This is a genomic window from Microbacterium sp. NPDC090003, from assembly GCF_044748385.1.
In the GTDB taxonomy this organism is placed as follows: domain Bacteria; phylum Actinomycetota; class Actinomycetes; order Actinomycetales; family Microbacteriaceae; genus Microbacterium.
Map to the genome: position 1 here is coordinate 54883 of NZ_JBIVFW010000002.1, position 224436 is coordinate 279318.

At 69.1% G+C, this 224436-nt stretch carries 225 protein-coding genes, 6 tRNA genes and 1 other RNA gene (1 of these 232 only partly in view); 165 read left to right on the forward strand and 67 right to left on the reverse strand.

Features of this window, described 5'->3' with window-relative positions; translation table 11 throughout:
• Together ACIPVN_RS13110 and ACIPVN_RS13115 are read right to left on the reverse strand one after the other, a co-directional pair.
• Positions 1-364 carry the 5' end (the start) of a Vms1/Ankzf1 family peptidyl-tRNA hydrolase gene (locus ACIPVN_RS13110; protein ID WP_400443515.1) on the reverse strand. 785 nt of this gene lie to the left of the window's left edge, so only the first 364 of its 1149 coding nucleotides appear in the window; it begins with the start codon at positions 362-364; its stop codon lies beyond the left edge, outside the window.
• A 136-nt stretch (positions 365-500) separates the two neighbouring features.
• The gene (locus ACIPVN_RS13115; protein ID WP_400443518.1) at positions 501-2588 is read right to left on the reverse strand and encodes a bifunctional lysylphosphatidylglycerol flippase/synthetase MprF; all 2088 of its coding nucleotides are present in this window, start codon (positions 2586-2588) and stop codon (positions 501-503) included.
• A gap of 70 nt (positions 2589-2658) precedes the next feature.
• On the opposite strand from ACIPVN_RS13115, the gene ACIPVN_RS13120 reads away from it, so the two are divergent.
• The gene (locus ACIPVN_RS13120) at positions 2659-3741 is read left to right on the forward strand and encodes a PQQ-dependent sugar dehydrogenase (RefSeq protein WP_400443521.1); all 1083 of its coding nucleotides are present in this window, start codon (positions 2659-2661) and stop codon (positions 3739-3741) included.
• Positions 3742-3748: 7 nt separating this feature from the next.
• On the opposite strand, the gene ACIPVN_RS13125 is transcribed toward ACIPVN_RS13120, so the two are convergent.
• Together ACIPVN_RS13125 and ACIPVN_RS13130 are read right to left on the reverse strand one after the other, a co-directional pair.
• Entirely contained in the window at positions 3749-4441 is a 693-nt protein-coding gene (locus ACIPVN_RS13125; RefSeq protein WP_400443524.1) for a DsbA family protein, read from the reverse strand.
• 77 nt (positions 4442-4518) lie between these two features.
• Positions 4519-4905 (reverse strand): hypothetical protein, encoded by a 387-nt coding sequence (locus ACIPVN_RS13130; RefSeq protein ID WP_400443527.1) that lies wholly within the window; start codon positions 4903-4905, stop codon positions 4519-4521.
• A 74-nt stretch (positions 4906-4979) separates the two neighbouring features.
• Between ACIPVN_RS13130 and ACIPVN_RS13135 the strand changes: the two genes are divergently transcribed.
• From ACIPVN_RS13135 to ACIPVN_RS13145, 3 genes are all read left to right on the forward strand, one after another.
• Entirely contained in the window at positions 4980-5366 is a 387-nt protein-coding gene (locus ACIPVN_RS13135) for a PLD nuclease N-terminal domain-containing protein (RefSeq protein ID WP_400443529.1), read from the forward strand.
• Positions 5363-7087 (forward strand): 2-succinyl-5-enolpyruvyl-6-hydroxy-3-cyclohexene-1-carboxylic-acid synthase, encoded by a 1725-nt coding sequence (gene menD, locus ACIPVN_RS13140; RefSeq protein ID WP_400443532.1) that lies wholly within the window; start codon positions 5363-5365, stop codon positions 7085-7087. The genes ACIPVN_RS13135 and menD overlap by 4 nt, the downstream gene beginning before the upstream one ends.
• 98 nt (positions 7088-7185) lie before the next feature.
• Positions 7186-8028 (forward strand): PPK2 family polyphosphate kinase, encoded by an 843-nt coding sequence (locus ACIPVN_RS13145; RefSeq protein WP_400443534.1) that lies wholly within the window; start codon positions 7186-7188, stop codon positions 8026-8028.
• Between the two features lie 29 nt (positions 8029-8057).
• Here ACIPVN_RS13145 and ACIPVN_RS13150 read toward each other — a convergent pair whose 3' ends face one another.
• Positions 8058-9317 carry an isochorismate synthase MenF gene (locus ACIPVN_RS13150; protein ID WP_400443537.1) on the reverse strand — a complete coding sequence of 420 codons (1260 nt, stop codon included), beginning with the start codon at positions 9315-9317 and terminating at the stop codon, positions 8058-8060.
• Positions 9318-9353: 36 nt separating this feature from the next.
• On the opposite strand from ACIPVN_RS13150, the gene ACIPVN_RS13155 reads away from it, so the two are divergent.
• The 5 genes from ACIPVN_RS13155 to ACIPVN_RS13175 all read left to right on the forward strand — a co-directional run bounded on the left by ACIPVN_RS13155 (position 9354) and on the right by ACIPVN_RS13175 (position 14256).
• A complete protein-coding gene (locus ACIPVN_RS13155; RefSeq protein WP_400443540.1) occupies positions 9354-9947 on the forward strand; it encodes a hypothetical protein in 594 nt (197 codons plus the stop codon).
• Between the two features lie 9 nt (positions 9948-9956).
• Entirely contained in the window at positions 9957-10688 is a 732-nt protein-coding gene (locus ACIPVN_RS13160) for a class I SAM-dependent methyltransferase (RefSeq protein ID WP_400443543.1), read from the forward strand.
• A gap of 20 nt (positions 10689-10708) precedes the next feature.
• Positions 10709-11770, forward strand: a complete 1062-nt coding sequence (locus ACIPVN_RS13165; protein ID WP_400443545.1) for a polyprenyl synthetase family protein — start codon at positions 10709-10711, stop codon at positions 11768-11770.
• Between the two features lie 65 nt (positions 11771-11835).
• Positions 11836-13209, forward strand: coding sequence for an FAD-dependent oxidoreductase (locus ACIPVN_RS13170; protein ID WP_400443548.1), 1374 nt, complete (start codon positions 11836-11838; stop codon positions 13207-13209).
• 24 nt (positions 13210-13233) lie between these two features.
• Positions 13234-14256 (forward strand): alpha/beta hydrolase, encoded by a 1023-nt coding sequence (locus tag ACIPVN_RS13175; protein WP_400443551.1) that lies wholly within the window; start codon positions 13234-13236, stop codon positions 14254-14256.
• 31 nt (positions 14257-14287) lie between these two features.
• On the opposite strand, the gene ACIPVN_RS13180 is transcribed toward ACIPVN_RS13175, so the two are convergent.
• Positions 14288-14920 carry a GntR family transcriptional regulator gene (locus tag ACIPVN_RS13180; RefSeq protein ID WP_400443554.1) on the reverse strand — a complete coding sequence of 211 codons (633 nt, stop codon included), beginning with the start codon at positions 14918-14920 and terminating at the stop codon, positions 14288-14290.
• A 265-nt stretch (positions 14921-15185) separates the two neighbouring features.
• Between ACIPVN_RS13180 and ACIPVN_RS13185 the strand changes: the two genes are divergently transcribed.
• Positions 15186-15701, forward strand: coding sequence for a GNAT family N-acetyltransferase (locus tag ACIPVN_RS13185; RefSeq protein WP_400443557.1), 516 nt, complete (start codon positions 15186-15188; stop codon positions 15699-15701).
• 316 nt (positions 15702-16017) lie between these two features.
• On the opposite strand, the gene ACIPVN_RS13190 is transcribed toward ACIPVN_RS13185, so the two are convergent.
• The 3 genes from ACIPVN_RS13190 to ACIPVN_RS13200 all read right to left on the reverse strand — a co-directional run bounded on the left by ACIPVN_RS13190 (position 16018) and on the right by ACIPVN_RS13200 (position 17178).
• Entirely contained in the window at positions 16018-16278 is a 261-nt protein-coding gene (locus ACIPVN_RS13190; protein WP_400443560.1) for a hypothetical protein, read from the reverse strand.
• Between the two features lie 293 nt (positions 16279-16571).
• A complete protein-coding gene (locus tag ACIPVN_RS13195; RefSeq protein WP_400443562.1) occupies positions 16572-16757 on the reverse strand; it encodes a hypothetical protein in 186 nt (61 codons plus the stop codon).
• 46 nt (positions 16758-16803) lie between these two features.
• Positions 16804-17178 carry an HNH endonuclease signature motif containing protein gene (locus ACIPVN_RS13200; RefSeq protein WP_400443565.1) on the reverse strand — a complete coding sequence of 125 codons (375 nt, stop codon included), beginning with the start codon at positions 17176-17178 and terminating at the stop codon, positions 16804-16806.
• 135 nt (positions 17179-17313) lie between these two features.
• Here ACIPVN_RS13200 and ACIPVN_RS13205 point away from each other — a divergent pair, with 135 nt between their 5' ends.
• Both ACIPVN_RS13205 and ACIPVN_RS13210 read left to right on the forward strand, forming a co-directional pair.
• Positions 17314-17850, forward strand: coding sequence for a hypothetical protein (locus ACIPVN_RS13205; protein ID WP_400443568.1), 537 nt, complete (start codon positions 17314-17316; stop codon positions 17848-17850).
• A 259-nt stretch (positions 17851-18109) separates the two neighbouring features.
• Entirely contained in the window at positions 18110-19081 is a 972-nt protein-coding gene (locus tag ACIPVN_RS13210; protein WP_400443571.1) for an Abi family protein, read from the forward strand.
• 52 nt (positions 19082-19133) lie between these two features.
• Here ACIPVN_RS13210 and ACIPVN_RS13215 read toward each other — a convergent pair whose 3' ends face one another.
• Together ACIPVN_RS13215 and ACIPVN_RS13220 are read right to left on the reverse strand one after the other, a co-directional pair.
• Positions 19134-19394 carry a hypothetical protein gene (locus ACIPVN_RS13215; RefSeq protein WP_400443574.1) on the reverse strand — a complete coding sequence of 87 codons (261 nt, stop codon included), beginning with the start codon at positions 19392-19394 and terminating at the stop codon, positions 19134-19136.
• Between the two features lie 394 nt (positions 19395-19788).
• Entirely contained in the window at positions 19789-20163 is a 375-nt protein-coding gene (locus ACIPVN_RS13220; RefSeq protein WP_400443576.1) for a hypothetical protein, read from the reverse strand.
• 100 nt (positions 20164-20263) lie between these two features.
• Between ACIPVN_RS13220 and ACIPVN_RS13225 the strand changes: the two genes are divergently transcribed.
• Together ACIPVN_RS13225 and ACIPVN_RS13230 are read left to right on the forward strand one after the other, a co-directional pair.
• A complete protein-coding gene (locus ACIPVN_RS13225; RefSeq protein ID WP_400443579.1) occupies positions 20264-21397 on the forward strand; it encodes a hypothetical protein in 1134 nt (377 codons plus the stop codon).
• Positions 21398-21432: 35 nt separating this feature from the next.
• Entirely contained in the window at positions 21433-21675 is a 243-nt protein-coding gene (locus ACIPVN_RS13230; RefSeq protein ID WP_400443581.1) for a hypothetical protein, read from the forward strand.
• Positions 21676-21723: 48 nt separating this feature from the next.
• On the opposite strand, the gene ACIPVN_RS13235 is transcribed toward ACIPVN_RS13230, so the two are convergent.
• Positions 21724-21975 (reverse strand): hypothetical protein, encoded by a 252-nt coding sequence (locus ACIPVN_RS13235; protein ID WP_400443583.1) that lies wholly within the window; start codon positions 21973-21975, stop codon positions 21724-21726.
• 356 nt (positions 21976-22331) lie between these two features.
• Between ACIPVN_RS13235 and ACIPVN_RS13240 the strand changes: the two genes are divergently transcribed.
• Positions 22332-23417 (forward strand): tyrosine-type recombinase/integrase, encoded by a 1086-nt coding sequence (locus tag ACIPVN_RS13240; protein ID WP_400443586.1) that lies wholly within the window; start codon positions 22332-22334, stop codon positions 23415-23417.
• A 23-nt stretch (positions 23418-23440) separates the two neighbouring features.
• Here the strand turns inward: ACIPVN_RS13240 and ACIPVN_RS13245 are convergent, their stop codons facing one another.
• A complete protein-coding gene (locus ACIPVN_RS13245) occupies positions 23441-23929 on the reverse strand; it encodes a YajQ family cyclic di-GMP-binding protein (RefSeq protein ID WP_400443589.1) in 489 nt (162 codons plus the stop codon).
• 116 nt (positions 23930-24045) lie between these two features.
• Between ACIPVN_RS13245 and ACIPVN_RS13250 the strand changes: the two genes are divergently transcribed.
• The 40 genes from ACIPVN_RS13250 to rplQ all read left to right on the forward strand — a co-directional run bounded on the left by ACIPVN_RS13250 (position 24046) and on the right by rplQ (position 58363).
• The gene (locus ACIPVN_RS13250; RefSeq protein WP_247634091.1) at positions 24046-24198 is read left to right on the forward strand and encodes a hypothetical protein; all 153 of its coding nucleotides are present in this window, start codon (positions 24046-24048) and stop codon (positions 24196-24198) included.
• A 122-nt stretch (positions 24199-24320) separates the two neighbouring features.
• Positions 24321-25394 carry an ABC transporter gene (locus ACIPVN_RS13255; RefSeq protein WP_400443593.1) on the forward strand — a complete coding sequence of 358 codons (1074 nt, stop codon included), beginning with the start codon at positions 24321-24323 and terminating at the stop codon, positions 25392-25394.
• A 65-nt stretch (positions 25395-25459) separates the two neighbouring features.
• Complete coding sequence (locus ACIPVN_RS13260) at positions 25460-25897, forward strand: hypothetical protein (protein ID WP_400443595.1); 438 nt, start codon at positions 25460-25462, stop codon at positions 25895-25897.
• Between the two features lie 70 nt (positions 25898-25967).
• Positions 25968-26615, forward strand: coding sequence for a spermidine/putrescine ABC transporter substrate-binding protein (locus ACIPVN_RS13265; RefSeq protein ID WP_400443598.1), 648 nt, complete (start codon positions 25968-25970; stop codon positions 26613-26615).
• 228 nt (positions 26616-26843) lie between these two features.
• On the forward strand, positions 26844-27212 hold the full coding sequence (rpsL, locus tag ACIPVN_RS13270; RefSeq protein ID WP_017201609.1) for a 30S ribosomal protein S12: 369 nt from the start codon (positions 26844-26846) through the stop codon (positions 27210-27212).
• A 5-nt stretch (positions 27213-27217) separates the two neighbouring features.
• Positions 27218-27688, forward strand: coding sequence for a 30S ribosomal protein S7 (gene rpsG / locus ACIPVN_RS13275; protein ID WP_017201608.1), 471 nt, complete (start codon positions 27218-27220; stop codon positions 27686-27688).
• Positions 27689-27773: 85 nt separating this feature from the next.
• Positions 27774-29888 carry an elongation factor G gene (fusA, locus tag ACIPVN_RS13280; protein WP_400443601.1) on the forward strand — a complete coding sequence of 705 codons (2115 nt, stop codon included), beginning with the start codon at positions 27774-27776 and terminating at the stop codon, positions 29886-29888.
• Between the two features lie 147 nt (positions 29889-30035).
• A complete protein-coding gene (gene tuf, locus ACIPVN_RS13285) occupies positions 30036-31226 on the forward strand; it encodes an elongation factor Tu (RefSeq protein ID WP_042538710.1) in 1191 nt (396 codons plus the stop codon).
• Between the two features lie 296 nt (positions 31227-31522).
• On the forward strand, positions 31523-40702 hold the full coding sequence (locus tag ACIPVN_RS13290; protein ID WP_400443606.1) for an isopeptide-forming domain-containing fimbrial protein: 9180 nt from the start codon (positions 31523-31525) through the stop codon (positions 40700-40702).
• Positions 40703-40748: 46 nt separating this feature from the next.
• Positions 40749-40961: a hypothetical protein gene (locus tag ACIPVN_RS13295; protein ID WP_400443608.1), complete on the forward strand. Its 213-nt coding sequence runs from the start codon at positions 40749-40751 to the stop codon at positions 40959-40961.
• Positions 40962-41738: 777 nt separating this feature from the next.
• A complete protein-coding gene (gene rpsJ / locus ACIPVN_RS13300) occupies positions 41739-42047 on the forward strand; it encodes a 30S ribosomal protein S10 (protein WP_030147986.1) in 309 nt (102 codons plus the stop codon).
• A gap of 8 nt (positions 42048-42055) precedes the next feature.
• Positions 42056-42715 carry a 50S ribosomal protein L3 gene (gene rplC / locus ACIPVN_RS13305; RefSeq protein WP_247625181.1) on the forward strand — a complete coding sequence of 220 codons (660 nt, stop codon included), beginning with the start codon at positions 42056-42058 and terminating at the stop codon, positions 42713-42715.
• Positions 42716-42717: 2 nt separating this feature from the next.
• Positions 42718-43380, forward strand: a complete 663-nt coding sequence (gene rplD / locus ACIPVN_RS13310) for a 50S ribosomal protein L4 (RefSeq protein WP_400443612.1) — start codon at positions 42718-42720, stop codon at positions 43378-43380.
• Entirely contained in the window at positions 43377-43700 is a 324-nt protein-coding gene (rplW, locus tag ACIPVN_RS13315; RefSeq protein WP_247625179.1) for a 50S ribosomal protein L23, read from the forward strand. The genes rplD and rplW overlap by 4 nt, the downstream gene beginning before the upstream one ends.
• A 20-nt stretch (positions 43701-43720) precedes the next feature.
• The gene (gene rplB, locus ACIPVN_RS13320; RefSeq protein WP_247625178.1) at positions 43721-44560 is read left to right on the forward strand and encodes a 50S ribosomal protein L2; all 840 of its coding nucleotides are present in this window, start codon (positions 43721-43723) and stop codon (positions 44558-44560) included.
• A 12-nt stretch (positions 44561-44572) separates the two neighbouring features.
• On the forward strand, positions 44573-44854 hold the full coding sequence (gene rpsS / locus ACIPVN_RS13325; protein WP_017201589.1) for a 30S ribosomal protein S19: 282 nt from the start codon (positions 44573-44575) through the stop codon (positions 44852-44854).
• A complete protein-coding gene (rplV, locus tag ACIPVN_RS13330) occupies positions 44854-45252 on the forward strand; it encodes a 50S ribosomal protein L22 (RefSeq protein ID WP_400443615.1) in 399 nt (132 codons plus the stop codon). The genes rpsS and rplV overlap by 1 nt, the downstream gene beginning before the upstream one ends.
• On the forward strand, positions 45252-46007 hold the full coding sequence (gene rpsC, locus ACIPVN_RS13335) for a 30S ribosomal protein S3 (RefSeq protein ID WP_149422506.1): 756 nt from the start codon (positions 45252-45254) through the stop codon (positions 46005-46007). Before rplV ends, rpsC begins: the two co-directional genes overlap by 1 nt.
• The gene (gene rplP, locus ACIPVN_RS13340; RefSeq protein ID WP_247625176.1) at positions 46007-46426 is read left to right on the forward strand and encodes a 50S ribosomal protein L16; all 420 of its coding nucleotides are present in this window, start codon (positions 46007-46009) and stop codon (positions 46424-46426) included. The genes rpsC and rplP overlap by 1 nt, the downstream gene beginning before the upstream one ends.
• The gene (gene rpmC, locus ACIPVN_RS13345) at positions 46426-46743 is read left to right on the forward strand and encodes a 50S ribosomal protein L29 (RefSeq protein WP_050722500.1); all 318 of its coding nucleotides are present in this window, start codon (positions 46426-46428) and stop codon (positions 46741-46743) included. Before rplP ends, rpmC begins: the two co-directional genes overlap by 1 nt.
• Positions 46743-47060, forward strand: coding sequence for a 30S ribosomal protein S17 (rpsQ, locus tag ACIPVN_RS13350; RefSeq protein WP_247625175.1), 318 nt, complete (start codon positions 46743-46745; stop codon positions 47058-47060). Before rpmC ends, rpsQ begins: the two co-directional genes overlap by 1 nt.
• Positions 47057-47425, forward strand: coding sequence for a 50S ribosomal protein L14 (gene rplN / locus ACIPVN_RS13355; protein WP_045253838.1), 369 nt, complete (start codon positions 47057-47059; stop codon positions 47423-47425). The genes rpsQ and rplN overlap by 4 nt, the downstream gene beginning before the upstream one ends.
• Before the next feature lie 3 nt (positions 47426-47428).
• The gene (gene rplX / locus ACIPVN_RS13360) at positions 47429-47788 is read left to right on the forward strand and encodes a 50S ribosomal protein L24 (RefSeq protein WP_247625174.1); all 360 of its coding nucleotides are present in this window, start codon (positions 47429-47431) and stop codon (positions 47786-47788) included.
• A complete protein-coding gene (rplE, locus tag ACIPVN_RS13365) occupies positions 47788-48378 on the forward strand; it encodes a 50S ribosomal protein L5 (protein ID WP_247625173.1) in 591 nt (196 codons plus the stop codon). The genes rplX and rplE overlap by 1 nt, the downstream gene beginning before the upstream one ends.
• Positions 48379-48510: 132 nt before the next feature.
• Positions 48511-48909: a 30S ribosomal protein S8 gene (gene rpsH, locus ACIPVN_RS13370; RefSeq protein WP_247625172.1), complete on the forward strand. Its 399-nt coding sequence runs from the start codon at positions 48511-48513 to the stop codon at positions 48907-48909.
• Between the two features lie 6 nt (positions 48910-48915).
• A complete protein-coding gene (rplF, locus tag ACIPVN_RS13375; RefSeq protein ID WP_247634096.1) occupies positions 48916-49452 on the forward strand; it encodes a 50S ribosomal protein L6 in 537 nt (178 codons plus the stop codon).
• 2 nt (positions 49453-49454) lie between these two features.
• Complete coding sequence (gene rplR / locus ACIPVN_RS13380) at positions 49455-49814, forward strand: 50S ribosomal protein L18 (RefSeq protein WP_247625170.1); 360 nt, start codon at positions 49455-49457, stop codon at positions 49812-49814.
• Positions 49811-50512: a ribosomal protein S5 gene (gene rpsE / locus ACIPVN_RS13385; protein WP_400443625.1), complete on the forward strand. Its 702-nt coding sequence runs from the start codon at positions 49811-49813 to the stop codon at positions 50510-50512. Before rplR ends, rpsE begins: the two co-directional genes overlap by 4 nt.
• Positions 50512-50697, forward strand: coding sequence for a 50S ribosomal protein L30 (gene rpmD, locus ACIPVN_RS13390; RefSeq protein ID WP_017201575.1), 186 nt, complete (start codon positions 50512-50514; stop codon positions 50695-50697). Before rpsE ends, rpmD begins: the two co-directional genes overlap by 1 nt.
• Positions 50697-51332, forward strand: coding sequence for a 50S ribosomal protein L15 (rplO, locus tag ACIPVN_RS13395; RefSeq protein ID WP_247634097.1), 636 nt, complete (start codon positions 50697-50699; stop codon positions 51330-51332). The genes rpmD and rplO overlap by 1 nt, the downstream gene beginning before the upstream one ends.
• A gap of 128 nt (positions 51333-51460) precedes the next feature.
• Positions 51461-52783 carry a preprotein translocase subunit SecY gene (gene secY / locus ACIPVN_RS13400; RefSeq protein ID WP_400443627.1) on the forward strand — a complete coding sequence of 441 codons (1323 nt, stop codon included), beginning with the start codon at positions 51461-51463 and terminating at the stop codon, positions 52781-52783.
• The gene (locus tag ACIPVN_RS13405) at positions 52780-53376 is read left to right on the forward strand and encodes an adenylate kinase (protein WP_400443630.1); all 597 of its coding nucleotides are present in this window, start codon (positions 52780-52782) and stop codon (positions 53374-53376) included. The genes secY and ACIPVN_RS13405 overlap by 4 nt, the downstream gene beginning before the upstream one ends.
• A gap of 11 nt (positions 53377-53387) precedes the next feature.
• Entirely contained in the window at positions 53388-54236 is an 849-nt protein-coding gene (gene map, locus ACIPVN_RS13410) for a type I methionyl aminopeptidase (protein ID WP_400443633.1), read from the forward strand.
• A gap of 162 nt (positions 54237-54398) precedes the next feature.
• Complete coding sequence (locus tag ACIPVN_RS13415; protein WP_400443636.1) at positions 54399-55058, forward strand: DsbA family protein; 660 nt, start codon at positions 54399-54401, stop codon at positions 55056-55058.
• Between the two features lie 225 nt (positions 55059-55283).
• Entirely contained in the window at positions 55284-55505 is a 222-nt protein-coding gene (gene infA / locus ACIPVN_RS13420) for a translation initiation factor IF-1 (RefSeq protein WP_017201569.1), read from the forward strand.
• Between the two features lie 64 nt (positions 55506-55569).
• Positions 55570-55686, forward strand: coding sequence for a 50S ribosomal protein L36 (rpmJ, locus tag ACIPVN_RS13425; RefSeq protein ID WP_005050492.1), 117 nt, complete (start codon positions 55570-55572; stop codon positions 55684-55686).
• 166 nt (positions 55687-55852) lie between these two features.
• Positions 55853-56227 (forward strand): 30S ribosomal protein S13, encoded by a 375-nt coding sequence (rpsM, locus tag ACIPVN_RS13430; RefSeq protein WP_017201568.1) that lies wholly within the window; start codon positions 55853-55855, stop codon positions 56225-56227.
• A 31-nt stretch (positions 56228-56258) separates the two neighbouring features.
• Positions 56259-56657 carry a 30S ribosomal protein S11 gene (gene rpsK, locus ACIPVN_RS13435; protein ID WP_017829189.1) on the forward strand — a complete coding sequence of 133 codons (399 nt, stop codon included), beginning with the start codon at positions 56259-56261 and terminating at the stop codon, positions 56655-56657.
• 149 nt (positions 56658-56806) lie between these two features.
• Positions 56807-57796 (forward strand): DNA-directed RNA polymerase subunit alpha, encoded by a 990-nt coding sequence (locus ACIPVN_RS13440; protein ID WP_247625164.1) that lies wholly within the window; start codon positions 56807-56809, stop codon positions 57794-57796.
• A 33-nt stretch (positions 57797-57829) separates the two neighbouring features.
• Positions 57830-58363: a 50S ribosomal protein L17 gene (rplQ, locus tag ACIPVN_RS13445; RefSeq protein WP_400443639.1), complete on the forward strand. Its 534-nt coding sequence runs from the start codon at positions 57830-57832 to the stop codon at positions 58361-58363.
• A gap of 84 nt (positions 58364-58447) precedes the next feature.
• Here rplQ and ACIPVN_RS13450 read toward each other — a convergent pair whose 3' ends face one another.
• The gene (locus ACIPVN_RS13450; protein ID WP_400443642.1) at positions 58448-60022 is read right to left on the reverse strand and encodes an AMP-binding protein; all 1575 of its coding nucleotides are present in this window, start codon (positions 60020-60022) and stop codon (positions 58448-58450) included.
• A gap of 185 nt (positions 60023-60207) precedes the next feature.
• On the opposite strand from ACIPVN_RS13450, the gene ACIPVN_RS13455 reads away from it, so the two are divergent.
• Genes ACIPVN_RS13455 through ACIPVN_RS13510 form a run of 12 tightly spaced genes read left to right on the forward strand, consistent with a single transcriptional unit; the run spans position 60208 to position 71302 of the window.
• Positions 60208-61011 carry a sulfite exporter TauE/SafE family protein gene (locus ACIPVN_RS13455; protein ID WP_400443644.1) on the forward strand — a complete coding sequence of 268 codons (804 nt, stop codon included), beginning with the start codon at positions 60208-60210 and terminating at the stop codon, positions 61009-61011.
• A gap of 50 nt (positions 61012-61061) precedes the next feature.
• Positions 61062-61508 carry a MaoC family dehydratase N-terminal domain-containing protein gene (locus ACIPVN_RS13460; protein ID WP_400443647.1) on the forward strand — a complete coding sequence of 149 codons (447 nt, stop codon included), beginning with the start codon at positions 61062-61064 and terminating at the stop codon, positions 61506-61508.
• Complete coding sequence (locus ACIPVN_RS13465) at positions 61508-61906, forward strand: MaoC/PaaZ C-terminal domain-containing protein (RefSeq protein WP_400443648.1); 399 nt, start codon at positions 61508-61510, stop codon at positions 61904-61906. Before ACIPVN_RS13460 ends, ACIPVN_RS13465 begins: the two co-directional genes overlap by 1 nt.
• A gap of 14 nt (positions 61907-61920) precedes the next feature.
• Positions 61921-63051, forward strand: coding sequence for a UDP-N-acetylmuramate dehydrogenase (locus tag ACIPVN_RS13470; protein WP_400444693.1), 1131 nt, complete (start codon positions 61921-61923; stop codon positions 63049-63051).
• 7 nt (positions 63052-63058) lie between these two features.
• The gene (gene pnuC, locus ACIPVN_RS13475) at positions 63059-63664 is read left to right on the forward strand and encodes a nicotinamide riboside transporter PnuC (RefSeq protein ID WP_400443651.1); all 606 of its coding nucleotides are present in this window, start codon (positions 63059-63061) and stop codon (positions 63662-63664) included.
• The gene (locus ACIPVN_RS13480) at positions 63661-64779 is read left to right on the forward strand and encodes an AAA family ATPase (protein WP_400443654.1); all 1119 of its coding nucleotides are present in this window, start codon (positions 63661-63663) and stop codon (positions 64777-64779) included. Before pnuC ends, ACIPVN_RS13480 begins: the two co-directional genes overlap by 4 nt.
• A 23-nt stretch (positions 64780-64802) precedes the next feature.
• Positions 64803-66374, forward strand: coding sequence for an AAA family ATPase (locus ACIPVN_RS13485; protein WP_400443656.1), 1572 nt, complete (start codon positions 64803-64805; stop codon positions 66372-66374).
• Positions 66371-67048, forward strand: a complete 678-nt coding sequence (locus ACIPVN_RS13490; protein WP_400443659.1) for a potassium transporter Kef — start codon at positions 66371-66373, stop codon at positions 67046-67048. The genes ACIPVN_RS13485 and ACIPVN_RS13490 overlap by 4 nt, the downstream gene beginning before the upstream one ends.
• 26 nt (positions 67049-67074) lie before the next feature.
• Positions 67075-68892 carry a VWA domain-containing protein gene (locus tag ACIPVN_RS13495; RefSeq protein WP_400443662.1) on the forward strand — a complete coding sequence of 606 codons (1818 nt, stop codon included), beginning with the start codon at positions 67075-67077 and terminating at the stop codon, positions 68890-68892.
• Positions 68885-69523 (forward strand): phosphohydrolase, encoded by a 639-nt coding sequence (locus tag ACIPVN_RS13500; RefSeq protein ID WP_400443665.1) that lies wholly within the window; start codon positions 68885-68887, stop codon positions 69521-69523. The genes ACIPVN_RS13495 and ACIPVN_RS13500 overlap by 8 nt, the downstream gene beginning before the upstream one ends.
• Positions 69516-70901, forward strand: coding sequence for an AMP-binding protein (locus tag ACIPVN_RS13505; protein ID WP_400443668.1), 1386 nt, complete (start codon positions 69516-69518; stop codon positions 70899-70901). The genes ACIPVN_RS13500 and ACIPVN_RS13505 overlap by 8 nt, the downstream gene beginning before the upstream one ends.
• Positions 70901-71302, forward strand: a complete 402-nt coding sequence (locus tag ACIPVN_RS13510; RefSeq protein WP_400443671.1) for a VOC family protein — start codon at positions 70901-70903, stop codon at positions 71300-71302. Before ACIPVN_RS13505 ends, ACIPVN_RS13510 begins: the two co-directional genes overlap by 1 nt.
• A gap of 127 nt (positions 71303-71429) precedes the next feature.
• Here the strand turns inward: ACIPVN_RS13510 and ACIPVN_RS13515 are convergent, their stop codons facing one another.
• Together ACIPVN_RS13515 and ald are read right to left on the reverse strand one after the other, a co-directional pair.
• Positions 71430-72632, reverse strand: coding sequence for a pyridoxal phosphate-dependent aminotransferase (locus ACIPVN_RS13515; RefSeq protein ID WP_400443674.1), 1203 nt, complete (start codon positions 72630-72632; stop codon positions 71430-71432).
• A 194-nt stretch (positions 72633-72826) separates the two neighbouring features.
• Positions 72827-73912, reverse strand: coding sequence for an alanine dehydrogenase (gene ald / locus ACIPVN_RS13520; RefSeq protein ID WP_400443677.1), 1086 nt, complete (start codon positions 73910-73912; stop codon positions 72827-72829).
• A gap of 107 nt (positions 73913-74019) precedes the next feature.
• On the opposite strand from ald, the gene ACIPVN_RS13525 reads away from it, so the two are divergent.
• Positions 74020-74538, forward strand: a complete 519-nt coding sequence (locus ACIPVN_RS13525) for an Lrp/AsnC family transcriptional regulator (protein WP_247625146.1) — start codon at positions 74020-74022, stop codon at positions 74536-74538.
• A gap of 18 nt (positions 74539-74556) precedes the next feature.
• Here ACIPVN_RS13525 and ACIPVN_RS13530 read toward each other — a convergent pair whose 3' ends face one another.
• The 3 genes from ACIPVN_RS13530 to aceA all read right to left on the reverse strand — a co-directional run bounded on the left by ACIPVN_RS13530 (position 74557) and on the right by aceA (position 78095).
• The gene (locus tag ACIPVN_RS13530) at positions 74557-74988 is read right to left on the reverse strand and encodes a hypothetical protein (RefSeq protein ID WP_400443681.1); all 432 of its coding nucleotides are present in this window, start codon (positions 74986-74988) and stop codon (positions 74557-74559) included.
• Between the two features lie 125 nt (positions 74989-75113).
• Positions 75114-76739 carry a malate synthase A gene (gene aceB / locus ACIPVN_RS13535; protein ID WP_400443684.1) on the reverse strand — a complete coding sequence of 542 codons (1626 nt, stop codon included), beginning with the start codon at positions 76737-76739 and terminating at the stop codon, positions 75114-75116.
• Positions 76740-76766: 27 nt separating this feature from the next.
• On the reverse strand, positions 76767-78095 hold the full coding sequence (gene aceA / locus ACIPVN_RS13540; protein ID WP_400443687.1) for an isocitrate lyase: 1329 nt from the start codon (positions 78093-78095) through the stop codon (positions 76767-76769).
• Between the two features lie 134 nt (positions 78096-78229).
• Between aceA and ACIPVN_RS13545 the strand changes: the two genes are divergently transcribed.
• The 3 genes from ACIPVN_RS13545 to ACIPVN_RS13555 all read left to right on the forward strand — a co-directional run bounded on the left by ACIPVN_RS13545 (position 78230) and on the right by ACIPVN_RS13555 (position 81269).
• Positions 78230-79681, forward strand: coding sequence for a helix-turn-helix domain-containing protein (locus tag ACIPVN_RS13545; protein ID WP_400443690.1), 1452 nt, complete (start codon positions 78230-78232; stop codon positions 79679-79681).
• Positions 79682-79748: 67 nt separating this feature from the next.
• Complete coding sequence (locus ACIPVN_RS13550) at positions 79749-80873, forward strand: DUF6226 family protein (protein ID WP_400443693.1); 1125 nt, start codon at positions 79749-79751, stop codon at positions 80871-80873.
• An 84-nt stretch (positions 80874-80957) separates the two neighbouring features.
• Positions 80958-81269 carry a hypothetical protein gene (locus ACIPVN_RS13555; protein ID WP_400443696.1) on the forward strand — a complete coding sequence of 104 codons (312 nt, stop codon included), beginning with the start codon at positions 80958-80960 and terminating at the stop codon, positions 81267-81269.
• Positions 81270-81373: 104 nt separating this feature from the next.
• Here ACIPVN_RS13555 and ACIPVN_RS13560 read toward each other — a convergent pair whose 3' ends face one another.
• Positions 81374-82876 carry a PucR family transcriptional regulator gene (locus ACIPVN_RS13560; RefSeq protein WP_400443699.1) on the reverse strand — a complete coding sequence of 501 codons (1503 nt, stop codon included), beginning with the start codon at positions 82874-82876 and terminating at the stop codon, positions 81374-81376.
• A 94-nt stretch (positions 82877-82970) separates the two neighbouring features.
• On the opposite strand from ACIPVN_RS13560, the gene gabT reads away from it, so the two are divergent.
• The 7 genes from gabT to poxB all read left to right on the forward strand — a co-directional run bounded on the left by gabT (position 82971) and on the right by poxB (position 93103).
• Positions 82971-84332 (forward strand): 4-aminobutyrate--2-oxoglutarate transaminase, encoded by a 1362-nt coding sequence (gabT, locus tag ACIPVN_RS13565; RefSeq protein ID WP_400443702.1) that lies wholly within the window; start codon positions 82971-82973, stop codon positions 84330-84332.
• A 139-nt stretch (positions 84333-84471) separates the two neighbouring features.
• Positions 84472-85851: a flavin monoamine oxidase family protein gene (locus tag ACIPVN_RS13570; protein WP_400443705.1), complete on the forward strand. Its 1380-nt coding sequence runs from the start codon at positions 84472-84474 to the stop codon at positions 85849-85851.
• Positions 85848-86732, forward strand: coding sequence for a universal stress protein (locus ACIPVN_RS13575; RefSeq protein WP_400443707.1), 885 nt, complete (start codon positions 85848-85850; stop codon positions 86730-86732). Before ACIPVN_RS13570 ends, ACIPVN_RS13575 begins: the two co-directional genes overlap by 4 nt.
• Positions 86732-88273 carry an APC family permease gene (locus ACIPVN_RS13580; protein ID WP_400443710.1) on the forward strand — a complete coding sequence of 514 codons (1542 nt, stop codon included), beginning with the start codon at positions 86732-86734 and terminating at the stop codon, positions 88271-88273. The genes ACIPVN_RS13575 and ACIPVN_RS13580 overlap by 1 nt, the downstream gene beginning before the upstream one ends.
• A 44-nt stretch (positions 88274-88317) precedes the next feature.
• The gene (locus tag ACIPVN_RS13585) at positions 88318-89793 is read left to right on the forward strand and encodes an NAD-dependent succinate-semialdehyde dehydrogenase (RefSeq protein ID WP_400443713.1); all 1476 of its coding nucleotides are present in this window, start codon (positions 88318-88320) and stop codon (positions 89791-89793) included.
• A gap of 65 nt (positions 89794-89858) precedes the next feature.
• A complete protein-coding gene (locus ACIPVN_RS13590) occupies positions 89859-91223 on the forward strand; it encodes an NAD-dependent succinate-semialdehyde dehydrogenase (protein ID WP_400443715.1) in 1365 nt (454 codons plus the stop codon).
• Positions 91224-91378: 155 nt separating this feature from the next.
• On the forward strand, positions 91379-93103 hold the full coding sequence (gene poxB / locus ACIPVN_RS13595; RefSeq protein ID WP_400443717.1) for a ubiquinone-dependent pyruvate dehydrogenase: 1725 nt from the start codon (positions 91379-91381) through the stop codon (positions 93101-93103).
• 70 nt (positions 93104-93173) lie between these two features.
• Here the strand turns inward: poxB and ACIPVN_RS13600 are convergent, their stop codons facing one another.
• Positions 93174-95978, reverse strand: a complete 2805-nt coding sequence (locus ACIPVN_RS13600; RefSeq protein ID WP_400443719.1) for a hypothetical protein — start codon at positions 95976-95978, stop codon at positions 93174-93176.
• Between the two features lie 22 nt (positions 95979-96000).
• Positions 96001-97833 (reverse strand): HSP90 family protein, encoded by a 1833-nt coding sequence (locus ACIPVN_RS13605; protein ID WP_400443721.1) that lies wholly within the window; start codon positions 97831-97833, stop codon positions 96001-96003.
• A gap of 192 nt (positions 97834-98025) precedes the next feature.
• Here ACIPVN_RS13605 and ACIPVN_RS13610 point away from each other — a divergent pair.
• From ACIPVN_RS13610 to ACIPVN_RS13645, 8 genes are all read left to right on the forward strand, one after another.
• Positions 98026-98098: transfer RNA gene (locus ACIPVN_RS13610), tRNA-Trp, on the forward strand.
• A gap of 39 nt (positions 98099-98137) precedes the next feature.
• The gene (gene secE, locus ACIPVN_RS13615) at positions 98138-98410 is read left to right on the forward strand and encodes a preprotein translocase subunit SecE (RefSeq protein WP_247625129.1); all 273 of its coding nucleotides are present in this window, start codon (positions 98138-98140) and stop codon (positions 98408-98410) included.
• A gap of 78 nt (positions 98411-98488) precedes the next feature.
• Positions 98489-99514, forward strand: coding sequence for a transcription termination/antitermination protein NusG (gene nusG / locus ACIPVN_RS13620; protein ID WP_400443725.1), 1026 nt, complete (start codon positions 98489-98491; stop codon positions 99512-99514).
• A 214-nt stretch (positions 99515-99728) separates the two neighbouring features.
• Positions 99729-100160, forward strand: coding sequence for a 50S ribosomal protein L11 (gene rplK / locus ACIPVN_RS13625; protein ID WP_247625126.1), 432 nt, complete (start codon positions 99729-99731; stop codon positions 100158-100160).
• An 11-nt stretch (positions 100161-100171) separates the two neighbouring features.
• Entirely contained in the window at positions 100172-100858 is a 687-nt protein-coding gene (rplA, locus tag ACIPVN_RS13630; RefSeq protein ID WP_247625125.1) for a 50S ribosomal protein L1, read from the forward strand.
• A gap of 189 nt (positions 100859-101047) precedes the next feature.
• Positions 101048-101866 carry an amino acid ABC transporter substrate-binding protein gene (locus ACIPVN_RS13635; RefSeq protein ID WP_400443729.1) on the forward strand — a complete coding sequence of 273 codons (819 nt, stop codon included), beginning with the start codon at positions 101048-101050 and terminating at the stop codon, positions 101864-101866.
• Positions 101867-101869: 3 nt separating this feature from the next.
• Positions 101870-102535, forward strand: a complete 666-nt coding sequence (locus tag ACIPVN_RS13640) for an amino acid ABC transporter permease (RefSeq protein WP_247625123.1) — start codon at positions 101870-101872, stop codon at positions 102533-102535.
• Positions 102522-103349: an amino acid ABC transporter ATP-binding protein gene (locus ACIPVN_RS13645; RefSeq protein ID WP_400443732.1), complete on the forward strand. Its 828-nt coding sequence runs from the start codon at positions 102522-102524 to the stop codon at positions 103347-103349. Before ACIPVN_RS13640 ends, ACIPVN_RS13645 begins: the two co-directional genes overlap by 14 nt.
• Before the next feature lie 14 nt (positions 103350-103363).
• Here ACIPVN_RS13645 and ACIPVN_RS13650 read toward each other — a convergent pair whose 3' ends face one another.
• Positions 103364-104023, reverse strand: a complete 660-nt coding sequence (locus ACIPVN_RS13650; RefSeq protein WP_400443735.1) for a LysE/ArgO family amino acid transporter — start codon at positions 104021-104023, stop codon at positions 103364-103366.
• A 70-nt stretch (positions 104024-104093) separates the two neighbouring features.
• Here ACIPVN_RS13650 and ACIPVN_RS13655 point away from each other — a divergent pair, with 70 nt between their 5' ends.
• Positions 104094-104972, forward strand: coding sequence for a LysR family transcriptional regulator ArgP (locus tag ACIPVN_RS13655; protein WP_400443738.1), 879 nt, complete (start codon positions 104094-104096; stop codon positions 104970-104972).
• Here ACIPVN_RS13655 and ACIPVN_RS13660 read toward each other — a convergent pair.
• Positions 104963-105457, reverse strand: coding sequence for a MarR family winged helix-turn-helix transcriptional regulator (locus ACIPVN_RS13660; RefSeq protein ID WP_400443741.1), 495 nt, complete (start codon positions 105455-105457; stop codon positions 104963-104965). The genes ACIPVN_RS13655 and ACIPVN_RS13660 overlap by 10 nt on opposite strands.
• Positions 105444-107141 (reverse strand): MDR family MFS transporter, encoded by a 1698-nt coding sequence (locus tag ACIPVN_RS13665; RefSeq protein ID WP_400443744.1) that lies wholly within the window; start codon positions 107139-107141, stop codon positions 105444-105446. Before ACIPVN_RS13665 ends, ACIPVN_RS13660 begins: the two co-directional genes overlap by 14 nt.
• A 280-nt stretch (positions 107142-107421) precedes the next feature.
• Here ACIPVN_RS13665 and ACIPVN_RS13670 point away from each other — a divergent pair, with 280 nt between their 5' ends.
• The 5 genes from ACIPVN_RS13670 to ACIPVN_RS13690 are packed head-to-tail and all read left to right on the forward strand — an operon-like array spanning position 107422 to position 110535.
• A complete protein-coding gene (locus ACIPVN_RS13670; protein WP_400443745.1) occupies positions 107422-108057 on the forward strand; it encodes a SipW-dependent-type signal peptide-containing protein in 636 nt (211 codons plus the stop codon).
• Positions 108058-108064: 7 nt separating this feature from the next.
• Positions 108065-108721, forward strand: coding sequence for a SipW-dependent-type signal peptide-containing protein (locus tag ACIPVN_RS13675; RefSeq protein WP_400443748.1), 657 nt, complete (start codon positions 108065-108067; stop codon positions 108719-108721).
• 34 nt (positions 108722-108755) lie between these two features.
• The gene (locus ACIPVN_RS13680) at positions 108756-109370 is read left to right on the forward strand and encodes a signal peptidase I (RefSeq protein WP_400443751.1); all 615 of its coding nucleotides are present in this window, start codon (positions 108756-108758) and stop codon (positions 109368-109370) included.
• Positions 109367-110011 carry an LPXTG cell wall anchor domain-containing protein gene (locus tag ACIPVN_RS13685; RefSeq protein ID WP_400443753.1) on the forward strand — a complete coding sequence of 215 codons (645 nt, stop codon included), beginning with the start codon at positions 109367-109369 and terminating at the stop codon, positions 110009-110011. The genes ACIPVN_RS13680 and ACIPVN_RS13685 overlap by 4 nt, the downstream gene beginning before the upstream one ends.
• Positions 110008-110535 carry a hypothetical protein gene (locus tag ACIPVN_RS13690; protein WP_400443756.1) on the forward strand — a complete coding sequence of 176 codons (528 nt, stop codon included), beginning with the start codon at positions 110008-110010 and terminating at the stop codon, positions 110533-110535. Before ACIPVN_RS13685 ends, ACIPVN_RS13690 begins: the two co-directional genes overlap by 4 nt.
• A 25-nt stretch (positions 110536-110560) precedes the next feature.
• On the opposite strand, the gene ACIPVN_RS13695 is transcribed toward ACIPVN_RS13690, so the two are convergent.
• Entirely contained in the window at positions 110561-111241 is a 681-nt protein-coding gene (locus ACIPVN_RS13695; protein WP_400443759.1) for a YqaJ viral recombinase family protein, read from the reverse strand.
• Positions 111242-111536: 295 nt separating this feature from the next.
• Here ACIPVN_RS13695 and ACIPVN_RS13700 point away from each other — a divergent pair, with 295 nt between their 5' ends.
• The 3 genes from ACIPVN_RS13700 (at position 111537) to rplL (ending at position 113817) form a co-directional block, all read left to right on the forward strand.
• A complete protein-coding gene (locus ACIPVN_RS13700; RefSeq protein ID WP_400443761.1) occupies positions 111537-112523 on the forward strand; it encodes a hypothetical protein in 987 nt (328 codons plus the stop codon).
• 373 nt (positions 112524-112896) lie between these two features.
• Positions 112897-113385, forward strand: coding sequence for a 50S ribosomal protein L10 (rplJ, locus tag ACIPVN_RS13705; RefSeq protein ID WP_247625112.1), 489 nt, complete (start codon positions 112897-112899; stop codon positions 113383-113385).
• A gap of 48 nt (positions 113386-113433) precedes the next feature.
• Entirely contained in the window at positions 113434-113817 is a 384-nt protein-coding gene (gene rplL / locus ACIPVN_RS13710) for a 50S ribosomal protein L7/L12 (RefSeq protein WP_400443764.1), read from the forward strand.
• A gap of 99 nt (positions 113818-113916) precedes the next feature.
• Here the strand turns inward: rplL and ACIPVN_RS13715 are convergent, their stop codons facing one another.
• A complete protein-coding gene (locus ACIPVN_RS13715; protein WP_400443767.1) occupies positions 113917-114921 on the reverse strand; it encodes a LacI family DNA-binding transcriptional regulator in 1005 nt (334 codons plus the stop codon).
• 303 nt (positions 114922-115224) lie between these two features.
• Between ACIPVN_RS13715 and ACIPVN_RS13720 the strand changes: the two genes are divergently transcribed.
• The 8 genes from ACIPVN_RS13720 to ACIPVN_RS13755 all read left to right on the forward strand — a co-directional run bounded on the left by ACIPVN_RS13720 (position 115225) and on the right by ACIPVN_RS13755 (position 124489).
• Positions 115225-116550, forward strand: a complete 1326-nt coding sequence (locus ACIPVN_RS13720) for an ABC transporter substrate-binding protein (RefSeq protein WP_400443770.1) — start codon at positions 115225-115227, stop codon at positions 116548-116550.
• Between the two features lie 109 nt (positions 116551-116659).
• Complete coding sequence (locus ACIPVN_RS13725) at positions 116660-118000, forward strand: carbohydrate ABC transporter permease (protein ID WP_400443773.1); 1341 nt, start codon at positions 116660-116662, stop codon at positions 117998-118000.
• Positions 118000-118971, forward strand: coding sequence for a carbohydrate ABC transporter permease (locus ACIPVN_RS13730; protein WP_400443776.1), 972 nt, complete (start codon positions 118000-118002; stop codon positions 118969-118971). Before ACIPVN_RS13725 ends, ACIPVN_RS13730 begins: the two co-directional genes overlap by 1 nt.
• Positions 118972-119072: 101 nt before the next feature.
• Positions 119073-120449, forward strand: a complete 1377-nt coding sequence (locus ACIPVN_RS13735) for a cystathionine beta-synthase (protein ID WP_400443779.1) — start codon at positions 119073-119075, stop codon at positions 120447-120449.
• A 70-nt stretch (positions 120450-120519) separates the two neighbouring features.
• Positions 120520-121674, forward strand: a complete 1155-nt coding sequence (locus tag ACIPVN_RS13740) for a cystathionine gamma-synthase (RefSeq protein WP_400443781.1) — start codon at positions 120520-120522, stop codon at positions 121672-121674.
• 89 nt (positions 121675-121763) lie between these two features.
• Complete coding sequence (locus ACIPVN_RS13745; RefSeq protein WP_400443784.1) at positions 121764-123134, forward strand: multidrug effflux MFS transporter; 1371 nt, start codon at positions 121764-121766, stop codon at positions 123132-123134.
• Between the two features lie 64 nt (positions 123135-123198).
• Entirely contained in the window at positions 123199-123852 is a 654-nt protein-coding gene (locus ACIPVN_RS13750) for a phosphatase PAP2 family protein (RefSeq protein WP_400443787.1), read from the forward strand.
• Between the two features lie 34 nt (positions 123853-123886).
• Positions 123887-124489: a GNAT family N-acetyltransferase gene (locus ACIPVN_RS13755; protein ID WP_400443790.1), complete on the forward strand. Its 603-nt coding sequence runs from the start codon at positions 123887-123889 to the stop codon at positions 124487-124489.
• A 417-nt stretch (positions 124490-124906) separates the two neighbouring features.
• Here the strand turns inward: ACIPVN_RS13755 and ACIPVN_RS13760 are convergent.
• A tRNA-Ser gene (locus ACIPVN_RS13760) sits at positions 124907-124994 on the reverse strand.
• A 65-nt stretch (positions 124995-125059) separates the two neighbouring features.
• Here ACIPVN_RS13760 and ACIPVN_RS13765 point away from each other — a divergent pair.
• Entirely contained in the window at positions 125060-125950 is an 891-nt protein-coding gene (locus ACIPVN_RS13765; RefSeq protein ID WP_400443792.1) for a rhodanese-related sulfurtransferase, read from the forward strand.
• A 35-nt stretch (positions 125951-125985) separates the two neighbouring features.
• Here the strand turns inward: ACIPVN_RS13765 and ACIPVN_RS13770 are convergent, their stop codons facing one another.
• From ACIPVN_RS13770 to ACIPVN_RS13785, 4 genes are all read right to left on the reverse strand, one after another.
• The gene (locus tag ACIPVN_RS13770; RefSeq protein WP_400443794.1) at positions 125986-128262 is read right to left on the reverse strand and encodes a DUF3488 and DUF4129 domain-containing transglutaminase family protein; all 2277 of its coding nucleotides are present in this window, start codon (positions 128260-128262) and stop codon (positions 125986-125988) included.
• The gene (locus ACIPVN_RS13775) at positions 128249-129439 is read right to left on the reverse strand and encodes a DUF58 domain-containing protein (RefSeq protein ID WP_400443797.1); all 1191 of its coding nucleotides are present in this window, start codon (positions 129437-129439) and stop codon (positions 128249-128251) included. Before ACIPVN_RS13775 ends, ACIPVN_RS13770 begins: the two co-directional genes overlap by 14 nt.
• Before the next feature lie 8 nt (positions 129440-129447).
• Positions 129448-130425 (reverse strand): AAA family ATPase, encoded by a 978-nt coding sequence (locus tag ACIPVN_RS13780; protein ID WP_400443800.1) that lies wholly within the window; start codon positions 130423-130425, stop codon positions 129448-129450.
• 116 nt (positions 130426-130541) lie between these two features.
• Complete coding sequence (locus ACIPVN_RS13785; RefSeq protein ID WP_400443802.1) at positions 130542-133436, reverse strand: DEAD/DEAH box helicase family protein; 2895 nt, start codon at positions 133434-133436, stop codon at positions 130542-130544.
• A 50-nt stretch (positions 133437-133486) separates the two neighbouring features.
• Between ACIPVN_RS13785 and ffs the strand changes: the two genes are divergently transcribed.
• The 16 genes from ffs to ACIPVN_RS13865 all read left to right on the forward strand — a co-directional run bounded on the left by ffs (position 133487) and on the right by ACIPVN_RS13865 (position 152611).
• Positions 133487-133583: signal recognition particle sRNA small type (ffs, locus tag ACIPVN_RS13790), an RNA gene on the forward strand.
• 41 nt (positions 133584-133624) lie between these two features.
• Positions 133625-134221 carry a rhomboid family intramembrane serine protease gene (locus tag ACIPVN_RS13795; protein ID WP_400443805.1) on the forward strand — a complete coding sequence of 199 codons (597 nt, stop codon included), beginning with the start codon at positions 133625-133627 and terminating at the stop codon, positions 134219-134221.
• Positions 134218-134898, forward strand: coding sequence for a hypothetical protein (locus tag ACIPVN_RS13800; protein ID WP_400443807.1), 681 nt, complete (start codon positions 134218-134220; stop codon positions 134896-134898). The genes ACIPVN_RS13795 and ACIPVN_RS13800 overlap by 4 nt, the downstream gene beginning before the upstream one ends.
• A gap of 65 nt (positions 134899-134963) precedes the next feature.
• The gene (pta, locus tag ACIPVN_RS13805; RefSeq protein WP_400443810.1) at positions 134964-137081 is read left to right on the forward strand and encodes a phosphate acetyltransferase; all 2118 of its coding nucleotides are present in this window, start codon (positions 134964-134966) and stop codon (positions 137079-137081) included.
• Positions 137078-138298: an acetate/propionate family kinase gene (locus ACIPVN_RS13810; protein WP_400443812.1), complete on the forward strand. Its 1221-nt coding sequence runs from the start codon at positions 137078-137080 to the stop codon at positions 138296-138298. The genes pta and ACIPVN_RS13810 overlap by 4 nt, the downstream gene beginning before the upstream one ends.
• A 105-nt stretch (positions 138299-138403) precedes the next feature.
• Positions 138404-139165 (forward strand): beta-phosphoglucomutase family hydrolase, encoded by a 762-nt coding sequence (locus ACIPVN_RS13815; RefSeq protein ID WP_400443815.1) that lies wholly within the window; start codon positions 138404-138406, stop codon positions 139163-139165.
• Positions 139162-141669, forward strand: a complete 2508-nt coding sequence (locus ACIPVN_RS13820) for a glycoside hydrolase family 65 protein (protein WP_400443818.1) — start codon at positions 139162-139164, stop codon at positions 141667-141669. The genes ACIPVN_RS13815 and ACIPVN_RS13820 overlap by 4 nt, the downstream gene beginning before the upstream one ends.
• A gap of 70 nt (positions 141670-141739) precedes the next feature.
• Positions 141740-144088: a DNA polymerase III subunit gamma and tau gene (locus ACIPVN_RS13825; RefSeq protein ID WP_400443821.1), complete on the forward strand. Its 2349-nt coding sequence runs from the start codon at positions 141740-141742 to the stop codon at positions 144086-144088.
• On the forward strand, positions 144088-144681 hold the full coding sequence (gene recR, locus ACIPVN_RS13830) for a recombination mediator RecR (protein ID WP_247625088.1): 594 nt from the start codon (positions 144088-144090) through the stop codon (positions 144679-144681). Before ACIPVN_RS13825 ends, recR begins: the two co-directional genes overlap by 1 nt.
• Positions 144682-144703: 22 nt before the next feature.
• Positions 144704-145624, forward strand: coding sequence for a DMT family transporter (locus ACIPVN_RS13835; RefSeq protein WP_400443824.1), 921 nt, complete (start codon positions 144704-144706; stop codon positions 145622-145624).
• A gap of 108 nt (positions 145625-145732) precedes the next feature.
• The gene (locus ACIPVN_RS13840; RefSeq protein ID WP_247625086.1) at positions 145733-147013 is read left to right on the forward strand and encodes an aspartate kinase; all 1281 of its coding nucleotides are present in this window, start codon (positions 145733-145735) and stop codon (positions 147011-147013) included.
• A gap of 138 nt (positions 147014-147151) precedes the next feature.
• Positions 147152-148216 carry an aspartate-semialdehyde dehydrogenase gene (locus tag ACIPVN_RS13845; RefSeq protein WP_247634158.1) on the forward strand — a complete coding sequence of 355 codons (1065 nt, stop codon included), beginning with the start codon at positions 147152-147154 and terminating at the stop codon, positions 148214-148216.
• 165 nt (positions 148217-148381) lie between these two features.
• Positions 148382-149809, forward strand: coding sequence for a malate dehydrogenase (quinone) (mqo, locus tag ACIPVN_RS13850; RefSeq protein WP_400444696.1), 1428 nt, complete (start codon positions 148382-148384; stop codon positions 149807-149809).
• Positions 149810-149818: 9 nt separating this feature from the next.
• Entirely contained in the window at positions 149819-150445 is a 627-nt protein-coding gene (locus ACIPVN_RS13855) for a thymidine kinase (RefSeq protein WP_400443828.1), read from the forward strand.
• A gap of 128 nt (positions 150446-150573) precedes the next feature.
• Positions 150574-151320, forward strand: a complete 747-nt coding sequence (locus ACIPVN_RS13860; protein ID WP_400443831.1) for a FadR/GntR family transcriptional regulator — start codon at positions 150574-150576, stop codon at positions 151318-151320.
• A 10-nt stretch (positions 151321-151330) separates the two neighbouring features.
• Entirely contained in the window at positions 151331-152611 is a 1281-nt protein-coding gene (locus tag ACIPVN_RS13865; RefSeq protein ID WP_400443834.1) for an alpha-hydroxy-acid oxidizing protein, read from the forward strand.
• A gap of 41 nt (positions 152612-152652) precedes the next feature.
• Here ACIPVN_RS13865 and ACIPVN_RS13870 read toward each other — a convergent pair whose 3' ends face one another.
• The 6 genes from ACIPVN_RS13870 to ACIPVN_RS13895 all read right to left on the reverse strand — a co-directional run bounded on the left by ACIPVN_RS13870 (position 152653) and on the right by ACIPVN_RS13895 (position 158432).
• A complete protein-coding gene (locus tag ACIPVN_RS13870; RefSeq protein ID WP_400443837.1) occupies positions 152653-153495 on the reverse strand; it encodes a DUF1295 domain-containing protein in 843 nt (280 codons plus the stop codon).
• Between the two features lie 38 nt (positions 153496-153533).
• A complete protein-coding gene (locus ACIPVN_RS13875) occupies positions 153534-154289 on the reverse strand; it encodes an HAD-IIB family hydrolase (protein ID WP_400443839.1) in 756 nt (251 codons plus the stop codon).
• Complete coding sequence (locus ACIPVN_RS13880; RefSeq protein WP_400443842.1) at positions 154286-154762, reverse strand: VanZ family protein; 477 nt, start codon at positions 154760-154762, stop codon at positions 154286-154288. The genes ACIPVN_RS13875 and ACIPVN_RS13880 overlap by 4 nt, the downstream gene beginning before the upstream one ends.
• Positions 154763-154829: 67 nt before the next feature.
• A tRNA-Pro gene (locus ACIPVN_RS13885) sits at positions 154830-154906 on the reverse strand.
• Positions 154907-154959: 53 nt separating this feature from the next.
• Positions 154960-155895: a metallophosphoesterase gene (locus ACIPVN_RS13890; RefSeq protein WP_400443845.1), complete on the reverse strand. Its 936-nt coding sequence runs from the start codon at positions 155893-155895 to the stop codon at positions 154960-154962.
• Entirely contained in the window at positions 155892-158432 is a 2541-nt protein-coding gene (locus tag ACIPVN_RS13895; RefSeq protein ID WP_400443848.1) for a transglycosylase domain-containing protein, read from the reverse strand. The genes ACIPVN_RS13890 and ACIPVN_RS13895 overlap by 4 nt, the downstream gene beginning before the upstream one ends.
• A gap of 89 nt (positions 158433-158521) precedes the next feature.
• On the opposite strand from ACIPVN_RS13895, the gene ACIPVN_RS13900 reads away from it, so the two are divergent.
• Positions 158522-158746, forward strand: a complete 225-nt coding sequence (locus tag ACIPVN_RS13900) for a hypothetical protein (RefSeq protein ID WP_400443851.1) — start codon at positions 158522-158524, stop codon at positions 158744-158746.
• On the forward strand, positions 158743-159201 hold the full coding sequence (locus ACIPVN_RS13905) for a RidA family protein (protein ID WP_400443854.1): 459 nt from the start codon (positions 158743-158745) through the stop codon (positions 159199-159201). Before ACIPVN_RS13900 ends, ACIPVN_RS13905 begins: the two co-directional genes overlap by 4 nt.
• A 61-nt stretch (positions 159202-159262) precedes the next feature.
• Here the strand turns inward: ACIPVN_RS13905 and acs are convergent, their stop codons facing one another.
• A complete protein-coding gene (acs, locus tag ACIPVN_RS13910) occupies positions 159263-161230 on the reverse strand; it encodes an acetate--CoA ligase (RefSeq protein WP_400443856.1) in 1968 nt (655 codons plus the stop codon).
• 359 nt (positions 161231-161589) lie between these two features.
• Between acs and ACIPVN_RS13915 the strand changes: the two genes are divergently transcribed.
• From ACIPVN_RS13915 to ACIPVN_RS13970, 12 genes are all read left to right on the forward strand, one after another.
• Positions 161590-162603, forward strand: a complete 1014-nt coding sequence (locus ACIPVN_RS13915; RefSeq protein WP_400443859.1) for a TadA family conjugal transfer-associated ATPase — start codon at positions 161590-161592, stop codon at positions 162601-162603.
• Positions 162597-163490, forward strand: a complete 894-nt coding sequence (locus tag ACIPVN_RS13920) for a type II secretion system F family protein (RefSeq protein ID WP_400443862.1) — start codon at positions 162597-162599, stop codon at positions 163488-163490. Before ACIPVN_RS13915 ends, ACIPVN_RS13920 begins: the two co-directional genes overlap by 7 nt.
• A gap of 45 nt (positions 163491-163535) precedes the next feature.
• Complete coding sequence (locus ACIPVN_RS13925) at positions 163536-163733, forward strand: DUF4244 domain-containing protein (RefSeq protein ID WP_400443865.1); 198 nt, start codon at positions 163536-163538, stop codon at positions 163731-163733.
• On the forward strand, positions 163733-164089 hold the full coding sequence (locus tag ACIPVN_RS13930; RefSeq protein WP_400443867.1) for a TadE family type IV pilus minor pilin: 357 nt from the start codon (positions 163733-163735) through the stop codon (positions 164087-164089). The genes ACIPVN_RS13925 and ACIPVN_RS13930 overlap by 1 nt, the downstream gene beginning before the upstream one ends.
• On the forward strand, positions 164089-164418 hold the full coding sequence (locus ACIPVN_RS13935) for a helicase (protein ID WP_400443869.1): 330 nt from the start codon (positions 164089-164091) through the stop codon (positions 164416-164418). The genes ACIPVN_RS13930 and ACIPVN_RS13935 overlap by 1 nt, the downstream gene beginning before the upstream one ends.
• A gap of 79 nt (positions 164419-164497) precedes the next feature.
• A complete protein-coding gene (topA, locus tag ACIPVN_RS13940; RefSeq protein WP_400443872.1) occupies positions 164498-167344 on the forward strand; it encodes a type I DNA topoisomerase in 2847 nt (948 codons plus the stop codon).
• Positions 167341-167970, forward strand: a complete 630-nt coding sequence (gene tmk / locus ACIPVN_RS13945; RefSeq protein ID WP_400443875.1) for a dTMP kinase — start codon at positions 167341-167343, stop codon at positions 167968-167970. The genes topA and tmk overlap by 4 nt, the downstream gene beginning before the upstream one ends.
• 68 nt (positions 167971-168038) lie before the next feature.
• On the forward strand, positions 168039-169196 hold the full coding sequence (locus ACIPVN_RS13950; RefSeq protein ID WP_400443877.1) for a DNA polymerase III subunit delta': 1158 nt from the start codon (positions 168039-168041) through the stop codon (positions 169194-169196).
• Positions 169193-170752, forward strand: coding sequence for an alpha/beta hydrolase (locus ACIPVN_RS13955; protein WP_400443880.1), 1560 nt, complete (start codon positions 169193-169195; stop codon positions 170750-170752). The genes ACIPVN_RS13950 and ACIPVN_RS13955 overlap by 4 nt, the downstream gene beginning before the upstream one ends.
• A gap of 103 nt (positions 170753-170855) precedes the next feature.
• Positions 170856-170928 (forward strand) — tRNA-Thr (locus ACIPVN_RS13960).
• Positions 170929-170996: 68 nt separating this feature from the next.
• Positions 170997-171578 (forward strand): isochorismatase family protein, encoded by a 582-nt coding sequence (locus ACIPVN_RS13965; protein WP_400443883.1) that lies wholly within the window; start codon positions 170997-170999, stop codon positions 171576-171578.
• Entirely contained in the window at positions 171575-172108 is a 534-nt protein-coding gene (locus tag ACIPVN_RS13970; RefSeq protein WP_400443885.1) for a DUF1697 domain-containing protein, read from the forward strand. Before ACIPVN_RS13965 ends, ACIPVN_RS13970 begins: the two co-directional genes overlap by 4 nt.
• Here the strand turns inward: ACIPVN_RS13970 and ACIPVN_RS13975 are convergent.
• Positions 172098-172337, reverse strand: coding sequence for a hypothetical protein (locus ACIPVN_RS13975; RefSeq protein WP_400443888.1), 240 nt, complete (start codon positions 172335-172337; stop codon positions 172098-172100). The genes ACIPVN_RS13970 and ACIPVN_RS13975 overlap by 11 nt on opposite strands.
• A gap of 25 nt (positions 172338-172362) precedes the next feature.
• On the opposite strand from ACIPVN_RS13975, the gene ACIPVN_RS13980 reads away from it, so the two are divergent.
• Positions 172363-172884, forward strand: coding sequence for a CGNR zinc finger domain-containing protein (locus ACIPVN_RS13980; protein ID WP_400443890.1), 522 nt, complete (start codon positions 172363-172365; stop codon positions 172882-172884).
• A gap of 29 nt (positions 172885-172913) precedes the next feature.
• Here the strand turns inward: ACIPVN_RS13980 and ACIPVN_RS13985 are convergent, their stop codons facing one another.
• Positions 172914-173462, reverse strand: coding sequence for a type 1 glutamine amidotransferase domain-containing protein (locus ACIPVN_RS13985; protein WP_391478850.1), 549 nt, complete (start codon positions 173460-173462; stop codon positions 172914-172916).
• 167 nt (positions 173463-173629) lie between these two features.
• Here ACIPVN_RS13985 and ACIPVN_RS13990 point away from each other — a divergent pair, with 167 nt between their 5' ends.
• Both ACIPVN_RS13990 and ACIPVN_RS13995 read left to right on the forward strand, forming a co-directional pair.
• Positions 173630-174046, forward strand: coding sequence for a MerR family transcriptional regulator (locus tag ACIPVN_RS13990; RefSeq protein WP_400443894.1), 417 nt, complete (start codon positions 173630-173632; stop codon positions 174044-174046).
• Positions 174043-175023: an aldo/keto reductase gene (locus ACIPVN_RS13995; RefSeq protein WP_400443897.1), complete on the forward strand. Its 981-nt coding sequence runs from the start codon at positions 174043-174045 to the stop codon at positions 175021-175023. The genes ACIPVN_RS13990 and ACIPVN_RS13995 overlap by 4 nt, the downstream gene beginning before the upstream one ends.
• 67 nt (positions 175024-175090) lie before the next feature.
• Here ACIPVN_RS13995 and ACIPVN_RS14000 read toward each other — a convergent pair.
• A tRNA-Lys gene (locus ACIPVN_RS14000) sits at positions 175091-175163 on the reverse strand.
• 135 nt (positions 175164-175298) lie between these two features.
• Entirely contained in the window at positions 175299-175961 is a 663-nt protein-coding gene (locus ACIPVN_RS14005; protein ID WP_400443900.1) for a fasciclin domain-containing protein, read from the reverse strand.
• Positions 175962-176203: 242 nt separating this feature from the next.
• Between ACIPVN_RS14005 and sigK the strand changes: the two genes are divergently transcribed.
• From sigK to ACIPVN_RS14025, 4 genes are all read left to right on the forward strand, one after another.
• Complete coding sequence (gene sigK, locus ACIPVN_RS14010) at positions 176204-176803, forward strand: ECF RNA polymerase sigma factor SigK (protein WP_400444699.1); 600 nt, start codon at positions 176204-176206, stop codon at positions 176801-176803.
• Positions 176800-177564 (forward strand): anti-sigma factor domain-containing protein, encoded by a 765-nt coding sequence (locus tag ACIPVN_RS14015; RefSeq protein ID WP_400443903.1) that lies wholly within the window; start codon positions 176800-176802, stop codon positions 177562-177564. Before sigK ends, ACIPVN_RS14015 begins: the two co-directional genes overlap by 4 nt.
• Before the next feature lie 29 nt (positions 177565-177593).
• Positions 177594-178223 carry a DNA-directed RNA polymerase subunit beta gene (locus tag ACIPVN_RS14020; protein ID WP_400443906.1) on the forward strand — a complete coding sequence of 210 codons (630 nt, stop codon included), beginning with the start codon at positions 177594-177596 and terminating at the stop codon, positions 178221-178223.
• A gap of 164 nt (positions 178224-178387) precedes the next feature.
• A complete protein-coding gene (locus ACIPVN_RS14025; RefSeq protein WP_400443909.1) occupies positions 178388-179272 on the forward strand; it encodes an aminodeoxychorismate lyase in 885 nt (294 codons plus the stop codon).
• 96 nt (positions 179273-179368) lie between these two features.
• Here ACIPVN_RS14025 and ACIPVN_RS14030 read toward each other — a convergent pair whose 3' ends face one another.
• From ACIPVN_RS14030 to ACIPVN_RS14065, 8 genes are all read right to left on the reverse strand, one after another.
• Positions 179369-180235 (reverse strand): DUF559 domain-containing protein, encoded by an 867-nt coding sequence (locus ACIPVN_RS14030; RefSeq protein WP_400443911.1) that lies wholly within the window; start codon positions 180233-180235, stop codon positions 179369-179371.
• A 189-nt stretch (positions 180236-180424) separates the two neighbouring features.
• The gene (gene pstB / locus ACIPVN_RS14035) at positions 180425-181204 is read right to left on the reverse strand and encodes a phosphate ABC transporter ATP-binding protein PstB (RefSeq protein WP_247625033.1); all 780 of its coding nucleotides are present in this window, start codon (positions 181202-181204) and stop codon (positions 180425-180427) included.
• Positions 181205-181232: 28 nt separating this feature from the next.
• Entirely contained in the window at positions 181233-182333 is a 1101-nt protein-coding gene (gene pstA / locus ACIPVN_RS14040) for a phosphate ABC transporter permease PstA (protein ID WP_400443914.1), read from the reverse strand.
• A gap of 1 nt (position 182334) precedes the next feature.
• Positions 182335-183297, reverse strand: a complete 963-nt coding sequence (gene pstC / locus ACIPVN_RS14045; RefSeq protein ID WP_400443917.1) for a phosphate ABC transporter permease subunit PstC — start codon at positions 183295-183297, stop codon at positions 182335-182337.
• A gap of 100 nt (positions 183298-183397) precedes the next feature.
• Positions 183398-184501, reverse strand: a complete 1104-nt coding sequence (locus tag ACIPVN_RS14050) for a phosphate ABC transporter substrate-binding protein PstS (protein WP_400443920.1) — start codon at positions 184499-184501, stop codon at positions 183398-183400.
• A 154-nt stretch (positions 184502-184655) separates the two neighbouring features.
• Positions 184656-185630 carry an NUDIX domain-containing protein gene (locus tag ACIPVN_RS14055; protein WP_400443923.1) on the reverse strand — a complete coding sequence of 325 codons (975 nt, stop codon included), beginning with the start codon at positions 185628-185630 and terminating at the stop codon, positions 184656-184658.
• The gene (locus ACIPVN_RS14060; RefSeq protein ID WP_400443926.1) at positions 185627-187792 is read right to left on the reverse strand and encodes an RNA degradosome polyphosphate kinase; all 2166 of its coding nucleotides are present in this window, start codon (positions 187790-187792) and stop codon (positions 185627-185629) included. The genes ACIPVN_RS14055 and ACIPVN_RS14060 overlap by 4 nt, the downstream gene beginning before the upstream one ends.
• A 52-nt stretch (positions 187793-187844) precedes the next feature.
• Positions 187845-188528 (reverse strand): winged-helix domain-containing protein, encoded by a 684-nt coding sequence (locus ACIPVN_RS14065; RefSeq protein ID WP_400443929.1) that lies wholly within the window; start codon positions 188526-188528, stop codon positions 187845-187847.
• A gap of 74 nt (positions 188529-188602) precedes the next feature.
• Here ACIPVN_RS14065 and ACIPVN_RS14070 point away from each other — a divergent pair, with 74 nt between their 5' ends.
• From ACIPVN_RS14070 to ACIPVN_RS14080, 3 genes are all read left to right on the forward strand, one after another.
• On the forward strand, positions 188603-188899 hold the full coding sequence (locus ACIPVN_RS14070; RefSeq protein ID WP_400443932.1) for a hypothetical protein: 297 nt from the start codon (positions 188603-188605) through the stop codon (positions 188897-188899).
• Between the two features lie 153 nt (positions 188900-189052).
• Positions 189053-189655, forward strand: a complete 603-nt coding sequence (locus ACIPVN_RS14075) for an FABP family protein (RefSeq protein WP_400443935.1) — start codon at positions 189053-189055, stop codon at positions 189653-189655.
• A 1-nt stretch (position 189656) separates the two neighbouring features.
• Entirely contained in the window at positions 189657-190778 is a 1122-nt protein-coding gene (locus ACIPVN_RS14080) for a YgfZ/GcvT domain-containing protein (RefSeq protein ID WP_400443938.1), read from the forward strand.
• A 22-nt stretch (positions 190779-190800) separates the two neighbouring features.
• Here ACIPVN_RS14080 and ACIPVN_RS14085 read toward each other — a convergent pair whose 3' ends face one another.
• Positions 190801-191625 (reverse strand): class I SAM-dependent methyltransferase, encoded by an 825-nt coding sequence (locus tag ACIPVN_RS14085; protein WP_400443940.1) that lies wholly within the window; start codon positions 191623-191625, stop codon positions 190801-190803.
• A gap of 58 nt (positions 191626-191683) precedes the next feature.
• Here ACIPVN_RS14085 and ACIPVN_RS14090 point away from each other — a divergent pair, with 58 nt between their 5' ends.
• A complete protein-coding gene (locus ACIPVN_RS14090; protein ID WP_400443942.1) occupies positions 191684-192433 on the forward strand; it encodes a phosphoglyceromutase in 750 nt (249 codons plus the stop codon).
• A gap of 68 nt (positions 192434-192501) precedes the next feature.
• Here ACIPVN_RS14090 and phoU read toward each other — a convergent pair whose 3' ends face one another.
• The gene (gene phoU / locus ACIPVN_RS14095) at positions 192502-193200 is read right to left on the reverse strand and encodes a phosphate signaling complex protein PhoU (protein ID WP_400443945.1); all 699 of its coding nucleotides are present in this window, start codon (positions 193198-193200) and stop codon (positions 192502-192504) included.
• A gap of 221 nt (positions 193201-193421) precedes the next feature.
• Here phoU and ACIPVN_RS14100 point away from each other — a divergent pair, with 221 nt between their 5' ends.
• Together ACIPVN_RS14100 and ACIPVN_RS14105 are read left to right on the forward strand one after the other, a co-directional pair.
• Positions 193422-194642 (forward strand): sensor histidine kinase, encoded by a 1221-nt coding sequence (locus ACIPVN_RS14100; RefSeq protein WP_400443948.1) that lies wholly within the window; start codon positions 193422-193424, stop codon positions 194640-194642.
• Positions 194639-195322, forward strand: a complete 684-nt coding sequence (locus ACIPVN_RS14105; RefSeq protein ID WP_400443951.1) for a response regulator — start codon at positions 194639-194641, stop codon at positions 195320-195322. Before ACIPVN_RS14100 ends, ACIPVN_RS14105 begins: the two co-directional genes overlap by 4 nt.
• A 173-nt stretch (positions 195323-195495) precedes the next feature.
• Here the strand turns inward: ACIPVN_RS14105 and ACIPVN_RS14110 are convergent, their stop codons facing one another.
• Positions 195496-195969 (reverse strand): DNA modification methylase, encoded by a 474-nt coding sequence (locus tag ACIPVN_RS14110; RefSeq protein WP_400443954.1) that lies wholly within the window; start codon positions 195967-195969, stop codon positions 195496-195498.
• 134 nt (positions 195970-196103) lie between these two features.
• Between ACIPVN_RS14110 and ACIPVN_RS14115 the strand changes: the two genes are divergently transcribed.
• The 5 genes from ACIPVN_RS14115 (at position 196104) to ACIPVN_RS14135 (ending at position 201024) form a co-directional block, all read left to right on the forward strand.
• Entirely contained in the window at positions 196104-196586 is a 483-nt protein-coding gene (locus tag ACIPVN_RS14115; RefSeq protein WP_247625017.1) for a CarD family transcriptional regulator, read from the forward strand.
• 76 nt (positions 196587-196662) lie between these two features.
• On the forward strand, positions 196663-197880 hold the full coding sequence (ispD, locus tag ACIPVN_RS14120) for a 2-C-methyl-D-erythritol 4-phosphate cytidylyltransferase (protein WP_400443957.1): 1218 nt from the start codon (positions 196663-196665) through the stop codon (positions 197878-197880).
• A 65-nt stretch (positions 197881-197945) separates the two neighbouring features.
• A complete protein-coding gene (gene cysS, locus ACIPVN_RS14125; RefSeq protein ID WP_400443960.1) occupies positions 197946-199355 on the forward strand; it encodes a cysteine--tRNA ligase in 1410 nt (469 codons plus the stop codon).
• Complete coding sequence (gene rlmB / locus ACIPVN_RS14130) at positions 199348-200352, forward strand: 23S rRNA (guanosine(2251)-2'-O)-methyltransferase RlmB (RefSeq protein ID WP_400443963.1); 1005 nt, start codon at positions 199348-199350, stop codon at positions 200350-200352. The genes cysS and rlmB overlap by 8 nt, the downstream gene beginning before the upstream one ends.
• Positions 200353-200382: 30 nt before the next feature.
• The gene (locus ACIPVN_RS14135; RefSeq protein ID WP_400443966.1) at positions 200383-201024 is read left to right on the forward strand and encodes an NAD(P)-dependent oxidoreductase; all 642 of its coding nucleotides are present in this window, start codon (positions 200383-200385) and stop codon (positions 201022-201024) included.
• Between the two features lie 27 nt (positions 201025-201051).
• Here ACIPVN_RS14135 and ACIPVN_RS14140 read toward each other — a convergent pair whose 3' ends face one another.
• Together ACIPVN_RS14140 and ACIPVN_RS14145 are read right to left on the reverse strand one after the other, a co-directional pair.
• Positions 201052-202362 (reverse strand): DUF4032 domain-containing protein, encoded by a 1311-nt coding sequence (locus ACIPVN_RS14140; protein WP_400443969.1) that lies wholly within the window; start codon positions 202360-202362, stop codon positions 201052-201054.
• 80 nt (positions 202363-202442) lie between these two features.
• Positions 202443-203546: an ABC transporter ATP-binding protein gene (locus ACIPVN_RS14145; protein ID WP_400443971.1), complete on the reverse strand. Its 1104-nt coding sequence runs from the start codon at positions 203544-203546 to the stop codon at positions 202443-202445.
• Between the two features lie 237 nt (positions 203547-203783).
• On the opposite strand from ACIPVN_RS14145, the gene ACIPVN_RS14150 reads away from it, so the two are divergent.
• Both ACIPVN_RS14150 and ACIPVN_RS14155 read left to right on the forward strand, forming a co-directional pair.
• Entirely contained in the window at positions 203784-204737 is a 954-nt protein-coding gene (locus tag ACIPVN_RS14150) for a DsbA family protein (protein ID WP_400443974.1), read from the forward strand.
• 41 nt (positions 204738-204778) lie between these two features.
• Positions 204779-204851 (forward strand) — tRNA-Thr (locus ACIPVN_RS14155).
• Positions 204852-204875: 24 nt separating this feature from the next.
• Here ACIPVN_RS14155 and ACIPVN_RS14160 read toward each other — a convergent pair.
• The gene (locus ACIPVN_RS14160) at positions 204876-205358 is read right to left on the reverse strand and encodes a hypothetical protein (protein WP_400443977.1); all 483 of its coding nucleotides are present in this window, start codon (positions 205356-205358) and stop codon (positions 204876-204878) included.
• 96 nt (positions 205359-205454) lie between these two features.
• Here ACIPVN_RS14160 and ACIPVN_RS14165 point away from each other — a divergent pair, with 96 nt between their 5' ends.
• Positions 205455-206408 (forward strand): aldo/keto reductase, encoded by a 954-nt coding sequence (locus ACIPVN_RS14165; RefSeq protein WP_400443980.1) that lies wholly within the window; start codon positions 205455-205457, stop codon positions 206406-206408.
• A gap of 16 nt (positions 206409-206424) precedes the next feature.
• Here ACIPVN_RS14165 and ACIPVN_RS14170 read toward each other — a convergent pair whose 3' ends face one another.
• From ACIPVN_RS14170 to ACIPVN_RS14180, 3 genes are read right to left on the reverse strand one after another with little or no spacing between them, the layout of a single operon-like run.
• Positions 206425-207951, reverse strand: a complete 1527-nt coding sequence (locus ACIPVN_RS14170; protein WP_400443982.1) for a serine hydrolase domain-containing protein — start codon at positions 207949-207951, stop codon at positions 206425-206427.
• Positions 207952-207965: 14 nt separating this feature from the next.
• On the reverse strand, positions 207966-208508 hold the full coding sequence (locus tag ACIPVN_RS14175) for an ArsR/SmtB family transcription factor (RefSeq protein WP_400443985.1): 543 nt from the start codon (positions 208506-208508) through the stop codon (positions 207966-207968).
• A 51-nt stretch (positions 208509-208559) separates the two neighbouring features.
• Positions 208560-209711 (reverse strand): calcium:proton antiporter, encoded by a 1152-nt coding sequence (locus ACIPVN_RS14180; protein ID WP_400443988.1) that lies wholly within the window; start codon positions 209709-209711, stop codon positions 208560-208562.
• A 165-nt stretch (positions 209712-209876) separates the two neighbouring features.
• On the opposite strand from ACIPVN_RS14180, the gene ACIPVN_RS14185 reads away from it, so the two are divergent.
• On the forward strand, positions 209877-210413 hold the full coding sequence (locus ACIPVN_RS14185; RefSeq protein WP_400443990.1) for a hypothetical protein: 537 nt from the start codon (positions 209877-209879) through the stop codon (positions 210411-210413).
• Here the strand turns inward: ACIPVN_RS14185 and cycA are convergent.
• A complete protein-coding gene (gene cycA / locus ACIPVN_RS14190) occupies positions 210402-211850 on the reverse strand; it encodes a D-serine/D-alanine/glycine transporter (protein ID WP_400443993.1) in 1449 nt (482 codons plus the stop codon). The two genes, ACIPVN_RS14185 and cycA, sit on opposite strands and share 12 nt — an antisense overlap.
• A gap of 173 nt (positions 211851-212023) precedes the next feature.
• Between cycA and ACIPVN_RS14195 the strand changes: the two genes are divergently transcribed.
• Genes ACIPVN_RS14195 through ACIPVN_RS14210 form a run of 4 tightly spaced genes read left to right on the forward strand, consistent with a single transcriptional unit; the run spans position 212024 to position 215441 of the window.
• Complete coding sequence (locus ACIPVN_RS14195; protein ID WP_400443996.1) at positions 212024-212971, forward strand: ABC transporter ATP-binding protein; 948 nt, start codon at positions 212024-212026, stop codon at positions 212969-212971.
• The gene (locus ACIPVN_RS14200; RefSeq protein WP_400443999.1) at positions 212968-213729 is read left to right on the forward strand and encodes an ABC transporter permease; all 762 of its coding nucleotides are present in this window, start codon (positions 212968-212970) and stop codon (positions 213727-213729) included. Before ACIPVN_RS14195 ends, ACIPVN_RS14200 begins: the two co-directional genes overlap by 4 nt.
• Positions 213730-213738: 9 nt before the next feature.
• Entirely contained in the window at positions 213739-214830 is a 1092-nt protein-coding gene (locus ACIPVN_RS14205; protein WP_400444002.1) for a sensor histidine kinase, read from the forward strand.
• Entirely contained in the window at positions 214827-215441 is a 615-nt protein-coding gene (locus ACIPVN_RS14210; protein WP_400444005.1) for a response regulator, read from the forward strand. Before ACIPVN_RS14205 ends, ACIPVN_RS14210 begins: the two co-directional genes overlap by 4 nt.
• Before the next feature lie 12 nt (positions 215442-215453).
• Here the strand turns inward: ACIPVN_RS14210 and ACIPVN_RS14215 are convergent, their stop codons facing one another.
• Together ACIPVN_RS14215 and ACIPVN_RS14220 are read right to left on the reverse strand one after the other, a co-directional pair.
• Entirely contained in the window at positions 215454-215837 is a 384-nt protein-coding gene (locus ACIPVN_RS14215; RefSeq protein WP_400444008.1) for an MmcQ/YjbR family DNA-binding protein, read from the reverse strand.
• A gap of 2 nt (positions 215838-215839) precedes the next feature.
• On the reverse strand, positions 215840-216493 hold the full coding sequence (locus ACIPVN_RS14220) for an SOS response-associated peptidase family protein (protein ID WP_400444011.1): 654 nt from the start codon (positions 216491-216493) through the stop codon (positions 215840-215842).
• A gap of 69 nt (positions 216494-216562) precedes the next feature.
• Here ACIPVN_RS14220 and ACIPVN_RS14225 point away from each other — a divergent pair, with 69 nt between their 5' ends.
• A complete protein-coding gene (locus ACIPVN_RS14225; protein ID WP_400444014.1) occupies positions 216563-217501 on the forward strand; it encodes a DMT family transporter in 939 nt (312 codons plus the stop codon).
• On the opposite strand, the gene ACIPVN_RS14230 is transcribed toward ACIPVN_RS14225, so the two are convergent.
• Entirely contained in the window at positions 217502-218083 is a 582-nt protein-coding gene (locus ACIPVN_RS14230; protein WP_400444017.1) for a nitroreductase family protein, read from the reverse strand. It abuts the gene before it with no gap.
• Positions 218080-218490 carry a peptide-methionine (R)-S-oxide reductase MsrB gene (gene msrB / locus ACIPVN_RS14235; RefSeq protein ID WP_400444020.1) on the reverse strand — a complete coding sequence of 137 codons (411 nt, stop codon included), beginning with the start codon at positions 218488-218490 and terminating at the stop codon, positions 218080-218082. Before msrB ends, ACIPVN_RS14230 begins: the two co-directional genes overlap by 4 nt.
• A 71-nt stretch (positions 218491-218561) precedes the next feature.
• On the opposite strand from msrB, the gene ACIPVN_RS14240 reads away from it, so the two are divergent.
• From ACIPVN_RS14240 to groL, 4 genes are all read left to right on the forward strand, one after another.
• A complete protein-coding gene (locus ACIPVN_RS14240) occupies positions 218562-219554 on the forward strand; it encodes a DUF2332 family protein (protein WP_400444023.1) in 993 nt (330 codons plus the stop codon).
• Between the two features lie 9 nt (positions 219555-219563).
• Positions 219564-219821 carry a DUF3263 domain-containing protein gene (locus tag ACIPVN_RS14245; RefSeq protein WP_400444026.1) on the forward strand — a complete coding sequence of 86 codons (258 nt, stop codon included), beginning with the start codon at positions 219564-219566 and terminating at the stop codon, positions 219819-219821.
• A gap of 25 nt (positions 219822-219846) precedes the next feature.
• The gene (locus ACIPVN_RS14250; RefSeq protein WP_400444029.1) at positions 219847-220419 is read left to right on the forward strand and encodes a LytR C-terminal domain-containing protein; all 573 of its coding nucleotides are present in this window, start codon (positions 219847-219849) and stop codon (positions 220417-220419) included.
• Positions 220420-220543: 124 nt separating this feature from the next.
• A complete protein-coding gene (gene groL / locus ACIPVN_RS14255) occupies positions 220544-222163 on the forward strand; it encodes a chaperonin GroEL (protein ID WP_400444032.1) in 1620 nt (539 codons plus the stop codon).
• Between the two features lie 124 nt (positions 222164-222287).
• Here the strand turns inward: groL and ACIPVN_RS14260 are convergent, their stop codons facing one another.
• Positions 222288-222575: a WXG100 family type VII secretion target gene (locus tag ACIPVN_RS14260; protein ID WP_400444035.1), complete on the reverse strand. Its 288-nt coding sequence runs from the start codon at positions 222573-222575 to the stop codon at positions 222288-222290.
• 141 nt (positions 222576-222716) lie between these two features.
• On the reverse strand, positions 222717-224405 hold the full coding sequence (locus ACIPVN_RS14265; protein ID WP_400444038.1) for a sensor histidine kinase: 1689 nt from the start codon (positions 224403-224405) through the stop codon (positions 222717-222719).
• Positions 224406-224436: the final 31 nt, after the last annotated feature.

Genomic DNA, 224436 nt, shown 5'->3' on the forward strand with positions numbered 1-224436 from the left:
CGACGAGGTAGCGGGTCTCCGAGGTCGTATGGCGCAGGAGCGGGAGGATCGACGGCAGCGCGCCGTGCTCGAGCCGCTCGGGGCCGAGGCGCGCTCCGACGAAGCTGCGGTCGAGTACCGTCTCCCCATCTCGCGCGATCACGACGCGCGCCGACGGACTCGGCAGTCCATTGCGTTCGCCGAGTGAGGTCTCGATGGCCTCGGCGTCGTCCTCCGGCGCTCCGACCTCGTCGATCAGCTGGGCGCGCACGGCTTGGTGGCGGGCTCCCTCCTCGACTTGCGGCAACTCGCCCGTCCCGTCGACGTAGGCGGTGGTCCAGGGGCCCGAACCCTGCAGGATCTCGGTCAGCGTGTGTTCGCTCATGACTTCTCCTTCATCGGTCGTCGGTCTTCTCGACGGTAGGAAAAGAGAGAGGAGCGGTCGACAGGGTTGACGAAGAGGGAGCCCGACGTTAGCCGCGCGCGCGGTCGTCGTCGGGTGTGCGCCGACGCGCGACGGGCTAGTCCTTGCCGCCCCGCACGAGTTCCAACCCGGCCCCGGCGAACTGCCGCAGCGTCGCATCGGGCAGGAACGCCCGGGTGAGCGCTCCGCCGATCCGGGTGAGGTCGCTCTCGTCGCGGAACAGCAGGTACATGGTCTCGTAGCGGGGGTGGAACTTCTGCTTGAAGCGATGCAGCGAACCGAAGCCGTACACCGGTTCGAGGGCTTCGGCGAGGCGGTCGCTCAGCGCGGCGATCATCCCGGCGTCCGGCGGGTAGTCATGGGCGAGCGGCGCGCCCGAGAGCGACATGATCTCTGCGCCCTCCTCCGAGAACTGCTTCGCCGAAGCGCCGATCAGGTATTCCATCACCGGGGCGAACCCGCCCTCGCGGCGGCGCATCAGATCGAGCGTCCAGCCGCGCACGTCGCCGCCCGCACCGTACACCGGCAGCCACGACAGGAAGCCGTCGACGTCGCCGTTGGGCGCGAGGGCCAGCGCGATCCGCACCTCCGGGTCCTCGGCCTCCTCGAGCGTGCCGAGCGTGAACCGCATCTCGGGCAGATCCTTGTCGCCGACCCACGCCTCCGAGATCGCGCGCAACTGCTGCTTCACACCCCACGACTCGTCGCCGAGCCGCGTCATCCGGAAGGTCATGTCCTCGCGTCCTGCGCGGTTGAGCGACGTGCGCACCGATGCCCATTGCTTGCCGGTGAACTCCAGGCCCGGCAGGTCGACGATCGTGTCGTCCGCGACGACGATGCTGCGCCACGTCGACGGCACCGCGGCCCGTGTCGCGGCATCCGCACTGAAGAAGCAGGGCACGAGCCCCGCCTGCTCGGCCGTGCGGATGAAGTCCGCGACGGCGTCGGCGCGCGCGTCTGCGGGGCCGATCGGGTCGGCGAGCGCGAGGGCGACGCCGTTGCGCCGTTGGTACGCGATGACGCCGCCGTCGACCCGGGCGTAGCTGTTGCCCTCCCAGGTCGTCATCCACGACAGGGTGCCGCCGCCGTGTGCGCGCAGTTCGGTCTTGACGTCGTCGACGGTCGGCGGGGGCGGCGTGCCGAGAGGCGAGCGCCGCTTCGCGCGGAACGCCCGCCGCACCCACACGAGGTAGACGAGCACGACGACCCAGAGGAGGCCGTTGGCGAGGGCGAGCTCGGTCTCGCCGTCCCAGCGGATGTCGAGCTCGGCCTGACTGGTGAGGATGATCAGCGTCAGCACGAGGGCGGCGATGAGCACGTTGAAGACACCGAGGAGCACGGCGAGCACCCACGACCAGCGGCGACCGCGACGCAGGCCGTTCACGAGCACGAGGATCACGACGAGGTCGATCGCCAGGTCGATGAAGCCGCCCGAGGCCGGATCGGTGGGACCGAACGGTCCGTCGGTGGGCACCAGGGTCGTGATGATCTCGACCGCGCCGAGCACGAGGATCGCCATCACCGCGACGAGCCGCTGTTCGCGCACCGTCGTGCGCCGCACGCGCAGCGACCGGTCGACCACGAGGATCAGCAGCACGGCGAGCAGATGCTCGAGGTCGGCGAGCTTGCCCCAGAACAGCATGGCCACGAACACGAAGCCGAGCAGGATCAGCCACCCCCGCACCTTCCACGGCGGACGGAAGAGGCCGACAGCCGCCGCGATGCACGCCATGGTGCCGCCGGATGCCCCGACGTCGAGCGCCTGCGCCTGGGTCACAGCCCAGGCCCAGGGGAACTGCGAGAGCACGAACAGCAGGAGTGCGGTGGCGAAGATCGCGAACAGCTGCCCGATCGCGTAGTAGGCGAGCGCGACACGAGACCCACGGCGGTACTCGAGGTACGCCATGCCCCAGAATCCCGAGATCGTGAAGATGTACACCCACGGCTCGTTCACGAAGAACGTGCCGGTGATCGGCGTCCACCACTTGCCGTCGGCGAGGTTGGGGAGTCCGTAGGCGACGGTCTCGAACAGCGCCGACTTCTCGAAGGGCGTCCAGAGTCCCTGCCACGCCACGCCCACGACGAGGATCAGCGCGACGAACGTCAGCGTCGCCGGCATCCGTCGAACGACCGAGAGCACCGAGGACCGCACGGGGCCGGCCGGGGGCGTTCGCTCTGCGTGCATGCGCTCAGCGTAGCGATCGGCACCCCTCCGGGTCTTCCTCCTTGTGACGCGAGAGGGTTGGATGGGAGGCATGACCCTCTCGCGCACGACCGCCGCCGGGTCGCTCGCCGCGATCCTCGCGCTCGCCGGATGCACAGTCCCGACCCCGGTCCCGACACCGGCGTCGGCCGAGTCCGACGCCGCGACGATCCTCACGACCGTCGTGGCCTCGGGACTCGACGCCCCCTGGTCGATCGCCTTCCACGGGGAGACGGCCCTGGTGAGCGAGCGCGACAGCGCGCGGATCGTCGAGATCACCGCGACGGGCCGAGCGCGCGAGGTGGGACGCATCGACGGAGTGCGGGCGGGCGGTGAGGGTGGTCTCCTCGGCATCGCCGTGCACGAGGAGCGGCTCTACACCTATCTCACGGCCGACGCCGGTGACGACGGAGCGACCGAGAACCGTATCGAGCGCCGCGACATCCTCGGCGCCCCGGGCTCGCTCGCGCTGGGCGACGCGGTGACGGTCATCGACGGCATCCCGGCCGCCGGCAACCACAACGGCGGCCGCATCGCCTTCGGCCCCGACGGGATGCTGTACGCCACGACCGGTGATGCGGGCGATCGCGAGAGCGCCCAGGATCCCGACGCCCTGTCGGGCAAGATCCTCCGGCTCACCGCCGAGGGGGCGGTTCCCGATGACAACCCGACCCCGGGGTCCCCGGTGTACACCCTCGGCCACCGGAACCCGCAGGGCATCGCCTGGGCCGACGACGGCACGATGTACGCCAGCGAGTTCGGACAGGACACCTGGGACGAGCTCAACGTGATCGTCGCAGGCGAGAACTACGGGTGGCCGACCGTCGAGGGCATCGCCGATCGCGACGGCTTCGTCGACCCCGTGCAGCAGTGGTCGCCGTCGACCGCGAGTCCGAGCGGCATCGCGATGGCGGGCGATGAGATCGTCATCGCCAACCTGAGGGGCGAGCGACTGCGGATCGTTCCGCTCGCCGACACCGGCACGGCGTTCGAGCTGCACGGCGGCGAGTACGGGCGTCTGCGCGATGCGGTCGCCGCCCCCGACGGATCGGTCTGGGTGCTCACGAACAACACCGACGGGCGCGGCGATCCGCGCGACGGCGACGACCGCATCCTCCGGGTGGACTTCGGCTGAACAGCCGTCAGCGCTCGACGGCCCGGGCCACGGCCTCCTCCAGATCGTCCCATTCCTGCAGCTGCACGTACGTGCCGTCGACGAAGAACGACGGAGTGCTGGTGATGCCGAGCGACTCGCCGTCGGTCTTGTCGGCCTGGATCCGGGCGAGCGTCGCGGGGTCGGCGATCGCCGCATCGTAGGCCGCCATGTCGAGTCCGAGCGATTCGGCCATCGCGCGGAACACCGCGGGCGTCTCGCCCGTCGCGTGACTCCACTCCTGCTGGGTCTCGAACAGCCGGTGGTACATGTCCTCGAAGCGATCCTGCTGCGCTGCCGCCTCGGCGGCGAGAGCCGCCTGCGTCGAGTTGATGTGACCCGGCAGCGGGAAGTACCGCACCACATAGGTGATCTCGCCGTCGAACTGCGCGCGCAGGTCTTCGACGATCGGGTAGAAGGCACCGCAGGCCTCGCACTCGAAGTCGAGGAACTCGACGACGGTCACGGCATCCGCTCCTCCGTCGTCGATCACGTGCGAATCTGCGCGGGTGGTCTGCAGGGTGCCGTCTTCGGCGACGTCGGGCGCGGGCGCCTGCTGCGTGATCGCGTAGATGACGCCGGCGATGGCGAGCACGACGGCGACGGCGAGAGCGATCAGGGTCGCCCTGACGGGCGTGGTCAGGCGGGTCTTCTGAGGGGTGCGAGTGGGTGTGGCGAACATGGGTGTCTCCAGACACGAGGGAAGAGGAACGACGGACGAGGATGCCGCGCGGGGCGGCCGGATCGACGCGTCGTCGTTCAGGTGCGGGAGATCGAGAGTTCGGTGAGGGTGATGGCGGTGCGCAGCGGGAGGGGGCCGGCCCGCGGCGCCGCGACGGTGGCATCCGTGCGGGGGCGCAGGATGCCGGGTCCGCGGCGCGCGGTCCGCACGAGCAGCATGACCAGAGCGAGGAACCACAGCACGGCGAAGCCCGCCACGGCCGCGTGCGAGGAGGAGTCGACCGGTGCGGCCTCCTCGTGGTGCGACGCTCCCGCCCCGGCATCCGCGGCGGAGGCCCCCGATGCCAGGCACAGCGACGCGTGCACATCGGCCTCGCCGTGCGAGGTCGACCAGGCTCCCACGACCAGCAGCAGGGCGAGGCCCAGCGCGGTGAGGAGAGTGGTCAGCGACCGGGTCGAGGTCATGGTGCGCGAAGTCTAACAAGCGGTCCTCTGCGCCCGCCGGGCCGCGTGTCCGCCGACCCGCCTACACTGGAGGGGTGGCGAGACTACTGATCATCGGCGGCTTCCTGGCCGCCGTGTTCTGGGTGTTCAGCATCGTCGACTGCGCAGTGCAGCCGGCGACGCGGCACCGTGGTGTGCGCAAGGGCATCTGGATCCTGATCGTCGTGCTCCTCCCCGTCATCGGCGGAATCCTGTGGTTCGTCATCGGTCGGCGCCGCAAGAACGACCCCGGTCCCGCACGCATGGTCGCGCCCGATGACGACCCGATGTTCCTGCGCGGCATCAGCAAGACCGAGCAGGACGCGCGCATCGCCCGTCTCGAAGAAGAACTCGCACGACTCGAAGCCGAGACCGACGCCGAGATCGACGGAGAGAACGACAGCGGCTCCACTCCCGGGGCGACCCCCGAGCCCCGCCCGTGACCTCGTCGCCGGCGACGGATGCCGCGGCATCCCTCCTCGCCGATCTGATCGCCCACGGCGTGCGCGATCTCGTGCTCTCACCCGGGTCGCGCTCGCAGGCGCTCGCGCTCGCCGCGGTGCGTCTGGCCGACGCCGGTGCCCTGCGCGTGCACGTGCGCATCGATGAGCGCGTGGCCGGATTCACGGCGCTCGGCCTCGCCCGCGAGACCGGGGTGCCGGCGGCGGTGCTGTGCACCTCGGGCACGGCCGCTGCCAATCTGCTGCCGGCCGCGATGGAGGCGTTCCACTCCGGCGTCCCGCTGCTGCTGCTGACCGCCGATCGTCCGCCCGAGCTGCGCGGGATCGGCGCCAACCAGGCGACGACCCAACCCGGCATGTTCGCACCGTGGGTGCGCGAGGGCGTCGATGCCCCGGTCCCGGGTGATGCCCTCCCGGGTGATGCCCTCCCCGGTGATGTCGTCCCCGGTGATGCCGCTTCCGGCGCGAGCGCCTGGTCGGGACTGGCGGCCCGCGCGGTCGCGATCGCGCTCGGTGCCGATGCCCCGCACGGCCTTCCCGGAGTCGCGGGCCCGGTGCATCTGAACCTGCCCTCGCGCGAGCCGCTGTCGGGTGAACCGGTCGTCACCGCCGTCACTCCGGGGGTCGCACCCGTGCCCGCGCCCGGCGAGCCGGTCGTGCTCGCGCGCGGACCCCGCACCGTCGTGATCGCCGGCGCGGATGCCGGGGCCGACGCCGAGGAGATCGCCCACGCCGGTTCGTGGCCGCTGATCGCCGAGATCGTGTCGGGTGCCCGTTTCGGCCGTCACCTCGTGCACGGTTATCGCGCACTGCTGCGTCGCACCGATCTCGGCGGCGCCGTCGAGCGCGCGGTCGTACTCGGCCATCCCACCCTCAGCCGCGAGGTCGCGGCGCTCCTCGCGCGGCCCGAGGTCGAGGTCATCGCGGTGCGCCACGGCGGCGAGGAGCTCGATCTGAACCATCGCTCGCGGGCGGCGGCATCCGTCGTCGTCGCCGAGGGCGCCGCCGATCGGGACTGGCTCGGAGCCTGGCTCGAGGCCTCTGCCGCGCAGGCCGTCGACCTCAGCGAGCGGGCCCCGGATCACGACGGCCTGGCCTCCACCGACTCCGCGACCCGACGCGACGCCGTGAAGGCCGAGCTCGAGGCCGTGCGCCGGCCGCTCGACCGCGAGCTGCTGGTCGATGCGGTGTGGCGGGCGACCTGGCCGCACGACCGGCTCGTGTTCGGGTCGTCACGGCTCGTGCGCGTCGCCGATGCGGTGCTCGGCGGCAAGAAAGTGCCCGTGCACGCCAATCGCGGTCTCGCGGGCATCGATGGCACGATCGCGACCGCGACCGGCATCGCGCTCGCGAGTCAGGCCGGGGGAGCGCCCGGCGTGACCCGCGTGCTGCTGGGCGACCTCACCCTGCTGCACGACGTGGGAGCGCTGCTGCTGCCGCCCGACGAGACCGAGCCGCGTCTGCAGGTGATCGTCGGCAACGACGGCGGCGGCACGATCTTCGACGGGCTCGAGGTCGCGCAGGTCGCCCCGGCCGCCGACCTCGACCGTGCGTTCTACACGCCGCACCAGGTGCGCCTCGAGCACCTCGCCCTCGCCTACGGCTGGGAGTACCGGCGCGTGACGACCCGCACCGCGCTCGACCAGGCGCTCACACGCCCCGTCGGCGGGCGCCAGCTCATCGAGGTGCCCCTCCCTCGCTGAGGTGCCGCGCGCTTGCTGAGGTGCCGCCCGCTGCCATGCCCACCGATCGGTGCAGATCGAGACGTGCGCGGAAGCCCGCGACTCGACATCATGGGCAGATGAACGCTCATCAGTGGACCGAGACCCTCCGCGTCGGCGACGGCTTCCGTCTCGACGACGTCGACGCCGGGAGCACGCCCGGGTACCACGGGCACAAGGCCGACGGCGCCCGCGACCTCGCCGAGGGACTCGCCGCGTTGAACGACCTGCAGGAGCGCCTGTTCGCCGAGAGTCGCACCGGCACCGCGACGGATGCCGTGCTGCTCGTGCTGCAGGCCATGGACTCGGCGGGCAAGGGCGGCATCGTGCGGCACGTCGTGGGCGGGGTCGACCCGCAGGGCGTGTCGCTCGCGGCGTTCAAGGCCCCGACCGACGAGGAGCGCGCGCACGACTTCCTCTGGCGCATCGAGAAGCGGCTGCCCGAGCCCGGGTTCATCGGCGTCTTCGACCGCTCGCACTACGAGGACGTGCTGATCGGACGCGTGCGGGCCCTCGCGCCCCCCGAGGAGATCGAGAGGCGTTACGACGCAATCAACGCGTTCGAGGCGGATGCCGTGGCCTCCGGCATCCGCATCGTGAAGGTCATGCTGCACATCTCACCCGAGGAGCAGAAGTCGCGGCTCATGGAGCGTCTGGAACGCCCGGACAAGCACTGGAAGTACAACCCCGGCGATGTCGACGAGCGGCTGGTCTGGCACGAGTACATGCGGGCCTACCAGGCGGTGTTCGAGCGCACCTCGACCGAGGTCGCGCCCTGGCACGTCGTGCCGGCGAACCGCAAGTGGTACGCGCGCCTGGCGGTGCAGGAGCTGCTGCTCGCGGCGCTGGAGGACATCGACCCGCAGTGGCCGGTCGCCGACTTCGATGTCGAGGTCGAGAAGAAACGGCTCGCCGCGAGCTGAGGTCCGCCGACTACGCTGCGCACTGCGGCTCAGGCCAGCGCGTCGACCAGCGGTCGGAACTTCACCCGCGTCTCGAGCAGTTCGGATTCGGGGTCGGAGCCTGCGACGATGCCCGCTCCCGCATATGCGGTCACGGCGATGTCGTCGTCGGCCGCGGTGAACTGGGCGCAGCGCAGGGCGATCGCCCACTCGCCGTTGCCCGCGGCATCCACCCATCCGACCGGGCCCGCGTAGCGCCCGCGATCGAAGGGTTCCAGCTCGCGGATGACACCGATCGCGATCGTCGTCGGGGTTCCGGCCACGGCCGCGGTCGGATGCAGCGCCCCGACCAGGTCGAGCGCCGATTCGCCCTCCGCGAGCTCGCCCTCCACGTCGGTCGCGAGGTGGAACAGATTCGGCAGCTTCAGCAGGAACGGCTGCTCGCTCGCCGCCAGCGCCCGGGTGTGCGGGCGCAGTGAGGCGAGCACGCTCTGCACGGCGTACTGATGCTCGTCGAGATCCTTGGTGCTCGAGGCGAGGGCCGTCGAGACGGCGGTGTCGGCGTCGGCATCCGCGCCACGACCCGCGGTGCCCGCCAGCACGCGCGCGGTGACCGTGCGCTCGTGCACCGTGACGAGGGTCTCGGGGCTCGCACCGATCAGGCCGTCGACCGCGAACGCCCACGTGTCGGGGTATCCGGTCGACAGTGCGCGCACGAGGCGGCGCAGGTCCGACCCTGCGGGGATGCTGCCGGTGAGGTCGCGCGCAAGCACGACCTTGCTCAGCTCGCCCGCGGCGATCCGGCCGAGCGCCTGGCGCACCGAGTCCTGATAGCCCTGGGGGGTCTGCGCGCCGGGGCCGACGGTGCCGGCCCAGTGCGGGCCGTACGGCTCTTCGGCGACGGAAGTCGGGAGGGGGGCATCCGCGTCCCCGTCGGCGTGGCGGACGGTCGTGCGCCAGAACCGGTCGCCGTGGCGTCCGATCACCTGCGAGGGGATGACCAGCACGCTGTCACTCGCCGAGCGCTCGTCGAACGCGAGGGCGCCGAAGGCGACGAGCCCGGTGCCGGGCAGGCCGACCGGGTCGTCAATGCGCGCGGTGGAGGCGAGGCGGCGCCAGGCGGTGGCGAGGGCGGCGCTGCGCAGGCCGTTCGCCCCGGCCGAGGCCCGCAGCTCGCGCAGAGGTTCGCCGACGGCCACGATGCCGTCGCCGCGGCGCAGCCAGGCGAGGGGGCGGGAGGGGGAGGCCGACGCCAGGAGGTCTTCGATCGGATCGATCTCTCGGGTCTCCACGATCAGCGCGCTGCTCACGGCTCCAGCCTAATCTCTGCGTTCTAGGCTGAGCGCATGAGCGATGCCCGTCCCCCGGTGGGAACCCCGATGATCGTGCAGTGGCGCAAGTGGGACGGGTCTCCCCACTGGCGGCACGAGAGCGTGTATCTCGGGGCGGACTCCTGGGGGGACTGGGTGGGACAGCCCGCCGGATGGCGCAGCAGTCGCCCCGGACGGGACTACCTCGCCGGTGGTCCGAACGTGACGCTGATCCCCCACCAGGGCGACTTCGCCCTGACGATGAACCGGGGCCATTCGAAGGGGATGCGCATCTACGTCGATCTCGGCTGGGACGTGCGTTGGAGCGACGATCCGTTGCTCGTGACCGGCATCGACATGGATCTCGACGTCGTGCGCGTCGAGGGCGAGCGCGGCACCTGGGTCGACGATCGGGACGAGTGGGCGGAGCACAGCGTGCGCTACGGGTATCCGTCCGAGATCATGACTCGACTGGAGGCGCTCGCGCTCGACCTCGAGGAGCGGGTGCGGGCGCAGGTCGCTCCGTTCGACGATGCGACGGCGGATCGATGGCTCGACCTGCTCGAGTCGTTCGACCTGCACGAGTTCCCGCCTGTCAACCCGCAGAATGCGCACAGACCCGGCGCCTAGACTGATCCGGTGACCTCGAACGACTCCCGCAGCGAGCCCAACCGCGCCGATCTCGGCAAGGACCCCGCGCGCGTCAGCGGCATGTTCGACCAGGTGGCGGCCGGGTACGACCGCACGAACACCGCCATGACCTTCGGCAACGACGTGCTGTGGCGTGCGGCGACGACGCGCGCCGTCGCGCCGAAGCCGGGGGAGCGCATCCTCGACCTGGGGGCGGGCACGGCATCCTCGTCGGCATCCCTCGCCCGCAGCGGCGCCCAGGTGGTCGCCGCCGACTTCTCGCCGGGCATGCTCGCCGAGGGCGAGCGCCGTCACGGAGCGATGCGCAACCTGTCCTTCGTGCAGGCCGACGCCACGGCTCTGCCGTTCGGCGACGACGAGTTCGACGCCGTCACCATGTCCTACGCGTTGCGCAACGTCAACGACCCGAAGAAGGCGCTGCGCGAGCTGTTCCGCGTGACCAAGCCGGGCGGGCGTCTCGTGATCAACGAGTTCTCCACGCCGCCCGCTCCCCTCTTCCGCGGCGCCTACCGCTTCTACAACGCGCAGGTGCTGCCGCGCGTCGCACGCGTCGCCGGAACCAACGGCGACGCCTACGACTACCTCAACGAGTCGATCGCGGCCTGGCCCGATCAGAAGCGCCTGGCCGAGTGGATCCGCGAAGCCGGCTGGGTCGACGTCGCGTACCGCAACCTCACCTTCGGGATCGTCGCCCTGCACCGGGCGCGGAAGCCCGCCTGAGACGACGGTAGGCTGACAACGTGACTTCGAGCCCCGTAGCCCCGGGATCGCGACTGGCGAGCCGTCTGGGTTTCAGCGACCGTGTCTTCATCGGTCCTGCGGCGCGGCGCGTCGCGCGCGCGATCGAAGACGGGCTCGAGCTCGTCGAGACCGGACTGGCCGAAGACGTGCGTGTCGCCGATCCGCTCGCCGACGCCGCGAGCCGGTACCTGTACGAGGCCGGGGGCAAGCGCATCCGTCCGGTGCTGACCCTCCTCGCCGCCCAGCTCGGCGACGGCAACACCGAGCAGGTGATCGATGTCGCCAAGGCGCTCGAGATCACGCACCTCGGCTCGCTCTACCACGACGACGTCATGGACGGAGCCGACCGCCGCCGCGGGGTTCCCGCCGCACACGCCGTGTGGGGCAACAACATCGCCATCCTGACCGGCGACATCCTCTTCTCGCGGGCCAGCCAGCTCATGTCGCGTCTCGGCGAGCGGGCGATCCGCCTGCAGGCCGACACGTTCGAGCGGCTCGTTCTGGGGCAGATGCACGAGACGCTCGGCGCGCAGCCCGACGACGACCCGATCGAGTTCTACATCCAGGTGCTCGCCGACAAGACCGGCTCGCTGATCGCCGCCGCGACGCAGGGCGGGGTGATCTTCTCGAACGCGCCGAGCGAGTACGAGGAGCCGCTGCGGGTCTACGGTGAGAAGATCGGCGTCGCCTTCCAATTGCTCGACGACGTGATCGATCTGTCGGCCAAGCCGGAGGACACCGGCAAGGTCCCCGGCACCGACCTGCGCGCGGGCGTGCCCACCATGCCGTACCTGCTGCTGAAGGCACAGGACGATGCGGATGCCGCCGACCTCGCCGCCCGCATCGACGCCGGAGTCGTGCGCATCGCCGACGGCGAGGACCCGTCCATCCTCGACGGACCGCTCGCCGAGTTGCGCGATCACGCGGCGACGCAGAAGACCCTCGATCTCGCCCTCACGTGGACGCGCGACGCGATCGCCGCGCTCGCACCGCTGCCCCGGGGCACCGTGCGCGAGGCGCTCACGCGCTTCGCCGAGACCCTCGCCGAACGCTCCAGCTGACCGGGCGCCGCGTCCCGTACGGGCGCGGCTGTGCGGCTCACGCGACGGCATACGAAAGGACCTCCATGACCAAGCTCAGACTGGCCATCGTCGGCGCAGGACCCGCCGGGATCTACGCGGCCGACCTGCTGCTGAAGGCCGAGCGCAAGTTCGACGTGTCGATCGACCTGTTCGAGCAGCTGCCGGCGCCCTATGGACTGGTCCGCTACGGTGTCGCCCCCGATCACCCCCGCATCAAGGGCATCATCAACGCGCTGCGCGATGTGCTCGACCGCGGCGACATCCGTCTGTTCGGCAACGTGCGCTTCGGCGAGGACATCACCCTCGACGATCTCAAGAAGCACTACAACGCCGTGATCTTCGCGACCGGCGCGATCCGCGACACGTCGCTCGACATCCCCGGCATCGACGCAGTCGCCTCGTACGGCGCGGCCGACTACGTCAGCTGGTTCGACGGGCACCCCGACGTGCCCCGCGAGTGGCCGCTCGACGCGGCATCCGTCGCCGTTCTCGGCAACGGCAACGTCGCGCTCGACGTGTCGCGCATGCTCGCCAAGCACGCCGAGGACCTGCTCGTCACCGAGGTGCCCGAGAACGTCTACGAGGGCATGAAGTCCAGCGCGGTCACCGACGTGCACGTCTTCGGACGCCGGGGCCCGGCGCAGGTGAAGTTCACCCCGCTCGAGCTGCGCGAGCTCGGCGAGCTGCGCGACGTCGACATGGTCGTCTACGACGAGGACTTCGACTACGACGACGCCGCCAAGGATGCCGTCGCGAGCAACAAGCAGGTCATGGTCATCGACCGCATCCTGCAGTCGTGGCGCAAGCTCGATTCGGTCAACAACGCCGGCGGCACGGCATCCCGTCGCCTGCACCTGCACTTCTGGGCCCGCCCGGTCGAGGTGCGCACCGACGACAGCGGCCGCGTCGCGGCGCTCGTCTACGAGCGCACGCAGCCGGACGGCCAGGGCGGCGCGATCGGCACCGGTGAGATGCGCGAGCTGCCGATCCAGGCGCTGTACCGCGCGATCGGCTACTTCGGATCGCCGCTGCCCGGCGTGCCCTTCGACAAGAAGCACGGCGTGATACCGAACCGCGAGGGCCAGGTTCTCGCGAAGGACTCGAACGAGCAGATGCCCGGCATCTACGCGACCGGGTGGATCAAGCGCGGACCGGTCGGCCTCATCGGCCACACCAAGTCCGACGCGATGGAGACCGTGCGTCACATCATCAACGACCAGGGGTCGTGGTGGCACCCGGAGGACCCGTCGGAGGAGGCCATCCCCACGCTGCTCCAGGAGCGAGGCGTGAAGTGGACCGATCTCGAGGGCTGGCACCGCCTCGACGAGCACGAGATCGCCCTCGGCGCTCCGCACGAGCGGGCGCGCGTCAAGGTCGTGCCGCGCGACGAGATGGTGCGCGTCTCCCGCGGGGAGTGAGTCCCCCTCGGCTAGCCTGGCCGCATGGCTGACACCGGCTCCGCGCACTGGATCCCCGACATTCTCGGCGACGAGTTCGAGCAGCTGACGCTACCGCTCGCCGACGATGACCAGGGGGCGGTCGTGGCGACGCTGGTGCGCGCGCTCCCCACATCGGTCGGGTGGTGGGAGCGTCTGCGGGGGCGGACGCCTCTCCTGCATGACGTCGACGTGCTCTACGTGCACGGCTGGTCGGACTACTTCTTCCAGAAGCGCCTCGCACGGTTCTGGACCTCGCGGGGCGCGCGGTTCTTCGCGCTCGATCTGCGAAAGTACGGACGCAGTCTGCGTGACGGGCAGACGCCCGGGTACGTGACCGACCTCGCGACCTACGACGAGGACATCGCCGCGGCGCTCGACGCGATGGGACGGGGAACGGATGCCGCGGCATCCACGCGGCGCCTCGTGCTGCTCGGGCATTCGACGGGTGGGCTGACGCTGAGCCTCTGGGCGTCACGGCATCCGGGGATGGCGGATGCCGTCGTCCTCAACAGTCCGTGGTTGGAGTTCCAGTTCGCGGCGGCGCGCGCGGCGATCGCGCCGATGGTCGAGCTGCAGGCGCGGCTACGACCGCTCGATGCGGCACCGCAGATCGATCTCGGCTTCTACAGTCGGGCGCAGGAGGCGGTGGCCGATCCCGACGATCCGATGGAGGTCGACCTCCGCTGGCGCCCGCAGCAGACCATGGCGGTGCACGCCGGGTGGTTGCACGCGATCCTCAGCGGGCACCGCACGGTCGCGGCGGGGCTCTCGATCACGGCACCGGTGTGCGTACTGCTGTCGGCGCGGTTCGCGTCGCCGACGCGGTGGTCGGACGAGCTCACGCGGGCCGACACGGTGCTCGTGGTCGAGGACATCGCCCGCGCCTCGCTCCGCCTCGGGCCGTCGGTCACCGTGGAGCGGATCGACGGCGCCCTGCACGACGTGTTCCTCTCGGCGCACGACGCCCGCGAGGACGCGTATCGTCGGCTCGACCGCTGGGTCAGAGGCTGGCGAGCCGTGGGCTGAGGCGGCGAGGCGGCGTTCCGCCCCGCCGGCGTCAGACGTAGTACATGGCGCGGGCGAGACGCTCGGCGTCGTCGCCGTCTCCCCGCTCCACCGCCTCGCGGAATTCTGCGTAGACCTGCGTCATGTGTGCGTGGTCCTCGACGGGCACGACCCAGTTCCGGAGGTTGCGGAACAGCGCGATGCTCGAGTCGTTGACGAGGGCGCTGTGCTGCGGGTTGCCCGCGCGGTGCGTGAGGTACGAGAAGACCGCCCACCGGCTCTCGGACGTCTTCGCGGCATCGTCGAGCGTGGTGTGCAGCTGCTCGACGAGTCCCGCCAGGTAGGCGCGCTCGACCTCGGTCAGTTTGGGCACGCCCATGCGCGCGGAGACGCCCGCCTGGTAGCCCGCGAACTCGAGCGTGCCGAGCACGATCTCGGGCGTGACGAGCGTGACCTCGGTATAGCGGCTCGGGTACATCGTGACCAGCCCCAGCCGCTCGAGGCGCTGCAGGGCCTCGCGCACGGGTGTGCGAGAGACGTGGAGCTCGTCGGCGACGGTGACATCGCGGATGCGGTGGCCCGGCTCCATCACGCCGTCGATGATCTGCTGGCCGATGTGGTGGAACACCTCGTCCGCGAGGAGCTGTTTGCCTTCGCCGATGTGTGTGATTTCGATGCTGCTCATCGACTTACCCCCAGTAAGTTCGTCGGTTCACCACGGCCTGCGTCGCGCCTCCCGGTCGCGCGGTGCGCCTGCTGTCGTGCTTCCTGCTGTCTTCTGTTCCGCTGTGCTGTGTGAGCGCCCCATACGCTCCCGCAGGAAACTACATCATGCACCTGTGCGGCCGCCGTGCCTATCGTTCTTGCGGAGTTCTTGCGGCTGGCCTGGGCGGATGCCGCGGTGATGCGCCGCTCTGGTGCGTGTCCGTGGTCCGTGGAAAGCTCCGGGGATGGACGAGCTCACTCTGCGCCCCTGGGGTTCCGGCGACCTGCCGCTCCTGCACCGGGCCAATGCGCCCGCGATGACGTCGCACCTGAACGGCTCCGAGACCGATGCGCAGGTCGAGGAGCGCCATGCGCGCTACCTGCGCCTGAACGCCTCGGGCGAGGCGCACATGTCGGTGATCCTCGAGGGTGGGGTGCCGGTCGGGTCGATCGGCTTCTGGCCGGTTCGCTGGCGCGACGCCGACGCGTGGGAGACGGGGTGGTTCGTGCTGCCCGAGGCGCAGGGTCGCGGGATCGCCGCCCGCGCGGTCGCGCTGGTCGTCGCGCAGGCGCGGGCCGAGGCGGGGGAGCGGCGGATGCTCACGGCCTTCCCTGGCGTCGACAACGCCGCATCGAACGCCGTGTGCCGTCGCGCGGGATTCGCCCAGGTCGGATCGCTCGTCGAAGAGTTCCGCGGAGCGTCGCTCGAGATCAACGAGTGGGTGTACGACCTCGGGGAGGCGGCCTCCGGAAAAGCGTGAAGCCCCGCCGGGGCCGGGCTTCACGAACGGGTGACGACGCGGTCAGCGGTAGTTGATGAACGGCCACGAAACTGTTGACTGTCCTGGGTTAGCGTTGTTTCTGCTTGATCCCATGGAGTTCGCTTGTTGTGCGTGTTGGCGGCAGTTGGGGATCACGGCAGGTTTTGCGGACTGTCTGCGGACTAGAAGTCGAACTCGGGGAACTTCATACGCATGAGGTGCCGAAGCTCCTCTTTCGGCACCGTGTTGTCGGGGTCGATGCGCAGCATCCGCTCGAGATCATCGGCTTCCATGCGCACACGGTACTCGGCCTTCGTCAGCGCAGAGGTCCGTAGTTCTCGTCCGGGAGGTCGCGCACGAAGCGCAGCGCCTCTTCGACAGGAATCAGTGCCTTCGTTCCCGAGTAGACGGGCGTGATGTCTCGTCGATCGATGTGGCGGTAGATGCGCGAGTCGGACAACCCAACCGAATAGGCGAGCTCTGCCACTGTGAATGCGAGTCGCGGCACTCCCTTCATCGATTCCGCGATCTCCTCGCGAACGACTGAGCGGATGCGTTCGAGGTCGACGTCAGTCACTCGTGGAACGAATGCGGGCTGCACGGGAGGGGGTGTGGGCTTCTCGGGCAGAGCGTGCGCGAACTGGGGATGAGTGGCGAGGTAGGCATCCCGCGTCTCCCATGTCGCGGGCAACCGGCCTCGACGGGTCCAGAAGGTTTCCCCCGTGTCGATGCTTTGAACGCGGATCGACGCCTCGTAGCGCTCGCCCGCGTCCAGGACCTTGACCTCTATGAGCGGGCCGTGACTGAGCGTGGTTTTGTAGGCCCAGTGCTCGCCGGCTCTGATTCCGAGTTCTTTCGGCACACCAACTCCTACCGCTCGAAGCCAACCTGGATTCCGAACGAGTCGGGTGGGACTTCAAGGGTGATCGAGATGACGTCTCGTGCTATGCCTTCGATCTCCTCGACCGGGTGCGCTTGGGTGAACAAGCCGAGCTCGGGGATCTGAACGAACCAGAAATCGCCGTTTCGCTGCGCTATCGCCTCGTAGACCTCCATGCGGTGAGCATACGACCAATCCTGCCTCCGTCAATCGCGGTGCCTGTCAGCGCAGTGGTCCGCGGTTTCTCGCCCTGGCCTTCACGGCATTGGTGCCAAACCGCGGGTTGTGTTGTCTTCGAGCTTTGGTTGTCGCCTTCCACAGGTTGCTTAGTCTGTTGCCGTTGGCGGCGGCGATCTCGTGGATCAGGTCATGGCATCCCGGACAGACCGGCACGAGGTCCATCAAGCGTTCGTTGCCAAGGTTCTTGTACGTGCGGTGGTGCAGATGCATCCCTTTGGAGCGCGGGGCATCGCACACCCAGCACTCATTGGGGAGCTTGCTACTCCAGTACCGCTCTCGGGTCGCGCGCCAGTCTGGTGATTGGATGTACGCGGCGTATCCAGCGCGTGTGACGGTGGCTTTGCCGGGTGAAGACATGCGAGCACGCTAGCGGCTACCTCCTACATTTGGGCGCTCACCTGGCACCGCGATTTCCTGAAGCCGTCAAGGGCAAGGCCTGACTTGCTCGCAGGGAAGGCGCTCGGCGTCGGCACTTGGTGACATAGTCGGTGCATGGCCAGTCAGAAGAACGCACTCGGATTGCAGACATGGGTGCCGCTCGTCACAGGCTTGGTTGGCGTTCTCATCGGTGGCGCGATATCGATCCTCACTGTTGAGCGCCAGATCCAGGTCAGTCAGGAAGCAGAGCAGCGACAACTTCGCGCGGAGACGTACTTGGCGCTCATCGATGCCGCCGACGACTACGCAAATAGAACTGATGAGGTTCTCGACACACACAAGCTCCGCGGGCCGATCACCGCGGAAGAGATGGATCTTCTGAAGTTCGAGCCCCATGTCAGTCCCTGGCTCGACTCCCGAAACACCTTCCAGGACGCGCTCAACCGAGTTTCGATCTACGGCAGCGCAGACGGGTGGGAGGCAGCGCTGGATCTCGCTGGAACCTTGCCGTACTCCCAGGGAGACAACTACGAATGGGTTGAGGTATCCCCGGAGATGGGCGATCGCTATCGGTCGCTTCTGGGGCTCGTGTGCGCGGAAGCCACGGTGACGCCTCGAGACGATTGCACACAGGACCGCGACGCTGGATGAACAACCCGCTGCCACACAGGAGCGCGACGGACAGTTCTGGCTTCGTCCGCTTCCCCGAAGCCAGACGCCGGGGGTCACGGTCACCCACTTGCTGAAGTCCCGACGAGGGCATGCTGGCTACACCGCCCTGTCGCTCGACATCGCCTAGACGGCGCCCGGCCAAATGTCAGATATGTCCGCTAGCATTAGTGGTACCAGTCCCCCCGCCGCCTCTCAACGATGCGCCCTGCGGGGGTCCTTTTTACCCTCAGGCATGCGGATGAGCGAAGAACGTCGATATCTCACCCCCGAAGAGCGGGCCGAGTACCTCGTCGACCGTGGGTACATCGAAGCCGGCGAACTCAGTGATGAAGCGAAGGCATTCATCGGGCGGACGAACTTCCATTACTTCCTCGGGTATGCTCGCAATTTTCGGAAGCTGCGTCGGGACGGTTTGATTGAGGGAGACGACCGGATCGATCGTGTGATTCAGATGGTGCGGCTCGACCACGCCGTATCGACTCGGTTGTTCGACGCGCTGCGCACCCTCGAGTGGCGTCTGCGCTCGGCACTCGTCGACCAGCATTGTCAGCTGTATCCGGCTCGGGAATGCTATTTAAGGCCCAACCATTACACGGTGATGAACGTGGAAGCCACTCCAGTCGACGTTCTTCTGCGCGACCAGATTGCTCGGTCTCGTGAACCGTTCGTTCTCGGGGCGTTCGAGAACCACGAACGCTCTAGCGGTAGGCCGTGGTTGGATAGCCCGCGCAAGATGACTGAAGAGAACCGAATCGCTGCGATGCAGGCTCTGCCGATCTGGGCTGTCGTTGATGGCTGGACGCTCGGACTGCTCGAGAGAGTGGTCACCGAGACGAAACCTGCGCGAGTAGAGGAAGAGAACCGCTACCTTTGGAAAGAAGTGGCCTCGACATTCAGTGTCAGCAACGCCATCTTCCAAACGCAGCTTGGCAGTCTCATAGTCCTCCGGAACCTCGTTGCCCATCACTCACGTCTTTGGATGCGTCCGACTACTGTCTCACCGAAGAAGCCGAAGCTGTACGACAAAGTGCTGCGCACCTCCGACGCCAAGTCGATGTATGTGCTCTGGCTCACCCTTGCTTCTTTCCTGAATGCCGGGGGCGGCGATCGAGAGTTGATCGACGACCTCGACGATCTCATCGCTAGCGACCCGCTCTATGAGCTCGGCGTAAAGAAACCTCTCGGCTCAGCAGAATTGACCGAACGCTAGAGCCTGGGCTCGAGTGAACGCCGAGTGAGCCTGCGCCTGTCGCGCAAACCGCCTAGTCGTAACTGCGGTGCACGTGCCAGCCGTCCTCACCCTTGTACACGTCGAAAACGAGCGAGAGCCCGTCATCGTTGGTTCCTTGGAATCGCCAGCCGTAGAGGCCCGTGTGGGGCTCGAGGGGCGCGGTCCAGACTGAGCGACGCAACCTTGTGGGCGTGTCGGTGACGCGCCATCCTCGGCCCGCGTAGACCATCCTCTTGGGGATGTCGTTGACCATCCACAGGGTTGTGGGGTGTTCGACAGTTACGGCGTCCATGGGTTAAGACTGAGAACAGATGTTCGAGGCTTGCTAGCCTGGATTCAGGCCGGAGGAAGGTGTGCCGGCATGGGGGCAAGCAAGCGGTTAGCCCTGCACTACGACATGCAGGCACAACACCAGGCGATCCTCTCGGCGGCGAGGTCCGGGCCGCTGCAGTCGCTGTCCGATCGAGAGCTTGCGTCACGCGAGACATCCGTCACTGTCTACCCGCATGCGGCTCAACGTCGGGTGCGTGCATGGGTGAGGTTCGGTCCACAACCAATCTGTGTCGATGCGAAGGTCGTGCGGTCGACACCGCTCGCCGCTGGGATAGAGTTTCGCGCTCGTGACAAGACGTTCCGCTGCTGGGTTTGGGGCGGTGCTGTGGCCCTTGAGTAGGCGTCGCTTCGAGCTAGTCGTCTCGGTCGATCATGTGCCGAATAATCAAGATCGCCATGACGCCGACCAGCGCGCCCAGGACGACCGAGTTACCGCATACAAGGACAAGCGCGAGCCAGCCTGTGTACGGTCCGCTCAGGACAACCCAGCCGTCGACCATGATCACGAGAAGCGAAGCCAGTAGAGAAACAAGGCGATACTGCGCGAAACCGCGTCCTACGGGCTTGGTTGCCGCTCGCCATCTTTTTCCGTCGCTGTCGACCATCTCATCAACGCCAAGCACACCACGCATGTCAGAAGAGAAGGCCACAGCAAGCAGCAGAATGGCGAGGATCTGCGCGATGGCGCCTGCTTCAGGAGCGGCGAACTTGAAAGCGTCGATGTCCACGATCTCAAGATATCCAGCACCAGAGGCTTGCACGAGTACGGCGCGCCTGGTCCTAGCCCCGGCAGACAAGTGAGGCTTTGCACTCGCTATGCTCCGAGACGTGATGGAACAACTGTGGAACGGCTTCTCTGGATGGTGGGCCACGATCAACTGGGGCGACGCTCCAACCTGGGTTGGTGCAGTCGGAACCACAGCAGCAGTCTTGTTCGGTGTATACACCTGGAGGGCCAAGCTACGTCGAGAGGATCTGGCCGAGTTCAACCTCGTGAAGATTCAATACAGCGTTCACGGGAACAACATCCAGATTCCTGTACACGTCCGCGCCGAAGCATTCAACTCCAACTCTCATCCGATACCGCTCATCTGTCTGTATGGGTGGGATGCGGGTTGGCGGCCTCGAGTCATGACGGTGTCGGGAGACGTCACGGTTCCGCCGAAAACCACCGCTGTGGCCACATTCAATCTCCAACGCGCCTTTCGAAACCGTGACTTCTACGTAATGGTTCAAGGATCACGAGGGCAGGAGAGGCTCTTCTCGCTTCAGGGCAAGCCCCTCGGTTTCGCAGCACGCCGCGTCATTGCTCGACAACGTCTCCGCCGCGGTTGGGCGCAGCTGAGCGCGTGGGTCCGCGGACTGTTCCCGCACTATCTTCCAGAGAGCAGGCCGACGAACTCTCGTAGAGCACGACTGGGGATGTTCTGGAAGACCTTCACCGCGTCCGGGCACGCCGCAGCTCTATTGATCTGGCGATTTCGTCCATATCGATACTTGATGCTTACAGCCGCGGGACTGCTTGCGATGGCGCTGATCGCCTTCGTTGTCCTCGGCGCGCCTGCAGCCGCCGGCATGCTTTTTCTTCTACTGCTCGCGAGCACACTCTTTGGCGCTGCGCTCTGCGCGTTGCATACGCTTTGGAGACTGCTCGATCCGAACCGCCTGGTCCTGTTCGCACCTGATCTGGGTTCTAGTCTTGATGTGATCTTCAAGAGCAACCGGCGGGTCTCTTTCGCGAACCACGCAAGAACCTTCCGCGGCGAGAGTGCAGCCGCACTCCGCGAAGCGGTGGCCACGTGGATCGACGGTCTTGAAGGATACTGGCTCGACATTCGTGCGCAGAACACACGCGTGGCTCATCACTACATGGCCCAGTTGCCCCAGCTCAAGATCGTGGGTCGCGACTGGACGGGGCACTATCGTCTCGCCGCCTTGCCGAGCGAGACGTCTGGGACCTGAGCGCCACGATGGTGCAACTACGCTATCTTTTCGGCATGGAAGACGTCGTCAGAGTCGATTTCAAAGAAGAGGACCAGCAGTGGCTGGTGACTCTCCTCAACGCCAATGGGGACACCCGTCCCGGCGAACCATTTCCTGCGTCCGGGCATGAGAACTACACCAAGCTTGAGCAGGTTCTCGCCCGTCTAACATCCCTCGGGTACCGACCTCACCGGATCCCGTACAACCACGTAAACCGCGGCTGGTACATCTTCGACGTGAGCCCACTCGACGAATGAGAAAACGGCCCCGTCTCAGCCGAAGCAAAGACGGGGCTAGTTCAATGCTCATGGGCTGATTGCGTAGTCGTTCATCTTCTGCCAGGTCTCCTCGTAGTCCGGGAATCGATACAGAAGATCCGTGAGTATGCTCCCCGGCACTAGCTGAGTCATATACAGCTCACCACCAATAGCGACCTTGCCTCGCTCGGTCCCGTCCCCGTTCTCGCCCTTGATCTGCAGTGCGAGCGCTACCACTTCTTCCCTGGTATCTGGCGCGGGCCAGGTTTCCCCGAGCGGCGGTGGCTTAGCGAAGAACATCGGCTGAGTCTCAACCTTCCGCTCGGGCTCGAAGTGCACCGAGAAGCTCGAGCGCCCCATTCGCCTAGGGGAAGCGCTCGCACTCGCGCGCGTCTTCAATGTGACGCTTCTACTCATGATCAGTGGCGGGGATGGCGGAGTAGAAGCCCTTGCCGCGCTCCGAGATGTTCGGGCTCAACTGGTGGCCGCGAATCGCAGGTTCAAGATCGGCGCTTAGATAGCTGCTGAGGTTCTCGCTAGCGTTCGTCGGATGCGCGAAGACGGCAGAATCCCCGCAGGATCGGCATACGAAGAGTGGATCGCCGAAGTTGAGGCAGATGTGCACGACCTGCTAGACGGGGGAGAGGGCGAGAGGGATGGTAAGCCTCAAGCAACGCCCTAATGGAGTTTGGCGGGCGCGCTACCGAGACCAGGACAACAAGGAGCACTCGAAGCACTTCAAGACGAAGCGTGAGGGTGAGGCGTGGCTGGTTGAGCAGAAGGCGGCGATAGCGACCGGTCAGTGGGCTAGTCCTGCTGCGGGTCGGATCATGTGGGATGAGTGGGTGTCCCGCTGGCTTGAGATGCAGGTTTGGGCGGATGGGTCGGTCACGTCGGCGATCACTTCGACGTCGTCGGTGCCGTGGCGTCAGAAGTCGATTCGCGATGTGAAGTCGGGTGACGTGCAGCTTTGGGTGACGCATGAGGCTGATCGTGGGTTGGCGCCGTCGACCATTCGCACTCGGTTGAACTATGTGCACATGGCGTTCAGGGTGTCTGTCGACAATCAGGTGATTCCGCGTTCGCCCGCGTCTCGGACGAAGGCGCCACGTCAGCGTAAGAAGTCAGTGACGATGCGTATCCTGACGGCGGATCAGGTGGCCGCGGCGCTCGAGGCTGCGGGGGAGTTCCGGCTGTTCGTCGCCGTGTGTGCGTTCGCTGGGCTGCGGCTGGGTGAGGCTGCGGGGCTGCAGGCGGGCGACATCGACTTCGAGCGCAACACCATCTCGGTTCGACGCCAGGTGCTTGGGACGTCGATTCCGTCAACCAACGTCGGCCCTCCGAAGGCGGGATCTGAGCGGGACATCTTCGTTCCGCGCGAGCTCATCGACATGCTTGCGGGTGACAAGAAGTTGTCACCTGACACTCTTTTGTTCCGAACGCCGCTGGGCCACCTCTACAACCGGAACAACGCAGGCCATGAGTGGCGCAAGATCCGAGTGTTGCTGGGCTTCGACGATGAGGTGAAGCTGCACACCCTCAGGCACACGTTCGCGTCAAACCTGATCGCATCGGGCTCCGACGTGGTGACGGTGCAACGCGCGCTGGGGCACTCTCAGCCATCGATCACGCTCGACGTCTACAGCCACTTGTGGCCGTCAGCGGAGGACAAGACGCGCTCCGCGACGCCCACATTCATGGGTCACGTTCGGGGATTGCGGGCTCCGTGCGGACTCCACTAGAAACCCCAGGTCGGGCGGGGTGCTTACCGGTAGTTGATGAACTGCAGGTCGACGTCGAGGTCGGAGCCCTTGAGGAGGGCGATCACCGATTGAAGGTCGTCGCGGCTCTTCGACTGCACGCGCAGCTCGTCGCCCTGGATCTGGCTCTTGACGCCCTTGGGGCCCTCGTCGCGGATGATCTTGTTGATCTTCTTCGCGTTCTCCGAGGAGATGCCGTCCTTGAGCGACGAGACGATACGGAACTCCTTGCCGCTGGCGAAGGGTTCTCCGGAGTCGAGGCTCTTGAGCGAGATCCCGCGCTTGATGAGCTTGGACTGGAACACGTCGAGCACGGCCTTCGCGCGCTCCTCGGTGCCGGCGATGATGAGGATCTGCTCGCCGCTCCAGGCGATCGATGCGCCCGTGCCCTTGAAGTCGTAGCGCTGCTCGATCTCCTTGCGGGCCTGGTTCAGGGCGTTCTCGGCCTCCTGGTGATCCACTTTCGAGACGATGTCAAAGGAACTGTCAGCCATACAGGGAGTGTACCGAGAGTGCGCATGCCGCGCCCCTCGCGGACTCGGGCCGGCGACACGCGGGCGTCGCGGCGTTGCTCCGCGTTCAACCGATACTTCGGTCCTAGCGTGAAGGCATGGCACGAGTCGGTGGACGCAACCTGGCGATGAGCTGGTTCGCGGGAGTGGTCTGCGCCGGTGTCGTCGCCGGACTGATCTGGCTCTCCCTGCCGATGATGCCCGTGCTCGCCGCGTTCGCCGGCGACACGTTGCGATCCATTTTCCCCTGAGCGGGACCGTCGCCTCCCGAACGCCCCGGAGGGCGAATGCCGACACGTCGGCACGCCTCCCGGAGCGCGTCCGCGGGCGGCGGTACCCTCGCACTGCACACTTCCGATGAGAGGCGCACCCCATGAGTGACCCCGAGGTTCCCCAGCCCGAGCGGCCGAAAGACGTCAATGACGTCCTCGACAGCGCGAACGAGGGTCTCGACGCCGCCGCCGCGGCCGGTGCCGACGTGCCCGCAGGCGACCACGCCGCGACTCGTGACGACGCCGCGATCCGTGACGACGCCGCGATCCGTGACGACGCCGCGATCCGTGACGACGCCGCCGTGTCCGAGTCCGCGACGACGGATGCCGCGACCGCTGTTCCCGCGAACGAGCGCGCCGCCGCTCCCGTCGACCCCGATCTCGCGGCCTTCGAGGCCGCGGAGCGCGATCACCCGGGCACGTTCTCGGCCTCGTCCGAGCGCCGGGAACCCGTCTACGGGGCGGAGGCCACCGAGGTGATCGCCGCTCCCGCCGCGCACGTCGACGAGACGCCGACGGTCGCGGACACCGCCTACTCCTCGCGTGCCGACGCCGAGACGACCATCGTCCCCTCGGAGCCGGGCTTCGTCGCGGCCGCTCCCTCCCAGCCGCAGCCGATCTTCGTGCAGGCTCCCGAGCCGCCGCGCGACCGCGGCAACCGTGGGACGGCCGGCGCGATCGGTCTCCTCGCCACCCTCGCCTTCGCCGTGCTCTATCTGGGCGCCACGCTCGGGCTGGGCGCGCTCGCGGGCGACGTCGACGGCAGCAACATCGGGCAGGCCGCTCTCGCGCCGCTGCAGACCGCGGGCTACTGGGTGCCGGTCGCCGTCTTCTTCCTCGGTTTCTGGCTGCTCGGCGCGATCATCAACCGTGGTCGCTGGGGCCTCTGGGTCGTCTTCGGCATCATCGTCGGCGCGATCGCGTACGGAGGCCACCTTCTCGGACAGCTCTTCCAGGCGCAGTTCTGGACGCTCACCGCCTCCGAGGGCGCCGACCTCATCGGCGGCCAGCTCCTCGCCCCGCTCGCGATCGTCGCCTTCGTGTTCGCCCGCGAACTCACCATCTGGTTCGGCGCGTGGGTCGCCCGCAGCGGCGCCCGCAAGACCGAGCTGAACCTCGAGGCGCAGCGCGAGTACGAGCGCACCCTCGAGGCCGGCCCGACGCTGTCGAGGTAATGGCGCACACACCGATGCCGAACCCCCGTGGACCCGAGTCCGCGGGGGTTTCGCCTGTCCTCGCGGTGGTCTTCGCCACCATCGGTTTCTTCGCGCTCGCGATCTTCGGGCTCGGTGCGGTGAGCGTGCTCACCGACAGCGACATCATCGCGACGCCGGGGTTGGGGCAGTGGCCGGGTATCGGCGGCATGGCCGCGGCAGTGCTCGCCTTCGCCCTCCTGCTCTGGTCGGTCGTCCGTCGACCCGGGCCGTCGTTCTTCTCCGCACTCGTGATCGCGGTGGCGACGGCGCTCGTGCATTTGGCCGCCGTCTGGATCGCCGTGGCGAGCGTCGCCGGCAGCGCACTGCTCGCGACGGCGGTCGCCGGCGACCTGGTGCGCGGGGGAGCGAGTGCCGTGCTGCTCCTGGCCGCGGCGATCGGCGCCTGGGCCGGGATCGCTCTGCGGCGCACCCGCGCTCGGCATCCGCGCTGGCCCTGGGAACGCGACGACGACGTCGAATGATGCGCGGCGATGACGCGCCGCTGGTTCGGCGTGTCGCTGCGGAGTGCCCGCTCCCGCGTACCCTGGTGGGGTGGAGCGCTCGTTGGAGACGCAGGTCGACCAGGCCGTCGAGGCCTGGTTGCGCTGGGTGCCGCGCTGGGAGCCGGCGACTCATCGCGGTCGGATCGCGCCCTGCCGGCGGTGTCTCGGATCCCCGCTGCTCTCCGCCGCGGGGATCGGTGCGAACGTGCCCCACGGTGTGCAGCACGGGCTGTCGACGCGGTTGAAGACGATCGTCGATCACGCGGTCGCCGAATACACCGCCCGCAATCTGCCGATGCTGCAGCGCGAACTCGATCAGCAGGCCGCGCGCAACCGCGCGCGCAGTTATCGCCCGACCGAGGACCTCGACCCCGAATTCGACGGGTTGCCGCTCGACCCGGATCCGGTTCCGGGCGCGCCCTTCCTCTTCACGATCGCCGGGCTCGCCGATGACGCGGCCGAGACGCTGCCGCCCCTGCCGCCGTTGACCGAGGAGGCGAAGGTGGCGCTGCGTCAGGAGGTCGGTCTCGCCGACGAGTACGCCAACATGGTCGGCCGCGAGATCTGCGGTCTGCTGCTGCGCCACCGCCTGCCGATCCAGGCCGCCATCGCGCGCCACATCGAGCCGCAGATCGAGGCGCTCCTCGCCGAGCTGACCCAGTCGTTGGACTCGCCCTTCGACGCCGACCCGAGTTAGCGGCGGCATCCCCCGGGGGAGCTCGCGGTCATTTGACCGGCACGTTACGCGCCATTACACTTGGTCAGGTGTGTGCACGTCTCGACGTGCGCGCTGGGCGCCGGCCCCATGGCCGGTCCGCCCCCACGGCATACCCACCACACCAAAGGCCCGTCCGTTCGGACGTGCCGGTGGGTCATGATGTGAAACCCATCACGCTGTCACCGTGCAGCATTATGAGGAGAGAACGTGCCAACCATTCAGCAGTTGGTTCGCAAGGGTCGCTCGCCCAAGGTCACCAAGACCAAGGCGCCGGCGCTCAAGTCGAACCCGCAGCAGGCCGGGGTCTGCACCCGCGTCTACACCACCACCCCGAAGAAGCCGAACTCGGCGATGCGCAAGGTCGCTCGTGTGAAGCTCCGCAACGGCACCGAGGTCACCGCGTACATCCCCGGTGAGGGCCACAACCTCCAGGAGCACTCGCTGGTGCTCGTCCGTGGCGGTCGTGTCAAGGACCTCCCCGGTGTGCGTTACAAGATCGTCCGTGGCGCCCTGGACACCCAGGCCGTCAAGAACCGTAAGCAGGCTCGTTCCCGCTACGGCGCGAAGAAGGGTTGAGTTAGATGCCTCGTAAGGGTCCCGCCCCCAAGCGCCCCGTCGTCAACGACCCGGTGTACGGCGCTCCGATCGTCACCTCGCTGGTGAACAAGATCCTCGTCGACGGCAAGAAGTCGCTGGCCGAGTCGATCGTCTACGGCGCCCTCCGCGGCGTCGAGGCGAAGAACGGTCAGGATGCCGTCGCCACGCTCAAGAAGGCGCTCGACAACGTCCGCCCCACCCTCGAGGTCCGCAGCCGCCGCGTCGGTGGCTCGACCTACCAGGTGCCGGTCGAGGTCAAGCCGCACCGCGCGAACACCCTCGCGCTGCGCTGGCTCGTCAGCTACGCCAAGGGTCGTCGTGAGAAGACGATGACCGAGCGTCTCCAGAACGAGATCCTCGACGCCTCGAACGGCCTGGGTGCCGCGGTCAAGCGCCGCGAAGACACCCACAAGATGGCCGAGTCGAACCGCGCGTTCGCTCACTACCGCTGGTAAACAGCTCCGCCCGCCCCCGGCCATCCGTCGGGGGCGGGCACCCCCTCTTCGCAGTACGACTGCCAGAAAAGATAAGGACACTCCCGTGGCACAAGACGTGCTCACCGACCTGAGCAAGGTCCGCAACATCGGCATCATGGCGCACATCGATGCTGGCAAGACCACCACGACTGAGCGCATCCTGTTCTACACGGGTGTCAACCACAAGCTGGGCGAGACCCACGACGGTGCTTCGACCACCGACTGGATGGAACAGGAGAAGGAGCGCGGCATCACGATCACGTCTGCCGCCGTGACCTGCTACTGGAACAAGAACCAGATCAACATCATCGACACCCCCGGTCACGTGGACTTCACGGTCGAGGTGGAGCGCTCGCTCCGCGTCCTCGACGGTGCCGTCGCCGTGTTCGACGGCAAGGAGGGCGTCGAGCCCCAGTCCGAGACCGTGTGGCGTCAGGCCGACAAGTACAACGTCCCGCGCATCTGCTTCGTCAACAAGATGGACAAGCTCGGCGCCGACTTCTACTTCACGGTCGACACGATCATCAACCGCCTCGGCGCCAAGCCGCTGGTCATCCAGCTGCCGATCGGTGCCGAGAGCGACTTCATCGGTGTCATCGACCTCATCGAGATGCGCGCGCTGGTCTGGGCGGGTGACGCCAAGGGTGATGTGACCATGGGCGCCTCCTACGAGATCCAGGAGATCCCGGCCGACCTCAAGGAGAAGGCCGACTCCTACCGTCAGCAGCTGCTCGAGACCGTCGCCGAGAGCGACGACGCACTCCTCGAGAAGTTCTTCGGTGGCGAGGAGCTCACGGTCGCCGAGATCAAGGGCGCCATCCGCAAGATGACGGTCGCCTCGGAGATCTACCCGGTCCTCTGCGGCTCGGCGTTCAAGAACCGCGGCGTGCAGCCGATGCTGGACGCGGTCGTCGACTTCCTCCCGAACCCGCTCGACGTGGGCTCGATCGAGGCGCACGACCCCAAGGACCCCGAGAAGATCATCGAGCGTCACCCCGACGCCAACGACCCGTTCGCCGCGCTGGCGTTCAAGGTCGCGGTGCACCCGTTCTTCGGTCGTCTGACCTACGTGCGCGTCTACTCGGGTTCGCTCGAGTCGGGCTCCGCGGTCATCAACTCGACCAAGGGCAAGAAGGAGCGCATCGGAAAGATCTTCCAGATGCACGCCAACAAGGAGATCCCGGTCCCCTCGGTCACCGCGGGCAACATCTACGCCGTCATCGGTCTGAAGGACACCACCACCGGTGACACCCTGACCGACCCGGCCTCCCCGGTCGTCCTCGAGTCGATGACGTTCCCGGAGCCCGTGATCGAGGTCGCCATCGAGCCGAAGACCAAGGCCGACCAGGAGAAGCTGGGTGTCGCCATCCAGAAGCTCGCTGAAGAGGACCCGACCTTCCGCACCGAGCTCAACCCCGAGACCGGTCAGACGACCATCAAGGGCATGGGCGAGCTGCACCTCGACATCCTCGTCGACCGCATGAAGCGCGAGTTCAACGTCGAGGCCAACGTCGGAAAGCCCCAGGTCGCGTACCGCGAGACGATCCGCAAGGCCGTCGAGAAGCACGACTACACGCACAAGAAGCAGACCGGTGGTTCGGGTCAGTTCGCGAAGATCCAGTTCACCATCGAGCCGATGGACCTGGACTCCGAGAACACCTACGAGTTCGTCAACGCCGTCACCGGTGGACGCATCCCGCGCGAGTACATCGGCTCGATCGACGCCGGTTTCCAGGACGCCATGAACGTCGGAGTCCTCGCGGGCTACCCGATGGTCGGTGTCAAGGCGACCATCGTCGATGGTGCCGCGCACGACGTCGACTCCTCGGAGATGGCGTTCAAGATCGCCGGCTCCATGGGCTTCAAGGAGGCGGCTCGCCGCGCCAGCCCGGCTCTCCTCGAGCCGCTGATGGCCGTCGAGGTCCGTACTCCCGAGGAGTACATGGGCGACGTCATCGGTGACCTGAACTCGCGTCGTGGCCAGATCCAGTCGATGGAGGACGCCGCCGGCGTCAAGGTCGTCCGCGCCCAGGTGCCGCTGTCCGAGATGTTCGGTTACATCGGCGACCTGCGCTCGAAGACCTCGGGTCGCGCGGTCTACTCGATGGAGTTCCACAGCTACGCTGAGGTTCCCCGCAACGTGGCCGACGAGATCGTCCAGAAGACCGCGGGCGAGTAACAACTTCTGGGAGCCGGGTTCCGGCCCGGCTCCCAGGTCCCCTACAACTTCACATTCCCTCTCTACTAAACTGAGATTCACACCCGTAGAGAACCGGTCGCAATCCAGTGCCCGGCACCCTCTACACGACGTCCTGAGGAGGACCCAGTGGCTAAGGCCAAGTTCGAGCGGACCAAGCCGCACGTCAACATCGGAACCATCGGTCACGTTGACCACGGCAAGACCACGCTCTCCGCAGCGATCTCGAAGGTGCTTGCTGACAAGTTCCCGTCTGACACCAACGTGCAGCGCGACTTCGCTTCCATCGACTCGGCGCCGGAAGAGCGCCAGCGTGGTATCACCATCAACATCTCGCACATCGAGTACGAGACCCCGAAGCGCCACTACGCGCACGTTGACGCCCCCGGCCACGCCGACTACGTCAAGAACATGATCACCGGTGCGGCTCAGATGGACGGCGCGATCCTCGTGGTCGCCGCCACCGACGGCCCGATGGCTCAGACGCGCGAGCACGTTCTGCTCGCCAAGCAGGTCGGCGTTCCGTACCTGCTCGTCGCGCTGAACAAGTCCGACATGGTCGACGACGAGGAGATCCTTGAGCTCGTCGAGCTCGAGGTCTCCGAGCTGCTCGCCTCGCAGGGCTTCGCCGAGGACGCTCCCGTCGTCCGCGTCTCCGCTCTCAAGGCCCTCGAGGGCGACGAGAAGTGGGTCCAGTCGATCCTCGACCTCATGGAGGCCGTCGACGAGAACGTGCCCGACCCGGTGCGCGACAAGGACAAGCCGTTCCTGATGCCCGTCGAGGACGTCTTCACGATCACCGGTCGTGGAACCGTCGTCACGGGTCGCGCCGAGCGTGGCACCCTGGCCATCAACTCCGAGGTCGAGATCGTCGGACTGCGTCCGACCGTCAAGACCACGGTCACGGGTATCGAGATGTTCCACAAGCAGCTCGACGAGGCATGGGCCGGCGAGAACTGCGGTCTTCTGCTCCGTGGTACGAAGCGTGAGGACGTCGAGCGCGGCCAGGTCATCGTGAAGCCGGGTTCGGTCACGCCGCACACCGACTTCGCGGGCACCGCGTACATCCTGTCGAAGGACGAGGGTGGCCGTCACAACCCGTTCTACACGAACTACCGCCCGCAGTTCTACTTCCGCACCACCGACGTCACCGGCGTCATCACGCTGCCCGAGGGCACCGAGATGGTCATGCCCGGCGACACCACCGACGTGACGGTCGAGCTGATCCAGCCGATCGCCATGGAAGAGGGCCTCGGCTTCGCCATCCGTGAGGGTGGACGCACCGTCGGCGCCGGTACGGTCACGAAGATCATCAAGTAAGCATCTGCTTCCTGCACAAGGGGTCGGACCTTCGGGTCCGGCCCCTTTTGTGTTCCCCCGGGATGCTCGAGGATCCGGTATCCCAAACCCGTACCCCTATCCACTTGAATAAAACACGAAGTGTTGGATAGTGTGAATACCGCTGTGCCGAAGCATGGCGGAGCAGGCATGTGTTCGAGCCCTAGGTCGAACCGGCGCTGCAGCGGCCAGGGAAACCCGAAGCTTCCCTGAGCCGCTGATCTGCGCGCGCCTGCCTGTATCGGGGAGAGCCTGCGCGTCGGGGAGTGGCGCGCGGGATGAAGGGGAGTATCACCATGCGTTCGAACGCGCGTCGGCAGAAGCAGCAGCACGCCCGGAAATTGACGGCGATCACTGCCATCGTCTCCGTGATCGCCGGGGCGTTTGTCGCCGGTATCTCGGCTCAGACGGCGTCGGCCAACAGCTGGACCCCCACCGTCTCCGTCGAGAGCGTGGATCCCTCGGGCGCCGGCAAGGACTTCGTTCTCGCCGAGGAGAACGTCGGGTTCGACGTCGCGGTCTCGAACGCCTCGGGTGGTCGGCAGTTCAACCTCAGCCTGATGGCCATGGTTCCGGCATCCGTCTCGTTCGTCTCGGGCGGCGAGTTCGGCGCCCCGACGGTGTTCACCGAGGGCCAGGTGCTGCCCAACCGTACGCGCACCGCTGCCACCGACCTGCCGAGCTGCACGGACCTCGGCCTCGTGGCCGCCCCCGCAGGCTCCGCTCAGCCGAACCTGTGCGCGGTCCCCGCCGGTCAGCAGGTCTGGGTCTGGTCGAACGTCAACGACCTCCCGCAGGGCGCCACCGTTCCCTCCACGATCACGATCGCCCCGGCATCCGACGCCTACCCGGTCGGCAGCCGCATCGACTTCTCGATCCGTGCGTTCACCAGCGACGACCCCGCGCGTCTGCCCACCTTCGACGGCTCGACCAGCGTCTCACGCACGGCCGACCACACGTCGGGTGCGGGCTTCGCGGATGACGATGTGCCGGTCAAAGCGCTCCGTGTCACCAAATCCGAGCCCAGCGCCGAAGACGAACGTCTACGTGGCGCGCACGGCGAACCCACCGTCTACACCGTGACCGTGCAGAACACGAAGCGTGAGGCGACCCTCGGCGCGACCGTGACCGATTACCTCCCCGCCGGAATCGAGTACCTGGGTGACGGCACCACCGTGGACAATTCGGCACCGGGTGCCGAATACCCCACCGCGCCCCGCCTCGGCGGTGGCGCGATCGACGGAGAGACCGTCGAGACGGTGTCGCTGACCGAGGCGCAGGCGCTGGCATTGCACCTCCCCGGTGCCGGCGTCTACACCAAGGTCACGTGGCTGCTCGGCGACCTCGCGGCAGGCGAGACCCGTACCCTCCAGTACCGCGCCGTCGTCCCGCTCTTCGCCAACGCGCAGTGGGCCGCGGGCTCGGCGCCGTCGGCCGAGAGCGGCGAACAGACGGCGAACCTCGACAACAACACGGGCGCCTCCACCCGCCACGGTGCCACGGATGCGCCGACCACCGCGCAGACGTTCCGCAACCTCGCGTCGGTCGTCGGTACCTACCAGGGGCCGGTCTTCGGCGGCGACGACTCTTTGCGCGCCAGCTCCGATGACGATGACGAGCTCATCGAAGCGGTCGACGTGCGCGTGCTCAAGAGCGTCGACTCGAGCGGACTGTTCTCGACGGGCTCGGTGGCGATCTACTCCATGCAGGTCGACGTCAGCGAGTACGTCGATGCGAGCGACATCATCCTCACCGATGTGATCCCGAACGGTCTCTGCCCCGCGCTCCCTGCTGGTGAGGCCGACGCGACCCTCATGATCGACGGCGCGACCGTCACCGCCGAGCGCTGGAACTCCGAGGTCCCCGGCGAAGCGTGCAACTACCCGACGACCGCGCGCGGCGCCGTGCTCTCCGACGACCTGACGGTCGTCTCGATCGACTACGACCGCACCGACGGCACGTTCACCGTCGTCTTCTCCGCCGACGACCTCATCGCGGGCGAGACGATGACCGGCCGCTATTCGGTCATGCAGCGCCCCAACTACAGCGGCACCAGCGGCGGCACGAGCTCGGGCGACAGCTTCGTCAACCGGGTCACCGTCACGGCGCAGACCGACCCGATCGCCGCCATCGCGAACGACCCGGTGCTGAGCGCGCGCGTCGGCGGTGCCCGCCTCGTCTCGGACGACTCCGCCGCGATCATCACCTCGGGCTTCACCGGACTCACGAAGACGGTCCTCGAGCGCGGTAGCGACCTCACCACCGATCCCGAGGCCTGGGTGAAGGATGCCGTCCAGCCGTTCTCGCCCGGCGACTCGGTCTGGTACCGCATCGAGATCCCGTTCGCGAAGGGGATCGACATCCGTAACCCCGAGCTCGTCGACTACCTCCCCGAGGGCGTCGCCCTGCAGGAGGTCCGCTACGCGTACACAGGCTTCCCGGAGGGTGCGTCGACGACGACCCCGGTCGCCTACGGCTCCTCCGGATTCCCCACCGACTTCATCCCGAACCCGGTGACGACCGAGTCGTCGCTCACCTGGGAGTTCGGCTCGCGCAACCGCGGGGGCAGCGACCACCGCTTCATGCCCGCGGGTAGCACGGTGACCGTGTACATCCGCGGAGAGGTGCAGGCGCAGTCCGCATCGCGCGAAGAGGTAGACAGCCCGAAGAACCAGGCGAAGTACCAGCAGGTCAACGTCAACGGCGAGATCTCCTTCCGTCGCGACGACGCGGGCATCGACCTCGACTGGGGCTCGACGCTCACCAAGGGGATCGCCGCGGTCAACGGCGCCGCGACGCCGGACGGTTCGCGCTTCGGTGCACGCACCGAGACGAACCAGGTCGTCCAGGGCGACAAGGTCGAGTTCCGGGTCGATGTCACCGCTCCGCAGAACTCGACCACCGACTACGTCGTGTGGGACGTTCTCCCGGCAGGAGTGAAGAAAGCGGACGTCGCCGATCTCACCGCGGCGATCTACGACGGGACGACCGAGGCGACCGTCACGGACGTGACGGCGGCAGCGTACGACACCGCAGACATTCCGGCGGGTATCGCGCTGAGCAGCGCCTACACCGGGCGTTCCATCGTCGCCTGGACCGTGCGCGCCTCGGTGCCGGGGTCGACGCCGGCGACGGATGCCACGCCCGAGGTCGCCCGCGGCCTCTCGCTCGGGTACACCCTCACGGTTCCCACCGGCATCGCCGACGGCGGTGCTCCTGCGCAGCTCACGCAGAGCTACGTGAACACGGCCGGCATCGTGAGCTACGGCATCGAGAACTCCGCGACGAAGACCACGACCGTCGTTCCTCAGGCGGATGCCGGGGGGCAGCAGCTCACGAACCGCACCCCGCAGGCCGGGGAGGTCGAGGTCTCCGATATCGACACGGTCGACACCGCCGAGGTGCACCTGCCCGACGTCGCCGTGGCGAAGCGTCTCGTCTCGACCGAGGTGGGCCCGACGACGGGCACGCCGTTCGGGGAGGTCGACCTCGGCACCTCTACGCGCAACGCCGCGAACCAGATCGTGCAGGGCGAGTACGCGACCTTCGAGTACTCGATGACGATTCCCGCCCGCACCACCATCCGCGGTGCCGTGCTCTCCGACGGCGGCTCGCTGAGCACCGGTGGCGCCGGTGTCACGTATCAGTACGTCGCCGGCAGCGCGACCTTCTTCGATCCCTCGGGCGAGGAGCTCTCGATCGAGGACGGCACCGACACGTTCCAGACGGCGGAGACGGTCGGGAACACGCACGGTGTGCTCACCTTCCCGTCGACGTACACGAACAGCAGCACCGAGCCGCAGACCTTCCGGGTGCAGATCGCCGCGTGGGTCAAGGATCGTGACGCCGCTCCGGCGAACGCCGCAGCACCGCAGATCGCCAACGGCACGCAGCTGACGAACACGGCGACGCTGAGCTTCCTCGACCCGAACGCGACGGGCGGCTCGCGCCTCACCCGCACCGCGAACGCCCAGGTTCAGTTCATCGAGCCCGCGCCCAAGCTGACCAAGACGGCATCCGCCGCGACGGTCGGTGCCGACGGCACGGTGACGTACACCCTGCGGGCCGAGAACGGCGCCAACCGCGTCTCGTTCTACGACTCGGTCGTGCTCGACTGCGTCCCGGCCGAGATCACCCCCAGCAACCTCTCCGCGACGTCCGGTGACCCGCGCATCGTCGGGGACTGCGCGATCGGAACGGGCAACGTCATCCAGCCGGGTTCCGGACCGGGAACGCTCATCGAGTGGACCATCCCGGTGATCGACGGCACCGGCCCGACCGGCGCCCCGACGCTCACCTACACCGGAACCGTCGAGACCCGGGCCGGCGGCGGCTCGACGTTCACCAACCGTGCCGAGCTCAAGGGGTACACGCTTCCGCTCGTGCTGGGTGATGACGCCGACACGGCGGACCGTCGCGGCACGGTCGCGGCGGTCAGCGCCGCGACGGTGCGGATGCCCGAGGCATCCATCGCCAAGACCGTCAGTCCGGGCACCGCACCGGTCGGCGACGTCGTGACGTATACGCTCACGACCACCCTCCCCGCCAGCACCAACTTCTACGACGTCGTGCTCACCGACCTGCTTCCGGTCGGTGTGGAGTACCTGCCGACGGGTACGCGCACTCAGACGACGAACTGGGCCGGCGCGCCGAACGCGCCGACGATCGGAGCGCCGACCCTGAACGGTCGGACGCTCAGCTGGAGCATCGGACCCGACGACATCGCCGCCTGGTCCGCCACTCGCACCATCACCGTCACCTTCCAGGCGCGCGTGACCTCGAGCGTCACCGCTGCGGCGCCGAGCAACACCGGGACGTTCGCGTGGAGCTCCGTCGACGGTTCGACGGTGCCCGCCGATCGCAAGTCGCCCACCTCGACCGCCACGGTGACCCTGCTCAATCCGAGCGTGACGATCGCGAAGGCCGTGAAGACGGCCGGAGCGGATGACTCGACGTACGCCGCGAGCAGGACCGGCGACCCCGACCGGACCTTCACCTACCGCGTGCGCGTCACGAACGCCACGGGCGCGGGTACGGCGCCGGCCCACGGAATCGTCGTGACCGATCGCGTCGATGCCGGTGTGCGCATCGACACGGCGCAGGCGGCGTTCGCCGAGGCGACGTTCTCGGACGAGCAGGCGATCCAGGACGGACGCGGCGGCACGATCACGTGGACGCTCGCCGGCCCGCTCGGCAACACGAGCGGCAGCAACGTGCGCGATCTCGTCTACCAGGGCACGTTCGTGGCCTCCGCGTCGCTGCGCGCGGTCGCGCTGAACAACGCCGTCGGCGTCTCGCAGTACTCGTCGGCGGCGACGGACGGCTGGATCTATCGCCCCGGCGGAACCCGCCCGGGTGGTGCGACCATTCCGACCACCAACACCACGGCCTCCGCGAGCGTGACTCCGCTCTTCCCGAGCATCCAGCTGCAGAAGAGCATCACCAACCCCGGAACGCAGGCCTTCGTCGGCGAGTCCTTCTCGTGGAGCCTGCAGGCGCGGAACACCGGTGCGGGCTCGGCGCAGACGATCACCCTCGTCGACACCCTGCCGAGGAACTGGCGATACGACGACACGGTCGCCCCGCGCATCAGCATCGGCGGTCAGACCGCGATCGCCCTGGCCGCACCGGAGATCACCGCCGAGGGCGACCGGCAGATCCTCACCTGGGTCGTCGCGTCGTCGAACACGTCGCCGCTCCTCCCCGGCATGACCGGGGGATCGGCGGATGCTCAGCGCACCGTTCTGGTCACCTTCTCCGCGAAGCCGATCGCGGAGGCGACCACGACGGCCGGCTCGAGCCTGGCGACCAACCACACCAACACCCTGTCGGGAACGGCGACGGACACGACGGGCGTGACCCGCAATGCGACCGGGATCTACGTCGGCACGAACGCGCAGGCGAACGCGCAGATCGCCCGCGCCGACCTGAAGATCGTCAAGCAGGCGATCGGCGGCGACGCCCAGGGCGCCTGGACGGCCGGTGACACGGTGCGCGGCGGGTACACGCAGCCGCAGTGGCGTATCACGGTCACGAACCAGGGGCCGGACGCGGCGAACGGTCCGTTCCGCGTGACCGACGACGCCACCCTCCCGGCAGGCGTCACGACCGGTGCCTTCACCGCGCGGTACTACAGCGGTGCGGCCGACACCACGGGCACCGCGCTCTCGCTCTCGGGTGCGGGCACGGCATCCGACCCGTTCGTCGTCGGGACGACCGGCACCACGCTGAAGTCCGACGGCTCCGACCGGATCGTGCTGATCGCGAACGTCACGATCCAGGCGCCCGCCACCGGCACGGCCGAGAACACCGCAGCCGTGACCGGCCGCACCTACGAGGCCCCGGCCGACATCGCGAAGGACAACGAGGCCACGGCCACGAAGCCCATCTCGAGCGCCGCCGACCTCTCGATCGAGAAGACGGTGAACACGGCGGAGGTGACCGCGGGACGCTCGATCACGTGGAGCATCGCGGTGCGCAACAACGGTCCCTCGGTGTCGGCGTCGACGGCGGAGGACACGATCACCGTCACCGACACGATCCCGGAGGGGATCACCGATGTGGTCGACCCCTCGGCGGGGCTCACGGCGTGGACGGCCTCGGCGTCCGACGGCTGGCCCGCCACCGCCGGCGACACGATCACCTGGACGTTCACGGGCAGCCAGCTGGCGGTCGGTCCGGCACAGGATCTGTCGCTCACCGGTACCGTGCTCGCATCGTGGACGCCCGACGACGGTGACATCGCCAACACGGCGACCGTCATCCCGGGGGCGACCACCGATCCGACGACCACCAACAACTCCGACGAGGTCACCGTCTCGCCGGGAGACGCGACGACCCTCGCGATCACCAAGACGCGCGTCGTGGACGACGGCGGCGTCTGGAAGGACGCCGCTCAGTTCGGCGCGCCGCTGCCCGACGTCGTCGCCGGCGAGACGGTCAGCTACCGCGTCGTCGTGACGAACAACGGTCCGGCGGATGCCCGCGACGTCAGCGTCGAGGACGAGGTGCCGAGCATGCTCGCCTTCGCCTCGGTGCAGGACGAGAAGGGCACGTGGACCCGCACGGCGGGTCCCGCCACCCGCGACACGTTCACCGTCGACGGCACCGTGCCGGCGGCCGCGGGGGACAACACCCGCGCGTTCGTCGTGACCTACGCGGTCGACGCCGCGCTCGCGCCCGGTTCGGTCGTCGAGAACTGGGCGACCGCATCGGCGACCAACGCCACCAACGAGCCGCGCGACGGCGACACGACGGACTCCGACCGCGTCGCGGATCTCGCGATCCTCAAGCAGGCGCTGGATGCCGAGGGCGTCGCCGTCGCCGCGGGGGAGAACCCGGAGGTGACCGCGGGCACGCAGACGCGATTCCTGCTCACGGTCACGAACGAGGGGCCGAGCTTCTCGAGCGCGCCGATCACGATCAGCGATCAGCTTCCGGCAGGGCTCACCTACAGCTCGTCGACCATCTCGATCGGGGGAGTCGAGGCATCCGCCGCTGCGCCCGCGGTGTCGGAGAACGGACGCACGATCTCGTGGACGGCGCTGACCGAGGCGCAGACGCTCGAGGTCGGATCGACCATCGTGATCGTCGTCACCGCCGACGTGGCCGCGGACGTCCGCCCGCAGACCCTGGTCAACGAGGTCGACGTGACGGGTCCCGACGACTTCGACCCGGCGAACAACCACAGCGAGGCCGAGGTCGACATCGTCACCCTCGCCGAGATGACGGTGCAGAAGGATGTCGCCGACGGTCCGTGGATCGCCGGTACCGAGGTCGAGTACACCATCACGGTCGACAACGAGGGGCCGTCCGTCGCGGATGCCTTCCTCGCCGACGTGCTGCCGGCCGGCCTCGCCCCCGTCTCGATCTCGGGCGAGGGCTGGACGTGCGACGAGGATGCCCAGAGCTGCATCCGTCGTGGACACCCGCTGGGAGAGAGCACGATCACGGTCGTGGCCCTTGTCGAGTCGAACGTGCCCACCGGCACCGAGCTGACGAACACGGCGAACCTGTCGTGGACCGACAGCCGCAGCGACTCGCCGCATTCCGACAGCGACGCTGCCGCGATCGACGTCACCACGGATGCCGACCTCGGCCTCGTCAAGACGGCGGTCGACGTCGAGGGCGCCGAGGTCACCTCCGCGGTCGCGGGGGAGAGCGTGCGCTACCGGATCGAGGCGGCGAACTTCGGCCCGAGCGACGCGGTCGGCCCGATCACGGTCACAGACGCGCTGCCGGCCGGCATCCGCTTCACCGGCCTGACCGGTGACGCCGCCGAGGTGTGGTCCGCGCAGGCCGACGAGGCGGAACCGCAGACCGTGACCTTCACGCTGCTCCCTGCCGACGCCGGGCTCGTGAACGGCGCCGCAGCACCGTCGATCGAGTTCGAGGCCGCCGTCGACCCGTCGGTCGCGCACGATGCGGTGCTCACCAACACGGCATCCGTATCGTCGGGAACGCCGGACTCGAACCCCGAGAACGACGAGGACTCGGCCGATGTCACGATCGCTCGCGAGGTCGATCTCTCGATCACGAAGACCCACGATGCGGCGGCCGTGCGCATCGGAGACGAGCTCGCCTTCGCGCTCGAGGTCCGCAACAGCGGTCCCTCCGTGGCGACCGACGTCGTCGTGACCGATGTCGTGCCCGCCGGGCTCAAGGTCACGACCGCCGTCGGTGACGAGGTCGGCGCCGACTGGTCGATCGAGAGCATCGAACCGGTGGACGCGGAGGATGCGAGTGCCGGGACCCGCGTGGTCGCGCGCTACGCGCTTCCGATCGCGCCGGGCGAGACGGCATCCGTCCTGGGCGTGAACACGCGCGTGCTCGTGGCGGCGTACTCCGAGGTCGTGAACGTGGCGGATGTGTCCGCCGCCGAGATCACGGACGCGCACCCCGACCGCACCCCCGGCGACAACCGTGCGTCGGACGTCGTCGCCGTCCCGCCGATGGCCGCCCTGGTCGTGACCAAGACCGCCGTCGGGGAGTTCCAGGTCGGCAGGGCCGGGTCGTACGAGATCGTCGTGCGCAACGACGGTCCCACCGCCGACCCGGGGCCGATCACTGTGACGGACGCGCTGCCCGACGGGCTCTCGTTCGCCGGATCTCCCGACGAGGGAGTGCGGGTCGACGGTCAGGTCGTGACCTGGACGCTCGAGGACGGCCTCGCGGTCGACGAGGAGATCACCCTCACGCTGCGCGTGAACGTCGGTGAATCCGCGTACCCCTCGGTCACCAACGTCGTCACGGTCACCTCACCCAGCGAGCAGACCTCGGATTCGGTGCTGACCGACGATGCGACGGTCGACGTGAAGGCGGCCGATCCGCTCGCGACGACGGGCGCCGAGATGGCCTGGGGCCTGCTCGCGGTCGCCCTGTTGATGATGGTGTCGGGCGGGCTGTTCGTCGCTGCGCGTCGTCGCTCTTCCGTCGGTACGTCCGTGCATGCAGAATGAGGGTGCCCGGAATCGATCCGGAGCACATGACCAGTAGGGGACGCACATGGGTATCGATGACGCCGTCAACAAGGGCAGGGACTTCGTCGAGCAGAACAAGGACAAGATCGCCGAGGCCGTGAAGAGCGAACAGGCCGAGGACATCAGCGACAAGGTGCTCGACGGCGTCGCCGACTTCGCCAAGAAGATCGCTCCGGGTGCGTCCGAGAAGATCGACGAGATCCGCGACGCGGCCGACAAGCAGGTCGGCAACCAGTAGTCGTACGCTCCGAGGGCGGCGATCTCCGGGAGGAGGTCGCCGCCCTCCGTCGTGCGCTGTGATATTCCGGCGGATGCTCGCGCGGGGACGCGCGAGTGCGTAGACTGCAAGTGACCGCACTGGGGATAGGGCGGTCGGGGAGCCCGGAGGGGTCCGGACTCCTGAAGCACGCGGCTCGTCCGCGTTCAACTGGGGAATGCGATCTTGGGGATCATCTTGCGACGTGCGCACTCGCTGCGCGCCTTCGTCACCCCGCCTGCACGGCGGCGTCATCGCCGTGCCCTCGATCGAGGATCTCGGCGTCCCTTCACGCCGGATTCCTCGCGTTCGGTGTGCCCCCTCGCACTGAACGCCCTCCCCGAACGGGGCGAGGCATGGGGATGCCTCGCCCCGTTCTCACCTCGCGGCTGAGGCTTCGACGACAGCGCGACACGCCCGGGTTTGCGCAAGTGAAATACCCCGTGGCAGAATAGACAGGTTCGACATTTCGGTGCGCTCAGCGTGCGCCGAATCACTGCCAGGGCAGTGCATAGACGGTGTCTCCTCTGAGAGGCGCAGGGTTCTAGGCCGCGGGTAGCAGAACACACAACCCCGACACCTTCCTTTCGAGGTCTTCGCCGTGCGCGGCGAAGGTCGGGATGACAGCAGAACAGTGGTGCGCAGAGCGACTCCCCGGAGTCGTTCGAGTGCCGAGGCGTGAACAGCGCCGACGTGCGTCCAATGCCCCTGAGCCACCGGGTTCAGGCCGGTAAGACGCTTAAAGAGAGTGAGCAGACAATGGCGGGACAGAAAATCCGCATTCGCCTGAAGTCGTATGACCACGAGGTCATCGACTCGTCGGCACGCAAGATCGTCGACACCGTGACCCGTGCGGGCGCGACCGTCGTCGGCCCCGTGCCGCTTCCGACCGAGAAGAACGTCGTGTGCGTCATCCGGTCGCCCCACAAGTACAAGGACAGCCGCGAGCACTTCGAGATGCGCACCCACAAGCGTCTGATCGACATCGTCGACCCGACGCCCAAGGCCGTCGACTCGCTGATGCGTCTCGACCTCCCGGCCGATGTCAACATCGAGATCAAGCTCTGAGGTTCGACATGGCTGACATCAACGCAAAGATTTCCAAGGGCATGCTCGGCACGAAGCTCGGCATGACCCAGGTGTGGAACGAGAGCGGCAAGCTCGTCCCCGTCACCGTCATCGAGCTCGCACCGAACGTGGTCACCCAGGTTCGTACGCCCGAGAAGGACGGCTACAACGCCGTGCAGATCGCGTACGGCCAGATCGACCCCCGCAAGGTGAACAAGCCCCTCACGGCTCACTTCGAGGCCGCCGGCGTCACGCCGCGCCGCCACGTCACCGAGATCCGCACGGCGGATGCTGCTGACTACTCACTCGGTCAGGAGCTCACGGTCGACGGCACGTTCGAAGCCGGCCAGCTCGTCGACGTCGTCGGCACGAGCAAGGGCAAGGGCTTCGCCGGTGTCATGAAGCGTCACAACTTCAAGGGCGTCTCGGCATCGCACGGTTCGCACCGCAACCACCGCAAGCCCGGCTCGATCGGCGCATCGTCGACCCCGAGCCGCGTCTTCAAGGGCATGCGCATGGCCGGCCGTATGGGTGGCGAGCGCGTGACCGTCCTCAACCTCACGGTGCACGCCATCGACATCGAGAAGGGTCTGATGCTCGTCAAGGGCGCCGTCCCCGGTGCTCGTGGCCGCATCGTCTACGTCCGCAACGCAGTGAAGGGTGCCTGATCATGGCTGACTCGACTCTCGCGCTCGACGTCCTCAAGGCAGACGGCAAGAAGGCAGGCTCGATCGAGCTTCCCGCCGCGCTGTTCGACGTCAAGACGAACATTCCGCTGATCCACCAGGTCGTCGTCGCGCAGCTCGCGGCGGCTCGCCAGGGAACCCACTCGACCAAGCGTCGCGGTGAGGTCTCCGGCGCCGGCCGCAAGCCCTTCAAGCAGAAGGGCACGGGTAACGCCCGTCAGGGTTCCATCCGCGCGCCGCACATGACCGGTGGTGGCATCGTGCACGGCCCCAAGCCGCGCGACTACTCGCAGCGCACGCCCAAGAAGATGATCGCCGCCGCCCTCCTGGGTGCGCTCAGCGACCGCTTCCGCGGCGACCGCCTGCACGCGATCGACAGCTTCGGCGCCGAGGGCTCGCCCTCCACCAAGGCAGCCGCGGGCTTCCTCGGCCAGGTCGCCACGTCCAAGAACGTGCTGGTCGTCATCGAGCGCGGCGACGAGCTCGCGCTCAAGAGCCTGCGCAACCTCGGTCACGTGCACCTGCTGTCGTTCGACCAGCTCAACGCCTACGACGTGCTCGTCTCCGACGACATCGTCTTCACCCAGGCCGCGCTCGAAGGCTTCATCGCCTCCAAGTCCGGCGCCAACCAGGAGGTCTCCGCATGAGCGAGCAGGCATCTGTTCTCCAGACGGCCCTGAACAAGGACCCGCGCGACGTCATCCTGAAGCCGGTCGTGTCCGAGAAGAGCTACGGCCTGATCGATGAGGGCAAGTACACCTTCCTCGTCGACCCGCGTGCTTCGAAGACCGAGATCAAGCTCGCCATCGAGAAGATCTTCGGCGTCAAGGTCGCGTCCGTTAACACGCTCAACCGCGTCGGCAAGGCCCGTCGCACCCGCTTCGGCACCGGCAAGCGCAAGGACACCAAGCGCGCCATCGTGACCCTGAAGTCGGGCACCATCGACATCTTCACGGCAATCGGCTGATCCGGGGGATAAGGACAATCATGGCAATTCGCAAGTACAAGCCCACGACCCCGGGCCGTCGCGGCTCGTCGGTGGCTGACTTCGCCGAGATCACCCGATCGACGCCGGAGAAGTCGCTGCTGCGCCCGCTCTCGAAGACCGGTGGTCGCAACAACCAGGGGCGCATCACGACCCGTCACATCGGTGGTGGCCACAAGCGCCAGTACCGCGTCATCGACTTCCGTCGCAATGACAAGGACGGCGTGAACGCCAAGGTCGCTCACATCGAGTACGACCCCAACCGCACGGCTCGCATCGCGCTGCTGCACTACTTCGACGGTGAGAAGCGCTACATCCTCGCTCCGGCGAAGCTGAAGCAGGGCGACATCATCGAGTCCGGCGCGGGTGCCGACATCAAGCCGGGAAACAACCTCCCGCTGAAGAACATCCCGACGGGTACCGTCATCCACGCGATCGAGCTCCGCCCCGGCGGCGGCGCGAAGATGGCGCGTTCGGCCGGAGCATCCGTCCGTCTCGTCGCCAAGGACGGCCCCTACGCCCAGCTGCGTCTGCCCTCGGGCGAGATCCGCAACGTCGATGCGCGCTGCCGCGCGACCATCGGCGAGGTCGGCAACGCCGAGCAGTCGAACATCAACTGGGGTAAGGCCGGCCGTATGCGCTGGAAGGGCGTCCGCCCGACCGTGCGTGGTGTCGCCATGAACCCGGTCGACCACCCGCACGGTGGTGGTGAGGGTAAGACCTCCGGTGGTCGTCACCCGGTCTCCCCGTGGGGTCAGGCTGAGGGTCGCACCCGTCACGCCAACAAGGAAAGCGACAAGTACATCGTGCGTCGTCGTAACGCCGGCAAGAAGCGCAAGTAGGAGTAAGAGAAGATGCCTCGCAGTCTTAAGAAGGGCCCCTTCGTCGACGAGCACCTGCTTCGCAAGGTGGTCGTGCAGAACGAAGCCGGCACGAAGAACGTCATCAAGACCTGGTCCCGCCGGTCCATGATCATCCCGGCCATGCTGGGTCACACGATCGCGGTCCACGACGGACGCAAGCACATCCCTGTGTTCGTCTCCGAGACCATGGTCGGTCACAAGCTGGGCGAGTTCGCGCCCACCCGCACCTTCCGCGGCCACGAGAAGGACGACAAGAAGGGGCGGCGCCGCTAATGGTCGAATCGATCGCACGCGTGAAGCACATCCGCGTGACCCCGCAGAAGGCTCGTCGTGTCGTCGCGCTCATCAAGGGCAAGCAGGCCCAGGAAGCTCTCGCGATCCTCAAGTTCGCACAGCAGAGCGCCAGTGAGCCGATCTACAAGCTTGTCGCGTCGGCCATGGCCAACGCGCAGGTGAAGGCGGATCGCGACGGCGAGTACCTCGACGAGCAGGACCTGTACGTGGCCAACGCGTACGTCGACGAGGGCACGACGCTCAAGCGTTTCCAGCCCCGTGCACAGGGTCGCGCTTTCCAGATCAAGAAGCGCACGAGCCACATCACGGTCGTGCTCTCGACGCCGGAGGCGGCTACGCCCGCTGCCGGTGACAGCAACAAGAAGGCGAGCAAGTAATGGGACAGAAGGTAAACCCGTACGGCTTCCGTCTCGGTATCACCACGGACCACGTGTCGCGCTGGTTCTCGGACTCGACGAAGGCCGGTCAGCGTTACGCCGACTACGTCGCCGAGGACATCAAGATCCGCAACCTGCTGAAGACGCAGCTCGACCGCGCCGGTGTCTCGAACATCGAGATCGAGCGCACCCGTGACCGCGTCCGCGTCGACATCCACACCGCCCGTCCGGGCATCGTGATCGGTCGTCGTGGCGCCGAGGCCGAGCGCATCCGTGGCGACCTCGAGAAGCTCAGCGGCAAGCAGATCCAGCTGAATATCCTCGAGGTCAAGAACCCCGAGGCCGACGCTCAGCTCGTCGCCCAGGGCATCGCCGAGCAGCTCTCCGCACGTGTGGCGTTCCGCCGCGCGATGCGCAAGGGCCTGCAGGGCGCCCAGCGCGCCGGTGCCAAGGGCATCCGCATCCAGGTCTCCGGCCGCCTCGGCGGCGCGGAGATGAGCCGGTCGGAGTTCTACCGTGAGGGTCGCGTGCCGCTGCACACGCTCCGCGCGAACATCGACTACGGCTTCTACGAGGCCAAGACCACCTTCGGCCGCATCGGCGTCAAGGTCTGGATCTACAAGGGCGACCTGACCGCGAAGGAGCTCGCTCGCGAGCAGGCCAACGCACCCAAGGCTCGTCGTGACGACCGTGGTGGCGACCGCCGCCGTGCCCCGCGCAACGAGGCACCTGTTGCAGAAGGAGCGTCTGCCTGATGCTTATTCCCCGTAAGGTCAAGTTCCGCAAGCAGCACCACCCGGGTCGCTCGGGTCAGGCCACCGGTGGCACGAAGGTCTCCTTCGGTGACTTCGGCATCCAAGCCCTCACGCCCGCTTACGTGACGAACCGTCAGATCGAGTCCGCTCGTATCGCGATGACCCGTCACATCAAGCGTGGTGGAAAGGTGTGGATCAACATCTACCCCGACCGTCCGCTCACGAAGAAGCCTGCCGAGACCCGCATGGGTTCCGGTAAGGGTTCGCCCGAGTGGTGGGTCGCCAACGTCAAGCCGGGTCGCGTCCTCTTCGAGGTCGCCGGTGTCGACGAGCAGCTCGCCCGTGAGGCACTCACGCGAGCCATTCACAAGCTGCCGCTGAAGGCACGCATCATCAAGCGCGAGGAGGGCGACGCGTAATGGCGATCGGCACCAAGGAGCTCGCTCCGGCAGAGCTCGACACGTTCGAAGACCAGCGCCTCGTTGAGGAGCTGCGCAAGGCCAAGGAGGAGCTGTTCAACCTCCGTTTCCAGTCGGCCACCGGTCAGCTGGAGAGCCACGGCCGCATCCGCGCCGTCAAGCGCGACATCGCGCGTCTCTACACCGTGATCCGCGAGCGCGAGCTGGGCATCCGTGCGACGCCCGCTCCGGTCGAGGCTCCGGCGAAGAAGGCGTCCAAGTCGAAGGCGAAGAAGGCGGATGCCGCCGACGACGCCGTGAAAGAAGAGGCTGAGTGATGGCCACCAAGAAGGAAGCCGCCGTCGAGGCTGAGCACGCTGCTCACGATGTGCGCGATGCGGATGCCCGTGGGTACCGCAAGTCGCGTCGTGGCTACGTCGTCAGCGACAAGATGGACAAGACCATCGTGGTCGAGGTCGAGGACCGCGTGAAGCACCCGCTTTACGGCAAGGTCATCCGCCGCACCTCGAAGGTCAAGGCGCACGATGAGGCGAACACCGCCGGCATCGGCGACCTGGTCCTGATCAACGAGACCCGCCCGCTCAGCGCCACGAAGCGCTGGCGTCTGGTGGAGATTCTGGAGAAGGCCAAGTGATTCAGCAGGAATCCCGCCTCAAGGTCGCCGACAACACCGGCGCCAAGGAGCTGCTCACGATTCGCGTGCTCGGTGGTTCGAAGCGCCGTTACGCCGGCGTGGGCGACACCATCGTCGCGACGGTCAAGGACGCGATCCCGGGCGGCAACGTCAAGAAGGGCGACGTCGTCAAGGCGGTCATCGTCCGCACCGTCAAGTCCACGCGCCGTCCCGACGGCTCGTACATCAAGTTCGACGAGAACGCCGCCGTCATCCTGAAGAACGACGGGGAGCCCCGCGGCACCCGCATCTTCGGACCGGTCGGCCGTGAGCTTCGTGACAAGAAGTTCATGAAGATCGTCTCGCTGGCGCCGGAGGTTATCTAAGTCATGGCGAAGATCAAGAAGGGTGACCTCGTTCAGGTCATCACGGGCGCCAAGCCCGAGCGCGGCGGAGACCGCGGCAAGCAGGGCAAGGTCCTCGAGATTCTTGCCGAGCGCAACCGCATCATCGTCGAGGGCGTGAACTACGTCACCAAGCACACCCGCGTCGGCCAGACGCAGCGTGGCACCAAGACCGGTGGCCTCGAGACCGTCGAGGCTCCCATCCACATCTCGAACGTCGCACTCGTCGACCCCTCGACCAAGAAGCCGACCAAGGTCGGCCACCGGGTCGAGGAGCAGACGAAGGACGGCGTCAAGCGCACCGTCCGCGTGCGGTTCGCGAAGAAGTCAGGTAAGGACCTCTGATGGCAACCACCGACGCCGCGGTGGCTGGCAAGATCCAGCCCCGCCTGAAGGCGAAGTACAACGCCGAGATCAAGAAGGCTCTGCAGGACGAGTTCGGCTACGCCAACGTCATGCAGATCCCCGGACTGGTCAAGGTCGTCGTGAACACCGGTGTCGGCGAGGCAGCTCGCGACAGCAAGGTGATCGACGGCGCGGTCGACGATCTCACCAAGATCACCGGCCAGAAGCCGATCGTCACGAAGGCCCGCAAGTCCATCGCGCAGTTCAAGCTGCGCGAGGGTCAGGCCATCGGCGCGCACGTCACCCTCCGCGGTGACCGCGCGTGGGAGTTCGTGGACCGTCTCGTCTCGCTCGCACTGCCCCGTATCCGCGACTTCCGCGGTCTCTCGGCCAAGCAGTTCGACGGCAACGGCAACTACACCTTCGGTCTCCAGGAGCAGAGCGTGTTCCACGAGATCGATCAGGACAAGATCGACCGGGTTCGCGGTTTCGACATCACCGTCGTCACGACCGCGAAGACGGATGACGAGGGTCGGGCACTGCTCCGCCACCTCGGCTTCCCGTTCCGCTCGGAAGACGCACAGGCGTAACACCTTCGACGGGCTCAGTGGTCATGTGTCACTGAGCCCGTCAATGTGTGCGTACAATTGAAGATTGCGTGTCATCGCAGGCCGTCTGTCGTGTAACGGCAGCCGGAACCTCATGAACAAAGGAAAACAACAATGACAATGACAGACCCGGTCGCAGATCTGCTGACCCGTCTGCGTAACGCGAACTCGGCGCACCACGATTCCGTGACCCTGCCGTCGAGCAAGCTCAAGACGCACATCGCCGAGATCCTCCAGCAGGAGGGTTACATCTCCGCCTGGGAGACCTCGGACGCCCGCGTGGGCCAGAACCTCACGCTGACGCTGAAGTACGGCCCCAACCGCGAGCGGTCGATCGCCGGCATCAAGCGCGTGTCGAAGCCCGGCCTCCGCGTCTACGCGAAGTCCACCGAGCTCCCGCGCGTCCTCGGCGGCCTCGGCGTGGCCATCCTGTCCACCTCCTCCGGTCTCCTCACCGACCGTCAGGCAGAGCAGAAGGGCGTGGGCGGAGAAGTTCTCGCCTACGTGTGGTAATTCGAAATGTCGCGTATTGGACGACTTCCCATCGACGTTCCCGCGGGCGTGACCGTTTCGGTCACCGGCCGCGAGGTCGCGGTGAAGGGCCCCAAGGGTGAGCTCACCCTCACGGTGGCCAGCCCCATCGAGGTCGCGGTCGAGGAGAACCAGGTTCTGGTCACCCGTCCCGACGACGAGCGCGAGTCGCGGTCGCTTCACGGCCTGACCCGCACGCTCATCAACAACAACATCATCGGCGTGACCCAGGGCTACACCAAGGGTCTCGAGGTCGTCGGCACCGGTTACCGCGTCCAGCAGAAGGGCGGCTCCGTGGAGTTCGCACTCGGCTTCTCGCACCCGGTCCTGATCGACCCGCCGGCGGGGATCACGCTCACGGTCGAGGGCACGAACAAGCTCACCGTCAGCGGTATCGACAAGCAGGCTGTCGGCGAGGCAGCTGCCAACATCCGCAAGATCCGTAAGCCCGAGCCCTACAAGGGCAAGGGCGTCCGCTACGCCGGCGAGAACGTGCGTCGCAAGGCCGGAAAGAGTGGTAAGTAACCATGGCTCTCAAGTCAAAGTCCGACGCCCGCGCGCGTCGTCACGCCCGCCTTCGCAAGAAGGTCGTCGGCACCGAGGTGCGTCCGCGCCTCGTCGTCAACCGTTCGGCCCGCCACGTCTTCGTCCAGCTGGTCGACGACAGCAAGGGTCACACCGTCGCGTCGGCATCGACGCTCGAGACCGACCTGCGCGGCTTCGAGGGTGACAAGACCGCCAAGGCCCGCAAGGTCGGCGAGCTCGTCGCCGAGCGTGCGAAGGCCGCCGGCGTTTCCGAGGCAGTGTTCGACCGTGGCGGTAACCGCTACGCCGGTCGTGTCGCCGCCATCGCCGACGGCGCCCGCGAAGGGGGTCTGGCACTGTGAGTGACAACAAGGAGAACGAAGTGACCGAAGCGGCTGCTGCCACTTCCGAGACGGCCGCCGGCACCACGCAGGCAGAGCCGACTCGCGACCAGCGCGACGGTCGTCGCGGTGGACGCGGTGACCGCAACCAGGGTGGCCGCGACCGCAACTCGCGCGACCGTGGTGACAACCAGTTCCTGGAGCGCGTCGTCACCATCAACCGCGTCTCGAAGGTCGTGAAGGGTGGTCGTCGCTTCAGCTTCACCGCTCTCGTGGTCGTCGGCGACGGCAACGGTCTGGTGGGCGTCGGCTACGGCAAGGCCCGTGAGGTCCCCCTGGCGATCTCGAAGGGTGTCGAAGAGGCCAAGCGCAACTTCTTCCGCGTTCCGCGCGTCGGCAGCACCATCCCGCACCCCGTGCAGGGTGAGGCTGCGGCCGGTGTCGTGCTGCTGCGTCCGGCTGCCGCCGGTACCGGTGTCATCGCCGGTGGTCCGGTTCGCGCCGTGCTCGAGTGCGCCGGCATCCACGACGTCCTGTCGAAGTCGCTCGGCTCGTCGAACACGATCAACATCGTGCACGCGACCGTCGCTGCCCTGAAGCAGCTCGAGGAGCCCCGTGCGGTCGCCGCGCGTCGTGGCCTCGAGTTCGACCAGGTGGCACCGGCGCGTCTTGTCCGCGCCGAGGCCGAGGCCATCGCCGCACAGAAGGTAGGTGCCTGATGGCCGCCCGGCTCAAGGTCACGCAGATCAAGTCCAAGGTGAGCGAGAAGCAGAACCAGCGCGACACGCTGCGCAGCCTCGGTCTCAAGCGGATCGGTGACACCACCGTCCGCCCCGACGACGCGCAGACGCGCGGTTACGTCAAGACCGTCGCACACCTCGTCAAGGTTGAGGAGATCGACTAATGGCTGAGAAGAACGAGGCCGTCGAGGCCGAGAAGGCCACGAAGAAGGCTGCGGCCCCCAAGGCCGCCGCCGAGAAGAAGCCCGCCGCGAAGAAGGCTCCGGCCAAGACCGCTGCGGCCGACGCCAAGGCTGAGGCTCCCGCCAAGAAGCCGGCTGCCAAGAAGGCTGCGCCGAAGGCGGATGCTCCGGCATCGCGTCCCGGCGTGCTGAAGGTGCACCACCTGCGTCCCGTCCCCGGATCCAACACCGCCAAGACTCGCGTCGGCCGTGGTGAGGGCTCGAAGGGTAAGACCGCCGGTCGTGGAACCAAGGGCACCAAGGCTCGCAACACCGTTCGCGTCGGTTTCGAGGGTGGGCAGATGCCGCTGCACATGCGCACCCCGAAGCTGCGCGGGTTCAAGAACCCGTTCCGCGTCGAGTACCAGGTCGTGAACCTGGAGAAGCTCGCGGAGCTCTACCCCCAGGGTGGAGACGTCACCATCAGCGACCTGGTCGCCAAGGGTGCCGTTCGGAAGAACGAGAAGGTCAAGGTTCTCGGAAACGGCGACATCGCCGTGAAGCTCACCGTCGCGGTCGACAAGGTCTCGGGTTCCGCCGAGCAGAAGATCGTGGCTGCGGGCGGTTCCGTCAAGTAACCACCGCAGGGAAGGGGTCGGAGATTCTCCGGCCCCTTCTGTGCACATGGATGCCGAGAACCGCGTTTAGGTTACTCTGGTCTTTCAGCCGCCCATCGGTCGCGGCAACCCTTTCAGGAGGCACGTTCTTGTTTAGCGCCATCGCGCGGATCTTCCGCACTCCCGACCTGCGTCGGAAGATCGGTTTCACCCTGGCCATCATCGCCATCTACCGACTCGGCTCCAACGTCCCGGCTCCGTTCGTGAACTTCCCGAACGTCGAGGAGTGCCTCGCGGCCAACAACGGGACCGAGGGTCTGCTCGGACTGGTCAATCTCTTCTCGGGTGGCGCACTCCTGCAGCTGTCGATCTTCGCGCTGGGCGTCATGCCCTACATCACCGCGACGATCATCACGCAGCTCCTGCGCGTGGTCATCCCGCACTTCGAGGCGCTGCACAAAGAGGGCCAGGCCGGTCAGGCCCGCCTCACCCAGTACACGCGCTACCTCACCATCGCCCTCGCGCTGCTGCAGTCGACGACCCTCGTCACGGTGGCGCGCAGCGGCCAGCTGTTCGGTACGACCGATCTCGCGGCCTGCCAGAACCTGCTCACGAACGACGTCTGGTGGGCGCAGCTACTCATCATCATGGCGATGACCGCCGGTACCGGCCTCATCATGTGGTTCGCCGAGCTCGTCACCGAGCGCGGCGTCGGCAACGGCATGTCGCTCCTCATCTTCACCTCGATCGCCGCGACCTTCCCCGGCGCGATGGGCCTCATCTGGCAGACGAAGGGCTTCGAGGTCTTCCTGCTCGTGCTGCTCGTCGGAATCATCGTCATGGGTCTGGTCGTGTTCGTCGAGCAGTCGCAGCGGCGCATCCCGGTGCAGTACGCGAAGCGGATGGTCGGACGCCGTACCTACGGCGGCACCAACACCTACATCCCGATCAAGGTCAACATGGCGGGTGTGATCCCGGTCATCTTCGCCTCGTCGCTGCTGTACATCCCCGCGCTCATCGCGCAGTTCAACACTCCGCAGGACGGCTCGACGCCGGCTGCATGGGTCACCTGGATCAGCACGTACTTCACCACGGGCAACCACCCGATCTACATGGCGGCGTACTTCCTGCTCATCATCGGCTTCACCTACTTCTACGTCGCGATCACGTTCAACCCGGTCGAGGTCGCCGACAACATGAAGAAGTACGGCGGCTTCATCCCCGGCATCCGCGCGGGTCGTCCGACCGCCGAGTACCTCGACTACGTCCTGACGCGCATCACGTTGCCGGGCTCGATCTACCTGGGTCTCATCGCACTGATCCCGCTGATCGCCCTGGCGACGGTCGGCGCCAACCAGAACTTCCCGTTCGGCGGCGCATCGATCCTCATCATCGTCGGTGTGGGTCTCGAGACGGTCAAGCAGATCGACGCCCAGCTGCAGCAGCGTCACTACGAAGGGCTCCTCCGATGACGGCATCCGCACGTCTCCTGATCGTCGGCCCGCAGGGCTCCGGCAAGGGCACGCAGGGTGTGCGCATCGCCGAGACCTTCGGCATCCCCGTGGTCTCGACCGGCGACATCTTCCGCGCCAACATCAAGGGGGGCACGGAGCTCGGCCAGAAGGTCACCGCGATCCTCGACCGTGGCGACCTGGTCCCCGACGAACTGACGGGCGAGATCGTCCGCGACCGTCTGTCCCAGGACGACGCGGCGAACGGCTTCCTCCTCGACGGATATCCGCGCAACACGGCTCAGGTCGGACACCTCGAGGAGTTCCTCGCCGGCCGGGGCGAGTCGCTCGACGCCGTGATCCTCCTCGACGTGCCGCGCGACGAGAGCATCTCGCGCCTCAGCCTCCGTGCGATCGAGCAGGGGCGCTCCGACGACACCGAAGAGGCGATCGCCCACCGGCTCGACATCTACGAGCGCGAGACCGCTCCGATCATCGACGTCTACAGCGAGAAGGGCATCGTCGACCGTATCGACGGCGTCGGCTCGCTCGACGAGATCACGGAGCGCATCGTCGCAGCGCTCGACGCTCGCGGTCTGCGCGTCGCCGTCTGAGCGGCCCCGAGATGTTCCGCCGGTCGATCTACAAGACCCCGGCCCAGCTGCGATCGATGGTCGAGCCCGGGCTGATCACGGCGGCGGCGCTCGATGCCGTCCGCCCGCTGATCCGCCCCGGGGTGACGACGCTCGAGCTCGATGCCGAGGCGAATCGTGTGATCCTCGCTCGCGGTGCCGAATCGAACTTCCAGCTCGTGCGGGGTTACCACCACACGATCTGCGTCTCCGTCAACGAGCAGGTCGTGCACGGTATCCCGGGCGATCTGGTGCTGCAGCCGGGTGACATCGTCTCGGTCGACTGCGGTGCGCAGTACCAGGGGTGGAACGGCGACAGCGCGATCACCGTCGTCGTCCCCGACGAGACCCGACCGGACGTCGTCGCGAACCGCGAAGAGCTCTCGCGCGTGACCGAGGGATCAATGTGGGCCGGTATCGCCGCGATGGCGACCGCCTCGCACCTCGGCGACCTGGGTGCCGCGATCCAGGGGTACATCGAGGCTCAGGGCCCGTCGGCCGTGTCGGGGGAGACCTACGGCATCCTGCGCGAGTATGTCGGGCACGGCATCGGCCGCAAGATGCACGAGGCGCCGAGTGTCTTCAACTACCGCACCCCCGACCCCGGGGCCGAGGTGAAGCCGGGCCTCGTGCTCGCGATCGAGCCGATGGTCACCGCGGGCGGCGAGGACACCTTCGTCGAGGACGACGACTGGACCGTCTCGACCGTCGACGGCTCGGACGGCTCGCATTGGGAGCACAGCGTCGCCGTGCACGAGAACGGAATCTGGGTGCTCACCGCCCCCGACGGCGGTGCGGCGGGCCTCGCGCCCTTCGGCGTGACGCCGGTGCCCGTGGCCTGACGCGCCGGACCCTCTCCCGCACCGGCCGCCCCGGGCATCCGTTACGCAAGCGTGAACTGCAGGCAAGGTTCGCCTCACACGAACCCCATAGGCTGATGCAGGAAGATCACAGGGTACTTGCGTCCGCAATAACTGCGGCGAGACCGAGAGAAACGGAAGACAATGGCAGCGGCGAAGAGCAACACCAACTGGTTCGCGATCGGGGTGTCCGCAGCAGTCGTCGTCGTGCTGGTCGTCCTCGGCGGGCTCGTGGTGTTCCTGAACAACCAGGCCACGGCCCCCGGCGTCGCCCCCGAGGGCGGCAACGTCAATCAGGAGACCGGTGCGATCAGCTTCGGCGGCGGAGAGGACGAAGTCGACGTCTTCGTCGACTTCATGTGCCCCGTCTGCGGTGACTTCGAAGACGCGTACGGCGAGCAGCTGCAGTCCGCGGCCGCGAGCGACGACATCACCCTGAACATCCACCCGATCTCGATCCTCGACCGGTACTCGCAGAACACGAAGTACTCGACCCGTGCCGCCGGCGCCGCGTACTGCGTCGCGGAGAACGCACCGGACTCGTTCCTCGACTTCTTCAACTTCATGTTCGCGAACCAGCCGCAGGAGAACACGGCCGGTTACACCGACGACGAGCTCGCGGCATACGCCGAGCAGGTCGGCGCGGGTGCGGCGGCCGACTGCATCGCGGACGGCACCTACATGAACTTCGTGCGCGACCAGACCAACCAGCACGAGATCCAGGGCACCCCCACCGTCGAGATCAACGGTGAGCGCATCGAGAACGCCGACATCCAGACGCGTTTCGCGCAGATCCTGCCCTGAGCGCATCCGTATCACGACGAGGGCGGTCCCGCCACGGGACCGCCCTCGTCGCACGCGAAGCGGACGACGCGCGGATGCTGCGGGCTCAGGTTGCCGGATGCCTCGGCGTCGTCTAACATAGATCTTTGGTGCCTTGCGCACTGATTCGGCGTGTCCGTCGGCGCAGCACCAACACACCACCCACCCACCGCAGATCGACCGGTCTGCAGAAGCGTCAGCGAGGCTATGGCTAAGAAAGACGGTGTCATCGAGATCGAGGGCGTGATCTCCGAGGCTCTTCCCAACGCGATGTTCCGCGTTGAGCTCAGCAACGGACACAAGGTCCTGGCAACGATCTCCGGCAAGATGCGGCAGAACTACATCCGTATCATCCCCGAGGACCGCGTGGTCGTGGAGCTCAGCCCCTACGACCTCACCCGCGGCCGTATCGTCTACCGCTACCGCTGATCGGTCGAGAAGTAACGGCCTGCCCCGCAGCGGGGCGGTACGAAGACAGCGAACAGGAAACATCATGAAGGTCAACCCCAGCGTCAAGCCCATCTGCGATCACTGCAAGGTGATCCGCCGCCACGGCCGCGTCATGGTGATCTGCAAGAGCAACCCGCGCCACAAGCAGCGCCAGGGCTGATCACTCTTCTGATCTGACACACAACTGAATACACGAACGGCAGGATCAGACGCTTCGACAGGCTCAGCGACCCAGAGGGGAGCTGTGTCCTCCGGAGCCGACACCTCGGGGCGGAGGCCCGGGCACCGATCCTGTTCCACACCTCCACAACACCCAGGAGAACCGCATGGCACGTCTTGCCGGCGTTGACATCCCGCGCGACAAGCGCGTGGTGATCGCCCTTACCTACATCTACGGCGTCGGCCGTACCCGCTCGGTCGAGATCCTCAAGGCGACCGACATCGATGAGAGCATCCGCGTGAAGGACCTCAGCGACGACCAGCTGATCGCCCTCCGCGACCACATCGAAGGCAACTACAAGGTGGAGGGTGACCTCCGTCGCGAGGTCGCCGCAGACATCCGCCGCAAGGTCGAGATCGGCTCCTACGAGGGCATCCGCCACCGTCGTGGTCTCCCGGTCCGCGGTCAGCGCACCAAGACCAACGCCCGTACCCGCAAGGGCCCGAAGCGCACCGTCGCCGGCAAGAAGAAGGCCCGCTAAGCGCGGCCCCAGGGACTAGGAGAACACTTTCATGGCTGCACCCAAGGCCGCCGCGCGCAAGCCGCGCCGCAAGGAAAAGAAGAACATCGCGCTGGGCCAGGCCCACATCAAGTCGACGTTCAACAACACGATCGTCTCGATCACCGACCCGTCCGGCGCCGTCATCGCGTGGGCGTCGTCGGGTGGCGTGGGCTTCAAGGGCTCGCGCAAGTCGACCCCCTACGCCGCCGGTATGGCAGCCGAGTCGGCTGCCCGCCAGGCCGCCGAGCACGGCGTCAAGAAGGTCGACGTCCTCGTGAAGGGTCCGGGCTCCGGCCGCGAGACCGCGATCCGCTCGCTCCAGGCCGCCGGCCTCGAGGTGGGCTCGATCCAGGACGTCACCCCGCAGGCGCACAACGGATGCCGCCCGCCGAAGCGTCGCCGCGTCTGATCCGGCTCGCGAGCCGCTCGCCCCGTCCCGTTCGCTGAACGGTCGGGACCGAGCGGCTCGCCCGCCCGTTCGCGGGCATCGACTTCCACAACTCAAGACCTCACCCACCACATGTCATATAGCGGTCATGTGATCGAAAGGAACACAGAGTGCTCATTGCACAGCGTCCCACACTCACCGAGGAAAAGATCGTCGAGAACCGGAGCCGGTTCATCATCGAGCCTCTGGAGCCCGGCTTCGGATACACGATCGGCAACGCGCTGCGTCGCAGCCTGCTGTCGTCGATCCCCGGTGCCGCTGTCACCAGCGTCCGTCTCGACGGCGTGCTGCACGAGTTCAGCACGATCCCCGGTGTGAAGGAGGATGTCACCGAGATCATCCTCAACATCAAGCAGCTGGTCGTCTCCTCGGAGCGCGACGAGCCCATCACCGCGTACCTGCGCAAGACCGGTGCGGGCGAAGTGACCGCCGCCGACATCTCGGCTCCGGCCGGTGTCGAGGTGCACAACCCCGAGCTCGTCATCGCGACGCTCAACGACACCGCGAAGTTCGAGCTCGAGCTCACGATCGAGCGTGGCCGTGGCTACGTCTCGGCGACGCAGAACCGCAACGAGTACGCCGAGGCCGGTCAGATCCCGATCGACTCGATCTACTCGCCGGTCCTCAAGGTGAGCTACCGCGTCGACGCGACCCGTGCCGGGGAGCGCACCGACTTCGACAAGCTTGTCCTGGACGTCGAGACGAAGAACTCGATCAGCCCCCGCGACGCCGTCGCTTCGGCTGCCAAGACGCTCACCGAGCTGTTCGGTCTCGCCCGCGAGCTGAACGTCGAGGCCGAGGGCATCGAGATCGGCCCGGCGCCGGTGGAGGCTGTGAACTCCAGCGAGCTGTCGATGCCGATCGAGGACCTCGACCTGTCGGTCCGCTCGTACAACTGCCTGAAGCGTGAGGGCATCAACACCGTTTCGGAGCTCGTCGCCCTCTCGGAGACGCAGCTCATGAACATCCGTAATTTCGGCCAGAAGTCGGTCGACGAGGTGCGCGACAAGCTCATCTCGCTCGGTCTGTCGCTCAAGGATTCGGTGCCCGGTTTCGACGGCGCCCACTTCTACGGCGGCAGCGAAGACGAGTCCTTCTGATACCCGACCTTTCTGACCAGGAGTTAGACGATTATGCCCAAGCCCACTAAGGGTCCCCGCCTCGGAGGCGGCCCCGCCCACGAGCGCCTGCTGCTTGCCAACCTCGCCGCTGCGCTGTACACCCACAAGTCGATCAAGACGACCGAGACCAAGGCCAAGCGCCTGCGTCCGCTCGCCGAGCGTCTCATCACCTTCGCCAAGCGCGGAGACCTGCACGCGCGCCGTCGCGTGCTGTCGGTCATCGGTGACAAGGAAGTCGTGCACACGCTCTTCACCGAGATCGCTCCGCTGGTCGCTGACCGCGAGGGTGGCTACACGCGCATCACCAAGGTCGGCAACCGCAAGGGCGACAACGCTCCGATGGCCGTGATCGAGCTCGTCCTCGAGCCCGTCACGCCGAAGGCGAAGTCGACGAAGAAGGCCGCTGCCGCTCCGAAGGTCGAGAAGCCGGCCGAGGAGGCTCCCGCCGAGGAGACCGCCGAGGTCGTCGAGGATGCTCCCGCCGAGGAGACTCCCGCCGCCGAAGACACCACCGAGGCGCCCGCCGCCGAGGAGAAGTCCGAGTAATCACTCGACTCGAGAGAAGCCCGTCACCGTGAGGTGGCGGGCTTCTTCGTCGTGGCCCGCGATCATGATGCCGACGCGAACGTGTCAGCGCGCGCGCAGATCCTTCCGGAGGATCTTGCCCGATGTCGATGTGGGGATCGCATCGATGAACTCGACCTGCCGCACCTTCTCGTGGGGTGCGACGCGCTCGGCGACGTGCGCCATCACTCCCGCCGCGTCGAGGTCCGCCCCCGCCTGCACCACGACGAAGGCCTTCGGCACCTCCTGGCCGTCGTCGTCGGGCGCACCGATGACGGCGGCATCTGCGATGGCGGGATGGTCGAGGAGTACGGCTTCCAGCACCGCAGGGGCGACCTGGTAGCCCTTGTACTTGATGAGTTCCTTGAGCCGGTCGACGATGCGGAAGACCCCCTCGGTGCTCACCGTGCCGACGTCTCCGGTGTGCAGCCATCCGTCGTCATCGAGCATCTCGGCGGTCGCATCCGGGCGGTTCAGATATCCCTTCATCACCTGCGGTCCGCGGATCAGCAGTTCGCCGGGCTCGCTCGTCCCACCCGCCGGCGCCTCCAGGTCGGCCCCGGTCTCGGGGTCGCGAAGTCGCGCTTCGGTGCCGCTGAGCAGCAGGCCGACGCTCGCCCGATCGATGTCGTCGCGGTCGTACGGGATGGCATGGGTGACCGGACTCGTCTCGGTCATGCCGTATCCCTGGCACACGGTGCAGCCCAGTCTGCCGGCGACGGCCGCGGCGAGCGAGCCGTCGAGGGGCGCGGCACCCGAGAAGACCACCTTGACCGACGAGAGATCGTGCTCGTCGACGAGCGGATGCTTGGCGAGAGCGACGGCGATCGGCGGAGCGATGAACACCCACGTCGTGCGGTGCTCGGAGACGACGCGGAGGAAGTCGGCGAGGTCGAACCTGGGCATCGTCACGAGTGCAGCCCGTTGACGCAGGGCGAAGTTGAGCAGCACGGTCATGCCGTAGATGTGGAAGAACGGCAGGACGGCGAGCACGCGGTCGTCGTCGGCGAGGGAGATCGTGGAGCGGCACTGGCTCACGTTCGCGACCAGGTTGCGGTGCGTGAGCATGACGCCCTTGGGTCGACCGGTGGTTCCGGATGAGTAGGGCAGCACGGCCAGATGCTCGGAGGGATCGACGGAGACGTCCGGCGCCGGGTGTCCCTCTTCGAGCAACGCTGCGAGCGATGGGTGACCCTCGGCGCCATCGAGCACGATGAGGTGATCGGCGTCGATCCCGACCTTCTCGGCCGCCGCTCGGGCGCCGGCGAGGAGGGGGGAGACGGTGATCAGCCACTCGGCTTCGGCATCCGCGAGCTGGTTCGCGATCTCGTCGGGCGTGTACAGGGAGTTGATCGTGGTGGCCGTCGCGCCGGCGCGCAGGATGCCGTGGAAGACCGTCGCGAAGGCGGGGGTGTTGGGGCACAGCACTCCGACCCGCGTGCCGACGCCGACGCCGCGCGCGGCGAGGGCTCCGGCGAAGAGCTGGATCTGCCCGACGAGGGTGCGGTAGCTCGTCTCGGCTCCGCTCGTGCCGTCGATGAGCGCGGTCGCGTCCAGGCGATCCTCGTCGAGATCGCCGAACAGGAAGTCGTAGACCGAGAGGTCGGGGATCTCGACGTCGGGGAGGATGCTGCGAACCATGAGATCTCCTTCGATCCGTGCGGGACGGCGTCGTCCCGCGGTTGGCGTCAAGTGTCGCATAGGAGGGGACTGCGTCCCAGGGGTGATCGAATCGGCGGTCGGGCCCGCGCCCGACGCGGTGTCCGCGCGGGAGTAGGCTGGCGGACGGTGCGGCCACGTCCCAATGCCGCCCGAGGAGGAGAGACGTGAACGACGCGGCCACGAGACCGTTCCGCGGACCGCGGGCCTACACGACGTTCATCGGGATCGGCCTGCTCGCCGGGCTCCTCTCCGGTCTCTTCGGGGTCGGCGGCGGCACGGTGATCGTCCCGCTGCTGGTTCTGCTCCTGCACTTCGATCAGCGCCTCGCGGCGGGAACCTCACTCGCGGCGATCGTCCCCACCGCGACCGTCGGCGTGATCTCGTACGCCGCCTCGGGGTCCGTCGCCTGGATCCCCGCCCTGATCCTCGCCGCGGGGGCCGTCGTCGGCGCCCAGATCGGCACCCGCCTGCTGCCGCGCATCTCGCAGACCGCTCTGCGGTGGGGCTTCGTGGGCTTCCTCGTCGTCGTGATCGTGAGCCTCTTCCTCGTGATCCCCTCGCGTGACGCGCCGTTCGACCTCACCTGGATCTCGGGCATCGCGCTCGTCGTCGTCGGCGTCGGCACGGGTGTTCTCGCGGGTCTCATCGGTGTGGGCGGGGGTGTGATCGTCGTTCCGGTGCTCATGCTCGCCTTCGGCACGAGCGACCTCGTGGCCAAGGGCACCTCGCTGCTCATGATGATCCCCACCGCGGTCTCCGGCACGTTCGGCAACCTGCGAAATCGCAACGTCGATCTGCTCGCCGCCGCTCTCATCGGCATCGCCGCCTGCACCACGACCGCGCTCGGCGCCTGGCTCGCGACACTGATCGATCCCGGTACGGGCAACATCCTCTTCGCGGCCTATCTCGTCGTGATCGCCGTGCAGATGGCGGTCAAGGCGATCCGCGGCCGCAAGAAGAAGGACTGACCGCGCCGCCGGGCGGGGCGGCTGTCGGCGACCCTCGATAGGATCGAGGGGTGCCAGTGAACCCAGAACTGGTCGGCCGGGAGTTCCCGCCGACACCCCCGTACCTCGTCGGTCGTGAGAAGGTGCGCGAGTTCGCCCGCGCCGTCTTCGCCGATGCCCCGCAGCACACCGACGTCGAGGCGGCCCGTGCGGCCGGCTTCGCCGACGTGGTCGCCCCGCCGACGTTCCCGATGGTCATCCAGGACCTCACGCTCCAGCAGCTGCTGAGCGCCGAGAACTCGGGCATCGTGCTGGCGCGCACGATCCACGCCGAGCAGCGCTTCGCCTACACGCGGCCGATCGTCGCGGGTGACGAGCTCAGCGCGCAGCTGCGCGTCACCGGCATCCGCATGATGGCCGGCAACGCGCTCATCACGAGCGAGGCCGAGATCACGGATGCCACGGGCTCCCATGTCGTGACCGCGACCAGCGTTCTGCTGGTCGGAGAGGGGGAGTGATGGCGTACTCGATCGGAGACGTGATCGCCGAGCGCACCGTTCACCTGACGCGTGAGTCGCTCGTTCGCTACGCCGGGGCATCCGGCGACTTCAACCCCATCCACTATCGCGACGACGTCGCCGCGTCGGTCGGGCTGCCCGGCGTGCTCGCGCACGGCATGCTCACGATGGGCATCGCCTCGTCGGTGGTCGTCGCGGCCCTCGCCCCGCAGACCCGCATCCTCGACTACGGCGTGCGCTTCACGAAGCCCGTCGTCGTCGACCCCGAGCACGGTGCCGACGTGCACGTGCTGGCCACGATCGGCGCCGTCGACGAGACGGCCGCGCGGGTCGACCTCAAGGTCACCTTCGGCGAGGCCACCGTGCTCGTCAAGGCGCAGCTGCGCATCGCGGTCTGATGGGCGACGCCGAGGTGCACGAGATCACACCGATCCCGCTTTCCGCGCTCACCACCATCGCCACGGGCGGTGCGCCCGAGCGGATGCTCGACGCCACGACCACCGAGGGGCTCGTCAGCGCCCTCCGTGAGACGTGGTCGCGCGGCGACGAGTGGTTCGTGCTCGGCGGAGGCTCGAACCTCTTCGTCGGAGACGAGCAGTTCGAGGGCACCGTCATCCGGGTGCTCACCCGCGGCATCGACGAGCTCCCCTCGCCGCACGAGGGCCGCATCCGATTGCGCGCCCAGGCGGGCCACGGGTGGGACGAACTCGTCGCGTACGCGGTCGAGCACGGCTACGCCGGGCTCGAGGCGATGAGCGGCATCCCCGGCACCGTGGGGGCGGCTCCCGTGCAGAACATCGGGGCCTACGGGCAGGAGATCCAGGAGACCCTGGTCGAGGTCGAGCTGATCGACGCGGCGACCGGAGAGATCTCGACCGTTCCCGCCGCCGACCTGGGCCTCGGATTCCGCACCTCGGTGCTCAAGCACCACTACGGCGGCGAGCCCGAGCGGCGGGCCGTGATCCTGTCGATCACGGTCGACCTGCTGGTCGCGCGGGAGCGCATCGTGCGCGGTGAGCAGCTGCGCCGCGCGCTGACCCTCGGCGACGATGCCCCCGTGCCGCTGTCGTGGGTGCGTGAACGCATTCTCGCCACGCGCGCCTCGAAGGGGATGCTGTGGGATCAGGTCGATCCCGACACGCACGGCGTCGGGTCGTTCTTCCAGAACGCGATCGTCACCGAGACCGTCGCCCGCGCACTCCCGCCGGAGTGCCCGCGCTGGCCGGTCTCACCCGACCTCGACACCGTCACGGTCATCCCGCTCGCCTCCTACGGCGGTCTGATCCCGGCGCCGACGCGTGAAGCGGCCGACGTCAAGGTGAGCGCCGCCTGGCTGATCGAGCAGGCCGGCATCCGCAAGGGGTTCAAGCTGCCGCGTTCGCGTGCCTCTGTCTCGACCAAGCACGCGCTCGCGCTCACGAACAGGGGCGGCGCGACCGCCGCGGAGGTCGCCGAGCTCGCGCGCTTCATCCAGAGCCGGGTGCACAGCGAGTTCGGTCTCGTGCTGCAGCCCGAGCCGGTCCTCGTCGGCGTCGAGCTCTAGGCGTACCGTGCTCGACTGGCTGATCGCCGAGTGGCAGCAGGTGCTCGGGTTCGTGACCGGTGCGGTCTGCGTGCTCCTGGCGGGGCTCCGAAACGTCTGGACGTATCCGATCGGCATCGCGAACAACGTCGTGCTCTTCGTCGTCTTCCTCGGCGCGGGTGTCTATGCCGCCGCCGGTCTGCAGGCGGTCTATCTCGTGATGGGCGTGCACGGCTGGTGGCGCTGGACGCGGGGCGAGGAGCAGAGCCGGACGTACATCGCGAGCACGCCGCGCCGGGCGGTGCCGTGGCTGGTGCTCGCCGGGCTCGCCGGTGCCGCTGTGCTGGTGTGGGTGCTCACGTCGTTCACCGATTCGGAGGTCGCGGTCGCTGATGCGCTCACCACGTCGGCGAGCCTCGTCGCGCAGTACATGCTCAACCGCAAGTGGATTCAGAACTGGTTCGTCTGGATCGGCGTCGACGTCGTGATCATCGGCATCTCGATCGTCACCGGGCTGTGGGTCATCGCGGCCCTGTATCTGCTCTTCATCGGGCTGTGCGTGTTCGGCTTCACCTCGTGGCGCCGAGTGGCGGCCCGAGAGCGGGAGCACGAACGCCTCGAGGCGGCCGCGTGACGACGACGGGACCGCGCCGTGAGGGTCACGGGCTCGTGATCGGAAAGTTCTATCCGTTCCACAGCGGGCATTCGCACCTCATCCGCGAGGCCGAGCGGCGCAGCGAGCGCGTCACCGTGCAGGTGCTCGGCGCATCCGTCGAATCGATCCCGCTCGAGACGCGCGCCGATTGGATCCGTGAATCGCACCCGGGGGCGCGGGTCGTGGCGGCGATGGATGACGCCCCGGTGGACTTCGAGTCGGATGCCGCGTGGCGCGAGCACCTCGCCGTGATCGAGTCGCTGCTCGACGAACCCGTCGATACCGTCTTCTCGTGCGACGCGTACGGCGGGGAGCTCGCGCAGCGCCTCGGGGCGGACTGGGTGCGGATCGACGAGGGCCGCAGGATCAACCCGGTGTCCGGCACGGCGATCCGCGCCGATCCCGCGGCGCTCTGGCACGAACTCGCGCCGACCGTGCGGGCGTCGCTCACACCCCGGGTCGTGGTGCTCGGCGCCGAGTCGACCGGGTCGACGACCCTCGCCGAAGCTCTGGCCGCGCACCTCGGCACGCTGTGGGTGCCGGAGTACGGGCGGGAGCACTCCGAGGTGCGCGAGGGCGGACTCGAGGCGCCCTGGCGCAGTGATGAGTTCGACCTGATCGTCGACCGGCAGATCTCTCTCGAAGAGCACGCGCTGCGCCGTGTGCCCCGCCCGGTGCTGGTGTGCGACACCGATGTGCTCGCGACCGCGCTCTGGCACGAGCGCTACGTCGGCACCATCGCCGAGCGCCTGCATCGCGCCGCCGACGGCCACCGCCCCCTCCTCTACGTGCTCACGGGCGACGAGATCCCGTTCGAACAGGACGGCATGCGCGACGGAGAGCACATCCGCCACGACATGCAGCAGCGCTTCCGTGACGTCCTCGCGGCGCAGTCGGTGCCCTGGCTCGAGGTGCACGGCGACGTGCCGGCGCGCGTGGAGGCCGCGGCATCCGCCCTCGAACCGTTGCTGGCCGCGCACCTGCGATTCGCGATCCCGCTCGAGGCGCGTCCGATGCACGAACAGCGAGCCCTGCAGCGGGCGGCTGCGGACGCGGCGGACGGGCGGACCCGAGAGGGCGACGGATGGCCCTGAGCCACCGCCCGTAGGATGATCGCATGTCCGATCGCTGGAGCCGCGTGTCCGCATCGCCCACCAACCCGGGAGCCGATCACGGCGTCGGGCAGATGACCGCCGAGGAGCTCTTCCGCCCGGCAGCCGCGGCGGCCGCGGTGCCCCTCGACGAGAAGCTGCGTCAGGCGTATTACTGGATGGTCAATCGGGCCGTCATCTCCCCGTACTACGACATCGAGTTCTCGCACGGCGACCCGCTCTCGATCGCGCTGGGCGACGCCGATGCCCGGGTCTCGTTGCCCACGCAGGCGTCCTTCTCGTCGAACGTTCTGCTGCCGCTGCTCACCTTCGCGGTCGGCGGCAAGTGCCTCCTGATCGGCGGGCCCGGCCGTGGCAAGACGACGGTCGCCGTGCTCATGGGCGTGCTCGCCGGAACCGCGGCGGAGGACGTGCGGCGTGCCGTGCAGCAGGGGCAGCCGCAGCTCACGGTGAGCGACCTCGTGGGCATCCCGTTGCCGCGCGACCTCGTCGAGGCCGAGAAGCTCAGCGATATCCGGATCGCGTGGCGGGACTGGCTCGGCCTCCCGGTGAAGATCATCGACGAGTACAACCGCATCCCGACCAAGACGCAGTCGGCGCTGCTGACGATGGTCGCCGAAGGGTATGTCGAGAGCCACGACCAGATGCGCCGCACCGCCCCGGACGGCGGCGTCGAGAGCTGGTTCTTCACCGCGAACGACGACGCCGGCGGCGGCACGTTCCCGGTGATCCAGGCGCTCCGCGACCGCATGGACGTCACGGTGCAGGCCGCGGGGTTCAACAGCCGCTTCCTCGACGAGCTCATCACGCGGGTCGAGGCGGGTGAGAAGCCCGAGGAGCACGTGCCGACCGAGCTGCGCTTCGATGCGGCCGAGCAGGAGCGGATGCGCGCTCTGATCCGCGCCGTGCCGATCCCCGACGGTGTGCGCCACCGCCTGCGGTTCTTCCTCAGCCACTTCGAGTTCGTGCAGCACGGCGGTCGCCGTTTCGAGTACCGCACGAAAGACGTCGTGACGACCTCGGGAGGCAGTGTCGGAGAGGTCATCGAGGCGAACAGCGGGGCCGATCTCGAGGTCGACCTCGGCGCGCAGACGCGCAACGGTCTCTCGGTGCGCGCCCTGCAGACCCTCATCCTGTACGCGAAGGCGATGGCCTGGTTCCGGGGAGCGGATGCGGTCGAGCTCGCCGACATCGGCGCGATCCTGCCCTTCGTGCTGCGCGGCAAACTGCTGCCCAACGACACCCACCCGCGTTTCGACGTGGGCGCCGAGCGCGAGCTCGCCACCGACACCGTCAGCTGGTTGAGCGACCTCTTTGTGCAGTCGTGCCGCCAGTACGACATGCTCGGCCGCGACGCCGACGACCCGGTCGCCGCGATGCTCGGCGAGCTCGATCGCGGACTCGACGGTGTGTCGGCCCTCGACGTCTCGCGTCGGATCACCGCCGTCGAGGCGCAGCTGCGCCGCATCGCCGGCATCGGCAAGCTCTACGGCCGCGACTTCGACGACGTGATCGCGCTCAAGTACCTGCACCAGCGCTACACCGCGTTCGCCCGGTGGCAGGAGACCCGCGGGTGATCCGCCGCCCGCTGCAGCTCGCGAATGCGCGGGACTCCTTCCCGCCCGCATCGCCGCCCGACCTGACGGCCGGGCGACTCGACATCGCCGCCGCGATCGAGGGTGTGCGTCGGGCGCACGGCGACGTGGGGCTGTTCGTCCGAGCGCTCGCCGCGGGGCTCGCGGAGGATGTGGACGCCGCGGCCGATCGCGAGCGCGCTCTCGACCTCGTCGCGATCGCGGCGTGGCGGTCCGGCGCTCTGGCGCTGCGCGACGATGCCCTGACCCGGCTCGAACGGATCGGGGCCGCGGTCGAGCGGCGGGCGGCCGCGGCGACCCTCGGGATCGGGATCGACCTGCTCGAGGCGTTCCTGCGCCGGCAGCGCACCGATCGGTTCTGGTGGCCCGGGCGTGCGGACGAGCGCGGCTACGTGCTCGCGACCGGCGGCTTCCGCGGCGTCGGCGGCGCGTGGATCCGCCCGCCCGATCGGGTGGTGCGTCTCGCGGATGCCGGAGCGTTCGCGTTCCTCGTCGCGGGGGAGTGGTGGCGTCTCGACGCCGACGTCTGGGGCGCCCGGCTCACGGCATCCGTCGAGCCCGAGGCGGTGGCATCCGATCCCGCGGAGGACGGCGTGAGCGTCGTCATCGGCCCCGACACCCATCTCGCCTGGGTGCACGTGCGAGACGCCGCGTGAGGACGGGCACGGTTCCCCGCATACCGGTGGACGAGACCGTGCGCGCGGCCTGGGAGCGCGCGCTGGCGCTGTGGGGTGTGCGCCTGAACGACCCCGTCGTGCTGCCCGGAGCGCACGCGGAGGCCGGGGCTCCCGCCTGGTTCACCTTCCCGCCGGCGGTCTCGATCGACCCCGACTACCTCGCGGGCCGGGGCCTCGCCGACGAGCTCTGGAGCATGCTGGCGCACGAGGTCGGACACCACGTGCTCGCCCCGAGCACCCGGATCGATTCTCTGAAGGTGCGGCATCAGATGGCACGGGCGCTCGCCGCGGTCTCGCCGCGTGCGCCCGCGGCATCCGATGTCGGCCTGCTCGCCAATCTCTGGAACGATCTGCTCGTCAACACCCGGCTCGCGCAGTTGCAGCGGGCCGAGGCGGATGCCGCGGGCGAGGCGGGCATCATCCGTCTCGGTCGTGTGCTGTACCCCGCACCCGCAGAAAGCGCCGACCGACTGTGGTGGGTGTACTGCCGCGCCTACGAGATCCTGTGGCGGCTGCCGACCGGCACGCTCTGCGCGATCGACGCACCGCCCGCCCCGCCACCGGCCATCGCGCACGAACAGCTGCCGCCGCTCGACACGATCGCCGAGAGGCACCGCGAGAAGGAGCGCATCCTGCGCGAGCGCAAGGCCGAGAGTGCGCGCATCGCCGCCGAACTCGCCGGAGCCCGCACGACGAATCCCGTCGTCGATGCCGCGCTGGTGGCCGACGCGGTGCGCACGTTCGGCGCCGACCCGGTGTCGGGTGCGGTTAGGTTCGGGGTGATCGCCGCGCCCTACATCGCCGAACGGCAGGATGCCGCGCGCGAGGTGCCCACCGTCGGCGGGGTCGGTTGCGCCGCCGACGAGGAGGGCCCGACCGCCGAGGAACTCGGCCGCATCCTCGCGGATCAGCGTCTGCGCGGCGACCTCCCGGCGCATCCGGGAGCGGGCGATGCCGTGGAGCCGGACGACGCGGATGGGCCACCGCAGCCCGGGCAGCGCCTCGACGTCGCGCGCACGCTCGGTCTCTACTCCGACCTCGACCAGGCCGAGGTGCTCGCGGCCTGGTACCGCACCGAGGCGGCGAGCTGGGTGCGCCCCTACCGGCGGCGCGCGCCGGCGCAGCCCGCTGGAGGGCTTCCCGGGCCGCTCGAACTGTGGGAGACCGGAGACGCGATCGGCGACATCGACTGGGCCGCCACCCTGCGCGGTGGGCGGGTCATTCCCGGGGTGACCACGCGACGCCGCTCGGAGCTGGACGACGACCCGGTCGTGCGCGAGACGAGCATCGAGATCGACCTGTACATCGACTCGTCCGGGTCGATGCGCAACCCCCGCGTCGGGTCGCCCGCGGTACTGGCCGGCACGATCCTCGCCCTCTCGGTGCTGCGCGGAGGCGGTCGCGTGCGCGTGACCAGCTTCTCCGCCGCCGGGCAGGTCGCGGGCATGGAGCGCGCCAGCCGCGATCCCGCCGAGATCGTCGGTGCCCTCTGCGTGTTCTTCGGCGGCGGCACCTCGTTCCCTCTCGATCTGTACGGCTCCCGGTATGCGGCTCTCCCGCGGGCGACCGACGAGGTGCAGCGCCACGTCGTGGTGCTCTCCGACGACGGACTCGTGTCGATGTTCGGTGTCGGGAACGAGCCGTTCGCGGGCGTCGCCCGCGCGGTGAGGGAGAAGCTCACCACGGGTACGCTCGTGCTCATGGACCGTCTCCACCGCGTCTCCGACCTCGCCCGGCGCGACGGCTACGACGTGGTGTACCTGTCGAGCATGGACGATGCTCCGGCGGCCTGCGCCGCCCTCGCGGAGCGACTGCATGGCTGAGACGGAGCGGGCGGAGGACGAGCGGACGTCGACGGAAGAGTTGCTCGCAGCCTGGAGCGAGCGGTCCGGCGGGGAGCAGGAGGCGTGGACGAGGGCCCGCCCGGGCCCCGCACTCGACGCGATCGCGGCACGGCTGTCGGCCGTGCCGCAGATGTTCCTCGACGACCGCGTCTCCGTGCGCGCGCTCGCGGGCGACGTGCTCGGGATGGCGCCGATCTGCGTGCGCTTCGCCACGGATGAGCGCGTGCGACGGGGAGCGGCGATCGCGCTCTGGGTCGTCGCGAGCGAAGAGCTCGTCGCCCCGCTCGTTCCCTCGATCGCCGGTGGCGCCGCCGCGCTCGCGGTCGACGCACTCGCGCTGCGGCTGGCGCCCGTGTCCGACCCGCTGAGCTGGATCTCCGACGATGAGCGGCGCATCGAGGCGGCGCGCACGTTCCTGCTCTGGCGCGGATACCTGCCGGAGGGTGAAGACGCGCAGACCGCCTCGTCGCTCCTCGCCGCCGTCGACTCGCTCGCCCGAAACAAGGCGCTCGCCGACGCCTACGAGGGCCACCGGCATCGCGCCGAGATCGCCCGCAAGCTGCAGGAGGCGCGTCGCAAGGAGGCAGCGGCGCGGTACTCCAGTGAGTGAGGCCACAGGTATCGGCGCTCCGGGCGACCCCGACGTGGTCGATCCGCTCGCGCTCGCCGAGTACGCACCCGGAGCGGCAGCGGTGCTCACGGACGCCGAGCGCTGGCCGACCCTCGACGACGCGGGGGCCGCCCGCCTCGCCCGGTGGCGACGGCATCCCGACGCTCCGCAGTGGACGCACGCGACCGGCGACCGGCTGAGCGCCGCGCAGGCCGAGCGGGTGCGGCATCCGCTTCCGACCGACGGATGGCTCGCCGAGCACCTGGCCGCCGTGCGCCGCACGCTGCGGCACCGGGCAATGCCCGCGGATGCCGTACTCGCCGACTACCCGACGACGCGGCGTAGCGACCTGGTCGCCGACCTCGGCGCGCACGTGCCGCTCGACGCCGACCTCGGGCGGATGCTGCACGGCACGAGCTCGGGCTCGACCGGCGCCGCGCTGCTGATCCCCGACGACGTCGAGGAGGTCGCGCGCGGGTTCCACCTGCTGCGCACGCTGGCCGCGCAGCAGGGCGCGACCGTCACTGACGACGGAGAACGGATGGCGGTCGCGAACCTGGTCTTCCAACGCCAGGCGTTCACCTACGTCTCGCTGATCAGCAGCTTCGCGCACCGGGCGATGGCGCGACTCAACCTGCACGTGTCGGCGTGGCCGGATGCGGATGCCCGACGACGGTTCCTCGCCGACGCCGACCCGCAGATCCTCAGCGGGCACCCGACCAGCCTCGCCGAGCTCGTCGATGCGGGGCTCGACGAGGTGCTGCATCCGTCGGTGATCTTCTCGGGGGCGATGGCGCTGTCGGCCCCGTTGCGTGCGCGGCTGGAGCACGCGTTCGGGTGCCCCGTGATCGACGTCTACGGGCTGCACGAGACCCGACCGATCGCCGCACGCGCCGACGACGGCCCGTTCCGGGTGCTCGATCGACGGGTTCTCGTCGAGGTGCTCGACCCGCGGCGCGACGTCGCAGTGCCCGACGGCGAGGTCGGTGAGATCGCGGTGACCGCGGGGGAGAACCCGCTGCTGCCCCTGGTGCGCTACCGCACCGGCGACTACGGACGGCTCGTGCGGCTGGCCGACGGCGCGGTGGCGATCGCCGACCTCGAGGGGCGCGAGAACACCCGTTTCCGCGCGGGCGACGGGTCGCTCGTCGCCAGCGTCGACCTCACCCAGCACCTGCAGGCGCACGGTGCCGAGGGATGGTCCGTCGTGCAGGGCGACGACCGGGTCGTGCACGCGACGATCGCCGGGGGAGATGCTGCCGCCATCGAGGCGGCGCTCACCGCGCTGCTGGCGGTGCCGGTCGAGGTCACCGAAGTGGCGCGGGTGATCGACCTCGGCGAGGGCAAGCCGCGTCGCTACCGCAGTACACTCGCGTGATGAGCGGACTCATCCCCTACCTCCTCTTCCCCGGCAACGCCGCGGAGGCCTTCGCTCACTACCAGGGCATCTTCGGCGGTGAGGTCCGGCTCTTCGACTACGCCGAGCTCGGTCGCCACGACGGCCCCGCCGACGCCATCGGGCACGGCATGCTGCGCGGGATCGTCGAGCTCGCCGGGGCGGATGCCGGGGCCGACGACGACGCGGTGCAGATGGGCGGGATGTTCTTCTCGCTGCTGGGCACGGCGGATGCCGAGACCCTCACGCGCTGGTTCGACGCGCTCGCCGCCGAAGGCCGGGTCATCTCGCCCTTGACCACCCGCCCGTGGGGCGACGTCGACGGGTCGCTCGTGGATCGCTACGGCATCCGCTGGTTGATCGGGTACCACCCGGAGGAGTGAGCCTCCGCCCCGGGTGCGGATGGCCGCCATGCGCCGACGCCCCTGCATCACGCCGAAGCCCCCGCCTGCACGCGTGAGCAGACGGGGGCTTCGACGAGAACCGGGGGCGCGGATACCGCCCCGTCGGTCAGGAGGCGAACAGACGCTGCAGGCGCTGGACGCCCTCGAGCAGCGCGTCGTCGCCGAGCGCGTACGACAGGCGCAGGTAGCCGCTCGGGCCGAAGGCCTCGCCCGGCACGACCGCGACCTCGGCCTGCTCGAGGATGAGGTCGGCGAGCTCGAGCGACGTGGTCGGAGTCACGCCGCCCCAGGTGCGGCCGAGCAGGCCCTGCACGTCGGGGTACACGTAGAAGGCGCCGAGCGGGTTCGGCACGACGACCCCGTCGATCTTCGACAGCTCCGAGACGATGAGCCGGCGACGGCGGTCGAAGGCCTCGCGCATCTGCTCGGCCTGGGTCTGCGGCCCGTTGAGCGCGGCGATCGCGGCCTTCTGAGCGACGTTGTTGACGTTGCTCGTCAGGTGCGACTGCAGGTTGCCGGCGATCTTGATCGCGTCGGACGGGCCGACCATCCAGCCCACGCGCCAGCCCGTCATGGCGTAGGTCTTGGCGACACCGTTCACGAGGATCGTCTGGCCCGCGACCTCGGGGACCGCCTCGACGATCGAGACCGCTGTCGTCCCCTCGTAGGTGAGGTTCTGGTAGATCTCGTCGCTGATCACCCAGATGCCGTGCTCGAGCGCCCACTCGCCGATCGCCTTCGTCTCTTCGGCCGTGTACACCGAACCGGTGGGGTTCGAGGGCGACACGAAGACGAGCGCGGTCGTGCGCGGGGTGCGGGCGGCTTCGAGCTGAGCGACCGTGACCTTGTAGTCCTGGTCGGCGCCCGCGAACACCTCGACGGGCGTGCCGTCGGCGAGACGGATCGCCTCGGGATAGGTGGTCCAGTACGGCGCGGGGAGGAGCACCTCGTCGCCGGGGTTCACCACGGCCTGGAACGCCTGGTACACCGACTGCTTGCCGCCGTTGGTCACGAGCACCTGGCTGGGCGAGACCTCGAGGCCAGAGTCGCGCAGGGTCTTCGTGGCGATCGCCTCGCGCAGAGCCGGCAGGCCCGCGGCGGGCGTGTAGCGGTAGCTCGCGGGGTCGGCCAGGGCTTCGGCCGCGGCATCCACTATGAACTGCGGCGTCGCGAAGTCGGGCTCGCCGGCCGCGTACGAGATGACGGGCTTGCCCTCCGCCTTCAGGGCCTTGGCCTTCGCATCGACCTTGAGGGTCGCGGACTCGGCGATCGCGGACAGTTTGCGGGAGAGAGGAGCGCGTTCGGTCACGATTACGAGCGTACTCGGGGGTGCGGGCGTTGTGCGGGCCGCGGCGTCATGAAGATCCTGAGTTCTTAGGCGCCGCAGACCCGCCGTGAGGGGTCAGAACACGCCGCGACCGGGCGGGCTGGCACGGCGTGTCTTGACCCCTCACCGGCTAGGGCTGTGGGGAACGGCTGGGGCGGGCTCGTGACCGTCGCGAGTCAGAGCCCGTGTGCGCGGGCGACCGCGTCGAGGGTGATGCGTCCGCCGTGCACGTTCAGGCCCTTCGCGAGCGACGCGTCGTCGGCGGATGCCTGCGCCCAGCCCTTGCCGGCGATCGCCGAGACGTAGGGGAGGGTCGCGTTCGTGAGCGCGCGGGTCGCGGTCTCGGGAACGGCGCCGGGCATGTTGGCGACGCAGTAGTAGATCGAGTCGTGCACCGCGAACGTGGGGTCGTCGTGGGTCGTGGGGCGCGAACCCTCGAAGCATCCGCCCTGGTCGATCGCGATGTCGACGAGCACCGACCCGGCTTTCATGCCGGCCACCATGTCGTCGGTGACGAGCTTCGGGGCGGCCGCTCCCGGGATGAGCACGGAGCCGATCACGAGGTCGGCGGTGGCGAGTTCCTCGGCGATGTCGTAACGACTCGACGCGCGGGTCTGGAGGGCGCCGCCGTAGCGATGTTCGAGGTCGCGCAGGCGCGGGAGCGAGATGTCGAAGACCGTGACCTGCGAGCCGAGGCCCAGGGCGTTCGCCGCGGCATGCTCTCCGGCCACGCCGCCGCCGATCACGACCGTCTTGGCGCGCGGAGTGCCCGCGATGCCGCCGAGCAGAAGTCCGCGGCCACCGTTGGAGCGCAGCAGGGAGTACGAACCCATCGTCACCGACAGTCGGCCGGCGATCTCACTCATCGGCACCAGCAGTGGCAGGCTGCGGTCGGGCAGCTGCACGGTCTCGTAGGCGACGGCGGTCGTGCCGGCGGCGACGAGCGCCTCGGTCAGCGGGCGATCGGCGGCGAGGTGCAGGTACGTGAAGAGGGTGAGGTCGGGGCGCAGGAAGCCGTATTCCTGCGCGATCGGCTCCTTGACCTTGAGGAGAAGGTCGGCCGCGCCCCAGGCCTCGGCGGCGGTGTCGACGATCTCGGCGCCGACGGCGCGGTAGGCGTCGTCATCGACGCGCGACCCGAGTCCGGCGCCGGACTGCACGAGCACGCGGTGTCCCTCGTGCACGAGACGGTCCGCCCCCGCGGGGGTGAGCGCGACGCGGTTCTCGTTGTTCTTGACCTCGGTCGGCACGCCGATCTTCATCGATGCTCCAGTGCTCGGGGGCGGTTGTTGCAGAACAGGATCGCAGAAACATCGGCAGCAGAACAGATTCCGCGAAGATCATTCGCAAATCGTCCGAATCCTGAATAATGATTCGCATGGAGACGTCTACGACCCCGGATCGGCCGAACACCCTTCGGGCCCCCGCGCTCGACCCGGTCGACCAGCGCATCGTCGCGCTGCTCGCGGAGGACGGCCGCATGACCAACGCCGAGCTCGCCGGCACGCTCGGCGTCGCCCCGTCGACGGCGCACGCGCGGCTGCGGTCACTCATCGAGCGCGGCGTGATCACCGGGTTCCACGCGAGCGTCGACGAGCGGATGCTGGGCGCCGGCCTCCAGGCCATCATCGGCGTGAGCCTGCGCCCGAGCGCGCGCCGCGAGAGCATCGTCGAGTTCGCCGACCGGGTGCGGGCGCTGCCGCAGGTGATCCAGGTGTTCTTCCTGGGCGGCGACGACGACTTCCTGCTGCACATCGCCGTGGCGGATTCCTCGGAGATGCGCGAGTTCGTGCTCGAGCATCTTTCAGCGCAGAGCAGTGTCGCGTCGACACGCACGAGCATCGTGTTCGACTACCACCGCAACTCGGTCGCGGCGTCGTTCACCTGACCTCGGCCCAGCGAGTCCTCAGGCGCCGAAGGCGCTGGGCAGGGCGCAGTAGTCCGCGAAGCGGCGGGTCGGGGCATCCGGGTCGGTGACATCGACGATGACGGATGCCGCGGTGTGCGGCTGCTCGTCACCGGCGAGCTGCCAGATCGTGAAGTTCCAGAGGCCACGGGCGCTCGCGCTCACGAGTGCCGCGGGTCCGGAGACGACGAGCACCCGGTCGCCGCGGTCGGCGCGGAAGGGCGCGATCACGTCTGCGCGCAGTGACGCCTCGTCACCATCGCCGGTGTGCGCCCGTTCGACCGTCTGGCCTGCCGCGGTGAGCGCTGCGGCGACGTCGTCCGCCGCACGTCGTGAGCGTTCGGCATCCGCTCCCGCCACCGCGAGCAGCCGGCCGCCGCTCGGGTACAGGTGCAGGAACTCGCTCGCGATGTCGCTCCAGATCTCGGTCATGCCCTCAGGGTACGCCCGCACAGGGCCCCCGGCGCCGACCACTCGCACGGACGCTCCCGTCGCACTTTCTGTCGGCCTGAGCGACCGGAGGCGACAGAAAGTACGACGGGAGCCAGGGCGTGGGCTCAGTCGAGGTACCGGGCGTAGGCGCCGAGCGTCAGGAAGGTCGGGAATTCCTCGCGCAGCGCCACCTCGCGGAAGACCTCGGCGGCGTCGTCGAACCGGTCCCCGGCGCTGCGCGTGGCCTCGCGGAGCACTCCGGTGATGAGCTCCTCGACGTACTCGGCGGTGATCGCCGTGCCGTCCTCGGTAGTGCGATCCTGGTGGATCCACTGCCACACCTGCGAGCGGCTGATCTCGGCGGTTGCGGCATCCTCCATGAGGTTGTCGATCGCCACCGCGCCCAGCCCCCGTAGCCATGCTTCGAGGTAGCGGATCGCGACAGACACGTTGTCGCGCACGCCCTTCGCCGTGATCGGGCGGCCGATGTGCAGGTCGATCAGATCGGACGCCTGCACCTGCACGTCGTCGCGCTGGCGGTCGACCTGGTTCGGCCGGTCGCCGAGCACCGCGTCGAACTCGGCCTGCGCGGTCGGGATGAGATCCGGGTGCGCGACCCAGGTGCCGTCGAAGCCGTCGCCGGCCTCGCGCTTCTTGTCGGCCGCGACCTTCTCGATCGCGCGCGCCGTGGCCTCGGGATCGCGGCGGTTGGGGATCGAGGCGCTCATGCCGCCGATCGCGAAGGCTCCCCGCTTGTGGCAGGTCTGCACGAGCAGCTCGGTGTACGCGCGCATGAACGGCACCGTCATCGTCACCTCGCTGCGGTCGGGAAGGACGAAGCGGGCGCCGCGACCCCGGTAGTTCTTGATGATCGAGAAGATGTAGTCCCAGCGTCCGGCGTTGAGGCCCGCGCAGTGGTCGCGCAGCTCGTAGAGGATCTCGTCCATCTCGAACGCCGCCGGCAGGGTCTCGATCAGCACCGTGGCGCGGATCGTGCCGTGGGGGAGACCGATGTACTCCTCGCTGAACGAGAACACGTCGTCCCACAGCTTCGCCTCGTCGCTCGACTCGAGCTTCGCGATGTAGAAGTACGGGCCGCGCCCCGCCTCGATCAGCGCCTGCGCGTTGTGCAGGAAGTAGAGCCCGAAGTCGACCAGCGATCCGGATGCCGCGGTGCGGCGCCCCGCGCGATCGATGAACGCGATGTGCTTCTCGGGCAGGTGCCAGCCGCGCGGACGCATCACGATCGTCGGCGTGCGCTCGGCGGTGACGCGGTACTCCTTGCCCTCGGAGGACGTGAACGACAGCTCGCCACGGATCGCGTCGCGCAGCGACAGCTGGCCCTCGACGACGTTCTTCCAGGTGGGGCTCGTGGCATCCTCCTGGTCGGCGAGCCACACCCGCGCGCCCGAGTTGAGGGCGTTGATCGTCATCTTCGGATCGGTCGGTCCGGTGATCTCGACGCGGCGATCCTCGAGGCCGGGGCCGGCGCCGGCGACGCGCCAGGAGGCGTCGTCGCGGATGTGCGCCGTGTCGGCGCGGAAGTGCGGGTCGTGCCCGTTGCCGATCTCGAAGCGGCGGCGCATGCGATCGGCCAGCCGGTCGTGGCGGCGGGATGCGAACCGGTGGTGCAACTCGGTGAGGAACGCGATCGCCGCAGGGGTGAGGATCTCGTCGTAACGGTCGTGCAGCGCGCCGGTGATCTCGATCGCCGGACCCTGCAGGGTCGGGGTGGGGGGTGTGATGGTCATCGCTTCATTCCTTCGGAAGAGGGGGAATCAGTGGAACTGCGCGGTCTCGGTGGAGCCGGCGAGGGCGAGAGTGGCGCTGTCGGGGTTGAGCGCCGTGGAGATCACGTCGAAGTAGCCGGTGCCCGCCTCGCGCTGGTGCTTGGTGGCGGTGTAGCCGTCGGCCTCGGCGGCGAACTCGGCCTCCTGCAGCTCGACGTACGCGCTCATGGCGCGATCGGCGTAGCCGCGGGCGAGGTCGAACATGGAGTAGTTCAGGGCGTGGAAGCCGGCCAGGGTGATGAACTGGAACTTGTAGCCGAGGTCGGCCAGCTCCTGCTGGAACGTCGCGATCTCGGCATCCGACAGGTGGCGCTTCCAGTTGAAGCTGGGCGAGCAGTTGTACGCGAGCAGCTTGCCCGGGAACTCGGCGTGGATCGCGGCGGCGAACGCGCGAGCCAGTTCGATGTCGGGCTCGCCGGTCTCGACCCAGAGCAGGTCGGCGTAGGGCGCGAACGCCAGGCCACGGCTGATGACCGCGTCGATGCCCGGCGTCACGCGGTAGAAGCCCTCGGGTGTGCGCTCGCCGGTCGTGAACGCCCGGTCGCGCTCGTCGACATCGCTCGTGAGCAGGTCGGCGGCGAGGGCATCCGTCCGGGCGATGATGACGGTCGGGACGCCCGCGACGTCGGCCGCGAGCCGCGCCGCGTTGAGGGTGCGGATGTGCTGCTGCGTGGGCACGAGCACCTTGCCGCCGAGGTGTCCGCACTTCTTCTCGCTCGCGAGCTGGTCCTCCCAGTGGATGGCGGCGGCGCCGGCCTGGATCAGCGACTGCGCGAGTTCGTAGGCGTTGAGAGGTCCGCCGAACCCGGCCTCGGCGTCGGCGACGATCGGGGCGAGCCAGTCCTGCGTGATCTCGCCCTCGCCGGTGGCGGCCTCGGCGTGCTCGAGCTGATCCTGGCGCAGCAGCGCATTGTTGATGCGGCGCACGACGGCCGGCACCGAGTTCGCCGGGTAGAGCGACTGGTCGGGGTAGGTCTGGCCGGCGAGGTTGCCGTCGGCGGCGACCTGCCAGCCCGAGAGGTAGATGGCCTTGAGGCCGGCGCGCACCTGCTGCACGGCCTGGCCGCCGGTGTAGGCGCCGAGCGCGCGGATGTAGTCCTCGGTGTGGAGCAGGTTCCAGAGGTTCTCGGCACCGCGGTGGGCGAGCGTCGACTCCTCGCGGATCGAACCCCGGATGCGGATGACGTCGGCCGCGGTGTACGTGCGCTCGACGCCGTCCCAGCGGGGGTCGGTGTCCCAGATCTCCTGGAGCTCGGGGGCGGTCTGGACCTGATCGCCGGCTCGCAGACCTGCGGGGCGGGGTGCGTGCGTCGTCATGGTGTCTCCTTCGGTCGATCCGGCGGCGGTGCCGGTTGGTGTGTGATCCACTGTGGGTGAAGAACGGATGCTTCGATGGCGCATTTTCATGTGAAGATCGGTCGAAATTCTGTTTCTGTGACAGAATCACCGTCATGAGCCCGGCCGATGACGCAGAAGAGACCGACGCCCTCACGATCGGGCGACGCATCCGCCGTCTGCGCACGACGCGAGGGATGACCCTCGACGATCTCGCCACCGCGGTCGACCGGGCGCCGAGCCAGCTGTCGATGATCGAGACGGGAAAACGCGAGGCGAAGCTGTCGCAGCTGCAGGCGATCGCGCGCGCCCTCGGGGTGACGCTCGACACTCTGCTCGAGGGTGAGCCGCTCGACGAGCGCAGCGCGATCGAGATCGCGCTCGAACGTGCGATGAAGGGACAGACGTTCCAGGCCCTCGGCATCGAGCCGTTCCGCATCGCCAAGTCGATGCCGACCGAGGCGCTCACCGCGCTCCTCGCGCTGCACGGCGAGATCGACCGCCTCCGCGACGAGCGGGCGGCGACGCCGGAAGAGGCCCGGAGGGCGAACGTCGAGCTGCGTCACCTCATGCGACGGCAGGACAACCACTTCGCCGACCTCGAGCAGAAGGCCGCCGAGATCCTCGACGCGGTCGGACACCCGGGCGGCCCCCTCACCCAGCGCACGGCATCCGAGATCGCCGCTTATCTCGGCTTCACCCTGCACTACGCGCCCGATCTGCCGCAGACCACTCGCAGCGTCGCCGATCTCGCGCACGGGCGCCTGTACCTGTCGAGCAGCGTGCCCGCCAAGGGCGATGCCCGCACCGCCGTGCTGCAGGCGCTGTCGAGCCGCATTCTGGGGCACTCCGAGCCGCGCAGCTACGCCGAGTTCCTACGCCAGCGGGTCGAGACCAACTACCTCACCGGTGCGCTGCTGATCCCCGAGGCTCACGTCGTTCCGGCGCTCCGCGACGCCAAGGCGCGCCGGGCGATCTCGATCGAGGATCTGCGCGACACCTACTCGGTCTCGTACGAGACCGCCGCCCACCGCTTCACGAACCTCGCGACGCGGCACCTCGGCATCCCCGTGCACTTCCTCAAGGTGCACGAGTCGGGCACGATCACGAAGGCGTACGAGAACGACGACGTCAACTTCCCCGCCGACCGGCTGGGGGCCATCGAGGGCCAGATGTGCTGCCGCAGATGGACCAGCCGGGTGGTGTTCGACGAGGACGACCGCTTCAACCCCTACTACCAGTACACCGACACGGGCAACGGCACCTACTGGTGCACGGCCAGGGTCGAAGCGTCGAGTGAGGGGCTGCATTCGGTGAGCGTGGGCGTGCGCTTCGACGACACCAAGTGGTTCGTCGGACGCGACACCCCGCACCGCGGCGTCTCGAAGCACTCGGTCGAGGTGTGCTGCCGCCGGGCCCCGGCCGACCTCGAGGAGCGCTGGCGCGACAACTCCTGGCCGAACGTCAAGACTCCGCGCACGCTGCTCGCGACGCTCCCGACCGGATCGTTCCCCGGAGTCGACACGACGGACGTGTACGAGTTCCTCGAGGCGCACGCGCCGGAGTGAGGGTGCTCGTTAGGCTCATCGGACTCGGCGCGATGACGACGCCGGGGGTGAGGAGAGGAGCGACACGATGACCAGCGACGTCTTTCCGGGGCCCGTCGGCGCGCCGCCGGGGGCCGCCTCCGCCATCCTGAGCTTCGGTGCGCTGACCGCCGCTCCGGGGCCGGTGCGGTTCATCGAGGGCTTCGAATCCTTCGCGGATCTCGTCGAACGCGAAGGAGCCGTTCCGACGGAGCTGGCGGAGGACTTCCCGGCATTGTGGAGGTTCATCGCCGAGCATCCGATCATCGCGGATTCGGCCGCCCTGGCGGAGTCCGCGGCGCGCTTCCTCGGCAACGCGATCGCCCTCGCCCATCCCGCGGCCACGTGGCGTGCGACGCCCGACCTCGAGGTCGGCACGAACACGCGCTCGATCCCGGTGGCGGGTCTCGTGCAGGGGATTCTCGCGCACCCCGAGCGGCTCGACGACTTCCGGGAGATGCTCGCCTCCTGGGAGCAGGACGATCTCGACGATCAAGAGATGCAGGCCCTCACCCGGGACCTGCCCGAGCCGGCGCTGATCGTCCCGCCGGTCGACTACCGTCGTCCGACTCTTCCGACGCGCGAGTACGCCGACGACGAAGGGCGCATCATCCGTTACGGGACCCGGTGGGCGGGCGGCGCTCCGCCCGAGGACGCGTACTCGCGGGAGTCGCATCCGGAGCGCTTCGAACCGCTACGCCTCGTCGTCGATGCCCTCGTCGATCACCTCCGCAGCGGGTACGAGACCGAGGTGCGCGAGGAGGGAGGGCCCGAGGGCGCCCGCCGCATCGTGCTGGAACCGCCCACGGGTGCTCCGATCGCGCTCACGGCGAGCGGGCCGTGCGTCGAGGTGGAGGCCGGTGCGCTCTTCCGGGCGATCATCCCCTCCTGCACGTGCGATGCGTGCGACGAGACCGCCGAATCCGCGGCGGATGAGCTCGAGAGGACGCTTCTTGCGGTCGCTGCGGGCGGACTCCGCGAGCGGTTCCCCGTCGGACGCCGCGCCTGGCAGCTCACGCAGCTGGTGTCGCTCGGCGGAGAGAGGCGATCGCGCAGCTCAGGGCCGGCCGCGGAACTGCCGGAGGACGTGCGAGAGCAGAAAGCCGCCGTGCTCCGCGATCTCGATGACGGCTGGTGGCCGGCCTGGCCGCTCCGGGCGGCGCCGTTCGCGTAGGCAAGCTCAGCGGATTTCGTTCCGTCGCACCTTCTGCGGGGATGGGTGACGTGCTCAACCTGCGGGTCGCCTATGCTCCCTGTCATGAGCTGGGATGTCATCATCATGCGGTTCCCCGAATCTATTCAGACCATGGCCGATCTCGAAATATTGACGAGTCCGGTCGAGGACCTGCCCTTGTGCGGGCGGGACGCGTTCCGAGCAAAGGTGTCTGCCGCATTCGCCGGGACGGATTGGTCTGAACCGAACTGGGGGCGTTGGGACGGCCCTGCCGGAACTGTCGACTTCAATATCGGCCGCGATGAGGCGGAGGCGCTGTCCCTGGCGATGTTGCACGTCCGCGCGGAAGATCAGGTCATCGGTCAGATCGTCGCGCTCACCGAATCTGAGGGATAGAAGGCCATCGACACCGACTCGGGCGACTTTCTCGTCGCTCCTGACGCCAGCTCAAGCGGACTGAACTGACGCAACCCGCACTTGTCTAGCTAATTACTGGTGCCTCAATCCCGCGCCGTCTCGAGCAGTGCCCACAGTTCCGCGCGTGCGGGGAACGACGCGAGGTCGATGTCGAGCAGCGTGCCCGCCTGTGCGATGCGCGAGCGGAGGGTGTGCCGGTGCACGCCCAGGACGGTCGCGGCCTGTTCCGCGCGCGCGTCGTGCTCCAACCACACCCGGAGTGTCCGTTCCAGCGCCGACCCCGTGCGGGTGTCGTGGGTGCGCAACGGGGCGAGGCGCGACTCGGCGACGAGGCGTGCTTCGTCGGTGGCCAGCGCCGACAGGATGCTCGAGCCGACGGCATCCGCGTATCGGGCGACGCCGGCGGGGCTCCGCTGGCGCAGGGCGGTGAGCGCCTGGGCGTGTGAGCGGGAGAACGCGGCGTACGCATCTGGCTCGGAGACGCCGACGCGGATGCCGAAACGCGACGCCAGTTCATCGAGGAGTGCGTCGTCGTCGGCCGCGACGCACATCGTCACACCGTCGTCCGATTCGGCCAGGAACGACGCCACCCCGTGCTCGGTGCGCTGACGCTCCCACCAGTCCACGAGCGCGGCGGCCGGGGCATCGCCGGAGACGGCGACGACAATCGGTGCGACCGGCAGGGCCCCGAGCACACGGCGCGCGATCGACGGGTCATCGGTGAGGAGGGAGCGCAGCAGCTGGGAGTGCAGGCGTCTCCGGCTGCGTGCCAGCTGCTCGCTCTGCTCGAGCGCGAGCCCCGACATCGCGACGACCGAGGTGACGACCGCGCGGGCCTCGGCGTCGAGGGTGTCGATCTCGAGGGCGATCACTCCGCGCAGGTGTCCGCCGCGGCCGACGGTCGAGAGAAGGAAGGTGCGGTCGTCGATCGTGAGAGACTGTCCGGCCTCGAGCCCGCGGGCGAGGACCTCGGCGACGCGCTCGCCCAGGGTGTCGAGCAGATCGCGGTCGACCGCGTCGCGCGCGGGGGAGTGCAGCAGAGCTCCCGCCGCGTCGAACATCCCGGCCCACACGCCCAGTCGACGGCTGAGTTCGGTGATGATCGCATCGAGTCCGCGGGGACGGAGGGCGGCCAGCGCGAGCCCGCGCTGCGCGTCGAGCGCCCAGGAGCGCCGTGCGTACGCCTGCGCGGCGATGGCTTCGGAATGGGCGCGGGCGATGGCGATGAAGGGTGTGCGATAGGGCACCTCGAAGAGCGGGATGCTGTGCCGTGCGCAGGCGTCGACGAGGGCGTCGGGGATGCCGGAGCGGTGCACCTCGGTGCCGAACCCGAGTCCCAGCACGCCGCGGTCGGCGAGTCGGGCGACGTACGCGCCGATGTCGGATGCCGCGTCGAACTGCGTGCCGGTGGTGAGGAGGGCGAGGTCGTCGGAGAGGAACGGGGTGGGGTCGGAGAGGTCTGAGCTGTGCACCCATCGCAACGGCCTCTCGAGGGCGCCGGCGGGGAGTGCGGCCAGTTGCGAGATCAGATGGAGATTGAGATCGCGGCGCCGGAGGAGGGCCTGCAGAGTGGGCTGATCGGTCATCCGGCGCCTCTCTTGTACGTTCCGGCGAAGTCTCGCGGTCGATTGTACAGTCCGGCGAATGCGCGATGTCGGTGCCCGGTCGTACGCTCGCGTCATGGCACTTCTCGACACCGCATCCCCCGTCGTCCCCCTCGGAGGACCCGAGCTCCCCCAGGAGCGTCGCCTGGTCACCGACCTGCCCGGCCCGCGCTCGGCCGAGCTGCTGGCCCGCAAGGCGGATGCCGTGGCCGCGGGTGTCGGTCACACGGTTCCCGTCGCAGCGGTCGCCGCGGGTGGCGGCGTGGTCGTCGACGCCGACGGCAACTCGCTCATCGATCTGGGCTCCGGCATCGCCGTGACCTCGGTGGGCAACGCGCACCCGAAGGTCGCCGCTGCCGTCGCCGCACAGGCGGCGCAGTTCACGCACACCTGCTTCATGATCTCGCCCTACGAGTCGTACGTCGGTGTCGCCGAGGCCCTCAACCGCATCACCCCCGGCGACTTCGCCAAGAAGAGTGCCCTGTTCAACTCGGGAGCCGAGGCGGTCGAGAACGCGATCAAGATCGCCCGCAAGTACACGGGGCGCCAGGCCGTCGTCGCCTTCGACCACGGCTACCACGGCCGCACCAACCTGACGATGGCGCTCACCGCCAAGTCGATGCCGTACAAGAGCGGCTTCGGTCCCTTCGCGCCCGAGGTCTACCGCGCTCCCATGTCGTACCCGTTCCGCGACGGTCTCGAGGGCGGAGAGGCCGCGGCCCGCGTCATCCTGCAGCTCGAGAAGCAGGTCGGCGCCGACAACCTCGCCGCCGTCATCATCGAGCCCATCCAGGGCGAGGGCGGTTTCATCGTGCCCGCCGAGGGTTTCCTCCCCGCGATCGCCGAATGGTGCCGCGCGAACGGCGTCGTCTTCATCGCCGATGAGGTGCAGACCGGCTTCGCCCGCACGGGGCACATGTTCGCGAGCGAGATCTTCGGTGTCGAACCCGACCTGATCACCACCGCCAAGGGCATCGCGGGCGGCCTGCCGCTCGCCGCCGTCACGGGTCGCGCCGAGATCATGGATGCCTCGCATGCCGGTGGCCTCGGCGGCACCTACGGCGGCAACCCGATCGCGTGTGCCGCAGCCCTCGCCTCGATCGACGTGTTCGAGAACGACGGAGTGATCGAGCGCGCCCGCGAGATCGGCGAGATCCTCACCGCACGCCTGCTCGACATCCAGAAGAGCGATGCGCGCATCGGCGACGTGCGCGGTCACGGCGCGATGATCGCCGCCGAGTTCGTCGATCCCGAGACCAAGGCACCGGATGCCGCGCTCACGGCTGCGGTCGCGAAGGCCGCGATCGCGCAGGGCGTGATCGTTCTCACCTGCGGCACCTACGGCAACGTCATCCGCTTCCTGCCGCCGCTGTCGATCGGCGACGAGCTGCTGAACGAAGGCCTCGACATCGTGGCGGCGGCGCTCGCCGCGGCGTAGGTCGACGGGCGCGCGTTCGCGCCATCCGGAGAACGTCCGGCTGCGACCCCGATCGGGGGATTGGGGGTCGCGGCCGGCACTCTCCACCGCAGGTCCCCGACAGATTCACCCGACAGTTTCATCCGACGAAGGAGTTGCAATGGCTGAGATCACGCGAGACGTCCTCATCATCGGCGCCGGCGCCGCCGGCCTCACGGCGGCGAACGACCTGCGCAAGGCGGGACTGTCGGTCGCCGTCCTCGAGGCGCGCGATCGCGTCGGCGGGCGTCTGTGGACCGATGTCATCGACGGCGCCATGCTCGAGATCGGCGGCCAGTGGGTCTCACCCGACCAGCAGGCTCTCATCGACACGATCGACGAGCTCGGCCTCGAGACCTACAGCCGCTACCGCGAGGGCGACAGCGTCTACGTGGGCCCCGATGGCAAGACCTCGCGCTTCACGGGCGAGATGTTCCCCGTCTCCGCCGCCACCGAGAAGGCGATCGCCGAGATCACCGAGCGCCTCGATGCGATGGTCGCCGAGATCGACCCCGACCGTCCCTGGGCGCACCCGAAGGCCGCCGAGTGGGACGCCGTCACCTGGGATGCGTGGCTCCGCCAGCAGACCGACGACGACGAGGCCGTGCGCAACCTGGCCTTCGCCACCGGCTCCGCGATGCTCACCAAGCCCACCCACGCGTTCTCGCTGCTGCAGTCTCTGCTGATGGCGGCATCCGCGGGTTCCTACTCCCACCTCGTCGACGCCGACTTCATCCTCGACAAGCGCGTCGTGGGCGGTCTGCAGCGGGTGCCGATCCTGCTCGCCGAGCGGCTCGGCGACGACGTCCTGCTGAACCAGCCCGTGCGTTCGCTCGAATGGGGCGCGACCGGGGTGACCGCCACGACCGACGACCTCACCGTCCGCGCGCGTTTCGCGATCCTCGCGCACGCGCCCGTGCTCTACAGCCGCATCTCGTTCGTGCCGCCGCTCCCGCGGCGTCAGCACCAGCTGCACCAGCACCTGTCGATGGGCTTCGTCATCAAGGTGCATGCCGTCTACGATCGGCCGTTCTGGCGCGAGCAGGGCCTCAGCGGTACCGCGTTCAGTCCCTACGAGCTGTCGCACGAGGCCTACGACAACACCAATCACGGGGATGAGCGCGGAACCCTCGTGGGCTTCGTCTCCGACCAGAACGCCGACGACCTGTTCGAGCTCTCGGACGAGGAGCGCAAGGAGCGCATCCTCGAGTCGCTCTCGCACTACTACGGCCCCGAGGCCAAGAACCCCGTCGTCTACTACGAAAGCGATTGGGGCACGGAGGAGTGGACCCGCGGTGCCTACGCCGCGAGCTTCGATATGGGCGGCCTGCACCGCTACGGCGCCGATCTGCGCGCCGCCGTCGGGCCGATCCACTTCGCGTGCAGCGACATGGCCGGTGCGGGCTACCAGCACGTCGACGGCGCGATCCGCATGGGCCACCTCGCCGCCGAGAACATCATCGACGCGGGTCGCGTCGGCGCGGCAGCGAGCGGCGCATGACCTCCGCGATCGTCGTCGGGTACACGGCGACGGATGCCGGGGCGGATGCCGCGGCCCTCGGCGCGCGCCTCGCGCGCAGCCTCGACGCGACGCTCCACCTGGTGATCGTGCTTCCCGCGGAGGGCACGCGCAGCCCGGTCGTACCGCCCGAGCGGGCCTACGAGGAGCACATCCGCGCGCAGGCGAAGCGCTGGCTCGAGGACGCGATCCTGCGCCTTCCGCACGAGGTGCACAGCCGCGGTCACGTGCGGATCGCCGAATCGTTCGCCGAGGGCCTCATCGCCGCCGGCGAGGAGTTCGACGCGCGGCTCATCGTCGTGGGCGCGGCCGCCGGCAGCCTCTTCGGACGGCACCGCCTCGGCTCCGTCGCCTCGGAGCTGCTGCACTCCTCGACCATCCCGGTCGCGCTGGCACCGGCGGGTACGGCGACGCAGGACGACCACCTCGTGCCGCGCATCACGGCGGCCGTCGGAACCCGGCCGGGCGCCGACCTGCTGCTCGACGAGGCCGCCGCTCTCGCGACCGACAGCGGCGTCGACCTGCGGCTGGTCTCGCTCGTGCCCTTCGACGTTCCCCCGGGACTCGACACCGGCGCGATCCGCGTCGTCGGCGAGGATCACGCTCAGGAGGTGCTCGTACGGGCGAAGGACCGACTGCCCGACTCCCTCGGTGCCGTGGTCGAGGAGGCTCCCGGAGACAGCGTCGAGGACGCCGTCTCGAACCTCGACTGGCTGCCCGGCGAGATCGTGCTCGTCGGCTCCAGCAGGCTCGCGCAGCCGCGACGCCTGTTCCTGGGCAGCACGGCGGCGAAGATGCTGCACGAGCTGCCCGTTCCCATGATCGTCGTCCCGCGCACGCGCGGGGAAGCAGGAGACCGCTGATGAGCAGCACGAATCGGGCAACGGAGCCCGAAGCAGTGACCACCGGCCTGTCGAGCAAGGGTCTGAGCGCGGGAACCATCGGGCTCATCGGAGCCGTCGTCATCGGCATCTCGTGCATCGCTCCGGCGTACACGTTCACCGCCGCGGTCGGCCCCACGGCATCCACCGTCGGCGCGCAGATCCCCGCTATCATCCTCGTCGGCTTCATCCCGATGCTGCTGGTCGCGTTCGGCTACCGCGAGCTCAACAACCGCATGCCCGACTCCGGCACGTCCTTCACCTGGGCCACCCGTGCCTTCGGACCGTGGATCGGCTGGATGGCCGGGTGGGGCCTCGTCGTCGCGACGATCCTGGTGCTGTCCAACCTCGCCGGCATCGCGGTCGACTTCCTCTTCCTGCTGATCTCTCAGATCACCAACAACCCGGCGATCGCCGACCTCGCGAGCGTCACCTGGATCAACATCGGCGTCTGTCTGCTGTTCATGCTGGGCGCGACCCTCGTGTCGTACCGCGACATGCAGACCACGCAGAAGCTGCAGTACTGGCTCGTGGGCTTCCAGCTGCTCGTCCTCGTCTTCTTCGCCGGTGCGGCGATCGTGCAGGCGGTCAGTGGCAACGGCTTCGACTATCAGCCGTTCGATCTGAACTGGTTCAACCCGTTCGCGATCTCGTCGTTCAGCGCGGTCGCCGCCGGGCTCTCGCTCTCGATCTTCATCTTCTGGGGGTGGGATGTCACCCTCACGATGAACGAAGAGACCAAGGATCCCGAGAAGACCCCGGGGCGCGCCGCCACCGTCACCGTCGTCACGATCGTGACGCTGTATCTGCTGCTCGCCGTCGCCATGATCATGTTCGCCGGCGTCGGAACGGGCGAGCTCGGGCTCGGCAACGAGGAGATCCAGGAGAACGTGTTCTTCCACCTCTCCGGCCCGATCCTCGGACCTCTCGCGTTCCTCGTCTCGCTCGCCGTTCTCACGAGCTCGGCGTCGTCGCTGCAGTCGACGTTCGTCGGCCCCGCCCGTACGCTCCTCGCGATGGGGCACTACGGCGCCCTGCCGAAGTCGTTCGCGAAGGTCAGCCCCCGGTTCTTCACCCCCGGGTACGCGACCATCGTGTCGGCGATCGTGGCCTCGGCGTTCTACGCGGTCATGCGCGTCGTCAGCGAGAACACGCTGTGGGACACCATCCTCACGCTCGGCATGATGATCTGCTTCTACTACGGCATCACCGCGTTCGCCTGCGTCTGGTATTTCCGCAAGCAGTGGTTCGACTCGGTGCGCAACGTGTTCTTCACCTTCCTCTTCCCACTGGTCGGCGGCGCGATCCTCGCCGTGCTGTTCGTCACGACGCTGATCGACTCCATGGACCCGGCCTACGGTTCCGGTGCCCAGGTCGGGGGCGTCGGGATCGTGTTCATCCTCGGCATGATCATCATCGTCGTCGGCATCGCGGTGATGATCTGGAACGCCATCAAGCGCCCCGCGTTCTTCCGCGGCCAGACCCTCGGTATCGACGCCCCGCAGAGCGTCCGCCGCCGCTGATCCCCCTCGCTTCCTCAGAGAAGCCTCCTCAGAGAAAGAGAACCATGACCACGCAGATCGCACCGGCCGAGCAGGCCCTCCTCGACAGCATCCCCACCGGCCTCTTCATCGGCGGCGAATGGACGGATGCCTCCGCCAGCGGCACCTTCGACGTCACCGACCCCTCCACCGGCGCCGTGATCCGCACGATCGCCGACGCGACGCCGGACGACGGCATCCGCGCCCTCGACGCAGCCGTCGCCGCGCAGGAGTCGTGGGCGGCGACCGCGCCGCGCGTGCGCAGTGAGATCCTGCGCCGTGCGTTCGACCTCGTGCAGCAGCACAAGGAGGACCTCGCGCTGCTCATGACGCTCGAGATGGGCAAGCCGCTCGCCGAGGCGCGCGGAGAGGTCGTCTACGGGGGCGAGTTCCTGCGCTGGTTCAGCGAGGAGGCCGTGCGCATCAGCGGCCGATACGGCATCAACCCCGAGGGCACCGGGCACATGGTCGTCTCGCAGCGCCCCGTGGGACCGTCGTTCTTCGTGACGCCGTGGAACTTCCCGTTCGCGATGGCGACGCGCAAGATCGCCCCGGCGCTCGCCGCGGGCTGCACCGTCGTGATCAAGCCCCCGGCGCTCACGCCGCTGACGACCATCTTCTTCACCAAGCTGCTCGAAGAGGCGGGGCTCCCGAAGGGCGTCGTCAATGTCGTGCAGACCTCGAAGTCGAGCGCCCTCTCGGCGCCGATCATCGCCGACCCCCGGCTGCGCAAGCTGTCGTTCACGGGCTCGACCGAGGTGGGTCGCAAGCTCATCGCCCAGGCCGCCGAGGGTGTGCTGCGCGTGTCGATGGAACTCGGCGGCAACGCCCCGTTCGTCGTGTTCGATGACGCCGACCTCGACAAGGCCGTGGAGGGCGCGCTGCTGGCGAAGTTCCGCAACATCGGCCAGGCGTGCACGGCCGCGAACCGCTTCATCGTGCACGAGGACGTCGCCGACGAGTTCGCCCGCAAGGTGACCGAGCGCGTCAATGCGATGAAGGTCGGCCGCGGCACGGAGGAGGGCGTGGCGATCGGCCCGCTCATCGACGAGGGCGCGGTCGCGAAGGCCTCCGAGCTCGTCGGCGACGCCGTCGAGCGCGGCGCCAAGCTGCTCGCCGGAGGCAAGGCCCTCGACGGCGTCGGGACGTACTACGAGCCGACCGTCCTCACCGACGTCGTCCCCGGCAGTGCGATCCTGCGCGAGGAGATCTTCGGACCGGTGCTCGCGATCTCGACCTTCTCCACCGAGGAGGAGGCCGTGCGTCTCGCCAACGACACCGAGTACGGGCTCGTCTCGTACGTGTTCACCGAGAACCTGCAGCGCGGGCAGCGGATGATCGACGGCCTCGAGACCGGCATGATGGGTCTCAACGTGGGCGTCGTCTCGAACGCCGCGGCACCGTTCGGCGGCGTCAAGCAGTCGGGTGTCGGCCGCGAGGGCGGATTCGAGGGCATCCACGAATACCTGTCCACCAAGTACACGCTCATCCCGGTCTCCTGACCCAGACACCGGCGTGGGTCCCTGAGCCCGTCGAAGGGTCCCACGCCACCACGAGAGGACACGCCATGACCGACTACGCCGTCATCAACCCCGCCACCGGAGAGACGCTGGCGTCCTTCGACACCTTCACGGACGCGCAGATCGAAGAGGCACTGGTCGCCGCCGACGAGGCGCACCGCGAGTGGTCGCGCACCTCGACCGTCACCGAGCGCGCTGCGCTCCTGCGCCGTGCGGCCGAGCTGCACCGCGAGCGCCGCGAAGAGCTGGCCGACATCTTCGTGCGCGAGATGGGCAAGCCCCGCGAGGCCGCTCTGGGCGAGGTCGACTTCGCCGCCGACATCGCGGAGTACTACGCCGATCAGGCGGAATCGATCATGGCCGACCAGCCGATCGCGATCCTCGGCGACGGCTCGGCGATCATCCGTCGCTCGTCGCTCGGACCGCTCGTCGGCATCATGCCGTGGAACTTCCCGGCGTATCAGATCGTGCGTTTCGCGGCGCCGAACCTGATCGTGGGCAACACGATCCTGCTCAAGCCCGCGCCGCAGTGCCCGGAGTCGTCGACCGCGATCGAGGCGATCTACCACGACGCCGGATTCCCGAAGGGCGCGTACCAGAACGTGCTCGCCACGAACGAGCAGATCGCGACGATGATCGCCGACTGGCGCGTGCAGGGCGTCTCGCTCACGGGATCGGAGCGCGCCGGCGCCGCGGTCGCCGAGATCGCCGGACGCAACCTCAAGAAGGTGGCGCTCGAGCTCGGCGGGTCCGACCCGTTCATCGTGCTGTCGACGGACGACCTCGACGCCACCGTGCAGGCCGGTGTCGACGCGCGTCTCGACAACAACGGCCAGGCCTGCAACGGCGCCAAGCGCTTCATCGTCGTCGACGACCTCTATGACGCCTTCGTCGAGAAGTTCACGGCGGCGATGGCGGCGGTCGAGGCATCCGACCCGACGCTCGACGACACGGTCCTCGGTCCGGTGTCGTCCGAGACGGCGGCCGAGAACCTGCAGAAGCAGATCGATCAGGCCGTCGAGCAGGGCGCGACGCTGCTCACGGGCGGCACCCGCGAGGGCGCCTTCTTCGCCCCCACCGTGCTCGCCGATGTCACGCCCGCGATGAACGTCTACCGCGAGGAGCTCTTCGGGCCCGCGGCCGTCGTGTATCGCGTCGCCGACGAGGATGCCGCCGTCGATCTCGCGAACGACACGACCTTCGGTCTCGGCTCGTACGTCTTCACGACCGATGCCGCACAGGCCGAGCGCGTGGCCGACAGGATCGAGGCCGGCATGGTCTACGTCAACCTCGTGCTCGCCGACAGCCCCGAGCTGCCCTTCGGCGGCGTGAAGCGCAGCGGCACCTCGCGCGAGCTCGGCCACCTCGCCGCCGACGAGTTCGTCAACAAGAAGCTCATCCGCATCGGCTGACGGCCCTTCGTCTCGCTGCGCTCGCTCAGGGACCGGAACACGCTCCGGTTCCTGAGCGAGGAGCGTAGCGACGAGACGAAGGACCCGACGGATGCCGAGCCGGCACTCGACACCCGATCAGACCGCGCGGGTCGGGGCGGGCGTAGGGTCGATGCATGGCCAATGTCGCTGAGAACATCGTCAAGACTCTGCACGCCAACGGGATCGACCGGGTCTACGGACTTCCGGGCGATTCGCTCAACGGTTTCACCGACGCGCTCCGAAAGGACGGCTCGATCCGCTGGGTGCACGTGCGCCACGAGGAGGCCGCGGCCTTCGCCGCCGCTGCGGATGCCGCCACCACGGGGGATCTTGCGGTCGTCGCCGGTTCCTGCGGCCCGGGCAACCTGCACCTGATCAACGGACTGTACGACGCCAATCGCTCGCGCGTGCCGGTGCTCGCCATCGCCGCGCACATCCCGACGAACGAGATCGGTACCGGGTACTTCCAGGAGACGCACCCGCAGGAGCTGTTCCGCGAGTGCAGCGTGTACGTCGAGTACGTCGCCGACGCGAAGCAGATGCCGCGGCTGATGGAGATCGCGATGCGCGCGGCGATCGAGAAGCGCGGCGTGGCCGTGCTGGTGATCCCGGGCGACGTCGCACTTGCCGAGATCGCCGACGACCGCAGCGTCGTGATCGAGCGCACCCGCCCGGTCGTCGTGCCCAGCGGCCCCGAGCTCGAGAAGGCGGCGACCCTGCTCAACGCCGCGAAGAAGGTCACGATCCTCGCGGGCGCCGGTGTCGAGGGAGCGCACGACGAGGTCATCGCCCTCGCGGACGCTCTCGGCGCCCCCATCGTCCACGCGCTCCGCGGCAAGGAGTTCATCGAATACGACAACCCGTTCGACGTGGGCATGACGGGTCTGCTCGGATTCGCCTCGGGTTATCGCGCGATGGAGTCCGCCGATGCCCTGCTGGTGCTCGGCAGCGACTTCCCCTACGAGCAGTTCTACCCCGACAAGGCGACGACGATCCAGGTCGACATCCGCGGTTCGCAGCTCGGCAAACGGCATCCGCTCGACCTGGGGCTCGTCGGCGACGTACGCGCGACGGCCGAAGCCCTTCTCCCGCGCATCGCCCGCAAGGACGACCGCGGCCATCTCGACGATGCACTCGCGCACTACCGCAAGACCCGCGCGAAGCTCGACGATCTCGCGGTGCCGACGAAGCCGGGCCGTCCGATCCACCCGCAGTACCTCGCGAAGCTGCTGAACGACCACGCCACGGACGACGCGATCTTCACCGCCGACGTCGGATCTCCCACCGTATGGGCGGCACGCTACCTGCACATCACGGAGCGCCGCCGCCTGATCGGCTCGTTCACGCACGGGTCGATGGCGAACGCGCTGCTGCACGGCATCGGGGCGCAGGTCGCGCACCCCGACCGGCAGGTCGTCGCACTCGCGGGCGACGGCGGGCTCGCGATGATGCTCGGCGAGTTGATCACCCTCACCCAGAACCACCTGCCGGTGAAGACGATCGTCGTGAACAACTCCTCGCTCAACTTCGTCGAGCTCGAGATGAAGGCGGCGGGCTTCGTCACCTACGGCACCGACCTGACGAACCCGAGTTTCGCGGCGATCGCCGAGGCCATGGGCATCTTCGCGCGGCGGGTCGAGAACAGCGAGGACCTGCCGGATGCCGTCCGCGAGGTCCTCGCGCACGACGGCCCCGCGTTGCTCGATGTCGTCACCGAGCGCCAGGAGCTGTCGATGCCCCCGGCGATCGAGGCGGCGCAGGTCAAGGGCTTCGCCCTCTACGCCATCCGCACGGTCATGTCGGGCCGCGGCGACGAACTCCTCGACCTGGCCCGCGCGAACTGGCGCCAGTTCCTCTGACCTCTCGTCTCGCTCAGGGGCCCGGGAAACCGGGTCCCTGAGCTTGTCGAAGGGTCACGCCACGCGAGACTCAGCTCTCGACGAGTGCCCGCACCTCGGCGGCTTCGCCGTGACGCCCGAGCCCCTCGAGCGCGTCGCCGAGTTCGAGGGCCGCGACCTGGCGCAGCTGCGGGAACTCCGCCCCGTGCTCGATCGCGCTGCGATACACCGCCACCGCATCGGAACCGCGCTCGTTCGCGACGAGCACGCGCGCAGCGAACAGCTCTGAGCCCCCGGCGGAGCCGACGTCTCCGATGGTGGCGAAGGCGTCGGCGGCGGTGAGTGCGGCGGCGACGGACTCGTCGATCCGGCCGAGCTGGGCGAGCGCGCGTCCGCGGGAGTCCGTGACGTCCGCGCGCAGCCAGTCTGCGTCGTGCTCGGTCGCGAGCGCCGCGACCTCGTCGAAGAGCGCGAACGCCCGCTCGTCACCGCGCCCGCCGTACGCCTGACCGAGGTTGTGGAGCACATCGGCCAGCACGCCCACGGCGTCGGGCGCACGACGCACGATGTCAGCCGCCGATTCGAGCAGTGCGAGCGCGTCGTCGTTCTCGTCGAAGCGCGCGAGGATCTTGGCCTGCTCGCTCATGGCGCTCGCCTGGTCCGCGTACTCCTCGCCCTGGCCGAACAGGTCGGCGGCGTAGCCATACGCGCCGACGGCCTGGCCGAACTCTCCCGCCGTGGCGAGCGAGCGGGCGAGCAGCATCGCGGTGGCGGCGCGTGAGGCGGGCTCGACCTCTGCCTTCTCCTCGCGTTCGAGCACGGTGCCGAACAGCTCGGCGGCCTCCTCGGCATCGCCGGCCGAGAGCATGGCACGCGCCAGACGGAAGTCGGCGCCCGTGGCATCCGCTCCTTCCTGTGCGGCGATGCGCGCGAGCACCCGGAACCGCGCGACGGCCTTCTCGGGCTCGCCCGCGTCCTCCCACAGCGCGCCCGCGAGCAGGTGCGCGGAGCCGAGTGCGCGTGTGGCACCGAGGGCCGCGAGCAGGCGGCAGACCTCATCGGCATCGGCGGCGCCCGCGGCGAAGTCGCCGCTTCCGCCACGGATGCGGGCCCGCGTCTCGAGCGCGTGCGCCCGGTGGCCCGTGCTGAGGTCGTCCTGCGCGACCAGGCGGTCGAGCAGAGCGGATGCCGCGTCGGTGTCGCCCTTGTGCAGCAGCGCCGAGATCGCGACGAGCGCCGTCGTGTTCGACAGGCGGGTGTCCTCGGCCTCCGCGAACGCGCGCGCCGCCTGCTCGGCGAGGTTCAGCGCGGCGTCGGCGTCGGCGTCATCACCGCGCAGGTGCAGCGATGCCCGGCTCAGGGCGAGGTCTCCGCGCGACCATGCCGGCAGAGCCGCCGCGTCGGCGAGCTCGCGATCGAGGGCGGCGGCATCCTCGGGGGTGGCGAGGCCGAAGGTGGCGAGCCCCAGGCGCTCCTCGAGATCGGCCTGCTCGGCCTTGCCCGCCGCACGGAGGGTTGCGACGCGCTCGGGCAGGAGACCCCGGGCCTCCTCGGCGCGGTCGAGTGCGACGAGGATGCCGAGGCGCATCGACAGCAGGTGCGCGCGCTTCTCCGGGTCGGTGACCTCGAGGGCGTGCGGGAGCGCGGCGAGCGTGCCCTGCTCATCGCCGTACTGGGCGAGTTGCATCGCGCGCTCGTACCAGCCGTCCGCATCCGTCGGATCGACGGTGGCGGGCGGTGCGACGAAGGCGTCCGATCGGATCGGCACATCGTAGGTCTCGGATCCGAGGGCGCGCATCCGCTCGAGCGCGCGGGCGTGACCATCGGTACCGTCCCGGCGGTCGAACTCCGCACCGAGGCGTTCGGCGGTGGCCCAGGCGGCCGCGGCGAGATCGGTGGCGCTCCAGGGGCCGTCGTGCGCTCCGAAGAACGGGACGAGTGCTGCGGAATCCGCTCCCCGCACCCGGGTCTCGCCGTGGCCGGTCGCGGCGACGCGGTCGAGCGCGACGGCGAATGCGGCGAGTGCGGCGAAGTGCGCGTCGACGTTGAGTCCGTCGTGCGCGAGCCAGCCGATGTGCCGTTCGACGAGCGACAGCGCGCGCGCCTCGTTGCCGGTGATGGCGGTGAAGACGATGTTGTTCGCGACGATGCGGAGGTTGTCGGGGTTGTCCTTCGCGAGTCGGTAGCTGCGCAGATGCGCGGTCTTGGCCTCGTCACCCCGACCGCTGCGCAGGTACGGCACCAGCACGCGTGAGAGGGCGTGCTCGGGCTCCTCGCCGCACGAGAATCCGCCCTCGATCATCTCTTCGACGAGGCGGATGGCGTCGGCATCCCGATCCGTCTCGGCGAAGAACCCGGCGAACTGGCTGCGCCCGCAGGCGTCGCAGTGGCTGTGGTCGTCGCGCGGAGTCGCCTCGAGCTGCACCCGCAGGGCCTCGGCGTCGTCGAGGCGCCCCGCGTCCCACGCGTCTTCGAAGCGGGCGGTGAGCACACCGCTGAGTCCGAGGTCGGCCGCGCGGTAGTGGGTCTCCATGTCATCGAGCACTGCGGCGATCTGCTCCTGCGAGAACGCGGGGGAGGAGCGCAGCGACGATGCCATCCACTTGAACTGCCACATCAGATCGGCCCCGCCGTACTCGAGATCGGCGGGGAATCGGCCGGGGTCGGCGTCGTGCCGGGCGAGGCACCAGGCGAAGGAGTTGAGCATGACGTCGGTGGCGCCGTTCATGTTCGCCGACGCGGTCTGCCGCATGCGCGCCTGGTACTCGAGCTGTTCGTCGCCGATCTCCTGCGCGAGGGCGACCGCCTCGGCCACGAGCGCCTGCTCGGCGGGGCCCCACGGCGTGCGGTCGATCTCTTCGATGAGCTGCGAGAAGCGCTTCTTCGGACGGGTCATGGACATCTCCTCGGTGCGGGGTTCAGCGAGCGGGCCCGTCGGCGGGGCCCTCGAAGGGGAGCGCGTCCTCTTCGAGACCGGCCGAGAGCGAGACGAGGTCGCTGAGAGCAGTGGTCATCAGCGTGCGATCGGCATCGCTGAGCGGGTGGTGCCCGGCGAGCAGGGCCTGGATGTACAGCAGCTGGAGGGTGCGAGCGAACACGGCCTCGTCATCGACGCGCACGAGGGCGCGCACGACGCGGTTCGACCAGTTCAGGCAGAGGCGCGCGCTCAGGTCGTCGTCGCGGGCGGACGACAGCGTCTGATCGATCCTGTCGAGCACACCGCCCCAGAGCGAGCCGGTGATCCCCTTCGTGCGGCCGCGGTCGATCGCGCGCAGCACGTCGGGGTCGGCGACGTACAGGCCGGTGAGGTCGGGGCGGTCGATCGATCGCACCACGACGGCGCACGACGAGGCGGCCAGCACGGAGCTCGCTCGGGCCTCGAGGGCGACGGCGGCGTCACGGTCGTCGAGCGGCGGCGGGTCGAGCCGGTCGAGCTCACCGGTGACGTCGACCTTCTCGATCGTCACGGCGGGGTAGAGATCCGGCAGCATGCGCACGAGGTCGGCGTCGTAGAGGTAGCCGCCGTTGACGAGCACCTCGGATGCCGGCGAGATGCCCGCGACCTGGCGGAACTCGTCGACCGACGACGCGTAGCGCACGTGCGGGTACCGTTGGACGAGGTCGCCCAGCTGCATCGTGCCGTGGGTCGTCTCGACGGTCAGCCACCGGGTGATGAACCGGGCCAGTTCCTCGTCGTGGCGCACGAGCGACTTGAGCCCGAGCTCGTGGATCGCGACGAACTGGGCCAGCCGGTGCGGTTCGCGAAGACCGAGTTCGAGGATCCAACGACGGATGCCGGCGCCGAGCTGTTCGCGCACGCGTTCGAGTGCCGCGTCCTCGACGAGCGATTCACGGCTCGCGGTGGGCGCGAGCCCGGTGGAGTCGACGACCGCTCGTACGAAGAACGCCCAGTCGGGGAGCACGTCCGCGGCGCGCTCCGAGAGCAGCATCCGGCCGAGGTACATGCGCGTGGCCTGCCGTGCGCCGGGAGGAGGCGCGAAGGGCAGCACGTAGGCGAGCCCGCGTGTGCCGGTGGCCGGTTCGTGCAGCTCGATGACGTCGAGGGGCGCCGCCCCGAGCAGCTCGCGGCCGTACTGCACGGCGGTTTCTGGGGTGCCGTCGAGGAACGGGGCCGCGTGCGTGATGTCGACGTCTCCCGCGCCGGAGTCGATCGTGACCCGTACGGGGAGGAACTCGCCGAAGGCGGTCGCGAGCTCGTTCACCGCGGCGGAGCGCAGCAGGTCGCCCGCGTCGAAGCGCGGCACGAGGTGCACGCTGGTGCCGATCGGCAGCTCCTCGTCGATCTCGGCGACCTGGAAGGTGCCGTCGGAGCTGCCCGTCCACTCGACCGACGCGCCGCCCTTGGCGCTGCGGGAGCGGATGACGATGGTGTCGGCCACCATGAAGCAGCTGAGCAGGCCGATCCCGAACTGGCCGAGGTAGTCGCTGCGGGGCAGATCGAAGATGTCGCGCTTGGAGCTGCGGCCGACGGTGGCGAGCAGATCGGCGACCTCGGTGAGGGTGAGTCCCACCCCGTCGTCGCGCAGCACGAACTCGCCGTTCTCGGTGGTGAGCGGGGTGATCCGGATGTGACCGCCCCCGCCGTCGACCTCTCGTCGGGCGGTGATCGCGTCGCGGGCGTTCTGCAGCAGCTCGCGCAGATAGACCCGGGGGCTGGAGTAGATGTGGCGACTCAGAAGGTCGACGACGCCGCGCAGATCGACCTGGAACTGCTGCACATCCGCTGTCATCGACACCCCTCCCGGAGAAACCCCGCACCGAAGCCTACAAGAGGGGGCCGAGGTCGCCTCTGTTCGGAGGGCGACGTCGGATGCCGTACACTGGGGGAGCAGTTTGTTCTCTGCATTCTTTCGCCGTGCCCCGGGTCACTCCGGGTCGTTTCGTGAAAGGATGGGGGAACACCCCGAGACCTCCCGGTCTCTAGGGCGGTAGCTCAATTGGCAGAGCAGCGGTCTCCAAAACCGCAGGTTGCAGGTTCGATTCCTGTCCGCCCTGCGCGTCAGCGCACGCTGACACACGAAAGGTACATTCAGGATGAGTCAGGACGAACCGCGCGGCGAGGTCATCGCGGCTGGCGCCGCCCGCGAGAAGAAGGGCAACCCCTTCTCCCGGTTCTTCGGAAGCATCGCCCTGTTCATCCGCCAGGTCATCTCCGAACTGCGCAAGGTCGTCACACCGACCCGCAAAGAGCTGTTCAAGTTCACCGCGGTCGTGCTCGTCTTCGTCCTGATCGTGATGGGTATCGTCTACGGCCTCGACACGTTCTTCGCGTTCGTGACGCACTACGTGTTCGGTATCCCCGGCTGATGACGCCCCCGCGGCTCGCGCCGCAGGCTGACCGACAAGTCTCCGCGGCTCCGGCCGAGGTGAGTGGAAAGAAGCAACGTGTCTGAACGATATTCCGACGACGCCGACTGGGCACCTGCCGCAGAGCAGTCCAGCGAAGAGGACGAAGCCCAGGAGGGCAACATCCTCGCCGCGGAAGAGCGTGCATCCGAGTCGGCGGAGCACGTGGCCGTGCACGTCGAAGACGAAGCCGGCGATGACACCGACGACGACATCGAAATCGAAGACCCGGAGGCGGACGCGATCGTGAACGACGCTCTCAACCTGGACGAGGCAGCGGAGTCCGAAGCCGCCGCCGAGGTCCTCAACGACGCAGTGGCCGAAGAGACGGCCGAGCTCGAGGCCGCCGAGGCCGACGAGGTCACCCCCTACGACGGTCCCGACGTGAACGGCGAGGAAGATCGTCCCGCCGCCGACGTCGAGGCCGACGAGGACTCCGAGGAAGACCCCTACGAGGCGTTCCGCCTCGACCTGCGGATGCTTCCCGGCAAGTGGTACGTCATCCACTCGTACGCGGGCTTCGAGCGCAAGGTCAAGGCGAACATCGAGCAGCGCAAGTCGACGCTCGAGGTCGAGGACGAGATCTACCAGGTCGAGGTCCCGATGGAGGACGTCGTCGAGATCAAGAACGGCCAGCGCAAGATGGTCACTCGCGTGCGCATCCCCGGCTACGTGCTGGTGCGCATGGAGCTCACGGAAGACACCTGGTCGGTCGTTCGTCACACCCCGGGTGTCACGGGCTTCGTGGGCAACGCCCACAACCCCACGCCGCTGCGCTTCGAAGAGGCCTTCAACATGCTGAAGTCGCTCGTCGAGGTCAAGGACGTGCCGACCGCCAAGAACATCGCGTCGAAGGGCGGCGTCGCCGTCGCTCGTCCGCTGCCCGCCGAGGTCGACTTCGAGGTCGGCGAGACCATCACGATCAAGGAGGGTTCGTTCGCGGGCCTCCCCGGTTCGATCAGCGAGATCAAGCCCGAGAGCGGCAAGCTCACGGTCCTCGTCTCGCTCTTCGAGCGCGAGACCCCGGTCGAGCTGTCGTTCGACCAGGTCACGAAGATGATCTGACCCAGAACTTCTCACACAGAACGCCCCGCCGGTCCGTCCGGCGGGGCGTTCTGAGTTCGGGCTTCGCCCGAGGTGCGAGCGGCGGCATCCATCCGGTAGACTTCTATGGTTTGTGCGCCGTTTCTGCGCGCGCACGAACATCACCGCCGTCCGGAATCGCCGGATCGCGGGAGAGCGGATGCATCCGGCATCCGTTCGAGGAAAGGAAGAGGAAATGGCACCGAAGAAGAAGGTGACCGGCCTGATCAAGCTTCAGATCAACGCCGGTGCAGCCAACCCGGCGCCGCCGATCGGCCCCGCGCTCGGTCAGCATGGCGTCAACATCATGGAGTTCTGCAAGGCGTACAACGCCGCGACCGAGTCGCAGCGCGGCAACGTCATCCCCGTCGAGATCACCGTCTACGAGGACCGCAGCTTCACCTTCATCCTGAAGACCCCGCCTGCGGCGGAGCTCATCAAGAAGGCCGCCGGCGTGCCCAAGGGCTCGTCGACCCCGCACACCGTCAAGGTCGCGAAGATCACCAAGGAGCAGGTCCGTCAGATCGCCGAGCAGAAGCAGGCCGACCTGAACGCGAACGACATCGAGGCCGCCTCGAAGATCATCGCCGGAACCGCCCGTTCCATGGGCATCACGGTCGAGGGCTGAGGAGAATAATCATGGCTAAGTCCAAGGCTTACAAGGCTGCCGCCGAGAAGATCGAGGCAGACCGTTTCTACACTCCGACCGAGGCAGTCGCCCTCGCGAAGGAGACCGGCTCGTCGAAGTTCGACTCGACCGTCGAGGTCGCGCTGAAGCTCTCGGTCGACCCGCGTAAGGCAGACCAGATGGTGCGCGGCACCGTCATCCTGCCCCACGGCACCGGCAAGACCGCCCGCGTCATCGTCTTCGCCACCGGCCCCGCGGCCGAGGCAGCGATCGCTGCGGGCGCCGATGAGGTCGGCGGCGCCGAGCTCATCGAGAAGGTCGCCGGCGGCTGGACCGCGTTCGACGCGGCCGTCTCCACCCCGGAGCTCATGGGCCAGGTCGGTCGTCTCGGTAAGGTCCTGGGTCCGCGTGGCCTGATGCCGAACCCGAAGACCGGCACCGTGACCCCGAACACGGCCAAGGCCGTCGAGGAGATCAAGGGCGGAAAGATCGAGTTCCGCGTCGACAAGCACGCCAACGTGCACTTCGTCGTCGGCAAGGCCTCCTTCACCGCTGAGCAGCTCGACGAGAACATCGGCGCAGCGCTCGAGGAGATCGTCCGCCTCAAGCCGTCCAGCTCGAAGGGCCGTTACATCCAGAAGGGTGCGGTGTCGACCACGTTCGGCCCCGGCATCCCGCTGGACGTCAACTCCATCTGACGCTGAGTCACCGAAACGCCCCCGGGTTCGCCCGGGGGCGTTTCTGCATCCGGCATCCGCCCCCGATATACCAAAAACGCAACGCAACGTCATCGCCGGCCCGCCACCTCCCCGACTCCACGTACTGTGGGGGAGTCCCGCCGCGGTCGCGTAAAATCGCACCGCGCACTTTATGCCCCAGGAGGGTTCATGTCCCGTCGCCTCATCGCCGTCACCGCACTCGTCGTCGCCGCCGCGGCGCTCACCGCCTGCAGTGGTTCGAGCACGCCCGCCAGCACGTCGAGCGACGAGAGCTCGGCATCCTCCGACCTCGGCCTCGCGACGGAGGGAACGCTCACGGTCGGCACCGAGGGCACCTACCGCCCCTTCAGCTTCCACGACGACAACGGTGCGGGCGAACTCACCGGCTACGACGTCGAGATCATCGAGGCCGTCGCCGACAAGCTGGGCCTCGAGGTCACCTTCGAGGAGACCCAGTGGGACGCGATCTTCGCGGGGCTCGACGCGGGCCGCTTCGACGTGATCGCGAACCAGGTCACGATCAACGACGAGCGCTCGGCCAAGTACCTCTTCAGCACGCCGTACACCGTTTCGCCCGGCGTGATCGTCGTCGCCGATGACGACGACTCCATCTCGTCGTTCGCCGACCTCGACGGCAAGACCACCGCGCAGTCGCTCACGAGCAACTGGAACGACCTGGCCACCGAGTCCGGCGCCAAGGTCGAGGGTGTCGAGGGCTGGGCGCAGGCGGTCGAGCTGCTGCGTCAGGGCCGTGTCGACGCGACCATCAACGACAAGCTCACCTTCCTCGACTACGAGACGACCAACAGCCCCACGGGCCTGAAGATCGCAGCCGAGACGGATGACGCGGGCGAGCAGGCCTTCGCCTTCACGAAGGACAAGGAATCGCTCGTCGAGGCCGTCGACGCCGCTCTCGACGAGCTGCGGGCCGACGGCACCCTCGCCGAGATCAGCGAGAAGTACTTCGGCGAAGACGTCTCGCAGTAACCGATGGAGAGCCCCTGGCAGCTGTTCCTGGACTCGCTCGGGCCGATCGCCCTGGCGGGTCTGACGGCGACGGTCCCGCTCGCGCTGGCGTCGTTCGCCCTGGGGCTCCTCATCGCGGTCGGCGTCGCCCTGATGCGGATCTCGGTGAACCCGATCGTCTCGGGGATCGCCCGGTTCTACATCTCGGTGATCCGCGGCACCCCGCTGCTCGTGCAGCTGTTCGTGATCTTCTACGGCATGCCCTCGATCGGCATCACGATCGATCCGTGGCCGAGCGCGATCATCGCCCTGTCGTTGAACGTCGGCGGCTACGGTGCCGAGGTCGTGCGTGCCGCGATCCTCTCGGTGCCGCAGGGGCAGTGGGAGGCCGCGTACACGGTGGGCATGAACCGCACCCGCACGCTCACCCGCATCGTGCTGCCGCAGGCCGCGCGGGTATCGGTGCCCCCGCTGTCGAACACGTTCATCTCGCTCGTGAAGGACACCTCGCTCGCATCGCTGATCCTCGTGACCGAGCTGTTCAAGGTGGCGCAGCAGATCGCCTCGACCACGTACGAGTTCATGGTGCTCTACCTCGCCGCCGCACTGGTCTACTGGGTGTTCTGTCTCGTGCTGTCGTTCGGGCAGAGCGCTCTCGAGAGGAGGCTCGACAGCCGTGTCGCCCACTGACCCGATCGCACTCCCGCCCCAGGCCGCGCAGGGCGAGGAGCTGCTCGCCGCACGCGGCCTGCGCAAGAGCTTCGGCGACAACGAGGTGCTTCGCGGCATCGACCTCACGCTGCATCGCGGCGAGGTCGTCGTGCTCGTCGGTCCCAGCGGTTCCGGCAAGACGACCGTGCTGCGCGCGCTCAACGGCCTCGAGACCCCGGATGCCGGCACGATCGTCGTCGCCGGTGGGCCCGAGATCGACTTCGCCCCGGGCGCTCGCCCGAAGCCGCGTGTGCAGAAGCAGCAGCGTCTCGCCCTGCGCGATCGCTCGGCGATGGTGTTCCAGCACCACAATCTCTTCCCGCACCTCACCGTGATCGAGAACGTGATCGAGGGCCCCTGGCGAGTGCAGGGCCGGCCGAAGGCCGAGGTCCTTGCCGAGGCGCGTGCTCTGCTCGGCCGCGTGGGCCTCGCCGACAAGGCGGATGCCCGACCCCATCAGCTCTCGGGCGGTCAGCAGCAGCGCGTCGGCATCGTGCGGGCGCTCGCGCTCAAGCCCGACCTGCTGCTGTTCGACGAGCCGACCAGCGCGCTCGATCCCGAGCTCGTCGGCGAGGTGCTGCTGGTGATCAAGGAACTCGCCGACGAGGGCTGGACCATGGCCGTCGTCACGCACGAGCTGAGTTTCGCCCGCGAGGCCGCCGATCACGTGCTGTTCATGGACGGCGGCGTGGTCGTCGAGCAGGGGCCGCCGGCCGAGCTCTTCAGCGCTCCGAAGCACGAGCGCACGCAGCGCTTCCTCACGCGCATCCTGCGCCCGCTCGACGGAATCTGAGCGCCGGCGCGATCTCAGCCCAGGACGGGCAGCACGAGGCCGACGGCGAGAGCGATCATCACTACGGCGATGAGCGCGTCGAGGATCCGCCACGCCCGCGGCGTCCGCAGCCAGCGACCCAGGTAGCGGGCGCCGAAACCGAGCGCGGTGAACCACAGGATGCTGGCGGTCACCGCGCCGGCGGCGAAGAGCCAGCGGTCCTCGCCGTGCGTCGCGGCGATGGAGCCGAGCATCAGCACGGTGTCGAGGTACACGTGCGGGTTCAGCCAGGTGAGCGCGAGCACGGTGAGGACCACCGGCGCCAGGGCGGTGCGCGTGGCGACGACCGTGCCGCCCGGCGAGGGCGCGGCAGAGGTCTCGCCGGCGGACTCCGAGGCATCCAGCACCTGGCCCTCTCCACGCCAGGCGCGGCGGGCGGCGAGCAGGCCATAGGTCAGGAGGAAGAGCGCTCCGGCCCAGCGGGCGACGACGACGAGCCAGGGGGCGGCGGCGATCACGAATCCGAGGCCGGCGACGCCGGCGACGATGAGCGCGGCATCCGAGAGCGCGCAGATGACGACGACCGCGAGAACGTGCTCTCGGCGGATTCCCTGACGCAGCACGAAGACGTTCTGCGCGCCGATCGCGACGATGAGGGAGAGGCCGAGGCCGAGGCCGGAGAGTACCGAGAGCATGGTCTCAGCGTAGAAAGCACCTCGATGAAGAACCAGCGCAGATTCCTTCAGCACCATTAGCATCGCTTATGTGAGGATCGATCCCGAGCTGGCTGCCACACTCGCCGCCGTCGCCGACGAAGGCACGCTCGACGCAGCGTCCCGCGCCCTGCGCATCACCCCGTCCGCGGTCAGTCAACGAGTGAAGACGCTCGAGCAGCACCTGGGTCGCATCCTGCTCGTGCGCACCAAGCCCGTGCGGCTCACCGAGGCGGGGGAGTCGGTGGTTCGCCTCGCGCGCCAGATCGCTCTGCTCGAGCAGGACGCCCTGACCGGACTCGGGGTCGACGATGGCGTCCCGACGAGCAGGCCGGTCATCCCGCTGGCTGTCAACGCCGATTCGATGGCGACGTGGTTCCTGCCTCCGCTCGCTCGCCTCGCGGAGCGGCACGGCATCGACTTCGATCTGCATCGCGACGATCAGAACTTCACCGCGCGCCTGCTCGAGTCCGGCGACGTGATGGCCGCGGTCACCAGCGAGAGCGCGCCGGTGGCCGGGTGCTCGGTCTCGCCGCTCGGGGTTCTCGAGTACCGGGCGGCCGCCGCCCCCGGGTACGCGCAGCGATGGTTCCCGGGTGGGGTGACGGCGGATGCTCTCGCCACCGCGCCCTTCGTCGACTTCGACCGCCGCGACACGCTGCAGCACGAATGGCTGCGCACGCAGGGCGTCTCGCCCGAGGGGATCCCGCGGCATTACGTTCCGGCATCCCACGACTACGCGCGCGCCGTCGAGCTGGGCCTCGGATGGGGGATGGTCCCGGCCGTGCAGGAGGCGGACGGGCTGGTGCACCTCGGCGCGCCGGCCCTGCGCGTGCAGCTCTACTGGCAGCAGTGGAACCTGCGCTCCGCGCTGCTCGACACCATCGCCGCCGAGATCGCCGCCGAGGCCCGGTCGGTGCTTCAGCTCTGAGCCGGTGTCGGCGTGCCGGGCGTCCCGCCGGAGGCGAGGGCGTGCAGGAGGCGGCTGAGGCTCTCGATGTCGTCGATGTCCCAGTCCGCGAGCGACTCCATGAGCATGCCCTCCTGGGGTTTGCGGGCGAGCGCGAGGCGCTCGTGCCCGTGGGGCGTGAGGCGCAGGATCGACGAGCGGCGATCGTTCGGATCGCCCGTGCGCTCGACGAGGTCCAGCTCTTCGAGCTCGCGCACGGTGCGGCTGGCCTGCCCCTTGTCCATGAGCATCCGCTCGGCGAGCATCGACACGGTCGCCTGCTCGCAGCGAGCGATCGTCGTGAACGCCTTGTATGCCCCGGGGAGCATGCCGGGACTCACCCGGTTCGCGTTCTCCAGGATGAGACGACGGAAGTGCGTGATCAGATCGCTGAACTCCGCCTCGAGGGCGCGGACCGCAGCGGTCCGCGCCTCCGATGCGTCGAGGGGGTGATCACCGGTGGTCATCGGATGCCGTTCGCGTCGAGCCGCGGCCGTCGACGACGGTCACGGTGCCGGTGGTCGCGGCTCCCGAGAGGGCGACGGAATCGGCGATCGCCGTCTCGCCGGCGCTGTCGGCCGCAGCATCCGCCGATGCCCGCTCGCTCGTGGTCATCGTCGTCAGCGGCCGGTTCGGGAGGAACAGGATCGCGACGAGGCTGATGATCGCGAGCGGGATGCCGATGACGAAGGCGTGCGAGATCGCCTGGGCGTAGAAGTCCTCGATGATCGAGCGCACGGGCTCGGGGAGCAGCCGCACCTCTGGCAGCGTTCCGCTGGTGAGCTGCGCCGCGACATCGGCGCCCTTCTCGCCGAGCTGCGCGATCGCGGCGCCCAGGCGCTCCTTGCCGTCGGCGAACAACCCGGTGAGCGAGTTCGCGAGCACCGCGCCCATCACCGAGACGCCGACGGTGCCGCCGAGGCTGCGGAAGAACGTGACGCCCGAGCTCGCGACACCCATCTCGCTCGGCTTCGCGACGTTCTGCACGATCAGCACGAGGTTCTGCATGGTCATGCCGACCCCGGCACCCATGAGGAACATGTAGAGCGAGACGAGCGCGAACGGCGTGTCGTAGTGGAGCGTCGACAGCGTCACGGATCCGGCGATCAGCAGCACGGCGCCGAGCACCAGATAGCCCTTCCACTTGCCGAAGCGCGTGACGAGCTGACCGATCACCATCGACGAGATCAGCAGGCCCGCCATCATCGGGAGGGTCATGAGTCCGGCCTCGGTCGGCGTCGCACCGCGCGAGAGCTGCATGTACTGCGCCAGGTAGACCGAGGTGCCGAACATCGCGACGCCGATCGAGATGGAGGCGATGACCGAGAGCGTGAACGTGCGTCCGCGGAACAGCGTGAGCGGGATCAACGGTTCGCGCACCTTCAGCTCGACGATGACGAAGGCGATCGCGGTGACGACGGCACCGCCCACCATGAGTGCCGTCTCGGTGCTCCACCAGTCGAAGGTCGACCCGGCGTTCGTGATCCAGATGAGGATCAGCGACACGGCGGCCGAGAGCAGCACGATGCCGACGTAGTCGATCGATGCCTTGCGGGTGCGCTCGGTCGAGATCTTCAGCGTGCGCTGCAGGATGATCAGCGCGGCGACGGCGAACGGCAGGGAGACGAAGAAGTTCCAGCGCCAGTTCGCGGCATCCGTGATCCATCCGCCCAGCAACGGGCCTCCGACCGTCGCGACGGCCATGACGGCACCGAAGAGGCCCATGTACCGCCCGCGCTCGCGCGGGCTGATGATGTCGGCCATGATGACCTGGCTGAGGGCGGCGAGGCCGCCACCGCCGAGGCCCTGGATCGCGCGGAAGGCGATGAGGGTGTTCGTGTCCTGCGCGAAACCGGCCGCGGCTGTCGCGCCGACGAAGATGATGATCGCGATCTGGATCAGCAGCTTTCGGTTGAACAGGTCGGCGAGCTTTCCCCAGATCGGGGTCGAGATCGCGGTGGTCAGCAGGGTCGCGGTGATCACCCAGGTGTAGGCGGCCTGGTCGCCGCCGAGGTCATGGACGATGACGGGCATCGACGTCGAGACGACCGTGGTGGCGATCATCGAGACGAACATGCCGAGCAGGAGGCCGGTGAGGGCCTCGAGCACCTGGCGGTGCGTCATCTTGGCGGGAGCGGAGTCCAGGGACATGCAGGACCTTTCGCAGTCGGAGAGTGGATGCCGCGACAGCTCTGGCGCGCAGAGAGATGGTTGAACTTCGTCAACTATAGAGTGGTCGTTGATTTTCGTCAACTATCGATGCGCACGCGGTGTCGCGAAACCGCAACGATCAGCACCGGGGGCGAAAGGCCTCTTGAACGACCGTGCAGTCTCGGGAAGGATGGCCGGAACGCAATGGTGCGTGGCCTCTGAGGGGTGGCCATACGACGTACCGGAGCGACCGATAAGAATTCCTGAGGGGGAATCGCACATGGTTACGAAGGATCGGAAACGCAAGACTCTGGCAGTGCTGGCGGGCGGGCTCGTGCTCGGCGTCGGAGTGGCGGTGACGCTCGCGGCCTGGAACGACTCCGAGTTCGCGACCGGCACGTTCACCGCCGGCTCGTTCAATCTGCAGGGCTCGACCGCGGGTGACGTGAGCGCCAGCTACAGCGACCACAACGTCGACACCGGGGGGACGGCGGCCACGCTCGCTTTCACGCTCCCCACCGGGGTCGTCGGCAACATGGCTCCGGGAGACTCCGTCTACGCAGGCTTCTGGGTGCGGCTCGCCCCCGGCACCACGACGGGCGCGAGCCTCTCGGCCGCCGGCACGACCACCGGTGCCGCCGCCACGACGAACTCCGGCAATCTGTCGTACCAGGTGTACCAACTCGCACCCGGCGCCACCTGCAACGCGGCATCCGCCACCGGCACCCCCGTGGCGACCGGGGCGACGATGGACGCGCAGACCGGCGTGACCGCGATGACGCTCACCCAGGGAGCGGATGCCGCGACGGCCGGAACCGCCGTACAGCTGTGCTTCAAGGTGACCGCCGGGTCGGCGCTGAAGCAGGGCGTCGCGACCACGACCACCTGGAAGTTCACGGCGACGTCGACGAGCTGATCAGGTCATGCGGACCCGCAGAGCGATGCGGGAGGCGAAGCGACTGCGCTCCCGCCGGATACGGGCCGTCCTCGCGGGCGGACTCGTCTTCGGCGTGGGCGCGGCCATGACCCTCGCCGCCTGGAACGACTCCGAGTACGCGACCGCGACGTTCACCGCCGGACGATTCGACATCGTCGGCGCGACCGACGGGGCCACGTTCTCCAGCCACGCCACCGCAGGCGCTGCGGCGACGCTGAGCTTCGCGGTCGCGCCCACGGCCATGGTGCCGGGCACGACGACGTATGCGCTGTTCAGCGTCAAGACGGCCAACCCTTCCGGTGCGGGCACGCTGCAGTTGACCGCCGGCACCCCCGGGGGTACCGGTCTCGCGGCGTACCTCACCTACGGGGTGCGATTGGTGCCGACCGCGGCGACCCCGAGCCAGTCGTGCACGGCCGCGACGTATGCCGCGGCATCCGCTGCCGCGTCCGTCGTGGTCGCCGATGGCTCGGCGCTCACGACGAACGGCGCAGCGACCGGCACCGTGCCGCAGGCGGTGACCGCGAACGGTGGCAACCAGCTGAACTACTGCGTCGCCGTGACGCTCCCGACGACCGCGGTCAATGCCGCACAGGGGCTCAACATGACGCAGACCTGGCAGATCCAGGGAACATCCACCTGACCGCTCGCAGCGGTCGATCACGCGAGGAGGGGTGATGGGCACGCAGACCACGAGGCGCGGCCTGCGCGAGCGGGCCGTCGCGTCGGGTGCGCCCGCGATGGCTGCGGCCCCCGCCGCGGTACGCCGTCGCGGCGGGATCGGACGCACGCTCGGCGACCTCGGCCTGTGGATCGCCGCTGCTGCCGGGGCCGTCTGCATCGTGCTCGTGATCCTCGCCGTGAGCGCGAACATCACGCTCATCATGTTCCGCACCGGATCGATGTCTCCGACGATCCCCGCCGGATCCGTGGCGGTCGTGCAGCGGGTGGATGCCTCTCGGATGCAGGTCGGAGACGTCGTCACGGTCGACCGGGACGACGAGCTGCCCGTCACGCACCGCATCACCTCGATCGGACCCGGCGCGACCGAGGATGAGCGCATCATCACGATGCGCGGCGACGCGAACGCCGACGATGACCCCTTCCCCTACACCGTGACCTCGGTGCGGACCGTGCTCTTCTCGATCCCGGGCATCGCCAGTGCGATCGTCGGGATGGGTGACCCGTGGGTGCTCGGGACGCTGACGGCGGGGGCCACGGTGCTCGTGATCTGGGCGTTCTGGCCGCGGTCGGGATCGGCCGCGACCCGCACGGAGGAGGGACTCACATGAGGCGTCGACTCGCGATCCTCCTGCCGGTGCTCGTCGCCACCGGCATCCTCGCCCCCGCCCCCGCGTGGGCCGCTCCGACGACCGAGGTGATCCAGGGTCGCGTGCTGCGCCTCGTCTCGGTCGCCGATTGGTCGCAGGCGTCGCGGCTGCTGCCGGGTCAGCCCGTCCAGTGGGACGTCGAGGTGAGCGCGAGCCCGCCCGATCCCGGTACCGTCGCGATCGCCGTGAGCGCCGCCGGAGATGCGCCCCTGCTGGTCGACGCGGCTCTCTGCATGCAGGAGTGGCGGGAGAGCGGATGCCCGGGCGGCGCCGAAGAGCTCGCGTCGGAGTGGAGCATCCCGCGCGACGGTTCCGAGGTCGCGCTCGCCGCGTTCGCCTCGACGGACGTCGCGCACCTGCGACTGTGGATCACTCTCGACGCCGACGACGACAACGGCATCACCGATGTGCGCGTGCACGCGCAGGGCGTGGGCGAGACGGTCGTCACCGGCCCGGGCGGCAGTCCTCTCCCGGCAACCGGCGGGGCGGTCGCGCCGTGGCTGATCGGAGCGGGCGCGGGGCTTGCCGTGGCCGGCATCGGGCTCGCGGTACTGCGCCGGCGGGACAGCCGCAGCGCGCAGAACCCGGAGGGTGACGCATGAGCGGGCAGGAGCGGAGCAGGGCGCGGGGTGCGGGGCGGCGGCGGATGCTCGCCGGCGTCCTGGGCCTGTCGATGCTCGCCGTCGGCGGAACGGTCGCGACGGTGCAGCCCACCGAGGCGCGGTTCACCGACACCGAGTTCGTCGCCTCCGGCACGTTCACCGCGTTCACCGTACCCGTGCCCGCGATCACGGGCTGCACCGTCTCGAGCGTGCTGGGAACCTTCACCGGTTTCACCATCACCTGGACGTCGCCGTACCTTCTCGCGCAGCAACGGTTCACCATCAACGATGTGGTGGTGCCGAACTCCAACGTGACGCAGAGCGGCACCGGCCCGTACACATACACCTCGACGATCTCGTCGAGCCTGCTGGGGACGCTCCTGACCGGAGGGCTGCTGGGGGCGTCCAACACCATCCGCGTGCAGGCACTGCTGTCCGGAACGACCTGGACGTCGGCGGCCGCGACTCGCACGCTGTCGGTCGGCGGACTGCTCGGACTCGGCGGCAACAACACGTGCACCTGAGCTGCAGAGTGCCGTAGCTGAGGCGTCAGTCGGCGAGGGCGAGCGCGCGGAACGCATCGCGCTCGCGCAGCTGTTCGCGGCGGCTGGCCGCGGCATCCGTCGTGCGGATCGGAACCTGCTGCCCGGTCGTGCGGCGGTAGAGCTCGTCGATGAGGTCGGTCGCGAGGCCCACGAGCTTCGCGATCTCACGGTCGTCGCGGTCGATCCACACGCAGCGCGGCTCGTCGTGGATGGGGGCGAAGTCGACGTGCTCCTCCCAGACGAAGAGCGTGCGCTCGGCGCCCAGCACGTGCTGCTGCCACCACACCTGGCGGAGGTAAGTGCGCGGGATGCCGCGGAACGCCTTGTTCGTCGTCTTGATCTCAGCGAGCTTGACGCGGCCGTCGGCGTCGACCGCGATGCCGTCGGGGGTCGCGAGATGCCGGTGCTCGACCTCGGCGCGGAACAGGGCCGACGACGGCAGGATGCCATGGGTCGCCGCGACCCAGGCGGCGATCTCGGGCTCGCGGCGTCGGCCGTGGTCGGTGTAGGCGTTGCCGCCGAAGCGGGGCCCGCCGCCGAGCTTGGACTCCGCCGCGCGCGCGATCGACCTCTCGGAGGTGAGCCCGGCGACGTCCGTGGCGGTGATGCCTCGTGATCGGGCCCGCAGCCAGGCGACGCGGTCGCGGGAGTCCGCGACGATGCGTGCGGCGAGTTCGGGGGTCACCCATCGAGCCTAACCCTGCCCTCCGACCTCTCCGCCCGTACACGCCGCTCGTCCCCGGCCCTGCCCCGCGGGACACCCTCGTTCCGCTCTCCTTCGTCGCCCCGCCCCGCACGCCGTTCTCCTCGCCGCCCCCGGTTATGTGCGCGCGCAACAGGGGGCGTGGGCGACACCTGGGGGCGCCGTGAGCGCGAGGACTTGGTCTGCACATGCAGGGGGTTCGGCGAGTTGTCGACGCGAAGCGGTATGCGGGCGATCCGGCCGCGCCGGATGCCGGAGAAAGAAGCAGGATCGACGGATGCTCCGAACGCTCGACCTCTCCACGGCACGATCACTGCTCGCTTCCCGCGATCAGCTGCTGTCCCGGCGGTGGACCGATCGTCAGATCGGCACGCGCGTGGCCGGGGGAGACCTCATCCGGGTTCGTCGCGGGTGGTACGTCGAGGGTGCGGCGTGGCGAGGTCTGTGGAGTGAGGGACAGCATCTTCTGGATGTCCTCGCCGCGCATCTCAATGCCGAGGGGGAGGGACCGGTCTTCTCCGGTGAATCCGCAGCGGTGCTCTGGGGTCTACCGCTCTATCGGCACACACCCTCCCTCGTGCACGCGCTCCTCGACGGCACTCGTCACGGACGCACGCGTGCGGGGATCCTGTGGCACCCTCAGAGCGAGATCGACCTGCAGGACATCGTCACGATCGACGGCATCCGTTGCACGTCGATGGATCGCACGGTCATCGACGCCGCACGCACGTTGCCGGTGGGAGCGGCGGTATCTCTGGCGGATGCCGCGCTCCGTCGCGCTGCGGTCAGGGAACACGAGCAGGATGCCGAGGCGGCGGCCGACTGGCGTGAGCGGCTCGGATCCCGTCTCGACGAGAGCCGTGCGCGGGGGGTGCGAGTGGCGCGCCGCGTGATCGCCTTCGCCGACGGTCGCGCGCAACTGCCAGGGGAAAGCGTCAGTCGGCTCCATCTCGCGCGGCTCGGCTTTCGCACGCCCGGTCTTCAAGAATCCGTCATCGGTTCGAGAGGTAACCGGTACTGGCTGGACTTCGCGTTCCGAGGGGCTCGCGTGTTCGGCGAGTTCGACGGCGAAGGCAAATATCTGGATCCCGAGCTCCTCCGGGGCAGTTCTACGCACGGAGTCCTTCTGGAGGAGAAACGGCGCGAAGACGACATCCGGGGAGTGACGGGGTGGCGCCTGATCAGATGGGGGAGTGAGCACATCCGCAGCTCAGGCACGCTCGGTGCGCGTCTCTCGGCCTTCGGGGTCCATCCGCCCGGCTAGTCACGAGTTCTGCGCCTCGCCGTGCCGACGCCCCCGTCTTCCGTCAACGCCCCCTCGTGCGCGCGCTTCTGAGCGGGGGCGTCGGTGAGAAGCGGGGGTCTCGGCAGTCCTCGGAGCGAGGTGCACTCGAGGGCACGCCGCGATTTGGGGGGAGCGGATGCGGTGGGGTACAGTTGAACCAACCGAAGACCGCTGGTCATCGTCGTGTGCGCGAGTACGTGTCGATCGAAGCTCTGCATCGCAGGGGCCCGCGCAGGTGTCACGATCTTCTCAGAGCTCCGTGCGCTTGCGCCGGAGCTCTTCTTGTTGCTGCGGGCGGTCCAGGTCGGCGCCCCACCACCGTGCGGCGCCTCGTACACACCAAGGAGTGACCATGGCGCAGAAGGATGCATCGGTCGCCGAGCTCACGAAGTCATTCGAGAACTCGTCCGCCGTCCTGCTGACCGAGTACCGCGGTCTGACGGTTGCCCAGCTCAAGGAGCTGCGCAACAGCATCCGTCAGGACGCTGAGTACGCCGTGGTGAAGAACACGCTGACCAAGCTTGCGGCCAACAAGGCCGGCATCACCGCGCTGGACGACGACCTCAAGGGTCCGTCGGCCGTCGCGTTTGTGCACGGTGACTTCGTCGCCACCGCCAAGGCTCTGCGTGACTTCGCCAAGGCCAACCCGCTTCTCGTGATCAAGGCCGGCATCTTCGAGGGCGAAGCCCTCACCGCCGACGAGGTCAACAAGTACGCCTCGCTCGAGAGCCGTGAGGTTCTGCTGGCGAAGGCTGCGGGCATGATGAAGGCGACGATGGGCAAGGCTGCCGCCACCATCGACGCGCTTCGCGAAAAGCTGGAGACCGCAGAGGCCGCGTGAGCGTCCGGCGATCTCGTCTACAAACCCCATCTATCTAGGAGATACATCATGGCGAAGCTTTCCACCGAGGAGCTGCTCGAGCAGTTCGCCGGCCTCACCCTCATCGAGCTCAACGAGTTCGTGAAGGCGTTCGAGGAGAAGTTCGAGGTCACCGCTGCTGCACCCGTCGCCGTTGCCGGCGCTGCGGGTGGCGCAGGCGCTGCTGAGGCTGAGGAAGAGAAGGACTCCTTCGACGTCATCCTCGAGTCGGCCGGCGACAAGAAGATCCAGGTCATCAAGACGGTCCGCGAGCTCACCTCGCTGGGCCTCGGCGAGGCCAAGGCCGTCGTCGACGGTGCTCCCAAGGCCGTGCTCGAGGGCGCGAACAAGGAGACCGCCGACAAGGCGAAGGCTGCTCTCGAAGAGGCAGGCGCCACGGTTACCCTCAAGTAATCGCGTCTGAACGCTTCACGAATGCCCCGGCTCCGGCCGGGGCATTCGTGCGTTAACCGGCTCGTGCGTCGACCGGCACCGGGCCCCGCGCCGGCGCGATCAGCGCGGTGCGGCGGTCGAGCCGCGCACCACGAGGGCGGATGCCGCGGCGATCTGCTCGACGGCGGCATCCGGGTCGTCCATCCTCCGCGTGAGGAGACGGACGGCGTCGCGGCCCTGGTCGCGCGGCGACTGGCGGATGGTCGTCAGGGCGAAGAGCTCGGCGTGCTCGTGGTCGTCGATGCCGACGACGCTGAGCTCCGTCGGCACGGCGATGCCGAGGCGTCGAGCGGCGATGATCGTGCCGATCGCGGCCTCGTCGCAGACGGCCACGATCGCCGTCGGGCGATGGCGGCGATCGCCGAGGAGGCCGACGGCTGCGGCATATCCCTCCGAGAGAGTGGGCCCCGATCCCGCCACTCGGGCCTCGTCGGCGATCCCGGCGGTGCCGAGGGCGGCGAGGTAGCCGTCGATGCGCTTCTCGTCGCCGTAGCTGAGCGCCGTGGCATCCGTCGTCCCGCCGACGAAGGCGATCGCGGTGTGGCCCAGCTCGATCAGATGCTCGGTGGCGATGCGCGCGGCGGCGACGTCGTCGATCGAGACGGCGCTCGATCCCTCGTTGTACGGCCCGACGCCGACGAGCGGGCGCCCGGTCTGCTGCAACCGCTCGAGTTCGTGGGCGCTGGGCTGGATGCCGACGGCGATGATGCCGTCGAAGCGGCGGCGGGGGAGGACGCTCGAGAAGAGCCGCTCGCGTGTCTCGGAGCCTTCGGGCACGCCGTAGAGCGCCAGGTCGTAGTCGAGGGCGAATAGCGCCTCCTGGATGCCGGCGAGGAGTTCGGCGAAGAACCAGCGGTCGACCGGGGGCATGACCACGCCGACGGTCTGTGTACGACCGGTGGCGAGGCTGGTGGCAGACGAGTGGGCGACGTACGACAGTTCTGCAGCGGCCTGCTCCACGCGCTGACGCGTCTCGTCCGAGACGTACCCGCGTCCGCTGAGAGCTCTGCTCGCGGTCGCCTTCGAGACGCCGGCGCGGGCTGCGACGTCGGCGATCTTGCTCATCGGTCCTCCTCGACCAATCTCGGCATCGAGGGTCTCTCCGGTGCGTCGACGCCGGCGCGCGGGGGGACGCGCCGAAGTCAGCGTAACCGGTGGAGCGGCGAAAAAGGAACCGGTTCCATACGAAAACGATGAGAGCGCTCCCATTCCACATCCCGATATGTTGCGAATGGATGCAATGTTGTGATCTTCCCCAGTTGTGCCGCGGGAGGAAAGGTCTGTAGGTTTACCTGGAATCGGTTCCCCAATGGTTGCGGCGATTGCTCCCTTGGGCGGACGGATGATCCACCTGAAGAGGAGAAGTAAATGGCTTTGTCACAGCGATACCGCCTTCTTGCCCCGATCGCTCTCGTCGGAGCAGCGACCCTGGTCCTGGCCGGCTGCGCCGAGGGCGGCAGCGGCGACGGCGGTGGAGATGCGAAGTCCACCGTCCGCATCTCCGGAGGCATCACGGGCGTCGAGGCTGACGACCTGAACAAGTCCTTCGAGCAGTTCACCGAAGACACCGGCATCACCGTCGAGTACACCGGCGACAAGGGCTTCGAGGGCAACATCGTGACCAAGGTCACCGGTGGCGACGCCCCCGACATCGCGATCGTCCCCCAGCCGGGTCTGCTCAAGACCCTCGTCGAGACCGGCAAGGTCATGCCGGCCCCCGAGGCCGTCGAGGCCGCCGTCGACGAGAACTGGTCCGAGGACTGGAAGAAGTACGGCACGTTCGACGACACCTTCTATGCGGCGCCGATGCTCGCGAATCTCAAGGGCTACGTCTGGTACTCGCCCAAGCAGTTCGCGGAGTGGGGCGTCGAAGTTCCGCAGACGTGGGACGAGATGCTGACGCTCACCCAGACGATCGTCGACAAGACGGGCGGCCCCGCCTGGTGCGCCGGCTTCTCGTCCGAGGCGGCGTCCGGCTGGCCGGGCACCGACTGGATCGAGGATCTGGTGCTGCGCCAGTCCGGTCCCGAGGTCTACGACGACTGGGTGGCCGGTGACGTCAAGTTCACCGACCCCGAGATCAAGGAGGCGTTCGACGCCGTCGGCGAGATCCTGCTCAACCCGGAGTACGTCAACGCGGGCTACGGCGACGTGAAGAGCATCAACTCGACCGCCTTCGGCGACGTGGCGGCCACTCTGGCGCAGGGCAAGTGCGCCCTGACCCACCAGGCATCGTTCCTCTCCGCGAACTTCCTCGAGGCGCAGACCGCCGCGGGTGAGACGCCGGTGGTGGCCGAGGACGGCGACGTCTACGCGTTCATCATGCCGGGCGAGAAGGCCGGCGAGCTGCAGGTCGAGGGTGGCGGCGAGTTCGTCGCAGCCTTCTCCGACGACGACGCGACCCAGCAGGTGCTCGAGTTCATGGCCTCGCCGGAGTTCGCCGATGCCCGCGTGAAGCTCGGCGGCGTCATCTCCGCCAACAAGAACGCCGACCCGAGCCTCGCCTCGAGCCCGTTCCTCACCGACGCGATGGAGATCATGCAGGACGAGTCGACGACGTTCCGTTTCGACGCCTCCGACCTGATGCCGGCCACGGTCGGCTCGGGCTCGTTCTGGAAGGGAATGGTCGACTGGATCGACGGCAAGGACACCGACACGGTGCTCTCCGACATCCAGGCCGGTTACGAGAACTGATCGTCTCGGTACGATCAGCGTGAGCTGAGCGGGGTCGGGCTCCAGAGCCCGGCCCCGCTCCTCCCATCCATTCGCCCGAGTACGCGGCAGTACTCAGAAGGGGACTCCCATGTCGCAAGCGACCGTCGAGAAGTCCGTCGAAGCCGACGAACTCCCGGTGACGAGGCACGGAACCGATCCGAAGGGCCGCGCGGTCACGCGCGCCGTCCTCGCGATCGGCTTCGTCGTACTCGTCGCCCTCGCGCTCCTGCTCGTCTTCACCACCTCGACCGAAGAGTCGGCCCGCACCACCATCGGGTTCTCGCTCAACAGCTTCTTCCTGGCACTGGGCGGCATGCACCCGCTCGTGCAGATCCCCGTGATCCTCGTCGTCTTCGGCGTGGTGGTGGGGATCATCCTCGTGCTCATCGAGTTCGCCCCGCGCCCCGGCCGCGGCTACTTCATCATGCGGCTGGTCGCCTGCCTGGTGATCCCGGTGCTCGCGTTCATGCTGCTGCGCCCGTACCAGAACGCCGTGCTCTACGTGGTCGCGATCGCACTCCTCGTGGGAGCGCTGCTCTTCTTCGCCGACTTCCGCGCCCGACAGGGCGCCGGGTACCTCTTCCAGCTCGTGCTGTTCATGGCACCGGCGTCGATCATGCTGATCCTCGGTCTCATCTACCCGGCGATCTCGACGATCTTCAAGTCGTTCTTCGACAAGACCGGCGCGAACTTCGTCGGCTTCGAGAACTACGTCTGGGTGTTCACGAACCCGGTCGGCACGTCGTCGGTCATCAACACGATCCTCTGGGCGCTGCTCGCCCCGGTGATCTCGGTCGTGATCGGACTCGCCTACGCCGTCTTCATCGACCGGGCGCGCGGTGAGAAGTTCCTCAAGGTGCTCGTCTTCATGCCCGTCGCGATCTCGTTCGTCGGCGCCGGCATCATCTGGAAGTTCATGTACGACGCGCGCCAGGGCGACCAGATCGGTCTGCTCAACGCGATCGTCACCGCGTTCGGTGGCGATCCCGTGCAGTGGCTCGCCATCAAGCCGATCCTGAACACCCTCATGCTCCTCATCGTCTTCATCTGGACGCAGACGGGCTTCGCGATGGTGATCCTCTCCGCCGCGATCAAGGCCGTGCCGATCGAGCAGATGGAGGCCGCCGAGCTCGACGGCACCAACGCGTGGCAGCGGTTCCGCAACGTCACCGTGCCCGGCATCCGCTCGTCGCTGATCGTGGTGCTCACCACGATCACGATCGCCTCGCTGAAGGTGTACGACATCGTCGCCGTCATGACCGGCGGGCGCGACGAGACCAGCGTGCTCGGTTTCGAGATGGTCAACCAGCAGCAGAGGTTCCAGAGCTACGGGCACTCCTCGGCGCTGGCCGTCGTGCTGTTCCTGTTCGTGCTGCCGCTGATCGTCTACAACGCCCGATCGATGGCCAAGCAGAGGGAGATCCGCTGATGAGCGCCACGCAAGCAGTCATCACGAAGGACAACCGCACCAAGCGGCAGGTCGCCCGCGACACGCGCAAGAACGAAGCGATCGCGCACAAGAAGCTGACGTCGAAGGGCGCGACGATCGCGGCCGCGATCATCGCCATCTTCTGGACGATTCCGACCTTCGGCCTCTTCGTCACGTCGTTCCGGCCCGGCGCCGACACGCAGAACAGCGGATGGTGGACCGTCTTCACCAACCCGGAGTTCACGCTCGACAACTACGTTCAGGCGTGGAACTCGGGCGGCACGTCGACCACCCTCGCCTCGGCGTTCGTGAACTCGCTCGCGATCACGATCCCCGCGACGGTGTTCCCGATCGTGATGGCGGCGCTCGCCGCATACGCGTTCGCATGGATCGACTTCAAGGGTCGCAACATGCTGTTCGTGTTCGTGTTCGCGCTGCAGATCGTGCCGCTGCAGATGGCCCTCGTGCCGCTGCTCAGCCTGTTCTCGGACGGCCTGTCGATCAACGACGTGCCGATCTTCCCGGGCTTCGGTCTGAACGAGGTGCAGTACAGCTTCGCCCGCGTCTGGATCGCGCACGCGATCTTCGCGCTGCCGCTCGCGACGTTCATGCTGCACAACTTCATCTCGGAGATCCCCGGCGAGATCATCGAGGCGGCCCGTGTCGATGGCGCCGGTCACGGTCAGGTGTTCTTCCGGATCATCCTGCCGCTGGCCGCTCCCGCGATCGCGTCGTTCGGCATCTTCCAGTTCCTGTGGGTGTGGAACGACCTGCTCGTCGCGACGATCTTCGCCTCGCCGGGCGCACTGCCGATCACCCAGGCCCTCAACTCGTTGTCGGGCACGTGGGGCAACAAGTGGTTCCTGCAGTCGGCGGGAACCTTCATCTCGATCATCATCCCGTTGATCGTGTTCTTCGCCCTGCAGCGCTTCTTCGTGCGCGGCCTGCTGGCGGGCGCGACGAAGGGCTGACCGGATCCGCTCCGTTTCCTGAGCGAGCGGAGCGAGACGAACGACGGATGCCGTGGCGCAACACTCGAGCGCCACGGCATCCGTCGTTCTACGCTGAACACATGAAGTACGCAGATTCGATCGTCGACCTCGTCGGCGACACGCCCCTCGTGAAGCTCCGTCACGTGACCGAGGGCGTCGCCTGCACGGTTCTCGTAAAGCTCGAGTACTTCAACCCCGGCGGCTCGTCGAAGGACCGCATCGCCTCGCGCATCATCGATGCGGCGGAGGCGTCCGGTGATCTGAAGCCCGGCGGCACGATCGTCGAGCCCACGAGCGGCAACACCGGCGTCGGCCTCGCGCTCGTCGCCCAGCAGCGCGGGTACTCGTGCGTCTTCGTCGTGCCCGACAAGGTGGGCGACGACAAGATCGACGTGCTGCGAGCCTATGGCGCCGAGGTCGTCGTGACCCCGACGTCGGTGCCGGCCGACAGTCCCGAGTCGTACTACAGCGTGAGCGACCGCCTGGCGCGCGAGATCCCCGGGGCCTTCAAGCCCAACCAGTACGAGAACCCCAACGGTCCCCGCAGCCACTACGAGACCACCGGGCCCGAGATCTGGCGCGACACCGACGGCACGGTCACGCACTTCGTCGCCGGCGTGGGTACGGGCGGCACGATCAGCGGCACGGGGCGCTATCTGCGCGAGGTGTCGGACGACCGCGTGCGCATCATCGGCATCGACCCCGAGGGGAGTGTCTACAGCGGCGGCACCGGGCGGCCGTATCTCGTCGAGGGTGTCGGCGAGGACATCTGGCCCGGATCGTACGATCCGGCGGTGCCCCACGAGATCATCGCGGTCGGCGATGCGGAGTCGTTCGCGATGACCCGGCGCCTCGCGCGCGAGGAGGGCATCCTCGTCGGCGGATCGAGCGGCATGGCCGTCGTCGGAGCGCTGCGCATCGCGAAGGATCTGCCCGCGGATGCCGTGATGGTCGTGCTCCTGCCCGACGGCGGCCGCGGCTACCTCGGCAAGATCTTCAACGACGGCTGGATGCGCTCCTACGGGTTCAGCGAGGTGGAGGAGGGCGAGACCGTCGCCGACGTGATCGCCGCCCGTGCCGCGCGCCAGGGCGAGGCGATCCCGGATCTCGTGCACGCGCACCCGACCGACACGGTGCTCGAGGCGATCGGCATGATGACCGAGTACGACGTCTCGCAGCTCGTGGTGCTCAGCGCCGAGCCGCCCGTCATGATGGGCGAGGTCGTGGGCACGGTCGACGAGAAGGGGCTGCTCGATCTGCTGTTCCGCGGCGACGCGAACCCTGCCGACGCCGTCGGCGATCACGTGGGGGAGCGGCTGCCGCTCATCGGCATCCACGCATCCGTCGCGCAGGCACGCGCGGCGCTCGCCGACGCCGATGCGCTGCTGGTCACCGAGGGCGGCAAGCCGCACACCGTGCTCACCCGTCAGGATCTGCTCGCTTACCTCTCGAAGTGACGCGCGACGACCTGACGCGCGACGTAACAGGACCGGCGCCGCTCCGGAGCCCGCACGTAGGCTGAGGGACATGTCCGAGCACTCCTTCGCCACCCGAGCCATCCACGCAGGTCAGGAACCCGATCCCCGCACCGGTGCGATCATCCCGCCGATCTACCAGGCCTCCACGCACGTGCAGGACGGCATCGGCGGCTTCCGCGAGGGCTACGAGTACAACCGCGCGGGCAATCCCACCCGGTCGTCGCTCGAGACCCAGCTCGCGGCCCTCGAGGGCGGCGTCTCGGCGCTGTCGTTCGCCTCGGGGCTCGCCGCCGAAGACGCTCTGCTGCGCGGCATCCTGAAGCCGGGCGATCACGTCGTGCTCGGCAACGACGTCTACGGAGGCACGTACCGCCTGCTCACCCGCGTGCTCGCGCCGTGGGGCATCGAGACGACCACGGTCGAGCTCGGCGACCTCGACGAGGTGCGCGCGGCGATCCGCCCCGAGACCAAGATCGTCTGGCTCGAGACGCCCAGCAACCCGCTGCTCAAGATCGTCGACATCGCGGTCGTCGCGGAGGTCGCGCACGCGGCCGGCGCCGTCGTCGTGGTCGACAACACGTTCGCCTCGCCGGCGCTGCAGCAGCCGCTCGCGCTCGGTGCCGACCTCGTCGTGCACTCGACCACCAAGTACCTCGGCGGGCACTCCGACGTGCTGGGCGGTGCGGTCGCGTTCGGCGACGACACACACTACGAGGCGATCAAGTTCCAGCAGTTCGCGGTGGGAGCCGTGTCGGCTCCGCTCGACGCCTGGCTCACGACCCGGGGCATCAAGACGCTCGCGGTGCGGGTGCGCCAGCACTCCGAGAACGCCCAGGCGATCGCGGAGTGGGCCGAGAGTCGCCCCGAGTTCGAGCGCGTCTTCTACCCGGGTCTCGCCTCGCACCCGGGTCACGACATCGCGGCCCGCCAGATGAGCGGCTTCGGCGGGATGCTCTCGCTCGCCCTCACCGCCGGCCCCGCGGCCGCGAAGGCGTTCGCCGAGTCGACGGAGATCTTCCAGCTCGCGGAGTCGCTCGGCGGCGTCGAGTCGCTGATCGGCTACCCGCCGGACATGACGCACGCCTCCGTGCGCGGCACCGCTCTCGCGGTTCCCGAGAACGTCGTTCGCCTGTCGGTGGGCATCGAGGACGTGCGCGACCTGATCGCCGACCTCGAGCAGGGGCTGGCCCGCATCCGCGCCTGAGCGCTGCGCGGGCCCGCACGCGGCTGCCCGTAGAATGGGTGGCTGGGTCGAATCGATTCGACTCTCCGCCCTTGCTCCGAAAGGCCGTCGTGCCCGACGCTCCTCGCACCGACTCCGTCCCGACGATCCCCGCACACGCCGCGCCCGAACGCACGGCGACCGGCAGCATCCGCATCCCCGCGGCGACGGGAGCGATCCGCACGCTCGGATCCAACCCGATCACCGCGCCGATCATGCTGCACCCGGGAGACTCGATCTCGAACGGGCGGCGCGCGCTGTACATCATCCTCCTCGGAGCGCTCACGGCACTCGGGCCGTTCACGATCGACCTCTACCTCCCGGCCTTCCCGGTGCTGGAGGAGGACTTCCAGACGACCGCCGCGGCGATCCAGCTCACGCTGACCGGAACCATGATCGGCTTCGCGGTCGGGCAACTGCTCGTCGGACCGCTCAGCGACAAGATCGGCCGGCGGCTCCCGCTCATCATCGTGACGGCGCTGCACGTGCTCGCGAGCCTCGCCGCGGCGTTCGCGCCCACGCTCGAACTGCTCAGCGCCTCGCGCGTGCTCATGGGCATGGGCGCCGCGGCCGGCGGCGTGGTCGCGATGGCGATCGTGCGCGACCTGTTCGGCGGACGCCGACTCGTGGTGATGCTCTCGCGCCTCGCGCTCGTCTCGGGCGTCGCCCCCGTCGTCGCTCCGCTGATCGGCTCGTGGTTGCTCACGCTCATGCCGTGGCGTGGAATCTTCGGTGTGCTCGCGGCGTACGGCGTCGTGATGCTGATCTCGACGCTGATCTTCATCCCCGAGACGCTCCCCGCCGCCCGCCGTCAGGGCGGCGGCGCCACGGTGCTGCAGCGCTACCGCTCGGTGCTCTCGGATCGCGTCTTCCTCGGCGTGCTCGTGATCGGCGGCATGACCTTCTCCGGCCTCTTCTCGTACCTGTCGGCCTCGCCGTTCCTGTTCCAGCAGACGCACGGTCTCGACCCGCAGCAGTACGGTCTGCTCTTCGCCGTGAACTCGCTCGGCGTGGTCGTCGGGGTGCAGACCGCCTCGCGCCTCGCGGCGCGCTTCGGCCCGCAGTGGGTGCTCGCGTACTCGACGTCGGTGCTGCTTCTCGCGGGCACCGCGATCATCGTGACCGACCAGCTCGGACTCGGGCTCTGGGGCACCGTCATCCCGCTGTTCGTCTTCATGACCGCGTGCGGCTTCACGTTCCCGAACGTGCAGGTGCTGGCGCTCGACCGGCACGGCAAGGCGGCCGGCACCGCGGCGTCGATCCTCGGAGCCGTGAACTTCGGCGTGGCCGGGCTCATCTCGCCCGTCGTCGGCTGGGTCTCGCACGACGCGGGGATCACGGCGACGACCATGGCAGCGGTAATGGCCGGGTGCGCCGTGATCGGCATCCTCGCGCTGTGGCTCGTCGTGCGCCCGCGCACCGTCGGCCTGCTCGCTCCCTGATACGGCGGGCGGGTCGCCCGAATTCCCAGGCTCGCTCCGACAGAATGGGGCGATGGACAGGCGGATGCTTCTGTGGTCGGGCGTCGGATGCGTCGCGCTGACCTTCGCGCTCGGCGCGCTGATCACGCTCGGCGTCGCGCACCCCTTCGTGTTCGACGCTTGGTGGAACGACATGGTCGTGTCCTTCCGCTCGGAGGGACTGGTCGCCTTCGCTCACGCGCTCGACACGGTCGGCGGCGGGTGGGTTGCCGTGTACCTGGTGCCGCTGCTCGTGATCCTCGCGTTCGTCCTGGCCCGACGGTGGCGCTCCGCCGTGTTCGCCGCCGCCGCCTTCCTCGCGAGCGCCGGGGCGGTGCAACTGCTCAAGCACCTCTTCGGGCGCGCGCGGCCGGAGGACATGCTGGTGCTCAGCGACTACGGGTCGTTCCCCTCCGGGCACACCGCGAACGCCGCGACCCTCGCCCTCGTCTTCGCCGTGCTGTTCCCCAACGTGTGGGTTCGCGTGGTCGGCGCTCTGTGGATCGTGCTGATGGCGCTGTCGCGCACCTTCCTCTCGGTGCACTGGGCGACCGACACGATCGGCGGTGCTCTGCTCGGGGCCGGGGTCGTGCTGCTGCTCGCGGCCTGGCTGCTGCCGTGGGTACGGCGCCCGGGCGCGGCGGAACCGCCCGCAGATAGTCTGGACGACGCCCCACTCACCGACGCACCCGCGCGCTGACGCGCCCCGCAGCACCACTCATCGAGGAGTCCCCGTGTCGAGCATCCGCCCGTACCGTCCGTCCGATCGCGCGTCGCTGTTCGACGTCTGCGTCCGCACCGCCGATGCGGGGGAGGACGCCACCGGGGTGTTCTCCGACGACGAGCTCTGGGGGCTGCTGTTCGCGGTGCCGTACGTCGAGCGGCACCCGGATCTGGCATGGGTGGTCGAGGCCGACGACGAGCGTGTGATCGGTTACATCGTCGCGACCGACGACACGGATGCCTTCGAGCAGTGGTTCCGCGACGAATGGTGGCCGCGGTTCGGCGACCGCTTCCCGAAGCCGGCCGACCCTCGGACGCGCGAGGAGAAGATGCTGGCGTACGCCTACGGACGCCGTCCGGGCGCCGAGCCGAACGCCCGGGAGTACCCCGCGCACCTGCACATCGACCTGCTGCCCGAGACGCAGGGCCAGGGCCTCGGCCGCCGCCTCATCGAGACGCTGTTCGGCGAGCTCTCGCGTCGCGGCGTGACGGGGCTGCACCTCGGTATGGATCCGAAGAACACCGGGGCGGCTGCGTTCTACGAGCGCCTGGGCATGACGCCCCTCCCGACCGCGCCGGGCGGGCAGAGCTATGGAGTGACCTTCGCGGGCTGAGGTTCTGCGGGTCGGAACGGTCGCGAGCGGGGAAGGCAGTGTCTCGCTGGTGCCCGGGCTGGTCAATGCCCTGTGGCGGGAACGACGGCGCCCGTAACGTTCATCGTTCGCGAGAGATCGGAGCTGGGCCATGAACGATTCGCGCAACACAGCAGGAAGCCCCGGAGCGAACGACGACGCAGGCGCTACATCGGGTGGCACGTCGGAGAACGGAGAATCGGAGGCGAACGGAGCTTCGGAGGAGACCGAGAAGATGCTCCGGGACGAGAGCACCGACGACGATGGCATGCCCCTCGAGAACCCGTCGGGCGGATGACGCGAGAGTCAGGCTGATCGCCACGGACGTCGTCGCGGCGGCCGCGCCGCGCCTCGAAAACAAGAAGGGCCCCGCATCCCGCGGGGCCCTTCTTCGTCATCTGGCGGTGACGGCGGGATTCGAACCCGCGGTTGCTTGCACAACACACGCTTTCCAAGCGTGCTCCTTCGGCCGCTCGGACACGTCACCAGGGAACAACTTGTCCATCCTATCCGATGCGGCTCATGCTCCGTGACGCGGCGTACGATCTTGAGGTGGCAACCCCCAAGATCGTCCTCTTCTACGTGTTCACCCCGCTCGCCGATCCCGAGGCGATCCGGGTGTGGCAGCGCGACCTCGGCGAGGCGCTGGGACTCCGCGGACGGCTGCTGATCTCGGGCGACGGCGTGAACGGCACCCTCGGCGGAGACCTTCCCGCGCTCAAGAAATGGGCGCGCTCCTTCCGCTCCTATGCGCCCTTCAGGAACGCCGACATCAAGTGGAGCGAGGGCACCGGCGTCGATGCCGAGGGCCGCAGCCTCGACTTCCCGAAGCTGAGCGTGAAGGTGCGCGACGAGATCGTCTCGTTCGGCGCCCCGGGGGAGCTGAGGGTCGACGAGAACGGCGTGGTGGGCGGCGGTACCCGCCTGAGCCCGGAAGAGCTGCATGCCCTGGTGGCCGAGCGCGGCGACGACGTCGTGTTCTTCGACGGCCGCAACGCGCTCGAGGCGCAGATCGGGCGCTTCCGCGGGGCGGTCGTTCCCGACACCGAGACCACCCGCGACTTCGTCGACCTGCTCGACTCCGGCGCCTATGACGACCTCAAGGGCAAGCCCGTGGTGACCTACTGCACCGGCGGCATCCGCTGCGAGGTGCTGTCGAGCCTGATGACCGCGCGTGGATTCGGCGAGGTCTATCAGCTCGAGGGCGGGATCGTGCGCTACGGCGAGAAGTACGGTGACGACGGCCTGTGGGACGGCTCGCTGTACGTGTTCGACAAGCGCGGATCGATCGACTTCTCCGACCACGCGGCCGTGATCGGGGAGTGCGTCGGATGCGGCGCCGCGACCTCGCGAACCGCGAACTGCCCCGACCTCTCGTGCCGCACGCAGTTCGTGGCGTGCGAGGACTGCGACCGCGTCGCCTGCGCACAGCACGCCGCCTGACGCACCGATCCCACAGCCGGAACCGGCCGAGGCGGTTACGTCGCGGCGAGCGTGTCGACTCCCCGGGCGACGAAGAGCGAGCGGGGCACCAGGAGCGCGCGCGTGCGCGCCGGGGCATCGACGCTGCGCCGCAGATCGCGCAGAACGGTGCCCAGCTCCGAGGCGAGGTCGGCGGCATCCGCTCCGGATCGGGCGTAGGTCGCGCGTTCGACCGCGTCGGCCAGGCGTCCGATCGCCGCGGCGTCGACACCGCGCTCGCGGATCAGCGCGGCCGCACGCATGCGCGGTGAGTCCGCGTCGGACGGCGGGATGCCGAGGTCGACGAGTGTGCTCCGCACCTCGGTCCAGGCAGCGCCCGCGTCGCCGTCTCGGGCGCGATCCCGGCGACGGGCGCGAACGAGGGTGCGGATCAGCGCCGGGAGCAGGAGCACCACAATCGCGCCGAGGATCACGAACATCACGGGTGTCGGGTCGACCGTGCGCAGCTCGCCCGAGGAGGAGCTGTTGTCGCCGGCATCCTGGCGATCGACCTCGGGGGCCGTCGTCTGCTCGGCCTGCGGGGCCGTGGTCTCCGGCGTGCCCGACGGCGTGGTGCCCGAACCCGTGGAACCCGTCACCGCCGCGCGGAAGTCGGTCGGCACCCCGAGCGAGGCCGTGGGTTCGAAGGGCACCCAGCCGATGCCCGGGAAGAGCACCTCCGGCCAGGAGTGCAGGCGATCGCTCGTGACCGAGTAGATCGACTCGTCACCGCGCTTCTCGCCGGTGAGCGAGCCGGGCAGGTACCCCACGACGATCCGGGTCTCCATGCCGAGGCTCTCGGCCATCAGGGCGAAAGCGCCGGCGAAGTGCACGCAGTACCCCGAGCGCACGTCGAGGAACCGGGCGACGGCCTCGGCGCCCGTGCCGTCGAAGTTCTCCTCGACAGGCGTGTCGAGCGAGTAGGTGAAGTCGCTGCGGAACCAGTCCTGCAGGGCGAGCAGGCGGTCGTAGTCGGTGCCCTCCTCGGCCGTGACCTCGCGGGCCAGCTGGCCGACGATGTCGGGGATCTCGACCTCGTCGGTCTCGGCGGTGGATTCCGCCGCCGAGACCGCGCGGATCTGCTCGAGGGTGGGGTCGACGCGCACCGAGGAGACGGTGTAGTCCGCGCCGACGGCATCCGCATTGCGAGAGACCAGCGTGCGGTTATCGGGCATGACCCGCCAGGCGCGGGGCACGCCCTGGATGTCGGTCGCGGGGTAGGGGACGGGCAACCACGAGCTCGACATCCGCAGGATGCGGATCGAGGTCGTCGTCTCCGTCACCTCGACGTCGGCACCCCACTCGGGGTCGCCGAATCCGTCGGCCTGCGACTGCAGACCCCCGCGATCGGGCTGCCACACGTCGCCGTCGAAATCGGAGAGGGTCGTGAGCCGCAGGTACGGCGCCGCCCCGCCCGCCGTCGCGACCGTGAGGACCTCGACGGGGTTGGGCTGGCGCAGATCGTCGCCGAGCCGCAGCGACGCGTCGACCGTGATGCCCGTTCCGGTGCCGGTGAGCCCGGCGGCGAGCGGCAGACCGGGCACGATGGCGAGTGTCACGGCGATCGCCGCGGCGCCGATGCCCACCGCGACGGATGCGGAGGCGCGGCGCGGCGTCTGCGGGTCGGCGCGGGTCGCGTAACGCAGCTGCGCGAGAACGAACAGGGCGAAGAGCACGAACCAGACGACGTTCGCATCGCCGAGGGTGACGATCATCGGGATGGATCCGACGAGACCGACGAGGAGGATCGGGAGGATCGCCGCGCGGGCCGCGGCCAGTTGATCGAGCAGCACCGCGACGATCGCGAAGCCGAGCGCCATCGTCGCGGCGAGACCGTGCGAGGCGGCGAGCGGTGCGGACCCGACCGCGACCTCCTGCCAGGCCGCGCCCGCCAGCGCGCCGAACGTCGAGAGCGTGGCGGGCGACGGGAAGACCCCGAAGAATGCCGAGTCGCCCGCCGTCACCTGGGTCACGAGCGCCATCGCGACCAGCAGCTGCACGATGAGCGTGCCGAGGTCGCGCAGCCACGCGCGGCGGTATCGCAGCAGCACACGCATCACGAGGCCGGTCAGCGGGAGGAGCGTGACCGCCGCGACGACGGCGAACGACCAGGCTCCCGCCTCGATCACCGAGGTGAAGGGCCACATCGCGACGAGCCCGCCGACCGCGGCGAGCACCGAGGGCGCGAGGATCGCCGTGGGGGTCTCCTCGTCGCGGTGCCATGCGATCTTCGAGCGCGAGCGCGAGCGCGCGCGGCGGGAGGTGCTGCCGGTCGCCTGCTCAGCCCGGAACATCGCCCACTCCGATCCGCTCCGGCAGGGCGTCCGCCCACGCCGCGGCGACGTCATCGCCGAGCGGGGCGAACGACCAGCCGTTGCGTGTCGCGGCTTCGGTCGCACCCTGCTCGGGTCCGGTGGCGAGGAGGATGCCCGCGGCCGCGCCGGCCGTGCGCAACGATGCCGCGTCGTCCTCCGACAGCCGACCCGTGATGTAGACGAGTGGGCCGGGAGGGGCGCCGCCGATCAGCGTCGCCACATCGCGGTGATCACCGCGCGGTGCGATCGATGCGAGGGCGACGAGCAGCGCGTCGCGGTCGTCCTCATGACCGCGCAGGACTCCGAGCAGCACACCCGCGCTGTCGATCACGTCGACGCCGTATCCTTCGTCGGCCAGGTGCACGGCCGACGAGGCGCAGAGCGAGACCGCGGCCTCGAACGCGGCATCCGCGTCGTCCCCCGGGCGATCCCAGTGCGCGGCGCTGCGGTCGAGCACGACGATCGCATCGGGGCTCGACTCCTCCTCTTCCTGCCGCACCATGAGTTGCCCGCGGTGCGCGGTCGCGCGCCAGTGGATGCGGCGCATCGAGTCGCCGGGCAGGTAGAACCGGGGCGAGAGGTTGTCGGCACCCTGGCCGAGGCGCGTCGAGGACGTGTGCGCCGTCCCTCCGGCCGCGCCGACGCGCACGGCGAGGGGCGCGAGCGCGATGACCTCGGGCACGACCGTGACGGTGCGCGTCTCGCCGAACTCCTGCTCGCGCTGCACGAGACCGAAGGGGTCGACCGTGCGTAGCACGAGGGGCCCGATCGGCCAGACGCCGCGGCGCACACCCGTGATGCGGTACCCGAGCTGCCCGGACTGGGGCGGATACTCGCCGGCGGCGTCGCCGCTGACGGCGTCGGGCAGGGCGTCGTGCCACAGCGCATGCGGCACGCGCAGCGAGCGCAGGGCGAAGCGGATGCTGACGTGCGAGGTCTCCGACACCGTGAGCAGGTCGGTCGAGACCTGTCGGGAGACGGCGCCCGAGCGCCGCGGGAGCCAGGCCATGAGCGCCGAGAAACCGGTGAGGAGGGCGAGCAGGACCCCGATGTAGAGCAGGATCGGCGCGGCGACGAGGTTCGCGCCGATCACGCACAGCAGTGCCGCGACGAGTGCACCCGCACCGCGGCGGGTCAGGGATCGGCGGCGTCGCATCGAGTGCCTCAGGCGCGGGTCGCGACGGGCACGCGCACGCGCTCGACGATGTGCGCGAGAGCCGTCTCGATGGGCTGGGCGCCGGCGCGGTGCGCACCGCGGGCGGGCAGCAGTCGGTGCGCGAACACCGGGATGAGGAGGGCGGTGACGTCGTCGGGGATCACGAAGTCCCGGCCGTCGAGCGCCGCCCACACCTTCGCGGCACGGATCAGCTGCAGCGTCGCGCGCGGGCTCGCCCCGAGGTGCAGGCTCGGGTCGGTGCGCGTGGCCTGCGCGAGGGCGACCGTGTACTCCTCGAGCGCGGGTGCCACGTGCACGGCGCGGGCCCAGGCGATGAGCTGCGAGATCGAGCCGGCATCGGCGACCGCGGTGACGGCCGCGAGCGGGTTCACCACATCGCGCTGGCGGATCATGAGCGCCTCGGCCGCGGCATCCGGGTAGCCCATCGAGATGCGCATCATGAAGCGGTCGCGCTGCGCCTCGGGCAGGGCGTAGGTGCCCTCCATCTCGAGGGGGTTCTGGGTGGCGACGACGAGGAACGGCGAGGGGAGCGGATGCGTCGACCCGTCGACGGTGACCTGACGCTCCTCCATGGCCTCGAGCAGTGCCGACTGCGTCTTGGGCGAGGAGCGGTTGATCTCGTCGGCGATGACGATGTGCGCGAAGATCGCGCCGCGCTTGAACTCGAACTCGCGGTCGACCGGGTTGTAGACCGAGACCCCGGTCACGTCGCCCGGGAGGAGATCGGGGGTGAACTGGATGCGTCGCACGGTCGCGTCGACGCTGGCGGCGAGGGCGCGCGCCAGCATGGTCTTGCCGACCCCGGGCACGTCTTCGATGAGCAGGTGGCCCTCGGCGAGCAGGCAGATCAGTGCGCTGCGCACCGCATCGGGCTTTCCGTCGATGACCTCTCCCACGGAGGCGAGGATCGCGGAGGTCTGGGCGGCGAACTGCTCGGCCGTGATCAGGGGGGAGTTGTCCGTCATGCGTTCCCTCTCGTCGGCGCTGCAGCGCGCGTTACTCGATCGTAACCCGCAGGGCATCCGCGTGGGGCTGGCAGATCGCTGTGCTTCCCTCGGCTGCGGGAGCCGCCGCGCACCCCTCAGCCCCAGACGCGCGCTCGGGGCCGTGCGACATCGACACGGCCCTCGCTGCTGCGGGCGACGCGGAGCAGGGCGAGACCCTGCGCGCCCTGCAGCTCGTGCAGCGTGCAGGCGCCGATGAGCTGCCGCCAGTGGCGCTCGAACAGCTCGGCATCGCTGCGCCGCCGTGCGATCCCGCGCGGGACCGGAAGGAGCGTGCGCCCCGGGGAGAGCCGGTCGGCGAGGCGTTCGAACAGGCGAGTCGACCCTGCGGCCCCGCGGTCGATCCGCAGCAGGAAGCGGGGTGTGCGCACCGCCGCGAACAGCTCTTCGACGGCATCCGTGACCCGCCGACGATCCGCGGGCGTGCCGCCCAGCTCGATGCGCACACGGGTGCGGTCGTCGTCGGCGTGCGCGACGATGTCGGTGTCGTCGAAGGGGCCGATGCGCCCCGCATCGCGGAGGGTGCGGGCGACGGCCAGGGCGGCGAGCCGGTACAGCTCGGCGGGGTGACGACGATCGCGCAGGCTGCGCCCGAGCAGCGGCAGGAGCGTCGTCGCGGCCGCCAGCGCCCCGCCGGTCGCGATGAGCGCGCCGCCGAGTGCCGGGTGCACCGTGAGTCCCTGGCCCGCCAGGACGGCGAGCAGCAGGCCGACGCCGAGCGCCCCGCCCACGGCGGAGGTCGCGCCGTCGGCCCGCGCGACCTGCGTGGTGCGCAGCAGGGGAGCGGCCGCCACGCGCCGCACCGTGATCTCGTCGCGTTCGCGCGACGAGTACGGCTCTCCGATGCGCCATTCGGCGCGCGTGGTCGCCCGCGCCGGCCACGCGGCGCGCAGCAGATCGTCGACGCCGCGGATCGAGGCATCCGGATGCTTGTCGAGCACGGCCTCGAACGCCTGGGCCGCCGCCGAGGGCAGTGCGTGCGCGAGTCCGCTGACGATCCGGCCGTCGCCGTCGGCGTTCAGGCCCCACAGATGCGAGTGCTTGCGGCGCAGACGATCCGGCTCGCTCGTCTCGTCGAGCGCGACGTCGGCGGGGATCACGCACGTCACCGACCAGTTGTGCGCCACCTTCGCGGCCCACTCCGGATCGAGGCGCAGGGTGCGGCCCCGCAACTGCTGCGTCGCGGAGGACGTCGCGACCGCGGTGAGGTCGATGAGCGTGTTCACGGCGGGACAGTCCCAGCCTTCGCCGAGCAGGCCGCGTGTCCCCACGAGCAGTCGGACCTCCCCGCGACGGATCAGCTCCGAGACCGCGGCGACGAGGCGTCCGCTGCCGGCGCCGGCCGCTCGGAGATCGCGCGTGTCCCCGGCGGCGTCTCCGATGTCGACCGACACGCCCAGCAGCTCCGTCAGCAGGGGAGCGAGCGTCGTGGCGTGGTCGGCGCGCACGCGCAGGTGCTGCGCGGTCAGGAGTACGGGCCGCAGCCCCGCGACGACGGGGTCGGCGACGAGGGTGTCGAAGGTGCGCAGCGCCCCGGCCGCGGCATCCGATCCTCGTCGATTGCCGTGGGTCGCGAAGTCGGTGACGACGACGGCGCGGATGCGCGCCCCGTCGTCGCTCGCGAGCTCGCGATGCAGGATCTCGACGGCCGCGGCATCCTTCGCCTCCGACGAGGCCACCGTCGTCTCCACCGGGTTGCGGCCGCGGCGCACGCCGCGATCGGTGAGCAGGTAGCCGAAATCGGCGAGCGAGCGCCGCACGTGCTCCCACTGGTTCGCCGCCGACGGATCGGCCAGCAGGCGCGCCTGAGCGAACCGCACGAGCACAGTGAGCAGATCGTCGGTCGTGCATCGGTCGAGCAGCACCTGCGGGATGGCGGAGACCAGCGGATGCTGCGGCACGACCTCGCGCAGCACCACCGCGCACGAGCGGGTCAGGGCGAAGTCCGCGGACAGTGCGCGGTCGATGCGGGCGAGCGGGTCTTCATCGGGAGGTCCGTCGGCGGGTTGCAGCTGCCCCTCGAGGTAGGAGATGCCGTCGGCGGTCGACAGCACGTCGACGATCATCGAGTGCAGCAGCGCCTCGTGCCGACGGATGAACCCGGCCTCCGCCGGTGTCGGCTCGGTCAGGAGCACGAAGTCGCGGTACGGGGCGAGGTGCCCCTCCTTCACCACCGCCGGGGTCGGGACCTCGTAGTCGACCTCTCCGAGCAACTGGCTGTAGTTCTCGTACTCCGTCTCGTCGTCGGGCGACGGCAGCGTGGCGGTGAGACCGATCAGCAGCGGCTCGACCCCCGTCTCCCGGATGCGCGCGGCGAGGTATGCCACGACCAGGGCCCAGTGGTCGAGCAGGTGGTGGCATTCGTCGAGCACGATCGTGCGCACCCCGGCGGCGACGAGACGCTCGATGAGCGCCGTGGCGTTCGGATGCAGCACGCGCGCGAGCTCGGCGGGATTACGCCGGGCGAACTGCGAACGCAATCGGCGCGTGCGACGACGGATGCCGGAGCGGTACTGCGCCGGATTGTCGATCGCGAGCTCCGCGAGCCAGGTCTCGGCGTCCGCTTCGCTTCGCCCCGCCTCGACCAGTTCCTCCGTCCACACCACCCGCGCCAGGTCGTCGAAGGGCGAGCCGTCGCCCGTGACGCTGAGCGCCTGGTACGTGAGAGCGGTGAGGTCGGCGATCCGTTCGGGGTCGTCCGACACGGCGCCGGCATCGGGGGCGAGATCGACGGCGGTGCGGAGCCACTGTTGACGGATCGTGACGGTCGGGGCGAGCACGAGGGTCCGGTGGCGTTCGCGCGCCGCGAGCAGCAGCCCCAGCAGGGTCTTGCCCGATCCGGGAGGGGCGACGACGTGCAACGGGTCCCGCCCGCCGACCGGCAGTCGGGTGAGGACCTCGGCCTGGTACGTGCGCAGCTCGCCCGTGAAAATCCAGCCCGCGAGCGGGGCGGCGACGGGCTCGGGCGGCATGATCTCCCCAGTCTGTCAAAAGGTGCGCCCGCGTATCGGTTAGACTTGTCGACGGCTCTCCGCGTGGCGGCATCCAGGCCAATTCCCCCAGGGCGGAAACGCAGCAAGGGTAACCGGGCTCTGCTGGGTGCGCGGAGGGTCACTTTCTTTTTCAGCCTCCTCCGGGGCTGCCCTGTCAGGATCGTGATGTGACCGGCACCACCACTCCTCCGCGGCAGAACGCACTCTCGCGCTTCGCCTCGCCCGTGCTGCTGCTCGCCGCGATGTGGGCGATCCAGTTCGCCGACGCGCTCCTCCCCGGATCGTTCACGGGGTTCGGCATCCGCTCCTGGGATGCCGAGGGGCTCCTCGGCATCGTGCTCGGGCCGCTGCTGCACGCGAACTGGGCGCATCTGATCGGCAACTCCGTGCCGTTCCTCGTGCTCGGACTGCTCGTCGCGGTCGAGGGCACCCGCGTATTCTGGTCGGTGACCGCGATCGTCGCCGTCGTCGGCGGCCTCGGCACCTGGGCCTTCAACGCCCCGGGAACGGTGACGGTGGGGGCATCCGTGCTCGTGTTCGGGTACTTCGGCTACACGGTCGTGCGGGTCTTCGCGCCGGGGCGCGTCGCCCATCGCATCGGATACGCGCTCATCGCGCTCGTCGTGATCGGCGTGTACGGGGCGACCATGCTCGCGGGTGTGGTGGGCGTGAGCCAGGGCATCTCGTGGCAGGCGCACCTGTTCGGGGCGATCGGCGGCGCGCTCGCCGTGTTCGTCGGGCGACGCGGGGGCTCGGCGGAGTGAGCGCGCCGCGGTCGCGCTCGCGCACACCCGCTCGACGCCGGAAGAAGCGTCGACCCGCGGCTCGGCGCCGACCGGGTGCCCGCGCACGGGCCGCCCGGCGTCGGCGGCGGATGCTGCTGCTGCGGCGCGTGGTGATCGGGGTCGTCGCCGTCGCGCTGTTCGCCGGGATCGCCGTGCTCGTGCCTCTCGGACTCGCGCACGAGAAGCCGCTCGCGATCTGCGCGAGCGACCCGCGCACCTACCCGTCGGCGGGTGTCGAGGGGTGGCGCGGGGAACAGCTCGAGAACGCCGCGACGATCATGGCGACGGCATCCGCCCTGGGATTCGCGCGCGACGGGCAGATCCTGGGCGTGATGACCGCGATGGGCGAGAGCAGCCTGCGCAACATCGACTACGGCGACTGGGAGACGAGCGGCTTCACGAACCCCGACGGCTCGCGCACCACGAGCATCGGCCTGTTCCAGCAGCAGGAGTGGTGGGGGAGCGTCGAGCAGCGCATGGACCCCGCCACGTCCGCGACGCTCTTCTACGAGCGGTTGGCGCGGGTGCCGGAGTGGTCCTCGATGGACCCGTCCCTCGCGATCCATCGCGTGCAGATCAACCTCGATCCCACCTACTACTCCCGCTACGCCGCCGACGCGACCGCCGTCGTCGACGCGCTGTCGGCGCCGTGCTGATCAGCGGGCCTTAAGTCCGGTCCGCTCCCAGGGCGTGCCGAGTGAGGTGCGCCTAAGCTGGATGCGTGGCGCGGAGCATCTACATCACCTCGGCCGAAGGCCATACCGGAAAATCGACGATCGCCCTCGGCGTGCTCGATGCGCTCATGCGGGTCACCCCGCGGGTCGGCGTTTTCCGGCCGATCGCGCGCTCGGTCACCGAGCGCGACGAGATCCTCGAGCTGCTGCTCGCCCACGACGGCGTGCACCTCGACTACGACGACTGCATCGGCGTCAGCTACGACGACATGCGCCACGACCCGGAGCGCGCGCTGTCGACGATCGTCGCGCGGTTCAAGGCCGTCGAAGCGCAGTGCGAGGCCGTGGTGATCATCGGCAGCGACTACACCGACGTCGCCAGCCCCGCCGAGCTCGGCGTCAACGCCCGCATCGCCGCGAACCTCGGCGCTCCGGTGCTGCTCGTGCTGTCGGGCCGCGACCAGCAACGCCAGGCCGAGCAGCTCGGCACGACGACCGCGCGGGTCCCGGCTGCGGTCGGGCAGATCGCCGCCCTCGCGCTCACGGAGCTCGAGCAGGAGCGCGCCGAACTGTTCGCCGCGATCGTCAACCGGTCGGATCCCGCCGAGCTCGACGCCATCATCGAGGCGGTTCGCGGGGTGCGGCCCGGCAAGAGCACGCCGGTCTGGGCGATCCCCGAGGACCGTACGCTCGTGGCGCCGTCGATCCGCGGCATCCTCGCCGCCGTCGACGGCCGTCTCATCAAGGGCGACGAGGGGCGGCTGACCCGCGAGGCGCTGTCGATCGTCGTCGCCGGCATGTCGATGGTCAACGTGCTGCCGCGCATCACCGAGGAATCCGTCGTCGTCATCCCGGCAGACCGCACCGAGGTGCTGCTCGCGACGCTTCTCGCCGACGCCTCCGGCACGTTCCCCCGGGTGAGCGGCATCATCCTGAACGGGCCCTTCGACCTTCCCGAGCCGATCACGCAGCTGCTCGACGGGTTCCCCTCTACGGTGCCGATCATCGCCACCGATCTCGGCACCTACGACACCGCCGTGCGGGTCATGGGCGCGCGCGGTCGGCTCTCCGCCGACTCGCGCGCGCGGTACGACCGGGCGCTCGGACTCTTCCAGACCCACGTCGACATCGCCGAGCTCGCGACGCAGCTCGGGCTCGCCGAATCACGGGTCGTGACCCCGCTGATGTTCGAGTACGGCCTCATCGAGCGCGCCCGCGCCGACCGTCGGCGCATCGTGCTGCCCGAGGGCGGCGACGACCGCATCCTGCGCGCGGCGGCCACGCTGCTGGCCCGCGAGGTGGCCGATCTCGTGATCCTCGGCGACGAGACCGCCGTGCGGGCGCGCGCTGTCGAACTGGGCGTCGACATCGCCGCGGCCCAGGTGATCAGCCCCACCGACCCCGAGTACGTCGCCCGGTTCGCCGAGGAGTACGCGCGGCTGCGGGCGCACAAGGGCATCACCCTCGTGCAGGCCGCCGACACCGTGACCGATGTCTCGTACTTCGGCACGATGATGGTGCACCTGGGTCTCGCCGACGGCATGGTCTCGGGGGCGGCGCACACGACGGCGCACACGATCCGTCCCTCGTTCGAGATCATCAAGACGAAGCCGGGTGTGAACGTGGTCTCGAGCGTGTTCCTGATGGCGCTCGCCGACCGTGTGCTCGTCTACGGCGACTGCGCGGTGATCCCGGATCCCACGAGCGTCCAGCTCGCCGACATCGCGATCTCGTCGGCGGCGACCGCCCGCCAGTTCGGGATCGATCCGCGCGTCGCGATGCTGTCGTACTCGACCGGCGAATCCGGGTCGGGGGCCGACGTCGACAAGGTGCGCGAGGCCACCGCGCTCGTGCGCGAGCGAGCTCCCGAGCTGCTCGTCGAAGGTCCGATCCAGTACGACGCGGCCGCCGATGCCGCCGTCGCGAAGGCGAAACTGCCCGACTCCGCGGTCGCGGGTCGCGCCACCGTGTTCGTCTTCCCCGACCTGAACACGGGCAACAACACCTACAAGGCCGTCCAGCGCTCCGCCGGCGCGGTCGCGATCGGCCCGGTCCTGCAGGGACTCAACAAGCCGATCAACGACCTCTCGCGCGGCGCGCTGGTCGAGGACATCGTCAACACGGTGGCGATCACCGCCATCCAGGCGCAGGGAGAGACCGCATGAGCGCGATCCTCGTGATCAACAGCGGCTCGTCGTCGCTGAAGTACAGCCTCCTCGACATCGAGCGCGAGCACGAGCTCGCCTCGGGCCTCATCGAGCGGATCGGTCAGGACACCGGCGCGGCATCGCACACGGTGCGGCCCGAGACCGACGCGGATGCCGTGCCCACGATGCTCGACGCGACGTACAGCGACGAGCGCTCGATCCCCGATCATCATGCGGCCTTCGCGGTGATGCTCGAGCAGTTCGCCGAGCACGGCCCCTCTCTCGCCGAGCATCCTCCGGTCGCCGTCGGGCACCGCGTCGTGCACGGCGGAGCCCGTTTCTTCGCGCCGACCGTCATCGATGCCGACGTCGAGCGGCAGATCGAGGAGCTGTCGGTGCTCGCGCCCCTGCACAATCCGGCCAACCTCGCCGGCATCCTCGCGGCACAGGCCGTCTTCCGTGGTGTGCCGCACGTCGCGGTGTTCGACACCGCGTTCCATCAGACCCTGCCCGCCGCCGCCTACACGTACGCGATCGATGCCGAGCTGGCGAAGCAGCACCGCGTGCGACGCTACGGTTTCCACGGCACCAGTCACCAGTTCGTCAGCGAGTCGGCCGCTGCGTACCTCGGCCGCGACCTCGGCGATCTGCGCCAGCTCGTGTTCCACCTGGGCAACGGAGCGTCGGTCACCGCGATCGACGGCGGCCGCTCGGTCGAGACCTCGATGGGGCTGACTCCGCTCGAGGGCCTCGTGATGGGGACCCGCTCCGGAGACCTCGACCCGGCGGCCCTGGTGCACCTGTCGCGTCGCGCCGGCCTCTCGATCAACGAACTCGATGCGCTGCTGAACACCCGCAGCGGGCTGCAGGGCCTCGCCGGACGCAGTGACATGCGCGACATCCTCGCGGGCGTCGATGCGGGGGAGGAGGCGGCCACTCTCGCGTTCGACGTCTACGTGCACCGCCTGCGCGCCTATGCCGGGGCGTACATCGCTCAGCTCGGCGGCGTCGACGTGATCTCGTTCACCGCCGGGGTCGGCGAGAACGCCGCCCGGGTGCGCGCGGAGGCCCTCGCGACGCTCGGATTCGCCGGCGTCGAGATCGATCCGGCACGCAACGCCGAGCGCGCTCGCGGCATTCGGAGGATCTCCACGGATGCCTCGACGGTGGCGGTTCTGGTGGTGCCGACGAACGAGGAACTGCAGATCGCCCGGCAGAGCGCCGAAATGCTCTGAGCACACCCTTTCCACAGGGGTTACTCTGGGGCGCGGCTCCCCATTACGCTGTCATGGTGGCACGGAGGAGTGCCGAAACCCTCGACCTTCTCCCTGGAGGCTTCTGTGCCGGAAAACCTGCCCGATCTGCTCACCGCAGAAGGGGTGCTGTTCGACCTCGACGGCGTGCTCACGCCGACGGCAGAGGTCCACATGCGGGCCTGGAAAGCCGTGTTCGACGACGTGTTCGCCGAGTGGGGCATCACCCCGGCCTACACCGACGCCGATTACTTCGACTATGTCGACGGCAAGAAGCGCTACGACGGCGTCGCGAGCCTGATGCGCAGCCGCAACGTCGAGATCCCCTGGGGCGAGGTCGACGACCCGCCCTCGGCCGACACGATCTGCGGCATCGGCAACCGCAAGAACGACGCCTTCGCCGCCGAGTTGCGTCGTGACGGCATCGCCCCGTACCCGGGCTCGCTCGCGCTGGTCGAGCGCCTGCACGCGGCCGGGGTACCGCTCGGCGTGGTGTCGAGCTCGAAGAACGCCGAGGAGGTGCTCGCCGCCGCCGACCTCCGCTCCTACTTCGGCGTGGTCGTCGACGGCGTCGTCGCCGAGCGCGAGGGGCTGGCGTCCAAGCCCGCCCCCGACATGTTCCGCGCCGGTGCCGTGGAGCTGGGCGTCGACCCCGCCCGGAGCGTCGCCTTCGAGGACGCGACCTCGGGGGCGGCATCCGCCTCCGCCGCCGGCTACGCGCACGTCGTCGGCGTCGATCGCGGCACCGGGGCCGACGCCCTGCGCGCCGCGGGCGCCACCGTGGTCGTCGACGACCTCGACCGCTTCCTCCCGACCACCCCGAACTCTGCACCGGAGACCACCGCATGATCGACCGCGACCGCTTCCCCGTCGACCCGTGGCGCCTCATCGAGACGCGCTACTCCGAGGAGGGCGTCGGCGAGACGCTGTTCTCGATCGGCAACGGATACCTCGGACTCCGGGGCAACCACATCGAGGGCCGCGGTGCCCACGAGCACGGCACCTTCATCAACGGTCTGCACGAGACGTGGCCGATCCGTCACGCCGAGCAGGCCTACGGCTTCGCCGAGGTGGGCCAGACCATCGTCAACGCCCCCGACGCCAAGGTCATGCGCGTCTACGTCGACGACGAGCCCATCTCGTTCGACGAGGCCGACGTGCGCGAGTACCGCCGCACGCTCGACATGCGCACGGGCGTGCTCGAGCGTCTCGTCGTCTGGGAGACCCCGTCGGGCAAGCGCGTGCGCATGCGCGACGAGCGCATCGTCAGCTTCGAGGAGCGCCATCTCGCGATCCTGCGCCTCGAGGTCGTCGTCGAGAACTCCGACGCGCCCGTCACGATCAGCTGCCAGATCCTCAATCGCCAGGACGGCGCCGGTGTCTACGCCGGCACGCCGGCTCAGGCGCAGAAGTCGGGCTTCGACCCGCGCAAGGCCGAGAAGATCGCCGACCGCGTCCTCGAGCCGGGCGAGCACTGGCAGGACGGCCTGCGCTCGGCGCTGTCGTACCGGGTCGCCGACTCCGGCATGACCGTCGCCGTCGTCGCCGACCACATCATCGAGACCGAGAACGAGTACAGCGCCCGCGCGCTCGTCGAGGCGGACATCTCGAAGAACGTCTTCCGGGTGCAGGCCAAAGCGGGGGTGCCGATCAGCGTCACCAAGCTCGTGAGCTACCACACCTCGCGCGGGGTGCCTCCGCGTGAACTCGTCGACCGCTGCCGCCGCTCCCTCGACCGCGTCGCCGTCGAGGGCGTCGAGACGCAGTTCCAGCGTCAGCGCGACTGGCTCGACGCGTTCTGGGAGCGCAGCGACGTGCAGATCGGCGGTCACGACGACCTGCAGCAGGCGACGCGCTGGTGCCTCCTCCAGCTCGCGCAGGCCGCGGCCCGCGCCGACGGCACCGGAGTCCCGGCCAAGGGCGTCTCCGGTTCGGGGTACAGCGGCCACTACTTCTGGGACACCGAGATCTACGTGCTCCCGTTCCTCGCGTACACGTCGCCGCAGTGGGCGCGCAACGCGCTGCGCGCGCGCGTGCTCATGCTGCCGGCGGCGCGCCGGCGTGCGGCCCAGCTCAACGAGGCCGGGGCGCTCTTCCCCTGGCGCACGATCAACGGCGAAGAGGCTTCGGCCTACTACGCCGCGGGAACCGCGCAGTACCACATCAACGCCGACGTGAGCTTCGCGCTGGGCAAGTACGTGCGCGCGACGGGTGACACCGAGTTCCTCCGCCGCGAGGGCGCCGACGTCGCGGTCGAGACCGCGCGCCTGTGGGCGACGCTCGGCTTCTGGCGCTCCGCGCAGGTCGTCGAGAACGCGGATGCCGCGGACGGTCTGCAGACCTTCCACATCCACGGCGTCACCGGTCCCGACGAGTACACGACCGTCGTCAACGACAACCTCTACACGAACGTCATGGCCCGCTACAACCTCCGCTTCGCGGCCGAGGTCGTTCGCGAGATCCGTGAGACGTACCCCGAGGACTACCGCGACCTCGTCGAGCGCACCGGGCTGTTCGAGGGCGAGGCGGAGTCGTGGGAGCGCGCCGCCGAGGCGATGTTCATCCCCTACAGCGAGAGTCTGGGCATCCACCCGCAGGACTCCCTGTTCCTGGAGCGCGAGGTGTGGGATCTGGCGCACACGCCGTCGTCCCAGCGTCCGCTGCTGCTGCACTTCCACCCGCTGGTGATCTACCGGTTCCAGGTTCTCAAGCAGGCGGATGTCGTGCTCGCCCTGTTCCTCCAAGGCAACCACTTCTCGCCCGAGGAGAAGCGCGCCGACTTCGACTACTACGACCCGCTCACCACGGGCGACTCGACGCTCTCGGCGGTCGTGCAGTCGATCCTCGCGGCCGAGGTCGGGTACCAGGACCTCGCGCTGAAGTACTTCGAGGAATCGATCTTCGTCGACCTGCACGACCTGCACAACAACGCGGCCGACGGCGTGCACGTGGCCTCCGCCGGAGGCGTGTGGACCGCGCTCGTGTGCGGTTTCGGCGGCATGCGCGACTACGAGGGCGAGCTGAGTTTCGACCCGCGCCTTCCCGCGGCCTGGCCCTCGCTGACCTTCCCGATGACGTGGAAGGAATCCGAGGTCACGGTCACGATCACGGCCCACGAACTGCGGCTGCGGGTGCGCGCGGGTGCACCGGTGCCGTTCACGGTGCGCGACGAGGCCTACATCGCGACCGAGGGCGAGGAGGTCGTCGTCCCGCTCGCCGATCAGGGCCCGCTGATCCCCGGCCGCCCGACGCTGCGCCAGTTCGCCGACGCCCGTCGCGAGGACGGAACGCGCCTCTCGGCATCCGTCCCGGTGATCACCACGTCGATCCCGGTGCTCGCTCCGCCGGAGTGATCGCTCGCGGCAGGTGCGTCTGCGGCGACGCACCTGCCGCGATGTCCGTGGCACGCCGTAGGCTGGTCTGGTGACCACAGCCCTCTATCGCCGCTACCGCCCCGAGACGTTCGGCGAGATGATCGGGCAGTCCCAGGTGACCGACCCGCTCATGACCGCGTTGCGCGGCGACCGCGTCGGCCACGCCTACCTCTTCTCCGGCCCGCGCGGGTGCGGCAAGACCACGTCGGCGCGCATCCTCGCCCGATGCCTGAACTGCGCCGAGGGGCCGACCGACGTCCCCTGCGGCACCTGCCCCAGCTGCGTCGAGCTCTCTCGCGCCGGTGGCGGATCGCTCGACGTGGTCGAGATCGACGCCGCGAGCCACAACGGCGTCGACGATGCGCGCGACCTGCGCGAGCGGGCGACCTTCGCCCCGAGCCGTGACCGGTTCAAGATTTTCATCCTCGACGAGGCGCACATGGTGACGCCCCAGGGCTTCAACGCGCTGCTCAAGCTCGTCGAAGAACCCCCGCCGCACGTCAAGTTCATCTTCGCGACCACCGAGCCCGAGAAGGTGCTGGGCACGATCCGCTCGCGTACGCACCACTACCCGTTCCGTCTCGTGCCGCCCGCGGCCATGCTCGAGTACGTCGAGAAGCTCTGCGTCGAAGAGGGCGTCGTGGTCGAGCAGGGCGTGCTGCCGCTCGTCGTGCGCGCCGGTGGCGGCTCGCCCCGTGACACGCTCTCGCTGCTCGACCAGCTCATCGCCGGCTCCGACTCGCCCGCGGGTTCCGAGACGGTCACGGTCGCCTACGCACGCGCCGTCGCCCTCCTCGGCTACACGCACGCGGCCCTGCTCGATGAGATCGTCGATGCCCTCGCGATCGCCGATGCGGCGACCGCGTTCCCCGCCATCGACCGCGTGGTGCAGACCGGCCAGGACCCGCGCCGCTTCGTCGACGATCTGCTCGAGCGCCTGCGCGACCTCATCGTCATCGCGGCCGTCGGCAACGGCGCCTCCGCCGTGCTCCGCGGCATCGCCGATGACGAGCTCGAGCGCATGCGCACGCAGGCGGCCGCCTTCGGTGCGGCTCGGCTCTCGCGCACCGCCGACGTCGTCAGCGCCGCACTCGACGACATGTCGGGAGCCACCTCGCCGCGCCTGCATCTCGAACTCATGGTCGCTCGTGTGCTCGCCGGGGCAACGGATGCCACGGCGGGAGTGGCACCCGCTGCTGCTGCGGCGCCGGCGGCCGCGGCACAGCCGCACGCCGCTCCGCGACCGGCTGCTGCACCTGCTGCTGCACCGACTGCTGCACCTGCTGCTGCACCTGCTGCAGCACCTGCTGCAGCGCAGGCGCCCGCCGAGCCTGCTGCCGCCGAGCCTGCGGCCGCCGAGCCTGCTGCCGCTGAGCCTGCTGCCGCGGAGCCTGCCGTCGCGGAGCCGGCTGCCACCGCTGTCGAGCCCACGCCCGCCGTGGCACCGTCGGGCCCGGTGACGCTCGATCGCATCGTCGCCGCGTGGCCGGCTGTGCTCACGCGCCTCGAGAGCATCAGCCGCTCGTCGTGGCTGGTCGTCACCACCGTGCAGCCCCTGGCGTACGACACCGAATCCGAGGTCCTCACGATCGGCTTCGCGAGCCAGCACGATGTCGCGAAGTTCAAGGGAACGACGCCGGGTGCGGGCACCTCCGATCACCTGCGCACCGCTCTCCAGCAGGAACTCGGCGTGGTGGTGAAGTACCGTCCGGCCCCGCTTCCGGCCGGCGGTGCCGCGTCGACCGGCGGCGCACCGCGTTCGGGCGGATCCTCGGGGCCCGCAGGCGGCGCCCAGGCTCCGGCCGAGCCCGCCCCGACGGAGCCTGCTCCTGCGGGTTCCTCCCGACCGCAGAACCCGCGCCCCCCGTCCGCTCCCGCACCCGCGGCGGTGACCGAGTGGGCCGTCGCCGTGATCCCGACGTCCGACGCCGCGCCCGACGCAGGGGCGACGCCCGTCGGCCCCGGATCCTCTCTGCCGGTCGACGACGAGCCCGAAGAGGTCGAGGCTGCGGCATCCGCGCCCGTCCCTCCGACCGACGGCACGATCGACCGCGACGAGCCACCGCTTCCCGGCGACGACGAGGCGCCGTTCCCCGACGACGAGCCGCCGTACGACCCCTCGTACGAACCTGCTCCGCACTCGGCCCCGCCGGTACCGGTCTCTGCCGCGCGGGTGCCCGCCGCCTCCGCCGCGTCGGCACCCGCCGCCGCACCGTCCTCCTCGGCAGCCCCGGGCGCCTCGACGAGGGTCGCCTCGGCCCACGCTGCTCCGCGCGTCACCGAGCGCGCGCCGGCGCCCGGGGGAGTGCAGCGCTATGGTGAGGCCGTGATCCGCCAGGTGCTCGGCGCGACGTTCGTGCGCGAAGAGCCCTATGAGCCCCCGACGAGGTTCGCCTGATGTACGACGGAATCGTTCAAGAGCTGATCGACGAGTTCGGGCGCCTGCCCGGCATCGGTCCGAAGTCCGCGCAGCGGATCGCCTTCCACATCCTGCAGACGCCGACGTTCGACGTCGCGCGACTGTCGGAACTGCTCAGCGACATCCGCACGCGCGTGCGCTTCTGCGAGGTGTGCGGCAACGTGGCCGAGCAGGAACGATGCGCGATCTGTCGTGACCCCCGCCGCAATCAGGCGCTCATCTGCGTGGTCGAAGATGCGAAGGACGTCGCGGCGATCGAGCGCACGCGCGAGTTCCGCGGGCTCTACCACGTACTCGGCGGAGCGATCAGCCCGATCGCCGGCATCGGCCCCGACGACCTCCGCATCGCCCAGCTCATGAGTCGCCTCGCCGACGGCACGGTGCAGGAGGTCATCCTCGCCACCAACCCGAACCTCGAGGGCGAGGCGACCGCCAGCTACCTCAGCCGCTACCTCACCACCATGCAGATCACGGTCTCGCGTCTCGCCTCGGGACTCCCCGTGGGTGGCGATCTCGAGTACGCCGACGAAGTCACCCTCGGCCGCGCCTTCGAAGGGCGGCGCGTGCTGTGACGAGCTCTCGCGCCGCTCAACGATGAACGCGAACACCGGATTCTCGCGGCGCGGATGGCTGCTCTTCGGGGCCATGGCACTGCTGTGGGGCGTGCCGTACCTGTTCATCAGCATCGCGGTCGAATCGTTCTCGCCGCCCGCGATCGTCGCCGGGCGCACGCTCATCGCCGCGCTCCTGCTGCTGCCCTTCGCGCTGCGCAGCGGCGCGCTGAGGGCGGCGTGGAAGCGCTGGCCCTGGGTGCTCGCCTTCGGCGCCGTCGAGATGGCGGGTCCGTTCGTGCTCCTCGGGCACGCCGAGATGACACTGCCCTCGGGTATGACCGGCCTCCTCGTCGCCACCGTGCCGCTGTTCGCCGCGCTCGTCGCGCTCGGCGGCGGTGATCGCGGAGTGCTCAAGCCGGCGCGATCGATCGGACTGCTCGTCGGATTCCTCGGTGTTGCGATCGTCGTCGCGGGCCCGGGCCTGTTCGGCGGCGAGGTCAGCCTGCTCGCCGCGGGTGAGGTGCTGCTCGTCGCGGTGCTCTATGCGATCGCCCCGTTCATCGTCGCGCGCAAGCTCGCCGATGTGCCCTCCCTCGGCACGATCACGCTGTCGCTCCTCATGATCGGTGTCGTCTACCTGCCGATCGGTCTGCTCACCCAGCACGAGGTGCCGACCCTCCCCGCGATCGGCGCACTGCTCGCCCTCGCGGTGGTCTGCACCGCGGTCGCGTTCCTCGCCTTCTTCGCGCTCATCCGCGAGGTCGGTCCCGTGCGCGCCCCGCTCTTCACCTACGTCAATCCCATCGTCGCGATCGTGCTCGGTGCGATCGTCCTCGCCGAGCCGCTCACTCCCGGGTTGCTGATCGGCTTCCCGCTCGTGATCGCCGGGTGCTGGTTCGCCGCCACCGGCGGACGGCTCCGGCCTGCGGCATCCGTTCTTCCTCCGCCGGCGGTGCCCTGACGCCCGGCATCCGCCGGCCCGGCCGCATCGTCACATGCACGGCGGAGCATATGGCGCGATCGTAGAATGAGCGGTGGGCGGATCCGCCCGACATCCCCGGGAGTGAACGTGGCCCTCATCGTGCAGAAGTACGGCGGCTCATCCGTCGCCGACGCAGAGAGCATCAAGCGCGTCGCCAAGCGCATCGTCGACACCCGTCGTGCCGGTCACGACGTCGTGGTCGCCGTCAGCGCGATGGGTGACACCACCGATGAGCTCCTCGACCTGGCGAACGAGGTGGCGCCGATCCCGGCACCGCGTGAACTCGACATGCTGCTGTCGAGCGGTGAGCGCATCTCGATGGCGCTGCTCGCGATGGCGATCCACTCGATGGGCTTCGAGGCGCGGTCGTTCACGGGCAGCCAGGCGGGCATGATCACCGACTCGCAGCACGGTGCCGCACGCATCGTCGATGTGACGCCGATCCGCCTGCGCGAGGCTCTCGACGAGGGCGCGATCGTCATCGTCGCGGGATTCCAGGGGTTCAACCGCGACACCCGCGACATCACCACGCTCGGCCGCGGCGGCTCCGACACCACCGCCGTCGCCCTCGCCGCCGCCCTCAAGGCCGACGTCTGCGAGATCTACAGCGACGTCGACGGCATCTTCACCTCCGACCCGCGCGTGGTGCCGGGCGCGCAGAAGCTCGACCACGTCTCGAGCGAGGAGATGCTCGAGCTCGCAGCCAACGGCGCGAAGGTGCTCTATATCCGCGCTGTCGAGTACGCACGCCGTCACGGCGTGCTCATCCACGCCCGGTCGTCGTTCTCGTCGGCCGAGGGTACGTACGTTTTGGGCGAGGGCATGAAGAACCCCCGCGAAGCCGAGGGAGCAGCCATGGAAGAACCGATCGTCGCCGGCGTCGCCACCGACCTCAGCCAGGCCAAGATCACCGTCGCCGGTGTGCCGGACGTGCCGGGCAAGGCGGCGGAGATCTTCAAGATCGTCGCGAAGTCGGGCGCGAACGTCGACATGATCGTGCAGAACGTCTCGGCCACGGGGCGTACCGACATCTCGTTCACCGTCCCCAAGGCGGATGCCGCGGCGGCGCTGAAGGCCCTCGCCGGCGACCAGGCCGAGGTGGGCTTCCAGAACCTCGTGCACGACGACCAGATCGGCAAGCTCTCGGTCGTGGGCGCGGGCATGCGCACGCACTCCGGCGTCTCGGCCGTGCTCTTCGAGGCGCTGTCGGCCGGCGGTATCAACATCGAGATGATCTCGACCTCCGAGATCCGCATCTCGGTGGTGCTCCGCGGCAGTGACCTGCTCGAGGCCGCGCGCACGGTGCACACCGCCTACGGCCTCGACGGCGACACCGAAGCCGTCGTCCACGCCGGCACCGGTCGCTGACCCGGCGCCCGGCCCGTCGGCCGCCCGGCGGGGCGATAGACTCGCCGGAACCCTGACATCGGTGCCAGGCGCGGCATCCGCATCCCGACGCCGCGCCTCGCGCCTCGTACGCAGTACCGCACGACGCCAAGGAACATCATGACCCGCATCTCCGACTCAGGACTCTCCGTCGCCATCGTGGGCGCCACCGGCCAGGTGGGCACCGTGATGCGCGAGATTCTCGCCGAGAGGTCCTTCCCGATCCGTGAGCTGCGCCTCTTCTCGTCGGCGCGCTCGGCCGGCACGTCGATCGAGTACGGTGGCACGTCGGTGATCGTCGAGGACGTCGAGCAGGCGGATGCCGCGGGCATCGACATCGCCCTCTTCTCGGCCGGCGCGACCGCCAGTCGCGCCTACGCGCCGCGCTTCGCCGCCGCAGGGGCTGTCGTGGTCGACAACTCGAGCGCGTGGCGCATGGACCCCGAGGTGCCGCTGGTCGTCAGCGAGGTCAACCCCCACGCGATCGACGAGCGCCCCAAGGGCATCATCGCGAACCCCAACTGCACGACGATGGCCGCGATGCCGGTGCTGAAGGCGCTGCACGCGGAGGCGGGCCTCGAGCGCCTCATCGTCTCGACCTACCAGGCGGTCTCGGGCTCCGGCCTCGCGGGTGCGCAGGAGCTCCTCGGCCAGGTCGAGGGTGTGCTCGCCCAGGGCGACACCCTGCGCCTCGTGCACGACGGCTCGTCGATCGACTTCCCCGAGCCCGAGAAGTACGTCGCTCCGATCGCCTTCGACGTGATCCCCTTCGCGGGCAACCTCGTCGACGACGGCGACAACGAGACCGACGAGGAGAAGAAGCTCCGCAACGAGAGTCGCAAGATCCTCGAGCTGCCCGATCTGCTCGTGGCGGGCACCTGCGTGCGCGTGCCGGTCTTCACCGGGCACTCGCTCTCGATCCACGCCGAGTTCGCGAACGACATCACGCCCGAGCGCGCGACCGAGCTGCTCTCCGCGGCTCCCGGCGTCGTGCTCGACGAGGTGCCGACGCCGCTGCAGGCCGCGGGCAAGGACCCGAGTTTCGTCGGTCGCATCCGCGCCGACCAGTCGGCTCCGGCGGGCAAGGGCCTGGTGCTCTTCGTCAGCAACGACAATCTGCGCAAGGGCGCGGCCCTCAACGCGGTGCAGATCGCGGAGATCCTCGCTGAGCGCCTGAGCGCCTGAGCGCCTGAGCGCCTGAGCGGGGCCGCGCGCGATAGCGCGACGGCATCCCCGCGATGCGGAAGCGGTCTGATGGGACCTGCCCCGGTGGTCGGCCCGGTCGCGTCCGCGAACTAGACTGTCGTGGTGACCGAAACAGTCGATGTCGTCCTGATCGGCGGTGGCATCATGAGCGCCACCCTGGGTACTCTGCTGCACGAGCTGCAGCCGGAGTGGAAGATCGTCGCCTTCGAGCGACTCTCGGATGTCGCGCAGGAGAGTTCGAACCCCTGGAACAACGCCGGCACGGGGCACGCCGCGCTCTGCGAGCTCAACTACATGCCGCAGGGAACGGGGCCCCTCGACCCCGCGAAGGCCGTCTCGATCAACGAGCAGTTCCAGCAGAGCCGCCAGTTCTGGTCGTCGCTCGTCGACAAGGGCGTGCTCGACGCTCCCTCGACCTTCATCAACGCCACGCCGCACATGACCTTCGTGCGTGGCGAGAAGGACGTCGCGTACCTCAAGGACCGCTACGAGGTGCTCAAGAAGCAGCCTCTGTTCGACGGCATCGAGTACAGCGAGGACTCGCGGGTCATCAACCAGTGGGCGCCGCTGCTCATGCAGAAGCGTCGCAAGGGCGAGCCCTTCGCCGCGACGCGCGTGCCCGCCGGCACCGACGTCGACTTCGGGGCCCTGACCCACCAGCTCTTCGACCACCTCACCGATTCGGGCGTCACGCTGCGCACGAACCACGAGGTGCGTTCGCTCAAGCGTCAGAAGGACGGCACCTGGCTCGTCAAGTACCGCACGACGATCGGTCGCACCCCGAACGAGGTCAAGGCGAAGTTCGTCTTCGTCGGCGCCGGAGGATGGGCGCTCAAGCTTCTGCAGAACTCGGGCATCCCCGAGATCAAGGGCTACGGCGTCTTCCCGATCGGTGGACAGTTCCTCAAGACCAGCAACCCGAAGATCGTCGAGCAGCACAAGGCGAAGGTCTACTCGCAGGCATCCGTCGGTGCCCCGCCCATGTCGGTGCCGCACCTCGACACGCGCGTGGTCGACGGCGAGGCCTCGCTGATGTTCGGACCCTTCGCGACGTTCAGCCCCAAGTTCCTCAAGAACGGTTCGATGCTCGACATCGTCTCGCAGGTGCGTACGCACAACCTGTGGCCGATGCTGCGCGTCGCCTTCGCGAACCCCGACCTGATCACGTACCTCGTCGGCGAGCTCATGAAGAACCACCGCAAGAAGGTCGACAGCCTGCGCACGTTCATGCCGACGGCGAAGGACGAGGACTGGACGCTCATCGACGCGGGCCAGCGCGCGCAGGTCATGAAGAAGGACCCGAAGAAGGGTGGCATCCTGCAGTTCGGCACCGAGGTCGTCGCCGCGGGCGACGGATCGATCGCCGGGCTTCTCGGCGCCTCGCCCGGTGCCTCGACTGCCGTTCCGATCATGCTCAACCTGCTGAAGACCTGCTTCCCCGACGACTACGCGGGCTGGGAGCCGAAGCTGCGCGAACTGATCCCGACGTTCGGTGAGCAGCTCAACAACGATGCGGCGCTGGCGAAGGAGTCGACGACGGCGACGGCGGCGACCCTCGGCATCAACGTCTGAGGTCGCCCGGTGGCGAAGCTCTACTTCCGCTACGGCGCGATGAACTCGGGCAAGTCGACCGCTCTTCTGCAGGCGGCCTACAACTACGAGGAACGCGGGCAGCGGGTGCTGCTCGCCAAGCCCGCGATCGACACGAAGGGTGCGTCCGAGATCTCGAGCCGCCTGGGGATGACGCGGGAGGTGGACTTCCTCATCGCGCCCGGCGACGATGCGAAGCAGCTCTTCCTCGGTCGCCGCGACGATGCCCGGGCGCACGCCGACGATATCGCGTGCCTGCTCATCGACGAGGCGCAGTTCCTGACACCGGAGCAGGTCGACGACCTCTTCCGCATCGCGGTCGAGGAGGGCATTCCGGTGCTCGCCTATGGCATCCGCAACGACTTCCTGACGCACGCCTTCCCGGGATCGGCGCGCCTGCTGGCGATCGCGCACTCGCTCGAAGAACTCAAGACCATCTGCCGCTGCGGACGGAAGGCCGTGTTCAACGGCCGGGTGATCGGCGGGCGCTTCGTGTTCGACGGCGACCAGGTCGCGATCGACGAGGGGGCCGACGGGCAGGCCGCTCCCGAGGTGACGACATACGAGTCGCTGTGCGGCACCTGCTACCTCCAGGAATCCGGCGGACGCCTGGGCTGAGCCCGCCTGCTCGCTCCACTCGTCGGAGGCGGTGATCGGCGTACCCGCATTGCGTGGTCTGACCACACCGAATACAGTGTGGTCAGACCACAGTGCGACAGGGCGCCGTGCGATCGAGGAGAGAGCGGATGGCAGAGCAGCCGGTGCGCGCGTGGCGGGTCGTGCTCGACCACATCGAGCGCGACCTCCTCGACGGGCACCTGAACCCGGGTGACCGGCTCGCCTCCGAGCGTGACCTCGCCACCGATCTCGGTGTGGGGCGCTCCAGCGTGCGGGAGGCGTTCCGCGTGCTCGAGGTCATGGGACTCATCCGCACCGCGACCGGTTCAGGGCCGCAGGCGGGCGCGATCGTGATCGCGACGCCCACCGGGGGCATGTCGCAGCTCCTGCGCCTGCAGGTGGCCGCGCACGGCTTCCCGCTGACGGATGTCGTCGCGACCCGACTCGTGCTCGAGGATGCCACGGCCCACGCTCTCGCGACCGCGCACGATCGTGACACCGCCGCGGCCCATCGGATGCTCGCCGCGATGGACGCACCCGATCTCACCCCCGCAGAATTCCTCGCTCTCGACGCGCAGCTGCACCTCGCCCTGGCGGAGGCGAGCGGCAACACCGTGATCGCCGCGATGATGGCGGGCCTTCGTTCGTCGATCGAGTCGTACGTGCAGGCCGGCGCCGCGTCGATCCCCGACTGGGACGACATGGCCTCCCGGCTGCGCGAAGAGCACCGCGCCCTCATCGCGGCGATCGACGCCGGCGACGTGGCATCCGCCCGCGCCCTCGTGCATGCGCACATCACCGGCTACTACACGGCCGCGGGCCTGACCCGCGGGAATCCGACCGACACGACCCCCGACAGCACCCCCGAACACTGAGAGGACCACCATGGTTCAGCGCCAGGTGCCCAAGCCCGCCGAGCTCTTCGACCTGATGAAGTTCAAGAAGCCCGAGTTCGACGGACGCAAGCGTCGCCTCGACGCCGCGCTCACGATCGACGACCTGCGCCTGATCGCGAAGCGCCGCACGCCGAAGGCCGCGTTCGACTACACCGACGGTGCGGCCGAAGGCGAACTCTCGCTCACCCGCGCGCGCCAGGCCTTCCAGGACGTCGAGTTCCACCCCGGCATCCTGCGCCCGGCACCGACCGTCGACACGAGCGTCGAGATCCTCGGCGGTCCCTCCGCGTTGCCGTTCGGCATCGCCCCGACCGGCTTCACGCGGCTGATGCAGACCGAGGGCGAGTCCGCCGGTGCCGGCGCGGCGGCCGCCGCAGGCATCCCGTTCACGCTGTCGACGCTCGGCACGACCTCGATCGAGGACGTGAAGGCCGCCACCCTTCGGGAGCCCCAAGGACCGATTCCGGGGAGGAACTGGTTCCAGCTGTACGTCATGCGCGACCGCGAGATCTCGTACGAGCTCACCCGTCGCGCGGCCGCCGCAGGTTTCGACACGCTGCAGTTCACGGTCGACACGCCGGTCGCCGGAGCTCGTCTGCGCGACAAGCGCAACGGCTTCAGCATCCCGCCGCAGCTCACCCTCGGCACGATCATCAACGCGATCCCGCGCCCCTGGTGGTGGTACGACTTCCTCACGACGCCGAAGCTCGAGTTCGCCTCGCTGAGCACCACCGGCGGCACCGTCGGAGAGCTTCTCGACGCCGCCATGGACCCGACCATCAGCTACGACGACCTCGCCGTCATCCGCGATATCTGGCCCGGCAAGATCGTGATCAAGGGGGTGCAGAACGTCGAGGACTCCGTGCGTCTGCGCGACGCGGGCGTCGACGGCATCGTGCTGTCGAACCACGGCGGACGCCAGCTCGACCGGGCTCCGATCCCGTTCCACCTGTTGCCGAGCGTGCGTCGGGCCGTGGGCGACGACTTCACCGTCATGATCGACACCGGCATCATGAACGGCGCGGACATCGTGGCCGCGGTCGCCCTCGGGGCGGACTTCACTCTCATCGGCCGTGCGTACCTCTACGGTCTGATGGCCGGCGGCCGCCAGGGCGTCGACCGAACCATCGCGATCCTGCGCAGCGAGATCGAGCGCACGATGCGTCTGCTCGGCGTCTCGACGCTGGCCGAGCTCGAGCCCGGACACGTCACCCAGCTGCAGCGGCTCGTGCCGGTGGCTCGCCCCGCCGCCGAGGCAGTGGTGCGCTGACGGCATCCGTCCCCGTCGGATGACGAGCGCCGGCGCCCCGATCAGGTCTGGGGTGCGACGGCGCTCCGTCGTGGAGGCCAGGGCACGAGCATCGAGGTGGTGCGGCGGTACTCGGCGTACGCGGGGTACTTCGCGGCGGTGATCGACTCGGTGAAGATCGTCGAGCCGATGAACAGGAGCGAGAGCAGCGCGGCGCCGACGATCGTCGGGTTCAGGGCGCCACCGATGAACCCTGCGCCGCCAGCGACGGCCGCGCTCGCGCCCAGCGCGTAGAACGCCCACCACTGCGCCTGCTCGAAGAAGAAGTTGGGGTGGCGGCTGTAACGGAAGAGCCCGGTGGTCGCGAAGCCGGGGGAGAGGGTTCCGCCTGCCGCTTTCTTGCGCTGGTGGAACGCCCACTGCTGCTGGTCGGCGATCGTCTCACCGGCGAGGAAGGCGAGGAAGGCGGCGATGAACAGCACGTCCCAGCCGGTCATCGCGGACGGATGCCCGGCGGCCACCATCGCGGGGAGTGTGATGAGCACGAGCAGGGTCATCTGGTAGGCGATGATGAAGAAGAGGTTGAAGAGCTGGAACTGCCAGGGGCGCATGCGTCCGCGCAGAATCGCCCAGCGGTAGTCCTCCATGCCGGTGTAGCCGCCCTTGCGGGCGAAGTTAAACGTGAGGCGCACGCCCCAGGCCGTGGCGAGCACCCCCATCGCGACGAGCCGCGCCGACCCGTCGCCCTCCGCGAAGGCGACGCCGACGAAGATCCAGACGTAGGCGACCGGCACGATCGACCAGGCGCGGTCGACCCAGGAGGTGTCGCGGGTGATCAGCGACAGCACCCAGCAGACGAGGCTGGCGATTGCGGCCACGACGATGACGATGAGCAGAGCGTCCATGACGTCATGCTAGGCCCGGAGCGGGCGCGAGGTGCGGATCAGAGCGTGGGGAGGAGGGCGTCGAGCTTGTCGGCCGTGTCTTCCCAGCCCTCGACCGCGACCGAGGGCACGCCGATCGCGAGCACGGGATAGTCGTTGCCACCCTCGTCGAGGCGGTCACCGAAGAAGAGCATGTCGGTCAGGGGGATGCCGGTGAGGTCGGCGAGGCGTGTCATCCCGAATGCCTTGTCGATGCCGGCGCGGGTGATGTCGATCGACGTCGACCCGCCCGAGCGCACCTCGAGGCCGGCGAGGCGGGCGGCGACGGCGTCGCGCAGTGCGGCGCGCTTCGTGCCCGTCGGGTCCCACGCGTGCTTGGCGTCGCTCGGCGCGCGCTGCCCGAGGGCCGAGAAGGTGATCTGCGAGCCGCGGTCCTCGAGGATGTCGCCCCAGGGCTCGGCCTCCCACAGGTTCAGGCGCTCGGCCTCCTCCCGCAGGGCGGTGAGGGCGGCCGACTTCTCGTCGTCGGTGAGGTCGTGCGCGTAGACGGTGGCGAACTCCGTGCCGTCGTGGCGCAGGTAGCGGGTGCCGCAGGTGGGTAGGAGGTGCAGTCGGCCGAGCTCGGCGGCATCCGCATCTTTCAGCTGTGCGATGACCTGCGTGCGGAACTGCGTCTCGTTGCCGCCGGAGATGATCGCGACATCGACCCGGTGCAGCAGGGCCTGCAGCAGCGCGGCGACGCGCGGAGTGATCGCCGCCTTCGAGGTGGCGAGCGTGTCATCGAGGTCGAAGGCGACGAGAGAGGGCGCGGTCATGATGCTTCCAGCCTACGAGAGGGCGGGGGCGAGGAGAGCGCAGCGACGAGGAGTGTGGACAACACGGCCAGGACCACGCCGATCGTCGCTCCGGTCGAGTTCGCGAGCACGTCGGAGACGGTCGCCGCCCTGTGCGGGAGCACCAGACGCTGGAACCCTTCGATGCCGATCGAGATCGCGGGACCGACGAGGAAGGCGAGCCCCCAGACCGGGCGGGGGAGCAGCACGAACGCCAGGATGCCGACCGGCACGAAGACGACCACGTTCGCGAGGATCTCGAGGCGCGTGAAATCGAGTGACGCCCAGCCGAGGCGGTGCGCGGTCGAGAGGACGAGGTCGAGCAGATTGGGCAGGCGCTGTTCGACGCGCGATGGCGTGAGCGTGAGCGCCACGAGTCCGGCGAGGAACGGGAGGCCGAGGCCCAGAGCCCAGGCGCGCGTGCGGCGACGCGGCGGGGGGAGGAGCGAGCCCATGCCGTCCCTTCGATCCGCGGTCGGGTACAGAGAAGGCCGCCCCGCAGGGCGGCCTTTCCGGTGTTACTGGTCGGGGTGACAGGATTTGAACCTGCGACCTCTTCGTCCCGAACGAAGCGCGCTACCAAGCTGCGCCACACCCCGTTTTGCAACCCTCCGAGTCTACAAGGAAAAGTCGCGAGCGCCCAATCGAGCGCTCAGGCCCGCGCGGTGAGCGTGAGCAGTGTCGCCTCCGGCCGGCAGGCGAAGCGCACCGGGGCGTAGATCGAGTGCCCGCAGCCCGCGCTGACGTTGAGCGGCACGGCGCGGCCGTCGTGCGTCCAGGTGCTCAGCCCCTTGGCCTGCTTCAACGGGATGTCGCAGTTCGCGACGAGGGCGCCGAATCCGGGGAGGCACACCTGGCCGCCATGCGTGTGGCCGCCGAGGATCGCGTCGGCGCCGAGGTCGATGAACCCGTTGAGCACCCGTTGGTACGGGGCGTGGGTGACGCCGAGCACCGGAGTGCCCGCTGGTGCCGCGCCGAGCGCCGCGATCGCGGCGGGGAGATCGTCGAGGCGGTCCCAGTCGCGGTGAGCATCGTTCACGCCGAAGAGGTCGATGTCGCGCCCCGCGACCGACAGTCGAGCGGCGGTGTTGTCGAGCCCCGTCCAGCCGAGCTCGTCGGTGAAGTAGCGATCCATCGCGTCGGTGTCGAGCAGCTTCGGGGCGCTCGTGTGCTTCGACGGGCCGGTGAAGTACTTGAGCGGGTTGCGCGGCGAGGGCTCGTTGACGTCGTTCGAGCCGTGCACGAAGACTCCGGGGATGCCCGCGAACGGGTCGAACGCTCGGCGGATCCCGTCGAGACCCTCACGATGCCCGAGGTTGTCGCCGGTGTTCACGATGAGGTCGGGCTTCAGCTGCGCGAGCGAGGCGAGCCAGTCCTGCTTGCGGTGCTGCCAGGGCGCCATGTGGGCGTCGGACAGGTGCAGGATGCGCAGGGGCGCGGAGCCGGCGGGCAGAGCGGATGCCTCGACCTCGCGCACCGTGAACAGGTAGCGCTCGATACCGATTCCCCAGACCGCGGCCGCAGCGCCCACGGCCCCCACCGCGCCGAGCGCGATGAGGGCCGGGTGCACCGAAGAGGTGCGGGTCACTCGCAGACCACGGTCACGGTCGTGGTCTTACTGGCAGCGGATCCTGGAGCGGGATCGGTACTGCTTACCTTCTTGCCCCCGCCGTTACAGGACGTATCGAATTGCAACTCGGTAAACCCAGCAGCGAAGAGCGATGCCTGTGCGGCGCTGCGGGACTTGCCGATGAGGTCGGCGGGAACCGTTGTCGCCTGCCCGTTGCTGGGCGAGATCGTGATCGTCGCGCCGGTCGGGGCCTGGCCGGCCGGATCCTGCGCGGCGACGATGTTGGTCGCCTGTGCGCCGTCGACGGGCGCTCCCACCGACACCGTGAATCCGGCACCTTCGAGGGCGGCGGTCGCCTCCTCGATCGTCATCCCGACGACGCTGGGCACGTCGGTGAGGATCTGGCGGGAGAGGTTCGGGTCAGGCTGCGGGAACGCTTCTCCGATGTAGAGCTGGTTCGCGGCCGCTTGTGCCGCCCGTGCGATGGGGTAGCGGATCTCGTTGAGAAGTCCACCCAGCTGCGAAGGGACCTGGAAGATGTTCGCTTCACCCTGCCAGCGTCCGGCCCACACCGCGGTGGTGACCTTCGTGCTCGACTCGATCATCATGGTCCCCGAGCGGTTGTGGGTACCGGTCTTGCCGATCATCGGCGTTCCGTCGAAGGGGTTGGCTCGTGAGCCCGTACCGCCGCTCGCCATGACGCCCTGCAGCGCGAAGGCAGCGGTCGCGGCGACCTCCGGGGAGATCACGCCCTCCTTGCACGCGACCGGTGGGATCGGGTGCTCGGTGCCGTCGGCGTTGAGGACCTTCTCGATCGCGCGGGGGGCGCAGTAGGTGCCCCCGTTGGCGACGGTCGCATAGGCGGCGGCCATGGCGAGAGGGGAGATGTTCTTCGGTCCGAGCACGTCGTACGGCACGTTCGAGTCGGTGACCTTCTCACCGGTGCCGTACGTGACGCCCATACGATCAGCGACCTTATTGATGTCGCAGATGTCGAGCTTGGCGGCCATCGCGAAGAACCCGCTGTTCAGCGACTGTGCGGTGAAGTTGAGCACATTGCTCGTGTATCCGCGGTTGCCGCCGAAGTTACCGATCTCCGACGTGTTGATCGTCTGCGTTCCGCCGCACACGTTCATCTTCAGGCTTCTCTGCACGGATCCGTTGAGCGTCTCTCTCACGGAGTGCCCCTTCTCGAGCCAGTCGATGAGGGTGAAGAGCTTGTACGTCGATCCGACCGGGAACCCGGTCGAGTTGCCGTGCGTCTTGTCGCCCGCGAAGACCAGCGAGGTGAACGCCTGGTCGTCGGTCTTCGTCTCGCTGAACGTCGTGTTCTGCGTCATCGCGATGATGTTGCCGTTCGAGGTGTTGAGCGAGACGCCGGCGGCACCGAAGTACTGGTTGTCCATGTTGCCCGGCGCGTTGTCGGCCATGGCCTGCGCGGCCGGTCCCTGCACGCGCAGGTCGAGCGTGGTGTAGATCTTCAGGCCGCCGCGACGCAGCAGCTCGCTGCGGTCCTGGCGGGTCTCGCCGAAGATCGGATCGTTTTCGATGATCGACTTGGCGTACTGGCAGAAGTACGCGTTCTGGCCGGCGGTGGCGCATCCCTGCACGGTCGGGGTGATCTTGGGCTCGATGGGCGAGGCCTTGGCCTCGTCGTGCTCGGCCTGGGTGATCTTGCCGTCCGCGAGCATGCGGCCGAGCACGTAGTCGCGGCGGTTGAGAGTATCGGCGTAGCCGTCTGCCGCGGAGTTCTCGCCCTCGGTGCGGTCGATGCGCAGGTTGTTTGGGTTCTGCACGATGCCGGCCAGTGTCGCGGCCTGGGCGATCGTGAGGTTCGACGCGGAGGCCGAGAAGTAGTACTTGGCGGCGGCCTCGATGCCGTAGACCGTTCCGCCGAAGTTCGCGATGTTGAGGTAGCCGAGCAGGATGTCGTTCTTCGAGGAGGTCTTCTCGATCTGGATGGCGTAGCGCATCTCCTGCAGCTTGCGCTCGATGCCGTCAGCGCCCTTGGCGTTGGTCGCGTCGAGCCAGCACTGCTGCAGGTCCTCCGAATAGGTCTCGGAGGCGGCATCCGCCTTCTGCTCGCACTCCTGGATCTGCACGTTCTTCACGAACTGCTGCGTGATGGTCGACGCGCCGCGGCTCGACGTCTTGCGCAGGTTGTCGATGACTGCCTTCACGGTCGCGCCGAGGTTGACGCCGCCGTGGCTGTAGAAGTTCTTGTCCTCACTCGAGAGGATCGCGTTGATGAGCGTCGGCGAGAGCTGGTCGTACGTCACCGGAACGCGGTTCTGCTCGTAGAACGAGGCGAGCGGGATGTTCTCGCCGGTGTTCGGGTCGGTCGCGTAGATCGTCGACTGCTCCATCGGCGCGTTGACGTCGAGGTTCGCGGGGAGGTCTTCGAACAGCGTCACCGCGCTGTTGCCGGCGATGCCGGCCATCGCGAGGACGGGCGTGACGCTGGTGGTGACAAGAAGGCCGGCGACGGCGCTCAGGCCGACGAGCCCGAGCAGACCGCCGAGCACGCCTTTCACCGTACGGTTCTTTTGAGGCATACGCTTGATCGTAGGGGAGTTCCCTGAATACCGCCTTTGACGGGCCCGCGTTCGTCCGCCGCGCCCGCACGACGATTCGATGGAGTGCCATGACCACGTGGGAATACCTCACCACGCCGCTGCTGATCCACAACACCGCGGCGATCCTCAACAACTGGGGCAAGCAGGGCTGGGAGCTCGTCCAGGTGGTGCAGGGTCCCGAAGGCGGACTCGTCGCCTACTTCAAGCGCCCGGTCACGCAGGACGGCTCCAACGACACCGGTCTCGCGGCCGCGGCGCAGGCCGCCCGCCAGTTCGACGGCGGTGCCGCATGAGCATCTCCGCACGACTGACCGAGCTCGGCATCGAGCTGCCCGCCGTCGCCGCCCCGGTCGCCGCCTACGTGCCCGCCGTCGTGCACTCGGGCCTCGTCTACACGTCCGGCCAGCTGCCGTTCACCGACGGCGCCCTCCCGGCGACCGGCAAGGTCGGCGCGGCGGTCGACGCCGAGGCGGCGAAGTCCTATGCCCGCACGTGCGCGTTGAACGCGCTCGCCGCTGCCGCGGATGCCGCGGGCGGTGTCGACCGGATCGCCGGCGTCCTGCGCGTCGGCGGGTTCGTGGCATCCGTTCCCGAGTTCTCGGGCCAGCCCGGTGTCATCAACGGCGCGAGCGAGGTGCTCGGCGAGATCTTCGGCGACGCCGGCCGTCACGCCCGCGCCGCCGTCGGCGTGCCCGTGCTGCCGCTCGACAGCCCCGTCGAGGTCGAGGTCACCTTCGTCCTCGCCTGAGCATCCGCTTGTCGAGAGAACGCCCCTTCCGAATCGGAAGGGGCGTTCTCGTATCTCGGAGCTACTTGACCTGCGACGAGATGATCGTCATGACGGCGGTGTCGGCCAGGGTCGTCGTGTCGCCGACCTCGCGGCCCTCGGCGACGTCGCGCAGCAGGCGGCGCATGATCTTTCCCGAGCGGGTCTTGGGCAGCTCGCCCACGATGTAGACGTCACGCGGCCGGGCGATCGCTCCGATCTGCTCGCCGACCCACAGGCGCAGCTGCTGGGCGAGCCCTGCGGGATCGTGCGCTGCCAGATAGCTCTCCTTGATGATGACGAAGGCGACGACCGCCTGGCCCGTCGTCTCGTCGGACGCACCGACGACGGCCGCCTCGGCGGTCGCCTCGTGGGCGACGAGCGACGACTCGATCTCGGCCGTCGAGAGGCGGTGGCCCGAGACGTTCATCACGTCGTCCACGCGCCCGAGCAGCCACAGGTCGCCGTCGTCGTCGAGGCGCGCGCCGTCGCCGGCGAAGTAGTAGCCCTTGTCCTCGAACTTCTCCCAGTAGGTCTCGCGGAAGCGCTCCGGGTCGCCCCAGATGCCCCGCAGCATGCTCGGCCAGGGTTCGGTCACCACGAGCAGGCCGCCGTTGCCGTTTCCGACGTCCTCGCCCTGTTCGTCGACGACATCGATGCGGATGCCGGGGAGCGGCACCTGCGCCGACCCCGGCTTCGTGGCGGTGACGCCCGGCAGCGGTGACACCATGATGGCGCCGGTCTCGGTCTGCCACCAGGTGTCGACGATGGGCGCGCGGTTCCCGCCGATGACCTCGCGGTACCACATCCAGGCCTCGGGGTTGATGGGTTCTCCCACCGATCCGAGCACGCGCAGCGACGAGAGGTCGAACTTCTGCGGGACGCTGCGCCCGATCTTCATGAACGACCGGATGGCGGTCGGTGCCGTGTAGAAGATCGACACCTTGTACTTCTCGATGATCTCCCACCAGCGACCGGGGTGCGGGGCATCCGGTGTTCCCTCGTAGATGACCTGCGTCGCGCCGTTCGCGAGCGGACCGTAGGTCACGTAGGAGTGCCCGGTGATCCAGCCGATGTCGGCCGTGCACCAGTAGACGTCGCTCTCGGCGTGCAGATCGAAGACGTACTTGTGCGAGTATGCGGCCTGCGTGAGGTACCCGCCGGACGTGTGCAGGATGCCCTTCGGCTTCCCGGTCGTGCCGGACGTGTAGAGGATGAAGAGGGGATTCTCGGCGGGAAATGCCTCGGCGGTGTGATCGGCGGATGCCGCGGGTACGGCCTCGTGCCACCACACGTCTCGCCCTTCGACCCACTCGACCTCGTTGCCGCCGCGCTTCACGACGAGCACGTGCTCGACGGTGAGCTGCTCTCCGTCACCGCGGTCGCTCAGTGCCTGGTCGACGGCGGGCTTGAGCGCCGAGACGCGACCCTTGCGGTAGCCGCCGTCCGCCGTGATGACGACCTTGGCGCCGGCGTCGTCGATGCGCGCCCGCAGGCTGTCGGCGCTGAATCCGCCGAAGACCACCGAGTGGATGGCGCCGAGACGCGCGACGGCGAGCATCGCGGCGACGGCCTCCGGGATCATCGGCAGGTAGATGGCGACGCGGTCGCCCTGGCCGACGCCGAGATCGGAGAGCACATTGGCCGTGCGCTTGACCTCGTCGGTCAGCTCGGCATAGGTGATGCTGCGGCTGTCGCCGGGCTCGCCCTCCCAGTGCAGAGCGACACGGTCGCCGTTTCCCTGCTCGACATGACGGTCGAGGCAGTTGTAGGCGACGTTGAGTTCACCGTCGTCGAACCACTTGGCGAACGGCGGGGCGGACCAGTCGAGAACCCGGGTGAACGGCGTGTGCCAGTGCAGCAGCTCGCGCGACTGATCGGCCCAGAAGCCCTCGCGGTCGGCGGCGGCGCGCTCGTAGAGCTCGGGGGAGGAGATCGACTGGGCGACGAACTCCTCGGACGGCGGGAACTGGCGGTTCTCATCGAGAAGATGGTCGATCTGACTGCTCATCGGCAGACGCTCCTTTGCGGCTGGGGTCGATCCCGGGTGGTGCGTCCGGGACAGGGCGAATCTAGTCTCGCGCACGGGGGATCAATACTGCCGAAAGTCGGTAGTCGCGTCGGTTTTGTCAGGACGGTTGCCTTGCGTACACTCGACCTCAGCCGAATACTCATTCCGGCCTTGGCGCGCCCGATTCCCCCGATCGGCGCCCGCCCCGGGCGGCACCTCATTCCCCCCGTGAGGTGCCGCCTTTCTCGTCGGCGCGAGGCACCGCGATCGGTTCTGCACGGCGCGGCGATGCCGCGGGTTCTGCACAGCGACCGCATCCGTGGAAGAGCGGGGTCCCACCCGTTGCCTAGCGTCGGGGCATGGCCGATCCGTTCATCCTCCAGCCCCGGGGCGCCGAGAGCCCGCACGGCGCTTCTGCGCCGGTCTCGCCGGCCCCGCTGCGGATCGACCCCGCGTTCGGGATGCTGGCCGAGCACTGCGCCGACGACGCCGTCACCGACCTCTTCGTCAACGGCGACGGAGGGCTCTTCCTCGATCGGGGCGACGGTGCCGAGCCCGTCTCCACGTGGCGGGCGTCCGAGCGCGAGGTCCGCGATCTCGCGGTCGCGCTCGTCGGGCTCGGAGGGCGTCATCTCGACGACCAGTCACCGTGCGTCGACGTGCGGCTCGACTCCGGCATCCGGGTACACGCCGTGCTCGCCCCCGTGGCGGCCAGTGGCACCGCGATCTCGATCCGTATCCCGCGGGTGCGCGCCGCCGACCTCGATGCGCTCGCGGCGCTCGGCTGCTTCGATGCGCGGATGCAGCGATGGCTCACGAGCCTGGTGCGTGAGCGGGCGAATCTGTTGATCACCGGCGGCACGGGCACGGGCAAGACGACGCTGCTCTCCGCGCTGCTCTCGGAGGCCGCGGACTCCGAGCGCCTTGTGACGATCGAAGACGTCGCCGAGCTGCGGCCGCGGCATCCGCACCACGTCGCCCTCGAGGCGCGGCAGGCCAACCTCGAGGGCGCGGGAGGGATCAGCCTGGCGCGTCTGGTGCGGGAGTCGCTGCGCATGCGGCCGGATCGGCTGATCGTGGGCGAGTGCCGCGGTGAGGAGATCAGAGAACTCCTCACCGCGCTCAACACCGGGCACGACGGCGGTGCCGGGACCCTGCACGCGAGCGGGCTGACCGATGTGCCGGCGCGACTGGAAGCGCTCGGGGCACTCGCGGGGATGGACGCCACGGCGCTCGCGCGGCAGACGGTCAGCGCGTTCAGCACCGTGCTGCACCTCGTGCGCGATCCCGGCGGAACGAGGCGCATCGCGCAGGCCGGGGTGTTTGCGCTCGCAGGCGACCGGTTGACGATCGAGGAGGTACGGCCGTGGTGAAACGGCGGACGCGCGACGGAGCGCACGATGCGGATGCCGCGACCTCCGTGCAGACGCTGGCCGTGCTGCTGCAGGCGGGGGCCATGCCGGCCGTCGCCTGGCGGCATCTCGCCGAGACCGGTGACCGTCACGCGATCGCCATCGTGTCGCGCATCGACGCCGGTGAGCCGATCGCCGACGCGATCGAGGCGGAGGGAGGGGTGTGGGTCGATCTCGCCGCGGCCTGGGAGATCGCGACCACTGTGGGCGCACCGCTCGCCGAGGTGCTGCGCACGCTCGCCGAGACGCTGCGCGACGCCGCGTCCGCCGCCGATGACGTGCGCATCGCTCTCGCCGAACCCGCCGGCACGGCGCGCCTGCTGCTGTGGATGCCACTCGCCGGTCTGCTCCTCGGATTCGCGCTCGGTTTCGACACGATCGGGGTGATCACTCGGAACCCGATCGGCGCCGCCTGCGTGATCGTCGGGGGAGGACTCGTGCTCCTCGCGCGGGCCTGGACGGCGCGCCTGCTCCGGCGTGCGCGGCCGTCGCCGGGAACACCGGGCATGCGCGCCGAACTCGTCGCCGTGGCCCTGGCGGGCGGAGCCTCGATCGACCGCGCTCTGGGACTCCTCGACGCGGTCGGTGCGGTGTCGCACGGGAGAGAGGACCGCGTGCCCGACGTGCTCGAACTGTCGCGCGCCGCCGGCGTCCCCGCCATCGAGCTCCTCCGGGCGTCGGCTGCTCAGGAGCGCCACGCCTCGCGGGTCGAGGGCAGGTTGCGTGCGTCGCGCCTCTCGACGCGGCTGCTCCTCCCGCTCGGCGTCTGCACGCTCCCCGCCTTCCTGCTGCTGGGCGTCGCGCCGATGCTCCTCAGCGTCCTGACCTCCACACCGCTCCCGATATGAGCGGAACGACGACGCGACCGCGTCACACCAGAAAGAAGGAACATCATGCACGCACTTCCCCCACTCGACCGGCGTCGGGCCGCATCGCTGTTCGGCGACGACACCGGAGCGGCGACGGCCGAGTACGCGATCACCACGATGGCCGCCGTGGCCTTCGCGGGTCTGCTCGTGGTCATCATGCGCTCCGACGAGGTGCGCGGTATCCTCACCGACCTGGTGCGCCGGGCGCTGACCGTGGCGTGATGCCGCGATTCCGACTCTCACGGCTCGGCGGCGACCAGGGATCGGTCGCCGCCGAGTTGGCTCTCGCGCTGCCGGCGGTCGTGCTCGTCCTCGCCCTCGGCGTCGGAGCGCTCGGCGCCGCCTCGCGTCAGGTTTCTCTGCAGGATGCGGCGGCCGATGCCGCCCGCCTCCTCGGGCGAGGCGAAGACGCGGGGCGCGCCGTCGATGCCGTAGCGCGTGCGGCGCCGGGTGCCACCATGTCGTCCGCCCACTCCGGCGACCTCGTCTGCGTGACGGCGCACGCCGAGGTGGCCGTCGGGAATCTCCTCACGGTGCCGCTGCAGGCATCGAGCTGCGCCCTGGCGGGTGGTCTCTGATGGCCGGATCCGCGCTCGCCACCGGCGTCCTGGTGACAACGGCCGGCCTCGCCCTCGGACTCGCCGCGGTCGGCGGCGCCGCCGTGACCGCGCAACGAGTCGCCGGCGCGGCCGATGCGGCGGCGCTCGCCGCGGCCGACGCGGTCAGCGGTGCCGTGGTCGTCGCCGAAGAGCCCTGTGCTGTCGCGGCGCGGGTGGCCGGGGCTGCGGGAGCGACCCTCACCGGATGCTCGATCGACGGCTTCGTGGCGACCGTGCAGGTGGAGTCGGCGTACGCTGGAGTCGCTGCCGTCTCCCGAGCCCGCGCCGGGCCACCCGAGGGCGAATGACGGCAGAACGTACCTCCTCACTGCGACACACCCGGATAGCAGGGGTGTGTATGGTGTGCTTCGAAGAAAGGACGCCCCCTTGGCTGAAGGCAAGAAGCTCGTCATCGTCGAGTCCCCGACGAAGATGCGGTCGATTCAGGGATACCTCGGCGACGGCTACGAGGTGCTCAGCTCCGTCGGCCACATCCGCGACCTCGCCGACAAGCGCGACATCCCGGCCGCCGACAAGGAGGCCTACGGAAAGTACTCGATCGACATCGAGAACGGCTTCGACCCCTATTACGTCGTCTCCGATCGCAAGACGAAGACGGTCGCCGAACTCAAGCGCGCCTTGAAGACCGCCGACGAACTCCTGCTCGCCACTGATGAGGACCGGGAGGGCGAGGCGATCGCCTGGCACCTGCTCGAGACCCTGAAGCCCAAGGTTCCCGTCAAGCGCATGGTCTTCCACGAGATCACGAAGGACGCGATCCAGGCGGCCGTCGGCAACACCCGCGAGCTCGACCACGCGCTCGTCGATGCGCAGGAGACCCGACGCATCCTCGACCGCCTGTACGGCTGGGATGTCTCGCCCGTGCTCTGGTACAAGGTCAAGACCGGCATCTCGGCCGGCCGTGTGCAGTCCGCCGCCACCCGTCTGATCGTCGATCGGGAACGCGAGCGCATGGCGTTCGTCTCCGCCGAGTACTGGGACGTCGACGCCGCGGCCGCGGCCGCCGGCACGTCGTTCCGCATCCGCCTCGTGCGCGTCGACGGCGGGCAGCTCGCCCGGGGTACCGACTTCGACGACCGCGGTGCCCTGAAGAAGGCCGTCGTCGTCCTCGACGAGGCCAAGGCGCAGGCGCTCGCCCAGGCCGTCGAATCGGCCGGCGCCGGCACGGTGACCAAGGTGGAGGCCAAGCCGGGTACGCGCAGCCCCTATGCCCCGTTCACCACCTCCACGATGCAGCAGGAGGCGGGACGCAAGCTCTCGATGGGGGCGAAGCAGGCGATGAGCGTCGCCCAGCGCCTCTACGAGAAGGGGTACATCACCTATATGCGTACCGACTCCACGTCGTTGAGCACCCAGGCGGTGCAGGCGGCGAGGAGCCAGGCGGTCGCGCTCTACGGCGACTCCGCGGTGCCGCTCAAGCCCCGCGTGTACAAGTCGAAGAGCAAGAACGCGCAGGAGGCCCACGAGGCGATCCGTCCCTCGGGCGACAACTTCCGCACACCCGCCTCTCTCTCGTCCGAGCTCGACCGTGACGAGCAGCGCCTCTACGACCTGATCTGGAAGCGCACCGTCGCCAGCCAGATGGCCGATGCGAAGTACGAGACGACGACCGTCACGATCGCGGTGAACGCCGCCGGGCAGGTCGCGGAGTTCACGGCATCCGGAACCGTCTACACGTTCAAGGGCTTCCTCGAGGCGTACGAAGAGGGGCGCGACGAGAAGCGCGGCGATGCGGATGCCGCCGAGAATCAGTCGCTCCCGGCCGTCGCCGTGGGCGATGAGCTGACGGTCGCCGAGGCCGAGGCCAAGGGCCACCGCACGACGCCGAAGCCGCGGTACACCGAGGCATCGCTCGTGAAGGTGCTCGAGGAGAAGGGCATCGGGCGTCCTTCGACGTTCGCGACGATCCCCGAGACGATCCTCGATCGCGGCTATGCGGTCAAGCGCGGCCAGGCGCTCGTGCCGACGTGGCTCGCCTTCAGCGTCGTCCGGCTGCTCGAAGAGCACTTCGCCGAGCTGGTCGACTACGACTTCACGGCTTCGCTCGAGGACGACCTCGACACGATCGCGCGCGGCGAGCAGGACCGCGTCGAGTGGCTGAAGGGCTTCTACTTCGGTTCCGATGCACACGTCGGTCTGCGCAAGGTCGTCGACAATCTCGGCGAGATCGATGCGCGAGCGCTCAACTCGACGCCGATCACCGACACCGCGACCCTGCGCTTCGGCAAGTACGGCCCGTACCTCGAGGTCGCCGATCCCGAGAACCCCGAGGCGAAGCCGCGCATCGTCAACGTCCCGGAGGACCTCGCGCCCGACGAGCTCACGGCCAAGAAGGCTCAGGAGCTCATCGACGCTCCTGTCGCCGGCGATCGCGTGCTGGGGGAGAACCCCGAGAACGGCAAGATCGTCGTCGTCAAGGACGGACGCTTCGGTCCTTACGTGCAGGAGAGCGACCCGGTGTCCGACGACGCTGCGGTCGACGAGACGACCGGCGAGGTCGTGGAGGCTCCGAAGAAGCGCGGCGCCAAGAAGGAGGCCGCGCCCAAGCCGCGCACCGCCTCGCTCTTCAAGTCGATGTCGGTCGATGAGATCGACCTCGACACCGCCTTGCGGCTGCTCACCCTGCCGCGCGTCGTCGGTGTCGACCCCGAATCCGGCGACGAGATCACCGCCCAGAACGGCCGCTTCGGTCCGTACCTGAAGAAGGGCGCCGACTCGCGCTCGCTCGAGAGTGAATCGCAGATCTTCGACGTGACCCTCGAGCAGGCGCTCGAGATCTACAAGCAACCCAAGTACGGTGCCCGCCGTGCATCCAGCGCGCTCGCCGAGTTCGAGGCCGACCCGGTCAGCGGCAAGCCGATCCGCATTCGCGACGGTCGCTTCGGCGCCTACGTGACCGACGGCGAGACCAACGTCACGATCCCGCGCGGCCAGAAGCCCGAGGACATCACGTTCGAGACCGCGGTGCAGATGCTGGCCGACAAGCGCGCGAAGGGCCCGGCTCCCAAGCGCGGCTCGCGTGCGGCGGCGAAGAAGGCCCCTGCGAAGAAGGCCCCTGCCAAGAAGGCCCCGGCGAAGAAGGCCCCGGCGAAGAAGGCTGCAGCGAAGAAGGCTCCGACGGATGCCGAGAAGGCGGCCGCACGGTCGGCGGCGGCGAAGAAGGCGGCCGCGACCCGCGCCGCGAACGCGGCAGCGAAGAAGGCCGGTTCGTGACCGCAGACCGCGGTCGCTGGATCACGCTCGAGGGCGGTGACGGCTCGGGTAAGACCACGCAGTCGGATCTGCTCGCCTCCTGGCTGTCGGACACGGGCCATGAGGTCGTGCGCACGCGCGAGCCCGGCGGGTCGGAGGTCGGTCAGTTGATCCGCGACATCGTGCTCCACCACCGCGGCGACATCGCGCCGCGCGCCGAGGCCCTGCTGTACGCGGCGGACCGGGCGCACCATGTCGCGACGGTCGTGCGTCCCGCGCTCGAGCGGGGCGACATCGTGCTGCAGGATCGCTACCTCGACTCGTCCGTCGCCTATCAGGGGGCGGGCCGCGTTCTCGATGCGACCGAGATCCGTGACCTGTCGCTCTGGGCCGCCGAGGGTGCGCTGCCCGACCTCACGGTGCTGCTCGACCTCGACCCGCAGACGGCCCGCACGCGGCTCGACTCGGCAGACAAGCCCTTCGACCGGCTCGAAGCGGAGAAGGCCGAGTTCCACGGTCGGGTGCGCGATGCGTACCTGTCGCTCGCGGCCGCCGAACCGGAGCGCTTCCTCGTGATCGATGCCTCCTCGCCCGTCGACGTGATCGCCGGCGAGATCCGTGCACGGGTCGCGTCGTTCCTGGGCTGAATCGGGTCTTCCGCACAGCTCGACGACCGCATGCGGTCGGCGTCGGTGGTGCCGATTAGGCTGAGTGCATGCCTGAGACCATCGCCGCCCCTTTCCCCTGGGCCGATGTGTGGGGGCAGGACGCTGCGGTCGAGACTCTGCGCGACGCGGCATCCGATCCTTCGGCGCTGTCGCACGCCTGGCTGATCACCGGCCCGCCGGGGTCCGGGCGCTCCACTCTCGCTTATGCCTTCGCCGCGGCGCTGATCGCCGACCGGCCCGACGACGAGGCGACCATGCGGCAGGTTCTCGCGGGCACTCATCCCGACGTGACCGCGCTGCGCACCGACAAGGTCATCATCACCATCGCCGAGGCGCGCGCTCTGGTCGAGCGCTCGTACTTCGCCCCGTCGGCAGGGCGTTACCGCGTCATCGTCGTCGAAGATGCCGATCGCATGGTCGAGCGCACCTCGAACGTCCTGCTGAAGGCGCTCGAGGAGCCGCCCGAGAAGACCGTGTGGATCCTCTGCGCCCCCAGCGAAGCCGATCTGCTCCCGACCATCCGCTCGCGCGTGCGTTCGCTGCGGCTCCGTGAACCCGATGTCGCCGATGTCGCGCGGTTGATCAGCCTGCGCACGGGCGTCGACGAGGTCGTGGCCGAGCAGGCCGCGCGCCACTCCCAGCGACACATCGGCATGGCGCAGCGACTCGCCACCGATGAGGCCGCCCGTCGCCGCCGCGACGACACGCTCCGCTCGGTGATCGGCGTGCGCGGAGTGGGCGATGCCGTCGAGGTCGCCGGACGCATCATCCAGGCCGCCACCGAAGACGCGAAGGCCCTGACCGCCGAGCGCGACGCGGCCGAACGCGCGAACCTGCTGCGCATGGTGGGCGTCGCCGAGGGGCAGGCCGTCCCACCGGCGCTGCGCTCCCAGATCTCGGCCCTGGAAGACGATCAGAAGAAGCGCGCCACCCGGAGCCTGCGCGATGGCATCGACCGTGTGCTCACCGATATGCAGTCGCTCTTCCGAGACGTCGTGATGCTGCAGTTCGGCCGCACCGACGAACTGATCAACCGTGAACTGCGGGCCGAGCTGACCGCGCTCGCGGAAGCCTGGCCAGAGACCCGTACGCTGGTCGTACTCGACCACCTCGCCGACACCCGGCAGGCGCTGGAGCGAAACGTCGCACCGCTGCTCGCCCTCGAGAGCTTGCTCGTGACCATCACGAGCGGGAGGACACCGTGAACATCCGCAAGACTTCCCGCCTCCGCCGGGCCGCCGCACTCGTCGCCGGCCTCGCCGTCGCCGCCGTGGCGCTCTCCGGCTGCCTCTACTCGATGATTCCCGAGGAGACGGCGACGCGCCCGTCGGCGACCGGCGCGCCCGACACCGACGGCGTGTCCGAGGATCTCCTTCCGTTCTACTCGCAGGAGTTGACCTGGGAGTCCTGCGGCAGCGCCGGCTTCGACTGCACGACGGTCACCGCACCGCTCGATTGGGAGAATCCCGCACAGGGGGAGATCGAGCTCTCGATCATCCGGCACCAGTCCGAGCAGACGCCGATGGGCTCCCTGCTCACCAACCCCGGTGGCCCCGGCGCCAGCGGCGTCGCGCTCATCCGCGACAGCCTCGACTACGCGGTCGGCGCCGATCTCATCGAGAACTACGACGTCATCGGCTTCGACCCGCGCGGCGTGGGGGAGTCGACGGCGGTGCGCTGCTTCGATGCGGCCGAGATGGACGCCTACCTCTACGACGTCCCGACCTCACCCCGTGGCAGCGCCGAGTGGGAGGCCGAGCTCACCGAGCGGAACACGGCGTTCGCCGAGGCGTGCGACGCGAACAGCGACGGCATCCTGCCGTACATCACCACGATCAACGCGGCGCGCGACATGGATCTGATCCGTGCGGTGCTCGGCGACACGCAGCTCAACTACCTGGGGTACTCCTACGGCACGTTCCTCGGCGCGACCTACGCCAACCTCTACCCCGAGAAGGCCGGCCGCCTCGTTCTCGACGGAGCGATCGACCCCTCGGTTCCCGGGCTCGAGGTCGGAGCGACGCAGGCCCTCGGATTCGAATCCGCCCTGCGCGCGTACATGCAGGACTGCCTCGACTCCGGGAGCTGCCCGTTCAACGGTTCGGTGGACGACGCCATGGCGGACCTCGGGGCACTGCTCGCGAGCGTCGACAGGACGCCGCTCGAGAACGGCGACGGGCGGATGCTCGGCGCCGACTCGCTCATGACGGCGATCATCGCCGCCCTCTACTCGCAGGACAGCTGGACCTTCCTCACGCAGGCGCTCGATGAGGCGCTGCAGGGCGACCCGGCGACGGCGTTCGTGCTGGCGGACTTCTACAACGGTCGAGAGGCCGGTGCGTACACCGACAACTCGACCGAGGCCTTCCGTGCGTACAACTGCATGGACTACCCGGTCGAAGACGACCCCGCCGCCGAGGCCGCGACCACGAAGAAGATCGAAGAGGGGGCGCCGACCATCGCGCCCTACTGGACCGGGCCCGACTCGTGCGAGGTGTGGCCCTACCCGCCCACGGGAACCCGCGGGGAGATCTCGGCCGAGGGCGCCGGACCCATCCTCGTCATCGGCACGACCAACGACCCGGCCACACCGTACGAGTGGTCGGAGGCGCTCGCGGATCAACTCGACGAGGGTGTGCTCGTCACTCGCGTGGGCGAGGGCCACACCGGCTACAACAAGGGCAACGGATGCGTCGACGACGCCGTGGAGGCCTTCTTCCTCGACGACGTGGTGCCCGAAGACGGTCTCCGCTGCGAGTGACGTCCGTGACTCGCGCATGTGACACGCGCGTGACTCGGCCTCGATTCGCGAGCGAGCGCGAGACAGGGTAATATCGGTGATCGCGCCGGTTCGTCCGTCGCACGCCGCTTTAGCTCAGTCGGCAGAGCATTTCACTCGTAATGAAAAGGTCGTCAGTTCGATTCTGACAAGCGGCTCCGACAGCCCCCGTGATGCGAAGAACATCACGGGGGCTTTCCCTTTCCCGACGGCGTACCCTCGAATCATGAGCAGAGCGCTTCTCATCGTCGACGTCCAGAACGATTTCACCGAGGGCGGTGCGCTGGCGGTCGCGGGCGGTGATGCCGTCGCCGCCGCGGTCTCGACGTATCTCGCCGCCCACGCCGGAGATTACGACGTGATCGTCGCCTCTCGGGACTGGCACGACGCCGAGGGCGATAACGGCGGGCACTTCGCCGAGAGTCCCGACTACGTCGACTCCTGGCCGGTGCACTGCGTCGCGGGTACGCCGGGTGCCGAGTACGACCCGTTGCTGGAGACGGATGCCGTCACCCACCACGTGCGCAAGGGACAGGGACTGCCCGCCTACTCGATGTTCGAGGGCGTCACGGATTCCGGCGAGACGGTCGGAGCCGTGCTCACGGCGGCCGGGGTGCTCAGCGCCGATGTGGTGGGGATCGCGACGGATCACTGCGTCCGGGCATCCGCTCTCGATGCGGTCGCCCACGGGGTGCGTGTGCGGGTGCTCACCGATCTGGTCGCGGGCGTCGGTGCCGAGTCGAGTGAGGCCGCGCTGATCGAGCTCGCCCACGCGGGCGCCGAGCTCGTCGCGAGCGCCGAGGCGTGAGTCGCAGCGTCCTGCTGCTCCGCGCGGTGAACGTCAGCGGTCGCAATCGCGTGCCGATGGCCGAGCTGCGTTCGGCGTTGACCGACGCCGGGGTGCTCGAGGACGTGTCGACGTACATCGCGAGCGGCAACATCGTGTGTCGGCATCCGTCCGATCCGGTCGCGGCCTGCGCGAGTGTGCGGTCGCTCATCCAGGACGAGTTCGGAGTCGACACTCCGGTGATCCTGCGCACGCACGACGCTCTCTCTCGCGCCCTGGCGTCGCAGCCGTTCGCCGATCCGGTCGAGAAGCTCCTGCACGCCATGTTCCTCGAGGGCGCTCCGCAGAAGGGCGCGATCGCGGCTCTGCGTGAGCGTCTGGTGCCGGGGGAGGAGATCGCCCTCGTCGGGCACGATCTGTGGATCTCCTACTCCGAGTCCGGGGTGCATGCGTCGAAGCTCACGAAGGCCGTTCTCGATCGCGCGCTGGGAGTGGCCGGCACGGCGCGGAATCTGCGCACCGTGAGAAAGCTGGTCGAGCTCACGGCCTGACGGTCGGCGATTCCCCGACGCTGCGGCTCATCGCGATCGGCGGCAGAGCGGTCGACGGCGTAGCGCTCGACGGGCGTAGATCGACGCGACGCGCAGCGCACGTCCCGCACCGCACGTAGACGACGATGCCCTCGCTCGTCGCATGGCGGGACTCCGTCAGCCAGGAGTGCTCGTGCGCCACCGGGGCGGGAGCCGGACGGAGGATCGGAAGGGTGTTCGTGGTGGTCATGAGACCAGCGTGATGTAATGGCGTTATGCATCTCAACCCTTACGGGGAGTACGCGGTCCTCCTGGCGACCTCGCTCGCCAACGACTGGCCGGCCGACCGCGCCGGGATCGAGGAGCGCACGATCGAGATGGGGATGACGATGACGTTCCCGCCCACCGCCGATGACCATGCCCGCGTGCGCGACGTCATCGACGACTGGCTCCGGATCGTCGACGAAGCCGACCCCGACGCTCGAGCGTCGCTGCTCAACGCCCAGCTCGCGGAGGCGGCCGCGTACCCGCGACTCACCAACCATGACGGAGAGGGCTGGCACCTGCACTACCGCGATGATGTGCCCTCACTGCCGTACGTGCTGCGGGCGATCATCAACCTCGGCACCTCGCTCCACCTGGTCACCCGTGGCATGAGCAGACTCGGGCGTTGCGCGGCATCCCCCTGCACGAACGTCGTCGCCGACGTCACCCGCAACGGCCGCCAGCGATTCTGCTCGGTGCGCTGCGCGAACAGGGCCGCGGTACGACGGCATCGGGCCCGGGGAGGTGCCTGATCCTGCCCCGGGCCCGATGGTGATGCGGGTCAGGCGGTCTGGCCCTCGTGGCGCCCCTCGCCGATCTCCTCGACGACCTTCGCGTTGAAGGCCGGCAGGTCGTCCGGGGTGCGGCTCGAGACGAGGCCCGCGTCGACGACGACCTCCTCGTCGACCCAGGTCGCTCCGGCGTTGCGCAGGTCGGTCTTCAGGCTCGGGTAGCTGGTGAGCGTTCGCCCATCGACGACGCCGGCCTCGATGAGGATCCACGCGCCGTGGCAGATGACTCCGACGGGCTTGTGCTGCGCGAAGAACTCCTTCGCCAGAGCGACGGATGCCTCGTCGAGCCGCAGGTGGTCGGCGTTCACGACGCCGCCCGGGAGCACGAGCGCCTCGAACTCATCGGCACTCGTGTCGCCGGAGATGAGGTCGACGGTCTGCTCGTGACCGTTCTTGCCGGTGATGCTGCCCGCGGCCGGGGCGATCAGCGTCGCGCTCGCGCCCGCGGCGGTCACCGCCTCCCAGGGGCTGGTCAGCTCGCTGTCCTCGAAGCCGTCGGTCGCCAGGAATGCCACGCGGTTTCCGGTGAGAGTCGCCATGGTCGTCGTCCTTTCAGGAGGGGGAAGTGGATGCTCCGACTCTGCCGCGAGGGGCGGATGCCGGGAAGGGGGTGGCCAGTGCGCGACGAGGGTGATAGCGGCACGGATGCAGCGGGCGGGATCGATGCGCTTGACCCGGAGCGCGCGCCGGGGTGCACCATGGGGACATGGCCGAAAACCTGATGCCCGACATCGACCTCGACATCCCCGACGGCGGCTTCACGATCGGGGAGGCAGCGGCCGCCCTCGGCATCCCGATGGAGACCCTGCGCTACTGGGACCGAGCGGGACTGCTGCGAGAGGAGACGCCGCGCAATGCGGGTGGTCAACGCCGGTACGGGCGCTCGGATCTGGAGTGGATCGCTGGAGTGATCATGCTCCGGGAGACGGGCATGGGGGTCAGTGGCATCCGCGAGATCGCGGCGCTCAGCCGCACCCCGGGTACCGAGGTCGAGCGCCTCGCGTTCTTCGAGGCGCACCGTCGGCAGGTGCAGCGCGAACTCGCTCGCACGCGGCGGCATCTCGCCGCGATCGAACAGAAGATCGCCGCCTATCGCGCGGTGGTCGAGAAAGAGGAATCATGAAGCAGCACGCCCTCGGCGACGGACTCGTCGTCTCGTCCATCGGGCTCGGAGCGATGGGGATGAACGCGTTCTACGGGCCGAGCGATGAGCAGGAGTCGATCGCGACCCTGCAGCATGCCATCGACCTGGGCGTCACCTTCATCGACACCGCCGAAGCCTACGGGCCGTTCACGAACGAGCAGCTGATCGGGAGAGCGCTGGGCGCACGTCGCGACGAGATCGTCCTCGCGACCAAGGCATCGTCGGAGACCGACGACGACGGCACCGTCCACGGACGCAACGGCAGCCCCGCCTACATCCGTCGTGCATGCGAGCGCTCGCTGACACACCTCGGCACCGATGTCATCGACCTGTACTACCTGCACCGGGCCGATCCGAACGTCCCCATCGAGGACAGTATCGGCGCGATGGCCGATCTCGTGAGCGAGGGCAAGGTGCGGCACCTCGGACTCTCGGAAGTCTCCGCGTCGACCATACGGCGCGCGCATGCCGTGCATCCGATCGCCGCGATCCAGTCGGAGTTCTCGCTCTTCTCCCGAGACGTGCTGGGCAACGGCGAGAAGGCCACGGCCGACGAGCTGGGCATCGGTTTCGTCGCTTTCTCGCCCCTCGGACGAGGTGTGCTGAGCGACGGCATCCGCAGTCTCGACGATCTCGCCCCCGACGACGCGCGTCGGCACCTGCCCCGCTTCGCCCCCGAAGCGTTCGCGGCGAATCGGATGCTCGTCGCCCGGGTCGAACGGATCGCCCGGCGCCTCGGCGCCACGGTCGCGCAGGTGGCGCTGGCGTGGGTGATAGCGGAGGGGGTCGTGCCGATCCCCGGCACTCGGCGCCGTAGCCGCCTCGAGGAGAACGCGGCCGCGGTCGACCTGGTGCTGACCGAGGAGGTGCGCCGAGAGTTGGCGGATGCCCTGCCCGCGACGGCGATCGTGGGTTCACGCGATGGGATCGACGCTCCGGAGGGACACGACCGGTGACGCCGGGTGCGGGCGAAAGCCCTCGTGAAGAATCTCTCCCGACCGCCGAACGGTGAGGGGGATGCGGTGGGCCCCGTGGGGCTCGAACCCACGACCCGCGGATTAAAAGTCCGATGCTCTGCCAACTGAGCTAGAGGCCCGTGCTCCCAGTCTAGGGCGCAGAAAGAGGGCCGTTGACGACACAGCTATCGTCAACGGCCCTCTGTTACCTCAGATCATCCCTCCCCGGATGATGTGAGGCCTCGTGCCGGGGTCCAGTCGGCACTCTCCCGCTCTTACTGAGCCGGGGGCATCAGAACCGTGTCGATGAGGTACACGGTCGCGTTTGCGGTCTGCACGCCACCGCAGATGACGTTGGCGCCGTTGACCATGAGCTCGTCGCCGCTGCCGGTGACCTCGAGGTCAGCACCGTTGACGGTGGGGTGCGTACCCACGATGTCGTCCGGAGTGATCTGGCCGGGGACCACGTGGTACGTGAGAATCGAGCTCAGCGTGGCGCTGTCGGTCTTGAGCGCGTCGATCGTGGCCGGGTCGATCTTGGCGAACGCGTCGTCGACCGGGGCGAAGACGGTGAACTCGTCACCGTTGAGCGTGTCGACGAGGTCGACGTCGGGGTTCAGCTGTCCGCTGACCGCTGCGGTGAGCGTGGTGAGGATCGGGTTGTTCGAGGCCGCGACCGCGACCGGGTCCTTCGACATGCCCTCAACCGAACCGGCGCCGTCCGGAACCTGCTCGGCGTACGCGGCGCAACCGGGGCCGACGAGGTTCGCCGCCGGGTCCATCTCCATGGGCTCGGACGACTGCGAGCTCTCGGGCGCCATGGGCTCCTCGGACTCGGTGGTGCTTTCGCCGCTGCCCATCGAACATGCGGAGAGCAGGAACGCGCTCGCCACCGTGAGCGTCAGTGCTGCGGTGACCTTCTTCTTGGTGCTGAACATTTCAAGCTCCTTCAGACATTCTCGCCGCGGCCTCTCCGTGGCGTTGACAGTGGTTCGGAACCCCCGGGAGAACGGATGGGATAAATTCGAGAAAATCTCGAAATCCGCATGTTTCCGCGGATGAATCGGCCCTGCGGATGCCGTCGTATCCGGCCCCGAGCGCCCGCGACAAAAGCGATATCGCCCAGCGCCCTTAAGAGCAATGCCCGATGCGCCTTCGTGAAAGACAGCCGGGATACGGCATGCTGGAGGGGATGGTCATCGATGGGATGGATGTTCCCGAGGACGGGCCGGCGCGAGACGCCGTCGCCGACCTCCTCCTCGCCGTATCCTCCGGGGATCAGGCGGCCTTCGCCGAGCTCTACGACATGCTGTCGCAGCGCGTGTTCGGCCTCATTCTGCGCGTGCTGGTGAACCGATCACAGAGTGAGGAAGTGCTGCAGGAGGTATTCCTCGAGATCTGGCAATCCGCTTCTCGCTTCGCTCCGAACAAGGGCCAAGGGAGAACATGGGTAATGACGATCGCACACCGGAGAGCGGTGGACCGCGTTCGATCCTCGCAGTCCAGTACCGATCGTGACGTTCGGGCGGGTCTGCGGGACATCGGAGTGGCCCACGACAGCGTGGCCGAGCAGGTCGAGTTGAGCATCGAGGGTGAGCGAGTCACCACGGCTCTCTCGGGACTGCCGGAAGCGCAGCGCGAGGCGATCGTGCTCGCGTATTACGGCGGTTACAGTCAGAACGAGATTTCGGTGCTTCTGGGAGCACCATTGGGAACGATCAAGACACGGATGCGGGACGGGCTCACCCGTCTCCGCACGGCATTGGGGGTGACGGCATGAACGAGAAGGACTTCGCAGAGCTCGCAGCGGGAGCTGCGCTGAACGCGCTCTCACCCGACGACGAGCAACTGTTCCGTCGTACCCTCGACGAGCACCCCGAGTGGGAGCACATCGTCGCCGCCGACGTGGCCACCGCCGCGCAGTTGTCCGCACCTTTCACCGATGAGGTGCCGCGACCCGATATCCGCGCTGCGCTGCTCGCGCAGATCGCACACACGTCGCAGAGCGCCCGAACCGACGAGCAGGCGGCACCCGCCTCGGAGGCGACCGACACCTCGACGGTCGACAGCATCCGCCCGCCCCGCCGCTGGTCGAGGGCGATCTTCGCGCTCGCCGCGTGCCTCGCACTCCTGGTCGGCGTCGGGATCGGCTCCGTCGCGCTGAATGACTATCTCAACCGCCCGGCGAGCGTCGTTGCCCTCGAGCAGATCACGGGAGCGTCGGATGCCGCGCAGGCGAGTGTCACGCTCGACGACGGCACCACGGCCACGGCCCACTGGTCGGCGTCGCTCGGCTCCGCCGTGCTCGTGACCGACGGCCTCGCGGCTCCGGCCGACGGCAAGACGTACGAGATGTGGTTCGTACGCGGGGAGACCCCGGTGCCGGCCGGTGTGTTCGACGCCGACGGCACGACCGCCACCGCCGTGCTCTCGGGCTCGATGCACGAGGGCGACGTCATCGCCGTCACGGTCGAGGAGGAGGGCGGCTCGCCGAGCGGGCTGCCGACGACCGACCCGATCATCGCGATCCCCACGGCCTGAGCGTCGCCGATCGCGCGTACCCTGGTGGGATGCCCGAGCAGCACCATCGCCCCGTGCGGCGCCCTTCCGCCTCCTTCGACAACCTCGTCGGGGCGCACGATCCCGCCGAGGAGACGCGCATCGCGCACGCCACGGCATCCGCCCTGCTGGCGCGGGTGCGCGCCGACGAGAGCGGCGTGAGCGCCGATCGCCTGGTGGCGTTCACGGCCGAGCACGGGATCGACGAGATCGCGGAGCTGTGGTCGAAGGCGCCCTCGCGCACGCTTCCCGGTGCGCTCTGGCGGCTGTACCTGCTGCAGCTGGCGATCCACACCGATCCGCAGACCTCGGCGCTGCTGTACGAGCGCGGACGGGTCGAGCTTCCCTCGGTCGACGCCGCCGTCGCCGGTGCTCCGGTCCCGGCGAGCCCGGAGGAGATCGTCGCGCTGGTCGACACGATCCTGCGCGGGGCGTTCCGCGGCGACTTCGCCGTGGCGCTCGAGCGCGCGGCCGCGTTCTGCCGCGTGCAGGCATCCGGAGCGACGCATACCGCCGACGACTACGAGGCGACAGAGCCCGGCCGGGCGAGCGAGCTCACGACCCGCGCGCTGCGCCTGAGCAGCTATGCGCAGGACCTCTCCGCGGCGGGTGTGCTGTGGCGGTCGGGCGCACTGGCCTGACCGGATCCGCTCGGCCGGGAAAAGAGAAGACCGGGCCGCAAGAACGCCTCTCGGCGGAAGGCCGCTCGCAGCGGCGAAAAATGGAGCCCGGGGTTATGCGGCCCGGCCTGTACCAGTGTAACGCGAGACGAGCGACGGTATTCCCGGCGCTCTAGGCTCGGATCATGAACCGCCGCTTCGCACTCATGATCGATCCCGTCACCGCCGACGAGCAGCGTTCCGACTTCGGTGACACGTTCACCCACGTCGACGCGGCGGCTCCCGCCCTCAGTGTGGGCGAGTTGAGCACGCAGCGTGGCGACGGGGTGTTCGAGTCGATCGGCGTGGTCGACGGCCACGCGCAGGAGGTCGTGCCGCACCTCGAGCGCCTCGCGCACTCCGCACGACTGTGCGACCTGCCCGCGCCGAACCCGACGCAATGGCGGCAGGCGATCGATCAGGCCGCCGCCGAGTGCGGTGAGGGCGAGGCCGTCATCAAGCTCATCCTCAGCAGGGGGGTGGAGCACGGCCCGACGCCGACGGCATGGGTGACCGCGGCTCCGGCGGCGGACTTCCGGGCCGTGCGAGAGAACGGTGTGCGCGTGGTGACCCTCGACCGCGGGTACGACCTCGGTGCCGCCGAACGGGCGCCGTGGCTGCTGCTGGGCGCCAAGACCCTCTCGTATGCCGTGAACATGGCCGCACTGCGCGAGGCGCACCGCCGCGACGCGGATGACGCGATCTTCCTCTCCAGCGACGGTTTCGTGCTCGAGGCGCCGACCGCCTCGTTGATCCTCCGGTTCGGAGACCGTTTCGTCACACCGGCACCGAACGGCGGCATCCTGCACGGCACCACGCAGCTGAGCGTCTACGAACACCTCGCCGCCCGCGGTTTCGAGGTCGGGTACGACCGGATCGCGGCATCCGATCTTCCTCGTGCGGATGCCGCGTGGCTCGTGTCGAGCGTGCGTCTCGCGGCGGCGATCACCGCCGTCGACGGAGCCGCGCTCCCGGTCGACCAGCCTCTGACCGACGAGCTGAACGCGTACCTGCTCTCGCCCCGGGACTGACCGTCTGAGGAACCGGAGAGACATCGCCCCATGCCGGAAATGTCGGGTCGCGACATGCCGCTCCTGATGCGCTTCGTCTCCGCTTTCTGACGCGTGTCAGGGTGCGAGATGCGCGCCGCGCGCCATCGCGCCGAGGATCGCGGCTTCGACGAGGGGCCATTCGTCGACGATGAGTGCGTAGCTGAACCGGAGGGTCGTATATCCGACTGCAGCGGCGATCGCATCGCGTCGAAGATCTTTCAGCCTTTCGCGCTCTCGTTCGTGATTCTCGCGCCCGTCGGCCTCGACGATCAGCTTCTCGCCGATGACGAAGTCGACCTCGCCCAGGCGGTCGACGGATACCTGGCTGCGCATGGTGATGCCGATGCGGTGCAGGCGGAGGCGGATCAGGGACTCGAGACCGCTATCGGCATCCGACCGAGCGAAGGCAAGCAGCCACCGCATGTCGATCGGAAGTCTTCGGCGCAGCCATCGGAATCCACCGGGGGAGAGAGCAGCACGGCGGAGCGCGGATTCCAGCGCGGCGAAGAAGGCGTCCTCGCCGCAACAGGATGCCATCTGCAAGAGCGCGCTCGCGACAGGGGGAAGCTCACCGACCTCGACGCGCCCCGAGTCCCAATGGACCACGCAATCGGCGCATCCGAGTCGTGGCGTGCCTGCCTGACCCATCCACACGTGGTGCACGGCGGGTGGCTCGAGAACCCAGAGCCCATGGAGGGCAGCAGCTTCGGCGCATCCGATCGTTCCGCCGTGGGATGCCGCATGTTGCAGGCATTCGGGCGTATCGGGTAGCGCGTAGACACCTTGTCGCGGCCGGATCACGTCTCCCTCGCGAAACGCGCGTGTCAGCTCTCGCGCGGTCACTCCTCGTTCGAGCAGCTCAGCAGTCCTGGCCATCCGGCCGAGTGTGCGAAGCATGGAGTCTGCTCGGACGAGGGACATCCCTCGATCCTGCGCACCCATATCGGTGGCTCAGCACCCACAACCCGGCGACTGCGAGCGATTCGCAACATCCGCAGGATGTGCAGGACGAGTGTCGACGATGTCCGCACGTGATAAAACCCAGACCATTGCGACTCGGGGCGGCGTGTCGACGAGCGACACACCGCCCCGGAATCGAATGGTCTGGGTTCTCGAACCCGGCGCGTCAGATCATCCGAAGCGGCCCGAGACGTAGTCCTCGGTGGCCTGCACGGACGGGGTGGTGAAGATCGACGTGGTGTCGTCGTATTCGATCAGCTTGCCGGGCTTGCCCGTGCCGGCGATGTTGAAGAACGCGGTCTTGTCGGAGACGCGCGACGCCTGCTGCATGTTGTGCGTGACGATGACGATCGTGAACTCGTTCTTGAGCTCACCGATCAGCTCCTCGATCGCGTAGGTCGAGATCGGGTCGAGAGCCGAGCAGGGCTCGTCCATCAGCAGAACCTCCGGCGAGACGGCGATCGCGCGAGCGATGCAGAGACGCTGCTGCTGGCCGCCCGAGAGACCGGAGCCCGGACGGTCGAGGCGATCCTTGACCTCGTTCCACAGGTTCGCGCCGGTGAGCGACTTCTCGACGAGGTCGTCCTGGTCGCTCTTCGACATGCGGCTGTTGTTGAGCTTGACGCCCGCGAGCACGTTCTCCTTGATCGACATCGTGGGGAACGGGTTGGGGCGCTGGAAGACCATGCCCACCTGCCGACGCACGAGCACGGGGTCGACCCCGGGGCCGTAGAGGTCCTTGCCGTCGAGGAGCACCTCGCCCTCGACGCGAGCGCCGGGGATGACCTCGTGCATGCGATTGAGGGTGCGGAGGAACGTGGACTTGCCGCACCCCGACGGGCCGATGAACGCGGTGACGCTGCGCGGCTGGATGTCGAGGGAGACGCCCTCCACGGCGAGGAAGTTGCCGTAGTAGACGTTGAGGTCGTTGACTTCGATGCTCTTGGACACGTGTTTCCTGTTCTGAGTGGTCGGGCGCTCAGCGGCCGGAGGTCTTCGGGGCGAACAGCTTCGCGATGAGGCGCGCGAGCAGGTTCAGCACCATGACGATGAGGATGAGGGTGAGGGCAGCCGCCCAGGCGCGGGCGAGCGAGGCGTCCGGGTTCGTGCCCTGATTCATGTACTGGTTGTATGCGAACACCGGCAGGGTCATCATCTGGCCGTTGAAGATGTTCGTGTTCAGGCTCTGCGTGAACCCGGCGGTGAGCAGCAGCGGGGCCGTCTCGCCGATCACGCGCGAGATCGCGAGCATGACCGAGGTCGTGATGCCCGCGATCGACGTCGGGAGGACGACCTTGAGGATCGTCAGCCACTTCGGCACACCGAGTGCGTACGACGCCTCACGGAGCTCGTTCGGCACGATCTTGAGCAGCTCCTCGCTGCCTCGCACGACGACCGGGGTCATCAGCACGGCCAGGGCGAGGGCACCCATGATGCCCATCGAGATGCCCGGCTTGAAGATGAGCGCGAAGACCGCGTAGATGAACAGACCCGCGACGATCGAGGGGATGCCGGTCATGACGTCGACGAAGAACGTGATCGCCTTCGCGATCTTGCCGCGACCGTACTCGACGAGGTAGATCGAGGTCATGAGGCCCACGGGCACCGAGATCACCGTCGCCGTGAGGGTGATGAGCAGCGTGCCCCAGATCGCGTGGACGATTCCGCCGCCATCGCCGATCACGTTGCGCATCGAGTAGCTGAAGAACTCCGCGTCGAAACGCTCGATGCCGTTGGAGACGACCGTCCACAGCAGCGAGATCAGCGGCAGCAGCGCGATGAGGAACGCGGTCGCGACGAGCGCCGTCATGAGGCGGTCGACGGCCTTGCGGCGGCTCTCGACGATCGAGGAGATCACCGTGATGAGAACCATGTAGAGCAGCAGCCCAATGATGACGGTGCCGGAGATGTTGAAGTCGGCGAGGCTGGTTCCGATCGCGGCGACGCCGAAGACGGCCGCGCTGACCGCGAGGGATCCGCCGAGCAGGGCCCACGGGGCCCAGGTGGGCAGTTTGCCGGCGGTGAGCGACGCTGCCGGCGCAGAGGCGACGGCGGGCGGGGTGGGGGTGAGGACGGTCATGTCAGTTCGCTCCCGAGAACTCGGCGCGGCGGGCGACGATCCATCGCGCCAACGCGTTGACCGCGAAGGTCACGATGAAGAGGATGAGGCCGGTCGCGATGAGCGTGTTGACACCGGTGCCGTGCGCCTCGGGGAAGGCCAGGGCGATGTTGGCGGGGATGGGTGTCGGGTTCGTCGCGGTGAGCACGAGGAAGCTGACGACGGCCGAGGGCGACAGCACCATGGTCACGGCCATGGTCTCGCCGAGTGCGCGGCCGAGGGCGAGCATCGCCGCCGAGACCATGCCGCCGCGTGCGAACGGCAGAACGGCCATCCGCACCATCTCCCAGCGGGTGGAGCCGAGCGCGAGTGCCGCCTCTTCGTGGAGCTTCGGCGTCTGCAGGAAGACTTCGCGGCAGATAGCGGTCATGATCGGGATGCACATCACGGCGAGTACGAGGGATGCCGTGAGGATCGTCTTTCCCGTCGATGACACCTGGCCGCCGAAGAAAGGCACCCAGGAGGCGTGGGTGTTCAGCCAGGCGTAGATCGGCTGGAGGAGAGGGGCGAGGACGAGGCCGCCCCAGAGGCCGAAGACGACGGAGGGGACCGCGGCGAGCAGATCGATCACGTAGCCCAGGAACGCGGCGAGGCGACGGTGAGCGTAGTGCGAGATGAAGAGAGCGATGCCGATGGAGATCGGTGCGGCGATGATCAGCGCGATGAACGAGGCCCAGAGCGTTCCGAAGACGAGGGGCCAGACGTACACCCAGAAGGACTCGCCCTTGAGGATGTGGTTGTCGGTGGTGTCGAGCTGGAACGCCGGGATGCTCTGGATGACGAGGAAGGCGGCGACCAGCACGAGGACGACGAGGATGATGATCCCCGCTCCGAGAGCGGTACCGGAAAACACCCGGTCGCCGAGACGCTGCTTGGCCTTGATCGGTGCGTGCGGCGCTGCGGGCGCCTGCGCGGTCGTGCTCATGGTCTCCCTGTTTCGGGGCGGGATGGAACGGGGGCTGACCGGGCGGAGCCCCCGCGTCCGGTTGGGACGCGGGGGCACTGCCGTCAGTCGATCGGCTGGATCAGCCGACCTGGATCAGGTCGATCGCGGCCTGGACCTGCTCGCGCAGCGAGTCCGAGATCGGTGCGCTGCCGGCGTTGTCCGCGGCAGCTTCCTGGCCCTCGGCGCTGGCGATGTAGGTGAGGTACTCCTTGACGAGCTCGGCGACGTTGGTGTCCTCGTACTGCTCGCACGCGATCAGGTAGCTGACCAGAGCGATCGGGTAGGAACCCTCGGCAGCGGATGCCGGGTCGACGTCGAAGACGAGGTCGCCCTCACCACGGCCCTCGACGAGCGGCGAGCCCTCGACGAGCTTCGCGGCCGCCTCGGCCGAGTAGGCGACGAAGTCGCCGCCGACGCCGACGTGCACCTGGCCGAGGTCGCCGACCTGCGAGGCGTCGGCGAAGCCGATCGCGCCGTTGCCCGCGGTGATGGCCTGGACGACACCCGAGGTGCCCTGAGCGGCTTCGCCGCCCTCGATCGGCCAGACGTCGGCCGCCTCGTAGGTCCAGACGTCACCGGCGGTGGCCGAGAGGTACTTGGTGAAGGTCTCCTGCGTGCCCGAGGGGTCGGAGCGGTGGACCGGCGAGATCGCCAGGTCGGGCAGCTCGACGCCGTCGTTCAGCGCGGCGATCTCGGGAGCGTTCCAGTTGGTGATCGTGCCGGCGAAGATGCCTGCGATCGTGGCGGCGTCGAGGTTGAGCGTGTCGACGCCCTCGATGTTGAACGCGACGGCGACCGGCGAGATGTAGAGCGGGACCTCGACGATGTCGTCGGTCACGCAGGCGCCGAAGCCGCCGGCCGCGATCTCCTCGTCGTTGAACGCACGGTCGGAGCCGATGAAGTTGCTGCCGCCCTCGAGGAAGTTCTCGCGGCCGGTGCCGGAGCCGGTGGGCTCGTAGTTGACGGTGACGTCGGGGTTCGCGGTCTGGAACGCGGCGACCCAGGCCTCCTGCGCAGCGGTCTGCGACGACGCGCCGGTGGCGTCGATGGTGCCCGAGAGCGTGGAGTCGGAGGGGGCGTCGGACGAGCCGCCGGTGCCGCCTTCGTTCGCGGCGCAACCGGCCAGGGCGAGAGCAGCGACGGCGCCGATGGCGCCGATGCGAGCGATTCGGGAGATCTTCACTGTGGATCCGTTCGATCGTGGGAGGGGTTGAGGCCCGGTGCAGGGCACACAGTGACGCTAAGCGCGGCGGTTAACGAGACTCTCCCGCGCGGGTGAACGGAAGGTGAACGGCTGTCGACTCTCTGGGGTGCGAACCCCGGAATTCCGGGCCGTGTCAGACCTTCGGAATGTGCGTCTCGATCGAGATGATGCCGGATCCGGGGTTCGTGGCCGAGAGGTGCACCACCGAGAACGCCGCCGGCTCGAGATCGGCTGCACTGCTGAGGTACGAGCCCTGGATCGTGGCGGTCGCGAGCGCGATCTCGGAGAGGAGGCCGGGCAGAACGGGCCCGTGGCTGCAGAGCACGGCGGGCTTGCCCGAGCGTACGCGCCGCCCCACGACCGAGCGCAGGTCGGAGCTGCCGTCCTCCCACGCATCCTGGCTGATGAGCTCGGTGCGCACGGCCTTGCGATCGAGCGCCTTGGCGAGCGGTTTCACGGTCTGGACGCATCGGACGGCATCGCTGGTCACGATCTTCCGCACACCGAAGGCGCGCAGCGGGCCCACGATCGACTTCGCCTGTCGGCGCCCACGATCGGTGAGCGGGCGCTCGGCATCCGCACCGTCCCATTCGGAACGCGACAGCGCCTTCGCGTGCCGCAGCACGATCAGGGGGAACGTGCGCAGCGCGCCATCTTCGACCAGACGGGCGAAGAAGTCGAGGATCTCATGGTCGACCGGGTAGCTGAGGCGCTCCCGTGCCTTCTTCACGCTGGCCCACTCGATCGCCGCGATCTCCCGGTTGGGCACGAACGTCGACGCGCGGATCGCCTCGTCGGTGGCCTCGGCGGCCCAGTAGTGCACGACCTTCTGCTTCATCGACGCGAGGTTGTAGCGGCTCACGCCCACGGGAACGCCCAGGGAGACGCGGATGCCGGTCTCCTCCTGCACCTCGCGCACCGCGGTCTCGGCGAGCATTTCGCCGGGATCGACCTTGCCCTTGGGCAGAGTGACGTCACGGTACTTTGTGCGGTGGATCAGCAGGATGCGCAGCTTGCCGTCGACGATGCGCCAGACGACGGCGCCGGCCGCGTAGACGGCCTTGTCCGTCCACTTCGACCGCTCCGCGAAGGTCTGTCCGACCGTCATCGAACCGCCCGCGCACGCCGGCGTCGCTGAATCTGACCCATGGTCTTATCCTGCAGGTCGATCAGCGGCTTGCCGTCGGCATCCGCGGCGTGGCGCTCCCACACGCCGGCTGCGCCGAGGTGCCAGGAACTCGTCCCCGGATCCATCGCCAGGTCGAAGAACGCCAGGAGCTCCTTCAGATGCGCGGGTTCGGTGACGCGGACGAGCGCCTCGACGCGTCGGTCGAGGTTGCGGTGCATCATGTCGGCACTGCCGATGTAGATCTGCGGATCGCCGTCGTTCTCGAACGCGAAGATCCGCGAGTGCTCGAGATAGCGGCCCAGGATGCTGCGCACCGTGATGTTGTCGCTGATTCCCGCGAGATCCGTGCGCAGGCTGCAGATGCCGCGGACCCACACGTCGACCTTCACCCCGGCCACGCTGGCACGGTAGAGGGCGTCGATGATCTCCTCGTCGACCATCGAGTTGACCTTGATGCGGATGTGCGCGGACTTGCCGGCGACGGCATTGGCGCGCTCGTTGTCGATCTGGCGCACGAGTCCCTTGCGCAGGTGCAGGGGAGCGACCAGCAGGCGCTTGAACTTCTTCTCGATCGCGTATCCGCTCAGCTCGTTGAAGAGACGGGTGAGGTCCTTGCCGACCTGCGCGTCCGCGGTGAACAGCCCGAAGTCCTCGTAGATGCGGCTGGTCTTCGGGTTGTAGTTTCCCGTGCCGACGTGCGAGTAGTGCTGGAGCTTGCCGTCCTCCTCGCGGATCACGAGGGCGAGCTTGCAGTGCGTCTTGAGCCCGACCAGGCCGTACACGACATGCACGCCGGCCTTCTCGAGCTTGCGTGCCCAGACGATGTTGTTCGCCTCGTCGAACCGCGCCTTGACCTCGACGAGGGCGAGCACCTGCTTGCCCGCCTCGGCGGCGTCGATCAGCGCCTGCACGACGGGGCTGTCGCCCGAGGTGCGGTAGAGGGTCTGCTTGATGGCGAGCACGTGCGGGTCGCGGGCCGCCTGTTCGAGGAACGCCTGCACGCTCGTGGTGAACGATTCGTACGGGTGGTGCACGAGCACGTCGGACTTGCGGATCGCCTTGAACATGTCGGTGCGCGTGTTGCTGTCGCCGGGCTGGAAGGCGACGGCGGTGGTCGGCACGTGCGGCGGGTACCGGAGGTCGGGCCGTTCGATGCGCGACAGTCCGAACAGTCCGCGCAGGTCGAGCGGCCCGGGGAGGCGGTAGACCTCCTGGTCGGTGATGTCGAGCTCCTTCACGAGCAGCTCGAGGGTCACGTCGTCCATGTCGTCGGTGATCTCGAGGCGGATCGGCGGGCCGAAGCGGCGGCGCAGCAGCTCGGCCTCGAGCGCCTGGATGAGGTTCTCGCTCTCGTCCTCCTCGATCTCGACGTCTTCGTTGCGGGTGAGGCGGAAGGCGTGGTGGTCGAGCACCTCCATGCCGGGGAAGAGATCGCCGAGGTGGTTGGCGATGAGCTCCTCGAGGCGCAGGTAACGTGCGATCTCGCTGCCTCCCGGCACCTCGACGAAGCGCGGCAGCATGGGCGGAACCTTGAGCCGGGCGAACTCCTGGCGCCCCGTGCGCGCATTGCGGATGCGGATCGCGAGATTCAGGGACAGGCCCGAGATGTAGGGGAAGGGGTGGGCCGGGTCGACCGCGAGGGGCATGAGCACCGGGAACACCTGAGCCTGGAAGTACTCCGACAGCCCGGCGCGCTCGTCGTCGGTCAGGTCGTCCCACTCCGTGATCTCGACACCGGCGTCGGCGAGGGCCGGGCGTACGAGCGACGTCCACGCATCCGCGTGCCGCAACTGCAGCGCGTGCGCCTCGCGCGAGATGTCGGCGAGCGCGTCGGAGGGGGAGCGGCCGATGTTGGTCGGCACGGCGAGGCCGGTGATGATGCGCCGCTTGAGGCCGGCGACGCGCACCATGAAGAACTCGTCGAGGTTGCTGGCGAAGATGGCCAGGAAGTTCGCCCGCTCGAGTTCGGGGAGCGAGGGATCCTCGGCCAGCTCGAGCACGCGCTGATTGAAAGCGAGCCAACTCAGCTCGCGATCGAGGTACCGGTGGTCCGGGAGGAGCGAGTCGGGGGCCTCGACGGCATCGAAGTCGTCGTCTTCGGCGTCGCCGAGACCTGCGTCGGCGAGAGCGGGATCCATCATGGGGTACATCTAAGCACCGAGAGGTGACTCGCGCGTGAACGGATGCCTTCGGTTACCGCGAGCCGACCAGGGTGTCGTCCTCGTACACGTTGAAGCGGTAACCGACGTTGCGGACCGTTCCGATGATCTGATCGGCGTCGCCGAGCTTGGCCCGCAGGCGTCGAACGTGCACGTCGACCGTGCGCGTGCCCCCGAAGTAGTCGTACCCCCACACCTCGCTGAGCAGCTGCTCACGGGTGAACACCCGCGAGGGGTGCGTGGCGAGGAAGTGCAGGAGCTGGAACTCCTTGTAGGTGAGGTCGAGCGGCTTGCCGTGCAGCTTGGCGGAGTACGACTGCTCGTCGATCGTGACGCCGGAGGCCTGCACACGCGTCGGGGCCGCGGCGTCGTCGCGGCGCGCGATCGCCAGCCGCAGGCGCGCGTCGGTCTCGGCGGGCCCCGCGGTCGAGAGCAGCACGTCGTCGATGCCCCAATCGCCGGAGACGGCGCTCATGCCGCCCTCGGTGACGATGAGGAGCAGGGGCGCCTCCTGGCCGGTCGCGCGGAGCAGTCGGCACAGCGACTTGGCGCCTGCGAGGTTGGTGCGGGCGTCGACGATCACGATGTCGTATTCGGGGGCGCTCACGAGTCGCGCGGGCTCTGCCGGAATCTGACGGACGGTGTGGCTGAGCAGCTCCAGGGCGGGCAGGACCGACTCCTCGGCAGGAGCATTCGTCAAGACCAGGATCTGGGGCACACGTACTCCTTCACCGGCGCGCGGGTAGACGCCGTGCGGCAATAATACCGGCGCCGATGAGTGACAATGGACGCATGACGCAACCCGCACTCGCTCCGCGCAGTCCGCTCGCCGGCGTGGTCGCCGTCTGGGCCGTCGCTCTGGTGGGCGCCGTGGCGATCGGCATCCTGGTCGGCGAGGAGTGGCGCATCCCCTGGATGCTGGTGGCTTTCGGCGGTGCCGTGCTCCTTTCCTTCGCCGTGCAGCTCTGGTACGGCCGCACCGAGGGGTTCATCTTCCGGGTGGGTGGGAGCGTGATCGGCGCACTGCTGCTCATGGGTGTGATCTCGGTCGGGTTCGGGCTCGCCGCCCTCGCCACTGCGGCCGCCTGACAGCCCCGCTCGCGCGCGGTAGGGTAGGAGCCATGGATCTCATGGCGCTCGAACTCTTCTTCATCGGCCTGCTGGGTCTGGCGAGCCTCGCGATCGTCTTCGTCTCGGCGGTCGTGCTGCGCAACCTCTTCCGCGGCCAGCGCTGAGCCGATCGTGCTCGAGCTTCCCACCGACCTCCCCGCCGATCTCGCCCCGCTCTCGTGGCTGATCGGCGTGTGGGAGGGAACAGGGGTCATCGACTACCCCGTCGGAGATGAGCGACTGCAGGGCGAGTTCACGCATCGCGTGAGCTTCAGCCACGATGGCGGACCGTTCCTGAACTACTCGGCCACGGCGACCTTCCTCACGGAGGAGGGGTCCCCGGCCTCCGCCTTGCTGGCCGAGACCGGTTTCTGGCGTCTCGCACGTCCGGCGACCGACGCGGATGCCGGTCCGGCACTGCTGCCCCCGACCGCCGACGTCGTCGCCCGCACGGTCGACGACGTCGAAGAGCTGCGCGCCGAGAGCGGTGGCTTCCCGATCGAGGTGTCGCTCGCGCACGCAGACGGTGCGCTCGAGCTGTACCTGGGCGAAATCAACGGGCCGCGCATCGATATCGCCACGGATGCCGTGGTGCGCAGCTCCGGCGCGAAGGTGCACACCGCCTCCTCCCGGATGTACGGTCTGGTCGACGGTCACCTGCTGTGGGCGTGGGATATCGCGGCGCTCGGCACCCCGTTGCGCTCGCACGCCTCCGCGCGACTGGCGAAGGTCTGACGTGGGCGGTTTCGCCGAGATCCACGGCGCCGTCTCCGATGGAGACGTGATCGCGCATTTCGGCGACGCGTTCCGCGAGCAGCGTCGCCTCGCCGAGGGCGCCGCCTTCGTCCCGCTCGGCGATCGGGTCGTGATCGAGGTCGCGGGACCCGAGCGTCTGAGTTGGCTCGACTCCATCACCTCGCAGGCCCTCGGCCGCCTCGCTCCGGGCGAGAGCACCGAGTTGCTGATCCTCGACCCGCAGGGTCGGGTCGAGCATGCGGCCGGGGTCCTCGACGACGGCGCCTCGACCTGGCTGCTGGCGGATGCCGGTGACGCCGAGGCTCTCGCCGGATGGCTGACCCGCATGAAGTTCCGCGCGCAGGCATCCGTCGGCATCCGTCCGGATCTCGTTCCGATCGGATTCGTCGACGGGGGAGCGATCGCGCCGATGGTGGCCGCAGCGGCGTCCGCACCGAGCGGTGCGCCCCTGATCTGGGCCGATCCGTGGCAGCACGTGTCCGCCGGCGGACACCAGTACGCCGAGGTCGCCGCGCATCCCGCCGACGACTACGCGTGGCGGGTCGCGCTGCTGACGAGCGACGGCGCGGATTCCCTCGCGACGTCGGCCGATCGTGACGCGCTGGCCGGGCTCCTCGCGGCGGAGGCGCTGCGCGTCGCCGCCTGGCGGCCACGCTGGGCGACCGAGGTCGATGAGCGCTCGCTGCCGCACGAGTCCGACTGGATCCGCAGTGCCGTGCACCTGAACAAGGGCTGCTACCGCGGGCAGGAGACGGTTGCCAAGGTGCACAATCTCGGGCACCCGCCGCGGCGTCTGGCCGCGCTGCAGCTCGACGGCAGCGATGGGGTGCTGCCCGAGGTCGGGGCATCCGTCTTCGCGGGCGACGACGAGGTCGGGCACCTGACCTCCGTGGCTCGACACTTCGAGGACGGCCCGATCGCGCTCGCGATCCTCAGTCGCCGCGCGCCGGTCGGCGACCTCCTCGTGCGGTCAGATGGCGTCGAGATCGCGGCTTCGCAGCAGGTCATCGTTCCGGCCGATGCCGGCGCGACGGCCGACATCCCGCGCCTCACCCGTCTGTCCCGTCGCCCGTCGGCGCCGGACCCCCGCGCGCAGGTCTAGGCCGAGCGGGCTTCCGCCCCGCTCAGGTCGCGGGCGCGACCGCCGACCACGGCAGCGTGAGCTCTCCGAGTCGCCACCGCGTCCGGCCGCCGAGTACGGGCCACCCCTGCGCGCGCAGCGCGCCCGCGGCGGCGAGGAAGCGCTGGGTGGCGCCGAAGGTCGACAGCGCGGCCGCGCGATCCCATTCCCGGTCGAGGTCGACCAGCAGGGAGTGGATCCGCTCCCCGGGCACGTTGCGATGGATCAGCGCCTTCGGGAGGCGTTCGGCGACGATGCTCGGACGCTCGAGATCGGCGAGTCGGAGCGAGAGGGTGAAACGCAGGGGCGCAGCGTCCGGGGCGACGTCGATCCAGCTCGCGATGCGCCCGATCTCATCGCACGTGCCCTCGAACAGCAGCCCTCCGGGCGCCAGGCGCGAGGTCATGCGCGCCCAGGCATCCGGCACGTCGTGCTCGTCGTACTGGCGGAGCACGTTCATCGACCGGATGACCGCTGCGCGGCGTCCGTCGGGAAGCGGCACCTCGAACCCGCCGCGGCCGAACGAGACGGGAAGATCGGCGGCGAACGACGTGCGACCCTCGCGCACGTCCGCGAGCTGCGCCTCGGCGCCGGCGACGCGCGCCGGATCGATCTCCAGACCGCGCACCTCGACGTCGGGCCGCACACGCACGAGGCGGGTCGCGAGCTCGAACGCGGTCACGCCGCTCGCCCCGTACCCGAGGTCGACGACGAGCGGGTCGGATGCTCGGCGGAAGGCGTCGCTCGCGGCGATCCAGCGGTCGTTGCGCCGCAGCCGATTGGTCCCGGTGGTGCCGCGCGTGGGCCTGCCGAGGGGAGATGACGCCATGTCTCCATCCTCCCAGCATCCTGTTCGGTCGCACCGTCCGGGCGGATAAACTGACGACATGACTGCGAAGCGCACCCTCATCCTGCTCCGTCACGGCCGGAGCGAGTGGAACGAACTGAACCTCTTCACCGGCTGGGTGGACGTCCGCCTGAACGAGCAGGGGCAGAAGGAGGCACGCCGCGGCGGAGAGCTGCTCGCCGAGTCCGGCATCCTGCCCGACGTGCTGCACACCTCGCTGCTGAGCCGTGCGATCCAGACCGCGAACATCGCGCTCGACGCCGCCGACCGCCTGTGGATCCCGGTGACGCGGTCGTGGCGCCTGAACGAGCGTCACTACGGTGCTCTGCAGGGCAAGGACAAGGCGCAGACGCTCGAGGAGTTCGGTCCCGAGCAGTTCCAGCTCTGGCGTCGCTCGTTCGACGTGCCGCCGCCCGTGCTCGACGATGACAGCGAGTTCAGCCAGGTGCACGACGTCCGCTACACGGGCATCGACGGCGAGGTACCGCGCACCGAGTCGCTCAAGCTCGTCATCGATCGACTCCTCCCGTACTGGGAGAGCGCGATCGTCCCCGACCTCGAGGCCGGCAAGACCGTGCTCGTCACGGCGCACGGCAACTCGCTGCGCGGCCTCGTGAAGCACCTCGAGGGCATCAGCGACGACGACATCGCCGAGCTGAACATCCCCACCGGCATCCCGCTCGTCTACGAACTCGACGAGAACAACGTCCCCACGGGGCCCGGCCGCTACCTCGACCCCGAGGCCGCCGCCGCCGGTGCCGCCGCGGTCGCCGCGCAGGGCAAGAAGTAACCTCCACGCACGACACGACGAAGCCCCCGGCGCTCACGCGCCGGGGGCTTCGTCGTGGGGTGCTGCGGTCAGGCGTGACCGAGCTCCTGCTGCTGCTCGACGGCGAGGGCGATGTCGTCTTCGGCGACGGCCCAGTCGCCGGTCGACAGGTAGACGTACTTCTTCGCGACGGCCACGGCGTGGTCGGCGAAGCGCTCGTGGTAGCGGCTCGCGAGCGTGGCGTCGACGGTGGCCGTGGCTTCGCCCTTCCAGTTGTCGCTGAGGACCTTCTCGAAGACGGTGGCGTGCAGTTCGTCGACGTCGTCGTCCGCGTTGCGGATCGCGTCGGCGAAACGGAGGTCCTGCGTGCGCAGCAGCTCGGAGAGCGTCCGCGCGACCTCGACGTCGAGCTCGCCCATCTTCACGAAGGTGCCCTTGAGGCCCTTGGGGATGGCGCGCTCCGGGAAGCGGAGGCGTGCGAGCTGCGCGATGTGCTCGGACATGTCGCCCATGCGCTCGAGCGACGCGCTGACGCGCAGCGCGGTGACGACGATGCGCAGGTCGCGGGCGACCGGCTGCTGGCGGGCGAGGATCTCGATGGCCTGCTCGTCGAGGGCGACGGCGAGTTCGTCGATCTTGGCGTCGTCGGCGATGACCTCTTCGGCCAACGCGACATCGCTCGTCGCGAACGCACGGGTCGCCTTGTCGATCGAGACCGTGACGAGGTCGGCGATCTCCACGAGGCGGGACTGCAGGTCCTCGAGGGACTGGTGGAAGACTTCGCGCATGGTGGGGCGCAACCTTTCATGTGAATCTCGACTGGTGTCAGCGCGAGACGGCGGGGTCGTCCGCACGGGAGGAGCAGGACCGCGCTCCCGCACAGGCCCGAAGCGATTGTCTGCTCCGAAGGTTAACGAACGGTGCCCAGCACGTGAATAGTACTTCTCTTGTGGGCGCTGCGGCCCGGAAACCCGCCGGAGAGAGGGTGAACGCACTCTACGCTGGAGACATGACCGAGACGCAGATCGCCTTGATCGCCCTGGCCGTCGGCCTGGCGATCGGCATCGGTCTCTCGCTCCTGCTCGCCTGGGCCTACCGTGCGCGGGCCCGCGTCGTCGAGGAGACGTCGAACGCCGTTCCCGAGGGGATCGTCGACGTGCTCGCGAGCATGGACGACGCAGCCTGCGTGGTCGACACCTCGGGTCTCGTCCTGGCCGCATCGGTCGCCGCCTCACGGTTCGGGATCGACGTGGGCTCGACGCTCGACAACCCGGAGCTGCGTCTGCTCGTTCGGGGTGTGCGGGCCGATGGCGGCACCGCGACCGAGTCGATGCGCATCACCCGCGGGGGGCTCAGCCTCGACCCGCGTCTCGTCTCGGCGCGTGCGAGCGTGCTCGGACCGCGTCTGACCCTCCTGATCATCCGCGATGTCACGGAGCAGGAACGTCTCGACCAGATGCGCCGCGATTTCGTCGCGAACACGAGCCATGAGCTCAAGACCCCGGTCGGTGCGGTGACGCTGCTCGCGGAGGCGATCGAGTCGGCCGCCGACGACCCGGCGCAGGTGCGCATCTTCGCGTCCCGCATCTCGGCGGAGGCGGGTCGTCTCGCTCAGTTGACCGGCCGCATCATGAGCCTCTCCCGTCTCCAGGCCGACGACGGTCTCGGCGATGTCGCCCCGGTCGCGATCGACGAGGTCATCGCGAAGTCGATCGAGGCGCACGTCGTGCAGGCCGATGCCGCCGGAGTCGAGATCACCCGCGGCGGTGACCGCGGGGTCTGGGTGCGCGGCGATGCGCAGATCCTCGTCGAGGCCGTCTCCAATCTCATCGTGAACGCGATCGTCTACTCGCCCGGCGGGTCCCGCGTGGGCGTCGGCGTGCGCGCCGAGGACGGCGTCGTCGAGATCGCGGTGTCCGACCAGGGCATCGGCATCGCGGAGGGCGATCGGGAGCGCATCTTCGAGCGGTTCTACCGTGCCGACGAGGCGCGCTCGCGCCGCACCGGCGGCACAGGTCTCGGCCTGTCGATCGTCAAGCACGCCACGCAGCGGCACGGCGGAGAGGTGCGCCTGTGGTCGCGTCCGGGGCGCGGATCGACGTTCACGATGCGGCTTCCCCTGATCGACGCACCGCCGAACGCGGATGCCGGCAAGAAGAGCAAGAAGAAGCGCGAACGCAAGGCCGCCAAGGCCGGTGCCCCTCGCGTACGGAAAGGTGACCGCGAATGACCCGCATCCTCCTCGTCGAAGACGAACCCGATCTCGCCGACCCGCTGGCCTACCTGCTGCGCCGGGAGGGGTACGAGGTCGAGATCGCCGAGGACGGCCCGACGGCGCTCACCGCGTTCCGCGAGCGCGGCGCCGACATCGTGCTGCTCGACCTGATGCTGCCGGGGATGCCGGGGACAGAGGTGTGCCGTCAGATCCGCGCGTCGTCGGCGGTGCCGATCATCATGCTCACGGCCAAGGACTCCGAGGTCGACATCGTCGTCGGTCTCGAGCTCGGGGCCGACGACTACATCACGAAGCCGTACTCGTCGCGCGAGCTCCTCGCCCGTATGCGCGCGGTGCTGCGCCGGGTCGTGCAGGCCGACAGCGAGCTCGACGAGCGCGTGCTCGACGGCGGCCGCGTGTCGCTCGACATCGACCGGCACACCGTCTCGGTGGCGGGGCAGCTCATCAACATGCCGCTGAAGGAGTTCGAGCTGCTGGAGGTGCTGATGCGCAACGCGGGTCGAGTGCTCACGCGCGGCCAGCTCATCGACCGGGTCTGGGGTAGCGACTACTTCGGCGACACGAAGACGCTCGACGTGCACATCAAGCGCATCCGCTCGCGCATCGAGGTCAACCCCAGCGAGCCCGTGATGCTCGTCACCGTGCGGGGTCTCGGCTATCGCTTCGAGGGCTGAGGCGCCGCGACGCTCCGGACGCAGAGAAGGGGGGGGGGGGGGGGGGCGGGCGGGGGGGGGGGGGGGGGGGGGGGGGGGGGTGGGGGGGGGGGGCGGGGGGCCCCCCCCCCCCCCCCCCCCCCCCCCCCCCCCGCCCCCCCCCCCGCCCCCCCCCTTCTCTGCGTCTGTGCGAATCAGTTCTCTTCGGGAACCAGGTCCGCGTAGTAGGGGAGGCCGCCGTCGAGCACAGGGATGGCCGTCTTCACGCCGGTGGAGTCACCGGACTGGAAGTGGATCTCGACCGTGGAGCCGGGCTTCGAGTCGAGGCCGACGATGCGCAGCGGCTCGGCGTCGGCGCCCAGGCTGATGCTGTCGCCCGCGGGGACCGTGATGGTGAACGCGTCGTTGCCTGCGAAGGCGACCGTGATGGTCGCGCGCTCGTCGGTCGGGTTCACGAAGGCGCCGATGAGGTTGCCCACCGTGCCGTCCTCGTTCGCGACGATGAACACGTTGCGCGCGTCGATCGGCCCCTCGGCGTCGGAGACGTTCACGCCGTCCGAGGCAGAGTACTCGATCTTCGTCGCCTGGGGCGAGATGAACGTGCATCCGGTCGCGCCGAGAAGAACGACGGCGCTGAGGGCAGCAGACGCAACAAGGCGCGATTTCACGGGTCCTCCTGGGGTACGACGGGATATCCGCAACCATTCTACGGGTACGCGGACCGCGCCTCGGGACGAGGGGGCGCAAACCTTAGCGCATAACCCCTGTGGTATCCTTGAGGTTGCCGAAAGGATACGTTTTTATGCTTTTTGAGGTTGGCGAGACCGTCGTCTATCCGCACCATGGCGCTGCGACCATCATCGAGGTCAAGGAGCGCATCATCAAGGGTGAGGCGAAGAAGTACCTGAAGCTCAATGTGACGCAGGGCGACCTGATCATCGAGGTTCCTGCCGAGAACGTCGACCTGGTCGGTGTGCGCGACGTGATCGGCAAGGAGGGCCTCGACCACGTGTTCGAGGTTCTGCGAGCTCCGTTCACCGAGGAGCCCACCAACTGGTCGCGCCGGTACAAGGCGAACCTCGAGAAGCTCGCCTCCGGCGATGTGATCAAGGTGAGCGAGGTCGTGCGAGACCTGTGGCGCCGTGACCAGGACCGCGGTCTGTCCGCCGGAGAGAAGCGGATGCTGGCGAAGGCTCGTCAGATCCTCATCTCCGAGCTGGCGCTCGCGGAGAAGACCGACGAGGACAAGGCGGGCGCGATGCTCGACGAGGTCCTCGCCTCCTGATCCGAGTTTCCCGAAGGGGGCGGATGCTTCGGCATCCGCCCCCTTCGTCGTTCCCGGCAGGCGGTAGCGTGAAGACGTGACTCTGCTTCCCGTGCCGCACGTCGCGGTCATCGTCGTCGCCGCCGGATCCGGTACCCGCCTGGCGGCGGGTGCGCCGAAAGCCCTCGTCGGCATCGACGGGCGTTCGATCCTGCGCCATGCCCTCGACGGCGTGTTCGCCGCAGCCCCCGCGCAGGTGATCGTCGTCGCGCCCGCGGGCTTCGAGGGCGACGCCGAGACCGAGGTGCGCGAGGCCGCCGGGGATCGCGCCGACCTCGCACGGGTCGTCGTGGGAGGCGACACCCGCCAGGAGTCCGTCGCAGCGGGGATCGCGGCGCTCTGGGGCGATGTGCGCACCGTGCTCGTGCACGACGCCGCCCGCGCGCTGACCCCGCCCGCGCAGATCGACGCGGTCGCCGCCGCTGTCGCCGAGGGCACCGGCATCATTCCCGCGCTCCCGGTGATCGACACGCTCAAGCGCGTCGATGGTGACACGATCATCGCGCCGGTCGATCGGTCTAAGCTCGCCGCGGCGCAGACCCCGCAGGGCTTCCCGCGCACCGCGCTCGAGGCGGCATACCGCGCCGCCGTCGCCTCGGGGATCGAGTACACCGATGATGCCGCGCTGTTCGCCGCCGCCGGGTACGCCGTCCGACGCATCCCCGGTGACCCGCGAGCCTTCAAGATCACCACCCCGGACGACCTCGACCGGGCACGCCGGCTGCTCGCCGAGGCCCCCGCGCTGCCCCTCCACGTGCCGGCATCCGCTCCGAACCTGCCGCGTGTCGGCCTCGGCACCGACGTCCACGCGTTCGGGGGAGAGGGCGACCTGTGGTTGGCCGGACTGCAGTGGCCCGGCGAGGCGGCGCTGTCGGGGCACTCCGACGGCGACGCGGTCGCGCACGCGATCGTCGACGCGTTGCTCGGCGCTGCCGGCCTCGGCGACATCGGCGAGCACTTCGGCACCGCGCACCCCGAGTACGCGGGGGCGCACGCCGCGGTCTTCCTGGCCCGCACCCGCGAACTGCTCGGCGAAGCGGGATTCGTGATCGGCAACGTCTCGGCGCAGTTCCAGGGCAACCGTCCCCGGTTCAGCGCGCGTCGCGCCGAGGCCGAGCGGGCGCTCTCGGACGCTCTCGGCGGCGCCCCCGTAACGGTGACCGCGACGACCACCGATGCGCTCGGTTTCCCGGGGCGTGGTGAGGGGATCGCCGTGACCGCGGTCGCTCTGGTCTTCCCGGCCTCGGCGCGCTGAACCACCGACCGGGGCCTGCGCGTCACTCTCGAGGCGCGTAGGGGCGGGCCGAGTAGGCTTGAGCGGTGACTCTCCGCCTCTACGACACCCGTGCGCAGGACCTGCGCGACTTCGTGCCGCTCGACCCCGGAAACGTCACGATGTACGTATGCGGTCCGACCGTGCAGTCCGGCCCTCACATCGGGCACGTCCGCGCGGCGCTCAGCTTCGACCTGCTGCGCCGGTGGCTCGAGAAGCGGCACGGACGCGTCACCTTCGTGCGCAACGTGACCGACATCGACGACAAGGTGCTCGCGAACGCCACCGACACGGAGCCCTGGTGGGCCCTCGCCTATCGGATCGAGCGGGAGTTCACCGCGGCCTACGCCGGCATCGGCATCCTGCCCCCGACGTACGAGCCGCGCGCGACGGCATCCGTCCCGCAGATGCAGGAACTCATCGCGCTGCTCGTCGAGCGCGGCCACGCGTACCCGGCCGCCGATGGCTCGGGCGACGTGTACTTCGACGTGCGCTCGTGGAGCGACTACGGCGCGCTGACGCACCAGTCGATCGACGCGATGGAGGCCGCGGAGGACGCCGACCCCCGTGGCAAGCGCAATCCCCAGGATTTCGCCCTCTGGAAGGGCTCGAAGACCGATGAGCCCGCGGATGCCCGGTGGGCATCTCCCTGGGGCGAAGGCCGGCCCGGCTGGCACATCGAATGCTCCGCGATGGCGAAGCGCTACCTCGGAGCGGAGTTCGACATCCACGGCGGGGGACTCGATCTGCGCTTCCCGCACCACGAGAACGAGTTGGCTCAGTCCACCGCCGCGGGAGACGCGTTCGCGCGGTACTGGGTGCACAACGGTCTGGTCACCGTGAACGGGCAGAAGATGTCGAAGTCGCTCGGTAACTTCACGCTGGCCGCCGACGTGCTCGCCGCCCGCGATCCGCTCGTCGTGCGCTACGCCCTCGCGGCGGCGCACTACCGCTCGAGCCTCGACCTGACGGAGTCGTCGTGGACGGAGGCGGAGGCCGCGCTCGGACGCATCCGCACCTTCCTCGAACGGGGCGAGCGGCTCGCGAAGCCGGGCTGGGGCCAGGCGAAGGAGGGGCTCCCGCAGGAGTTCGTGGAGGCCATGGACGACGACCTCTCGGTACCCCGGGCGCTCGCCGCGATCCATACGAGCATCCGCTCCGGAAATGCGCTCCTCGACGCCGGCAAGTACGATGAGGCGAGGCAGGACGTGATGGACGTCATTCAGATGACGCTCGTCCTGGGGATCAATCCGCACTCGAAGCAGTGGAACGGCACCGGCGGGGGAGCCGAGGCCGCCGCACTGGACGCACTCGTCCAGACGATGATCACCCAGCGCGCAGAGGCGCGTGCCGACAAGGACTGGGCGGCAGCCGATCGCATCCGTGACGCGATCGCAGCCGCAGGAATCATGCTGGAGGACACTCCGGCCGGAACTCATTGGAGTATCGATGGCTAAGCCACAGCGCCCGGGCGCGAACAAGGGCAACAAGAAGGGCCCCACCAAGGGCACCGGTGGCCTCGGGCGCAAGGCGCTCGAGGGACGCGGACCCACGCCGAAGGCCGAGGACCGCGCCTGGCACCCCGCCGGCAAGCGCAAGGCCGCGGCCGAGCGCTACGCCGCGTCCGGCGGCAAGGGCAAGCCGGGCCAGCGGCAGACCGCCGGCGGCAACCCGAACCGGTCGGCGCGCTCCAAGGACAACACGACGGAGACCGAGGTCGTCACCGGCCGCAACTCGGTGCTCGAGGCACTGCGTGCGAAGATCCCGGCGACGGCGTTCTACATCGCGCAGCGCGTCGAGATGGACGACCGCGTGAAGGAGATGCTCTCGATCGCGACGCACCGCGGCATCCCGGTGCTCGAGGTCACGCGCCAGGAGCTCGATCGCATGGCCGGATTCGACGGCGTGCACCAGGGCGTCGCCATCAAGGTGCCGCCGTACGAGTACGCGCACCCGCAGGATCTGCTCGAGAAGGCGATCGACAAGGGGCAGGTGCCGCTGTTCGTCGCTCTCGACGGCATCACCGACTCCCGCAACCTCGGCGCGATCATCCGATCGGCGGCCGCTTTCGGCAGCCACGGCGTGATCCTGCCGCAGCGCCGTTCGGCGGGGGTGAACTCCGCCGCCTGGAAGACGAGCGCCGGGGCCGCTGCCCGGCTTCCCGTCGCGCTCGCGACGAATCTGACCACGCAGCTCAAGGAGTTCAAGAAGCAGGGCGTGTTCATCCTCGGCCTCGCCGGCGACGGCGACGTCGACCTGCCCGCGCTCCAGCTCGCCGATCGTCCGGTCGTCATCGTCGCCGGAGCCGAGGGCAAGGGCCTCTCGCGCCTCGTCCGCGAGACCTGCGATCAGATCGTCTCGATCCCGATCTCCACGGCCACCGAGTCGCTGAACGTCGGCATCGCCACCTCCGTCGCCCTGTACCAGGTCGCGACCATCCGCTCCACGAAGTAGTCGCCGCAGGATCCGAAGGGAAGAGTCCGCATGAGCCGCATCGTCGTCTTGGGAGGGACCGGCTACGCCGGTCATCACATCGCGGCCGAGGCGGTGAGCCGCGGTCACGAGGTCGTCGCGGTGTCGCGCTCGGTGCCGACGGATGCCGTGGAGGGCGTCGCGTACATCCAGGGCTCCGTGCTGGACCTCGCTCCTCTCGCCGGCGCTTTCGCGGGAGCGGATGCCGTGGTCTCGGCGCTCTCGCCCCGCGGCGACATGGAGGATCGCGTGCTCGACGCGCTCGAGGGTGTGGCCCGACAGCTCAGCGGCACCGGCACGCGCCTCGGCGTGGTCGGGGGAGCGGGAGGGAGCCTGGTCGCCCCCGGCGGCCCGCGGCTGTTCGACGGGGACTTCCCCGAGGAGTACAAGCACGAGGCGCAGGTCGGAATCGACTCGCTCGCGTTCCTCGAGAGCACGGATGCCGCGCTCGACTGGTTCTTCGTGCACCCGGCCGAGGTCTTCGGGCCCTGGGCCGAGGGCGAGCGCACCGGTCACTACCGCGACGGCGGTGACGTGCTCGTGCGCGACGCCGACGGCAAGTCCTTCATCTCGGGCGCCGATTTCGCCGTCGCGGTCGTCGACGAGATCGAGCAGGGCAACCACCACCGCGAGCGGTTCACCGTCGGCTACTGACCACGAACGGGCATCGCCCCCGGAGGATCAGACGAGATCGCGCCAGTCGATGTCGCCGTCCTCGTCGTCGTCCGTCGTGCGCGTGGCGCCGGTGATGACGGGAAGGCTCATCGTCTCGGTGGGAGGGCCCATGATGGTCGCCTCGTCGCGACGGTGCCGGAGCACCTCGTTGATGTAGCTCGTCAGCACCTCGGCGAGCGGCACGGGGCGCCCCTGCGCCTGCGACAGGTACCACCGGTGCTCGAGCACCTGGTGGAACACCTCCGCGGGCTCGAGCTTCGCGCGCAGGTCGTAGGGGATCGCACGCACGACCGGCTCGAAGACGCGCGTCAACCACTCGTGCGCGTACATCTCCTCGTCGGCCCACTGCTTGGTGGAACGCGCGCGGAACTCGTCGAGATCGTTGAGCAGGCGACGTGCCTGGTTCTCCTCGACGTCGAGACCGGTGAGGCGGATGAGTCGGCGCTGGTGGTGGCCGGCGTCGACGACCTTCGGCTGGATCTCGACGATGGCGCCGTCGCCCGTGGTCGTCATCGACATCTCGTCGATGTCGAAACCGAGGGCGTTCAGCCGCTCGACGCGCTCGGTGATGCGCCAGGTCTCGGAGGCCGAGAAGGAGTCCTGCGCGGTCAGCTCGGCCCACAGCGAGCGGTACGACGAGACGATGCCGTCGGCGATCGCGACCGCGTCGACACCGTTCTCGAGCCGCCCGCCGGCGGCGAGGTCCATGATCTCGCCGGCGATGTTCGTGCGGGCGAGATCGAGATCGTAGGCGCGCTGCCCGTCGGTCAGCCCCTCTTCGTGCAGTTCACCCGTCTCGGCGTCGACGAGGTACGCGGCGAACGCTCCCGCGTCTCGGCGGAAGAGCGTGTTCGACAGGGATACGTCGCCCCAGTAGAAGCCGACGTTGTGCAGGCGCACCAGCAGGAGGGCGAGGGCATCGACGAGTCGGGTGGCGGTGTCGGGGCGCAGCACGCGGGTGAAGAGCGCGCGGTACGGCATCGAGAAGCGCAGGTGCGAGGTGACCAGGGCGGCGGGGAGGGGTTCGCCGTCGGCATCCGTTCGACCGGCGATGACGGCGACACGGTCGACGCAGGGCACGTCGAGGCGGGCGAGGTTGCCGAGCATCTCGTACTCGCGACGCGCCATCTCCTCGGTGGTCTCCTTCACCGCGACGACGCGCCCCGACAGATCGGCGAAGCGCACGAGGTGCCGTGACAGCCCCTTCGGGAGCGAGACGATGTGCTCGGAGGGCCAGCGGGCCAGCGTCGTCGACCAGGGGAGGCCGAGGAGGCCGGGGTCGACGGTGCTGGCGGTGATGCGCAGCGATTCCTGCATGGCGCTCCTGGGAGGTCGGGGTGGACGCAGACGCGGCGCGGGCGACCGAAGTCGACCCGCGCCGCGAGTGGTGTGTGCGATCAGGCCGAGACGACCGGAGCCGTGTTCAGGCGGCTTCCCGACTCGAGGTCGAACGCGTGAACGTGACCCGGGTTGGCGGCGAGGGTGACCGTCTCGCCGGCGTTCGGGTGGCTGCGACCGTCGACGCGCGCGACGAGGTCGGTGCGCTTGCCGTTGATGTCGGTGTGGCCGTAGAGGTAACCGTCGGCGCCGAGCTCCTCGACGAGGTCGACGACGACCGAGAGGCCCTTGCCGTCGGCCGGTCCGACCGTGATGTCCTCGGGACGCACGCCGACCGTGACCTGCGTGCCGTTCGCACCGGCGACCGCGTCGCGCTCGAGCGGCACGACCTCGCTGCCGAAGCGCACGCCGCCCTCGGCGAGGTCCGCCGTGAACAGGTTCATGGCGGGGGAGCCGATGAAGCCGGCGACGAAGACGTTGTTCGGCTTCTCGTACAGGTCGCGCGGCGTGCCGACCTGCTGCAGGAGACCGTCCTTGAGCACCGCGATGCGGTCGCCCATGGTGAGGGCCTCGGTCTGGTCGTGCGTGACGTAGACCGTGGTGACGCCGAGGCGGCGCTGCAGCGATGCGATCTGCGTACGCGTCTGGACACGCAGCTTGGCGTCGAGGTTCGACAGCGGCTCGTCCATGAGAAAGACCTGGGGCTGACGCACGATCGCGCGACCCATGGCGACACGCTGACGCTGGCCACCCGAGAGGGCCTTCGGCTTGCGGGTCAGGTACTCCTCGAGGTCGAGCAGCTTGGCGGCCTCGAGCACGCGGGTGGCCCGCTCTTCCTTGCCGACGCCGGCGATCTTGAGCGCGAAGCCCATGTTCTCGGCGACCGTCATGTGCGGGTACAGCGCGTAGTTCTGGAAGACCATCGCGATGTCGCGGTCCTTCGGCGGCACGTCGGTGACGTCGCGGTCGCCGATGAGGATGCGGCCCGCGTTGACCTCTTCGAGGCCGGCGAGCATGCGGAGCGAGGTGGACTTACCGCAACCGGACGGTCCGACCAGGACGAGGAACTCGCCGTCGGCGACCTGGAGGTCGAGCTTGTCGACGGCCGGACGGGTGCCGCCCGGGTAGAGGCGGGTGGCCTCGTCGAAAGTCACAGATGCCATTGTGTTTCTCCTTCACCGGCAGGTACGTGCCGGACGATCCGTAGTGATGGATGCGGCGGTTCGACCCGCCGTGACCCCTCGTTGGGTCGCTCTCAGTATGACATGGCCCGCGGCATCTGGGTATTTCTCAGGTGCGGTGGTTAGCATCGAACCCGGCCGTGCAACGCGGCGATCGTCGCCTATCCGATATCCGATGATCGGGGCCACCCTGCCCCCGTGAGACTTTCAAGAGGAACGATGTCGAGCGACGAAACGCCGAACGTCCCCACCCCTCGCAACTCCCGCGAGGCCGTGCGGGAGAAGGCACAGCGAGTGCATGCGCAGCAGTCCCGTGCGCGCATCATGCGACGGATCATCATCGGGACGCTCGCGGTGGTGGCCGTCGGTGCGATCGGCACCGCCGTGACCCTGGCGGTCTCGGCGCAGGTGTCGAAGCCCCAGCTCTCGCCGACCGGCATGGACGGCGACGGCGTGGTCGTCTCCGAGCTCTCGGCGTCCGCGGCATCCGACGCCGGTACGGCGGCACCCACCCCCGACCCCTCCGAGGCCGCGGGCGAGGCGCCCGCCGAACCGACGGCCCAGCCGACGACGGCCCAGAAGGTCGACATCCACATCTACGTGGACTATCTGTCCGACGACGCCGGTGAGTTCGAGCGCGCCAACGCCCGCCAGCTCACCAATTGGATCAGCGAGGGTGCGGTCACCGTGACCTATCACCCGGTCGCCCTGCTGACCGCGAGCTCGAACGGCACCAAGTACTCGCTGCGCGCCGCCGCGGCATCCGCCTGCGTCGCGACTCACTCGCCCGAGCAGTTCTACGCCTTCAACCACGACCTGCTCGACAATCAGCCCGAGGTGAACACCGACGGGCTGTCCGACAGCGAACTCGCGGACCTCGCGGGTGCCGTCGGCGTCGACAACACCAAGACCGTGCGCAACTGCATCCAGGACGGCGACTACCTGACCTGGGCCAAGGAGGCGACGACCCGCGCACTCGAGGGCCCGCTGCCCGGCTCCGACGACCTCGTGCTCGCGTCGACCCCGATGATCGTCGCCAACGGCGAGGCATACGTCGGTGCGCTCGACGACCCGGCCGAGTTCTCGCAGTTCGTGCTCACTGTCGCCAGCGACGCTTACTACCAGGCCACCGCGACGCCCACGCCGACACCGACCGAGACTCCGGCCGAGTAGGTCGGAAGGCCTCCGCCACCATCGCTAAGCTGGTGGCACCCGCCGACTTGGCGCAATTGGTAGCGCACCGTACTTGTAATACGGGGGTTACGGGTTCGAGTCCCGTAGTCGGCTCTCAGGAATCGCAGGGTACTGCGATCACTCGTGCGGGTGTTCTCCGCGCAGCAGCTCCGCCCGCTGATCGTCGACGCCGCTCGGAATGGTCTCGCCGTAGGTCGTGATGTCGGGGCCGGTGGAGGTCTTCTCGACGCCGCAGACGGCCGCGCCCTCGGTGCCGGCGCGATCCGTGGGCACGACCACGAACCACGTCGCCTGCTCGGCCAGCCATTCGACGGTGCCCTGATCGCTCGCATAGGTCGCGCCGCCCGCGTAGGCGTCGACCTTCTCGACGCACATCCGCACGAGCTCGCCGTCGCTGGGATCGGACGCGACGGGCGGCGACGACGGCGCGGGCGCCGTGGACGGGCTGGACGACGGAGCCGGTGCGGCCGTGGAGGTGGGCGCGGCGGTCGCCGATTGCGTCGGGGCCGGCGTCGCCGAGGACGCGGGGATCGGCGTTCCCGTGCAGCCGGAGAGCACCGCGACGAGGGCGATCAGGGGGACGACGGCAGAACGGCGCATTCCTGAATGCTATGCGACGGTGCGCGCGATTCACGGGATCGGCGCGAGGGCCATCGAATCGGAAATAGTGCAGGGGATCCGTCGGTTACGACGAGCATGACTCGTATCGGAAACAGCGACCTTGATGTCTTCCCGCTCTCGCTCGGTGGCAATGTCTTCGGCTGGACGGCCGACCGCGACACATCCTTCGCGGTGCTCGACGCCTTCGTCGCGGGCGGCGGCGACTTCGTCGATACCGCCGACGGTTACAGCGCGTGGGCGCCCGGGAATTCCGGCGGCGAGAGTGAGACGATCATCGGCGAGTGGCTGGCGTCGCGCAAGCCGCAGGGCGTCACGGTCGCGACGAAGGTGAGCACGCACCCGGAGTTCCGGGGGCTCGCGGCGGCGAACATCCGCAGGGCCGCCGAGGCATCGCTCGCGCGCCTCGGCGTCGATGCGATCGATCTCTACTACGCCCACTTCGACGACGACAGCGTGCCCCTCGAGGAGACGGTCGGTGCGTTCGGCCAGCTCGTGACCGACGGCCTCGTGCGCAACGTCGCCGTGTCGAACTACTCCGCCGACCGCATCCGCGAGTGGATCGAGATCGCCCAGCGCACCGGTGCCGCGCTGCCCGTCGCCGTTCAGCCGCACTACAACCTCGTGCACCGCAACGACGTCGAGAACGAGATCATCCCGCTGGCCGAGGAGTTCGGCCTCGGACTCGTGCCTTACTACTCGCTGGCGAGCGGTTTCCTCACGGGCAAGTACCGCTCCACCGAGACCTCGGGGCAGTCCTCGCCCCGAGCCGAGGGCGCCGCCAAGTACGCGACTCCCGCCGGGCTGAAGATCATCGACGCGCTCGAGGAGATCGGCTCCGCGCACGGCGCCTCGATCGCCGCGACGTCGCTCGCCTGGCTGCGCGCGCAGCCGACGGTGGTGGCTCCCATTGCGAGCGCCCGCACGGTCGAGCAGGTTCCCGACCTCCTCGCCGGCGCCCGCCTCGAGCTGAGCGCCGACGAGGTGCAGACGCTCGACCGCGTCTCGGAGTGGACTCCCGCGCAGGCCTGAACGGCCACCGGCATCCTCACCAGAGGAAGGTGACGCCGACCGCGGCCGCGACGCCGAGGGCCGCGGTCGGCCACCAGAACCATCGTCGACGCGCGGGGAGGAACGGCAGCGAGCGGCCGCGCAGTACGAGCAGTCCGACCGCCGCCAGGGTCGGCGCGAGAGCGACGCCCCACAGCCACCCGCCGACCGCGAACCACGGGCCGCTGTGCCAGAGCAGCAGGAGCCCGGCGAGCGCCCAGACGAGGTCGCTGAGCGAGGGGAGCAGCGCCTTCGCGCGGAGGGCGCGGACCAGCGCGACGACACCGAGCGCCAGCGCGATGCCGAAGACCGACCATCCCAGGATCAGATAGGGCTCGGCGGGGCCGGGGATCGGCGCACCCGAGCGATGCGACATCGCGACGTAGTCGACGGTCGCGACGGTGTTCGACAGGGCGATGAAGGCCGTGCCGGCGTCGCGGTCCATCGTGAGGATCGTGCGGAAGCCCGCCGTGCCACCGTTGTGCCAGGTCTGGGTGCCGTCTCCGTCGAAGGACGGAGAGGTGATCCAGCCCCAGCCGATCTCGCCCTCCGCTCCCATGGGAGCCGTCGGATCGAGTGCGGCCGCGCCCGGCGCCGAGCCGTCGAGATTGGCCTGCGCCCAGATCGCCAGGTCGGATGCCGTGGTGAACGTCGACGACCCCGCCGGCAGATATCCCTCACCCCACCAGCGCGGTGCGGGTGTGCCGTTGAGGAGGAAACCCGGAACCGCATCGGCCGGCACCTCCGCGGCCGTCGCGGCGACCGTGGTGTGGTCCATCCCGAGCGGGCCGAGGAGGCGCTCGTCGAGCAGAGTCGCATAGTCACCGGCACCGGCCGCCTCGACGAGGGCGGTTCCGAGGAGCGAGACGGCGAAGTTCGAGTAGACGGCGCCCTGGTCGGGGTCGACGGGGGCGATGGCCGCGTCGGCGATGAGCTGCGCCGTGGTCGTCGACGCATAGGCGTTGTCGTTGAGGATCAGGCTGGTCGCCGCGCCGTCGGCGGCCGTCGCGCCCAGCCCGGGGAGTCCGGAGGAATGCTGCGACAGGGACGCGAGGGTGACATCGCCGGCGGCCGTTCCCTCGAGGGCCGTGAGGTGCTGCGCGAGGCGATCGTCGGGGGCCACCTCACCGCGTTCGATCGCGTCGGCGAACAGCGCTCCGGTGAACGTCTTCGTGATCGAGCCGAGTTCGAACACGGTGTCGGGCCCGGGCGCCCCCGGGTGTGCGGGATCGGTGTCGCCGAGACCCGCGAAGACGATGCCGTCCCCATCGATCTCTGCGACCGACAGCGAGCGGAATCCGTCGAGCCCTCCGGGCAGAGTGCGGATGCTCTCCGCCAGGGTCTCGTCGCCGGTCCAGACCGAGCTCACGGTCTGCTGCTGCGGCCCGACGGCTGCGCCGAGGGCGATCGCGGCGACCGCGGCACCCGCCAGGACGCCGAGTACGGGGCCGGGGGAGCGTCGCGCAGGCGATGTCGACGCCGCTGTCGGGGTGGGATCGGTGAGTGCGGGGGTGGGGGAGGTCACGGTGCGGCTGCTCCTCAGCTCGAGGCGATCATGGTCAGGACGAGGAGCGGCACGATGCGCGCCGCCGGCACCTCGTAGAAACCGCGGCGCGGGGAGGACAGCCACCCCGCGCTCACGAGCTGGCGGAGGTGGTGGTACAGCTGGCCGGATGAGGCGAACTGCTCCAGTTCGAGCAGCTCGGCCGTGGTCTGGGTGCCGGCGAGGATGACACGCACGAGCTCGAGACGCACAGGGTGCCCCAGCGCTTCGAGGGGTCGAGCGAGTTCGCTCCACTCCTTGCCGAGGAGCTCTTCCGCGTAGAGGCCGTACTGCCAGCGGATGGGCCCGGCGGGCACCTCGACGGCACCCGCCATCATCACGGCGCCGGGAGCCCGGCGTCCGAGTTCGTTGACGAACCAGAGCGGATCGGCGGCGGGGTCGGATGTCGCAGCGCCCGGTTCCGGCGCCACGGTCGAGGCGTCGGCCGACGGCTCCCCGACCCGGACCCGCAATCGCTCGAGTTCGCGTTCGAGGGCGTCGACCCGGGCTTCTATCGCGTGCAGCGCGTCACGTCCCATGGCTACACCGTAGCAATAGTTCGTAATTACGGAGAAATCAAAGTTGCGTGGTCAACTGAACAGCACGAGCACGTACACCGCGAAGACCGCCAGGTGCGCGGCGCCGTGCACGGCCGTCACCCGCTTCGCCGCGAACGTCGTCACCGAGAGCAGCAGTGTCACGCCCAGCATCAGGAGGTTCGCCGGAGACTCGGCCAGTACCACGGTCTGGCCGGTGAGCATGCCGATGACCAGGACGGCGGGGATGGTGAGCCCGACCGTCGACACCAGCGCCCCGAGGCAGAGGTTCACCACCCGCTGCGCCTCGCCCCCGAGGGCGGCCCGCACCGCGGTGAGGGACTCCGGCAGGAACACGATCGCCGCGATCAGCACGCCGGCCAGAGCGGCCGGGGCGCCGAGGCGACCGAGGCCGTCATCGAGGAGCGCCGCCATGTCGTGCGAGAGCAGCACGATCGGGGTGACCGTCACCACGAGCAGGGCGAGGCGCACGAGGACCTCCGTGCGGTGCGCGGCGAGAGTCTCGCGGATGCCGGTGCGCGACGCCGCGTCCGCGGCATCCGTCCGTCGCCGCAGGCGTTCGTCGACCTCGGTGAAATCGCCCGCCTGCGCCCCCATCTGCCGGAAGAGGAAGAATGCGTAGATCCCGAGGGTCAGGATCACGATCGGGATCTCCTGGCCGAGCGTGTACGAGCCGTCGCGGCCGATGAGAGCCGGGAGGGCGAACGCGAGCGCGACGAGAACCACGAGCATCGCCAGGTAGGCCGAGGTTCCCGTGCGGTTGTGCGCCATGCCGCGGTGGCGGATGCCGCCGAGGAGCAGTGCGAGACCGATCACGAGGTTCAGGATGATCATGGCGACGGCCATCACCGAATCGCGGGCGATAGTGGCGTGCTCGCCCGGCCCGAGCATCACGGCCGAGATGAGGATCACCTCGATGAGCACGATCGACAGGGTGAGCACGAGCGATCCGTACGGGTCGCCCAGGCGATGGGCGAGGGCCTCGGCCTGCTTCACCACGCCGAACGCGCACACCAGGATCACTCCGATGATCACCCCGAGCGCGATGATCAGCAGGGGGACGGCGACGGGCGCCGCGAGCAGGGGATGCGCCAGCAGCACGACGAGGTAGGCGCCCCAGCCCAGGGCGATGCGGGCGATGTCGGGTCGTCCGACGAACTGTCTGACAGCGGTGGGGATCATCATCCGGTTCCTTCGCGGGGCCGTCCCCGGGTGATGACGCGATCCGGGTCGTCCCGGCCGCAGCGTGCACCGTGCACACCCAGTATTCTACCGGCTGTGTCCGACGGATTCCTGGGCAGTGCTCGTCAAGGAAAAGGGAGCGCATCGCGCTCCGGAGAGGAGAAACGGATGCTGGCGGTCGTCGTGCACATCGCGGTCGCCGCGATCGCGGGGTGGCTGGCCGTCGAGGCGGCGCATTACGCCCGAAAGCACCCGAACCGTGACCGCCGCGATCCGCGCCGTCTTCGGCTGATGAAGATCCTGCCGATCGGCGGGTGGACTCTGCTCCTGCTCAGCATCCCCATGATCCTGCTCTCGGACGCATCGCGCGACGATGATCGCACAGCCATGGCGATCGCCTCGTTCGCGATCCTCGGCGGCGGCATCCTCTTCCTCGTGATGTACCGCAACTGGTACGTCGCGTTCGGCGACGAGGAGGTGACGTTCCGCACCCTCGCGGGCGCCACGCGCAGCTTCCGCTACTCCGACATCGCCGACTACTCGGTGCGGCGCTCGGATCAGGGGCCGATGCTCACGGTGCGCACCGCGCGCGGGGTGCGGCTGAGCCTCAACATCCGGAGGTACGACGCCTCGCCCTTGCTCGCTCAGCTGCAGTTCCACCAGGCGACGGGGCGTTGGGCGATTCGCGGGGAGCTACGACGCTGACGCGGCGTCGTCGCCCTCATCGTCGCTGCGCAGGTGCGCGATGTGGGCCGCGTGCCGCTGCAGATGGGTCGGCGAGCGGCGCACGAACAACCACGCGACGACGAGCAGCGCGAACCAGATCGGTGTCACGAGCAGGGCCGTGAGGGTGTCGGGCTGGGTGGTCAGCGCCCAGAGGATGAAGACGAAGAACGCCAGCACGACGTAGACCATGAACACTCCGCCCGGCATCCGGAAGGCCGAGGTCGCGGCCTTCTCCGGGCGACGGCGGCGGTAGACGACGTAGCTGAGCAGGAAGATCGTCCACACGAACATGAAGCACACGGCGGAGACCGTCGTCACCATGTCGAAGGCGGTGCCGATGTCCTCCCCCGCGTAGAGCAGCACGACACCCGAGAGCAGAAGGATGCAGGAGAGGAACAGCGCGTTCTGGGGCACGCGGCGCTTCGAGAGGCGACCGAAGAGCTTCGGCGCGTCACCGTCCTGCGCGAGTCCGAAGACCATGCGCGAGGTGGAGTAGATGCCCGAATTGGCGCTCGACATCGCCGAGGTCAGCACCACCAGGTTCACGACGGTCGCGGCGATGCCGAGGCCCGCCAGGGCGAACATCGCGATGAAGGGGCTCTCGCCGGCGACGTACTCGGTCCAGGGGGTCACCGCCATCAGTACGATGAGGGCGCCGACGTAGAAGAGCAGGATGCGGATCGGGATGGCGTTGATCGCCTTGGGCAGGTTCCGCTTCGGGTCCTTCGTCTCGGCCGCGGCGGTGCCGACCAGCTCGATCCCGACGAACGCGAAGACCGCGATCTGGAAACCGGCGACGAACCCCATGAACCCGTGCGGGAACATGCCGCCGTGGCTCCAGAGGTTCGCGAACGACGCGGTACCGGCGTCGTGCGTGAATCCGGTGAAGATCATCACGAGACCCGTGACGATGAGGGCGACGATCGCCACGATCTTGATCAGCGCGAACCAGAACTCCATCTCACCGAACGCGGCGACCGTGGGGAGGTTGAGCGCGAGCAGGATGACGACCACGGCGACCCCCGGGATCCACAGCGGGATGCCGGGGATGAGGGTGTTCGTGTACCCGGCGATCGCGATGACATCGGCGACGCCCGTCACCACCCAGCAGAACCAGTACGTCCAGCCGGTGAAGAACCCGGCCCACGGCCCCAGCAGGTCGCTGGCGAAATCGCTGAACGACTTGTACTTGAGGTTCGAGAGCAGCAGCTCGCCCATCGCCCGCATGACGAAGAAGAGCATGAACCCGATGATCATGTAGACGAAGATCACCGAGGGCCCGGCGACCGAGATGGTCTTGCCGCTGCCCATGAAGAGCCCGGTGCCGATCGCCCCGCCGATGGCGAGGAGCTGGATGTGGCGGTTGCTCAGCGCTCGCCGGAGGTGCTGTTCTTCGTCGGTACTCTGCACGGTCACCCGATGCAGAGTAGCCGACGAGAACGGGTCATTCCGGGGCGACACCCTGCGAACGGATGCCGACGCTCGGGTGAGGGCCGGCGAACACCGCGCCGGCAACATGACGGATGTCATCCGCATCGCGTGACATCCCCATCCGGTGCGGGCCGTGCTCGTGGCGCTTCACTGGGAGCATGAGCCAGCCCCTCGTCGCCCCCGCCGATCGCCCTCCCGCAGAACCGGTGCCCGCCGTGGACCTCACCGGCATCGTCCGTCGCTTCGGGCACGGCGCGAACCGGATCGTCGCGGTCGATCATGTCGACCTGCGAATCGAACGCGGCGAGGTGGTCGCGCTGCTCGGCCCGAACGGCGCGGGCAAGACCACCACGATCGACGTGCTCCTCGGACTCGCCGAACCCGACGAGGGCACGGCGCGCGTGCTCGGAACGCATCCGCACCGCGCGGTCACCGCCGGACGCCTCGCGGCGGTGCTGCAGACCGGGGGACTGCTCGCCGACCTGACCGTGCGCGAGACGATCTCGGTCGTCGCCGGGCTGCACGGAGCCTCCGGCCGCATCTCCGAGGTCATCGAACGCGCCGACCTCGCCGCCATCGCGCGCCGCCGCGTCGGCAAATGCTCGGGAGGCGAGAAGCAGCGCGTGAAGTTCGCCCTCGCGCTGCTGCCGGACCCGGACGTGCTGGTGCTCGACGAGCCGACCGCGGGGATGGACGTCACCGCCCGTCGCCGCTTCTGGGAGGCGATGCGGGCGGATGCCGACGCCGGCCGCACGATCGTGTTCGCCACCCACTACCTCGAAGAGGCCGAGCAGTTCGCGCGTCGCACGATCGTCATGAACCACGGCCGTGTGGTCGCCGATGGCACCACCGCCCGCCTTCGTGCGTCGCTGGGCGGCCGCACCGTCTCGGCGACGATCCCCGGCGGCGTCGCCGCGCTCGCCGCGGAGCTCCGCGGCGACGTCTCCGTCGCCGAGGTGTCGACCGACGCCGATCGGCTCACGGTGCGCACCGAGGCATCCGATCTGCTCGCCGGCCGGCTGCTGTCGCTCGGTGCCTGCGATCTCGAGATCACCGCGCCCACCCTCGAATCCGCCTTCACCTCGCTCACGGAGGACCCGTCATGACCGCGCTCGTCGCCCCCGCGCTCTACCGCACCGAGATCGTGCGGCAGGTCCGCAACCCGTACACGCTCGCCTTCACCCTGGCGATGCCGGTGGCCATGTATCTGCTCTTCGGCGCGAGCATGTCGTACGCCTCGCAGAGTGTGGGGGACGCGAATGTCTCGTTCTACGTGATGGTGTCGATGGGCGCCTACGGCACGGCGACCGCGATGAGCTCGCTGTGCTCGCTCGCCGCGTCCGAGGTCGGGCAGGGGTGGGGGCGCCAGCTCGCGCTCACCCCGCTCTCGACGGCGGGATACGCGGTGACCAAGGTGCTCGCCGCGGTGTCGTTCTCGGCGCTCGCCGTGCTCTTCGTCTACGCGGCCGGCCTCTCAACGGGTGCCGAAGCATCCGACACCTGGCGCTGGTTCGCCGCCGCCGGGATCACCCTGGGACTCGGGTTGATCTATGGACTGTTCGGCCTCGGCGTCGGCCTGGCCTTCAACTCCGACTCGGCCGCCGCTCTCGCCTCGATCTCGATCACCTTCTTCGGCTTCTTCGGCAACGTCTTCATCCCGCTCGACGGTGCGATGCTCGACATCGCGAAGTGGACGCCGATGTACGGCTACGTCGCGCTCGTGCGCTGGCCGGCCACCGACGGCACCCTCGTGGCAGGCGGCGCCGACCCGCTCTGGGCCGTGCTGCTGAACGTCGTCGTCTGGGCCGTGCTGTTCGCCGCGCTCGTGCGTCTCGGCGTGCTGCGGTCTCGGCGCCGTCGTTAGGCTGGGCCGATGACCACCGAGGCTGCCGAGACCCCGGCGCACACCGGCCCCTGGGAGCGCTGGGGATGGTTGATGGCCGTCGTCTGGATGGTGTTCCTCGTCTACCCGGTACTGGCGCTGCTCGCCTCGGCTGCCGCGACCGGATGGGTCGTGCTCGGCTGGGCGGGACTGGTGACGTTCGCCGTGGTGTACGTGGTCGGATTCGTCATCGGGATGCGCTCGTCGTGGGGGCGGCCCCGCCCGATCGTGCGCACGCTGTTCTGGGTGCAGCTCGCGTGCGCGCTCGCGACGATCCCGGCGATCGAGACGCAGGCGCTGAGCTTCCTGCCGTACCTCATGTCGTACGCGAGCTACGGCCTGCGTGGAATCTGGCACTGGGCGACGACCCTCGCGGGCATCGCGGTCACGACGGCGGCCGTCGTCGTGACCGGGAGGTTCGGCGACCACTTCCAGATCCTCGTCATCGTGCTGCTCATCGCGGTGGTGAACACCGTGAACACCTGGCTGATCGGACGCTCGGTCGACGCCGACAAAGTGCGGATGGATCTCGCCACCAGTGAGGAGCGCACCTCGATCGCCCGTGACGTGCACGACCTGCTCGGGCACGCCCTCACGGCCGTGAAGCTCAAGGCCGAGCTCGCCGAACGCCTCGTCGACCAGGATCCCGAGCGCGCCAAGGCCGAACTGGCACAGATCGTGCATCTCACGGGCGAGGCGATCGCCGGCGTGCGCAGCACCGTCACCGGCATCCGCAGTGTCGCGCTGGCGGAGCAGATCGATGCCAGCACGGTCGCGCTCGAGTCGGCGGGGCTGCGCGTCGAGGTCGAAGGCGACCCGGCGGCGCTGTCACCTGCGCAGGCTCTGCCCGCCGGGTGGATCGTGCGGGAATCGACGACGAACATCCTGCGTCACGCGAAGGCGCGGCGGGTGCGGATCATGATGGCTCCCGGTGTGGTGGCCGTCGAGGACGATGGGCGCGGCGCACGGGGACCCGCGGGCAACGGTCTGCGGGGGATGGCCGAACGCGCCGCGGCGGCGGGGGCCGTGCTGGCCGTGGAGGATGCCCCGAGCGGCGGGACGAGAGTGAGCGTGACCTGGTGACCGAACCGATCCGACTGCTGCTCGTCGATGATCAGGCCCTCGTGCGCGGCGCGATGGGTGCCCTCCTCGAACTCGAGGACGATCTGACGGTCGTCGCCGAAGCGTCCGACGGTGCGGAGGCGGCGGACAGAGCGGCTCAGGCCCAGCCCGACGTGTGCCTGATGGACATCCAGATGCCCGGCGTCGACGGGGTGGCCGCGACGCGTGCCGTGCGCGAGGTGAGTCCGTCGACGCGCGTGCTGATCGTGACGACCTTCGCGCGCCCCGGGTATCTGCGCCAGGCGCTGGACGCGGGCGCGAGCGGTTTCATCGCCAAGGACACGCCGGCCACGCAACTCGCGCACGCGGTCCGGCGGGTGCACCACGGGTTCCGCGTCGTGGATCCCGCTCTCGCCGAGGCCTCGCTGTTCGAGGGCGCCAACCCTCTGAGTGAGCGTGAGCAGCAGGTGTTGCGGCTGTCGGCGGACGGGCGTGCGATCGCGCAGATCGCCGCCGAGGTCTTCCTGTCGGCCGGAACGGTGCGCAACCATCTGTCGTCGGCCATCGGCAAGACGGCGACCGAGAACCGCGCACAGGCGGCGCGCGTCGCCCGCGACAAGGGGTGGATCTAGGATCCGGCGGGATCACGGGGCTGGTCGCGCGAACAGCTCGGGATCGACGGGGCGCTGTGCTCGGGGCAGCTTCTCGACGACCAGCAGGTACGACTCGGTGACCAGCTCTGTCACGAGCCCCGGTTCGAGCGACGGGCCCGGGCGCAGCGAGATCCAGTGCTTCTTGTTCATGTGGTAGCCCGGCAGGATGTCGGCGAACGTCTCGCGCAGGGCGACGGCGTCGTCGGGATGCGACTTGACGGTCACCCGCCCCGTGCCGTCGAGGGGGAGGAGCAGGAAGACGCGTCCGCGCACCTTGTAGACGTCCCACTCCGGCCCGAAGGGATTCGTGAGCTCTGCGCCGGGGAGTTCTTCGGCGCGTTCGGCCGCCGTGGCGGTGAGGGCATCGGCATCCATCGTCAGAACAGCCGGTCCGTGCCCTTGTCGTCGGATCGCGCGGCGACGGCGACGCGATCGTCGAGGGATGCCGCCGCCAGCAGCGCCTCGTCGATGAGCTCGCGATCTCCCTGGGCGGTGAGCCATTCGTGGGCGAAGGCGGTCGGGATGAGGACCGGCATGCGGTCGTGCACGCCGGCGAGGTGGGCGGGAGCCGGACGCATCACGATCGAGTAGCAGGTGAACCACTCACCGTCGGCGGTGCGGCCGCGCTGCGTGACCGCCGCCATGCCGAACAGGGTGCCCTCGCCCATACCGAACTCGTGCCACACGCGCTCGGGCTTCTTCATCTCGAACCAGCCGGTCGCGGGCACCAGTGCGCGGGTCTTGAGAGAGCCGGGGCGCTCCTGCAGGCGCTCGGAGCGGGTGTTGATCGAGGGGAACTTCGCGGGTTCACCGTCGACGAGGAACCCCCACCACGCGGGCTCGAGCGTGGTCTGGCCGTCGGCATCGACGACGACGGGATTGAGGTTGCGGAGGTTCTTGCCGGTCGGGCGCAGGGTCTCGCCCGCGTTCTGCTGCGCCCACTGACGCAGGCCGTCGAGCACGTCGGCGTCGGCTTCGGCCAGCAGTTCGGCGTCGGTGAATCGGGGATCCAGTCCATAGCTCGCGCACATGCCCACAGGCTAGTCCGGGGCGCCGACATCCGTCAGGGGTGGGAGGGGGGATCCGGTACCGTGAAACGAGTGACTCCGACCCGTTCGCTCCCCGCGCCGCTCGCGATCGGCGGCGCCGTGGCGATCGGCGTGATGACCGCGATCCAGGCGCGTATCAACGGCGTCCTCGGCATCCGTCTGGGTGACGGGGTCGTCGCCGGTCTCGTCTCCTTCGCCATCGGCACGGCCGTCCTTGCCGTCATCACCGCCTCCCTGCCGTCCGGTCGCGCCGGTATGGTTCGGCTCGTCCGGGGAGTCCGAGGCAGGACCATCCCGCCGTGGATGCTCCTCGGCGGCGCCTGCGGCGCGCTCACCGTCTCGACGCAGGGGCTCACCGCCGCCGTGCTCGGGGTCTCGCTGTTCACCGTGGGAGTGGTCGCGGGGCAGACCCTGCACGGACTCGTGCTCGACCGGATCGGTTTCGGGCCCGCAGGCGTCGTGGCCGTGACGATGGGGCGCGTCGCCGGGGCCGCGCTCGCGCTGGTGGCCGTCGGCGTCTCCCTGGGCGGAGACGTGCTGCGCACCGCCCCGTTGTGGATGCTCGTGCTCCCGTTCGCCGCCGGCGTGGGGATCGCGTGGCAGCAGGCCGTCAACGGGCGACTCGCGCAGCGGGTGTCATCGCCCATGGTGGCGACCATGACGAGCTTCATCGCCGGCACCGTGGTGCTCGCCGTCGCCGCCGCGATCAGCGTCGGCGTGCAGGGAACCCCGCACGCCCTGCCCGCCGAACCGTGGCTGTACACGGGCGGTTTCCTCGGCGTCGTCTACATCTTCCTCGGCGCGTTCCTCGTTGCGCACACCGGGGTGCTGCTGCTCGGGCTCGGTTCGGTGCTGGGGCAACTCGTCGCCGCGGTCGCGATCGACCTGATCTGGCCCACCGAGGCGGGACCTGCGACCTGGCAGATCATCACGATGGTGGTGATCGCCGCGGTATCCGTGCTCGTGGCGGTCGTGCGCCGACGCCGCTGATCATTTCTCTTTCTTCTTCTTCCCGGACTTCGCGCCCTTCGGCGCCCCGTCCGTCGGCATCCGCGTCAGCATCGCGTCGGCGTCGACGGGCGTGCGCCGCCCCGGGGACTTCGCCGGCTTGCCGCCGACGTAGAGCCATCCCAGCAGCACCTCGTTCTTCGCCAGCCCGTGCGCCCGAGCGACCGCCTTCGACCGCGTGTATCCGCCCGAGCGCCAGAACACGCCCCACCCGGCCTCGTCGAGCAGCAGGCTCAGCGTGTGCGCGACACCGGAGGCGACCGCCTCCTGCTCCCACACCGGCACCTTGTGGTTCGTGCGGTAGCTTCCGACCACCGCGATCAGCAGCGAGGCGCGCAACGGCTTGGTCGACGGCTTCTTCTCGCCCTCGGCCTTCGCGATCGCGGCGCCCAGGGCGAGCCGGTCGTCACCGCGCAGTTCGATCAGTCGCCACGGCCGCAGCGACGAATGGTCGGCCACGCGCCCGGCCGCGGCGATCAGCGGCAGGAGCTCCTCCCGGGAGGGCGCTTCCTCGGTGACCTTCGACCAGGACTGCCGCGAGCGGACGGCGTCGAGCGCGCTCACGCCTCGGGGGCCTCGGGAGTGAAGTTCATCGCCAGTGAGTTCATGCAGTAGCGGTCTCCGGTCGGGGTGCCGAAGCCGTCGGGGAAGACATGGCCCAGATGCGAACCGCACGTCGCGCAGCGCACTTCGGTGCGGACCATGCCGAGCGAGGTGTCCTCGATGAGCTCGACCGCCTCGGGACGGATCGACTCGTAGAAGCTCGGCCATCCGCAGCCGGAATCGAACTTCGTGCCGCTCTGGAAGAGCTCGGCTCCGCACGCCCCGCAGGTGTAGAGGCCGGCACGTCCTTCGTCGAGCAGTTCACCGGTCCAGGCGCGCTCGGTGGCCGCCTGGCGCAGCACCGCGTACTGGTCGTCGCCGAGCTCCTCGCGCCACTCGTCTTCGGTCTTTTCCACGCTGTACGACATGAGTCCTCCTGGGGTCCCCTCCATTCTCCCCCGTCGCGGGGCGCCGGGGTGCGTGCATCCACAATGGAGGGATGACGGATGCTGTTCGCGAGCGCTACACGCGCTTCGCCGAGAACGAGGCCCCCGGCCGCAGTGCGCTGTATGCGGAGTGGGCTGCGGGCGTCGCTGGCGATGCGGCGGTGCAGGAAGTGCTCGCACGCATCCCCGAGAACCGGCGCCAGCCACCGCTCGTCTTCGCGGTGACCCGGCTGCTCGGCGCATCGCTCGACGGATACGCGGTGTGGCGCGAGTTCGTGCTGCGGAACGCGGATGCCGTCGTCGCCGAATGCTCCGCGCGCTCGCTACAGACCAACGAACCTCTCCGGCTCGCCGCGCTCCTTCCGGTGCTGTCGGAGATCGACGGCCCGATCGCGCTGCTGGAGATCGGGGCATCCGCGGGCCTCTGCCTGTACCCGGATCGCTACTCGTACCGCGTCACCGGGCCCGACGGCGAGCTGCGGCTGGCGCTCGACCCGCGCGACGGGGTCTCGTCGGTCGTGCTCGCCAGTCGGGTCGCCGGGGAGCTGCCGGAGCTGCGGCTGCCGGAGATCGTGTGGCGCGCGGGGATCGACCTCGCACCCCTCGATGCCCGCGATCCCGACGATCGTCGGTGGTTGCAGGGGCTCGTGTGGCCGGGGGAGACGGGTCGCGAGCAGCGCATCGCGGCAGCGCTCGACATCGCGGCAGCCGATCCGCCGACGCTCGTCGCCGGCGATGCGCTCGAACGCCTCGATGCCCTCGTCGACGAGGCGCCGACCGATGCGACGCTCGTGATCACCACCCCCGGGGTTCTCGTGCACATTCCGCGTTCGGAGCGGGCGGCTCTGGTCGCCCGCATCCGTGCGTCCACCGCCCGCTGGGTGACGATCGACCCGCCCGGCCTGCTCGACGTCTGGGAGCCGCCGATCGACGCGGAGAGGTGGGCCGGGTTCGCGGTCGCGCTCGACGGTCGGGTGCGCGCTGCGGCCGACCCGCTCGGCGCGTGGTGGGAGTGGCGCGCGGCCGAGTGGCCGCTGCCGTCCTAACCTGGGCACATGATCGGTGACCTCACGGAGCGCGACCGCGCGATCCTCGCGCTCGAGACGGTCTGGCCCCGGCACAGCGGGGCGAAGGAAGAGGCCATCCGGGCGCAGTTGGGGATGAGTGCCGCCCGTTACTACCAGCTCCTCGGCAGGCTGATCGAGTCGGATGCCGCGCTCGAATTCGATCCGATGCTGATCCGTCGGTTGCGCCGTCTGCGCGACTCGCGAGTTCTGCGGCGTTCGGCGCGCACCCCTGGTTTCGTGGGCTGACCGCGCTCTCGGATAGCATCGTGGGGTGTCCAAGCCCACCCGTGATCGTTTCGACGACGTCCCCCGCTCATCCGGCCGCGTCGGGGCGCACCGCGCCGAAGCGCCGGGCATGAACGGTTGGGTGGTGCTGCTGTGGTCGTTCGTCGCGGCGCTCGTGCTCATCATCGTGGGCATCTTCGGCTCGCTGGTCGTGATGGGTCGGATCGACCTCTTCCCCGAAGCGGTGCCGACCGCCGAGCCGACTCCGGTCGAGACGGGCGTCGTCGACACGTCGTTCGAGATCACGATCCTCAACGCCACACCCGATGAGGGGCTCGACGAGCAGATGCGCGACACCCTGCTCAACGCCGGCTTCGGAACCGTGTACGCGAGCGACAGCGGCAGCCAGGACTTCGAGACCACCACGGTGTACTACGTCGACGAGGCCGATCGTCCGGCCGCACTCGGCGTCGCCGACCTGATCGGGGGCGCGGCGGTCGAGCAGAGCGACTTCTACGCCGACCTCAACGACGGCGAGGCGAAGCAGTTCACGATCGTCATCGGCCTCGATCGCTCCGCCACCGCCCCCGAGACTTCGGACGAGACGCCCGCTCCCTGACTCGCGTTCGACACCCTCCGCGCGCGGCTTGCACTCGCAGGGGTCGAGTGCCAGAATGGCGTTAGCACTCTCTCACTCTGAGTGCTAAACCCAACGTCTACGTCCAGGAGGGACGAAAAAACTCATGGCAAAGATCATTGCTTTCGATGAGGAGGCCCGCCGCGGCCTCGAGCGCGGCCTCAACATCCTCGCCGACGCGGTCAAGGTGACCCTCGGCCCGCGTGGTCGCAACGTCGTGCTCGAGAAGAAGTGGGGCGCCCCCACGATCACGAACGACGGTGTGTCCATCGCCAAGGAGATCGAGCTGGACGACCCGTACGAGAAGATCGGCGCGGAGCTCGTCAAGGAGGTCGCCAAGAAGACCGACGACGTCGCCGGTGACGGAACCACCACCGCCACGGTCCTCGCTCAGGCTCTGGTCCGCGAGGGTCTGCGCAACGTCGCAGCCGGTGCCGACCCGATCTCGCTCAAGCGTGGTATCGAGAAGGCCGTCGCCGCGATCACCGAGGAGCTGCTCTCCAGCGCCAAGGAGATCGATTCCAAGGAGCAGATCGCCGCCACGGCATCCATCTCCGCCGCAGACCCCGCGATCGGCGAGCTCATCGCCGAGGCGATCGACAAGGTCGGCAAGGAGGGTGTGGTCACCGTCGAGGAGTCGCAGACCTTCGGCACCGAGCTCGAGCTCACCGAGGGCATGCGCTTCGACAAGGGCTACCTGAACCCGTACTTCGTCACGGACCCCGACCGTCAGGAAGCCGTCTTCGAGGACCCCTACATCCTGATCGCGAACCAGAAGGTCTCCAACATCAAGGACCTCCTGCCGATCGTCGACAAGGTGATCCAGGACGGCAAGGAGCTCGTCATCATCGCCGAGGACGTCGAGGGCGAAGCTCTCGCGACTCTCGTGCTCAACAAGCTCAAGGGCATCTTCAAGTCGGTCGCCGTCAAGGCTCCCGGCTTCGGCGACCGTCGCAAGGCGCAGCTGCAGGACATCGCGATCCTCACCGGCGGTCAGGTCATCACCGAAGAGGTCGGCCTGAAGCTCGAGAACGCCACGCTCGACCTGCTGGGTCGTGCCCGCAAGGTCATCGTCACCAAGGACGAGACCACGATCGTCGAGGGTGCCGGCGAGGCCGAGCAGATCGAGGGTCGCGTGACCCAGATCCGTCGCGAGATCGAGAACACCGACAGCGACTACGACCGCGAGAAGCTGCAGGAGCGCCTGGCGAAGCTCGCCGGTGGTGTCGCCGTCATCAAGGCGGGCGCGGCCACCGAGGTCGAGCTCAAGGAGCGCAAGCACCGCATCGAGGACGCCGTCCGCAACGCGAAGGCAGCCGTCGAAGAGGGCATCGTCCCCGGTGGTGGCGTCGCGCTGATCCAGTCCGGCACGAAGGCGCTCAACGGTCTGTCGCTCTCGGGTGACGAGGCGACCGGTGCGAACATCGTCCGCGTGGCGATCGAGGCTCCGCTCAAGCAGATCGCGCTGAACGCCGGTCTCGAGCCGGGTGTCGTGGCGAACAAGGTCTCCGAGCTCCCTGCGGGCCAGGGCCTCAACGCCGCCACGGGCGAGTACGTCGACATGTTCGGCGCCGGCATCATCGACCCGGCCAAGGTGACGCGCTCCGCGCTGCAGAACGCCGCGTCGATCGCCGCGCTGTTCCTCACCACCGAGGCCGTCGTGGCCGACAAGCCCGAGAAGGCGTCCGCTCCGGTCGGCGACCCGTCGGGTGGCATGGACTTCTGATCCATCGCGCATGACAGAACGCCCCCGGCTTCGGCCGGGGGCGTTCTGCGTTCCTGGGGACGGCGGGGAGGAGCCACCGTCCGCAAGAGGTCGGTGGCGGCCGGTGGGCATCGGCCGCCGGACGTCAGCGGAACAGGCTCGCGGAGTACTGGTCGGCGTCGCTGTACTGCATCGCGGCCGAGCCGAGCGAGGTGCCGATCGAGTCGAGAACCTGCTCGACCTGCAGAGCTGCGGTGCGCCACTGCTCCGCGCATCCCTGGAACGCGGTCGCGGCGCTGCCCACCCATGACGACTGCAGCTGCGTGAGCTGGGCCATGAGGGTGGTCGATTCGGACTGCAGGCGCTCCATGGTGGCGCGGGCGGCGCTGTTCGCTGCCTGGACTGCTTCGGTGTCGACGGTGAAGATGGACATCTGGATTCTCCTTCGTGATGGGAGTTCCGAGACTAGGTCGGACATCCGCCCGTCCATTCACGCGATTCGCGCGCTCGACGGCGTTGCGGAAGAACCCGCTCGATCCCGCATCGGTGCAGGAGATGCGCGAGCGTGGCCGTGTCAGAGGTCGAGCGGCTCGAGCGGCTGCGTGTCCTCGAGGAGGTGGGCCGGTGTCGCGCGCGAGGGTGCGAGCGGAAGAACGACCGTGAAGGTGGCGCCGCCGCCCGGGGTCTCCGAGACGGTGACGCTGCCGTGCAGTGCCTTCATGATCGACGCGACGATCGCGAGGCCCAGGCCCGACCCGCCGGTCTCCCGTGCGCGCGACGTGTCCGCGCGCCAGAAACGCTCGAAGATCTGCTCGCGGATCTGCGGCGGGATGCCCTCCCCGTGGTCGACGATCGCGATGCTCGCCGTGCCCTGGAGACGGTTCGCGTCGACGACGATCTCGATCGGACCGTCCTCGGGGGAGAACCGGCGCGCGTTGCCGAGCAGGTTCGTGACGACCTGGCGCACCTTGTTCTCTTCGCCGAGCACGATCGGGGGAGTCCGGACCGGGGTGTCGGGGGTCTCCGAGAAGTCGATCGCGGGGATCTGCTCGGTCGGCGTGGGTGTCGAACGCGGCCGTCGTCGCAGACGCGAGAGGGCCGCGCGCGAGAGCCCGCGGGGCGGCGGCGGGGGCGCGGGCACCGAGGCGATGCTCACGCTCGCGGTGTCGCTCGTCTCGGCTGTGCGGTCGATGACCGTCACCGTGCGTCCCGGAGCTGCCGCGCGCAGGTCGAGGGCGGCGTCTCGCGCGACGGGGCGCAGATCGAGAGCGGCGATCTCCGGCTCGCGCTCCTCGTCGAGACGGGCGAGCGCGAGGAGATCCTCGACGAGCACGCCCATCCGGATCGCCTCTTTCTCGATGCGCTCCATGGCGCGGGCGGTGTCCTCGTCGCCCTGGATCGCGCCCATCCGATACAGCTCGGCGTAGCCGCGCACGCTCACCAGCGGCGTGCGCAGCTCGTGGCTCGCATCGCCGATGAACCGGCGCATGTGCCGAACGGTGCGCTCGCGCTGCGCGAGCGAGCGGTCGACGCGATCGAGCATGGTGTTGATCGCGGTGTTGAGTCGACCGACCTCGGTCGTCGGCTCCAGATCGGTGAGTCTCTGGCTGAAATCGCCCGCGGCGATCGACATCGCCGTCGCCTCGACCTGTCCCAGCCGGCGGAAGGTGAGGGTGACGAGTCCGCGGGTTGCGAGGGCGGCGATCAGGATCGTGATCAGCGCGATCGTGATGTAGATGCCGAAGTACTGCGAGATGATCCGGTCGGCCTCGTCGAGCGGCATCGCGACGAGCTGGATGCGCAGGGCGCCGCCGTCGGCGGGGATGATCGCGACGGCGCTGCGGTAGACGCTGCCGTCCTTTCCGAGCAGGTCGCGCACCTCGTCCTCGTTCACCGCGGCCTTCTGCGGGGAGTACGACGAGGGGAAGAGCGGGGCGGACTCCAGCGGCATCGCTCCGGACGACGCGAGCAGATCCCCGTCCGCGTTGTAGATCGCGACGGCGAAGTCGCGGGGGGTGTCGCGGGGCGTGAGCGTCTCGCCGTCGTCGGCGACCACGAAATAGCGATCGGCGAGGTTGCTCGACACCAGGGCGGGCAGCTGCGCGTCGATGTTCAGCACGAGCGCGTTGCGCAGCACCGGGACGGTGCCGACGCCGGCGACGAGCAAGCCGAGTGCGAGGATCGCGACCGTGACGCCCGTGACCTTGGCGCGCAGACTGATCCGACGCCACCATGCGGTGACCGCATCCGGCTTGTGCGCCATGCGGTCCTCCCGGTGCGGCGTGGTTCTGGTC

Excerpts from the sequence above, each read along its gene's own strand:
- ACIPVN_RS13115 (WP_400443518.1), bottom strand. The coding sequence starts at position 2,588 with ATGCACGCAGAGCGAACGCCCCCGGCCGGCCCCGTGCGGTCCTCGGTG.
- ACIPVN_RS13120 (WP_400443521.1), top strand. The coding sequence starts at position 2,659 with ATGACCCTCTCGCGCACGACCGCCGCCGGGTCGCTCGCCGCGATCCTC.
- ACIPVN_RS13125 (WP_400443524.1), bottom strand. The coding sequence starts at position 4,441 with ATGTTCGCCACACCCACTCGCACCCCTCAGAAGACCCGCCTGACCACG.
- ACIPVN_RS13130 (WP_400443527.1), bottom strand. The coding sequence starts at position 4,905 with ATGACCTCGACCCGGTCGCTGACCACTCTCCTCACCGCGCTGGGCCTC.
- ACIPVN_RS13145 (WP_400443534.1), top strand. The coding sequence starts at position 7,186 with ATGAACGCTCATCAGTGGACCGAGACCCTCCGCGTCGGCGACGGCTTC.
- ACIPVN_RS13155 (WP_400443540.1), top strand. The coding sequence starts at position 9,354 with ATGAGCGATGCCCGTCCCCCGGTGGGAACCCCGATGATCGTGCAGTGG.
- ACIPVN_RS13170 (WP_400443548.1), top strand. The coding sequence starts at position 11,836 with ATGACCAAGCTCAGACTGGCCATCGTCGGCGCAGGACCCGCCGGGATC.
- ACIPVN_RS13175 (WP_400443551.1), top strand. The coding sequence starts at position 13,234 with ATGGCTGACACCGGCTCCGCGCACTGGATCCCCGACATTCTCGGCGAC.
- ACIPVN_RS13180 (WP_400443554.1), bottom strand. The coding sequence starts at position 14,920 with ATGAGCAGCATCGAAATCACACACATCGGCGAAGGCAAACAGCTCCTC.
- ACIPVN_RS13185 (WP_400443557.1), top strand. The coding sequence starts at position 15,186 with ATGGACGAGCTCACTCTGCGCCCCTGGGGTTCCGGCGACCTGCCGCTC.
- ACIPVN_RS13195 (WP_400443562.1), bottom strand. The coding sequence starts at position 16,757 with ATGGAGGTCTACGAGGCGATAGCGCAGCGAAACGGCGATTTCTGGTTC.
- ACIPVN_RS13200 (WP_400443565.1), bottom strand. The coding sequence starts at position 17,178 with ATGTCTTCACCCGGCAAAGCCACCGTCACACGCGCTGGATACGCCGCG.
- ACIPVN_RS13205 (WP_400443568.1), top strand. The coding sequence starts at position 17,314 with ATGGCCAGTCAGAAGAACGCACTCGGATTGCAGACATGGGTGCCGCTC.
- ACIPVN_RS13210 (WP_400443571.1), top strand. The coding sequence starts at position 18,110 with ATGAGCGAAGAACGTCGATATCTCACCCCCGAAGAGCGGGCCGAGTAC.
- ACIPVN_RS13215 (WP_400443574.1), bottom strand. The coding sequence starts at position 19,394 with ATGGACGCCGTAACTGTCGAACACCCCACAACCCTGTGGATGGTCAAC.
- ACIPVN_RS13230 (WP_400443581.1), top strand. The coding sequence starts at position 21,433 with ATGGAAGACGTCGTCAGAGTCGATTTCAAAGAAGAGGACCAGCAGTGG.
- ACIPVN_RS13235 (WP_400443583.1), bottom strand. The coding sequence starts at position 21,975 with ATGTTCTTCGCTAAGCCACCGCCGCTCGGGGAAACCTGGCCCGCGCCA.
- ACIPVN_RS13240 (WP_400443586.1), top strand. The coding sequence starts at position 22,332 with ATGGTAAGCCTCAAGCAACGCCCTAATGGAGTTTGGCGGGCGCGCTAC.
- ACIPVN_RS13245 (WP_400443589.1), bottom strand. The coding sequence starts at position 23,929 with ATGGCTGACAGTTCCTTTGACATCGTCTCGAAAGTGGATCACCAGGAG.
- ACIPVN_RS13250 (WP_247634091.1), top strand. The coding sequence starts at position 24,046 with ATGGCACGAGTCGGTGGACGCAACCTGGCGATGAGCTGGTTCGCGGGA.
- ACIPVN_RS13255 (WP_400443593.1), top strand. The coding sequence starts at position 24,321 with ATGAGTGACCCCGAGGTTCCCCAGCCCGAGCGGCCGAAAGACGTCAAT.
- rpsG (WP_017201608.1), top strand. The coding sequence starts at position 27,218 with ATGCCTCGTAAGGGTCCCGCCCCCAAGCGCCCCGTCGTCAACGACCCG.
- ACIPVN_RS13290 (WP_400443606.1), top strand. The coding sequence starts at position 31,523 with ATGAAGGGGAGTATCACCATGCGTTCGAACGCGCGTCGGCAGAAGCAG.
- ACIPVN_RS13295 (WP_400443608.1), top strand. The coding sequence starts at position 40,749 with ATGGGTATCGATGACGCCGTCAACAAGGGCAGGGACTTCGTCGAGCAG.
- rpsJ (WP_030147986.1), top strand. The coding sequence starts at position 41,739 with ATGGCGGGACAGAAAATCCGCATTCGCCTGAAGTCGTATGACCACGAG.
- rplC (WP_247625181.1), top strand. The coding sequence starts at position 42,056 with ATGGCTGACATCAACGCAAAGATTTCCAAGGGCATGCTCGGCACGAAG.
- rplD (WP_400443612.1), top strand. The coding sequence starts at position 42,718 with ATGGCTGACTCGACTCTCGCGCTCGACGTCCTCAAGGCAGACGGCAAG.
- rplW (WP_247625179.1), top strand. The coding sequence starts at position 43,377 with ATGAGCGAGCAGGCATCTGTTCTCCAGACGGCCCTGAACAAGGACCCG.
- rplB (WP_247625178.1), top strand. The coding sequence starts at position 43,721 with ATGGCAATTCGCAAGTACAAGCCCACGACCCCGGGCCGTCGCGGCTCG.
- rpsS (WP_017201589.1), top strand. The coding sequence starts at position 44,573 with ATGCCTCGCAGTCTTAAGAAGGGCCCCTTCGTCGACGAGCACCTGCTT.
- rplV (WP_400443615.1), top strand. The coding sequence starts at position 44,854 with ATGGTCGAATCGATCGCACGCGTGAAGCACATCCGCGTGACCCCGCAG.
- rpsC (WP_149422506.1), top strand. The coding sequence starts at position 45,252 with ATGGGACAGAAGGTAAACCCGTACGGCTTCCGTCTCGGTATCACCACG.
- rplP (WP_247625176.1), top strand. The coding sequence starts at position 46,007 with ATGCTTATTCCCCGTAAGGTCAAGTTCCGCAAGCAGCACCACCCGGGT.
- rpmC (WP_050722500.1), top strand. The coding sequence starts at position 46,426 with ATGGCGATCGGCACCAAGGAGCTCGCTCCGGCAGAGCTCGACACGTTC.
- rpsQ (WP_247625175.1), top strand. The coding sequence starts at position 46,743 with ATGGCCACCAAGAAGGAAGCCGCCGTCGAGGCTGAGCACGCTGCTCAC.
- rplX (WP_247625174.1), top strand. The coding sequence starts at position 47,429 with ATGGCGAAGATCAAGAAGGGTGACCTCGTTCAGGTCATCACGGGCGCC.
- rplE (WP_247625173.1), top strand. The coding sequence starts at position 47,788 with ATGGCAACCACCGACGCCGCGGTGGCTGGCAAGATCCAGCCCCGCCTG.
- rpsH (WP_247625172.1), top strand. The coding sequence starts at position 48,511 with ATGACAATGACAGACCCGGTCGCAGATCTGCTGACCCGTCTGCGTAAC.
- rplF (WP_247634096.1), top strand. The coding sequence starts at position 48,916 with ATGTCGCGTATTGGACGACTTCCCATCGACGTTCCCGCGGGCGTGACC.
- rplR (WP_247625170.1), top strand. The coding sequence starts at position 49,455 with ATGGCTCTCAAGTCAAAGTCCGACGCCCGCGCGCGTCGTCACGCCCGC.
- rpmD (WP_017201575.1), top strand. The coding sequence starts at position 50,512 with ATGGCCGCCCGGCTCAAGGTCACGCAGATCAAGTCCAAGGTGAGCGAG.
- rplO (WP_247634097.1), top strand. The coding sequence starts at position 50,697 with ATGGCTGAGAAGAACGAGGCCGTCGAGGCCGAGAAGGCCACGAAGAAG.
- ACIPVN_RS13405 (WP_400443630.1), top strand. The coding sequence starts at position 52,780 with ATGACGGCATCCGCACGTCTCCTGATCGTCGGCCCGCAGGGCTCCGGC.
- map (WP_400443633.1), top strand. The coding sequence starts at position 53,388 with ATGTTCCGCCGGTCGATCTACAAGACCCCGGCCCAGCTGCGATCGATG.
- ACIPVN_RS13415 (WP_400443636.1), top strand. The coding sequence starts at position 54,399 with ATGGCAGCGGCGAAGAGCAACACCAACTGGTTCGCGATCGGGGTGTCC.
- infA (WP_017201569.1), top strand. The coding sequence starts at position 55,284 with ATGGCTAAGAAAGACGGTGTCATCGAGATCGAGGGCGTGATCTCCGAG.
- rpmJ (WP_005050492.1), top strand. The coding sequence starts at position 55,570 with ATGAAGGTCAACCCCAGCGTCAAGCCCATCTGCGATCACTGCAAGGTG.
- rpsM (WP_017201568.1), top strand. The coding sequence starts at position 55,853 with ATGGCACGTCTTGCCGGCGTTGACATCCCGCGCGACAAGCGCGTGGTG.
- rpsK (WP_017829189.1), top strand. The coding sequence starts at position 56,259 with ATGGCTGCACCCAAGGCCGCCGCGCGCAAGCCGCGCCGCAAGGAAAAG.
- rplQ (WP_400443639.1), top strand. The coding sequence starts at position 57,830 with ATGCCCAAGCCCACTAAGGGTCCCCGCCTCGGAGGCGGCCCCGCCCAC.
- ACIPVN_RS13450 (WP_400443642.1), bottom strand. The coding sequence starts at position 60,022 with ATGGTTCGCAGCATCCTCCCCGACGTCGAGATCCCCGACCTCTCGGTC.
- ACIPVN_RS13465 (WP_400443648.1), top strand. The coding sequence starts at position 61,508 with ATGGCGTACTCGATCGGAGACGTGATCGCCGAGCGCACCGTTCACCTG.
- ACIPVN_RS13485 (WP_400443656.1), top strand. The coding sequence starts at position 64,803 with ATGTCCGATCGCTGGAGCCGCGTGTCCGCATCGCCCACCAACCCGGGA.
- ACIPVN_RS13500 (WP_400443665.1), top strand. The coding sequence starts at position 68,885 with ATGGCTGAGACGGAGCGGGCGGAGGACGAGCGGACGTCGACGGAAGAG.
- ACIPVN_RS13510 (WP_400443671.1), top strand. The coding sequence starts at position 70,901 with ATGAGCGGACTCATCCCCTACCTCCTCTTCCCCGGCAACGCCGCGGAG.
- ald (WP_400443677.1), bottom strand. The coding sequence starts at position 73,912 with ATGAAGATCGGCGTGCCGACCGAGGTCAAGAACAACGAGAACCGCGTC.
- ACIPVN_RS13525 (WP_247625146.1), top strand. The coding sequence starts at position 74,020 with ATGATTCGCATGGAGACGTCTACGACCCCGGATCGGCCGAACACCCTT.
- ACIPVN_RS13530 (WP_400443681.1), bottom strand. The coding sequence starts at position 74,988 with ATGACCGAGATCTGGAGCGACATCGCGAGCGAGTTCCTGCACCTGTAC.
- aceB (WP_400443684.1), bottom strand. The coding sequence starts at position 76,739 with ATGACCATCACACCCCCCACCCCGACCCTGCAGGGTCCGGCGATCGAG.
- aceA (WP_400443687.1), bottom strand. The coding sequence starts at position 78,095 with ATGACGACGCACGCACCCCGCCCCGCAGGTCTGCGAGCCGGCGATCAG.
- ACIPVN_RS13545 (WP_400443690.1), top strand. The coding sequence starts at position 78,230 with ATGAGCCCGGCCGATGACGCAGAAGAGACCGACGCCCTCACGATCGGG.
- ACIPVN_RS13550 (WP_400443693.1), top strand. The coding sequence starts at position 79,749 with ATGACCAGCGACGTCTTTCCGGGGCCCGTCGGCGCGCCGCCGGGGGCC.
- ACIPVN_RS13555 (WP_400443696.1), top strand. The coding sequence starts at position 80,958 with ATGAGCTGGGATGTCATCATCATGCGGTTCCCCGAATCTATTCAGACC.
- ACIPVN_RS13560 (WP_400443699.1), bottom strand. The coding sequence starts at position 82,876 with ATGACCGATCAGCCCACTCTGCAGGCCCTCCTCCGGCGCCGCGATCTC.
- gabT (WP_400443702.1), top strand. The coding sequence starts at position 82,971 with ATGGCACTTCTCGACACCGCATCCCCCGTCGTCCCCCTCGGAGGACCC.
- ACIPVN_RS13570 (WP_400443705.1), top strand. The coding sequence starts at position 84,472 with ATGGCTGAGATCACGCGAGACGTCCTCATCATCGGCGCCGGCGCCGCC.
- ACIPVN_RS13575 (WP_400443707.1), top strand. The coding sequence starts at position 85,848 with ATGACCTCCGCGATCGTCGTCGGGTACACGGCGACGGATGCCGGGGCG.
- ACIPVN_RS13580 (WP_400443710.1), top strand. The coding sequence starts at position 86,732 with ATGAGCAGCACGAATCGGGCAACGGAGCCCGAAGCAGTGACCACCGGC.
- ACIPVN_RS13585 (WP_400443713.1), top strand. The coding sequence starts at position 88,318 with ATGACCACGCAGATCGCACCGGCCGAGCAGGCCCTCCTCGACAGCATC.
- ACIPVN_RS13590 (WP_400443715.1), top strand. The coding sequence starts at position 89,859 with ATGACCGACTACGCCGTCATCAACCCCGCCACCGGAGAGACGCTGGCG.
- poxB (WP_400443717.1), top strand. The coding sequence starts at position 91,379 with ATGGCCAATGTCGCTGAGAACATCGTCAAGACTCTGCACGCCAACGGG.
- ACIPVN_RS13600 (WP_400443719.1), bottom strand. The coding sequence starts at position 95,978 with ATGACCCGTCCGAAGAAGCGCTTCTCGCAGCTCATCGAAGAGATCGAC.
- ACIPVN_RS13605 (WP_400443721.1), bottom strand. The coding sequence starts at position 97,833 with ATGACAGCGGATGTGCAGCAGTTCCAGGTCGATCTGCGCGGCGTCGTC.
- secE (WP_247625129.1), top strand. The coding sequence starts at position 98,138 with ATGAGTCAGGACGAACCGCGCGGCGAGGTCATCGCGGCTGGCGCCGCC.
- rplK (WP_247625126.1), top strand. The coding sequence starts at position 99,729 with ATGGCACCGAAGAAGAAGGTGACCGGCCTGATCAAGCTTCAGATCAAC.
- rplA (WP_247625125.1), top strand. The coding sequence starts at position 100,172 with ATGGCTAAGTCCAAGGCTTACAAGGCTGCCGCCGAGAAGATCGAGGCA.
- ACIPVN_RS13635 (WP_400443729.1), top strand. The coding sequence starts at position 101,048 with ATGTCCCGTCGCCTCATCGCCGTCACCGCACTCGTCGTCGCCGCCGCG.
- ACIPVN_RS13640 (WP_247625123.1), top strand. The coding sequence starts at position 101,870 with ATGGAGAGCCCCTGGCAGCTGTTCCTGGACTCGCTCGGGCCGATCGCC.
- ACIPVN_RS13650 (WP_400443735.1), bottom strand. The coding sequence starts at position 104,023 with ATGCTCTCGGTACTCTCCGGCCTCGGCCTCGGCCTCTCCCTCATCGTC.
- ACIPVN_RS13660 (WP_400443741.1), bottom strand. The coding sequence starts at position 105,457 with ATGACCACCGGTGATCACCCCCTCGACGCATCGGAGGCGCGGACCGCT.
- ACIPVN_RS13665 (WP_400443744.1), bottom strand. The coding sequence starts at position 107,141 with ATGTCCCTGGACTCCGCTCCCGCCAAGATGACGCACCGCCAGGTGCTC.
- ACIPVN_RS13670 (WP_400443745.1), top strand. The coding sequence starts at position 107,422 with ATGGTTACGAAGGATCGGAAACGCAAGACTCTGGCAGTGCTGGCGGGC.
- ACIPVN_RS13675 (WP_400443748.1), top strand. The coding sequence starts at position 108,065 with ATGCGGACCCGCAGAGCGATGCGGGAGGCGAAGCGACTGCGCTCCCGC.
- ACIPVN_RS13680 (WP_400443751.1), top strand. The coding sequence starts at position 108,756 with ATGGGCACGCAGACCACGAGGCGCGGCCTGCGCGAGCGGGCCGTCGCG.
- ACIPVN_RS13685 (WP_400443753.1), top strand. The coding sequence starts at position 109,367 with ATGAGGCGTCGACTCGCGATCCTCCTGCCGGTGCTCGTCGCCACCGGC.
- ACIPVN_RS13690 (WP_400443756.1), top strand. The coding sequence starts at position 110,008 with ATGAGCGGGCAGGAGCGGAGCAGGGCGCGGGGTGCGGGGCGGCGGCGG.
- ACIPVN_RS13700 (WP_400443761.1), top strand. The coding sequence starts at position 111,537 with ATGCTCCGAACGCTCGACCTCTCCACGGCACGATCACTGCTCGCTTCC.
- rplJ (WP_247625112.1), top strand. The coding sequence starts at position 112,897 with ATGGCGCAGAAGGATGCATCGGTCGCCGAGCTCACGAAGTCATTCGAG.
- rplL (WP_400443764.1), top strand. The coding sequence starts at position 113,434 with ATGGCGAAGCTTTCCACCGAGGAGCTGCTCGAGCAGTTCGCCGGCCTC.
- ACIPVN_RS13715 (WP_400443767.1), bottom strand. The coding sequence starts at position 114,921 with ATGAGCAAGATCGCCGACGTCGCAGCCCGCGCCGGCGTCTCGAAGGCG.
- ACIPVN_RS13720 (WP_400443770.1), top strand. The coding sequence starts at position 115,225 with ATGGCTTTGTCACAGCGATACCGCCTTCTTGCCCCGATCGCTCTCGTC.
- ACIPVN_RS13725 (WP_400443773.1), top strand. The coding sequence starts at position 116,660 with ATGTCGCAAGCGACCGTCGAGAAGTCCGTCGAAGCCGACGAACTCCCG.
- ACIPVN_RS13730 (WP_400443776.1), top strand. The coding sequence starts at position 118,000 with ATGAGCGCCACGCAAGCAGTCATCACGAAGGACAACCGCACCAAGCGG.
- ACIPVN_RS13735 (WP_400443779.1), top strand. The coding sequence starts at position 119,073 with ATGAAGTACGCAGATTCGATCGTCGACCTCGTCGGCGACACGCCCCTC.
- ACIPVN_RS13740 (WP_400443781.1), top strand. The coding sequence starts at position 120,520 with ATGTCCGAGCACTCCTTCGCCACCCGAGCCATCCACGCAGGTCAGGAA.
- ACIPVN_RS13750 (WP_400443787.1), top strand. The coding sequence starts at position 123,199 with ATGCTTCTGTGGTCGGGCGTCGGATGCGTCGCGCTGACCTTCGCGCTC.
- ACIPVN_RS13770 (WP_400443794.1), bottom strand. The coding sequence starts at position 128,262 with ATGTTCCGGGCTGAGCAGGCGACCGGCAGCACCTCCCGCCGCGCGCGC.
- ACIPVN_RS13775 (WP_400443797.1), bottom strand. The coding sequence starts at position 129,439 with ATGCGACGCCGCCGATCCCTGACCCGCCGCGGTGCGGGTGCACTCGTC.
- ACIPVN_RS13780 (WP_400443800.1), bottom strand. The coding sequence starts at position 130,425 with ATGACGGACAACTCCCCCCTGATCACGGCCGAGCAGTTCGCCGCCCAG.
- ACIPVN_RS13785 (WP_400443802.1), bottom strand. The coding sequence starts at position 133,436 with ATGCCGCCCGAGCCCGTCGCCGCCCCGCTCGCGGGCTGGATTTTCACG.
- ACIPVN_RS13810 (WP_400443812.1), top strand. The coding sequence starts at position 137,078 with ATGAGCGCGATCCTCGTGATCAACAGCGGCTCGTCGTCGCTGAAGTAC.
- ACIPVN_RS13820 (WP_400443818.1), top strand. The coding sequence starts at position 139,162 with ATGATCGACCGCGACCGCTTCCCCGTCGACCCGTGGCGCCTCATCGAG.
- recR (WP_247625088.1), top strand. The coding sequence starts at position 144,088 with ATGTACGACGGAATCGTTCAAGAGCTGATCGACGAGTTCGGGCGCCTG.
- ACIPVN_RS13835 (WP_400443824.1), top strand. The coding sequence starts at position 144,704 with ATGAACGCGAACACCGGATTCTCGCGGCGCGGATGGCTGCTCTTCGGG.
- ACIPVN_RS13845 (WP_247634158.1), top strand. The coding sequence starts at position 147,152 with ATGACCCGCATCTCCGACTCAGGACTCTCCGTCGCCATCGTGGGCGCC.
- mqo (WP_400444696.1), top strand. The coding sequence starts at position 148,382 with ATGAGCGCCACCCTGGGTACTCTGCTGCACGAGCTGCAGCCGGAGTGG.
- ACIPVN_RS13860 (WP_400443831.1), top strand. The coding sequence starts at position 150,574 with ATGGCAGAGCAGCCGGTGCGCGCGTGGCGGGTCGTGCTCGACCACATC.
- ACIPVN_RS13865 (WP_400443834.1), top strand. The coding sequence starts at position 151,331 with ATGGTTCAGCGCCAGGTGCCCAAGCCCGCCGAGCTCTTCGACCTGATG.
- ACIPVN_RS13870 (WP_400443837.1), bottom strand. The coding sequence starts at position 153,495 with ATGGACGCTCTGCTCATCGTCATCGTCGTGGCCGCAATCGCCAGCCTC.
- ACIPVN_RS13875 (WP_400443839.1), bottom strand. The coding sequence starts at position 154,289 with ATGACCGCGCCCTCTCTCGTCGCCTTCGACCTCGATGACACGCTCGCC.
- ACIPVN_RS13880 (WP_400443842.1), bottom strand. The coding sequence starts at position 154,762 with ATGGGCTCGCTCCTCCCCCCGCCGCGTCGCCGCACGCGCGCCTGGGCT.
- ACIPVN_RS13895 (WP_400443848.1), bottom strand. The coding sequence starts at position 158,432 with ATGCCTCAAAAGAACCGTACGGTGAAAGGCGTGCTCGGCGGTCTGCTC.
- ACIPVN_RS13900 (WP_400443851.1), top strand. The coding sequence starts at position 158,522 with ATGACCACGTGGGAATACCTCACCACGCCGCTGCTGATCCACAACACC.
- ACIPVN_RS13905 (WP_400443854.1), top strand. The coding sequence starts at position 158,743 with ATGAGCATCTCCGCACGACTGACCGAGCTCGGCATCGAGCTGCCCGCC.
- acs (WP_400443856.1), bottom strand. The coding sequence starts at position 161,230 with ATGAGCAGTCAGATCGACCATCTTCTCGATGAGAACCGCCAGTTCCCG.
- ACIPVN_RS13915 (WP_400443859.1), top strand. The coding sequence starts at position 161,590 with ATGGCCGATCCGTTCATCCTCCAGCCCCGGGGCGCCGAGAGCCCGCAC.
- ACIPVN_RS13925 (WP_400443865.1), top strand. The coding sequence starts at position 163,536 with ATGCACGCACTTCCCCCACTCGACCGGCGTCGGGCCGCATCGCTGTTC.
- ACIPVN_RS13930 (WP_400443867.1), top strand. The coding sequence starts at position 163,733 with ATGCCGCGATTCCGACTCTCACGGCTCGGCGGCGACCAGGGATCGGTC.
- ACIPVN_RS13935 (WP_400443869.1), top strand. The coding sequence starts at position 164,089 with ATGGCCGGATCCGCGCTCGCCACCGGCGTCCTGGTGACAACGGCCGGC.
- ACIPVN_RS13950 (WP_400443877.1), top strand. The coding sequence starts at position 168,039 with ATGCCTGAGACCATCGCCGCCCCTTTCCCCTGGGCCGATGTGTGGGGG.
- ACIPVN_RS13965 (WP_400443883.1), top strand. The coding sequence starts at position 170,997 with ATGAGCAGAGCGCTTCTCATCGTCGACGTCCAGAACGATTTCACCGAG.
- ACIPVN_RS13975 (WP_400443888.1), bottom strand. The coding sequence starts at position 172,337 with ATGACCACCACGAACACCCTTCCGATCCTCCGTCCGGCTCCCGCCCCG.
- ACIPVN_RS13980 (WP_400443890.1), top strand. The coding sequence starts at position 172,363 with ATGCATCTCAACCCTTACGGGGAGTACGCGGTCCTCCTGGCGACCTCG.
- ACIPVN_RS13985 (WP_391478850.1), bottom strand. The coding sequence starts at position 173,462 with ATGGCGACTCTCACCGGAAACCGCGTGGCATTCCTGGCGACCGACGGC.
- ACIPVN_RS13990 (WP_400443894.1), top strand. The coding sequence starts at position 173,630 with ATGGCCGAAAACCTGATGCCCGACATCGACCTCGACATCCCCGACGGC.
- ACIPVN_RS13995 (WP_400443897.1), top strand. The coding sequence starts at position 174,043 with ATGAAGCAGCACGCCCTCGGCGACGGACTCGTCGTCTCGTCCATCGGG.
- ACIPVN_RS14005 (WP_400443900.1), bottom strand. The coding sequence starts at position 175,961 with ATGTTCAGCACCAAGAAGAAGGTCACCGCAGCACTGACGCTCACGGTG.
- sigK (WP_400444699.1), top strand. The coding sequence starts at position 176,204 with ATGCTGGAGGGGATGGTCATCGATGGGATGGATGTTCCCGAGGACGGG.
- ACIPVN_RS14015 (WP_400443903.1), top strand. The coding sequence starts at position 176,800 with ATGAACGAGAAGGACTTCGCAGAGCTCGCAGCGGGAGCTGCGCTGAAC.
- ACIPVN_RS14020 (WP_400443906.1), top strand. The coding sequence starts at position 177,594 with ATGCCCGAGCAGCACCATCGCCCCGTGCGGCGCCCTTCCGCCTCCTTC.
- ACIPVN_RS14025 (WP_400443909.1), top strand. The coding sequence starts at position 178,388 with ATGAACCGCCGCTTCGCACTCATGATCGATCCCGTCACCGCCGACGAG.
- ACIPVN_RS14030 (WP_400443911.1), bottom strand. The coding sequence starts at position 180,235 with ATGGGTGCGCAGGATCGAGGGATGTCCCTCGTCCGAGCAGACTCCATG.
- pstA (WP_400443914.1), bottom strand. The coding sequence starts at position 182,333 with ATGACCGTCCTCACCCCCACCCCGCCCGCCGTCGCCTCTGCGCCGGCA.
- pstC (WP_400443917.1), bottom strand. The coding sequence starts at position 183,297 with ATGAGCACGACCGCGCAGGCGCCCGCAGCGCCGCACGCACCGATCAAG.
- ACIPVN_RS14055 (WP_400443923.1), bottom strand. The coding sequence starts at position 185,630 with ATGACGGTCGGACAGACCTTCGCGGAGCGGTCGAAGTGGACGGACAAG.
- ACIPVN_RS14060 (WP_400443926.1), bottom strand. The coding sequence starts at position 187,792 with ATGATGGATCCCGCTCTCGCCGACGCAGGTCTCGGCGACGCCGAAGAC.
- ACIPVN_RS14070 (WP_400443932.1), top strand. The coding sequence starts at position 188,603 with ATGACGCAACCCGCACTCGCTCCGCGCAGTCCGCTCGCCGGCGTGGTC.
- ACIPVN_RS14085 (WP_400443940.1), bottom strand. The coding sequence starts at position 191,625 with ATGGCGTCATCTCCCCTCGGCAGGCCCACGCGCGGCACCACCGGGACC.
- ACIPVN_RS14090 (WP_400443942.1), top strand. The coding sequence starts at position 191,684 with ATGACTGCGAAGCGCACCCTCATCCTGCTCCGTCACGGCCGGAGCGAG.
- phoU (WP_400443945.1), bottom strand. The coding sequence starts at position 193,200 with ATGCGCGAAGTCTTCCACCAGTCCCTCGAGGACCTGCAGTCCCGCCTC.
- ACIPVN_RS14100 (WP_400443948.1), top strand. The coding sequence starts at position 193,422 with ATGACCGAGACGCAGATCGCCTTGATCGCCCTGGCCGTCGGCCTGGCG.
- ACIPVN_RS14105 (WP_400443951.1), top strand. The coding sequence starts at position 194,639 with ATGACCCGCATCCTCCTCGTCGAAGACGAACCCGATCTCGCCGACCCG.
- ACIPVN_RS14115 (WP_247625017.1), top strand. The coding sequence starts at position 196,104 with ATGCTTTTTGAGGTTGGCGAGACCGTCGTCTATCCGCACCATGGCGCT.
- rlmB (WP_400443963.1), top strand. The coding sequence starts at position 199,348 with ATGGCTAAGCCACAGCGCCCGGGCGCGAACAAGGGCAACAAGAAGGGC.
- ACIPVN_RS14135 (WP_400443966.1), top strand. The coding sequence starts at position 200,383 with ATGAGCCGCATCGTCGTCTTGGGAGGGACCGGCTACGCCGGTCATCAC.
- ACIPVN_RS14140 (WP_400443969.1), bottom strand. The coding sequence starts at position 202,362 with ATGCAGGAATCGCTGCGCATCACCGCCAGCACCGTCGACCCCGGCCTC.
- ACIPVN_RS14145 (WP_400443971.1), bottom strand. The coding sequence starts at position 203,546 with ATGGCATCTGTGACTTTCGACGAGGCCACCCGCCTCTACCCGGGCGGC.
- ACIPVN_RS14150 (WP_400443974.1), top strand. The coding sequence starts at position 203,784 with ATGTCGAGCGACGAAACGCCGAACGTCCCCACCCCTCGCAACTCCCGC.
- ACIPVN_RS14160 (WP_400443977.1), bottom strand. The coding sequence starts at position 205,358 with ATGCGCCGTTCTGCCGTCGTCCCCCTGATCGCCCTCGTCGCGGTGCTC.
- ACIPVN_RS14165 (WP_400443980.1), top strand. The coding sequence starts at position 205,455 with ATGACTCGTATCGGAAACAGCGACCTTGATGTCTTCCCGCTCTCGCTC.
- ACIPVN_RS14175 (WP_400443985.1), bottom strand. The coding sequence starts at position 208,508 with ATGGGACGTGACGCGCTGCACGCGATAGAAGCCCGGGTCGACGCCCTC.
- ACIPVN_RS14180 (WP_400443988.1), bottom strand. The coding sequence starts at position 209,711 with ATGATGATCCCCACCGCTGTCAGACAGTTCGTCGGACGACCCGACATC.
- ACIPVN_RS14185 (WP_400443990.1), top strand. The coding sequence starts at position 209,877 with ATGCTGGCGGTCGTCGTGCACATCGCGGTCGCCGCGATCGCGGGGTGG.
- ACIPVN_RS14195 (WP_400443996.1), top strand. The coding sequence starts at position 212,024 with ATGAGCCAGCCCCTCGTCGCCCCCGCCGATCGCCCTCCCGCAGAACCG.
- ACIPVN_RS14200 (WP_400443999.1), top strand. The coding sequence starts at position 212,968 with ATGACCGCGCTCGTCGCCCCCGCGCTCTACCGCACCGAGATCGTGCGG.
- ACIPVN_RS14205 (WP_400444002.1), top strand. The coding sequence starts at position 213,739 with ATGACCACCGAGGCTGCCGAGACCCCGGCGCACACCGGCCCCTGGGAG.
- ACIPVN_RS14215 (WP_400444008.1), bottom strand. The coding sequence starts at position 215,837 with ATGGATGCCGATGCCCTCACCGCCACGGCGGCCGAACGCGCCGAAGAA.
- ACIPVN_RS14220 (WP_400444011.1), bottom strand. The coding sequence starts at position 216,493 with ATGTGCGCGAGCTATGGACTGGATCCCCGATTCACCGACGCCGAACTG.
- msrB (WP_400444020.1), bottom strand. The coding sequence starts at position 218,490 with ATGTCGTACAGCGTGGAAAAGACCGAAGACGAGTGGCGCGAGGAGCTC.
- ACIPVN_RS14240 (WP_400444023.1), top strand. The coding sequence starts at position 218,562 with ATGACGGATGCTGTTCGCGAGCGCTACACGCGCTTCGCCGAGAACGAG.
- ACIPVN_RS14245 (WP_400444026.1), top strand. The coding sequence starts at position 219,564 with ATGATCGGTGACCTCACGGAGCGCGACCGCGCGATCCTCGCGCTCGAG.
- groL (WP_400444032.1), top strand. The coding sequence starts at position 220,544 with ATGGCAAAGATCATTGCTTTCGATGAGGAGGCCCGCCGCGGCCTCGAG.
- ACIPVN_RS14260 (WP_400444035.1), bottom strand. The coding sequence starts at position 222,575 with ATGTCCATCTTCACCGTCGACACCGAAGCAGTCCAGGCAGCGAACAGC.
- ACIPVN_RS14265 (WP_400444038.1), bottom strand. The coding sequence starts at position 224,405 with ATGGCGCACAAGCCGGATGCGGTCACCGCATGGTGGCGTCGGATCAGT.